Annotated in this window: 202 protein-coding genes, 1 other RNA gene and 1 pseudogene (2 of these 204 cut by a window edge); 83 read left to right on the plus strand and 121 right to left on the minus strand. The window is 59.3% G+C overall.

Features of this window, described 5'->3' with window-relative positions; translation table 11 throughout:
- The 4 genes from glmM to rlmE form a co-directional block, all read right to left on the minus strand.
- A protein-coding gene (glmM, locus tag AB3G88_RS24020; RefSeq protein ID WP_191959292.1) for a phosphoglucosamine mutase crosses the window boundary here: on the minus strand, positions 1-1,284 show its 5' portion. The gene continues 54 nt to the left of window position 1, outside the view; 1,284 of the gene's 1,338 nt are visible here — the first part of the coding sequence; its start codon is at positions 1,282-1,284; its stop codon lies off the left edge, out of view.
- A 16-nt stretch (positions 1,285-1,300) separates the two neighbouring features.
- On the minus strand, positions 1,301-2,152 hold the full coding sequence (gene folP, locus AB3G88_RS24025; protein WP_099584790.1) for a dihydropteroate synthase: 852 nt from the start codon (positions 2,150-2,152) through the stop codon (positions 1,301-1,303).
- A gap of 8 nt (positions 2,153-2,160) precedes the next feature.
- The gene (gene ftsH, locus AB3G88_RS24030; RefSeq protein ID WP_099584789.1) at positions 2,161-4,071 is read right to left on the minus strand and encodes an ATP-dependent zinc metalloprotease FtsH; all 1,911 of its coding nucleotides are present in this window, start codon (positions 4,069-4,071) and stop codon (positions 2,161-2,163) included.
- 200 nt (positions 4,072-4,271) lie between these two features.
- Positions 4,272-4,922, minus strand: a complete 651-nt coding sequence (rlmE, locus tag AB3G88_RS24035; protein ID WP_003235041.1) for a 23S rRNA (uridine(2552)-2'-O)-methyltransferase RlmE — start codon at positions 4,920-4,922, stop codon at positions 4,272-4,274.
- 105 nt (positions 4,923-5,027) lie between these two features.
- Here rlmE and AB3G88_RS24040 point away from each other — a divergent pair, with 105 nt between their 5' ends.
- Positions 5,028-5,336, plus strand: a complete 309-nt coding sequence (locus AB3G88_RS24040) for a YhbY family RNA-binding protein (RefSeq protein ID WP_480451945.1) — start codon at positions 5,028-5,030, stop codon at positions 5,334-5,336.
- Positions 5,337-5,344: 8 nt separating this feature from the next.
- Here AB3G88_RS24040 and AB3G88_RS24045 read toward each other — a convergent pair whose 3' ends face one another.
- The 8 genes from AB3G88_RS24045 to grpE form a co-directional block, all read right to left on the minus strand.
- Positions 5,345-5,749, minus strand: a complete 405-nt coding sequence (locus AB3G88_RS24045) for an MFS transporter (protein WP_112196765.1) — start codon at positions 5,747-5,749, stop codon at positions 5,345-5,347.
- Between the two features lie 28 nt (positions 5,750-5,777).
- The gene (gene greA, locus AB3G88_RS24050) at positions 5,778-6,254 is read right to left on the minus strand and encodes a transcription elongation factor GreA (RefSeq protein WP_122307124.1); all 477 of its coding nucleotides are present in this window, start codon (positions 6,252-6,254) and stop codon (positions 5,778-5,780) included.
- Positions 6,251-9,472: a carbamoyl-phosphate synthase large subunit gene (carB, locus tag AB3G88_RS24055; RefSeq protein WP_099584786.1), complete on the minus strand. Its 3,222-nt coding sequence runs from the start codon at positions 9,470-9,472 to the stop codon at positions 6,251-6,253. The genes greA and carB overlap by 4 nt, the downstream gene beginning before the upstream one ends.
- 105 nt (positions 9,473-9,577) lie before the next feature.
- Positions 9,578-10,714, minus strand: coding sequence for a glutamine-hydrolyzing carbamoyl-phosphate synthase small subunit (gene carA, locus AB3G88_RS24060; RefSeq protein WP_099584785.1), 1,137 nt, complete (start codon positions 10,712-10,714; stop codon positions 9,578-9,580).
- Positions 10,715-10,973: 259 nt separating this feature from the next.
- On the minus strand, positions 10,974-11,780 hold the full coding sequence (dapB, locus tag AB3G88_RS24065; RefSeq protein WP_099584784.1) for a 4-hydroxy-tetrahydrodipicolinate reductase: 807 nt from the start codon (positions 11,778-11,780) through the stop codon (positions 10,974-10,976).
- Positions 11,781-11,790: 10 nt separating this feature from the next.
- Positions 11,791-12,915: a molecular chaperone DnaJ gene (gene dnaJ / locus AB3G88_RS24070; RefSeq protein WP_015885930.1), complete on the minus strand. Its 1,125-nt coding sequence runs from the start codon at positions 12,913-12,915 to the stop codon at positions 11,791-11,793.
- A 318-nt stretch (positions 12,916-13,233) separates the two neighbouring features.
- Positions 13,234-15,150 carry a molecular chaperone DnaK gene (dnaK, locus tag AB3G88_RS24075; RefSeq protein WP_480451949.1) on the minus strand — a complete coding sequence of 639 codons (1,917 nt, stop codon included), beginning with the start codon at positions 15,148-15,150 and terminating at the stop codon, positions 13,234-13,236.
- Positions 15,151-15,252: 102 nt separating this feature from the next.
- The gene (gene grpE, locus AB3G88_RS24080; RefSeq protein WP_094951702.1) at positions 15,253-15,813 is read right to left on the minus strand and encodes a nucleotide exchange factor GrpE; all 561 of its coding nucleotides are present in this window, start codon (positions 15,811-15,813) and stop codon (positions 15,253-15,255) included.
- 254 nt (positions 15,814-16,067) lie between these two features.
- Between grpE and recN the strand changes: the two genes are divergently transcribed.
- Positions 16,068-17,741 carry a DNA repair protein RecN gene (recN, locus tag AB3G88_RS24085; RefSeq protein ID WP_112196768.1) on the plus strand — a complete coding sequence of 558 codons (1,674 nt, stop codon included), beginning with the start codon at positions 16,068-16,070 and terminating at the stop codon, positions 17,739-17,741.
- A gap of 83 nt (positions 17,742-17,824) precedes the next feature.
- Here recN and fur read toward each other — a convergent pair whose 3' ends face one another.
- Complete coding sequence (fur, locus tag AB3G88_RS24090; RefSeq protein ID WP_003194220.1) at positions 17,825-18,229, minus strand: ferric iron uptake transcriptional regulator; 405 nt, start codon at positions 18,227-18,229, stop codon at positions 17,825-17,827.
- 98 nt (positions 18,230-18,327) lie between these two features.
- On the opposite strand from fur, the gene AB3G88_RS24095 reads away from it, so the two are divergent.
- A complete protein-coding gene (locus tag AB3G88_RS24095) occupies positions 18,328-18,855 on the plus strand; it encodes an outer membrane protein assembly factor BamE (RefSeq protein ID WP_017528805.1) in 528 nt (175 codons plus the stop codon).
- Positions 18,856-18,918: 63 nt separating this feature from the next.
- Here the strand turns inward: AB3G88_RS24095 and AB3G88_RS24100 are convergent, their stop codons facing one another.
- Positions 18,919-19,221: an RnfH family protein gene (locus tag AB3G88_RS24100; RefSeq protein ID WP_099584781.1), complete on the minus strand. Its 303-nt coding sequence runs from the start codon at positions 19,219-19,221 to the stop codon at positions 18,919-18,921.
- Positions 19,214-19,648 (minus strand): type II toxin-antitoxin system RatA family toxin, encoded by a 435-nt coding sequence (locus tag AB3G88_RS24105; RefSeq protein ID WP_112196770.1) that lies wholly within the window; start codon positions 19,646-19,648, stop codon positions 19,214-19,216. The genes AB3G88_RS24100 and AB3G88_RS24105 overlap by 8 nt, the downstream gene beginning before the upstream one ends.
- A gap of 168 nt (positions 19,649-19,816) precedes the next feature.
- Here AB3G88_RS24105 and smpB point away from each other — a divergent pair, with 168 nt between their 5' ends.
- Entirely contained in the window at positions 19,817-20,299 is a 483-nt protein-coding gene (smpB, locus tag AB3G88_RS24110; RefSeq protein ID WP_003176160.1) for an SsrA-binding protein SmpB, read from the plus strand.
- Between the two features lie 37 nt (positions 20,300-20,336).
- Here the strand turns inward: smpB and AB3G88_RS24115 are convergent, their stop codons facing one another.
- A complete protein-coding gene (locus AB3G88_RS24115) occupies positions 20,337-21,104 on the minus strand; it encodes an FCD domain-containing protein (RefSeq protein ID WP_099584779.1) in 768 nt (255 codons plus the stop codon).
- 262 nt (positions 21,105-21,366) lie between these two features.
- Here AB3G88_RS24115 and AB3G88_RS24120 point away from each other — a divergent pair, with 262 nt between their 5' ends.
- The 5 genes from AB3G88_RS24120 to AB3G88_RS24140 all read left to right on the plus strand — a co-directional run bounded on the left by AB3G88_RS24120 (position 21,367) and on the right by AB3G88_RS24140 (position 28,294).
- Entirely contained in the window at positions 21,367-23,061 is a 1,695-nt protein-coding gene (locus tag AB3G88_RS24120; RefSeq protein ID WP_480451953.1) for a lactate permease LctP family transporter, read from the plus strand.
- 70 nt (positions 23,062-23,131) lie between these two features.
- The gene (locus AB3G88_RS24125; RefSeq protein ID WP_480451955.1) at positions 23,132-25,942 is read left to right on the plus strand and encodes an FAD-binding and (Fe-S)-binding domain-containing protein; all 2,811 of its coding nucleotides are present in this window, start codon (positions 23,132-23,134) and stop codon (positions 25,940-25,942) included.
- 135 nt (positions 25,943-26,077) lie between these two features.
- Positions 26,078-26,359: a PA2433 domain-containing protein gene (locus AB3G88_RS24130; protein WP_099584776.1), complete on the plus strand. Its 282-nt coding sequence runs from the start codon at positions 26,078-26,080 to the stop codon at positions 26,357-26,359.
- Positions 26,360-26,453: 94 nt separating this feature from the next.
- Positions 26,454-26,850: a transfer-messenger RNA gene (gene ssrA, locus AB3G88_RS24135) on the plus strand.
- 187 nt (positions 26,851-27,037) lie between these two features.
- Complete coding sequence (locus tag AB3G88_RS24140) at positions 27,038-28,294, plus strand: integrase domain-containing protein (protein ID WP_177033317.1); 1,257 nt, start codon at positions 27,038-27,040, stop codon at positions 28,292-28,294.
- A 146-nt stretch (positions 28,295-28,440) separates the two neighbouring features.
- Here the strand turns inward: AB3G88_RS24140 and AB3G88_RS24145 are convergent, their stop codons facing one another.
- From AB3G88_RS24145 to AB3G88_RS24165, 5 genes are all read right to left on the minus strand, one after another.
- The gene (locus AB3G88_RS24145) at positions 28,441-28,710 is read right to left on the minus strand and encodes a hypothetical protein (RefSeq protein WP_093202012.1); all 270 of its coding nucleotides are present in this window, start codon (positions 28,708-28,710) and stop codon (positions 28,441-28,443) included.
- Positions 28,707-29,687 (minus strand): integrase domain-containing protein, encoded by a 981-nt coding sequence (locus AB3G88_RS24150; protein WP_330542891.1) that lies wholly within the window; start codon positions 29,685-29,687, stop codon positions 28,707-28,709. Before AB3G88_RS24150 ends, AB3G88_RS24145 begins: the two co-directional genes overlap by 4 nt.
- Positions 29,671-30,024 carry a hypothetical protein gene (locus AB3G88_RS24155; RefSeq protein WP_480451958.1) on the minus strand — a complete coding sequence of 118 codons (354 nt, stop codon included), beginning with the start codon at positions 30,022-30,024 and terminating at the stop codon, positions 29,671-29,673. Before AB3G88_RS24155 ends, AB3G88_RS24150 begins: the two co-directional genes overlap by 17 nt.
- On the minus strand, positions 30,011-31,417 hold the full coding sequence (locus AB3G88_RS24160; RefSeq protein WP_480451960.1) for a YfjI family protein: 1,407 nt from the start codon (positions 31,415-31,417) through the stop codon (positions 30,011-30,013). The genes AB3G88_RS24155 and AB3G88_RS24160 overlap by 14 nt, the downstream gene beginning before the upstream one ends.
- Positions 31,418-32,469: 1,052 nt before the next feature.
- On the minus strand, positions 32,470-33,006 hold the full coding sequence (locus AB3G88_RS24165; RefSeq protein WP_177033321.1) for a LasR-specific antiactivator QslA: 537 nt from the start codon (positions 33,004-33,006) through the stop codon (positions 32,470-32,472).
- A gap of 640 nt (positions 33,007-33,646) precedes the next feature.
- Between AB3G88_RS24165 and AB3G88_RS24170 the strand changes: the two are divergent.
- Positions 33,647-34,054, plus strand: a pseudogene (locus AB3G88_RS24170) (tyrosine-type recombinase/integrase); the annotation flags it as partial.
- A gap of 362 nt (positions 34,055-34,416) precedes the next feature.
- Here the strand turns inward: AB3G88_RS24170 and AB3G88_RS24175 are convergent.
- From AB3G88_RS24175 to AB3G88_RS24185, 3 genes are read right to left on the minus strand one after another with little or no spacing between them, the layout of a single operon-like run.
- Positions 34,417-35,496 carry a patatin-like phospholipase family protein gene (locus tag AB3G88_RS24175; RefSeq protein WP_480451962.1) on the minus strand — a complete coding sequence of 360 codons (1,080 nt, stop codon included), beginning with the start codon at positions 35,494-35,496 and terminating at the stop codon, positions 34,417-34,419.
- Positions 35,493-36,401: a diguanylate cyclase regulator RdcB family protein gene (locus tag AB3G88_RS24180; protein ID WP_177034145.1), complete on the minus strand. Its 909-nt coding sequence runs from the start codon at positions 36,399-36,401 to the stop codon at positions 35,493-35,495. Before AB3G88_RS24180 ends, AB3G88_RS24175 begins: the two co-directional genes overlap by 4 nt.
- Positions 36,398-38,827: a dynamin family protein gene (locus tag AB3G88_RS24185; protein ID WP_480451965.1), complete on the minus strand. Its 2,430-nt coding sequence runs from the start codon at positions 38,825-38,827 to the stop codon at positions 36,398-36,400. The genes AB3G88_RS24180 and AB3G88_RS24185 overlap by 4 nt, the downstream gene beginning before the upstream one ends.
- Positions 38,828-39,405: 578 nt before the next feature.
- On the opposite strand from AB3G88_RS24185, the gene AB3G88_RS24190 reads away from it, so the two are divergent.
- From AB3G88_RS24190 to AB3G88_RS24200, 3 genes are all read left to right on the plus strand, one after another.
- Positions 39,406-40,419, plus strand: coding sequence for a helix-turn-helix transcriptional regulator (locus tag AB3G88_RS24190; protein ID WP_480451967.1), 1,014 nt, complete (start codon positions 39,406-39,408; stop codon positions 40,417-40,419).
- Positions 40,420-40,455: 36 nt separating this feature from the next.
- Complete coding sequence (locus AB3G88_RS24195) at positions 40,456-41,106, plus strand: hypothetical protein (protein ID WP_480451969.1); 651 nt, start codon at positions 40,456-40,458, stop codon at positions 41,104-41,106.
- Positions 41,107-41,196: 90 nt separating this feature from the next.
- The gene (locus AB3G88_RS24200; protein ID WP_480451971.1) at positions 41,197-41,874 is read left to right on the plus strand and encodes a hypothetical protein; all 678 of its coding nucleotides are present in this window, start codon (positions 41,197-41,199) and stop codon (positions 41,872-41,874) included.
- Here AB3G88_RS24200 and AB3G88_RS24205 read toward each other — a convergent pair.
- From AB3G88_RS24205 to AB3G88_RS24225, 5 genes are all read right to left on the minus strand, one after another.
- On the minus strand, positions 41,871-42,080 hold the full coding sequence (locus AB3G88_RS24205) for a hypothetical protein (protein WP_204125265.1): 210 nt from the start codon (positions 42,078-42,080) through the stop codon (positions 41,871-41,873). The genes AB3G88_RS24200 and AB3G88_RS24205 overlap by 4 nt on opposite strands.
- Before the next feature lie 553 nt (positions 42,081-42,633).
- Positions 42,634-43,194 (minus strand): hypothetical protein, encoded by a 561-nt coding sequence (locus AB3G88_RS24210; protein ID WP_480451973.1) that lies wholly within the window; start codon positions 43,192-43,194, stop codon positions 42,634-42,636.
- On the minus strand, positions 43,191-43,706 hold the full coding sequence (locus AB3G88_RS24215; protein ID WP_480451975.1) for a hypothetical protein: 516 nt from the start codon (positions 43,704-43,706) through the stop codon (positions 43,191-43,193). Before AB3G88_RS24215 ends, AB3G88_RS24210 begins: the two co-directional genes overlap by 4 nt.
- Positions 43,707-43,876: 170 nt before the next feature.
- Positions 43,877-44,707 (minus strand): HNH endonuclease, encoded by an 831-nt coding sequence (locus AB3G88_RS24220; protein ID WP_480451977.1) that lies wholly within the window; start codon positions 44,705-44,707, stop codon positions 43,877-43,879.
- A 74-nt stretch (positions 44,708-44,781) separates the two neighbouring features.
- Positions 44,782-45,042, minus strand: coding sequence for a hypothetical protein (locus AB3G88_RS24225; protein WP_169858920.1), 261 nt, complete (start codon positions 45,040-45,042; stop codon positions 44,782-44,784).
- 117 nt (positions 45,043-45,159) lie between these two features.
- On the opposite strand from AB3G88_RS24225, the gene AB3G88_RS24230 reads away from it, so the two are divergent.
- The 3 genes from AB3G88_RS24230 (at position 45,160) to AB3G88_RS24240 (ending at position 47,048) form a co-directional block, all read left to right on the plus strand.
- Entirely contained in the window at positions 45,160-46,035 is an 876-nt protein-coding gene (locus AB3G88_RS24230; RefSeq protein WP_480451979.1) for a helix-turn-helix transcriptional regulator, read from the plus strand.
- 144 nt (positions 46,036-46,179) lie between these two features.
- The gene (locus AB3G88_RS24235; protein WP_480451981.1) at positions 46,180-46,857 is read left to right on the plus strand and encodes a hypothetical protein; all 678 of its coding nucleotides are present in this window, start codon (positions 46,180-46,182) and stop codon (positions 46,855-46,857) included.
- Between the two features lie 26 nt (positions 46,858-46,883).
- Positions 46,884-47,048 (plus strand): hypothetical protein, encoded by a 165-nt coding sequence (locus AB3G88_RS24240; protein ID WP_175456232.1) that lies wholly within the window; start codon positions 46,884-46,886, stop codon positions 47,046-47,048.
- Here the strand turns inward: AB3G88_RS24240 and recD are convergent.
- The 3 genes from recD to recC are packed head-to-tail and all read right to left on the minus strand — an operon-like array spanning position 47,036 to position 56,267.
- The gene (recD, locus tag AB3G88_RS24245; protein WP_480451984.1) at positions 47,036-49,129 is read right to left on the minus strand and encodes an exodeoxyribonuclease V subunit alpha; all 2,094 of its coding nucleotides are present in this window, start codon (positions 49,127-49,129) and stop codon (positions 47,036-47,038) included. The two genes, AB3G88_RS24240 and recD, sit on opposite strands and share 13 nt — an antisense overlap.
- On the minus strand, positions 49,126-52,800 hold the full coding sequence (recB, locus tag AB3G88_RS24250) for an exodeoxyribonuclease V subunit beta (RefSeq protein WP_480451986.1): 3,675 nt from the start codon (positions 52,798-52,800) through the stop codon (positions 49,126-49,128). Before recB ends, recD begins: the two co-directional genes overlap by 4 nt.
- Entirely contained in the window at positions 52,797-56,267 is a 3,471-nt protein-coding gene (gene recC / locus AB3G88_RS24255) for an exodeoxyribonuclease V subunit gamma (protein ID WP_480451988.1), read from the minus strand. The genes recB and recC overlap by 4 nt, the downstream gene beginning before the upstream one ends.
- A 525-nt stretch (positions 56,268-56,792) precedes the next feature.
- Between recC and AB3G88_RS24260 the strand changes: the two genes are divergently transcribed.
- Both AB3G88_RS24260 and radC read left to right on the plus strand, forming a co-directional pair.
- Positions 56,793-57,122 carry a hypothetical protein gene (locus tag AB3G88_RS24260; protein WP_480451990.1) on the plus strand — a complete coding sequence of 110 codons (330 nt, stop codon included), beginning with the start codon at positions 56,793-56,795 and terminating at the stop codon, positions 57,120-57,122.
- A gap of 51 nt (positions 57,123-57,173) precedes the next feature.
- A complete protein-coding gene (radC, locus tag AB3G88_RS24265; protein ID WP_480451993.1) occupies positions 57,174-57,671 on the plus strand; it encodes a RadC family protein in 498 nt (165 codons plus the stop codon).
- 281 nt (positions 57,672-57,952) lie between these two features.
- Here the strand turns inward: radC and AB3G88_RS24270 are convergent, their stop codons facing one another.
- From AB3G88_RS24270 to zorA1, 10 genes are all read right to left on the minus strand, one after another.
- Positions 57,953-58,669, minus strand: coding sequence for a M48 family metallopeptidase (locus AB3G88_RS24270; protein ID WP_480451994.1), 717 nt, complete (start codon positions 58,667-58,669; stop codon positions 57,953-57,955).
- On the minus strand, positions 58,669-61,821 hold the full coding sequence (locus tag AB3G88_RS24275) for a type I restriction endonuclease subunit R (RefSeq protein WP_480451996.1): 3,153 nt from the start codon (positions 61,819-61,821) through the stop codon (positions 58,669-58,671). The genes AB3G88_RS24270 and AB3G88_RS24275 overlap by 1 nt, the downstream gene beginning before the upstream one ends.
- A 19-nt stretch (positions 61,822-61,840) precedes the next feature.
- Positions 61,841-63,814 (minus strand): DUF262 domain-containing protein, encoded by a 1,974-nt coding sequence (locus AB3G88_RS24280; RefSeq protein ID WP_480451998.1) that lies wholly within the window; start codon positions 63,812-63,814, stop codon positions 61,841-61,843.
- On the minus strand, positions 63,807-65,201 hold the full coding sequence (locus AB3G88_RS24285) for a DUF262 domain-containing protein (RefSeq protein ID WP_480452000.1): 1,395 nt from the start codon (positions 65,199-65,201) through the stop codon (positions 63,807-63,809). Before AB3G88_RS24285 ends, AB3G88_RS24280 begins: the two co-directional genes overlap by 8 nt.
- A gap of 11 nt (positions 65,202-65,212) precedes the next feature.
- Positions 65,213-66,463, minus strand: coding sequence for a restriction endonuclease subunit S (locus AB3G88_RS24290; RefSeq protein ID WP_480452002.1), 1,251 nt, complete (start codon positions 66,461-66,463; stop codon positions 65,213-65,215).
- The gene (locus AB3G88_RS24295; protein WP_480452003.1) at positions 66,454-68,937 is read right to left on the minus strand and encodes a type I restriction-modification system subunit M; all 2,484 of its coding nucleotides are present in this window, start codon (positions 68,935-68,937) and stop codon (positions 66,454-66,456) included. The genes AB3G88_RS24290 and AB3G88_RS24295 overlap by 10 nt, the downstream gene beginning before the upstream one ends.
- 455 nt (positions 68,938-69,392) lie before the next feature.
- Positions 69,393-72,641, minus strand: coding sequence for a type I Zorya anti-phage system protein ZorD (gene zorD, locus AB3G88_RS24300; RefSeq protein WP_480452005.1), 3,249 nt, complete (start codon positions 72,639-72,641; stop codon positions 69,393-69,395).
- On the minus strand, positions 72,641-74,266 hold the full coding sequence (gene zorC / locus AB3G88_RS24305; protein WP_480452007.1) for a type I Zorya anti-phage system protein ZorC: 1,626 nt from the start codon (positions 74,264-74,266) through the stop codon (positions 72,641-72,643). Before zorC ends, zorD begins: the two co-directional genes overlap by 1 nt.
- A complete protein-coding gene (gene zorB1, locus AB3G88_RS24310; protein WP_480452009.1) occupies positions 74,263-75,006 on the minus strand; it encodes a type I Zorya anti-phage system protein ZorB1 in 744 nt (247 codons plus the stop codon). Before zorB1 ends, zorC begins: the two co-directional genes overlap by 4 nt.
- Positions 75,007-75,019: 13 nt before the next feature.
- The gene (gene zorA1 / locus AB3G88_RS24315) at positions 75,020-77,212 is read right to left on the minus strand and encodes a type I Zorya anti-phage system protein ZorA1 (protein WP_480452010.1); all 2,193 of its coding nucleotides are present in this window, start codon (positions 77,210-77,212) and stop codon (positions 75,020-75,022) included.
- Between the two features lie 976 nt (positions 77,213-78,188).
- On the opposite strand from zorA1, the gene AB3G88_RS24320 reads away from it, so the two are divergent.
- The 4 genes from AB3G88_RS24320 (at position 78,189) to AB3G88_RS24335 (ending at position 81,992) form a co-directional block, all read left to right on the plus strand.
- Complete coding sequence (locus tag AB3G88_RS24320; protein WP_400529304.1) at positions 78,189-78,707, plus strand: cysteine hydrolase family protein; 519 nt, start codon at positions 78,189-78,191, stop codon at positions 78,705-78,707.
- A gap of 348 nt (positions 78,708-79,055) precedes the next feature.
- Positions 79,056-79,310 carry a DUF6124 family protein gene (locus AB3G88_RS24325; protein ID WP_094774590.1) on the plus strand — a complete coding sequence of 85 codons (255 nt, stop codon included), beginning with the start codon at positions 79,056-79,058 and terminating at the stop codon, positions 79,308-79,310.
- 106 nt (positions 79,311-79,416) lie between these two features.
- On the plus strand, positions 79,417-80,442 hold the full coding sequence (locus AB3G88_RS24330) for a hypothetical protein (protein ID WP_250925284.1): 1,026 nt from the start codon (positions 79,417-79,419) through the stop codon (positions 80,440-80,442).
- A gap of 116 nt (positions 80,443-80,558) precedes the next feature.
- Entirely contained in the window at positions 80,559-81,992 is a 1,434-nt protein-coding gene (locus AB3G88_RS24335) for an ArnT family glycosyltransferase (RefSeq protein WP_158877866.1), read from the plus strand.
- 18 nt (positions 81,993-82,010) lie between these two features.
- On the opposite strand, the gene AB3G88_RS24340 is transcribed toward AB3G88_RS24335, so the two are convergent.
- A complete protein-coding gene (locus tag AB3G88_RS24340) occupies positions 82,011-82,499 on the minus strand; it encodes a TIGR00645 family protein (protein ID WP_099584761.1) in 489 nt (162 codons plus the stop codon).
- A 164-nt stretch (positions 82,500-82,663) separates the two neighbouring features.
- On the opposite strand from AB3G88_RS24340, the gene AB3G88_RS24345 reads away from it, so the two are divergent.
- Positions 82,664-84,487, plus strand: coding sequence for a hypothetical protein (locus tag AB3G88_RS24345; protein WP_480452013.1), 1,824 nt, complete (start codon positions 82,664-82,666; stop codon positions 84,485-84,487).
- Positions 84,488-84,493: 6 nt separating this feature from the next.
- Here the strand turns inward: AB3G88_RS24345 and AB3G88_RS24350 are convergent, their stop codons facing one another.
- Together AB3G88_RS24350 and AB3G88_RS24355 are read right to left on the minus strand one after the other, a co-directional pair.
- Complete coding sequence (locus AB3G88_RS24350) at positions 84,494-84,811, minus strand: PA4575 family protein (RefSeq protein ID WP_099584759.1); 318 nt, start codon at positions 84,809-84,811, stop codon at positions 84,494-84,496.
- A gap of 568 nt (positions 84,812-85,379) precedes the next feature.
- On the minus strand, positions 85,380-87,821 hold the full coding sequence (locus tag AB3G88_RS24355; protein WP_099584758.1) for a Lon protease family protein: 2,442 nt from the start codon (positions 87,819-87,821) through the stop codon (positions 85,380-85,382).
- Between the two features lie 267 nt (positions 87,822-88,088).
- Between AB3G88_RS24355 and AB3G88_RS24360 the strand changes: the two genes are divergently transcribed.
- The 6 genes from AB3G88_RS24360 to AB3G88_RS24385 all read left to right on the plus strand — a co-directional run bounded on the left by AB3G88_RS24360 (position 88,089) and on the right by AB3G88_RS24385 (position 93,366).
- Positions 88,089-88,577, plus strand: a complete 489-nt coding sequence (locus AB3G88_RS24360; protein ID WP_099584757.1) for a DUF3015 domain-containing protein — start codon at positions 88,089-88,091, stop codon at positions 88,575-88,577.
- Between the two features lie 92 nt (positions 88,578-88,669).
- Complete coding sequence (locus AB3G88_RS24365; RefSeq protein ID WP_480452016.1) at positions 88,670-90,523, plus strand: Lnb N-terminal periplasmic domain-containing protein; 1,854 nt, start codon at positions 88,670-88,672, stop codon at positions 90,521-90,523.
- A gap of 95 nt (positions 90,524-90,618) precedes the next feature.
- Positions 90,619-90,918, plus strand: a complete 300-nt coding sequence (locus AB3G88_RS24370; RefSeq protein WP_480452018.1) for a chorismate mutase — start codon at positions 90,619-90,621, stop codon at positions 90,916-90,918.
- Between the two features lie 214 nt (positions 90,919-91,132).
- Positions 91,133-92,218, plus strand: coding sequence for a type I restriction endonuclease (locus tag AB3G88_RS24375; RefSeq protein WP_112196792.1), 1,086 nt, complete (start codon positions 91,133-91,135; stop codon positions 92,216-92,218).
- A gap of 223 nt (positions 92,219-92,441) precedes the next feature.
- A complete protein-coding gene (locus AB3G88_RS24380; RefSeq protein WP_099584754.1) occupies positions 92,442-92,798 on the plus strand; it encodes a hypothetical protein in 357 nt (118 codons plus the stop codon).
- A gap of 70 nt (positions 92,799-92,868) precedes the next feature.
- A complete protein-coding gene (locus AB3G88_RS24385; protein ID WP_480452021.1) occupies positions 92,869-93,366 on the plus strand; it encodes a GreA/GreB family elongation factor in 498 nt (165 codons plus the stop codon).
- Here AB3G88_RS24385 and gdhA read toward each other — a convergent pair.
- A complete protein-coding gene (gdhA, locus tag AB3G88_RS24390; protein ID WP_158877861.1) occupies positions 93,363-94,700 on the minus strand; it encodes an NADP-specific glutamate dehydrogenase in 1,338 nt (445 codons plus the stop codon). The two genes, AB3G88_RS24385 and gdhA, sit on opposite strands and share 4 nt — an antisense overlap.
- Positions 94,701-95,002: 302 nt before the next feature.
- On the minus strand, positions 95,003-96,667 hold the full coding sequence (gene ettA, locus AB3G88_RS24395) for an energy-dependent translational throttle protein EttA (RefSeq protein WP_099584751.1): 1,665 nt from the start codon (positions 96,665-96,667) through the stop codon (positions 95,003-95,005).
- 285 nt (positions 96,668-96,952) lie between these two features.
- Here ettA and AB3G88_RS24400 point away from each other — a divergent pair, with 285 nt between their 5' ends.
- The gene (locus AB3G88_RS24400; protein WP_191947593.1) at positions 96,953-100,804 is read left to right on the plus strand and encodes a sensor domain-containing protein; all 3,852 of its coding nucleotides are present in this window, start codon (positions 96,953-96,955) and stop codon (positions 100,802-100,804) included.
- A 228-nt stretch (positions 100,805-101,032) separates the two neighbouring features.
- The gene (gene glyA, locus AB3G88_RS24405; protein WP_053137906.1) at positions 101,033-102,286 is read left to right on the plus strand and encodes a serine hydroxymethyltransferase; all 1,254 of its coding nucleotides are present in this window, start codon (positions 101,033-101,035) and stop codon (positions 102,284-102,286) included.
- A gap of 67 nt (positions 102,287-102,353) precedes the next feature.
- Here glyA and yjiA read toward each other — a convergent pair whose 3' ends face one another.
- The 3 genes from yjiA to AB3G88_RS24420 all read right to left on the minus strand — a co-directional run bounded on the left by yjiA (position 102,354) and on the right by AB3G88_RS24420 (position 105,730).
- Positions 102,354-103,313, minus strand: a complete 960-nt coding sequence (gene yjiA / locus AB3G88_RS24410) for a GTPase (protein WP_112196797.1) — start codon at positions 103,311-103,313, stop codon at positions 102,354-102,356.
- A gap of 137 nt (positions 103,314-103,450) precedes the next feature.
- Entirely contained in the window at positions 103,451-103,648 is a 198-nt protein-coding gene (locus tag AB3G88_RS24415) for a YbdD/YjiX family protein (RefSeq protein WP_003176208.1), read from the minus strand.
- Positions 103,649-103,663: 15 nt separating this feature from the next.
- Positions 103,664-105,730: a carbon starvation CstA family protein gene (locus tag AB3G88_RS24420; protein ID WP_112196798.1), complete on the minus strand. Its 2,067-nt coding sequence runs from the start codon at positions 105,728-105,730 to the stop codon at positions 103,664-103,666.
- 174 nt (positions 105,731-105,904) lie between these two features.
- On the opposite strand from AB3G88_RS24420, the gene AB3G88_RS24425 reads away from it, so the two are divergent.
- On the plus strand, positions 105,905-106,273 hold the full coding sequence (locus AB3G88_RS24425; RefSeq protein ID WP_480452024.1) for a PilZ domain-containing protein: 369 nt from the start codon (positions 105,905-105,907) through the stop codon (positions 106,271-106,273).
- Positions 106,274-106,306: 33 nt separating this feature from the next.
- Here the strand turns inward: AB3G88_RS24425 and radA are convergent, their stop codons facing one another.
- The 3 genes from radA to katB are packed head-to-tail and all read right to left on the minus strand — an operon-like array spanning position 106,307 to position 109,846.
- Entirely contained in the window at positions 106,307-107,674 is a 1,368-nt protein-coding gene (gene radA / locus AB3G88_RS24430; protein ID WP_099584746.1) for a DNA repair protein RadA, read from the minus strand.
- Positions 107,675-107,709: 35 nt separating this feature from the next.
- Positions 107,710-108,249 (minus strand): ankyrin repeat domain-containing protein, encoded by a 540-nt coding sequence (locus AB3G88_RS24435; protein ID WP_112196800.1) that lies wholly within the window; start codon positions 108,247-108,249, stop codon positions 107,710-107,712.
- A 55-nt stretch (positions 108,250-108,304) separates the two neighbouring features.
- Positions 108,305-109,846 (minus strand): catalase KatB, encoded by a 1,542-nt coding sequence (gene katB, locus AB3G88_RS24440; protein ID WP_158877858.1) that lies wholly within the window; start codon positions 109,844-109,846, stop codon positions 108,305-108,307.
- Positions 109,847-110,132: 286 nt separating this feature from the next.
- Here katB and mscL point away from each other — a divergent pair, with 286 nt between their 5' ends.
- Entirely contained in the window at positions 110,133-110,552 is a 420-nt protein-coding gene (mscL, locus tag AB3G88_RS24445; RefSeq protein ID WP_099584743.1) for a large-conductance mechanosensitive channel protein MscL, read from the plus strand.
- Between the two features lie 45 nt (positions 110,553-110,597).
- Here the strand turns inward: mscL and AB3G88_RS24450 are convergent, their stop codons facing one another.
- Positions 110,598-111,374 carry a ferredoxin--NADP reductase gene (locus tag AB3G88_RS24450; RefSeq protein WP_400527352.1) on the minus strand — a complete coding sequence of 259 codons (777 nt, stop codon included), beginning with the start codon at positions 111,372-111,374 and terminating at the stop codon, positions 110,598-110,600.
- Positions 111,375-111,755: 381 nt separating this feature from the next.
- On the opposite strand from AB3G88_RS24450, the gene AB3G88_RS24455 reads away from it, so the two are divergent.
- Both AB3G88_RS24455 and AB3G88_RS24460 read left to right on the plus strand, forming a co-directional pair.
- Positions 111,756-112,466, plus strand: coding sequence for a helix-turn-helix transcriptional regulator (locus AB3G88_RS24455; RefSeq protein ID WP_250925291.1), 711 nt, complete (start codon positions 111,756-111,758; stop codon positions 112,464-112,466).
- A gap of 159 nt (positions 112,467-112,625) precedes the next feature.
- Entirely contained in the window at positions 112,626-113,750 is a 1,125-nt protein-coding gene (locus tag AB3G88_RS24460; RefSeq protein ID WP_480452028.1) for a methyltransferase, read from the plus strand.
- An 83-nt stretch (positions 113,751-113,833) separates the two neighbouring features.
- On the opposite strand, the gene AB3G88_RS24465 is transcribed toward AB3G88_RS24460, so the two are convergent.
- The 3 genes from AB3G88_RS24465 to AB3G88_RS24475 are packed head-to-tail and all read right to left on the minus strand — an operon-like array spanning position 113,834 to position 116,462.
- Positions 113,834-114,001 carry a DUF2474 domain-containing protein gene (locus tag AB3G88_RS24465; RefSeq protein ID WP_099584739.1) on the minus strand — a complete coding sequence of 56 codons (168 nt, stop codon included), beginning with the start codon at positions 113,999-114,001 and terminating at the stop codon, positions 113,834-113,836.
- A 12-nt stretch (positions 114,002-114,013) separates the two neighbouring features.
- On the minus strand, positions 114,014-115,021 hold the full coding sequence (cydB, locus tag AB3G88_RS24470; RefSeq protein ID WP_480452030.1) for a cytochrome d ubiquinol oxidase subunit II: 1,008 nt from the start codon (positions 115,019-115,021) through the stop codon (positions 114,014-114,016).
- A 1-nt stretch (position 115,022) separates the two neighbouring features.
- Positions 115,023-116,462, minus strand: a complete 1,440-nt coding sequence (locus tag AB3G88_RS24475) for a cytochrome ubiquinol oxidase subunit I (protein WP_099584737.1) — start codon at positions 116,460-116,462, stop codon at positions 115,023-115,025.
- A gap of 318 nt (positions 116,463-116,780) precedes the next feature.
- On the opposite strand from AB3G88_RS24475, the gene AB3G88_RS24480 reads away from it, so the two are divergent.
- Positions 116,781-118,028 (plus strand): MFS transporter, encoded by a 1,248-nt coding sequence (locus tag AB3G88_RS24480; protein WP_112196804.1) that lies wholly within the window; start codon positions 116,781-116,783, stop codon positions 118,026-118,028.
- A 67-nt stretch (positions 118,029-118,095) separates the two neighbouring features.
- On the opposite strand, the gene AB3G88_RS24485 is transcribed toward AB3G88_RS24480, so the two are convergent.
- From AB3G88_RS24485 to AB3G88_RS24500, 4 genes are all read right to left on the minus strand, one after another.
- Complete coding sequence (locus AB3G88_RS24485) at positions 118,096-120,279, minus strand: xanthine dehydrogenase family protein molybdopterin-binding subunit (RefSeq protein WP_099584735.1); 2,184 nt, start codon at positions 120,277-120,279, stop codon at positions 118,096-118,098.
- Positions 120,276-121,265 (minus strand): FAD binding domain-containing protein, encoded by a 990-nt coding sequence (locus AB3G88_RS24490; RefSeq protein ID WP_099584734.1) that lies wholly within the window; start codon positions 121,263-121,265, stop codon positions 120,276-120,278. The genes AB3G88_RS24485 and AB3G88_RS24490 overlap by 4 nt, the downstream gene beginning before the upstream one ends.
- A complete protein-coding gene (locus AB3G88_RS24495) occupies positions 121,262-121,768 on the minus strand; it encodes a (2Fe-2S)-binding protein (protein WP_112196806.1) in 507 nt (168 codons plus the stop codon). The genes AB3G88_RS24490 and AB3G88_RS24495 overlap by 4 nt, the downstream gene beginning before the upstream one ends.
- A gap of 96 nt (positions 121,769-121,864) precedes the next feature.
- Positions 121,865-122,311 (minus strand): DUF4879 domain-containing protein, encoded by a 447-nt coding sequence (locus tag AB3G88_RS24500; RefSeq protein WP_112197000.1) that lies wholly within the window; start codon positions 122,309-122,311, stop codon positions 121,865-121,867.
- 188 nt (positions 122,312-122,499) lie between these two features.
- Between AB3G88_RS24500 and AB3G88_RS24505 the strand changes: the two genes are divergently transcribed.
- Complete coding sequence (locus AB3G88_RS24505) at positions 122,500-123,795, plus strand: NCS2 family permease (RefSeq protein WP_099584731.1); 1,296 nt, start codon at positions 122,500-122,502, stop codon at positions 123,793-123,795.
- Positions 123,792-124,871, plus strand: a complete 1,080-nt coding sequence (trmA, locus tag AB3G88_RS24510; RefSeq protein ID WP_099584730.1) for a tRNA (uridine(54)-C5)-methyltransferase TrmA — start codon at positions 123,792-123,794, stop codon at positions 124,869-124,871. Before AB3G88_RS24505 ends, trmA begins: the two co-directional genes overlap by 4 nt.
- Here trmA and AB3G88_RS24515 read toward each other — a convergent pair.
- From AB3G88_RS24515 to AB3G88_RS24555, 9 genes are all read right to left on the minus strand, one after another.
- Positions 124,854-125,321: a DUF2442 domain-containing protein gene (locus tag AB3G88_RS24515; RefSeq protein ID WP_480452034.1), complete on the minus strand. Its 468-nt coding sequence runs from the start codon at positions 125,319-125,321 to the stop codon at positions 124,854-124,856. The two genes, trmA and AB3G88_RS24515, sit on opposite strands and share 18 nt — an antisense overlap.
- Positions 125,318-125,746: a DUF4160 domain-containing protein gene (locus AB3G88_RS24520; RefSeq protein ID WP_480452036.1), complete on the minus strand. Its 429-nt coding sequence runs from the start codon at positions 125,744-125,746 to the stop codon at positions 125,318-125,320. Before AB3G88_RS24520 ends, AB3G88_RS24515 begins: the two co-directional genes overlap by 4 nt.
- Before the next feature lie 136 nt (positions 125,747-125,882).
- Positions 125,883-127,199, minus strand: coding sequence for a TolC family outer membrane protein (locus tag AB3G88_RS24525; RefSeq protein WP_480452039.1), 1,317 nt, complete (start codon positions 127,197-127,199; stop codon positions 125,883-125,885).
- On the minus strand, positions 127,196-128,515 hold the full coding sequence (locus tag AB3G88_RS24530) for an HlyD family type I secretion periplasmic adaptor subunit (protein WP_371926553.1): 1,320 nt from the start codon (positions 128,513-128,515) through the stop codon (positions 127,196-127,198). Before AB3G88_RS24530 ends, AB3G88_RS24525 begins: the two co-directional genes overlap by 4 nt.
- A gap of 2 nt (positions 128,516-128,517) precedes the next feature.
- Positions 128,518-130,254, minus strand: coding sequence for a type I secretion system permease/ATPase (locus tag AB3G88_RS24535; RefSeq protein ID WP_480452041.1), 1,737 nt, complete (start codon positions 130,252-130,254; stop codon positions 128,518-128,520).
- Positions 130,255-130,430: 176 nt separating this feature from the next.
- A complete protein-coding gene (locus tag AB3G88_RS24540; RefSeq protein ID WP_112196811.1) occupies positions 130,431-131,051 on the minus strand; it encodes a heme acquisition protein HasA in 621 nt (206 codons plus the stop codon).
- Positions 131,052-131,154: 103 nt separating this feature from the next.
- On the minus strand, positions 131,155-133,905 hold the full coding sequence (locus AB3G88_RS24545) for a TonB-dependent receptor (protein ID WP_480452044.1): 2,751 nt from the start codon (positions 133,903-133,905) through the stop codon (positions 131,155-131,157).
- 151 nt (positions 133,906-134,056) lie between these two features.
- Complete coding sequence (locus AB3G88_RS24550; RefSeq protein WP_480452046.1) at positions 134,057-135,055, minus strand: FecR family protein; 999 nt, start codon at positions 135,053-135,055, stop codon at positions 134,057-134,059.
- Between the two features lie 63 nt (positions 135,056-135,118).
- Positions 135,119-135,640, minus strand: a complete 522-nt coding sequence (locus AB3G88_RS24555; RefSeq protein WP_099584721.1) for an RNA polymerase sigma factor — start codon at positions 135,638-135,640, stop codon at positions 135,119-135,121.
- A gap of 207 nt (positions 135,641-135,847) precedes the next feature.
- Between AB3G88_RS24555 and aroQ the strand changes: the two genes are divergently transcribed.
- Entirely contained in the window at positions 135,848-136,297 is a 450-nt protein-coding gene (aroQ, locus tag AB3G88_RS24560) for a type II 3-dehydroquinate dehydratase (RefSeq protein ID WP_099584720.1), read from the plus strand.
- On the plus strand, positions 136,294-137,142 hold the full coding sequence (locus AB3G88_RS24565; RefSeq protein ID WP_480452049.1) for a shikimate dehydrogenase: 849 nt from the start codon (positions 136,294-136,296) through the stop codon (positions 137,140-137,142). Before aroQ ends, AB3G88_RS24565 begins: the two co-directional genes overlap by 4 nt.
- A gap of 126 nt (positions 137,143-137,268) precedes the next feature.
- Here the strand turns inward: AB3G88_RS24565 and AB3G88_RS24570 are convergent, their stop codons facing one another.
- Both AB3G88_RS24570 and quiC read right to left on the minus strand, forming a co-directional pair.
- Positions 137,269-137,934 carry a TetR/AcrR family transcriptional regulator gene (locus AB3G88_RS24570; RefSeq protein WP_112196814.1) on the minus strand — a complete coding sequence of 222 codons (666 nt, stop codon included), beginning with the start codon at positions 137,932-137,934 and terminating at the stop codon, positions 137,269-137,271.
- A gap of 80 nt (positions 137,935-138,014) precedes the next feature.
- Positions 138,015-139,916, minus strand: a complete 1,902-nt coding sequence (quiC, locus tag AB3G88_RS24575) for a 3-dehydroshikimate dehydratase QuiC (RefSeq protein ID WP_099584717.1) — start codon at positions 139,914-139,916, stop codon at positions 138,015-138,017.
- 223 nt (positions 139,917-140,139) lie between these two features.
- Here quiC and AB3G88_RS24580 point away from each other — a divergent pair, with 223 nt between their 5' ends.
- Positions 140,140-141,474, plus strand: coding sequence for an MFS transporter (locus AB3G88_RS24580; protein ID WP_112196816.1), 1,335 nt, complete (start codon positions 140,140-140,142; stop codon positions 141,472-141,474).
- Between the two features lie 13 nt (positions 141,475-141,487).
- Here the strand turns inward: AB3G88_RS24580 and AB3G88_RS24585 are convergent, their stop codons facing one another.
- Positions 141,488-142,366, minus strand: a complete 879-nt coding sequence (locus tag AB3G88_RS24585) for a DMT family transporter (RefSeq protein WP_158877848.1) — start codon at positions 142,364-142,366, stop codon at positions 141,488-141,490.
- A 198-nt stretch (positions 142,367-142,564) separates the two neighbouring features.
- Between AB3G88_RS24585 and AB3G88_RS24590 the strand changes: the two genes are divergently transcribed.
- The 3 genes from AB3G88_RS24590 to AB3G88_RS24600 are packed head-to-tail and all read left to right on the plus strand — an operon-like array spanning position 142,565 to position 144,898.
- Complete coding sequence (locus AB3G88_RS24590) at positions 142,565-142,978, plus strand: hypothetical protein (protein ID WP_480452052.1); 414 nt, start codon at positions 142,565-142,567, stop codon at positions 142,976-142,978.
- A gap of 57 nt (positions 142,979-143,035) precedes the next feature.
- Positions 143,036-143,923, plus strand: a complete 888-nt coding sequence (ypfJ, locus tag AB3G88_RS24595) for a KPN_02809 family neutral zinc metallopeptidase (RefSeq protein ID WP_099584713.1) — start codon at positions 143,036-143,038, stop codon at positions 143,921-143,923.
- On the plus strand, positions 143,924-144,898 hold the full coding sequence (locus tag AB3G88_RS24600) for an alpha/beta hydrolase (RefSeq protein WP_480452054.1): 975 nt from the start codon (positions 143,924-143,926) through the stop codon (positions 144,896-144,898). It abuts the gene before it with no gap.
- Here AB3G88_RS24600 and AB3G88_RS24605 read toward each other — a convergent pair.
- From AB3G88_RS24605 to AB3G88_RS24615, 3 genes are read right to left on the minus strand one after another with little or no spacing between them, the layout of a single operon-like run.
- Positions 144,888-145,517, minus strand: coding sequence for an HAD family hydrolase (locus tag AB3G88_RS24605; RefSeq protein ID WP_158877846.1), 630 nt, complete (start codon positions 145,515-145,517; stop codon positions 144,888-144,890). The genes AB3G88_RS24600 and AB3G88_RS24605 overlap by 11 nt on opposite strands.
- Complete coding sequence (gene tesB / locus AB3G88_RS24610) at positions 145,514-146,383, minus strand: acyl-CoA thioesterase II (RefSeq protein ID WP_099584710.1); 870 nt, start codon at positions 146,381-146,383, stop codon at positions 145,514-145,516. Before tesB ends, AB3G88_RS24605 begins: the two co-directional genes overlap by 4 nt.
- 37 nt (positions 146,384-146,420) lie before the next feature.
- Complete coding sequence (locus AB3G88_RS24615) at positions 146,421-146,990, minus strand: GNAT family N-acetyltransferase (RefSeq protein WP_112196822.1); 570 nt, start codon at positions 146,988-146,990, stop codon at positions 146,421-146,423.
- Between the two features lie 76 nt (positions 146,991-147,066).
- Here AB3G88_RS24615 and AB3G88_RS24620 point away from each other — a divergent pair, with 76 nt between their 5' ends.
- Entirely contained in the window at positions 147,067-147,987 is a 921-nt protein-coding gene (locus tag AB3G88_RS24620) for a histone deacetylase family protein (RefSeq protein WP_480452057.1), read from the plus strand.
- 171 nt (positions 147,988-148,158) lie between these two features.
- Positions 148,159-149,385: a TIGR03862 family flavoprotein gene (locus tag AB3G88_RS24625; protein ID WP_480452059.1), complete on the plus strand. Its 1,227-nt coding sequence runs from the start codon at positions 148,159-148,161 to the stop codon at positions 149,383-149,385.
- A 112-nt stretch (positions 149,386-149,497) separates the two neighbouring features.
- Here AB3G88_RS24625 and rhlE1 read toward each other — a convergent pair whose 3' ends face one another.
- On the minus strand, positions 149,498-150,835 hold the full coding sequence (rhlE1, locus tag AB3G88_RS24630; RefSeq protein WP_480452061.1) for an RNA helicase RhlE1: 1,338 nt from the start codon (positions 150,833-150,835) through the stop codon (positions 149,498-149,500).
- A 48-nt stretch (positions 150,836-150,883) separates the two neighbouring features.
- The gene (yedA, locus tag AB3G88_RS24635; RefSeq protein WP_099584705.1) at positions 150,884-151,780 is read right to left on the minus strand and encodes a drug/metabolite exporter YedA; all 897 of its coding nucleotides are present in this window, start codon (positions 151,778-151,780) and stop codon (positions 150,884-150,886) included.
- Positions 151,781-151,941: 161 nt separating this feature from the next.
- Between yedA and AB3G88_RS24640 the strand changes: the two genes are divergently transcribed.
- A complete protein-coding gene (locus AB3G88_RS24640) occupies positions 151,942-152,394 on the plus strand; it encodes an Lrp/AsnC family transcriptional regulator (RefSeq protein WP_099584704.1) in 453 nt (150 codons plus the stop codon).
- 95 nt (positions 152,395-152,489) lie between these two features.
- On the opposite strand, the gene AB3G88_RS24645 is transcribed toward AB3G88_RS24640, so the two are convergent.
- From AB3G88_RS24645 to AB3G88_RS24660, 4 genes are all read right to left on the minus strand, one after another.
- Positions 152,490-152,747, minus strand: coding sequence for an acyl carrier protein (locus AB3G88_RS24645; RefSeq protein WP_191947574.1), 258 nt, complete (start codon positions 152,745-152,747; stop codon positions 152,490-152,492).
- A gap of 439 nt (positions 152,748-153,186) precedes the next feature.
- Positions 153,187-153,798 (minus strand): 3'-5' exonuclease, encoded by a 612-nt coding sequence (locus AB3G88_RS24650; RefSeq protein ID WP_099584701.1) that lies wholly within the window; start codon positions 153,796-153,798, stop codon positions 153,187-153,189.
- 25 nt (positions 153,799-153,823) lie between these two features.
- Positions 153,824-154,300 carry a LabA-like NYN domain-containing protein gene (locus tag AB3G88_RS24655; RefSeq protein WP_099584700.1) on the minus strand — a complete coding sequence of 159 codons (477 nt, stop codon included), beginning with the start codon at positions 154,298-154,300 and terminating at the stop codon, positions 153,824-153,826.
- A gap of 117 nt (positions 154,301-154,417) precedes the next feature.
- The gene (locus AB3G88_RS24660; protein WP_099584699.1) at positions 154,418-155,161 is read right to left on the minus strand and encodes a DUF2076 domain-containing protein; all 744 of its coding nucleotides are present in this window, start codon (positions 155,159-155,161) and stop codon (positions 154,418-154,420) included.
- A gap of 180 nt (positions 155,162-155,341) precedes the next feature.
- On the opposite strand from AB3G88_RS24660, the gene AB3G88_RS24665 reads away from it, so the two are divergent.
- Positions 155,342-156,001, plus strand: coding sequence for a DUF7847 domain-containing protein (locus tag AB3G88_RS24665; RefSeq protein WP_099584828.1), 660 nt, complete (start codon positions 155,342-155,344; stop codon positions 155,999-156,001).
- A 40-nt stretch (positions 156,002-156,041) separates the two neighbouring features.
- Positions 156,042-157,130 (plus strand): endonuclease/exonuclease/phosphatase family protein, encoded by a 1,089-nt coding sequence (locus AB3G88_RS24670; RefSeq protein ID WP_480452065.1) that lies wholly within the window; start codon positions 156,042-156,044, stop codon positions 157,128-157,130.
- Positions 157,131-157,256: 126 nt separating this feature from the next.
- Here AB3G88_RS24670 and hrpB read toward each other — a convergent pair whose 3' ends face one another.
- Positions 157,257-159,764 carry an ATP-dependent helicase HrpB gene (gene hrpB, locus AB3G88_RS24675; RefSeq protein WP_099584697.1) on the minus strand — a complete coding sequence of 836 codons (2,508 nt, stop codon included), beginning with the start codon at positions 159,762-159,764 and terminating at the stop codon, positions 157,257-157,259.
- Positions 159,765-159,874: 110 nt separating this feature from the next.
- Between hrpB and AB3G88_RS24680 the strand changes: the two genes are divergently transcribed.
- A complete protein-coding gene (locus AB3G88_RS24680; RefSeq protein WP_112196831.1) occupies positions 159,875-160,294 on the plus strand; it encodes a periplasmic Zn2+ metallochaperone PmcY in 420 nt (139 codons plus the stop codon).
- A gap of 9 nt (positions 160,295-160,303) precedes the next feature.
- Positions 160,304-161,197 (plus strand): cation diffusion facilitator family transporter, encoded by an 894-nt coding sequence (locus AB3G88_RS24685; RefSeq protein WP_480452068.1) that lies wholly within the window; start codon positions 160,304-160,306, stop codon positions 161,195-161,197.
- Here AB3G88_RS24685 and AB3G88_RS24690 read toward each other — a convergent pair.
- Positions 161,194-162,228 carry a DUF6515 family protein gene (locus AB3G88_RS24690; RefSeq protein ID WP_191947570.1) on the minus strand — a complete coding sequence of 345 codons (1,035 nt, stop codon included), beginning with the start codon at positions 162,226-162,228 and terminating at the stop codon, positions 161,194-161,196. The genes AB3G88_RS24685 and AB3G88_RS24690 overlap by 4 nt on opposite strands.
- 397 nt (positions 162,229-162,625) lie before the next feature.
- Here AB3G88_RS24690 and AB3G88_RS24695 point away from each other — a divergent pair, with 397 nt between their 5' ends.
- Positions 162,626-163,105: an Lrp/AsnC family transcriptional regulator gene (locus tag AB3G88_RS24695; protein ID WP_003176264.1), complete on the plus strand. Its 480-nt coding sequence runs from the start codon at positions 162,626-162,628 to the stop codon at positions 163,103-163,105.
- A gap of 135 nt (positions 163,106-163,240) precedes the next feature.
- Positions 163,241-163,450, plus strand: a complete 210-nt coding sequence (locus AB3G88_RS24700) for a DUF2788 domain-containing protein (protein ID WP_025999909.1) — start codon at positions 163,241-163,243, stop codon at positions 163,448-163,450.
- On the opposite strand, the gene AB3G88_RS24705 is transcribed toward AB3G88_RS24700, so the two are convergent.
- From AB3G88_RS24705 to AB3G88_RS24720, 4 genes are all read right to left on the minus strand, one after another.
- Positions 163,445-164,080 carry a pseudouridine synthase gene (locus AB3G88_RS24705; RefSeq protein WP_480452071.1) on the minus strand — a complete coding sequence of 212 codons (636 nt, stop codon included), beginning with the start codon at positions 164,078-164,080 and terminating at the stop codon, positions 163,445-163,447. The two genes, AB3G88_RS24700 and AB3G88_RS24705, sit on opposite strands and share 6 nt — an antisense overlap.
- A 72-nt stretch (positions 164,081-164,152) precedes the next feature.
- Complete coding sequence (gene amn, locus AB3G88_RS24710; RefSeq protein WP_178075353.1) at positions 164,153-165,625, minus strand: AMP nucleosidase; 1,473 nt, start codon at positions 165,623-165,625, stop codon at positions 164,153-164,155.
- A gap of 114 nt (positions 165,626-165,739) precedes the next feature.
- The gene (locus AB3G88_RS24715) at positions 165,740-167,395 is read right to left on the minus strand and encodes an acyl-CoA dehydrogenase family protein (protein ID WP_191947569.1); all 1,656 of its coding nucleotides are present in this window, start codon (positions 167,393-167,395) and stop codon (positions 165,740-165,742) included.
- 67 nt (positions 167,396-167,462) lie between these two features.
- On the minus strand, positions 167,463-169,853 hold the full coding sequence (locus AB3G88_RS24720) for a hybrid sensor histidine kinase/response regulator (RefSeq protein ID WP_191947617.1): 2,391 nt from the start codon (positions 169,851-169,853) through the stop codon (positions 167,463-167,465).
- 276 nt (positions 169,854-170,129) lie between these two features.
- Here AB3G88_RS24720 and AB3G88_RS24725 point away from each other — a divergent pair, with 276 nt between their 5' ends.
- From AB3G88_RS24725 to AB3G88_RS24740, 4 genes are all read left to right on the plus strand, one after another.
- Positions 170,130-170,927, plus strand: coding sequence for a hydroxymethylpyrimidine/phosphomethylpyrimidine kinase (locus tag AB3G88_RS24725; RefSeq protein WP_112196836.1), 798 nt, complete (start codon positions 170,130-170,132; stop codon positions 170,925-170,927).
- A 32-nt stretch (positions 170,928-170,959) separates the two neighbouring features.
- A complete protein-coding gene (thiE, locus tag AB3G88_RS24730) occupies positions 170,960-171,583 on the plus strand; it encodes a thiamine phosphate synthase (protein ID WP_099584688.1) in 624 nt (207 codons plus the stop codon).
- Positions 171,584-171,601: 18 nt separating this feature from the next.
- On the plus strand, positions 171,602-172,885 hold the full coding sequence (gene hemL, locus AB3G88_RS24735; protein WP_191947566.1) for a glutamate-1-semialdehyde 2,1-aminomutase: 1,284 nt from the start codon (positions 171,602-171,604) through the stop codon (positions 172,883-172,885).
- 226 nt (positions 172,886-173,111) lie between these two features.
- Positions 173,112-173,666, plus strand: coding sequence for a tetratricopeptide repeat protein (locus AB3G88_RS24740; RefSeq protein WP_099584686.1), 555 nt, complete (start codon positions 173,112-173,114; stop codon positions 173,664-173,666).
- Between the two features lie 8 nt (positions 173,667-173,674).
- Here AB3G88_RS24740 and AB3G88_RS24745 read toward each other — a convergent pair whose 3' ends face one another.
- Positions 173,675-174,001: a DUF1820 family protein gene (locus tag AB3G88_RS24745; protein WP_003236992.1), complete on the minus strand. Its 327-nt coding sequence runs from the start codon at positions 173,999-174,001 to the stop codon at positions 173,675-173,677.
- Between the two features lie 131 nt (positions 174,002-174,132).
- Between AB3G88_RS24745 and miaB the strand changes: the two genes are divergently transcribed.
- The 5 genes from miaB (at position 174,133) to lnt (ending at position 179,536) form a co-directional block, all read left to right on the plus strand.
- Positions 174,133-175,461 carry a tRNA (N6-isopentenyl adenosine(37)-C2)-methylthiotransferase MiaB gene (gene miaB, locus AB3G88_RS24750; protein WP_191959242.1) on the plus strand — a complete coding sequence of 443 codons (1,329 nt, stop codon included), beginning with the start codon at positions 174,133-174,135 and terminating at the stop codon, positions 175,459-175,461.
- A 216-nt stretch (positions 175,462-175,677) separates the two neighbouring features.
- Complete coding sequence (locus AB3G88_RS24755; RefSeq protein WP_069673128.1) at positions 175,678-176,682, plus strand: PhoH family protein; 1,005 nt, start codon at positions 175,678-175,680, stop codon at positions 176,680-176,682.
- Positions 176,675-177,133, plus strand: coding sequence for an rRNA maturation RNase YbeY (gene ybeY / locus AB3G88_RS24760; protein ID WP_480452077.1), 459 nt, complete (start codon positions 176,675-176,677; stop codon positions 177,131-177,133). The genes AB3G88_RS24755 and ybeY overlap by 8 nt, the downstream gene beginning before the upstream one ends.
- A 31-nt stretch (positions 177,134-177,164) precedes the next feature.
- A complete protein-coding gene (locus AB3G88_RS24765; RefSeq protein WP_005791724.1) occupies positions 177,165-178,004 on the plus strand; it encodes a CorC family transporter in 840 nt (279 codons plus the stop codon).
- Positions 178,005-178,012: 8 nt separating this feature from the next.
- Positions 178,013-179,536 (plus strand): apolipoprotein N-acyltransferase, encoded by a 1,524-nt coding sequence (gene lnt, locus AB3G88_RS24770; protein ID WP_480452079.1) that lies wholly within the window; start codon positions 178,013-178,015, stop codon positions 179,534-179,536.
- Positions 179,537-179,600: 64 nt separating this feature from the next.
- Here the strand turns inward: lnt and AB3G88_RS24775 are convergent, their stop codons facing one another.
- Positions 179,601-180,362 carry a YdcF family protein gene (locus tag AB3G88_RS24775; protein ID WP_480452081.1) on the minus strand — a complete coding sequence of 254 codons (762 nt, stop codon included), beginning with the start codon at positions 180,360-180,362 and terminating at the stop codon, positions 179,601-179,603.
- A gap of 99 nt (positions 180,363-180,461) precedes the next feature.
- The gene (locus tag AB3G88_RS24780) at positions 180,462-180,779 is read right to left on the minus strand and encodes a hypothetical protein (RefSeq protein ID WP_099584681.1); all 318 of its coding nucleotides are present in this window, start codon (positions 180,777-180,779) and stop codon (positions 180,462-180,464) included.
- A gap of 261 nt (positions 180,780-181,040) precedes the next feature.
- On the opposite strand from AB3G88_RS24780, the gene leuS reads away from it, so the two are divergent.
- The 5 genes from leuS to AB3G88_RS24805 all read left to right on the plus strand — a co-directional run bounded on the left by leuS (position 181,041) and on the right by AB3G88_RS24805 (position 187,118).
- On the plus strand, positions 181,041-183,647 hold the full coding sequence (gene leuS / locus AB3G88_RS24785; protein WP_400527412.1) for a leucine--tRNA ligase: 2,607 nt from the start codon (positions 181,041-181,043) through the stop codon (positions 183,645-183,647).
- A gap of 88 nt (positions 183,648-183,735) precedes the next feature.
- Complete coding sequence (locus tag AB3G88_RS24790; RefSeq protein ID WP_099584679.1) at positions 183,736-184,341, plus strand: LPS-assembly lipoprotein LptE; 606 nt, start codon at positions 183,736-183,738, stop codon at positions 184,339-184,341.
- Positions 184,342-184,380: 39 nt separating this feature from the next.
- Complete coding sequence (gene holA, locus AB3G88_RS24795; protein WP_099584678.1) at positions 184,381-185,418, plus strand: DNA polymerase III subunit delta; 1,038 nt, start codon at positions 184,381-184,383, stop codon at positions 185,416-185,418.
- Positions 185,419-185,566: 148 nt separating this feature from the next.
- Positions 185,567-185,731 (plus strand): alternative ribosome rescue factor ArfA, encoded by a 165-nt coding sequence (arfA, locus tag AB3G88_RS24800; protein ID WP_099584677.1) that lies wholly within the window; start codon positions 185,567-185,569, stop codon positions 185,729-185,731.
- A 61-nt stretch (positions 185,732-185,792) separates the two neighbouring features.
- Positions 185,793-187,118: a lytic murein transglycosylase gene (locus AB3G88_RS24805; RefSeq protein ID WP_250925315.1), complete on the plus strand. Its 1,326-nt coding sequence runs from the start codon at positions 185,793-185,795 to the stop codon at positions 187,116-187,118.
- Positions 187,119-187,414: 296 nt separating this feature from the next.
- On the opposite strand, the gene AB3G88_RS24810 is transcribed toward AB3G88_RS24805, so the two are convergent.
- The 13 genes from AB3G88_RS24810 to AB3G88_RS24870 all read right to left on the minus strand — a co-directional run bounded on the left by AB3G88_RS24810 (position 187,415) and on the right by AB3G88_RS24870 (position 199,865).
- Positions 187,415-188,335: a S66 peptidase family protein gene (locus AB3G88_RS24810; RefSeq protein ID WP_480452086.1), complete on the minus strand. Its 921-nt coding sequence runs from the start codon at positions 188,333-188,335 to the stop codon at positions 187,415-187,417.
- A gap of 128 nt (positions 188,336-188,463) precedes the next feature.
- Positions 188,464-189,465: a lipoyl synthase gene (lipA, locus tag AB3G88_RS24815; protein ID WP_160385010.1), complete on the minus strand. Its 1,002-nt coding sequence runs from the start codon at positions 189,463-189,465 to the stop codon at positions 188,464-188,466.
- A 26-nt stretch (positions 189,466-189,491) separates the two neighbouring features.
- Positions 189,492-190,139: a lipoyl(octanoyl) transferase LipB gene (gene lipB, locus AB3G88_RS24820; protein WP_480452088.1), complete on the minus strand. Its 648-nt coding sequence runs from the start codon at positions 190,137-190,139 to the stop codon at positions 189,492-189,494.
- Positions 190,139-190,414 (minus strand): DUF493 domain-containing protein, encoded by a 276-nt coding sequence (locus tag AB3G88_RS24825; protein WP_480452090.1) that lies wholly within the window; start codon positions 190,412-190,414, stop codon positions 190,139-190,141. Before AB3G88_RS24825 ends, lipB begins: the two co-directional genes overlap by 1 nt.
- Positions 190,415-190,498: 84 nt before the next feature.
- Entirely contained in the window at positions 190,499-191,656 is a 1,158-nt protein-coding gene (locus tag AB3G88_RS24830) for a D-alanyl-D-alanine carboxypeptidase family protein (protein WP_099584672.1), read from the minus strand.
- Between the two features lie 180 nt (positions 191,657-191,836).
- Positions 191,837-192,838 carry a septal ring lytic transglycosylase RlpA family protein gene (locus AB3G88_RS24835; protein WP_099584671.1) on the minus strand — a complete coding sequence of 334 codons (1,002 nt, stop codon included), beginning with the start codon at positions 192,836-192,838 and terminating at the stop codon, positions 191,837-191,839.
- Positions 192,838-193,848 (minus strand): lytic murein transglycosylase B, encoded by a 1,011-nt coding sequence (gene mltB, locus AB3G88_RS24840; RefSeq protein ID WP_032884595.1) that lies wholly within the window; start codon positions 193,846-193,848, stop codon positions 192,838-192,840. Before mltB ends, AB3G88_RS24835 begins: the two co-directional genes overlap by 1 nt.
- A gap of 17 nt (positions 193,849-193,865) precedes the next feature.
- Positions 193,866-194,969 carry a rod shape-determining protein RodA gene (gene rodA, locus AB3G88_RS24845; protein WP_042570827.1) on the minus strand — a complete coding sequence of 368 codons (1,104 nt, stop codon included), beginning with the start codon at positions 194,967-194,969 and terminating at the stop codon, positions 193,866-193,868.
- Positions 194,970-195,000: 31 nt separating this feature from the next.
- Complete coding sequence (mrdA, locus tag AB3G88_RS24850) at positions 195,001-196,899, minus strand: penicillin-binding protein 2 (RefSeq protein ID WP_250925318.1); 1,899 nt, start codon at positions 196,897-196,899, stop codon at positions 195,001-195,003.
- A 15-nt stretch (positions 196,900-196,914) separates the two neighbouring features.
- Complete coding sequence (gene rlmH / locus AB3G88_RS24855; protein ID WP_003176297.1) at positions 196,915-197,382, minus strand: 23S rRNA (pseudouridine(1915)-N(3))-methyltransferase RlmH; 468 nt, start codon at positions 197,380-197,382, stop codon at positions 196,915-196,917.
- A 9-nt stretch (positions 197,383-197,391) separates the two neighbouring features.
- Positions 197,392-197,886 (minus strand): ribosome silencing factor, encoded by a 495-nt coding sequence (gene rsfS, locus AB3G88_RS24860; RefSeq protein ID WP_003176298.1) that lies wholly within the window; start codon positions 197,884-197,886, stop codon positions 197,392-197,394.
- A gap of 69 nt (positions 197,887-197,955) precedes the next feature.
- Positions 197,956-198,600, minus strand: coding sequence for a nicotinate-nucleotide adenylyltransferase (nadD, locus tag AB3G88_RS24865; protein WP_099584669.1), 645 nt, complete (start codon positions 198,598-198,600; stop codon positions 197,956-197,958).
- Positions 198,600-199,865 carry a glutamate-5-semialdehyde dehydrogenase gene (locus AB3G88_RS24870; protein ID WP_099584668.1) on the minus strand — a complete coding sequence of 422 codons (1,266 nt, stop codon included), beginning with the start codon at positions 199,863-199,865 and terminating at the stop codon, positions 198,600-198,602. The genes nadD and AB3G88_RS24870 overlap by 1 nt, the downstream gene beginning before the upstream one ends.
- A 175-nt stretch (positions 199,866-200,040) precedes the next feature.
- Between AB3G88_RS24870 and AB3G88_RS24875 the strand changes: the two genes are divergently transcribed.
- Positions 200,041-200,712 (plus strand): DNA-3-methyladenine glycosylase, encoded by a 672-nt coding sequence (locus tag AB3G88_RS24875; protein ID WP_480452094.1) that lies wholly within the window; start codon positions 200,041-200,043, stop codon positions 200,710-200,712.
- A gap of 114 nt (positions 200,713-200,826) precedes the next feature.
- Entirely contained in the window at positions 200,827-202,143 is a 1,317-nt protein-coding gene (locus AB3G88_RS24880; protein ID WP_099584666.1) for a bifunctional DedA family/phosphatase PAP2 family protein, read from the plus strand.
- Here the strand turns inward: AB3G88_RS24880 and AB3G88_RS24885 are convergent.
- From AB3G88_RS24885 to AB3G88_RS24900, 4 genes are all read right to left on the minus strand, one after another.
- Positions 202,137-202,352, minus strand: a complete 216-nt coding sequence (locus tag AB3G88_RS24885) for a hypothetical protein (RefSeq protein ID WP_099584827.1) — start codon at positions 202,350-202,352, stop codon at positions 202,137-202,139. The genes AB3G88_RS24880 and AB3G88_RS24885 overlap by 7 nt on opposite strands.
- A 100-nt stretch (positions 202,353-202,452) precedes the next feature.
- Positions 202,453-203,043, minus strand: coding sequence for an LON peptidase substrate-binding domain-containing protein (locus tag AB3G88_RS24890; RefSeq protein WP_191959237.1), 591 nt, complete (start codon positions 203,041-203,043; stop codon positions 202,453-202,455).
- 21 nt (positions 203,044-203,064) lie between these two features.
- Positions 203,065-203,781, minus strand: a complete 717-nt coding sequence (locus tag AB3G88_RS24895) for an LrgB family protein (RefSeq protein WP_017735619.1) — start codon at positions 203,779-203,781, stop codon at positions 203,065-203,067.
- Positions 203,778-204,131, minus strand: a complete 354-nt coding sequence (locus tag AB3G88_RS24900) for a CidA/LrgA family protein (protein ID WP_032884588.1) — start codon at positions 204,129-204,131, stop codon at positions 203,778-203,780. Before AB3G88_RS24900 ends, AB3G88_RS24895 begins: the two co-directional genes overlap by 4 nt.
- Positions 204,132-204,294: 163 nt before the next feature.
- Between AB3G88_RS24900 and AB3G88_RS24905 the strand changes: the two genes are divergently transcribed.
- The 3 genes from AB3G88_RS24905 (at position 204,295) to AB3G88_RS24915 (ending at position 207,245) form a co-directional block, all read left to right on the plus strand.
- Positions 204,295-204,750, plus strand: coding sequence for a MaoC family dehydratase (locus AB3G88_RS24905; protein ID WP_003194496.1), 456 nt, complete (start codon positions 204,295-204,297; stop codon positions 204,748-204,750).
- A 105-nt stretch (positions 204,751-204,855) separates the two neighbouring features.
- Complete coding sequence (locus tag AB3G88_RS24910; protein WP_099584663.1) at positions 204,856-206,574, plus strand: C13 family peptidase; 1,719 nt, start codon at positions 204,856-204,858, stop codon at positions 206,572-206,574.
- A 29-nt stretch (positions 206,575-206,603) separates the two neighbouring features.
- Positions 206,604-207,245: an oxidoreductase gene (locus tag AB3G88_RS24915; protein WP_112196850.1), complete on the plus strand. Its 642-nt coding sequence runs from the start codon at positions 206,604-206,606 to the stop codon at positions 207,243-207,245.
- Positions 207,246-207,382: 137 nt separating this feature from the next.
- On the opposite strand, the gene AB3G88_RS24920 is transcribed toward AB3G88_RS24915, so the two are convergent.
- The 4 genes from AB3G88_RS24920 to AB3G88_RS24935 all read right to left on the minus strand — a co-directional run bounded on the left by AB3G88_RS24920 (position 207,383) and on the right by AB3G88_RS24935 (position 211,616).
- Entirely contained in the window at positions 207,383-207,667 is a 285-nt protein-coding gene (locus AB3G88_RS24920; RefSeq protein ID WP_099584661.1) for a YceK/YidQ family lipoprotein, read from the minus strand.
- Positions 207,660-208,289 (minus strand): flavin prenyltransferase UbiX, encoded by a 630-nt coding sequence (gene ubiX / locus AB3G88_RS24925; RefSeq protein ID WP_099584660.1) that lies wholly within the window; start codon positions 208,287-208,289, stop codon positions 207,660-207,662. Before ubiX ends, AB3G88_RS24920 begins: the two co-directional genes overlap by 8 nt.
- Entirely contained in the window at positions 208,286-209,635 is a 1,350-nt protein-coding gene (gene mpl, locus AB3G88_RS24930) for a UDP-N-acetylmuramate:L-alanyl-gamma-D-glutamyl-meso-diaminopimelate ligase (protein ID WP_480452099.1), read from the minus strand. The genes ubiX and mpl overlap by 4 nt, the downstream gene beginning before the upstream one ends.
- A gap of 79 nt (positions 209,636-209,714) precedes the next feature.
- Positions 209,715-211,616 carry a sigma-54-dependent Fis family transcriptional regulator gene (locus AB3G88_RS24935; protein WP_480452102.1) on the minus strand — a complete coding sequence of 634 codons (1,902 nt, stop codon included), beginning with the start codon at positions 211,614-211,616 and terminating at the stop codon, positions 209,715-209,717.
- 272 nt (positions 211,617-211,888) lie between these two features.
- Between AB3G88_RS24935 and exaC the strand changes: the two genes are divergently transcribed.
- The 9 genes from exaC to AB3G88_RS24980 all read left to right on the plus strand — a co-directional run bounded on the left by exaC (position 211,889) and on the right by AB3G88_RS24980 (position 221,204).
- A complete protein-coding gene (gene exaC / locus AB3G88_RS24940) occupies positions 211,889-213,409 on the plus strand; it encodes an acetaldehyde dehydrogenase ExaC (RefSeq protein WP_099584657.1) in 1,521 nt (506 codons plus the stop codon).
- A gap of 147 nt (positions 213,410-213,556) precedes the next feature.
- Positions 213,557-214,990 carry an ethanolamine permease gene (eat, locus tag AB3G88_RS24945; protein ID WP_099584656.1) on the plus strand — a complete coding sequence of 478 codons (1,434 nt, stop codon included), beginning with the start codon at positions 213,557-213,559 and terminating at the stop codon, positions 214,988-214,990.
- Positions 214,991-215,042: 52 nt separating this feature from the next.
- Positions 215,043-216,437, plus strand: a complete 1,395-nt coding sequence (locus tag AB3G88_RS24950; RefSeq protein WP_099584655.1) for an ethanolamine ammonia-lyase subunit EutB — start codon at positions 215,043-215,045, stop codon at positions 216,435-216,437.
- Positions 216,434-217,267: an ethanolamine ammonia-lyase subunit EutC gene (gene eutC / locus AB3G88_RS24955; RefSeq protein ID WP_400527735.1), complete on the plus strand. Its 834-nt coding sequence runs from the start codon at positions 216,434-216,436 to the stop codon at positions 217,265-217,267. Before AB3G88_RS24950 ends, eutC begins: the two co-directional genes overlap by 4 nt.
- Positions 217,268-217,359: 92 nt before the next feature.
- Positions 217,360-217,818 carry a GNAT family N-acetyltransferase gene (locus AB3G88_RS24960; RefSeq protein ID WP_017528964.1) on the plus strand — a complete coding sequence of 153 codons (459 nt, stop codon included), beginning with the start codon at positions 217,360-217,362 and terminating at the stop codon, positions 217,816-217,818.
- Between the two features lie 280 nt (positions 217,819-218,098).
- Positions 218,099-218,755: a DedA family protein gene (locus AB3G88_RS24965; RefSeq protein ID WP_122308050.1), complete on the plus strand. Its 657-nt coding sequence runs from the start codon at positions 218,099-218,101 to the stop codon at positions 218,753-218,755.
- A gap of 6 nt (positions 218,756-218,761) precedes the next feature.
- Positions 218,762-219,577 (plus strand): M90 family metallopeptidase, encoded by an 816-nt coding sequence (locus AB3G88_RS24970; protein WP_480452107.1) that lies wholly within the window; start codon positions 218,762-218,764, stop codon positions 219,575-219,577.
- Positions 219,578-219,685: 108 nt separating this feature from the next.
- Positions 219,686-220,213 (plus strand): inorganic diphosphatase, encoded by a 528-nt coding sequence (ppa, locus tag AB3G88_RS24975; RefSeq protein WP_003176323.1) that lies wholly within the window; start codon positions 219,686-219,688, stop codon positions 220,211-220,213.
- 214 nt (positions 220,214-220,427) lie between these two features.
- Positions 220,428-221,204, plus strand: a complete 777-nt coding sequence (locus AB3G88_RS24980) for a LexA family transcriptional regulator (RefSeq protein WP_112196856.1) — start codon at positions 220,428-220,430, stop codon at positions 221,202-221,204.
- A gap of 224 nt (positions 221,205-221,428) precedes the next feature.
- On the opposite strand, the gene AB3G88_RS24985 is transcribed toward AB3G88_RS24980, so the two are convergent.
- The 9 genes from AB3G88_RS24985 to AB3G88_RS25025 form a co-directional block, all read right to left on the minus strand.
- The gene (locus AB3G88_RS24985; protein WP_480452109.1) at positions 221,429-221,665 is read right to left on the minus strand and encodes a hypothetical protein; all 237 of its coding nucleotides are present in this window, start codon (positions 221,663-221,665) and stop codon (positions 221,429-221,431) included.
- Positions 221,666-221,996: 331 nt separating this feature from the next.
- Complete coding sequence (locus tag AB3G88_RS24990) at positions 221,997-223,154, minus strand: glutathionylspermidine synthase family protein (RefSeq protein ID WP_480452111.1); 1,158 nt, start codon at positions 223,152-223,154, stop codon at positions 221,997-221,999.
- Between the two features lie 12 nt (positions 223,155-223,166).
- Positions 223,167-223,880, minus strand: a complete 714-nt coding sequence (locus tag AB3G88_RS24995; RefSeq protein WP_480452113.1) for a DUF1190 domain-containing protein — start codon at positions 223,878-223,880, stop codon at positions 223,167-223,169.
- Positions 223,881-223,898: 18 nt separating this feature from the next.
- Positions 223,899-224,327: a DUF350 domain-containing protein gene (locus AB3G88_RS25000; protein ID WP_099584647.1), complete on the minus strand. Its 429-nt coding sequence runs from the start codon at positions 224,325-224,327 to the stop codon at positions 223,899-223,901.
- A 15-nt stretch (positions 224,328-224,342) separates the two neighbouring features.
- A complete protein-coding gene (locus AB3G88_RS25005) occupies positions 224,343-225,017 on the minus strand; it encodes a DUF2491 family protein (protein WP_099584646.1) in 675 nt (224 codons plus the stop codon).
- Complete coding sequence (locus AB3G88_RS25010) at positions 225,004-226,038, minus strand: ion channel (protein ID WP_112196859.1); 1,035 nt, start codon at positions 226,036-226,038, stop codon at positions 225,004-225,006. Before AB3G88_RS25010 ends, AB3G88_RS25005 begins: the two co-directional genes overlap by 14 nt.
- Positions 226,039-226,110: 72 nt before the next feature.
- A complete protein-coding gene (locus tag AB3G88_RS25015; protein ID WP_480452116.1) occupies positions 226,111-226,671 on the minus strand; it encodes a rhomboid family intramembrane serine protease in 561 nt (186 codons plus the stop codon).
- Between the two features lie 98 nt (positions 226,672-226,769).
- Positions 226,770-227,468 carry a PspA/IM30 family protein gene (locus tag AB3G88_RS25020; protein WP_099584643.1) on the minus strand — a complete coding sequence of 233 codons (699 nt, stop codon included), beginning with the start codon at positions 227,466-227,468 and terminating at the stop codon, positions 226,770-226,772.
- 17 nt (positions 227,469-227,485) lie between these two features.
- Positions 227,486-228,067, minus strand: a complete 582-nt coding sequence (locus AB3G88_RS25025) for a YjfI family protein (protein ID WP_027605205.1) — start codon at positions 228,065-228,067, stop codon at positions 227,486-227,488.
- 369 nt (positions 228,068-228,436) lie between these two features.
- Here AB3G88_RS25025 and ycaC point away from each other — a divergent pair, with 369 nt between their 5' ends.
- Positions 228,437-229,069 carry an isochorismate family cysteine hydrolase YcaC gene (gene ycaC / locus AB3G88_RS25030; RefSeq protein WP_099584642.1) on the plus strand — a complete coding sequence of 211 codons (633 nt, stop codon included), beginning with the start codon at positions 228,437-228,439 and terminating at the stop codon, positions 229,067-229,069.
- 251 nt (positions 229,070-229,320) lie between these two features.
- Positions 229,321-230,686: the 5' end (the start) of an RHS repeat-associated core domain-containing protein gene (locus tag AB3G88_RS25035; protein WP_480452120.1), read on the plus strand. The gene runs 3,251 nt beyond the window's last position; 1,366 of the gene's 4,617 nt are visible here — the first part of the coding sequence; the start codon lies at positions 229,321-229,323; its stop codon lies beyond the right edge, outside the window.

Genomic DNA, 230,686 nt, shown 5'->3' on the forward strand with positions numbered 1-230,686 from the left:
CTGTATTTCGTCGTCACCTTCGACCATAACGCGCACCAAAGGCTCTGTGCCGGACTTGCGCAGCAGTACCCGCCCGCGCCCCGCCATTGCCAGGGTCACGCGCTCGCAAGCCTCTTTGACAGCAGGGTGCTCGATCGGGTTTTCGCCGCCCGAGAAATGCACGTTAAGCAAAACTTGCGGACATTTGCGTAAAGCCTGACGCGCCTGCGCCAAGCTCTCTTCACGACGACGCAAAGCCAGCAACACCTGCAAAGCCGCGATAATCGCATCGCCCGTGGTGGTGTGCTGGAAGCATACGACGTGCCCAGAGTTTTCACCGCCTACCTGCCAATTACGCTCCAGCAGCTCGGCAATCACATAACGATCACCCACGTTGGCACGGACAAAAGGAATACCCAAGTCTGCCAATGCGAGCTCAAGCCCCAGATTGCTCATCAACGTACCGACGACACCGCCCTGGAGCTTGTTACGCTCGTGCAGGTCACGAGCAATGATGAACAACAGGTCATCGCCATCCACCACGGCCCCCGTGTGATCAACCATCAGCACGCGGTCTCCATCACCGTCAAAGGCAATCCCGAGGTCCGCATGCTCAGCCAGGACAGCGGCCTGCAACTGCTCCATATGGGTGGAGCCGCAGTTTTCGTTGATGTTCAATCCGTTGGGCTGGGCCGAGAGCACTGTGACATCTGCGCCCAATTCCTTGAACACGCTTGGGGCGACTTTGTAGGTCGCACCATGGGCGCAATCGATCACAATCTTCAGGCCTGCAAAGTTGGTGCTGGTTGGCACGCTGCTCTTGCAGAACTCGATATACCGGCCCGACGCGTCGTTGATCCGCGAAACCTTGCCCAGTTTGCTGGACTCGACCACCGTCATCGGCGCGTCCAACAGCTCTTCAATCATCAGCTCAATCTCGTCCGGCAACTTGGTGCCCTGCCCCGAGAAAAACTTGATGCCATTGTCATCATGAGGGTTGTGCGAGGCGCTGATCACAATACCGGCTTCAGCGTGGAAGGTACGCGTCAGGTATGCAATCGCCGGGGTCGGCATCGGGCCTAGCAACATCACGTCAGCACCTGCGGCGGACAAACCTGCCTCAAGCGCAGACTCAAACATGTACCCCGAGATTCGGGTGTCCTTGCCCACCAGGATCCGGCAAGCGCCCATGCTGCGAAAGGCCATACCCGCCGCCCAACCCAGCTTGAGCATAAAATCAGGAGTAATTGGAAATTCGCCGACCCGACCACGGATCCCGTCGGTGCCAAAGTATTTTTTAGTCATAAGTGCTCCATCATTCTTATTCGGCTGATTCTACAGCGGCAATCATGCGCACCACATCAACGGTTTCTGCGACGTCATGCACACGCAAGATGCGCGCACCCTTGGTCAAGGCCAGCGCGGCCAGCGCAAGGCCACCGTATAATCGCTCACCCACAGGCCGATTCAACGCCAGCCCGATCATGCTCTTGCGTGAAACGCCAACCAGTAAGGGGCGACCAAGGGCATGAAGGGACTCCATGTGCTTGAACAGACTTAAATTGTGTTGCAGGGTCTTGGCAAAACCAAAACCCGGATCAAGAATTATCTTTTCCGGCGCAATGCCCACCGCGGCGCACTGGGCAACCCGCTCGGAGAGAAAACCACTTACCTCGCCGACCAGATCATCGTAGTGCGGGCTGTCCTGCATATTGCCGGGCTCACCCAACATATGCATCAGGCACACGGGCAGACCGGTAGCAGCGGCCGCATCCAGAGCGCCGTCGCGCCGCAGGGACCGCACATCATTGATCAATCCGGCCCCCAGCCGAGCCGTCTCGCGCATCACGGCCGGCGTTGACGTGTCTACCGAAATAATCACATCCAGCTCACGGGCAATGCGCTCGACAATCGGTGCCACACGCTCCAGCTCCTCCAGCGGAGAAACAACACGAGCACCCGGCCGGGTCGACTCGCCACCGATATCAATCAGTGTCGCGCCGGCAGCCACCATTGACTCGGCATGACGCAATGCAGCATCAACCTGGCTGAAGCGGCCACCATCGGAAAAGGAATCGGGGGTTACATTAAGAATACCCATGACATGCGCATGGGCCAAATCAAGAACCCGGTTGCCGCAAGGCAACCGGGTGGAGGACGTACCAAAAGTCATTTCAAACCTTAGTGATCCGCTGCCGGACCGCCGATCGGGGTTTCAGGACGCTCGTTTTGAACCACGGGCGGCGTACCCGAAGTCCCCGAACCACCTTCCCAATCGCGAGGTTCACGAGGCGCCCGACCAGCCATGATGTCGTCGATCTGGTCCGCATCAATGGTTTCGTACTTCATCAGCGCATCAGCCATTGCATCCAGCTTGTCGCGATTGTCGGTCAGGATCTGCTTGGCTGTGCCGTAGCACTGATCAATGATGCTGCGCACTTCGGAGTCGATCAGCTTGGCTGTCTCACCGGAGAAGCTGGCGCTTTGACCGCCACCACCACGCCCCAGGAACACTTCGCCTTCTTCCTCGGCATACATCAACGGGCCCAGCTTTTCCGACAATCCCCACTTGGTCACCATGTTCCGAGCAATCTGGCTTGCACGCATGATGTCGTTGGAAGCACCAGTGGTTACGCCGTCGAAGCCCAGCGTCATCTCTTCCGCAATACGGCCGCCGTACAGCGAGCAGATCTGGCTGATCAGCGCACGCTTGGAGAGGCTGTAACGATCCTCTTCCGGCAGGAACATGGTGACACCCAGCGCACGACCACGAGGAATGATCGACACCTTGTAGACCGGATCGTGCTCAGGCACAACGCGCCCAACAATGGCGTGGCCGGCTTCGTGATAGGCAGTGTTCTGCTTCTCTTTCTCGGACATGACCATGGACTTGCGCTCGGCGCCCATCATGATCTTGTCTTTCGCCAGCTCGAACTCTTTCATTTCAACGATGCGCTTGCCGGTACGAGCCGCAAACAACGAAGCTTCGTTCACCAGGTTGGCCAAGTCGGCACCGGAGAAGCCTGGAGTACCACGGGCAATCACGGCCGGAGCCACGTCATCCCCCATTGGCACTTTGCGCATATGCACTTTCAGAATCTGTTCACGACCACGGATGTCCGGTAAACCGACCACAACCTGACGGTCGAAACGGCCCGGACGCAGCAGCGCAGGGTCCAGTACGTCTGGACGGTTGGTTGCGGCGATGACGATGATGCCGTCATTCATCTCGAAACCATCCATCTCGACCAGCAACTGGTTGAGAGTCTGCTCACGCTCGTCGTGACCACCACCCATGCCAGCACCACGATGGCGACCAACAGCGTCGATTTCATCGATGAAGATGATGCACGGAGCGTGCTTCTTGGCCTGCTCGAACATATCGCGGACACGACTGGCACCCACGCCGACAAACATCTCAACGAAGTCAGAACCGGAAATGGTGAAGAACGGCACCTTAGCTTCGCCAGCAATCGCCTTGGCCAGCAAGGTTTTACCGGTACCCGGAGGACCTACCATCAGAACGCCGCGAGGAATACGACCACCCAGGCGCTGGAACTTGCCTGGATCCCGCAGGAACTCGACCAGTTCGCCGACTTCTTCCTTGGCCTCATCGCAGCCTGCAACATCAGCCAGGGTAGTTTTCACCTGATCTTCTGAGAGAAGGCGCGCCTTGCTCTTGCCGAAGCTCATCGGCCCGCCCTTGCCTCCGCCGCCGCCCTGCATCTGGCGCATGAAGAACATGAACACGGCAATGATTACCAGGATCGGGAAGCTTGCCACCAGGAGCTGAGTCCAGATGCTCTGCTGCTCAGGCTGCTTGCCTTCGACCACCACGTGGTTATCCACCAGGTCGCCGATCAGACCGTTGTCCTGGATTGCCGGACGAATGGTCTTGAAGCTGTCGCCATCGTTGCGTTTGCCGGTGATCACGTAGCCATCAACCGCTACGCGCTCGACCTTGCCATCCTTAACTTGCTGGATGAAGTCGGAGTAGTTGAGGGTCTGCGGCTCGTTAGGGCTGGAGAAGTTGTTCATCACCGTCACCAGGACAGCCGCGATGATCAACCACAGGATCAGATTCTTTGCCATATCGTTCAATTAACTACCCTCTGAAGCAAGCTCCGCTACTGGCGCGCGCTTCGCATGATATTCACCGGCCTAACTTACTACATTACCTACAACTCTGGCAGGCGCCGTCTGTAACCCTTTGTGAAACTTTGACTACACAATATTCGTAAAGCTTCGTGACGAAAGCGATATAAAAAAACCTATCACCCTCCTCGAATAAATCAAAAACGCTCTTCGCTCGCCGCACCTTCAACCCCGCGGAACCCACGGCACAGCAGGTATTGCTCACGAGAACGGTCTCGGGACGAGTCTGGCTTGCGAGTTTGCACCTTGTCGAACAGCTTGCGAATGTTCTTGTGATACTCGTCAAAACCTTCGCCCTGGAAGACTTTCACAAGGAAATCTCCACCGGGACGCAACACCCGACCCGCCAAATCCAGCGCCAGTTCGCAGAGGAACATGGCTCGCGGCATATCGACGGCCGGTAATCCACTCATATTGGGGGCCATGTCGGAAATCACAAGGTCTACCTGCGAATTTCCCACAGCCTCCAGGATCTCGGCCAACACCGAGTCCTGGGTGAAGTCGCCGTGTACGAAGGTCACATCCGGGATGCTGTCCATCTCAAGGATGTCGGAGGCGATCAACCGGCCTTGCCCACCAATCAGACGACTGGTCACCTGGGACCAACCACCTGGAGCGGCACCCAGATCGATAACGCTCATGCCCGGACGGATCAATTTGTCCTTGTCCTGGATCTCCAGGAGCTTGTAGCTGGCCCGCGAACGGTACCCGTCCTTTTGCGCCTTTTTGACGTAAGGATCGTTGAAATGCTCTTGCAGCCACTTAAGGCTAGTTTTGGAACGGGCCACGGGCCACCTCGAAAATAAAACGGGTCGTGATTAACTGGGCGGTCCCGGACTCGCTCGGGTAAACTGGCCGCCGCTTTTTACAAGATCAGACGCAGGGGTCAGATTATGCCGCTCACTCAAGAGCAGAAGAAACAGTACAAATCCATTGGCCACCATCTGAAACCAGTTCTGATTGTGGCAGACAACGGTTTGACTGAAGGTGTGTTAGCCGAACTTGAACGCGCATTGGGCGATCATGAACTGATCAAGATCAAGGTCAACATCCTTGACCGCGAAGCGCGCCTGGCCGCCATTGCAGAACTGTGCAAGGTTGGCAAAGCGGACCTGGTTCAGGTCATCGGCAAGATGGCGCTGCTGTATCGCAAGAACTTCAGCGTCAACAAGCAACTGTTGAACGTGCATCGCTTCAAATGACACAAGGGTCACGGGCGTGCTTTGCGCGCCCTGCCACTCCATCCTGGCGCGGGCTGTACAACCAGCACCAGGCCGGAGAACCCTAATACAAGATAGCTGAATAGCTGCCAGCGCAACGCTTCCGGCAGCCACACATGCACGATGCAAAACATTGCACACGCATACAGCGCCATCAACAGCAGTTGGCCGCGAATATCCCGCCACAAACTCCCCAAGCCCTCGGCCTTGACCAGCACCAATGCCTGAAGGGTCACGCACGCTGCTGCAAAACCCACCAGCAACGCACTCAGTAATCCATCGATCTCATCGATCAGCAACGGAGCCAAGCCAATAAGGCCCAGCGCCGGCAGCACACCAATGTGCAGCAACCACAGGCCACCCACCCAAAGCATCTGGGCAAGCTGCCAAAGCATGGCGCCCGCACGAAGCGGGCGCCGCCTTTCAGACGTGGCGAACTTCAACAATCTCGTACTCGATCACGCCACCGGGTGTTTTTACAGCCACCACATCACCCTCTTCCTTGGCAATCAAGGCGCGGGCCAGCGGCGAACCGACGGAGATTTTTCCGAGCTTAAAGTCAGCTTCGTCTTCGCCAACGATATGGTAAGTCACGCGCTCGTCAGTCTCCACATTGGCGATTTCGACGGTGGTACCGAAGATCACTTTGCCAGTGTGAGGAATGCTCGTAACGTCGATGACGACCTGATTCTGGATCCGGCCTTCAATGTCACGGATCCGCGCCTCAACCATACCCTGCTGCTCGCGAGCAGCGTGGTATTCAGCATTTTCCTTCAGGTCACCCAGCTCGCGGGCCGTACCGATGTCCTGGCTCAGCTTCGGACGGACGACCTTGGTCAGATGAGCGTGCTCCTCTTCCAGGGCCTTTGCGCCCTGGACGGTCATTGGGTATTTGATCATGCCTTCAATCCTGCGTGTAGATCCTGCAAGCGGCGTACGGTTTTTTCCGGACCGAACTTGAGCGCTTCACAGATAGCTTCGCCAGCAGCAATGGTGGTGGTGCAGTAGATCTTGTGCTGCAAGGCATTACGACGAATGGAGTAGGAGTCCGCGATCGACTGACGACCTTCAGTGGTATTGATGATCAGCGTGACTTCGTCATTCTTGATCATGTCGACCACGTGCGGACGGCCTTCCGTCACCTTGTTTACGCGACGCACTTTCAGGCCCGCCGCTTCGATCAGCTTGGCAGTACCGGCAGTAGCCACGACTTCAAAGCCCAAGTTGATCAGATCACGGGCAACACCTGCAACCAGTGGCTTGTCGTCATCACGCACACTGATAAACGCAGTACCGCCGGTCGGCAGCACTTCGCTGGCACCCATCTGAGCCTTGGCGAACGCTTCACCGAAGGTATCGCCCACGCCCATCACTTCACCGGTGGACTTCATCTCTGGGCCCAGGATCGGGTCCACACCAGGGAATTTGGCGAATGGGAACACTGCCTCTTTCACGCTGTAGAAGTTCGGAATGATTTCCTTGGTGAAGCCGATTTCCTTCAGGGTCTTACCGGCCATTACACGGGCAGCGATCATCGCCAGGGACACACCGATGCACTTGGACACGAACGGTACGGTACGCGAAGCACGTGGGTTGACTTCGATGACGTAGATGTCTTCGCCTTGCAGCGCCAACTGAACGTTCATCAAGCCGACCACGCCCAATTCCAGGGCCATTTTCTTGACCTGCTCGCGCATCTCGTCCTGGATGTGCAGCGGCAACGAGTACGGCGGCAGCGAGCACGCGGAGTCACCGGAGTGAACGCCCGCCTGTTCGATGTGCTGCATGATCGCGCCGATCACTACATCAGTGCCGTCGCAAACCGCGTCCACGTCCATTTCAATGGCGCAGTTGAGGAAGTGATCCAGCAGCACAGGGCTGTCATTGGACACTTTCACTGCATCGCGCAGGTAACGCTTGAGTTCTTCTTCTTCGTAGACGATTTCCATCGCCCGGCCGCCCAGCACGTAGGACGGACGCACCACCAGCGGGTAGCCGATCTTGCTGGCTGCGCGGATAGCTTCGTCTTCGCTGCGCACGGTAGCGTTTGGCGGCTGACGCAGGTTCAGGCGCTCAACCATTTGCTGGAAACGCTCACGGTCTTCAGCACGGTCGATAGCGTCCGGGCTGGTGCCGATGATTGGCACACCGGCAGCTTCCAGAGCGCGTGCCAATTTCAGCGGAGTTTGGCCGCCGTACTGCACGATCACGCCTTTTGGCTTCTCGACGCGACAGATTTCCAGCACGTCTTCCAGCGTAACCGGCTCGAAGTACAAGCGGTCGGAAGTGTCGTAGTCAGTGGAAACGGTTTCTGGGTTGCAGTTGACCATGATGGTCTCGTACCCGTCTTCGCGCAGGGCGAGAGCGGCGTGTACGCAGCAGTAGTCGAACTCGATGCCCTGGCCGATACGGTTTGGACCGCCACCCAGGATGATGATCTTGTCGCGACCCGACGGTGCGGCCTCGCACTCCTCCTCGTAGGTGGAGTACAGGTACGCGGTGTCGGTGGCGAACTCTGCAGCGCAGGTGTCAACGCGCTTATAGACCGGAAAGATATCCAGCTTGTGGCGATGCGTACGCAGGTTCTTCTCGGTCACGCCCAGCAGCTTGGCCAGACGCTGGTCGGAGAAGCCTTTGCGCTTGAGGCGGAACATCAGGTCGCGGTCGATAGAGGAAAGACCGAGGGTCTTGACCTTCTCTTCTTCCTTGATCAGATCTTCGATCTGTACCAGGAACCACGGATCGATCATGTTCATGCCGAAGATATCTTCGACGGTCATGCCGGCGCGGAAAGCATCGGCCACGTACCAGATACGCTCAGCGCCCGGAACGGTCAGCTCGCGTTTGAGCACGCTCATGCTTTCCGGGTTGCTCAGGTCGAGCTTCTCGTCCAGACCGCAAACGCCCACTTCCAGGCCACGCAGGGCTTTCTGCAGGGATTCCTGGAAGGTCCGGCCGATGGCCATGACTTCACCGACCGACTTCATCTGAGTGGTCAGGCGGGCATCGGCTTTCGGGAATTTCTCGAAAGCGAAGCGTGGCAGCTTGGTGACGACGTAGTCGATCGACGGCTCGAAGGACGCCGGCGTAGCGCCGCCAGTGATTTCGTTCTGCAATTCGTCCAGGGTGTAACCGATCGCCAGCTTGGCTGCGATGCGCGCAATCGGGAAGCCGGTAGCTTTCGATGCCAGCGCCGAAGAACGCGATACACGCGGGTTCATCTCGATCACGACCATACGGCCTGTGTCCGGGCAGATACCGAACTGAACGTTGGAACCGCCGGTTTCAACGCCGATCTCACGCAGTACCGCCAACGAGGCGTTACGCATGATCTGGTATTCCTTGTCCGTCAGGGTCTGTGCCGGAGCAACGGTGATCGAGTCACCGGTGTGCACGCCCATCGGGTCAAAGTTTTCGATGGAGCAGACGATGATGCAGTTGTCCTTTTTGTCGCGGACAACTTCCATCTCGTACTCTTTCCAGCCGATCAGGGATTCGTCGATCAGCAGCTCTTTGGTCGGCGACAGGTCCAGACCACGCGCGCAAATCTCTTCGAACTCTTCACGGTTGTAAGCAATACCGCCACCCGTGCCGCCCATGGTGAAGGACGGACGGATGATGCACGGGAAGCCCAGCTTTTCGAGAACCGCGTTGGCCTCTTCCATGCTGTGGGCGATACCGGAACGCGGGCAATCAAGGCCGATGGACTTCATGGCCTTATCGAAACGCGAGCGGTCTTCAGCTTTGTCGATGGTGTCGGCATTGGCGCCGATCATCTCTACGCCGAACTTTTCCAGAACGCCTTCGCGCTCCAGGTCCAGCGCGCAGTTCAGTGCGGTCTGGCCACCCATGGTTGGCAGCAGGGCGTCCGGACGCTCTTTTTCGATGATCTTGGCAACGGTTTGCCACTTGATCGGCTCGATGTAGGTGGCGTCGGCCATGTCCGGGTCGGTCATGATGGTGGCCGGGTTGGAGTTCACCAGGATGACGCGGTAGCCCTCTTCGCGCAGGGCTTTACAGGCCTGGGCGCCGGAGTAGTCGAATTCGCAGGCCTGGCCGATCACGATCGGGCCAGCGCCGAGAATCAGGATGCTTTTTATGTCTGTACGTTTTGGCATGGGTTTGTCACTCAAATCCGCAGGTCAGTCGGCAAGCCGTCTTGAACAATCTTTGAAGAGCCTGCAGGGGCCACCGGGATTCGGGGCCGCCCGCAGGCCGCTCAGTCAGCGTCGCTTGGCCATCTCATTGATGAAACGGTCGAACAGCGGCGCTACGTCGTTCGGGCCCGGGCTCGCTTCAGGGTGGCCCTGGAAGCTGAACGCGCTCTTGTCGGTGCGTTCGATGCCTTGCAGGGAGCCGTCGAACAGCGACTTGTGAATTGCGCGGACGTTGCCCGGCAAGCTCGCTTCATCCACCGCAAAACCGTGGTTCTGGCTGGTGATCATCACGACGCCAGTGTCCAGGTCTTGCACTGGGTGGTTGGCACCGTGATGGCCGTGACCCATTTTCAGGGTCTTGGCGCCGGAAGCCAGTGCCAATAGTTGGTGGCCCAGGCAGATACCGAACACCGGAATCTCGGTTTCCAGCACTTCCTTGATGGCCTGGATGGCGTAGTCGCAAGGCTCCGGATCACCCGGACCGTTGGACAGGAACACACCGTCCGGCTGCAAGGCCAGCACATCGCTAGCAGGGGTTTGCGCAGGCACCACAGTCACGCGGCAACCGCGCTCAACCAGCATGCGCAGGATGTTGTACTTCACACCGTAGTCGTACGCGACCACATGGTAAGGCAACTCGCTGGCTTCGATGGTCGCGTGGCTGTCGGTCTTCAAGTCCCAGACAGTGGAGCGCCATTCGTACTTCTCTTTGACGCTGACGACCTTCGCCAGGTCCATGCCCTTCAAGCCAGGGAAGCCTTGCGCTGCGGCAATCGCCGCGTCTTCGGAAATATTGTCACCGACCATGATGCAGCCGTTCTGCGAGCCTTTTTCACGCAGGATGCGTGTGAGGCGGCGCGTATCGATACCGGCGATCGCCACAACATTGTTGGCTTTCAGGTAATCGGACAGCGACATCGTGTTACGCCAGTTGCTCGCAACCAGTGGCAGGTCACGAATCACCAGACCGGCCGACCAGACACGATCAGACTCGACGTCTTCCGGTGTAGTACCGGTATTGCCGATGTGTGGATAGGTCAGGGTAACGATCTGTTGGGCGTAGGAAGGATCGGTAAGGATTTCCTGATAGCCGGTCATGGCAGTGTTAAACACTACCTCTCCAACGGTTTGACCGTCGGCTCCAATGGCTTCGCCGCGAAAAATGCTGCCATCAGCAAGGGCGAGTATGGCTGGCTTAGTCAAGAAGACCTCCCGTAAATAAAGCCTGAAAGGGCGATCGCAGGTTGTAAAAAAGCGGAGTGACGTATGGACACGTCACCCCGCTTCTTCACTGAATTATTCTGCGCGCTTTTAGTGGACACACTAAAGCTGTAGCTTACAGAAAAAGGCTTTTTGGGTCCACCGCTAATGAGCCTTAAAGGCAGGAGAATGCGACAGGACGTCGCTTAGCGGGTAAAAACGGGGCCTTATGATAATCCTGAGGCCCCGTTTTAGCTACTGATTAGTGCAGTTCCAGCACATCGCGCATGTCATACAGACCCGCATCACGACCTTCCAACCAGAGCGCAGCGCGCACCGCACCCTTGGCGAACGTCATGCGACTGGAAGCTTTGTGCGTGATTTCCAGGCGCTCGCCTTCAGTAGCGAAGAGCACGGTGTGATCACCTACGACATCACCACCACGAACGGTCGCAAAACCAATAGTGTCACGGGCGCGCGCACCGGTATGGCCTTCGCGACCGTAAACCGCCACCTTGGACAGGTCGCGTCCCAGCGCATCAGCAATAGCCTCGCCCATGCGCAGCGCGGTACCCGACGGCGCATCGATCTTGTGACGGTGATGCGTTTCGATAATCTCGATATCCGCTTCATCACCCAGCACGCGCGCGGCCAGATCCAGCAACTTGAGCGACAGGTTTACGCCGACACTGAAGTTGGCAGCAAAGACGACAGGGATATCCTTGCCCGCCTCCACCAGCAACTGCTTCTGCTCGGCAGTCAAACCCGTAGTACCGATCACCATCGCCTTGCCCGCCTTTCGGCAGAAGGCGAGATTTTTCAGCATCACTTCCGGCAACGTGAAGTCGATCAGCACGTCGAATTCATCCGCCACCTGCTCCAGGTTGCCGGACAACGACACACCGATACGACCCAGTGAAGCCAACTCACCCGCATCCGCACCAATCAATGTGCTGCCAGGACGAACAATCGCCGCAGTCAGCCCGGAGGCTGGAGAACGCTGCTGCACCGCTTCGACCAGCGTCTTGCCCATGCGCCCGGCAGCGCCCATTACGGCTATACGTCGCATATTCACTTCCTTACAGATCGCCGAAGAAGCGCTTCACACCATCGAAAAAGCCCGTGGTTTTCGGCGAGTGAGAGTCATCGCCTTCCAACGAACTGCGGAACTCTTCAAGCAGTTCACGCTGACGGCGACCCAGGTTGACCGGAGTTTCCACCGCCACACGGCACATCAGGTCGCCAGCACCGCCACCGCGCACTGGCGCTACGCCCTTGCCACGAATGCGGAACTGTTTACCCGTCTGCGTCCCCTCAGGGATCTTCAGCTTGACCCGACCATCAAGGGTCGGAATCTCCAACTCACCGCCCAAGGCAGCATCGACAAAACTGATCGGCACTTCGCAGAACAGGTGCTTGCCGTCACGCTGGAAGATCGAGTGCTCGCGCACATTGATCACCACGTACAGATCACCCGTTGGACCGCCCTGAGTACCCGCCTCGCCCTCGCCAGACAGGCGAATGCGATCACCGGTATCCACGCCCGCCGGCACTTTCACCGAAAGGGTCTTGTACTCTTCGACACGGCCTTCGCCGTGGCAGGAGTCGCACGGATCGGAAATGATCTTGCCCTGGCCATGGCAACGCGGGCAGGTCTGCTGCACCGAGAAGAAACCCTGCTGCATACGGACCTGGCCAATACCGCCGCACGTCGGGCAAGTAATCGGCGAGGAGCCTTTCTTGGCACCCGAACCATCACACGGCTTGCAGTTGACCAGCGTCGGCACGCGAATGTTGACGCTTGTGCCGCGAACAGCTTCTTCCAGGTTCAGCTCCAGCGTGTAGCGCAAGTCGCTGCCACGCTGGGCACCACCGCGCTGACCACCCCGACCACCGCCAAAGAAGTCACTGAATACGTCACCGAAAATATCGGAGAAGTTCTGACCGCCAAAACCGGCACCGCCGCCGCCCATACTTGGGTCGACACCAGCATGGCCATACTGGTCGTAGGCCGCACGCTTGTTGGGATCAGACAGACATTCGTAGGCCTCGTTGGCCTCTTTGAACATTTCTTCGGATTCTTTGCTATCCGGATTACGGTCCGGGTGGTGCTTCATCGCCAGGCGCCGGTAAGCCTTTTTCAGGTCCGCCTCGCTGGAGCCGCGCTCCACACCCAACACTTCGTAATAGTCACGCTTTGCCATAAGTCTTTGCACTCTTAAGGACGTTCAGCCAGACCCTCCTGAGCCTGACTAAACTCGTTGAGCCCCAATACAGGCCCGGACCCAACTCACGTCAATTCAACGATCCTGGTCATTACTACCTTTTAGCCAGGGACCCGGCCAAAAACGCGGTATTTAATGCTCGGAAAGCAGGAGCATCCCCGATCACACCGCCAGCATCCGAGCGTTGTCGCATGCTGTAAAAATTCACATACCCCAGACACGCCAACGCGGGAGCAAGCTCCCGCGCGGCGACATCCTACCAGTCACCGCTTGATAGCGGTCAACCGGGCGACCAACTTACTTGGTCTCTTTGACTTCTTCGAACTCGGCATCGACAGCGTCATCGTGCTTGCCTTCAGGCTCTGCCTGTTGCGCAGCACCTTCAGCTGGCTGGCCTTGCTCGGCATACATCTTCTGGGCAACCGGTGCGGAGACTTTGGACAGCTCCTCAATCTTGGCATCGATAGCAGCCTTGTCGTCGCCTTTAACAGCGGCTTCCAGGGCAACCACGGCGGCTTCGATTGCAGTTTTCTCTTCAGCGGTCACTTTCTCGCCGGCATCGGCGATCATTTTACGTGTCGAGTGCACCAGTGCATCACCCTGGTTACGGGCGCCGGCCAGCTCTGCGAACTTTGCATCTGCATCAGCGTTGGCTTCAGCATCACGAATCATCTGTTGAATTTCTTCATCAGACAGACCGGAGTTGGCCTTGATGGTGATCTTCTGCTCTTTGCCGGTAGCCTTGTCTTTCGCGCCGACGTGCAGGATGCCGTTGGCGTCGATGTCGAAAGTCACTTCAATTTGCGGCACGCCACGAGGTGCTGGTGGAATCTCAGCCAGGTCGAACTTGCCCAGGGACTTGTTTTGGGCAGCTTGCTTACGCTCACCTTGAAGCACGTGAATGGTCACAGCGCCTTGATTGTCATCGGCAGTCGAGAACACCTGGGATTTCTTGGTAGGAATCGTGGTGTTTTTCTCGATCAGCGCAGTCATCACGCCACCCATGGTTTCGATACCCAGGGTCAGCGGACTGACGTCCAGCAGCAGCACGTCTTTCACGTCACCAGCCAATACCGCACCCTGGATGGCAGCCCCCATGGCAACTGCTTCGTCCGGGTTTACGTCTTTACGCGCTTCTTTACCAAAGAACTCGGTAACCAGCTTCTGAACCAGCGGCATACGGGTCTGACCGCCTACCAGGATCACGTCGTTGATTGCACCAACGTCGATACCGGAGTCTTTCAGCGCAATGCGGCAAGGCTCGATGGTGCGTTGAACCAGATCTTCGACCAGCGCTTCCAACTTGGCGCGAGAAATCTTCACGTTCAAGTGCTTAGGACCGGTAGCGTCTGCAGTGATGTAAGGCAGGTTGACGTCGGTCGACTGAGCGGAAGACAGCTCGATCTTGGCTTTTTCAGCAGCTTCTTTCAGGCGCTGCATTGCCAGCGGGTCACCCTTGAGGTTCATGCCGCTTTCTTTCTTGAATTCGTCAACGAGGTAGTCGATCAGACGAATGTCAAAGTCTTCACCGCCCAGGAAAGTGTCGCCGTTAGTAGCCAACACTTCGAACTGGTGCTCGCCGTCAACTTCGGCAATTTCGATCACGGAAACGTCAAAGGTACCGCCACCCAGGTCATAAACGATCACAGTGTGGTCGCCTTTGGCCTTGTCCATACCGTAAGCCAGAGCGGCTGCAGTTGGCTCGTTGATGATACGTTTTACGTCCAGGCCAGCGATGCGGCCGGCGTCTTTGGTCGCCTGGCGCTGGCTGTCGTTGAAGTAGGCTGGAACGGTGATTACCGCTTCAGTCACTGCTTCGCCCAAGTAGTCTTCGGCGGTTTTCTTCATCTTTTTCAAGATTTCAGCCGAAATTTGTGGCGGCGACATTTTCTGGCCGTTCACTTCAACCCAGGCGTCACCGTTGTCAGCCTTGGCGATTTTGTACGGAACCATCTTGATGTCTTTCTGTACGACTTCTTCGTCGAACTTACGACCGATCAGGCGCTTTACCGCGTACAAAGTGTTGTGCGGGTTGGTTACAGCCTGACGCTTGGCCGACTGACCAACGAGGATCTCACCGTCGTTGGCGTAAGCAATGATCGACGGCGTGGTACGCGCGCCTTCGGCGTTCTCGATTACTTTTGCAACGCCGTTTTCCAGCACGGAGACGCAGGAGTTGGTGGTCCCCAGGTCAATACCGATAATTTTGCCCATGATTTACTCTCCCGAAACTTGAATTTGGTTGCCGCAGCAGTGGTGGCTAACTGCGGTAGCACTTAAACGCTTGACTTATAAATGGGGGCCTTGCGGCGAATTTCAAGCCTGCTCATCAATAGAAGGTGCAACAGGTGCAGGAGCCTTGCTCACCACTACCATTGCCGGACGCAGCAGGCGACCGTTGAGCTGGTAACCCTTCTGGAACACCTTCAACACACTGTTGGGTTCCAGGTCATGGCTTTCCTGCATGGCCATTGCCTGGTGATGCTCAGCGTTGAACGGTTCACCGCCTTGCGGATCGATGGCTTCGAGCTGATAACGCTTCAGGGTGTCCTGGAACATTTTCAGGGTGAGCTCGATCCCTTCGCGCATCGGGCGGATGTTTTCGTCATCCGGGTTGGACAATTCAAGGCCACGCTCCAGGCTGTCGATGATCGGCAGCAAGTCATTGGCGAATTTTTCAAGCGCGAATTTGTGAGCTTTCTCTACATCCTGCTCGGCACGGCGGCGGACGTTCTGCAGATCGGCGGCAACACGCAAAGACTGATCCTGCGCAGCGGCCAATTGCTCTTCGAGCACTTGCACACGGGTCGCCAGTTCATCACCGACAGCCGAATTGGCGTCTGGAGTTTGCGTATCCTGCGTCTGTTCGTCAGCCATAGATTTCTCCTTTCAAAATCATGCGCGAACTCAACTCGCGCTTCTGTTCCGGTATATGGGGCCACAATTTCCAGCTTCAAGGGCGCAAGCGTTACCAAAAGTCTTTCGCCTGCCGCAGATCAATTCCCGCACCACCATTCTTCTTTGCACTAAAAAACCTCCTCGACCGAGCAAATTGAGCTAAGCATCAGGATTGTCAGCCCCAAACAAAACACTGTATAAATAACCAGACCTAAAGCCTGGGAGCGGCCGTCATGCTCGTGCACCTGTCCGTACATAACTACGCCATCGTTGAACATCTGGATCTCGAACTGGATCGCGGGATGAGCGTAATCACAGGCGAAACCGGCGCCGGCAAGTCGATCATGCTCGACGCCCTGGGCCTGACCCTGGGCGACCGCGCCGATAGTGGCGTGGTACGTCCCGGCGCCGACAAGGCCGACATCCTGGCCACCTTCGACCTGGCGGACATCCCAGAAGCCGAAGCCTGGCTGGCCGAGCGCGACCTCAACAATGACGGCCCCTGCATTCTGCGCCGAGTCATCACCGCCGAAGGCCGCTCACGCGGCTATATCAACGGAACACCGTGCCCCCTTGGCGACCTGAAAGCCCTCGGTGAATTGCTGATCGACATCCATAGCCAGCATGAACACCAGTCCCTGCTGAAAACCGACACCCACCGCCGCCTGCTCGACGAATACGCCGGCGCCACAGACCTTGCCCGGCAGGTGCAACTGGCTGCCCAGCGCTGGCGGCAGACCCGCCAGGAGCTGGAACGCCTATCCAACTCCGGCGACGAGCAACGTGCTCGCCATCAACTGCTCAGTTATCAGCTTGAAGAACTCGAAAGCCTGGGCCTTGGCGAGACCGAGCTGGAACAACTGGAGCAGGAGCACAAAAACCTCACCAACGCCGAAACCCTGCTGGGTATCTGCCGCCAAGTGGTAGAGCAATGCAGCGAGAGCGATTCCGGAAACGTGCTCAACGCGCTCACGGCCAGCCTCAACCGGCTGTCCAGCGTTAACAATGCTTCAGGCTCGCTGAGTGAGGCCACCACCCTATTGACCAGTGCACAAATCCAGGTCGAAGAAGCCGTCGGTGAACTCAACCGCTTCCTGGATCACTTCGATGCCGACCCGGCGCGCCTGCAGGAAATAGAAGAACGCCTCGATACCATCTATACCCTGGCGCGCAAACATCGAATCCAGCCCACCGAAGTGGCAACCATGCAGCAAAAGCTGCTGGATGAAATCGAAACCCTGAACGCGAATGACGAATCCATTGAGCGACTAGGCGAAGAACTCGGCTCTTTTGCCCGCCACTATCAGGAGAAGGCCCGCGAACTGAGCGATCTACGCCAGCAAGCCGCCAGCAGCCTGGCCCACGCCGTTGAACAGGAAATTCAGCGCCTGGGCATGCCGGGAGGACGCTTCACCATCGAGCTGCGCGCCAACTCCAATAATGAATTGCAACCTCACGGCCTGGAGCAGGTTGAACTACTGGTCAGCGCCAACCCTGGGCAACCGCTCAAGGCTCTGGCAAAAGTCGCGTCCGGTGGTGAGCTTTCGCGCATCAGCCTGGCGATCCAGGTGATTACTGCGCAGACGTCACGGGTGCCTACTCTGGTGTTCGATGAAGTGGATGTAGGCATTGGAGGTCCGACTGCGGAAATTGTTGGTCAGTTGTTGCGTCGCCTGGGAGATCGAGGCCAGGTACTGACGGTCACCCACTTGCCACAAGTGGCAGCACAGGGCCATCAACACTTATTTGTGCACAAGGTGCGGGGCAATGATGCAACACACACCGCGGTATCCAAGCTGAACAAGTCGGAACGCGTGGAAGAAGTGGCCCGAATGCTCGGCGGGATCGATCTGACCAAGGAGTCTTTGGCGCACGCGAAGAAAATGGTTGTCGCCACCAAGGCTTGAGCCGAACTTTTCTTGATATAGAAAGCACGAAGGCGACCCTAGGGTCGCCTTCGATCGTTTCGCAGAGCCATTCTGCGTCGTTTTTACTTTTTCTTACGGATGTACAACACAAGGTTATGGTCGACCAAGTCGAAGCCATGCTCCTCAGCAATCTTATGCTGAAGCGCTTCGATTTCCGGGCTGGTGAACTCGATAACCTCATTGGTATCCAGGTCGACCATGTGATCGTGATGACCACCGTCAGCCAATTCGAACACTGCATGACCGCCGTCGAAATTATGACGAACCACCAGCCCTGCGGCTTCAAACTGGGTCAGTACACGGTAAACCGTGGCCAGGCCGACGTCCTCGTTAGACTCCATCAGCGCCTTGTAAACATCCTCGGCACTCATGTGACGCTGCTCAGCAGAATCGAGCATTTGTAGAATCTTGACTCGTGGCAGAGTCACTTTAAGACCGGCTTTGCGTAGTTCGCTATTTTCAACCATGGTTAGCTTTCTCGCGGATGCTGCTTCGCAGCTTCTCTTAATACGGGTATGATCGGCGTTTACGTTGTCCCAGCCAAGATAGTGGAAGTCGCCCACCGATGCAAAACACCAAGCTCTTGCTAACCAGTTTCACCTTTGTGGGACTGCTCGCACTCGCCGGTTGTTCATTCCCCGGGGTTTACAAAATCGACATCCAGCAGGGCAATGTCGTCACGCAGGACATGATAGACCAGTTACGTCCGGGAATGACCCGACGGCAAGTACGGTTTATTATGGGCAACCCCCTGCTGACTGACACTTTCCATGCCGATCGCTGGGATTATCTCTACAGCCTGCAGCCTGGCGGCGGTGAACGCCAACAGGAACGCGTCAGCGTCATTTTTAATGGCAATGACCAGCTTGTCAGCCTGTCCGGTGACTTCATGCCCGGCGTAAGCCGCGATGAAGCCCTGCTCGGCAAAGACAACGGCACCAACGTGACTGCGCCTGCGCAGGAGAGCGAGAAGCCGAAATCCGAAGTACCGGCCAAGCCAGGCTCGCTGCTCGACAAGATCCAGAAAGACGTCGATGGCGTGGAAACCGTTCCGGTCCCGACGCCTCAGCCGCTGGACACCAGCCCGCAGTAACAGTGCGGCGCCTGCAAAAAAGCCCGGCATGCCGGGCTTTTTGTTGCCTGATGTTTAACAAGCTTATGAATTCTGCTGCCTGGTCATCGCCGCCTTGGCCGCCCGCAATCTACGCACCTCTTTAGGATCAACCAGCAAGGGGCGATAGATCTCAATACGATCACCTGGCTGCACAACGCGCACCTCAGCATCCGCGACAACTTTACCGAATACCCCCAAAGGGCAATCAGCCAGATCCAGATCAGGAAACAGCATTGTAATTGCGGACGCCTGCACCGCCGCTCGCAGACTTGTGCCGGACGCCACCGTCAACGCCAGCAAAACCTGGCGATCTGCAGCGGCATACACCACCTCAATCTCAACCATGCAGTTGCTTGGCCCGCTGACAGAACGCATCTACCAGTGTGTTGGCCGCCTGGTTGAACAAGGGCCCCAATGTAGCCCGCACAAGCGGGCCAGCGTAATCAAACGACAAGTCGAGGCTGATCTTGCAGGCCTTGTCGGTCAGCGCCTTGAATACCCAGACACCGTGCAACTGGGTAAAAGGCCCCTCCTGCAGATTCATTTCAATGGACTTGCCCGGCACCAGCACATTACGCGTGACAAAGTGCTGGCCCAGCCCACCTTTCGCCACCCCGACGCTGGCGACCATGTGTTCATCAGTGCTTTCCAGCACCTCAGCCTTAGAACACCAAGGCAAGAATTCCGGGTAACGCGCCACGTCGTTGACCAGGTCATAGAGCGCCTGAGCCGGATAGGGCAGCAGGGCCGAACGTTGAATATGCGTCGTCATGTGTGCGTTATTTCCACAGCTGAGCGGCAAACATCGCGAAAGAACAGCCCGATCCGCGAGAGAAAAAAACCAAAGAACTGCCCGCATTGTCCGGGATTCGACCAACACGCTCAAGCACGCAGGTTGACCGTAGCCGACACGCTCGCAACTCCCTATAATGCCGCCCCTATGGCTAAACAAAAGAAACACCCCACAGGGACCATCGCGCAAAATAAAAAGGCGCGACACGATTACTTCATCGAACATCGGTTCGAGGCTGGTCTGGTCCTGGCCGGCTGGGAAGTAAAGAGTCTGCGCGCCAGCAAGTTGCAACTGGTCGACAGCTACGTATTGCTCAAGGATGGCGAGGCATGGCTGCTGGGCAGTCATATCACCCCGCTGACTACCGCGAGCACCCACGTAATTGCCGACCCGGTGCGCACACGCAAACTATTGCTCAATGCGCGCGAACTGGAAAAGCTCGCCGCCGCCGTACAGCAGAAAGGCTACGCCTGCATCTGCCTGTCCTGGTACTGGAGCAAGCACCTGGTCAAGTGCGAGATCGCACTGGGCAAGGGCAAGAAGGAATACGACAAGCGTGATACCGAGCGCGAACGCGACTCCAATCGCGAACTGCATCGCGCCGTGCGCAACAAAGGCAAGGAAGAGTAGTCCTTGCAGTGATGTAGCCTCGGAACAAGTCCGTCGGCTACATCCCTTTTCGCCGCTCCGCACGCGCCACGCGCTGAACCTCCTGACGCACCTCCGCCAATACCTCCTGCACGTACTCCAGATGTCGCGTCGAGACGTCTCGCGCCTGTTCGGCCCGCCCCTCAATAATTGCCTGGTACAACTCCCGATGCTGACTGATCAGCATGTCTCGGGTCTCTGTACGCTGCTGATACATACCACCAATGTTGGTCACCACGTTACGCTTGAGCAGGTCGAACAAGCCGCGAATGGTGTGCAGCAACACTGCGTTATGACTGGCCTCGGCAATGGCCAGGTGGAACCTCGCATCCGCAGCCCCCTCCTCCACTCGGCTCACTTCATCAACGCGGGTATAGCAATCCTGCAACGCTTCGAATGCAGCGGTCAGCCGCTCACGGTCTACCTCGGTTGCACGCAACGCGGCGTAATAAGCACAGGACGCTTCGAGGGTCTGGCGAAATTCCAGCAGATCACGCTGTGCCTCGGGATTGTTTTCCAACAGGTGCAACAGCGGATCACTGAACGTCGAACCCAGTGACTCGGCAACATAATTGCCTCCGCCCTGGCGACTCACCAACAACCCCTTGGCGGCCAGTTTCTGAATGGCCTCACGCAGCGACGGACGCGACACGCCAAACTGCTCAGCCAAAGCGCGCTCAGCCGGCAAACGCTCACCCGACTTCAGCGTGCCCTCAAGGATCATCCCCTCAAGCTGCTCGACAATATCGTCAGACAAACGGCGCTGACGCACCTGATCAAACCCCATAACTCACTCTCCACCATCCCGACCACTCGCCGGGCCCTCTATTCTGGCCTATCACCGCCCTTCCAGCACCTATCAGAACAGCCTCGATTCATCCGATCAGATGGTCTCGCCCTCCAACCTACGACCAAAGTTTCGTGAGCGGCAAATTGACACATCCCCCTGAAGGCTTTTAACCTAGCCTCCAGCGATTGTAAATTGGTAATACCAATTATCCAAGTCGACTTAGATGTGCCTGACCAACAACAATTAGGGGCCACCCCATATGCAAACCTGGCAACAGCTTTACAGCCCGCTCGGCAGCCTCGGCCTGTCCGCATTGGCCGCCGTTATTCCCATCGTATTTTTCTTCCTGGCCCTGGCCGTGTTTCGCCTCAAAGGCCACGTGGCCGGCAGCATTACCCTTGCACTGTCCATATTGGTGGCGATCTTTGCCTTCCAGATGCCAGTGGACATGGCGCTGGCCGCAGCCGGCTACGGCTTTGCCTACGGTCTTTGGCCTATCGCCTGGATCATCGTTGCAGCGGTGTTTCTGTACAAACTCACAGTCAAGAGCGGCCAGTTCGAGATCATCCGCAGCTCGGTGCTGTCGATCACTGACGACCAACGTCTTCAGGTATTGCTGATCGGCTTCTGCTTTGGCGCGTTCCTGGAAGGCGCTGCCGGTTTCGGCGCTCCCGTAGCAATTACCGCTGCGTTGCTGGTAGGCCTGGGCTTCAACCCGCTGCACGCCGCCGGCTTGTGCCTGATTGCCAACACCGCGCCGGTCGCCTTTGGCGCCCTGGGCATTCCGATCATCGTTGCCGGGCAGGTGACTGGAATCGATGCCTTCAAGATCGGCGCCATGACCGGCCGCCAGTTGCCGCTGCTGTCGCTGTTCGTGCCGTTCTGGCTGGTGTTCATGATGGATGGCCTGCGCGGCGTTCGTGAAACCTGGCCGGCTGCGCTGGTCGCGGGCTTGAGCTTCGCCATCACCCAATACTTCACGTCCAACTTCATCGGCCCGGAACTGCCGGACATCACCTCGGCCCTGGCCAGCCTGATTTCCCTGACCCTGTTCCTGAAAGTCTGGCAACCCAAGCGCACCGCCGGCGCGCAGATAGCTGGCGCCACCTCCGGCGTAGCCATTACCGCCAGTGCCGGCGGCTTCGGATTGCCACGCAGCACCCTCGCCTCGCCTTACAGCCTGGGTCAGATATTCATGGCCTGGTCGCCGTTCCTGATCCTCACGGTACTGGTCACTATCTGGACGCTCAAGCCGTTCAAGGCGATGTTCGCCGCCGGCGGCTCGATGTACAGCTGGGTATTCAACTTCGCGATCCCGCACCTGGATCAACTGGTGGTCAAGGTCGCCCCCATCGTGACCAACCCGACTGCCATTCCAGCGGTATTCAAGCTGGACCCGATTTCAGCGACCGGCACCGCGATTTTCTTTTCCGCACTGATCTCGATGCTAGTGCTGAAAATAAACATCAAGATTGGTCTTACCACTTTAAAAGAAACGTTCTACGAACTGCGCTGGCCGATCCTGTCTATCGGCATGGTGCTGGCATTCGCCTTTGTCACCAACTACTCCGGCATGTCGTCGACCATGGCGCTGGTGTTGGCCGGCACCGGTGCAGCCTTCCCGTTCTTCTCGCCGTTCCTCGGCTGGCTGGGGGTTTTCCTGACAGGTTCCGACACATCGTCCAATGCCCTGTTCAGCTCATTGCAAGCCACTACGGCGCACCAGATCGGCGTCAATGACACGCTGCTGGTAGCCGCCAACACCAGCGGTGGCGTCACCGGCAAGATGATCTCGCCGCAATCGATCGCAGTGGCCTGCGCCGCTACCGGCCTGGTGGGCAAGGAGTCCGACCTGTTCCGCTTTACCCTTAAGCACAGCCTGTTCTTCGCCACGATCGTAGGGCTGATCACACTGGCTCAGGCCTACTGGTTTACCGGCATGCTGGTGCACTAAGACCTACACGTAATAGGGTAAGAACCGACGCCGGATGACGATTCCGGCGTCAGCCATCTCTGGAGGATCAATGAGCCTGCCTGCTGCTTTCCTTGCTGACGTCGCACAACTGATCCCAAAAGATCGGCGTTTCGACGACCCGCTTTCCACCCTCGCATTCGGCACCGACGCCAGTTTTTACCGATTGATCCCACAACTGGTAATCCGCGTGGAGTCGGAAGACGAGGTAGTAGCACTCCTGCAACTGGCCCAGCGCGAGCGCGTACCGGTGACCTTCCGCGCGGCCGGCACCAGCTTGTCCGGGCAAGCGATAAGCGATTCGGTACTGATCGTACTGGGGGACAATTGGAACGGCCGCGAGATTCGCGGGCAAGGCACTCAGATTCGCCTGCAACCCGGCGTGATCGGCGCCCAGGCCAACGCCTGGCTAGCGCCGTTCGGGCGCAAGATCGGCCCGGACCCGGCGTCGATCAATGCCTGCAAGATCGGCGGAATTGTCGCCAACAATGCCAGCGGCATGTGCTGCGGCACCGCACAAAATACCTATCACACCTTGGCCGGGATTCGTCTCGTGCTGGCCGACGGCAGCTGCCTGGACACCGAAGATGCGGCCAGCGTCAGGGTTTTTCGTGAGCATCACAGTGCGCTGCTTGAACGCTTGGCGACACTAGGTCGCGAGACACGCGCAAATGTCGAACTCGCCGCAAAAATTCGCCACAAATACCGTCTGAAAAACACCACTGGGCTGTCACTCAATGCCTTGGTGGACTTCGATGAACCCCTGGATATCCTCAGCCATCTGCTGGTCGGTTCCGAGGGCACGCTGGGCTTTATCAGCGCAGTGACCTACGACACCGTGATCGATCATCCGAACAAAGCGTCGGCCTTGATTGTGTTCCCCGATGTCGAGACGTGCTGCAACGCGGTAACCGTGCTGAAAACCCAGCCGGTCTCAGCCGTAGAGTTGCTGGATCGACGCAGCATGCGCTCGGTGCAGAGCAAACCGGGCATGCCCGCCTTCGTACAGCACCTGTCGGAAAATGCCTGTGCGCTGCTCATCGAGTCCCGCGCGGCATCGTCCTCTTTACTGCACGAGCAACTGGCGCTGATCATGGCCTCCCTGGCCGCTTTCCCCGTAGAGAAACAAGTCGACTTCACTGAAGACCCTGTAGAAAACGCCCGCCTGTGGGCAATCCGCAAGGACACCTTTCCCGCCGTCGGCGCTGTGCGCAAAACCGGCACTACGGTGATCATCGAAGACGTGACGTTTCCTGTCGAGCAACTGGCCACTGGCGTGAACCGCCTGATCGAACTGTTCGACAAACACCACTACGACGAAGCCATCCTTTTCGGACACGCCCTGGAAGGCAATCTGCACTTTGTATTCACCCAAGGCTTCAACAGCGCGGAAGAAGTCACACGCTATCAAGCGTTCATGGATGACGTCGCGCAACTGGTGGCCGTGGAGTTCGGCGGCTCGCTGAAAGCCGAGCACGGTACCGGCCGCAATATGGCGCCATTCGTCGAATTGGAATGGGGCAGCGATGCCTACCAACTGATGTGGCAGCTCAAGCGCCTGCTCGACCCCAACGGCATTCTCAACCCGGACGTGGTGCTCAGCAACGACCCGCAGATCCACCTCAAGCACCTCAAGCCACTGCCTGCGGCCGACGAGCTTGTGGATAAGTGCATCGAGTGCGGTTTCTGCGAGCCGGTATGCCCTTCTAAAGGCCTGACGTTGAGCCCGCGCCAGCGCATCGTGATCTGGCGCGACATACAGGCGAAAAAACGCACCGGCGTCGACACCACCGAACTGGAAGCCGCCTACCACTATCAAGGCATCGACACCTGCGCCGCCACTGGGTTATGTGCCCAGCGCTGCCCCGTGGGAATCAATACCGGCGAGCTGGTGAAAAAGCTGCGCAGCCGTGACGCCGACCGTACGAAAACCGCCGAATGGCTCGCCACCCATTTCGCCACAGCATTGCAAGGTGCGCGCTTTACCCTACATGTGGCCAATGGTGCACGCATGCTGCTCGGCGCACCTCGCCTGGCGAAGCTGTCTGCCTGCGTGACCAAACTGTCCAAGGGGCAAATTCCGCAGTGGAGCAACGCCATGCCACAGCCGGAAAAGGCCATTCGGTTCAGCCCAACTGTGACGGATGAGCGGCCTCGGGTGGTCTACCTGGCCGCCTGCGTCTCACGTGCAATGGGCCCGGCGGCCGGTGATAAAGAGCAAATGTCGCTGTACGACAAAACCCGTGGACTGCTGGAAAAAGCTGGTTACCAGGTCGTCTTTCCCGACAATCAGGACAGCCTGTGCTGTGGCCAGCCCTTCGCCTCCAAAGGCTACGCCGAACAGGCAGAGCACAAGCGCCAGGAGTTGATCGGCGCCCTGCTCCACGCCAGCCGTGGTGGCCTTGACCCGATCTATTGCGACACCAGCCCATGCACCCTGCGCCTGGTGCAAGACCTGGGCGAAACCCGCCTGGACCTCTACGACCCCGTCCGTTTTATCCGCACGCACCTGATGGACCGCCTGGATTTCCTGCCCCAGGAAGCACCGATCGCCGTACACGTGACCTGCAGCACCCAACACCTGGGAGAAAGCCAGGCGCTGATCGACCTTGCCCGCCGCTGCGCCAAAACGGTGGTGATCCCGGAAGGCATCCACTGCTGCGGGTTTGCCGGCGACAAGGGCTTTACCACGCCAGAACTCAATGCCCACTCACTGCGATCCCTCAAGGAAGCCGTGCAATATTGCAGTGAAGGCATCTCCACCAGCCGAACCTGCGAAATCGGCTTGAGCCAGCATGGGGGCATTGATTATCACGGGCTGGTGTACCTCGTAGACCGCGTCACCCAGGCCCGCGCCCACTAATCCTGAAAAAAAACAGAACCCCTGCGCGCCAAAGCAGTCATTTGAATAGGCCTCAACGAACGAGGCCAATCAGTGATGTCGCTGGCAGCCCTTCAACGCCAGCAGCGTCGAGCCCTTTGCGCAAGGAGATACCCTATGAAGCGTTCCGCTCTTGCTGGCTTGTTCATTACCGCTGCGATGCTGGCGTCCCCGGTCTTCGCGGCCGGCAGTGACAAAGACTTGTGCCAGATCAACCTGGATAAACTCAACAACGCCAAAGCGACGCTCGCCACCGACACCACCGGCAAAAGTGGCGAAATCGACACGATCGTCTCCCAGGCCATGGCATTTCACGCGTCTGGCGATGATAAGCAGTGCATCGAAGTCACCAACAAAGCCCTGCAAGACCTGCAAAACAGCAACAAAGGCGGCAAGTAAGCAATAGGGCCAACCTTCGGGTTGGCCTTCGGTGACCGTTTGGCGTACACTGCACAGGCTTGTCACTCACTTAGAAACAACGAGTTACAAGCACGGGGCCGTTTAGGATTCGACGCCGGTCGCGAAACTTTAGGTGCATGCCGAGTTGGTAACAGAACTCGTAAATCCACTGTTGCAACTACTTATAGTTGCCAATGACGAAAACTACGGCCAGGAATTCGCTATCGCTGCGTAAGCAGCCTTAGACCTGAGCTTCTGGTACCTTCGGGTCCAGCAATCACCAGGGGATGTCTGTAAACCCAAAGTGATTGTCATATAGAACAGAATCGCCGTGCAGTACGTTGTGGACGAAGCGGCTAAAACTTACACAACTCGCCCAAAGCACCCTGCCCTTCGGGTCGCTGAGGGTTAACTTAATAGAAACGGCTACGCATGTAGTACCGACAGCGGAGTACTGGCGGACGGGGGTTCAAATCCCCCCGGCTCCACCACTTCAACATCTAAAGACGTCCACGGACGTCTTTTTTTGTGCCTGAAATCCAGTAAATATGGGGGTTTCAGGGCCACGGGAGGCTTTCCCGGCTTTTTGAGTTCCAGGCAGTTTGGTATTCCCAATGGTATTCCCGGCTCCCCGGCGCTAATCTTGGGAATACCAAAAGGTGTCATGGAGTACTTCTCATGTGCGCTCAAACCACCCGCCTCTCCGACCGCCAGCTCAAGGCGGTCAAACCGAAAGACAAGGATTACGTCCTCACGGATGGCGACGGGCTCCAACTGCGAGTCAGGGTCAATCGCTCGATGCAGTGGAATTTCAACTACCGGCATCCCGTCACCAAAAATCGAATCAACATGGCACTCGGCTCTTATCCCGAGGTTTCTCTTGCGCAAGCGAGGAAGAAAACCGTTGAGGCCAGAGAGCTGCTTGCACAGGGTATCGATCCAAAAGCTCAGCGCAATGAGCTACAGGAAGCCAAACGAGCGGAAACGGAACACACCTTCGAGAACGTGGCCACCGCCTGGTTCGAGCTGAAGAAGGATTCCGTCACGCCGGCGTATGCCGAAGACATTTGGCGCTCCCTCACACTGCATGTTTTTCCGAGCATGAAATCAACGCCTCTCTCCGAAGTCAGCGCCCCAATGGTCATCAAGCTCCTTCGTCCGATTGAGGCCAAAGGCAGCCTCGAGACAGTTAAGCGAGTGAGTCAGCGCCTTAACGAGATCATGACCTACGGGGTCAATTCCGGAATGATCTTTGCCAACCCTCTCAGCGGCATTCGAGCGGTGTTCAAGAAACCTAAGAAAGAGAACATGGCAGCGCTACCACCAGATGAGCTTCCGGAGCTCATGATGGAAATCGCGAACGCCAGCATCAAGCGGACGACCCGCTGCCTGATCGAATGGCAGCTACACACTATGACCCGCCCTGCCGAAGCGGCGACTACCCGATGGGAAGACATAGACTTCGAAAAACGCATCTGGACCATCCCTCCGGAGCGAATGAAAAAGCGTCGTCCGCACACAATCCCGCTGACCGAACATGCACTCTCGTTATTGGAGACGCTTAAGCCCCATAGCGGCCACAGGGAATATGTGTTCCCGTCAGATAGAAATCCGCGCACCCACGCGAATAGCCAGACAGCCAACATGGCATTGAAACGAATGGGCTTTCAGGACCGCTTAGTCAGCCACGGCATGCGCTCCATGGCTAGCACAATTCTGAATGAGCATGGATGGGATCCGGAGCTAATCGAAGTCGCGCTGGCGCATGTCGATAAAGACGAAGTTCGAAGCGCCTACAACCGGGCGGATTACATCGAACGCCGGCGTCCGATGATGGCCTGGTGGAGTGAACATATCCAGAAGGCAGCCACCGGCAGCCTGTCGGCATCCGCCATCAATCAAACCAGGGACCGTAACGTCGTGCCGATACGCTGAGCAGGCGACAATTCGTGCCGTGCAGCAGGGCGACTGAAGTGGCGACTGTCGCTAAATCAGCCGCATTCCTGCGCCTCTTCGGCCAAGCCCCTAAGTATGGGAAGGCTCCGCATTCCCATACTTAGGGGCTCACGCTTAAAGATCTATCAGACAACCACGAGTTGCGCCTTTCGGCGGCGGATCAGCCCTGCTGTTAACTCATAGTAATAGATGGTCGCTGGTGCTGAGCAACGCAGGTAGTGCTCTAAAAACCATCTGGTGTGCTTTTCCTTCCAGGACCAAGGGGTCGCACAACTCCAGCGCTCACGAATCGCCTCGTGCATCCTTTCTGCCTGCCTGATATGCCGCTGCCGCGTGGCATGCGCACCTTTGAGCACGGGGCTCAGAAACAACGCCATATCGAACTCGGACTTCATAGACGACCTCCGATGTAGGCACTCACCACGTCGATGCGGTTATGCCCCAACTCGTGGCTGATCTGCTGACGTGCACGCTGATCGAGTGCTCGATCCTCTCGTTGACCACGACCGCCATTGACGGGCGCGGAGAAGCCGGTCAGTTGTTCATAGCGCTCACAGGCGTAAGCTGCCCGCAGCTCATGAAAGCCCTTCAATCCATGCTCATGCATGATGTCCCGCGCCGGTCGTACGATTGTCTGTAAGAAATCTTTGTAGCTTTCATCAGGTGTTAACAAATTCCGACTGCCCTTGGGTGAGGCCTCGCTGGCCCTGTCGAGGGCGCCACGAACTTGATCCGTGACCGCAATCCAACGCGGTGCCGATGCTCCTGATCGACCGCCTTTGGTGCCGTCCTGGATATTGATCTTGCCCAGTTGCCGAGCCTCACGTTGCAGCCGGGGCAAGTCCGCCAAGATCGCTTCACGCAGGCGCATGCCGGCCTCCCGAGCGAGGAGCACGATGGCACTCACCCTCAGTTGCTGTCGCTCTGACAGCGCTTGCGCAATCAGCCTGACCTGCACACGGTCTTGGCCTTGTGGCGCCTCACTACGCACGCTTGAGCGCTGCAAGCCAAGCGCCTTACTTGGACTCGGGATTTTGACGTATTGATCACCGCGCAGCGCAGCCATCGTTCGGTTCACGCTGGACAGTCGGTTCTGCGCGGTAGCGATGCCGACGTTGCCCTGATCAACCTGCTCCCGCACATGGACGGCGTACCGCATTAGGACTTCGCGGTCGATCTGTCGCGCATCATTGAGCCTCGGCCCTTCCTCGGATAGACACCAACGCACGAAGGCCTGCCAGCGATCACTATGGGCTTTGACGGTAGCAAAATGGCCGTCGCCAAACAGGTCTTTCAGTGCTTGCGGTCCGGCATAGCTGAGCTGGCGACCAAAGCCGAAATTGCGCCCTGCTCGCTTACCGACCCGAGCCATTTTTCTGTTCCTGATCGGCTGCTGCGAGATCATGCAAAAGGGCTCGCCAGTGCGCACTTACAATCGCGAACTGAGCCCAATCAGTCGGGCGAAAACACAGCGTGTTGTCGGTGACGTAAAGATGCGCGCCCTGCTCTTCCAACCATTGAATAATGGAAGTCGTCGAGGTGATAGTTCTATGGAGGGTGGCGACACTGGCGACACCGGCGACAACCCTTGCCTTGCCTGCCTTTGAGCGTGGCGACAAAGTGGCGACAGTACCGGCGACAAATCGCACTTTCGGCTCCTTTCGGCGTTGAGCCAGATGGTTGCGCAGCGCTTCATCAAGATTGAACATGACGCACCTCGAAGGTGTGGCCGTCGGAGATCAACCACTGATGATCAATCAACTCGACCAGCAGCTTTGCGGCATGACGACTGCTCTTGCGGGCAAAGCGGGGACCGTTGCGATTCAAATCTCGAATACTGAAGCGCTTCCAATCCTTGACCTGCAGCCAGCGCAACAGCCGGTCCGCCTCTTCTTTTACCCTGCACACCGGCTCCTGCTCGGTCAGGCGCTGGATCTCGGTGAGGTAGTAGCCAACTAAGGCCGAGGCCCGCTGGATATGGTCGACCTCCACGACACTGCTCTCCTCCACAACGGCCAAAATGCCGGCGACACGCAAAAGGTTGTCGGCGGCCTTCGAACCGCTGGGCCGCACGCTGGCCAGCTCGCCAAACTCACCCAGCTGAGCTTCGATAGCATCATGCAAATCAATCCAGCGACGACGCGCGAGCGGACTGAGGCTCAGCTTTGACAGTTGCAAGGCTCCGTCAGCGGAAAGTGACCAAGGCTGATAAAACAGAGCCGAAAGGCGGTGATGATAGCGCTTGAGGGCAGCGTCTTTGGACAAGTCGATAGCCTGGTAGCTACGTTGCCCGGCTAGACTGGTGGGCCAGGTCATCAAGCAGCGCCCTAGAATGCCTTGCCCCTGCAGCAACGGGTCACTGAGTAACTGCATGGCCAAATACGGTTGCAGCATCAGGTGCAGGCTCAAGCGTCGGTCATAGGCTCGCAAGCTTTCACCAACCATGGAACGCGCGCGATCTATCGGGCTACCATCCCAGAGTGACGACAAGGTCGTGACCGCTTTCAAACGGTTATCCCGACTCATGGTGCTGCTGCCGAGGAATTGTCCACCCTCATCACAGAACAGACCCATGCTAGGCAGGTCATGACAGAGCCCCTTGATCAGGGCCTCGATAGTCGGGTCCGTGGTGATCAGTCTAGGGGCTGAGGGCTCCGCTTCGAGCGACATTCCGTTTGCGGGCTCAGGATCGCCAGGCTTGATACGCTGCGCCTGTCGCTGTGCGGCACGGTACCGGGCAAGTTGTTCGCGATAGCGCTGCCACTGTTCACGCTCCCATTGCCGTGCCGGCAGCAATGCACATCGGTCTGCGGCGGTCTTGCGATCACCTGACGCGGCCACCGTGATCAGGTAAAGCGACAGGGGATAATTTCTCCCGTCGAGCTGTAAGCCTGCATGACCTTGAGTGGCCAGCGCCGAGGCAGCCAATACTGATTGCGCGGCCAGTGCCTGGGGCACGCCGATGACCTCGGCCATTCGCTCTACCGCAGGCCCAAGAATCCCACCCAGTGCCTGCACCGGATAAGGTTCAGCCACGGGATTCGACTCGATTAACGATCGAGGGGATCGTGGGAGTTCAAGCTTCGGATCTAACTGCTGCATGGCCCTCTCCTCAGTGATTGCTGGCTGTCCTCACGTACGCCCGCCACGGCTGTTGAGTGTTATCAGGGATCAAGGCCCCTGCGGCCTGTGAGGTGTTCACTGACGCGGAACGTACGGCTCCTTACGACCGGGAGCGAGGGCATGAACCCATGAATCTGGCCTTCTTAGCGCATCCGAAAATGCGGGCGGGCGGAGGCTGTGCCGACTGACGAGTTCGGCACCTGGAGATCCTGAGTGGGAGAAGGCAACAACATCGACGCCTGGGGCATGCCTGACTGTCAGTCAGGTGCAGCCTTTCCATGGGCTGCGGCACCGGTGCCTGTGTCGTTGCGGATGGCGACGAATCGGATTTGTCAGGCCGATTGTCACGAGGAGAGTTGCGGCAATGCCTTGTACGACGTGGCTTGCAGCAGTGGTACGAGCGCCCGTCTCTTTCCAGGAGAAAGAGACGGGCGCGGATTGGCGCAGCTAAGTGTGCCGAGAGATGAAGTTGCTGCAGCGCAGCGAGGAAGGTCCATCGTCCGCCGCAGTGGGCAGATAAGTCGAGTAGGCATCCATCACTTTTGCGGAGTGACCGTGCGAGCCGCCGGACGCTAATCGCACTTCGGGAGAACCACCACGCAAGTGGCGTAGCCTTAAAGGTTTTGGCTACCTGGGCTGGTGCTGTCAACGACAGCGGTCCGTGCGCCAATTTTTATACGCACTAGAAAAGACGGTCAAGCGTCACGACCAAAGCGTGCAGAAAGTGGCGACTGTCGCCGCTTTTGTCGCCACGCTCCAGGCCAAGTCAGGCGTGGGTTGTCGCCGATGTCGCCGGTGTCGCCACTTCTCTAGCCATGACCACGGCAAGATCCGTTCTTACACTGGAGCGGCACTCGAAAAGTAATTTCTGATGGGTAAACGAGGGCGTGACGCTAATTGAAATTCAAAATGAGATGGTGGAACGAAGTGGCTTCGAAAAAAGCGAGTGAACCCTCCGACCAGCGCGATCAAAGATCGCTGGGTCGGAGGGTTTGGCGGGAAAAGCAAAATCCCAAACGTCAAATACAGCCTCAAGCATCAAAGCTGGTTGATTGGGAAGTGGCGGCTTCACGCCCCATGACCAGCGCCTGCTGCAACCGCAGCAGAAAACCGGCCTCGAACGCTTCTTGGGGATCCCCCGGGCGATGACGTTTTCGATTCTGCGCCAGAGCCCACCATAACGGTAGTGATGAGCCATCAAGCCAGGTCTCAGCACATCGAACGCCGTCCTCAATCATTGGGCCGAATTCATTGCCCCAGGGCGTTCGAATACCAGGACAGCCGTCAGCGGACGGGACAGAAAAGTACTCACCAATCTGTTGATGAACTCGTTGAGCAGGCATACCCGTCAGATATCGGAACGCCTTGTCGAACAACACTGCAGCGTCATCCAGCAGCTCTACAGCCAGTTCAACGTCCTGCGGAAAATGAAGCAGAATACTCTGTGCTCCATTAAGCCGAAGAGTGGCAGCCTGCCGTAGTTTAATCGCGGCATCTTCAGGGGTAAGCGATGCAGTATCGATGGTGCTTGGTTTGGGGAGGCTAATTAGAAGCGAGAGATCAAACATCGCGGAATCCTCCGAGATAGTTTGCAATACGAAACAAACGGCTAGGGCGGCGCACGAGCTTAAAAGGGGGACAGGACATTTTCCTTATCTCCTCGGACAGTTAAGGAACCGTCCACCCAGCCGTTCTGACACGAAATGGGTGGCGGACCGTACGGGGGTCAGAAACCGGCGTCCGAGGGAACCGGCCAGGCCGAAGCCTGCCCCGCACGGACCGCCATAGAAAAGCAGCAGCTAAGCCTCTGTAAGCACTTAATTGCTGGCTATGGCGCCATGCGCCTCGAACAATTCAGGTTCTGACACCCGGTCACGGGATTGACCGTGACGGAGCAAAGCGTAAATGTGAAGCCGCAACAACACAAGCTTGCAGCATCAATATGCTCTCATCCGAATGAAAGCTGCCGGCCAGGCGCTGACGCTCGCCAGTATCCGGTGGCTCTATTGCTTGGGGTCTGACCCAGCGACTATTACTACAAATTTCGGCCACGCTGATGGAATCGGTAACGCTATAGATGAGACCATTCTGAGAAATACTATGCATACAGAGTTGACGGAAGAAGAGATACGCCGTGCGCTATTCGGTGGGTCTGAATCCTCTGTCCCGGCAATTAACTTACACGCGCAAGACACCGTTCCGGATGCCCTGACGGAGCAAGCTCTCGCTCTACTGGATACGATCAAACCTTACAGCGGCCACCGCGAATTCGTCTTTCCAGCCGACAGAGATCCACGCACTCACTGCAATAGCCAAACAGCAAGTATGGCTCTGAAGCGAATGGGCTTTGAAGGGCGCTTGGTAAGCCACGGCATGCGATCCATGGCTAGCACCATTTTGAATGAGCAGGGTTGGGACCCCGAGCTTATCGAGGTTGCACTTGCACACGTCGACAAGGATGAGGTGCGTAGCGCTTACAACCGTGCGGATTACGTAGAGCGGAGGCGCCCAATGATGATCTGGTGGGGCGAACACATTCAGCAAGCAGCTACAGGCAGCCTGTCCGTTTCAGCGCTTCACACAACTCGAAGCTTGAACATTGTATCAATGCGCTGACCGAGCAATGTCTAGTCAGGTGCACGCACATCCAGATCATCGAGCCTGCTTATGATGCTGGCCACAATGAACTATTACTCATTTTCTTCCGAGTCCAAGCACGCGTTTGCATCGACAGGTAGGTAACTTGGCCAGCCGCTTACGCATCGCAAGCTCGTATCGGTGTTAGGTCAGAGCTCCAACGATACGAGCCTTCTATTTTAAATCCATTGGCTAGCGTAATACGGGAACAGACCCTAGCAGATTTACAGCGCATCGACGGGAGTACCCGATTTAGAGAAATGGCCGACAAGCACCGAACCGCGTCCCTCAAAGCTGAGTGCAGGTCGTGCGATCATGTAATCACACGGCCTGCCAACCAGCTACTTCAAGCGTGCCATTGCATCCTCCAACGTTTTGTCTGCACGCATAGACTCCCCCTCAACGGCAACCAAAGCATCCTCTGACGCACGCAACTCATTGCGAGATTGCTGCGCCATCATCACTCGCCCCACGCAGTGCAGAGTGTCGCGATAGCCTTGCTCAATCCAAGACGGGATTTTTTCGGGATCAAAACCGAGTAGATCCCGAGCCCCAGCCAGCGGCCCGGTCGCCCGCGCTAGGCTTTGCTGGGGACGGATCTCGAGCACGGTGGCATCAGGAAATCGCTGCCGACTCCACAGCGACCCATCGCTCAAGTGCGTGACGATCACCAGGTTGCAGCCTGCCTCCAACAACGGGGTGATCGGAGTATTGCCCTGCATGGTTTGCCAGCCACCCTGCCCTCCGTCCGAGTAACGTTGGCCACCGAGGCTGCGGGATCTGAATAGCAATGGGATAGCCGCTGAGGCCAACAGTATCTGCTTGCGCTTCGCATCGTCGCAGATGGACTGAACATGTATGAATTCAGAATCAGGGGTGTCGGTGAAACCGAGTTCGGCGCCCAACGCTAGTACCAGATCCTGCAGACCGCCCCCACTTCGATAAAGCGAGACGTACAACGGTAGTCCGCGGCTGAGATCATCGCTGACTAGAAACTCATCCATGTATCGCTGCAACGGCTTGTCATCAAGCACGCCCTCGCCCATTGCGTCTAGCCATTCGGGCAGCTCGATATCCAGCTTGTCCGCGAGCGCCCTTGCTGCGTGCACAGCTCCCAATGCCGCCGTCGCTCCATTTAAGCGCAGACCAGCGGCCACCAACAAAGACAGATAGCCTGGCACCTTCATGCTCAGCGGCGACTCCTTGCTCAGACGCCCCCATAGCAACTCCAGGCGCTCGATAGCGACATCGAGCGAAAGGGCCGAGGCCAAGATTCCACCGTTGAGCGCGCCAATGCTAGCACCCGATACTGCATCAATGCGTGTGCCCAGCTCACGCAGCGCCTTGAGCACGCCGACGTGGTACGCGCCCTTCGCGCCGCCCCCAGACAGGACTAGGCCGACCTTCATAGTCGTGTTCATACCGCGGACTCCTGAAAAAGTTCGCTGATCAGGCCTTCGGCCATGCGGTGCGCAGAACCAAGGCGAGGCACTTGCAGCGGTAGTTCCTCGGGCATCTGCGAAACTGCATATGCGAACGGGGCTGTACCAGGATCAGTCCAGTCACCCAGGTAGCGCATTGCCTCTTCGCCGTCAAACCATGCGGCGCCCGCCACAGGTCTGGCCATCCAGCGTTCGTGGGTGCCTAAGCGTTCTCCATGGCCGACATTGGCATCCCGGCTCAGCTGAATGATGGCCCGGTTGGCCAAGTCGTCGAGCTGCGCCTGTCGCTCGTGACCGCTTAAGACCTGGCAGTAATCACCAAAGGCCCCCCAGCGCAGTTCCTCGATCACCGCGTAGCAACGGCCGGACAGGCTCAGGCCATTGAAGCGTCCTGCTCCCCACTTGCCGAAAACACGATCGAGATGCAGTTGGGCTTGTTGCAAGCTGTCGATGCGGGCGACCTGGCGGTCCAGCGCATCACAGCGCTCATCCAACCGCTGCGAGAGTAGGTTGAGGGTCTGTCGGGTCTGCACTGAGTAGTCCACCAGCAAGGCAACATCATGCTTTAGCCCGTTGATCCGGGTCTGCACCTGGACAATGGCCCGATTACTACGCGCCAGCGATTCGCTCAGATCAACCAGCCAGTTCAGCGCACCTTCCACGCCATCAGTGAGACTGGCGTTAATTTCAGCCTGATGCCTGGCGCCCTGGCCGGTGAAACCGTCATACAGGCGTGAATAAAAACCGGTACGGGTAGCCATGTGGCGCTGCCGCTCACGCGCCACATCGATGCCGTTGGCGAAGTCGACAACAAATTTTTCTGGCACGCAGGTCAGAAGTTGGCAGACCTCGGCTGATGCCGTAATGGCGTCCGTTTCATTCATGCGACCACCTCATGCGGAGCGGGGCACACGTCACGGTGAAGTGCTTCGGCATCATGGCGAAGACCGGGAACTTCACGCTTGAAACCAGCCAATGTATCGGCCAGGCTCTTTTGCTGCTCATGGGTGGTTTCTTTGTCGCGGATGCTTTGGGCCAAATCACTGCGCAGAGACTCTACCGTGAGCTTCAACTCATCGAAGAACTGCTTGACGCTCTCTTGCAATGGCGCCTGGACAGTATCGACCACTGCCTTGCCCAAACCTTCAAAGATGCCATCAATTGAGTCGCTGATCGACTTGCGAACTTTGTTGATATCGACTTCGTAGTATCCTTCAGTGGTCGAGTAACTCTCCCACCCCCAGTCGTCAGTATTGAACAACCCGCACAAGCCGCCCCATAAGCTGCTGCTACGACGACGCTTGGTCACACTGCGTTGTTTGCTTTCGATGACACCGCGCAAAAACTCGCCACGTCCCTGCTTCAACGAAAGCGCTGGTGATGCAGGCATCTTGATCGCAATGGAGAAACCACACCCCTTCAGGCGCTGGTTCAGTTCACCGACGATGGTGCTGGCCTGGACCGAAATTCCATCTTCGAATTTTTCACGAAAAGCCTTGAGGATCGAATCTGTCTGGTCGACGAGCCTTGACTCGTTGTTCGCAATGATTTGCTGGACACCCTTCTCAATACCGGTGATCACCTCTTCGGCGTCCTTCTGAGTATCGAGCTTGATGATCGGGTTTTTGGGGTCAAACTCTCGGCCAAATTTGCTTCCTGCTCTTGAAGAGGTCGCGTGGCCGATGGCGATGTTCAACAGCGACCCGAATAGACCGCGTGTGACTTGGGAGGCGGCGGCTTTTGCTACATTGACCTGCTTTTCCTCTGTCTCCTTGGCCTTCTGGAAGCCCTGATCTACTTCTTCACGGATGCTTTTGCGAATTTCAGCAAAAGCACTGGAAATCTGCTTGTTGATCCCATCCAGCGCATTTTTCGCATCGGATTGTGATCTGGTCTCCAGTGCGCCAATCCTCTCTATATCACTGCGCAACGAGTCGATCTGTGCGGCCAACTCGCTTGCGTTCTTTCCCAGCGCCACCTTTCTGACATCGAGAAAATTGTTTAACTTGGTGGCGACGTCTACCAGCTTGGCTGCAGATGCAGAAATTGCCAGCATCGCGGCCTGGCTATGAGCTTTATGGATGACGTCAGTGAGGGGAGCTGCGAACTTGGAACTTTCCCACAACGCGCTTGCAGCCTGGCGAACCACCTCCTGGTTTCCAATCAACATCTTCCACATGGCGCCCAGCGCCGCCTTGCCAAAGTCCTCTACCCACGCCGTCGAGTCATCGACCGGATCCGGAAGGCAGCCATTGATCTCCAGCTCACGCAGGGCACGATTGGCAAGATCAGCGAACTTCGACGACACCGGAAAAACGTGAGAAACATCTATCTGACCTTTCAGTAGCGAGTGAGCAACCAGTTTTCGTGTCTGCTCTTCATCGTCTCCATTACGGTCCTTCTCGTCAAACTTGTTGACCAAAGCAAACATACGACCGTGGGCGACATCGGCGATGCGTTCGAGCTCCTGCCGAACTTGTTGGTCCGCATCGGACTTGAGCTGAGTGAAGTCCAGTATCGCCAGAATCGCCGAAGCATTCTGCAACTGCTCACGCAGCATCGGACGCAGATGTTCCTGACCAGCTTCGTTCGGGCCGGGCGTATCAAGCAATGTCAGGCTACCGACGCTGTCAGGGAGGTTGGCAAGATGGGCGAACTCAACCTCGATGAGCGGGATGTCATCAATGCCAGCGTAGCGGTCAAAGGGGAACTTAACATCGAGCTCGAAACTGAGCCGAACCAGATCATTCAAGCTTTTGAGGAACCAAAAGATAGATTCCGGCCCCCTATACTCTTTTTTAAAGCGCTCTTTCGACTGCACGAAGCGCAACAGTTCGCTCATGTCCTTGTCGTGATCAGTCGCCGTGAGGACTTGATTTCCAGCAGGGGTGTTCTCCAAGGCCTGCTTTAATTGCACAATCAGATCGTTGATCGACTGGTTGTTGTCCAGACTCAGGACCGGCTCTTTTTTTCCGGGTGTGTGACGAATACGTGTGGGCAGCACTGTCATCGGGCGGTTGCGATTGGGCAGGACTTCCGTACCGACAATGGCGTTGATGGTCGTAGATTTTCCGGCCTTCATGGTACCCACCACTGCCAGAACCATCTCGAGGCGCTCCAGCTTGCTGGCCTCGCCCTGCAGCATCTTTAGATCCTTGTCGATGCTGGCGGAGGAAAAGGTCTGATGCTCATCGGCTTTTTCATCGACAACCACTCCTTTGGCAGTCTTCATTCTCTGTAGCAGTTCGATTTCTACCTGTAGCAGCCGGCAAGACTCTTCGCGCAGCAGTTGGATAGTATTCTCGTGCATTCCATCTCCTTGAAAGAGGCCATCCTGCCTCTGATCATTCGTTCGGTTAAGCCAGGCGGTCTAATGGCGCCCTGGCTCTGTTGCGCAGTTCAAAAAACGGCCAGCGTAGTGGCATATAGCCGGAAAAACTACATCCTATTCAATCGTTATTGCATGACGGCTCCAGCCCCTACACCTGTCCCTCTATATCTCGCGCAGCCGAAGGTACTGCAGCAGAAAAATCACCCCAATCACGACAAATCCTTCGCCTCTAGCTGTTTATCAAAGCGCCCTCATATTCTTCGGCGGATGGATCCATATCTTGACCAAATCTGAGCCCGCCCTGACGCATAAGAAGTCGTGCGCCTAGAGAAAAATGATGCCATATAGACATCATTCATGACTTTCCGCGATAGATCCATTGTTCATTAGTCTGCGACAAGGTATGACGCGAGGAATCGCAACGGAGCCCGGCCAAAAAGCGAAGCACAACCCAGACGGCAAGAATGGCCTTATATCCCAACACTTATGGCCAGTTGATATTGCCCGAGCTTCACGCCATGCTCTGCTCTTCGTGAGCCATAGTAAGGAAGCGAGCGTTGCCCACGCACTCGACCCGCAGAACCATCTCCCGCCAATGGGAAATGCTCAAACTGCTACCCAATCGTGCCCCCGGCGTGACCGCCGCCGAACTGCACCAGCAATTGGAAGAAGCCGGCCACCGCACGACAAAACGCACGGTTGAGCGAGACCTCAACGAGCTGTCGAGCCTGTTTCCACTGCACTGCAACGATAAAGGCATACCCTATGGTTGGTATTGGCAACCCGGTCGATCCATTGACCTGCCTGGCATTACGGTGGGAGAGGCATTAACCCTATGCCTGGTGGAAGACAGCATTCGTCCCTTGGTACCCGGACTGATGCTCAAAAGCCTGGAGCCTCGTTTCAGCCAAGCGCGACAGAAGCTCAAGGCATTGAGTGAGGAAAGTGCTTCGGCGCGCTGGATCGATAAGGTAGCCAGCGTACAACCGACGTTGAATCTGATTGCCCCAGACATCAAGGCTGAGCATCTAGACCTGCTTCAGCGAGCATTGCTCGAAGACCTGCAGTTGCTCTGCCTCTATCAGTCGGCGAACAAAAATCGCGTCCATGAGCTAACGCTCAATCCACTGGCAATGGTGCAACGCGGGCAAATCACCTACTTAGTGGCCTGCGCCGAAACATTCGACGACGTGCGACTTTACGCAGCACATCGCTTCGAAGCCGTCACAATGCTGGGTCAACCTGGCCGACGCCCTGCAGGCTTTGACCTGCGGAATTACATCCAGAGTGGTGCTATGCAGTTTGGCGCTACCCAAGCGATCCAATTACACGCTTGGGTCGACCCTGCCCTCGCCAAACGCCTGCACGAGACGCCGCTGTCGGAGGATATGACGCTAATTGCTGAATCAGATGGCGCTCGCTTGACCGCTACGGTCAACGATAGCTGGGAGCTGAAATGGTGGTTGCTGTCACAGACGGGCTCTATTCGTGTCGATGCGCCGACGACTTTGCGCCAGGTATTGATCGACTCTCAACGCCAAAGCCTGGCCCTGCATGACACCTCAATCTGACTGACCACTCTTCCCCATCCTAACTAGGCAGTCCTCATGCATTATCAAACCCTCAAGGCGCGCCACCGACTTGAACGCGACCATCACCCCGCCAACCTGACTCTGCGTGTGCACCGCTCCTTGAGCTGGTTGCAGCGCGCCGAGCAAACAGATGATTCCGACGGCCGTTTCGTTTTCCTGTGGATCGCCTTCAACGCGGCCTATGCCACTGACATCGACGAGAACTATCGGCTGTCCGAGCAGGAAACCTTCCGTGCGTTCCTGCGCAAGCTGTGCGATCTGGATCGCGAACGGCAGATCGAGAATCTGGTGTGGTCGGAATTTTCCGGAAGCATTCGAGTGCTGCTGGACAATCAGTACGTTTTTCAGAGTTTCTGGGATTACCAGAATGGCAAGATCACCCAAGAGCAATGGACCGAACGCTTCGCGGCAGGCCGACGTAGAGCACAGTCGGCTCTGGCGCAACGTGATACCGCTGAAGTGCTCGCCGTGCTGTTCAATCGAATCTACACCCTGCGCAATCAGATCATGCACGGCGGCGCCACCTGGAACAGCAGCATCAACCGACCCCAGTTGCGTGACTGCGGCAGCCTACTCGGCAAGTTGGTCCCGTTGATCATTGAGTTGATGCTGAATAATCCCGACACGCTTTGGGGTGATGCCTGCTACCCGGTGGTCCAGCTCTGACTTCCTCAGTCAGTATCGCGATTGCCACTTCCAGCTATAGGGGGAGCCACGGCTTCCCGTTTAACGTGTGTTGCAACAAGGAAATTTGCAATGAACAAGATGTTTGTCAGCCCATGGCTATTGGTTTCTCCCGAAGGCCCAATTACCTGCGCCCTTGATGAGCCGGGCCTGGTCCATATGCGTCAAGGTGATGCCGACGGCGCCTGCGGACCCTACGCCCTGATGATGGGCTTGATCACTCTGGGTGCGCTGAAGCGGGATCATATTGCCTACATGGGTGACTGGGATGGGCGCAGCCGCGAAGGCCGATTCCGTAACGCACTACGAGAGCATGGCGCATTGGTTTCCCGGGGAACGACCACAGAGGACCTGATTGGCCTGGCTGAGCATTTTCGCCGTGAAGGCATCCTGCCCGAGCTGGTCAATGGCAATAAGAAAGAGCTCGTGGAAGCTGTACAGAAAGAAATCAAGCGCGAAGCTGTTGCTCTGATCTGCGTGAGCTGGTCAAAACTTGAAGGCCATTGGTTGATGGTCGTGGGGCGTCAAGGCTATGAGGATAATGGTGTCTACCAACCCACTCACCTACTGTGCCTGGACCCGCTCAGCGAAGCACCCAAGTCATCACTGTGGAACGCGGTCATCGCCGTTTATGACGAAGAAGGAAAAGCAGTGCGCGGCGGCACCTACTCCTGCGATCATTGGGGCATGGACGGCCAGGTATCGCCCTGCAAGCTGGATCAGTTGTTGACGCTCTGCCTGGAGAGCTAATGCACACTGCCCAAGCCTTGGGCCTCGAGGATCATGCGGTCCAGCATTGCGAGCATGTCGTCGACATCAATGTCCTGGAACCGGCCATTCGCCTCCTGATCAAGGATCATGGCGGCGAATTCTTCGCTGTACTCGACCACTGCCTCAGCTTCAACCTCCGTGGGTGATAGGTCATCCGCGTGACTGTCAGTTTCATCGTTACGCATCGCGAACCTCGCATCGAAATGGGACTTCAGTTGAACGGTCGCAACAGCTTGGCCTTGAAGATCTCTAGCCCCGTCGCAGGCCGGACATCCAGGTCGACGTGCTGGCATGAAGGGCAAGCCGAAAACCAATCTTTGCCCTCACGCAGCGCATCGCTGGGTGGCACCGTTGTTTTATGCCAATGGCATTGGGGGCAAGTGAATGTGAAGGGATGGGGCGGCCAGGGCATAGAGATAACCTGTTAGTCGTAAACATAATTGAGTAGTGGACGCCGTACTGTGTCAGGCCGAATCACCGGCGCGTTTTTCCAGCTCCTGTTTCATCTCGTTGTATTCACGGAAGAACTCATAGCCCTTTTTTACAACGACGATGACGCCAATAACTGCGAACAGATTTTTCATGCTACGGCCCCTTATGGTTGGCTGATTCAAGCGGTTCGGATCGGTATAAACCATTTGTCCTGCTGATGAGGCGAGCATGAGGGAGCAGCGCGACAAGACGTGTCGTGATCGGATGATCCGTCGGCGTTTTACTGACTACTGCAGCTTGCGCGCACTACACCTGCAAGAGCCCATTCACCAATCTATAAGCCTCAGGCAATGCCATCTTCCCGCCTTCCACCGCCTCGATCAGCCGGAGCGCCTTATCTGCGCTGATGACATCTTTCTCGATAACCTCTCGAAGTGACGAAATAAATCCGGACTTATCCAACAGCGTGACAGCTCCCATGCGTTCCTTGGCCTCCATCTCAGCCAAACGCTCCTGATAGACCAGCAACAACTCCTGCTTGCGACCCTCTGACATCGCACCGCCGCGAATCCAGCGCGAGACTCCGTAGGCCAGAACACCACCGGCGGCCGCAGCACCTAGCGCCCAGCCAAGTGGCGTCGCAGCCACGGCAGTGACACCTACCCAACCGGCGGCCGTGGTGAGGACCGGAATACTGGTCACACCTGCGATACTCGCCATAGTGCCTGCTGCCGCGGCTCCGAGGCCGATACCGAGCGTGCTGATGCCCATTTCACCCAAGATGCGTACACGGTCGTGGGGCGAACGCTCAAGCTCATCGATGACCTTGAGTAGCTGCTTTTTGCTGACCTTCGGTTGCTGACTCATGATGCTTTCGCCGATGCCAATTCAGTCATGATGTTCTGGAGCGTCTCAATGAACAGATCGAAGAACGCCCGGGCGATCTCGATCAGGTTCTGCGGAAGATCCAGCAAGCTCACTCCTCCGTCGTCCCCTGTCGGATGCTTATCGCTTTGATGACCGGTGACCGCGATCGCCAAGCCAAGCAGTCCCCCCAAGGGAGCCAACAACGAACCGAGCAATGGAATCGCAGCAACTAGCGAAGCAATAGCCGCGCCCAATACCGTGCCAATGGCCAAGCCCTTATGCGCCATGATGAAGTCGCGCAACTTCATCACGATCAGCTTGCCGATGGAGACAACCTTGTTACCGATACGCTGAGTCACGTTAACCAGCTCTTTAAGTCGTACGGCGATTTCGGGCGACAGACCGCATTCGCGTAACCAGAGATAGAGATCGCTGCTGGCCATGGAATCACTCTCGGCTTGCATGAGTGCAAGCTCCAACTCGGCTTGAGCCTTTGAACGGATTGCGGTCATCGCACTTCCTTTTTTACCCTTCCGTGAATTTCAATTCAGCACTTGCTGAAATCGTTTTTTCGGTTCTCCATCGGTCTGCGACGATGAAGTGCTCTACTGGCAATGAAGCTGGTGGTACGGAAAATACTCGGTACTCAATCCTTTGGCCTAACAACGATTAACACGAGCCGCTAGCTGCGGAATACGTGCTCGCGATGCCAAGCCAAGTAGTTCAAATGGCGGTCATGAAGACTACGCAACCGGCACTGCGCGTTAATGCCCAGTGCCAGTTGCAGTTCAGTGGTCAGGGCTTGCGCAATTACAATATCGCCCTTCTCGGTGAAGCTGATCAGCCCCAGATCAAAGGCTTGATCCAGGTTGGGCGTCAGAAGCAATCCGTTAAAGGGATCGAGGCGCTCCAGATGCGTGGCGTCACGCCATGGTTTAATGTGTGACGCGCGCAGCATGGAAGCGAGCGCAAAGCCACTCACAGCACAACCTTGCCAATGCTCGAGCAGCGCCTGGCGATAGACGCCTTGTCCTACTCGCGCTCGGATGATGGCTTCACGTTCAGTCGTACCGATCTGCTGCCCAATAGGCGATCGCTCGAAGAGCTCAATCAAGCTGACTTCGTCTTCCACCTGCTTCTCGATGCTCACCAACTCACCGCCAAGCACGCCAAACAAACTGAGCAAGTCGTCTACATTAGCCACATTGACTGCGATTCCGGTTTTGCTGGTAGAGCCCGGCGCAAACGGAAACGCTTCCAGGCTGGTACTTTTGTAAGTCTCATTGGGTACTCCCCGCGTCAGCGCCTTGATTTGCGCCCAATGCGCCGATTTCCGGTATGCCGGATGCAGCACCAATGGCTGGCGCCCAACGCTTCGGCCGGTGGCGTAATGCTTGACGAATAGCGGATGCTCAAGCCCCGGGTGCACATAACCCCGCGCATAGGCTCTTTCGTACTTCCTGCTGCAACCGTTGCCTTCCAGAAGCCTGCAAATTTCTAGCGAATCGAGCATGTACTCCTCCTAATGTCTACACCGTATCGGAGCCAAATCACGGGGCCTTGCACCAAGGCCCTCGTGCCTCACACCTAGGGCAGCAAAGCCTGCAGAATCTCCACCTTGCGCTGCAACTGCTCCACATGAGCCTTCTCCGCCCGAAGCGCCGATTTCAACTCGCGATTCTCTTCGGTGTGCCAGCTCAGCCGCTGCTGGCGCTCCTTCGTGGTCGCATGCCAATGCTCGAGCAATCTCCAGGCTTTGTTAGTCTGCAGATACTGCACCAAAAGCATCAGCAGGATCATCAACAGCATCAGCATCGCTACCGACGCCGTCCAATCCCAACCATCCATAAACATATCCCTCATGTCGTCAACTCCAAACTTGCCAGAGTCACGATATGTAGTGTTAAACGACACGTCTAGAATGTAGACTTATACAGGTAAAGTATTCACTCACATGGAGGCGACATGAAACGCAAGCAAACCATCGCGCAGGTCCGTTGGGACCTCGCCCTTCGCTACCGACTGATCGAAACTGTCGCGTGGTGGGAAGGCCGGCTGACCACGGTGCACTTGACGCAGAGCTTCGGCATCAGCCGTCAGCAAGCATCCAAGGACATCAACACCTACATCACCGAGCATGCGCCTAAAAACCTTACATATGATCGACAGATCAAGGGTTACGTGCCGAGCAAACAATTCAAGCCACTGTTCATCGATGACAGCGCCAGCGCCTACCTACACCTGCTTTACCAGAACAATGCTCGAGCGCCACACGTTGAGGGGCTGGCGTTAGCCTACGCCCATACCAAAGTACTGGAAGTGCCTGATCGCTCAATCAAGGCTGAGATACTGCGACCACTGCTCAAGGCTTGCCGAGAGCATCTACGTCTGGATATCGACTACGTTTCGCTAAACAGTCCGGAGCCTGAAGGGCGAACTATCGCGCCACATACGCTGGTTTACACAGGCATGCGCTGGCATGTGCGTGCTTACTGCGAAAAAAACCGCGAGTACCGAGACTTTGTGCTGAGTCGACTGCGTGGCGTACCTGATTTGATGGATGGCGAAACCGAGAATGGCATCTCGGGCGACGACCAATGGAATAGTGAAGTTAACGTCATCATCAAGCCGGATGAACGTCTGACGTTAACCCAGAAAGCGATAATCCAAGAGGACTTCGGGATGGTCGATGGGCGACTGCAGATTCCCTGTCGCCAAGCGCTGGTCAAGTATGTGCTGCAGCGGTATCAAATTGATCCGAAGAACATGGACCCGAAACCAGAGGCGCAACAGATCGTAGTGGAGAACCTGAAGGAGTTGAAACCTTGGCTATATGACTGATACAGGCCCCTTCGACTGCTACGTTCGCGACAACCTTGCCACTGGTGGTCGATCTCAAATAAGACCGAGTCCTGACGCTGTACGACATGATCTGTCGCGCCAGGTGATTAAGCTCTGCATCAGTCCCCACGAGAGAACACGATATTGAATAATCCGGAAGCCTTGAACCTGGTGAAAAACACCTTCACCGAGATCCTAAACGCCCCCGACGTGTCCGCACTGAAAGAGATGCTGACCAACCATCCGACGCTGAATAATTGGCAAATGGACCGCAGCAAGTATCCGGAACTGCAGCTTGAATTGACGGCCAAGGACATCAGTTCGCTCATGGCTGACAAGCTTGACGAGGATCTGCGTCTGCATGCTGATCTCAGCGCCCGACTTGAAACCCCCTTGGAAAAACTGCTCTACGCCCTGGCCTGGAAAAACGGCGACCTGCAGAAAGTGGCGCACATCATCAAGGGAGCAGCAGACGTCAGACCAACTGCGCTGACTAACGGCCCCGGCCAGGTGTTCAGACAGTTCGGTCGGCATCTGGCTGATCGCTCGGAATCAATTGTCGATCAGCACGTCCTTCGTGCCTTTGAACTCTATGAACAGATGAACACCCCCAACTCTGCCAAGGTTAAGGCCATTCGCAAGAAGATCAGCTGGGACAAGGACGTCGCATGCATCGAACGCTACAAGCTCTGGCTCAACGAGCACTTTAACGAGCGCCAAGATTCGGAACCGGGATTCGTGGTGAATATCGACATGGTGCTCTTCGCGCTCGGTCGAGCAATAAAGATCACCCGCACGCGTGGTAACGGCGAAGAAGATTAAACCCCACATTCATCAAGGAAAGCGCCATGAAAACCTACCGAGCCTTCATGCAACGTGTGGTCGCTACCGCCGGCCCCCAAGCCAACTTCACCATCACTGTTCAGGCGGTGACCTCCGCCATGGCAAAGGTCACCGCTGAAGCGCAGTACCCAGGCTATAAATGCCTGAACGCACCTACTCAGGTGCGTTGAATTTTCGCCAGTTCGTCTTGCAGTTGCAGCGCCAGCCCGCTGGTACGCTGCACATTGCGACTCACCGCACCCTCGAACACGCCCGGCCTGGCTTCGACCAGACTGAACCAACTCTTGGCCCGGGTAATGGCGGTGTACAACAACTCCTTGGTCAACACAGGGTTCAACGCATCGGGCAGTACCAATGCCGTATGGTTGAACTCCGACCCCTGGGATTTGTGCACCGTCATGGCGAAGACAGTCTCAACTTCCACCAGCCGACTCGGCATCACGAAACGTACGCCACCACTACCATCGTTTCGCGGGAAGGCCACACGTAGAACCAGCTCTGCGGAGGGTCCTGGTATCCATAGTGCGATACCAATGTCACCATTCATCAAGTTCAAATTGTAATCATTGCGAGTGACCAGTACCGGACGCCCTTCGTACCAACCCTGTTCCCCCGACAACAGTTCACAGCGGCGTAATTCGGCGGCCACTCGCTGATTCAGCCCCTCAACCCCCCAAGGTCCGCGACGTAACGCACAGAGCAGGCGGAACTCGTCGAACGCGGTCAACACTTTGCCAGCCCAACCAGCCCATAGGTCACCGTCCCAGGCAGTGTCCCTCGCGGGACGCTGGTCCCGCAGCTGCTCAAGGTAATGACGGTAACCAGGAGCATCGCCTTTACCGTTGATAATCAAGTCAGTGAGCGCGGCATCATGCTCGCCTCGCAACTTGAGGTTGAACAGCTGCTCTAATTGCTGATCCAGCAGGATTCGTGCTTCAGCGGCATTTTTCTCATTGACCAACTTCGCCAGGCGTCCGATGCCTTGCTGGGCGTCGAAGCGCCGGGAGTAACGCAGCATGACGGTCTGTTGGGCCAGTGGATCACCCAGACCGACTGCCGTTTGCAACCCCGGAGCACTGACCGCCTCGCCACTATGGGCTTTCAACCAGGCCGTAGTCTGCTCGCTGTAGCCACCGGCTTCGGCATCACGACACAGGTCGCCCAATACCGAACCCGCATCCACCGACGCCAGCTGATCCTTGTCACCCAGCAGGATCAAGCGGGCCTGACGGGGCAAGGCATCGAGCAGGCAGGCCATCATTTCTAGGTCAATCATCGACGCCTCGTCGACCACCAACACATCCAGCTCCAGCGGCTTATCCCGGTGGTGAATGAAGTTGCGCGAATCCGGTCGGCTGCCCAGCAATCGGTGCAAAGTAGAAACATCGGTCGGAATCGCCTCGCACACCGGGGCGCTCACAGGCAATTCACGGACAGCCTTGCCGATGGATTCGGACAAGCGTGCAGCCGCCTTGCCGGTGGGTGCGGCGAGACGAATTCGCAGCGGCTTCCCTTCTTCCACGGCGGGGGTTTGCAGCAGTCCCAGCAGGCGCACCACAGAGGTGGTCTTGCCGGTGCCGGGGCCGCCGGTGATGACACTGAAATTGCCCCGTGCCGCCAGTGCGCAGGCAATTTTCTGCCAGTCGCTACCGCGCTCACCCTTGACCTCAAAGGCGTCCGGGAACAAGGCATCGAGCCGACTGGAGAGGTTGTGCGGCGTCACCGCTTCCACACTTAAACGGCGACTCAACGCCTGAGCAATGCTGCGCTCGTAGTTCCAGTAACGGCGCAGGTATAGGCGCTGCCCGGTCAACACCAGCGGCCGTTCCGGGAAGCGCTGTAGCCCGTCCCGGTCCTCCACTAGCGGGCTCAAGGTTAACGCCTGGCGCCACTGGGCGATGTCCAGGCCCAGCAACCACTGTGACGGTAGCTGGCTGCCCTCCTCGCCTTCAGGTGGCAACGACAACACAAAGTCCGGGGCATGCAACGTGGCGGCCAGATCCAGGCAGGAATGCCCGCGCCCCAGTTGATGACTGGTCATCGCGGCGGCCAGCAACACACTGGCTTGGGCCTGGGGGTCCTGCTCAAGAATGAAGGTGGCGAACGAACGATCCAGCGCGCGCAACCAGCCACGGTTCACCCAATTGTCCAGTTGATGCAGCAGCTCCGTGCCGCTGGCATCTCCTATGAACACCGCCGGGTGGTCAACGTTGCGCTGGCTGTTGCTGAGTTGCTTAAGGGTCTGGCTCATGCGCTGGCCTCCGCGTGTTGCCCCATGAATAGTTGGTCCAGCTGTTCAATTAATTGCCGCGGCGGCCTTTCGAAATGAACGCCTTGAGTCGGTGCCTGGTGGCCACGGACGAACAGATACAACGCCCCGCCCATTTGCTGTTCATAGTCATAACCCGGAAGACGCAGCTTGAGCTGGCGATGCAAGGCCAGCAGGTACAAACACAGTTGTAGGTCGTAACGCTTGTCCAGCATCGTCGCGACCATCGCATCGGCGTCGTAGGCCTGATCGTTGCTACCCAGCCAGTTGGATTTGTAGTCCGCCACGTAGTAGCGACCTTGATGTTCAAACGTCAGGTCGATGAAACCTTTGAACATGCCGTTCAATTCGTTGGAGGCCAGCACGGGACGCGGCGCACCGCCCAACGTGTATTGCCGCACCAGCGCATCAAGGCGCTGAACGTTTACGGATCGGCTGGAAAACCAGAACTCCATTTCTACCTGATAGGTGCTCAGGGTCGAGAGTTTGCACTGGGTACCGTTGAATCGCAGTGGTACATTCAGATAGCTGCCCAGCCAAGCAGACAGAGGTTCGATCCAAGTCTCCCAATCACGCAGGTTGCAGCGTCGGGCAACGGTGTTGTGCAGGACTTCAGCTTCGCCAGCAGTCTTGGCGAAGCCTTCGCGGCCGGCCCATTCGAACAACCCGTGCAAAAAGGTGCCCGGGCCCGCACCCCGAGGAAAACCGTGAATCCCAGCCCCTGCAGGCAAGGTTTCAGCTTCGTCTTCCTCCTGCAAATTTGCTTCCACCGCAGTCGCCGGCTCAAGACTGACACCCGGCTCTGCCCCCATCAGGACATTGCCGTCAGCAATGGCCAAGGCGGAGTAACTGGCAATCCACCAGTTCGCCGCGAGCTTGTGCAAAGGGCGCAATGCCGGCCCCACCGACGGTGGAGCTGGCGCCGCATGCACATCGTCGGACGACACCGGCGCTGCGCAGACCTCAATGTCCGTGCAGCCGTTGGCCAAGGCCTCGACCACGCCGGGCAGTTGCGCCGCTGCGATCGGCTTCTCACCCGCCAGCATGTAGCCCAAACCGGCCTTGTGCAGATCCGTCGATGTGCCTCCTGCCCTGGAGCCCTGAGGCGCCACACAGATCCAGGTGGCATAACGGGCTCGCGTCAGGGCAACGTAGAGCAGGCGCATCTCTTCGCCCATGCGCTCATCGTTGGCAAGCGCCTGTGCCGGTTTGGCCAGATCGCCCTTGATCAGCTCGATCACCAGACCCTTGTCGTCGTGGAACATAGGCGGTGTTGTGCTTCGGCCATCGATCGCCCTGGCGCTACAGGCAAACGGCAGCAGCACCAATGGGTATTCCAGGCCCTTGGACTTGTGCACGGTGATGACCTTGATCAGGTCCGAATCGCTTTCCAGGCGCAGAATTTCTTCTTCGCTCTGGCCATCGACCTGCTCGGCCAGGTGGCGGATCAACGCATGCTCGCCATCGAGTTCGGCGGCGCTGCGTTGCAACCATTCGGCCAGATGCAACAGGTTGGTCAAGCGCCGCTCACCCTGATCTTCCAGAAGCAAACGGGCCGGCACCTTGAACGTGGCAAGCAGCTTTCTCAGCATCGGCAGCACGCCTTGTTGTTGCCACAACACCCGAAAATCGCGGAACAGCAAAACCTGTTGCTCCCAGAACAACTCATCCTGGTTCAATTTCTCCAGCGTCTGCCATGTCAGCCCGACGCTGCGGGTCGCCATTGCCGCACGCACCAGCCGATCGCTGGTGGGTTGAGCGCACGCCCGCAGGATATACAGAAGGTCTTTGGCCTCTTCGCTTTCGAAGACTGAGTCCCTGTCGGAGAGATAGACGCTGGCCAGTTGTCGATGCGCCAGGGCTTTGCGGATGGCTTCGGCCTCCTTGCGATTGCGCACCAGAATGGCGATATCGGCGGGCCGCAAGGCGACGAATTCACCATTACCTTTCAGTAAACCGGAACGCTCGGTTGCAGCGGGATCAAGCCAGGCCTGAATCGCCGATGCGGAGGCTTCAGCGGCTTTACGCAAGTAGGTGGCGTTATTGACCACTCCCTCGGTTTCCAGCTGCCAGAAAGTCAAGGCAGGTTGATTCGTACTCTTGATCTGCAACACATCGTCGCGCCCATTGGCCTGGACGGTGTTGAACGGCACCGGGTTGCCTTGGTCTTCTGTGGCGAACCGAAACGCGCCGCGAGGCTGGGCTTCAGCGAACCGGAAGCAGTGGTTGACCGCGTCGACCATCGCCTTCGTGGAACGATAGTTGGTCCCCAGTGTGTAATGACGGCCAGCCGTGGCCTCGCGCGCCTGGAGGTAGGTGTAGATGTCCGCGCCACGGAAGGAATAGATCGCCTGTTTCGGGTCACCGATCATGAACAGGCCACAGTCATCCAGGTTGGCGGGAATGCGGTAAATGGTTTCGAAGATCCGGTATTGAACTGGATCGGTGTCCTGGAATTCATCGATCAAGGCGACCGGGTACTGCTTGCGAATGGTCTCGGCCAGACGCGGACCGGACGGGCCCTGCAAGGCCTGGTCAAGACGATTGAGCAGGTCGTCAAAACCGACTTCGGCACGGCGGCGCTTTTCTTCATCGAAGCGCTCGCGCACTTCATGCAAGGCGTGCAGCAGCAGTTGGGCGCGGATATCCACTTTGGCGTCGCGCTGTTCGACCCACAGGTCGATCGCCTCGAACGCCTGATGCTTGGGCACCATGGCCTTGCCCTTGAGTTTTATGCCGGTCTGGCCGAAGGCGTGCACGTTATGCGGCGCAGGTTGCCCCCTGGACCACTGTGCCAACTTGTTCAGCAGACCGTTGAAGACATCATCCTGATCGATTTTTCTGTAGGTATTGCCATTCATGTGAGGACGAATGCTGCGCAACACCTCCTCGAGCTCTTTCTGATGCTCAAGCCAAAGCTTGCGAGCGTTACGCTCCAGGTCGCCGACCATTGCGTACCATTCGCCAGGCTCCTTGAGTAACGCCTGCAACGAGCCAGGTGCTTCAAGGGGCTGGGTTTTATATTGATAGGTCGCGTCCCGGCGCGTCAGCAACGAACCGAGTGCATCCCCCAGGTCCTGTGGGCTTTTGAAACAATCACCGATGGCTCGGGCTTGCTCCACCGGTAATTCATAGAAGTGCCGACGCCAATAATCCCTGACAACCTCGGCCAGCAATTCGCTCTGATCGGTTTCCAGTGTCTGGGTGAACAGGCTGCCACTGTCGAAGGCATGCTCACGCAACATCCGATAGCACCAGCCATGGATGGTCGAGACCGCCGCTTCATCCATCCACTCACCCGCCAGTTGCAGCCGGCGCGCGCAATCGGGCCATTCCTGCGGCGGGTACTCGGCACGCAGTTGCTGCAGCAGCTTGTCGTGTTCACGATCAGACTTCAGAAAACACTGCGCCGCTTCGGTCAAACGCGCACGAATACGGTCGCGTAGTTCCTGGGTCGCGGCATCAGTGAAGGTTACGACCAGAATCTGCGGTGGTGTCAGCAGGTCCTTGAAGGCGGCTTCACCTCCATGACCAAGCACAAGGCGCACGTACAACAAGGCGATGGTGAAGGTTTTGCCGGTACCGGCACTCGCCTCGATCAATCGGCTGCCATGCAGGGGAAAGTCGATGGGGTTGAGATTTAGCGGTTTCATTGGTCGCTCCCTGCGCGGCTCGAAGAAAGATGATTGAACAGTCCGCCATACAGGCGCGTGGCCCATGAGGCGAAATGACCGGAGGCACACAGTTGGTCGAAGTCCGCGTATGCACGGCGCAAGGCGAAAGAGCTGTCCGCCTCTCCAGTGCGCATGTAGCCCCCCTCGAACGTCTCGCGGGCTTTCTCGGAAGTCGCGTCGCTGTCTTCCCCGCCTTCCCCCACTTCCTCGAGCCAGGCGAATGCGCTTTTGCAGGCGACCGGCAGCGGCTCACGCATGCCCGCCACCCAAGCCTCGAGCAGCGACTGCAACTGTTCCTGAGCTTGTTGCGCCGGCATTGGCCGGAATACTACGTCCCCGTTCAAGCTGACCAGAATCGTGGTGCAGCCCGGTTCACTCAGTTGCAATGCCAGATGGCGCACCCAGGGACGAACCAGGTTGTGCCAGCGCCAACTGTCGTCGTTGCATAGCTTCTTGCTGTCCAGCTGCAAGTAGGCTCGCTCACCTTGGGCATTGCGGCGAATGCCACCCAGCCAGTCACTCAATCCAGGGGTCGGTTCGTGCGCCGCGATCTTTGCTGCGGTCTGGCCCTCCTCGATTTCCGGCCACGCCTGCAACTGCGCGTGATAACGCTCCAGCATGTCCGGCAGTGGCTCGGCCAATGCCGATGCGCTCAACGTGCCGAAGCCGCCCAGCGGCAACTTGCCTTCACGCTGTAAACGCTGCACATGCAGATCAAGCTCGGCCACCGCGTTCTCAGGTCGATAGTCCTCTTCTACCCAACGCTTGAGCGCCTGGCTGAGTCGGTCCTGGTGTTGCCAGTTCTCAAGGCCGTCGAGCTGAAAGGTTTCGTCGTCACGGCTGGTCAATTCGTCATTGTCGAAATTGACCTTGAGCCGCTGCTGGAAGAATGCCCCGACGGGGTCGCGTACAAACCCAGCCAGTTGGCGCAGGGCCAATGGCGTGTCTTGCGCGAGCTTTGGCAATACGTCGACCGAGAGTTCCTCCGCCCGCGACTCATGCACCTCACGCCACTCATGGGAATAGGTAAACAGTCCATCAGGCCCGGGCTGGTCGGCAAAGTAGGCCGCGCTGAAAGGCTGTAGCGGATGTTCCTGGGTCAAGGCATGCAGCAGCGACACAGGCGGCGCCGATCGCCAGCCACTGGCCAGGTGATCACGCAGCTGACCGATCAGTACCGAGGGTACCCGCTCGCTATTGTCGCGGATGTTGCGGCCAACCCAGCTGACGTAAAGCTGCTCTCGGGCCGACAACAACGCCTCCAGCAACAGGTAGCGGTCATCTTCACGGCGGGAGCGGTCACCGGGGCGGTAATCGTTGCGCATCAGGTCGAAATCGACTGGCGACTGTTGGCGCGGATAATCGCCATCGTTCATGCCCAGCAGGCACACCACTTTGAACGGGATCGCACGCATCGGCATCAACGTGCAGAAGTTCACTGCACCGGCGAGAAACCGCTGCGACAAGCCGCCCTCCTCTATGCCGGAAAGCCAGGTTTCATGCATCACGCTCAACGGCAAGGGCTCGGCGAACTGCGCGGACTCGCAAGTGCGCAGCCAGTCATCGAGCAGCTTGAGCAATTGGTTGACCAGCAACTCTTCGGCATCCCCCACCGGGCGGAAGAACACCTTCAACAGCGATTGCAGGCGCTCGACCCAGAGTACTGGCGTGACCGGCTGCTGCAGCTCCTCACGGGCAATTTCCAGATGATCGAGCAAGGTCAACAGAGGTCCCGCCAGTGTGGCTTCCAGACCAGAAACCTCGTCATAGGGCTCGATTCCATTCAGCTCAGGCCCTTGGCCGGCCGCGTAGCCCAATAACATGCGGCGCATACCAAAGCGCCAAGTGTTTTGCTCCAGGCCCGCAGGCATATCCAGGCTTTCGCGCTGCTGCGCATCGAGGCCCCAGCGCACACCGGCACCGTCGATCCAGCGCTGCAGGATCGGCACATCCGCTTCCTTGATGCCGAAGCGCGCCCGCAGCGCCGGCACATCCAGCAGGTCGAGAATATCGCTGACGGCGAAGCGGCTATGGGGCAGTTTAAGCAAGTGTTCGAGGGCGATCAGCAATGGCTGGCGGCCACGCTGCCCCTGGTCGGCCAGGGTAAACGGCAGATAACGAGGGTCATGACGCGGCACCTGACCGAACACGGCCTCGATATGCGGTGCATACGCATTGATGTCCGGCACCATCACAATCACATCACGCGGTCTTAGCTCAGGATTGGCACTGAAGCGAGCGAGCAACTGATCGTGCAACACTTCCACTTCACGCTGCGCACTGTGGACCACGTGAAAGCGTACCGAACGATCCTGTGCAACATCGACAGGGCCCCATACTTCGAGGGTTTCAGCCAAAGGACGCAATTCAAGAATGTCGCTTTGCAATTGGCCCAGCAGGCTGGAAGGTGGCTCGTCATTGAACAGGTCGATACGCCCGCCGTTTAGGCCCTCGAAAAGGTGTCGATAACTCGCCGGCTCGTCATAGTGGTCGAGCAAATTGATGTAGTCGCGACCTTGCTTACCCCACGCGGCGAGCAAAGGCTGGCCATGTTGGCTCGTAGCCATAGAGGCACTTCTGTTTGGCTGACGGCGATAGGCATGACCCAGCAAGTCTTTGTCAGCGACAATATCGCCCCAGTGATGGCGACAAGGGTTATGCACACACAGCAACACCTGGCTGTAGCGCGAGAGTATGGCCAGGGCTTCCAGAACCTGTGCCGGCATAGATGAAATGCCAAACACCACCACACGCCGAGGTAAACCATTCGGGGCCTGCCCTGCTTCACGCAGGTGTGCGACAAAACGCTTGTGAACACCGGCACGGCTCTGCTCAAGAGCGCCCTCGCCAACATCCGCCAGTACTTCACGCCACAGCTCCGCCTGCCACAGGTTGTCGGGATCCAGCGGCTTCACACCGCCTTTGATGTGCTTTAGCTGATCACGCCCGGCCGCCCAGTCCTCCAGCCAATCGGCGCGATAGACCTGATACTGATCAAACAGGTCCGCCAGCCGCTCGGAGAGTTGGTAGAGTTTGCGCTGATCGTCATCCTCCTGAAGGAATCGCCGCAAACTGCTGAAATTGGTTTTACTTAGTAATTGAGGCAGCAAGCGCATGAGTCGCCAACTCAGTGCCGCCTTGTCCAGCGGGGAGGACTCTGGTGTCGTCTCAGCCCCCAATACAGACCTGTAGGTCTGCCAAAGGAAACGCGCAGGAAGTTGCACATCCAACGCTGCTGCGATACCGCAGCCACCGTTATCAGGATCTTCAGCCAGCGCCAGCTTCAACCATTGAGCAATGCCGTTGCTGTGCACCAGCACGACTTCGTTTTCCAGCGGGGCCAACGGGTAGCGCTGCATCCAGATCACCGCTAGCTCACGCAAATCGTCCAAGCGATTGCCGTGAATAATCATGAAGCCGGGCTTCAACGAATCCGCATCCTGCATACGCCACCCTCAGATCTGAAAACGCAGCTCTGTGGTACAGAGCTGCAAAAGGCCATCACTTTAAAACGATATGGCTACACGCCACCAGCCCGAAGAAGGTCAGCACATCCATCCACAGGAGCCGAGCATAGGTTGCCCAAGGAGGAGAGCAAATGCTGGGTGTTTGCACAGGTCAACTTCTCACGCACATACCCAACCGTTTCTGCTAAGACGACAGTTAGAAAGAAACTAAAAGGCGTAAAAATCTGTGCTGTTTATTGACAGTCCACGGCCGGCTACCCAATTCCACCAACGGCAAGTGATGCTCAAATGAAACGGCTCAAATATCCAAAGTCTCTCGTAGATCATCAGCTCCTAGATGACTTTTTCGGGGCAAATAACTCTCCGAATTGGTCAAAGTCTCATTCAAAAAAAAAATTCAAACCTATATCACCTCTGTGAACGCCCACCGCATCAACTGCGGCAGGGATTTTGGCGTGCCTGCCTCTTTGGCTCAGTACGCTCATCACTTGAGAGGATCTACGTATGTATGCCCCTTGCCCTAGCTGCAACTCTGGACGTGTCATAACGAAAAATATTGGTAAGCAAACAGGTGGTTTGATTGGCGCTGCTGGCGGTGCAGTCAGCGGGGCCGCCGGAGCACTGTCGGGAGCGGAAGCCGGTGCAGTACTCGGCATAGTCGGCGGGCCCGTTGGGATCGCTGTGGGCAGTATCGCTGGCGCCATACTTGGAGGGCTGTTTGGTGGTGCTGCCGGCGGAATCGCTGGAGCCACGCTGGGTGAACAGATTGATGACAGGGTGCTGGATAACTATCAGTGCCTGGAATGCGGTTACAGCTTCAGCATCAACCGTTAAGTCGTTACTCAATCCCCCTCCGTTTTCACGCACTCGTACAGGAATATCCGCATGAAATATCACAAGCTCATAGCCGGTGAAACTACGGGTACCTATGTCATGGAATCCCCTGTCACCGAAGCTGACATCCTGCAGATGGCACAACAACTGGCGATGAGTCGCCTGGCTAAAGGTCGGGCCCTGACTGAGCCGAAGCAGGTCTTCAGCCACCTGCAAACACTGCTGCGGTACCACGAGCACGAAATCTTTGCATTACTGCTGCTCGATACCAAACACCGGGTTATTGGCTTCAGGGAGCTATTCCAAGGCACGCTGGATGGTGCCAACGTGTATCCAAGGGAAGTGGTCAAGATAGCCCTAGAGCACAATGCGGCAGCCGTGATTTTGGTCCACAACCATCCTTCCGGTGACCCAGAACCCAGCCAAGCCGATCGCACGCTAACCACGACCCTCAAGAAAGCGCTGAACCTGGTTGGTACCCGAATATTGGATCATGTGGTTGGAGGTCATGAAGGCTGTGTGTCGTTGGCTGAACGAGGTTACCTGTAACTCATAGGCTCACACCGTCCGATAGACTGCCCTTGGCTAATGCCAGGGCAGTCATCCCCCTCCCAGCTATTTTTTTGCATTGAGCGCTATTACTCAGCGTCGGCTGCTACCGACACCATCGCGGCCATCACCAAAGGCCTTGGTGTTTGACGTCCACAGATAACTGGTTCTGTGAAAAACGTGGCCGGTCCTTCCGGTTTATAGCGATTCAAGAGAAAAGAAGGGTTGGAGGTGGCTTTCGCTGACGGCTGTAGAGCGCTTCTGTGAGGGCTTGAGCAGCTTCACTCTTTCCAAACCTCCGCAGTCAGCGGCAACTCATTCAACTCGGCGCGGGCCTCGCGCCAGGTTGGAAAATGCTCCCCAAGGATCGAGATAAAGCGCTCATTGTGGGTGGGTTCAAGCAGGTGAACCATCTCGTGAACGATCACGTACTCAAGCAGGTCTTTCGGCTTCTTCACCAACTCGGTGTTCAGTCGAATGTTCCCTGCTTGATGGTTACAGCTGCCCCATTTGGTTTTCATCCGCTGCAGGTAATAACTAGCCACCTTCACCTTCAGCTTGCACTCCCACTTATTGATCAACACCGGCACCACGGCATGCAGTTGCCGCTTCTGCCATTCGTGCATCACTTCGGCGCGCTTTTGCGCATCGCTGCCGGGGCGAACAGTTAAGGTGATGCGTTTGTGGTCGAGCACCACCGATGGCTTGGCGTCCAGGTGGTTAACCACCATCAGGTAGCGTCGCCCCCAGACATAGTGGCTTTCTCTTTCCACAAACTGACGCGGCGCCTCACGCGCCTGCGCTTCCAGTTTGCTCTGTTGCTCGCGAATCCAACCCAGCCTAGAAATAGCATAAGCCCGAGCGACTTCAAGCCGCGTGCTTGTTGGGGCGACTAACGTTACCCGCCCCTCTGGCGGGTGCACACTCAGGTGGACATTCTTGATGTCTTTCCTGGTCACCGAAATTGAAATATCGCCCAGCTCAATAATCTCGTTCATCAATAGCCCTGTTGGTTCTTGATAATCTCGAATATTGCCGAAGTCGCTACACGGTCACGCCCCATTAGAGGGAAGAGCGCATTAAGAACCTGCGCTTCCCGTGCAGGGTCTCCTCGCCAGGATGCAGGGGCCGATCCGCGCATGGCTAGATCAATATCCAAAGCCAGTTTCACCTTTGCCCCTTCGTCTTTCGGGCACTGGAAGGTGGTCGTTGCAATGCTGTCGAGGTTGTTAAAAAGAACAATAGCTTCCCGGTGGCCGTTAAGTGCAGCCGGAGAGTTACTTGGTCCTTTCTGCCCCAACTGTCTGACCAGCGCCTCGGCCTTACGCAAAAACTCCTCGTAAGCGGCCGCATCATCACGACTCTGTTTGATCAGATCTTCAAGCAACCTCGACATACCCTCGTAGAACTTCGGGTCTGTCAGTTGCTCACGAATGATGGTCTTACGTACGTTGTTGATAATGCCTTCGGCAATCGCACCCTTGGAGAGCGTGCCCTTGGCGTTGAGCTTTTTGGCGATTGCATCGTGAACACCAGTCTGAACGATCAGCTCAACCAGCGAGAAATTATCGACCGTGCTCATCGGGTCGGCAGGGTCTGCCTGAATATAGGTATTGAGCAGATGCCGCATGTCCGATTCGAATGGCTTGATATCCAGCTCTTCGCCGGAATGTTTCTTTATCGCCTCACGCAAGTCTGCATAGAACTGCACCTCAGTCTGCAGCCTGCCGGCTTCAGCAGCCGAGTAACCGGCTTCCGTGAGGTGTTGCGCCAAGTCGGCAAACGCTCGCACAAATGAAGCCACCATTTTATAAAAGGACACCCGCAGAGCTTCGGTCTCATCCAGCGCATCGGCGTTAGCGGCAACACCACAGAAGTAATGGATAAACTGTTCAACCTCACGGGGTGGGACCACGGGGGCGCACAAGTAACTCAATGCCTCACGGGCAGCGTCCAGTTGCTTCTTCCCTTCGACCAGCCAGTTCTTCAGCTCAACGTTGTTATTGCCCCCGCTGCCTGCGTCGACATCCAACTCGTCAGAGGTGTACACCGAAATGGCGTCTTGCACGTCGCCGAACAGCTCTTTGAAGTCGACGATATAGCCAAAGTCCTTGTCATCACCGTCGAGCCGGTTGGTGCGGCAAATTGCCTGGAACAGGTTATGGTCCCGCAGCTCGTTGTCCAGATAGATGTAGGAGCAACTGGGCGCATCGAAGCCAGTAAGCAGCTTGCTGACCACGATGAGTAGCTTCAGGTTGGCCGGTTCCTCAATGAAGCGACGCTTGGTCTCTTCTTCATAAGCGGTGGTGGTCTGGCCCGGCTTCAGCACGTTCTGCGTATAAGTATCGAACTTGTAACGCTCGTCGCTTTGCGCCGGCTCGCGGGAAATTGCGTTGTGGTTCGGCTCATAGGACGTGATGATTCCGCAATATGTGCCGAAATAGGTGTTCTTAAACAACCGGAAGTAGTGACAGGCATCATAGATGCTGGCGGCCACCAGAATGGCCGTTCCTCGGTCATTGTTCAGTCGTGGCTTTAAGCCAAAATCCTCAATGATACTAGCGACGATGCGCTGCTTACGCTCACCAGCACTCATGAGCGACTCCATGGTGGCCCATCGTTTGCGCAGGATCGATTTCTGGTAATTATTCAGAGCTTTGGTTGCTCGTTCAAACCATGCATCGATTCCGTCCCGCGAAGTCAAACGCTGCGGTACGTCGCGCGCTTCATACTTAAGGTCCAACACGACCTTATCCGCCACCGCTTCGTGAAATTTGTAGGTATGGATGTAAGTGCCGAACACGTCGCGCGTAGTCTGCTTGTCCTTACGCAGCAACGGTGTACCGGTAAAGCCAATAAACAGGGCATTGGCCAGCCACTGCTTCATTTGCTTGTTCATGTCACCGCCTTGGGTACGGTGACATTCATCCACGAAGACATAGAAACGCCCATGCATGGGCGGTGCCGGCACGCTCAAATCAGGCTCAAACTTGTGTAGCAAGGCACATAGCAGGCGTGGTGCGGCAGCTGAGAGCTTCTGCACAAGATCGGCGCGCGAGGTAATGCGTGGCGAGGGCGAGTCGTTGCCGATTACCCCGGCATTACGCATCACTCCGGAAATTTGCTTGTCCAGCTCGTCGCGATCCGTGATGACCAGAATGCGCGCCTCAGGATCATGCTCCAGCAACCACTTGGCGATCAGCACCATCAGAATGCTCTTGCCACTGCCCTGGGTATGCCAGATAACCCCGCCCTCTTTACGCCGAACCCGCTCCTGCGCGGCCTTCACTGCAGCGTATTGATGAGGGCGCGGCACCTTCTTGATACCCGCATCGAAGATGATGAAGTTGCGAATCAGATCGAGTAAACGAGACTTCTCACACATCTGCGCCAGCGGGTCGTCCAGCAAGTAACCAGACAGTGGCACTTCTGCAGCCAGTAGCACTTCGTAGCGAGCAGGCATCTCCTGCAGGGTATTCAACTGTTCAGGCCCAGCTTTCAGGGAAGACGCCTTCCACTCGACAAAAAACTCGGCGCGGGTAGTCGCCGTGCCGTAGTGCAAGCCCTGAGAGTCACTGCCAGCGAAGACCAACTGCACTGTACTGAAGAAACCTTTGTTGAAGATTTCCTCCTGGTTGGTGATCAGTTGGTTAATACCATCGCCCACCTCTACCGAACTACGCTTGAGCTCAATCACACCGATGGCGATACCGTTCAGATAAATCACCAAATCAGGGCGGCGCTCATGACCACCGCGCAAGGTCACTTCTTCGGCAATGGAGAAGTCATTGCGTTCAGGCTGCTCCCAATCAACCAGATGCACCGTTTCGTGGGCCTGCCCAACGGCTACCTGTACCGGCACGCCGTAACGCAGCAGTTGGTAGGTGCGCAAATTAGCCTGATACAGCGTGATGCCAGTGGCATCAGCCGCTGTTATCAGCTTTTGCAGCGCCGCCGATATCTGTGCATCGGAGTAGCCGCGCTGCTTCAGGTTTGCCTGCAACAGCTCGACTTCAATGTTGCGATTTTGCCCACGCTTGCTCCACTCACCCAGGTAGTTGTAGTCAAGACAATCAGGCCGCGACTTGTCCGTAAACAAAGCCAAAACACGATTCTGGGTGCTACGTTCGGAGCGAGGTTGTTGAATCATCAGGTGCATCCTGCAGGGTTTACTCGGGTTCGTGTTTGCTGACGAGGCTGTTGAGCAACACGTTATTCATTTTTTCGGAGTGGGCGCGTATGGCGTCGGCATCCCAAGATTCTGTTTCCATCATCAAATACTGTTTAACGCTATCGATGGTGTTGTTCTTATAAAACTCTTTCTTGGCCGCGGGCATGAAATTGCTCAGCCGAGAATTCTTGCTGTGGCTGATCAGGCATAGATTGCCGAACGAATTGAGCGTGTCGGCATCGAGCTGCACCTGTCCGTCTAGCGGATGCTGAGGGTAGTAATGCTCCACCGAACTACGGAAGGTGAATTCATAGGATTTAACCTTGTCATTCGTCCCGAGCTCAAGCCAAAGCAGATAGTCCAGGAAGTTGAAAATCAGGTTGTTTTCGATATTGCCGAACGTCAACCGAGACTCCACCGTCTCTGCCGCAATGCTTTCGCGGCGTGTCTGACAGGCGCCCCGATTGGTATAGATCATCGCAAAGTAATCCCGGCCTGCCTCTTGGGCCAGAAAGCGATCAAAGACAAACGCCTTTGCTACCGACTCCATGTGCCGCAGATAAACCTGAGCATCAATCTGCTCAGCGTAAAACAGGTGAAACAGTGCCGCATTCAGCCAGTGCTTGTAAACCAGCGTTGGCGTAGAAACATGAAATGCTGACAGCAACATCAGGATGCGGCGGTTGATGCCTTCATTGCCGTCCTCTTCGCCGAAGGTATTCACATAACTCCCCCGTCCGGCGCTGCTGTGATCGCCGCCTTTGTTCCACTTGAAGCGTTTGAGACTCCAACCATCCGAGCCCTTGATGAACTCGCGCTTGATCACATATTGGTCAAACAGATACTTGCAACGCAGCAGGCTAAAGGTAAAACGCTTCACTGCCGCAACAGGGTCTGGCTGCTTGAGCACATGAGCCTCAAAGGTATCGAGCAGGCGTTTGTCATCCAATGGGATGTCCGCTCGCGTTTCGACACGCAGTACATGCAACAGAAAGTTGGGAAAATTAATCACCGTGTTGAAGCGATCTGGCGCCTCCTCACCTGACTCACCCTGCTTCGCAGCGACCGGGACCTTGGCAATGATCTGATCAAGAGTCATGCGAGTGTCCTGCCGGGCAGTCACCTCCTGAGTTTTGTGCAGTGCAGCCCGAAGCGAATCGAAGTCGGCGAGTTGAAACTGTCCCCAGTCCCCTTCGCCAAAAATGCTGCCACGTTGGCCAGGCGTGAAGCCCATTTGCACATAGCGCTCCATGTTCGCGCAGGCTTCCCATACTGCATGCAGGCAATTCTGACTCTGCTCGCAGCCCTGCAACTGCTCCATCATCCGCGCCTTGAGCACCTCGTGCTTTTCCAGCTGCTCACCGCGATTATTCATGATCTCGAAGTAATGGTTCAGGTCCGTATCCGCCGGCACTTTCACCCGCATGATTTGCACGTAGCCAAACAAGTAGTCGGCGAATTGCTGAGGTGAAACTCCGTTCTCATTCAGCTTCTGCGGCAAGACTTTGTGGATAAGGCGGTAGCCATTGAGGATGCCGGTATTGATCTGTTTCTTAGTCAAAACCTCTGCGGGGTCGTCATTGAACTTCTTCTCGAAGATAGCCGCAAAGGTTGCGCGCGAATGCTCGCGGCTATCGAAGTGGATACTCAGGTTTGAATACCAGGCAAGCTCGACAGCCTTGGTGTTTTTCAGATACGACGTCAGCAACGACAGGGTCGTCAGCCGCTGTTGGCCGTCAATGGTTTCAAATACCGGTGTTTTGATGTCCGGGCGCTCGTACACCACCAAGGTGCCAATGTAGTAATTTCGCGCTTTATCGTCCTTCTTCGGCAGGTAATCGATCACGTCCTGAATCAGCTGCGTGATTTCGCCCTCCTCCCAGGCGTAATTGCGCTGATACATCGGGATGACGTACTCGTCCCGACCGCTGAGCAGTGCCTTGATGGAGAGCTGACTGATTTCCCTACTCATAGTATTTCATCGCCTTGAACAGAGCTTCGATCTCATCGGTTCTGGTTGACTTCTGGCCGCTCAATACCGGCAGGCTGCAATTAATAAAGTCAGCAGGACGTGTGGCTTCCTTGATCAACCTGAAAAGATTGTTCTCCAACACGTGGTTATCCATGCTGGCCAGCTGCACCACCTGCATCTTCAGGCGCAGGCTATACGCCCAGATGAAAATCTTCTCGATGGCGCGGGAGATATCCGAGTGACCGAACTTGTCGATGTAGTAAATCAAAAGGCAATCGAACATCGCCCGTACGTAGCAATCGCCGGTGCGGGTTCTTGCCGGGTAGCTATTGAGGGTTTTCATGATGGTTTTCGCATAGCCATCGAGTCCTTCAGCGCCCACCAGTTCATGCCCGCTCCAGGACTCGGCGCTGATCCGCGCCACCTTGCCCTGATAGTGGCTGATCAGCTCAAAAAAGCGCCGGCCATTGATGATGATCTGATCCAGATGGAAGGGGAAACCAAGCTCGCGCGAGTCGATCTTGCGCTCGTACTGCCCGTTGTAATTATCGACAAAATGGTGGGCGATACGCAGTTGCTCTACATAGGGGTAGCTGGCCACCGTATCGATATTCACGCCCTTGAATAAGTCACCGTCATCCTTGCTGAAGTAACGCGCCGAAACACCTTTCGACCAATTTCGGATGCGGTACAGGTACTGCGAGAACAGTGTGGCCAACGCCTCAGTGTCACTGCTTTCCCAATGCGCCACTGTGGCCGCCTTCAATGGCTCGTCACGCGGGCTGAATTCACGCAGATGGTAAGCCTTGAGCAAGTCATGAGGCTCCAGATCCCGGCCACGCGCATTCTGCGAGTCGAAAAACTGGAAGGCTTCCGACACATCGCTCAAGGCCACCGCCACGACCTGGCACTTGTTCAGGAAGAAGTCGATATGTGCCTCGGTAAAGTCCGCACGGGAAACGATGCGGGCCACCTCAAGGTAATTGTTGTGGATATTTTTTTGTGATATCTCACTGGTAAAACTGGGGTTCACCATCGCTTGTCCAAGCTCGATCAACCGCTTCTGCAGGTCATTGCGTTCGAGCTTTTTTTCCTTGTTCCGCTGGATCAACGCACGGACAGCCAGCAGCAGGCTAATGGTCCGCTGCTGGCCATCGACGATGTTTCTAATTTCACCCTCCTGGTGAAACACGATGGTGCCCAAGCGGTAGGCCGACTTGTCCTTATGAATGGCGATATCGGAGAACAGTTGGTTAATGTTCTTACCGGTCCATTTGTATGGGCGCTGGTACAGGGGGATATCCAGCGCAGAATCCATGAGCAGTTCGTAAACGCTGATGATCTTGCTGGATAGTTCAGTAGCCTGCAGCGCTTGAGTCGCTTCCATGCTCAGGCTTGTCATAGTAGTCGGGTTCTTCCGGTTAGCAGTTCTTGCATCATGCCTTGCTTGAGGGTGCGGGTTTTGGCTATGCGCTGCTCCAGGGAAGCCAGTTCGGCATCCATATCGGACAGCACGGCGGCGATAGCCTTTTGTTCAGAAATGCGGGGCAATAGAAGCAGTGACTTTAGCAACGCCACCTTTGACAGGTTGTAGCGAGTTGAGCCTTGAGCCAATGACTTCATCATTTCGCGGCCCAATTTGCTTCTGAGGTAATAGGCCAAGAACAAACCATCCGTCTCCACCGCTTCGCGAAACCGGAAGCCAAAACAAAAACTGTTCAAGAAAAGGTTGGGAACGTCCTCGGCTAACACGGAACACAAGGCGACCTCTTCTGGCGTCTCCGATGAGCCGTTGAACAGCAAATCACCTTTCATAACGCGATTTTGCGACTCAGTTGGCGAGACTTTCACACGCTCGAATGCATCACAGTTAATGACCACATTGTTCATCACATTCATAAAGGTGATGTACCGGCCTGAACCTTCGCCGAAGTCCGCCTTGGTCTTGCCCGTCAATCCACCGAATGTAGAGCCAAGGTCACCAAGGGCCTTAAACTCCCACTCACCGTCAAATCCAGGCAGCCTGATGTTGCCGGTGAGGAGTTGCTGCATGGCGGCCTGTTTGAGGTCGCGCTTCTTGGCGATGAGCCGCTCTAGCGCACCCAGCAGCGCATCCACATCGCTCAACGCCGTCGCGATGGCGCGTTGCTCATGGAGCGGAGGCAGGATGATTTGCAATGCCTTAAAGACTGGCATGTAAATGGTGTTGTGAATGCTACCCGCCATCAGGCTTTTCCACGTCCGCCCCATGTTCCGGAACAAAAAGACGAGGAAATGGTTGTGAAGCTTCGGACCGCAGATATAATTCGCGAAGTCTTGACTGGTGGCCATTTCACAACCCATAACTGTCGTTTTTCCAACAGTCGCGGTGCGAGAAAAGACAACAGTTCCTTTGGGCAATATCCTTGCGGAAGAGTTGTTAATCCCTTCCTCGGTTACCATCTTCGCCGTCTCGAAAATCTCCTTCCCTTGTAGACCTTCCGTATCGAAGAGAGACACCCAAGGAATGGAGCCGTTCCAGTAACTCGCCTCTCTCTTGCTCGGTGTATGGCCGCTTTCCAATTTCGCTACATCCGATATGCGTGCGCACTCCCAATCTTCCGGTATAAATCCCGCTACCGTCTGCTTGTACCCAGGCTTCACTGCCATACAGCCCCCATCTTTTTCAGATGGTCTTCCACACGACTGGCAAGGGTGGCGACTTCATCGGTGAGCTGCGGCAACGGGATGGCGTAGCGCTCTCTCAGCTCACGGATGCGCCCTGTCAGGGTTTGGGAGACGCGATCTAGCTCGCCCTGTACCGCGACGGCCAGGATGGCCAACCATTTATCGTCAACCACCAACCCTTTGATCTCCTCCTCGCTAAGCTGCGGATATTTCGCGTGGATCTTGTTGTCGAGTCCTTCCTCAGCCTTTTTGATTGCGTCTTTAAGGTCGCGTTGCTGACCAATCAAAGCGTCGTATTCGGCCAATACCTTGAGTTCATCCTCATAATCCGGATCTATGCCAATCTCACGCTGGCGTGCCCTGATCGCTTTGGTGGTGACCTTCTGCTTGTCACCCTCGCCTTCGATCACTTCGCTGAGTGAGCCATCTTCACCGCTGTGCTCTTCAAGCATGTCTCCCATGCTCTGCTCAACGCTGGCCAGTTGGGTTTGAAGGTCTTCAATCGCGCTGCGCTCGGCCTTGAAGTAATGGGCAATCAGAATGTCGACCGGAATCAGGTCGGACTTGAAGCGACGTTTGCCTTGGCAATAGTCATGCTTCTCGGCCCAGACCAGCTTGTTGTTCTTGTCCCTTACCTTGAGTATTTCACGCACTTTAGCGGCGAGCTTCCAGCCGTCGGCGCTAATCAGATAGCAGTCGTCCTGCATGGTCTCAGACCAGTAGTCCATGAGGTGCTGGTAGATATCGTAATAGTCAAGCAAAGGCGCTTTGGCGAAGGCGCTGAGCAGGTCTTCAGACAATGTAGTGATCAACGTCTTGGGGTGGCTGCTGGCTTCATCAGCAGCGAAGCCTTTCAGTTGTGGAGTACTTCTTGCCAGCCACTTGTTGAACAGCGTATCCACATCGGCCTTGAAGTCGTTGAACTGCGGGTGAGCGAAGATGACCGACTTCACCTCGCGACTAACCAGTTCGAAGTAACCGGGATGGTTTGCTGGCTTGAACAGGGCCGCACGCAGAGCCGGCATCACCTGCCAGTAGCTATCGAACGCATCGATATCACGCTTGGGAATGCCGCCGCGCAAGTGACCGTCGATGTCCTGAATATCCTCCGGCTCAGTACTGTCAATATAGCGTGGCAGGTTGAGGTTAAAATCGTTCTTCGGGTCGCTGATTTCGTCGAAAGAGACCATACGCGCGTAACGCGGCACGTCTGCCATTCGGGTAAAGGTATCGACGATCTTGTGTACGTCCTGATCGCGCAAGTTGTTCTTCGGACCATCTTTGATAAAGCCCTTGGCGGCATCGATCATGAAAATGCCCTTGCGTGCGCTGGCGTTCTCCTTGTCCAGCACCAGAATACAGGCGGGAATGCCAGTGCCGTAAAATAGGTTGGCCGGCAGGCCGATAATGGCCTTGAGGTAGCCAGATCGTACCAGTTGCTCGCGGATCCCCGCCTCGGCATTGCCGCGAAACAGCACGCCGTGGGGCAGAATGCAGGCACCTTTGCCGGTACTTTTCATCGAACGGATGATGTGCAGCAAAAAGGCATAGTCGCCCTGTTTGGCCGGCGGCTCGCCCCAGGCAAAGCGCTGGTAGGGATCTTTGCCTGGCGTCAGGCCAACGCTCCAGGTTTTAACCGAGAACGGCGGGTTGGCCACTACGTAGTCATAGGTACGCAGCTGCTCGCCATCCTTGAACTTCGGCGAGGACAACGTGTTGCCCTGCAGAATGTTGGCGGTTGGGAAGTCATGCAGGATCATGTTCATTCGGGCGAGACCGGCGGTGGTAACGTCCATCTCCTGCCCTTCCAGAGTGATGTGCTTGCCGGCCTGATCGGCCACTTTCAGCAACAGCGATCCTGAGCCGCAGGTGGGGTCATAAACAGTCGTCGCCCCCACGGCATTGGCCGGGCTGATTCCGATGACTTTGGCGATGATGCGGCTGACCTCAGACGGGGTGTAGAACTGCCCCTTGCTCTTGCCGCTTTCGCTGGCGAAGTGACGCATCAAGTATTCGTATGCGTCGCCGAGGATGTCGTCGTTGTCGGCACGGTTTTTCGAGAAATCCAGCTCGGGCTTCTCGAAGATGGCCACCAGGTTGGTGAGGCGCTGCACCATCGCATCGCCTTCGCCGAGCTTGTTTGGGTCGTTGAAGTCGGGGAAGTCACTACGGGCAAGCCGGGCGTTGGCCTCGATCAACGGCTGGATGATCTGCGTGTTGATCTTATCGCCGATGTCGGCCTTGCCTTTGAGGGCGATCATGTCTTTGAAGCTGGCTCCCGGCGGGATATTGACTGGTGGAGCGAAGTCATCCGAGTTGCCGTACTTGTCGGAGATGTACTTGATAAACAGCATGAACAGGACATAGTCCTTGTACTGACTGGCATCCATCCCACCGCGCAGCTCGTCGCACGAGGCCCAGAGGGAGGAGTAAAGATCGGATTTCTTGATAGCCATTGGCAATCCTGACTGGGGTAAAGAGTAAGTGCGCAGGCGTCCCCCGTTACGCGCTAGGGAAAATGCCCATGGCGCCGGCGTAAGACCGGGGTCGACAGATATTTGTAGCGAAGCGGTGCTTTACCTGCGGTTAATTGGTGAACCTTATCTACTTCGGTTTCGTCGGGCCAGCATTTCGCCCTTATTTCTAGTCTTCATCCACTACCACGAGTCAATCAGCCGGAAAATCGCAGAAAGTGAGCGGCAAACTTGGATGCAGCGCACAGTAAGCCGCTGATCTTTCGGCGCCAATACTGGACGTGTGCACAGGTAAATAATCCGCTCACATAGCGATAGCACTATGCCGCTAGGCAAGCACTACTTCGCTGGTTTTTGATAGTTTGCAAAGCTGAGGATTAACTTACCTGTACCCATAATTGACATATCGCCCAGCGCTGGTTTTCAGCAGGTGGGGCTCAGCGTGCATTGAGCAACGCCTCAAAATCCGAAACTTGAATATCCGAAGCCCCACTCAACATGTCCCGCGCCAACGCCCGCCGTTTACTCAGCAACTCATCGAGTGTCGCTTCGAACGTCGGCATCTGCGCATCCCGAACCGTCGGGTAATACACATAGACGTCCTTTTCCTGCCCAATCCGATAGGCCCGATCCGTCGCTTGATCTTCCTTGGCCGGGTTCCAGCAACGGGTGAAGTGAATGACGTGGTTGGCCGCCTGCACGTTCACTCCAAACCCAACTGCGATCGTCGACAGAATGATTACTGCGAAACCGCACTGTTCTTGGAATTGGTCGATCAGCTTCTGCCGACTATTGGCGCTCTGACTGCTGGTACTGGTATCGCCATTGATGACCGTCGCCCGAAACCCGAAGTGCTCCTGGATCGAGTGCTGCAATTCCCGCTGGATATCTCGCAACTCGGTAAAGACGATGACCTTGTCGCCGTTCCCGGCTTTTTTGATCGACTCAAGCGTCCGCATCAACCACTGCAGCTTCGGCGAGTTGTCGCGCAGTCGCGTATCAGGTTGAACGCTGTACGGGTGAGCACAAATGAGCTTGAGCTTGTGCAGCAACCCGAGCATGCCGGAGGTCTTTTGATCGAGCTGTTCTTCGATCTGCTGCTTCTGGCTGTACGCGGATATTTCGGACAGGTACAGATTGCGTTGCAAGGCATGCATGCTAAGTGAACGGCATGCTGTGTCTTCGATTTTGGCGGGCAGGTCTTTGGCAATGTCCTGCTTGGTTCGGCGCAAAGTCTGCGGATCGATAAGCCCTCGAAGGCGCTCGAGGGCAACCGTGTCACGCTCCAACACGGCTTCGATTGGGCGCTGATACTCGCGACCGAACTGGTTCAAACCACCTAGAAAACCTGGTTGAATGAAGTCGAACAGACACCAGAGATCGATCAGGGTGTTCTCGACAGGCGTACCGGTACACGCCACTCGAAATCTCGCAGGAATGGCTTTGATCGCTTGAGTCACCAGTGCCGCGGGGTTCTTCAGCTTCTGCGCTTCATCGCACACGACGATCGACCACTGCTGGCGCGCCAGGGAAAACTCCTGATCGCGAAGTGTCTCGTAAGTCGTCAGGACGATTCGGGCGCCGCCCACCCAACCTGGGCGCAGCAAATTCTTGATGCCTTTTGCTTTCAAGTCAGCAGGTATTTCTTCCTTCTTGAACTTCACTGCACTCAAGGCTGAGCCATACAGCTTCAACACTGGTAGTGCATCAGCGAAGAAGAACCGATGAAGCTCACGCTCCCAGTTATCAAGCAACGAAACTGGGGCGACGATAAGTGTCGGTTTGTCTTGTGGATATTTTTCCAGGTACCAGACAAGGAAGGTGAGCAACTGGATCGTTTTCCCAAGCCCCATGTCATCAGCGAGCAAGCAACCTGACACGTCCGCGGGGGACAAGCGGAACAAATGCTGCAACCACGCGACGCCTTGAAGCTGGTGCTCACGCAATACGACCTCCGGCTTGAGCAAGCTGGGCAACTCTGGTATTGCATCCAAAGCGGCGCGTAATGCTGCTTGGCGAATCTCAACGTAGGTCGGTTCGTCGATGTTGTGGCCGATTTGCAGTACGGCGCGACCAACTTTTTCCTGTTGCTGGACCAGGCCGGTCTCGACAGGGGCGATCTTCTTGGACCAGGCATTAAACAGTCGCTCGGCGGCGGCAATCGACAGCGGTGTTTTGGACTCAGGCAAACAGACCGTTTCATCACCGGCAGCGCGAGCTTCGTCCAGCCGCTGTTCAAACTCTTCAAATTGAGCACGGTCGGATGGGTCCCAACGCCCAAGAATTTCTGCGTCAATGCCCAGCGCCGCCACATCCTTCGGCAACCAGTTCTCTGTCGCCTCTTTGACGAGGAAAGGTGAGGTAATACGCTCCGCTTCCCCGATACCTGTCACTCGGTCGCCGTAGAGTGACAGGTCCAGGACCGAGTCGAATTCAGCACCGGCGGCTTCGTTTTGCCAACGCTTAAGCAAGTCGCTGATTCCCGCCAATTGGCGTAAATCAAAATCGCTGAGTTCCAGCTCGTAGCCCTGCCAGAAGCCGGCAGACATGCCCGTCGCCAATTTCAACTGCAGTTCATGCACGAACGGCGCGAGCTCATAGGCCGCTTTGAATTCAACTTCGATGGGCGCTTGCGGCGTTGGCGAGGTCGGTTCGAGCGTCAGATTTACCTGCTCGATGCGCTGTCCCGCTTCATCCAGCTTGGGCTCCAGATGAAAGCGATGAAAGAAAATCCCAGCCTCGGCCAGGTCGTCTTCATAAGTCTCGGCATCCAACACTTGCGCGGCACTTTCGCCGAGTGCGCTGTAAGGGTTGCGGACGAAAGAAAGAGCATCGTCGCCAGCGACCCGACGCCCGGGCAACGAGCGCACGTAGTCCAATACAGATTTGACTTCGGGATCAATCAGGACGTGTGTCAGCGATCCATCATCACCAGTCACCCGATATCGATCCTGAACCTGATTGGCACCGTCGAAACTTTCAAGCCAGTTTGCCGGCTGGCCTTCGAAGCTTGGTTCCAGCTCGATAACAGGCGTATTACCTACTGTCGATTTTCGCGGGTTGAGTCGCAAGCTTTCAGGTTTGATAACGACGGTCTTATCCAAGAAGCCATCCATACCGGCACCAGCCTTGCGCGCCAACTTCCTGATGCTAGCCCAGCCAATCTGGTTAGTTACTTCACCCGGCTCATTTTGCTGAGCCAGATAAAGTTGCCGTACCGCACCGGTCAGTTTCCACGATGACTCAGACAGAATTTCCATTGTTTCGTGGTACTGGACGATGGCCCCCGTACGCTGCACCTGCACATTTGCATTGGACTGCGGGTCACGCCATCCACTGACGGAGACTTTGACGTCGTCGGAGGCAAGACTGCCCTGGCTGCGCAGTTGAGGGATGAGAGTTGTCTGTGGCGGTAACCCCAATAGCGGCAGACTTGTTAAGTGCTCTGGCTCATCTAGAAGCCGATAGAGCTCATCCCACGTCAGCAGCCAGCGATCGCTGAGTTGGGAGACGAACTCCTCTTCTTCCAACTGGTCCAGATAGCTTGCCAGCGGCCAGGACTCCGTATTTTCCGCCAAGCTCAGGGGATAACAAACGCCCTGCTCCTCAATGGAAAAAACAGGCTCAGTATTTTCTAACGCCGAATTCATCTGCAGGCCAATGCCTTTGAGGAAACGCTTGAGCATTACTGTCTCCAGAACCGGAGTGGCTGGTGATTGACGGGCTTGAAGCCCAGGCGTTGGAGCGCAGCAACGGCGGCCAGGTCGTTGTCATCGAGCTGGACCTGAAACGCACCGCCGCGCGCGCGCTGGTCATAGACTTTGTGTTTGACCGACTTCAGGGCGTCACGGACTTGGTCTTCGAAAGGCAATGGTTTGGCTGAACCTGGCGCTCCGGCCTGACTTTGCACACGAATACCCAATTTCTCGAGGGCACCATCGAATTTGCTGAGCCAGCCCTCTACACGATTTGGGCGGCTAGGTGCAGGTGAATGCCGCATAGGATTGAAAGCACTTGCCTGCTTCAGATCTGCTTTAAGTGCAAGCTGAGATTTGTCCGGATTGAACGGTGAATTATCTGCTTTGTACACATAGCAGGCATTACCTGTTCCAGAAAACTCCACGAAAAAGTAGTTTCCAATCTGCATAACTACAGCATTATTGTGCCCGGGACCGCCTACCAACTTGCTCAAGCGCCCTTTGTTCTTCTCACGGAAATGAACGAAGTCCCGCCCACTGTCTTGCCAGGCGTCCGAGCCCATGACGATTCGGGTGTAGCTCATTTGGTTGGCAAATCTTAGCCAGTAATACAGGCGCGACTGATCAACCTCAGAGTCTCCCTTCAACAGGTTGAAGAAGTGCTCCAGATCTTCCTTCGCGAACCACGCAACGACCATTGCACAGACATCTTTTTCAACGTACTGCAGCCAGCTGTTTTGTCTGGAACGGATCTGAGGGCTGCCCCAGTTGTCGAGGGCGACCTGTTTGAGCAGCGACGACGGTTTCTCTCGATACGCTGCCAAGTGATAACGCGACAGGCATGCACTCAGAATGTCGTTCATGTACCGCGGATGCTGCCGGCCAATGTCGACAAGGTCGGCTAAGCGCTGAGAAAACTCGGCGTCATCCAACATAAAAATACGAGAGATAAGTACGTTAAAGATCCTTCGCCACAGCCAACTGCTGTCAGGGATCTGCGCAATCGTCTGCAATGCCGAAAGGTCGCTGATCTCTCCCTTGAACATCTGGTCACCCAGCCTGGCACCTGCCTGCTCGGAAAAAAGCTCCTGATGCTGCTGGACGATATGCACCCATTCCCTCTCGCGTTTTTGCTGACCTCTGACGCATTCGAAGCCAAGCTGAACGTCTGCCCGCAACACACACCAATTGGCGTTCTGATCAGGCGTGGCGGCCTCGTACCCAAAGTAGCTAAAGCACAGCGCCAACCAATCTCGGCGGCTCAGTCTCCGTTTTTCAATGCGGTGATGGATTTCTTTGTGCACTCGGTCAAAAAGCTGGTCATCGTCCAGTATCGGGCCGACTCGCTCACTCTTGTCCGAGAGACCGGCAAAAACCAAACGCCATTCTGAGGCGTTGAGTGGGAGTACATTGCGGAATTTGTTTATCGCAGCGCGGCGCTTTTCCTGAGGTGGCGGCAAAGCTTTTTCAGCGCGTTCGAATCTTTCGTAAAGATCAATTCCAGCAGCACCCAGACGGGGGAATCGCGCCAACGGTTCAGGCGCCGGCCCCGTGCGATGTGCCAACAGACTCAGGTTAATAGCGGCGGAAAGCCTCGCGATTGGGCTAGTCATCGGCTCATCGCCAACTGACACTTTTCCATATCAGTGTTATTGAACACCGGTACCTCTGGCTTGAGGTTGTCCTCCTTTTCCTTCAAGCCAAAGAACTGCATGCGCAACTCCACTCGCCGGCTCTCTTCCTTGGTGTCCTTTGCATTGTTGAACGACACACCGCCCGCCAGGAAAATCGATCTGATTTGCTGTTGGTGCTCCGGCGACAATCCGACTTGGAGCGGGCTGCGGCTATCGAGCAGGCTGCACATCACCCACTCTGAACGCTGCAGTGAAAGGTGCAGGTTATAAAGATAAGAGCCGTCGGTGTCTGTCGATCCCTCGATTACAACCTGTTTGAACCATTTCCGGCCTTCTTCACTGTTAGCCGCGTCCAGAATCATCGGCACAACCTCCTGAAGTGCCGACTGGCCATCGTTGCTCAGCGCGTACTGGTTATGCCCAAATCGGCCAGCATCGCCGAAGCTAATCCGGTTGTCCTTACAGTCCACAACGATGGTTTTACTGGCAGTCTTCGCCTTAAGGCTCAGGTGCTCGCAGATCTGACTGATGTCCCTATTACGTTGCTTCTCTCCTTGCTCCGCTTGGTTAATACGCTGCGTCACAGAACTCAAGGCCGCCACCATGACCACAAGAAATAGAATCATCATCGCAGTCATCAAATCAGCGAAGGAGATCCAGAACGGCTTCTCTCCCTCGTCCTTTGATCGGACAAGCGAAGGCATTTGCTTACCAAACATCGACTAGCCTCCGTTACTGCCTGATTCGTTCCATGATTTCGCCGAAGTCTTCGAGACTTTCCTTGACCCCTTCTACACCGCCAGCGAGGCTCTTGACTGCTTTATCAAGCTCGGCATCCAGACTACCCAGCGTTTGTCTCAAGGTCCGATCCATGCCATCACCGAACTCTTTAAAGCCGTTACCCAACACACCACTGATGTTTTCCAGGTATTCATTAACTTCACGGTTAAGCGCCTGCATCCGCTCGCTTTGAACCTTCAGGTCCTGGAGATACTGGCTGCGGCCGCTGGCCTCCCCTTGTGCGCTTGCGACAACCCCTTCGATGACCGCGAGAGTTTTCGCCAGCGCTTCACGATTGTTTCGATAGTCCGCGACCACGGTGTTCAACTCACGTGATGCCTGTGCAAGCTCAGTACCTGCGCCTTGGACTGTGCCCATCAGCCCCGCAGTCGACTCACTGGCACGCGCAACGCTTTGTCCGGCCGTTTCAAACCGCTCAGCCGCCGCCCGCATCTTGTCTGCGCCTAGCTGCATGCTATGCAAATGCTGCTCTGTTTGGACACTCAGTGCCTTAACGGTGTCCTGTGCAGATTTCTGTTGCTCTGACACTGTTTGCAGCAACGCCTTGACCTGTTCGTCAAGACCGCCCACCAAGTCACGGGTGCCTTGATGCAGGTCAGCCTGTGCAGCGCGGGTGGTTTGATCCATCTGCTGCTGGCCGTGCTCCAATTGCTTGAAGACTGCCGAGAGTTGCTCACCCAGCACCTCAACGGAGCCCGCAATTTTCGCCATGGTTTCCTGTTGACCTTGGCCGATGTTCTGCTTGATCGACTCAACAAAAGCCTGGAGATTCTCAGCCATTGCCTGTTGGCGAGCCTCGCTTTGAGCAAACAACTTCTCCAACTGCTCGGCCATTCGAGCACCGGCCCCCTCCCCTTCGTTGCCGATACGGGCAACAGAAGCCTGGAGATTGGCAAGCATCTCGTTCATCCCCGCTTGCATGGCGTTCTGTCCGGCCTGCATATCGGAGAGTAACTGAGCGATCATAGTCGAGCTGTTTTGGGTCGAGGACTCGCTAGCCGAACGCATATCTTGGATCAGCGTCGAAAAGCCCTGCTGCATCGACTGCATGGCGGCAACGGACTGGCCCATCAGTTCGTGTAGGCCATTGAACTGTTGGCCGAACGTACCTTCCAGCTTGTTCATGAAGGCAACTAGAACATCCTGAAGAAGGTTCTGTACTTGCCCTGACTGGTCGCCACTGGCGGCCTGAACCGCACCCGCGATAGCTTCAAGGGGGGATTTGAGACTGTTCTCAATCGCACTGCTTACCTGATCGGCCAACAACTGCCCAGAGTCACGGTAAGTCGTTGACAAGGTATCCGCTAATTTGAGGCTTTCGCGGACTTGGGTATCAACGAGGTTCTGCAGCATTTCCCGCAGATCGGTTACCAGGCTGTCCTTGAGCTGACGGGTTTGCACGGAGCTTTCAGCACTCGAGCGCACAAGCTCCGCTAGATATTCCTCACCGACACCGCTGTCGAAAAGCCCGTCGATGGTTTCGTTGAACGCTTCAAGAAGCCTGTAGCATTGGCCCAGACGCCACTTTTCAGTAATCGTGACGGCTATAGAGGCCATGATTGAAATAAAGGAGCCGATGAACGCAAACAACACGTCCTTGAGCAGCTTATCGACGCTGGCATTTACCTGCTCAGGGGTGCTTGGATCAAAATGCTGTAGGCCTAGCATCAAGCCGAAGAAGGTTCCGACAATACCGATGCCGGTCAAAATACCAGGCAGGTGTTTATAAAACTCGGTTCCCAGTGGGGTATCAACCACGCTTTGAGGTGAGAAAAAATGCGCGGCTGCGGCGGTGGCGCGCGACCGGACAAGAACCTGTTCGCCTTCTTGAAACTCAAACTGGTCGTGCAGCGTTTCAGCGTATTCGTGCCAAGAGTGCTCCAGCTTGCTTCCATTGAACAGTTGCTCCAATTCAGAGCGCCGTTGAGACGGGGCGAGCGCTTTCACACCGTGCACACGTTTAGTCAGTTTTTTCAGCTGACTGCTAAGTTTGAAGGATGGACAAAAATAACGGACAAAGTACCAAGCGCACAAAATGAAAACGAAGCCAACTACCGTTATTGGCGCGATCAGCTGCTCGGAGCTTGCTGCACCCCATAGATGCAACAGCGTCGAAAAATCCATACTTTCCGCCTTCAATTTAGCAATTTTTTGATGTTCGGGACGCCTGCAACACCCACATTGATGCGTCAATCGCCAATCCCGTTGGTGATCGATGACAGCACCTTGCTCGGCACGCGTTTTTTAGGGCACAACAAAGTCGGAAAGGAAGGGCGGTAGTTTCACTACGGCTAATCAGGAACCTTCCGTGGACAAATGTTAGAAAATCATGTCCTTATGCCAGCACCTTAGCCTGAGCCTTGACCGTCGTAAAGCCGGACGCGATCAATGGATCCCTGATCTGAGAGATCCGATAGGCTTATCGGGTGTGTGCTCCGCGACCACTGTACAGAGTCACCAAATCCCCTCCAGCCCCTCTGCAATTTAATCCGTGTCGAAACTTTGATTCTGCACAGCCAATTCGCGAACCATCAGCTCAATACGAGCGACATCTTGAGGATGTTGGAGCACGAGCGCATTTGCCGTACGCGACAGCAATAAGCCACGCGCCGACTCGCCAGAGCGAGTGAAGGAATGAACCAAGCGCCAGCAATCGCTATCAGTAGCCGTTGGTTCCACTCAAAGGCGAAATCCGAAGTACAGTTGTGGAATTGAACTTTGGTCGACGTAAAGGCAGGAATTTAAGAAGATTCGCGAATGGTATTCCATAAGGTATTCCAATAGAAAATCCAACCGAAAATAATCGATAAAAATCAATACGATACAGAATCAATTCAGATTACCCCGGCCCACCATTTGATCATCTAAAGACGTCCACGGACGTCTTTTTTTGTGCCTAGCATTCCCCCAACCACAATGCTAGCCTCACCCCATGACTACCCATTACCTCACCACAACAACCACCACCACGACCGCTTCAAGCGGAGCGTGCGAGGTGTCGTGAGCCAATAACAAACGAACACTTCAAAGGCCCGCCAGCGATGGACAGGGCCTTTTTTGTGCCCTTGTGTCGCTGGTTCACACGCAAGGAGATGCACCTATGTACGCCCTGTTGATACTCGATATCCAAGTCGGACTCATCCACGGCCCGGAAAAGCCCTGGCGCTGCGCCGAGCTGTTGGAAACGCTCAACACCCTGATGGACAAGGCCCGCAGCGCAGGGGCTCCGATTTTTCTTGCGCGTCATATCGGCCCCGCTGGCTCGCCGATCGAACCTGGCAGCCCGCTTACGCAGGTTGCACAGGAACTGAAGTTGCTGGGTGGGGAAGTGGTGTTCGAAAAGCGTCGGCCTAACGCTTTTGCGATGACTGACCTGGCTGACAATCTGCGCTCCAGCGGCGCCACCGGCGTGGTGGTCACGGGGATGAAAACGCAATACTGCGTCGACAGCACCTGCCGTGCCGCGCGTGATCTTGGCTTCGATGCGGTACTTATCGCCGACGGTCATACCTGTTCTGATACGCCCCTGATGAAAGCCGAGGCCATCGTGGCTCATCACAACGCCACGCTCAATGGGCCGTTCTGCCAGTTGGTTCGGGCTGAGGACTGGAGCTTTTAGCAGAACCTGACGACGGGAGAGGTCAGCAGGGCCGGGCTTCGGAATTTTCCCGCAAGATGCCGCGCTGTTGATGAACTAGCGCACTCCAACCAACAAGCCTAGCCTCCCCCGGTCGCTGCAAAATCAGCGACCGGGTTTAGCAGCTCGGTTAATATCAAGGCCTGCAAAGCCACCATCCGTTCGAGCGATGCTTTCAGCATCCGCTGGTTCGTATCATGGCGGCTGTGCGTGGGGCACTTTCGGGTGCGCCGGGTTCCTTGATTCCTGGTCTGCTAACCCGCGTACGGTCGCCACCCTTTTCGTTTAGCAGCGATGTCTGGCGACTCCATCAATCAAGGAGTTTCAGCCATGAAAAAAATCACCCCCAATCCCCCAACCACCCTCTTCACCCTCGCCGAAAACATCCACCCCGAAACCCTGCTAATCCAAGCCAGCGAAACCCTCGCCTCTCTCAACGCGATGACCACCGACCTGGCTTTTGAGCTTGAAGGCGCGCACCGCCACAAGCTGCTCGCCGCTCAGCAATTGATCGTTCTGGGTGAGCTACTGGTCGAACGAGTCTTGAACACCCAGCCATTCACTACCCATCCGCCACAACCCTAAAACACGAAAACGGGCGAGGCGCCTCAGCGTTTCTCGCCCGCTGGCATCCCCTCACACTTCCCATTACCCTGACGGCCTTTATCAGACAATCGGAAGTCAGATACCCGTGCTCAAGCCCTTCGCCGTCATCGCCCTCTCTGTCATGCCCTTACTCGCCACCGCTGCCGAGCTGGCCGGGGTTTGGCAAGGTACTTTGGGCAAGTCCGCGATCACCGTCTGTTTCAACGGTGCCGACGGGGAGCATGGCAGTTATTACTACCAGCGCATTCGTACCCCTATCCAATTGACTCAGGCCAACGACAACGCTCCCTGGGTGGAGGAAGGCAACACCGGTTTCTGGGCCCTGCAAAAACCTCAGGGCGATGCCCTTTCTGGTGCCTGGAGCAAAACCACCGGCGGCACGCCGCTGCCGCTGGCTTTACGCCGCATTGCCACGGACGGCTGCGGCAGCGATGCCTATAACGCGCCCCTGGAAGCCGCGCCGCTGCCTATCAAGACCGAGAAGAAGACTTTCGAAAACCATGCCTACCAACTCAAGACTCAGGGCCCCCGCGTCACGCTCAAGCTGGAGGGCGACGGCCCGGCGGTGCAGAAGATCAATCAGCAACTCGCCGCTCTGGCCGTCAATGACGATGATCTAACCGACTACTTTCATGAACGGCGTGAATACCTGGGTCGAAACGGCTCGGCCTATACCAGTGAAATCGAGGTTGAGCCTAGCTATTGGTCGTCGCAATTCATTACCGTGCGGTTCTACCGCTGGGCCGCGGGCACAGGCGCCAGGGGCATCAGTTGGGGGCTGCACTCCTGGAATCTGCAAACCGGCGAGAGTGTGGACCCATGGACCTGGTTCGGCGGCCATCAGCAGTGGTACGACGCCTATTCCGGGCACTTGAAGCTGCCGGCCGCCTTCAGCACCTGGCTGGCCAAGCAAACCAGCACCGACGAGGGCTGCCCCGCGATTACCGATTACTCCAGCTTTGACCTGAGCTTCAACACCCAGGGCCTGCGGCTCGCCACGCCGGCCAATGGTGACGGTTGCGACAACGACCTGACCTTCACCTGGGAGCAGTTGGAACCGGTGCTGACCGAACAAGGCAAAGCGGCAGTGCCCAGGTTGAAACTGCCCTGATGCGCCCGAGAAAAACCCCACAGCCATTCACCAAAGGTTAAGAATCGCGCTCGTATACTCCTTGACTACCCATGACCGGTCGCCCGATCGGTCTCATGCCCCGGTAGCCAGATTCCATGACGCGTCCCGCTCCCCTGCTGCTCCTGCTTGCTGGTCTGTTGTTCTTTTTCGCCCTTGGCAACCACGAGCTGCAGGGCTCCACCGAGGCCCGGGTGTCCGGAATTGCCATGGCGATGCACCTGGACAATGACTGGGTGGTGCCGCGCCTGTTTCAAGAGCCTTTCCTGGAAAAACCGCCCCTGAGCCTGTGGCTGGACGCCGGCGCGATTCGTTTGTTCGGCGCCAGCACCGGGGCGGTGCGCCTGGCTTCGGCGTTTGCCGGGTTGTTCAGCGTGATGCTGCTGTACGGGATGCTACGTCGCTTCGGGCGGCCGCAGACGCTGGCGTTCAGCGCCGCGCTGATCCTGGCGACCATGGCCAGTTATTGGGGCAATGTGCGCGGTGTGGGTGAGGATTCACTGCTCAGCCTCGGCGTGACCATGGCATTGCTTGGGTTTTACCAGGCTCTGCGGCCCGAGCGCGAAGGTTCCAGTGTGTGGGCCTGGGCGTTGTTTACCGCCGGCATGGTCATCGCCACCCTGAGCAAAGGCGTGTTGGGGCTGGCGTTGCCGGGCATCGTGATCTTTGTGTACCTGGCCAGCACCAGCCTGATGGATAAACGCCTGCGCATCGGCGACTGGCTTAAGCCGGCGTTGTTCACGCTACTGGCTTTGGTGCCGCTGCTGATCTGGCTGGGGTTTCTGTTTCAACGTGGGGGGATGCAGGCGGTCGGCGAAGTGTTGTGGACCAACAGCGTTGGGCGCTTCAGCGGTTCGTTTGTCGAGGCCGGGCACTACGAGCCGTTCTACTACTACATCGCGAAGCTGCCGGAGGCGTTTCTACCCTGGAATATCCTCGTGTACCTGGGCCTGTGGCACTTTCGAAAAAGCCTGGTACACAACCGATATCGTCTGTTTTTCAGCGTGTGGCTGGTGGCGCAGTTCACCCTGCTGACCCTGGCTTCCAGCAAGCGCACGGTTTACCTGATGGCTCTGACCCCGGCCGCTGCGGTGCTCGCCGCAGAATATGCAGGGGTGCTGTTGGAGTGGCTCAAGGCACACAAGCCAGCGCTGTACCGCTACCACCGGGGCGTGATCATCAGCGCATTCAGCCTGGCAATTGCCAGCTACCTGATGGCTGCGTTCTGGTTCGCCCCCAAAGCAGACAAGCGTGAGTCTTTCGTGCCGGTGATCAGTCAGGCCAGGGCGTTTCAAACCGAAGGTAGGGACGTGGTGATGTTCCAGCCCAATGAACGCATTGCCGGGGCGAGCGTGTTCTATCTACAGGCCTACTTGCCGATCCTGCAAACCGAAGCGCAGTTACACAGCTTTCTCACGGCCAAGCCCGGCAACATTGCATTGCTGGACAACACCCGCCAACTGAGCGGGAAGGTCACGGTGATCAAAGAGATGAAGATCGGTCGCCAGCCTTACTACTTCATCGAGCAGTAAGGCCAGCGCACGGCGGGATCAGTGCTTGGTGAGCTTATCCAGATAGCCCATGGCAAAGGCCGAGACCACGAAGGTCATATGGATGATCACGTACCACATCAGGTGATCGGGATCGACGTTCTTGGCGTCCATGAAGATGCGCAGCAGGTGGATCGAAGAAATCGCCACGATGGACGCCGCCACTTTCATCTTCAGCGAGGAAGAGTCCATGGTGCCCAGCCAGTTGAGCTTTTCCTTGTTTTCATCGATATCCAGCTGCGACACGAAGTTCTCGTAGCCGGAAATCATCACCATCACCAGCAAGCCACCCACCAGCGCCATGTCGATCAACGACAGCAGCAGCAGGATCACTTCCGCTTCCAGCATGGAAAAAATGTTGGGAATCACGTGAATGATTTCCTGGAAGAATTTCAGCGCCAGGATCAATAAACCCAGGGACAGCCCCAGGTAGATCGGCGCCAGCAGCCAGCGTGAAGCGTACATAGTGTTTTCGATAAAGCGTTCCATGGGATCTCACACAGCTTGGCTAAAAATGGCGGCGAGTATACCAGCCGCTACAAGACACCTGTAAGCACGAGAAAACTGACCCAGGCGGCATCTGTAAGAGAATTTTTCTGCTAGTGTCGAGCCCCTAAACTCGGCTCGATGATGTCGGACAGGAAGAAACTCAGATGATGGATGTGCGATCCCCTTTGGCCAGCATCGGCCTGTGCACGGCATTGCTGCTGGCCAGCGGCTGCTCCCCCAGCGACGAGCAGAAACAGACGACGCTCGAAGAGAAAACCGCCACGTTCGAGCAGTCCCTCGACAGCATCCAAGACCCCAAACTGCGCGACGCCATCGCCGACCTCGGCGGTTCGCTGTTATTGCTGGAACGGGCGCGAGTCAAGCTGGCCACAAAGCCCATCGAAGCCGAGTACGGCGAAGACACCCTCGCCTTGCTCAAGCACTACCCAACGCCCCAGGCGCTGGTGGACACCTACATCAACGGCCTGTTCGTGCTGCGCAAGACCTCCCATTCCGATTACCTGACGGATCTGCAACCGGTCTTCCCGTTCAGTTTCAACATGCCCGACCAATTCCCCTTCCCCCATGGTCTGGAATGGCAGTCGGTCACCTTGAGCAACAACAAAGTCGTGCCCTTCCAGCCAGAATGGTCGGAAACCGACCCCGGCATTCAGTTAAGCCCCAGCAGCTCCAACCTGACCAACCCCGATGACCTGACGGTGACCTACCCCTTCATCGACGGTATCGAGACGGAAAACAAGAGCCAACCGCAGCCCGTCACGCTCAAAGGCGCGGTCGAAGTCATCGCGCCGGGCAAGGTGCTGACGTTCGATCTGTCGAAAAAGGACGTGGGCCACAAGCGCACCGAAGGCACTATCACGCTCAACTTGCTGCTGCTGGAGAAGAACTACGCGGAAATCGAGCTGACCAACAGCGCGCCGCTGGCACCGCAAGTCGGCGACGAGTCGCCGAACCCTCTGCTGGTGCAAGCGCGGGACAGTACAGGCCAATTCCTCACGCGCGCAGGCTCGATCAACGAGAGCGCTGCGCAAGTGGCGTTCTACGAGAAACAACTGGCTGAGATGCAAAAGCAGAAGGCCTGGTCGCAAGGGTTCGAAAAACAGCTCACGGATGAACAGAAAGCCTTCGAACACAAACAGGGCAATCATTACGCCAAGGTGTACTTCAACGGCCTGATCGATAACCTGCAGGTCAACGTGATGGACTTCTCTACGGCATCCGTCACCCGCAAGGACCTTGAACTGCCAGTGCTGCGCTTCGACAAGAACAGCCTGGAAAAGACCGTACAAGCCTTGCCGATGCCGGTCACCGTGTACGACGACAGCGCTGCCAGCTGGCTCAAAGACGCAGCCATGACCGAAGATCAGCTGAAAAACAGCGTCAGCATCAGCCAGTCCGTTGAGGACGCCAGTGCCGCGCATGTGGTGTTCGACCACCCATTCACCTTCAACGACGACCTGGTGGGTGCCGAGCGCAACAGCAGCGTATCGCCGATTACCTTTTTTACGGCGGACGAAAAAGGCGAGCGCGGTGACCCCATCGAGCTGCCGACCGAAGCGTTCGAGCTGAACCCGGCCAGTGGCACCCTCACCTACGACCTCAACCTGTTCCCGGAAAACCCGGCGTTCGTGGTGGGCTCGATCCCGCTGTTTTTGGCGACTATCGAGAAAGGCGAGTTGGACGTGACCAAGCTGCCCAAGGGCTTGTCGCTCAAGGACAACGCGCTGGTCGTCGATCAAAAAGACTTCCCCGCCGACAGCTGGCGCTTCTACGCCAAGGACGCCAGTGGCCAGTACCTCAAGGAAATTCTGGGGGTCAGCCACCGCGCCGAGGAGTACGGCACGGCGATGTTTGACGTGCATTATTTCTACGGCCGACCGACCGCACTGGAAAGCTACCAGCGCACCGACCTGAGCACCGTGCAATACGGCTTTGAGGTCAAGCTGGACAAACCTGACAGCAAATGACTACCGCTACAGCGCAAGCGGTTCACGGTTGCCATTGAGCTGTCGCAGGTGGGCCTGCATGTGCAGGCACCAGATCTGCGGGTCGCCCGCCACCTCATAGCCGTGCTGGGTCAGGCTGTCCACAATGGACTCCAGAATGGTTTGCGCCGCAGAAGATCCAGGAAACGGGCCCTGGGACTTGATGGTGGACGGCTGTTCACCGGACATTCCTGCGGCAAACAATACGGTCCACATCCCGTTATCCCCCGCGAGAGGGCGAATGGAGCATTCGATACGGGTGACCAGGCCGAAGCACTGGCGGGTAAGGCAAAGGTTGCGCGGCATGGCGGCAACCCTCGGTAGATCGGTGTTCAGCCCGGCCTGGGGCGAGGCTGTTTCTATCCAGCGACTCCTGTGGATATCCCTAAGCAGAGAATAGAAGAAAACCGCTACAAACCAAGGTTGTAGAGACCAACGGTGGTGGCGCCTATGGTTGAGTCAGTTTATTGGCAACCTCACCAAATCTGTGGCGAGCAAATCCGTGTGGTAGGTGATCCCCTGTGATAAGCAATCCCTGTGGTGAACAGTCCCTGTGGTGAACAGTCCCTGTGGTGAACAGTCCCTGTGGTGAACAGTCCCTGTGGTGAACAGTCCCTGTGGTGAACAGTCCCTGTGGTGAGCGGTCCCTGTGGTGAGCGGGCTTGCCCCGCGCTGGGCCGCGAAGCGGCCCCAAAACCTTCACCGCGATTGATTCTGGCACTCTGCGGTGACCTTATTGGGGCTGCTGCGCAGCCCAGCGCGGGGCAAGCCCGCTCACCACATGAGCCTGCTCACCACAAATGCCCACTCACCACGAGAGTCCGTTCACCACAAGAGTTCGCTCATTAGAACGCTGGCCCATCACAGAGACCCGTCAGCTCACAGGTTTCGCTTCAGCCAACGCCTGCTGCGCCAATTCCTTTTCCGCCTCCTTCAAGTCTTCCTCGCTGATCATCTCGGCAATCGCCCGCAAACGCTCGACCACCCGCGCATTCACCGTGCCTTCCGGGAATTGCCCTTCGGCGTCCGGCTCACCCGCGTCCTCGCCCACCAACAGGCTCAACGCCTCATCAGCCTGGCGCACCGCGTAGATATGGAACTGCCCGGCGCGTACGGCCTGAAGCACCTTCTCATCAAGCATCAACGTGGCGACGTTGGCCTGGGGAATGATCGCCCCTTGCTCACCGGTCAAACCGCGCGCTTCGCAGAGGCGGAAAAAGCCTTCGATCTTCTCGTTGACCCCGCCCACCGCCTGCACTTCACCAAACTGGTTGATCGAGCCGGTGATGGCAAAGCATTGCTTGAGCGGGGTTTTCGACAGCGCCGAGATCAAGGTGCACGCCTCGCCGAGGGACGCACTATCGCCGTCTACATAACCGTAGGATTGCTCCAGCGCGATGCTCGCCGAAATCGCCAGCGGGAATTCCTGGGCATAACGGCTGCCCAGGTAACCGGTCAGGATCATCACGCCTTTGGAGTGAATCGGCTGGCCAAGGTTGACCTCACGCTCAATGTCGACAATGCCGCTGCCGCCCGGGTACACCGTGGCGGAAATCCGCGCCGGCACGCCGAACGCCGAGTCACCGACTTCCAGCACCGTCAGCCCGTTGCACTTGCCCACGGCCGCACCCGCGGTGTCGATCAGGATCACCCCGGCGAGCATGTCGTCGAGAATCCGTGCCGACACGCGACCGGTGCGGGTGGCCTTGGCCTTGAGCGCGCGCTCGATATGCCCCGCGTCGGTCATCTCATCGCCCGCCAGGTGACGGATAAAGTCCGCCTCGCTGACCAGCTGGAACAAGTCACCAATACGCGCCGACAAACGGCCCTGATGCTCCGCCAGCCGTGCGCTGTACGTCGCCAGCCGCGCCACCGCGTCCGAGGTCAGCGGCGCCATGCCTTCTTCCGATGTGCGGGTTTTGAGCAACTGGGCGAACTGCTCCAGGCTCTCATCGACCATTGGGATGTCTTCGTCGAAATCCACCAGCACCCGGAACATCTCTTGGAAGTCCGGATCAGCGTCCTGCAACGCGTAGTACAACTGGCGCGAGCCGATGATGATCACCTTGACCTGCAACGGGATCATCTGCGGGTTCAGGGTCACCGTCGCCAGGCGGCCCAGCTCGCCCAGGGGCGATTCCATCTTCAGCTTGCGCGATTGCAGGGAACGCTTGAGGGCGTCCCACACGAACGGCTCGCTGAGCATTTTTTCGGCTTCAAGGATCAGGAACCCGCCATTGGCACGGTGCAAGGCGCCCGGCCGCAGTTGGCGATACGTGGTGTAGAGCGCGCCCTGGTCGGTGCTGTACTCGATACGGCCGAACAGGTTGTCGTAAGTCGGGTGCGGCTCAAATACCACCGGTGCGCCACCGTTGACGGGGTGACCCACCACCAGGCTCGGGCAATATTGCTCTTCGAGCAGCTTGCGGGCCTGGGCGTCGGTCTTGGCGTCGTCGACCAATTGCTCGACCACGGTTTTGAGCAGGTACACCTGCATGGCCTGCAGGTAACCGCAGACAGCTGCGTTCTCGGCGTACTTTTCCGACAGTGGCGCCAGCAAAGGTTGCAGGGCCAGGGTGATGGTTTCTTCGTTGAACTGACGCAGTTGGTTGTTGGACTCACGCTTCCACTGCGGCAGGCTGGCCAACTCTTCGTTGAGGCGCTCTTCCAGCTCGGAAATATCCGTATGGAAACGCTCGCGATCCACTTCCGGCAGCTGCGAAAACTCGGCTTCGTCCAGCGCCTTGCCGTCGAGCATCGGCGTGAACGCGATGTTGGTGCTGTCGCGGTACAGCGCCACGTCCTTTTCCAGGGCCAGGCGCTCGATCACGTCCAGGGCCTTGTCGTAACGCTGGTTGAAGGCGCGGTCGATGGCGCTTTTGCGCTGTTGATAGGTCGGGTGCTCGAAGACCGCCGGGAAGGTGGCCACCAGGTTATCGACCAAGCCATTGATATCGGCAATGAATGCTGCCGCCGCACCGCCTGGCAATTCCAGGGCACGGGGTTCGCGCGGCTCGTCGAAATTATTCACATAGACCCAGTCCGACGGGGTCTGCAGGCGTTTGCCTTCAGCTTTCAGGTAGCGTTTGACGAACGAAAAACGGCCGGTACCCGGCTCGCCCATGACAAATACGTTGTAACCGGGGCGTGGCATGGCCACACCGAACTGCAACGCTTCAACTGCGCGTTCCTGGCCAAGCACACCGCGAAAGGGCTCCAAATCATTGGTGGTCGAGAAGCTGAACTGTTCAGCGGAGAAAGGGCGAGTCAGCGCTTCGGGCGCTAGACGCAGGCTGGCAGCAACAGGATCAGGCATCGGGCTTCCTTACATCAGGCGGGGCAGATGACGGCATTCTGGCTCTCCGTTGCGCGCTCTGGCAAGGCGAGCCTGTGGGAAAGCGTAGACACGGAATGCGTCCTACAAAAAAATCGCGACATCTCTGATTGTTTTATAAAAACACACGGAACCCTTGGAACGTGCCTAAACTCCAAACTGCGCGGGTTGGACTAATAACCGATCCCTAGGGCGCTATGAAGTGCCTGAACCCTTGTCCATTGGTTTGCACACAAAGAGAACAAAGCTATGAAACGGATCCTTCTCGGTACTCTCTTCACCGTCGTCTCCCTCAATGCAATGGCAGAAGCACCAGGTGGCCCGAACTGCGGTTGGGGCAACATGTTGTTCGAAGGCCAGCGCGGTACTCCAGCCCACTTCCTGGCTTCCACCACCAACGGCACCTCGGGCAACGCCACCTTCGGCATGACCTCGGGCACCAACGGTTGCAGCACCAACAGCGCGCTGACCTACGGCGGCAAGTCCTGGATTGCCATGAATGGCATGATGAACGAGCTGTCCGAAGACATGGCCAAGGGTAATGGCGAAGCACTGACCACCTACGCCGTGGTACTGGGCGTTGCGCCAGAAGATCGTGACCACTTCGCAGCCGTGGCTCACGAACACTTCCAACAAATCTTCAGCAAGGCCGATGTGACCGCTGAAGACGTGCACAACAACACCCTGGCTGTACTGAAAGGCGATGCCCGTCTGGCGAAATACGCTACCCAGGCTTAAGCTCGACCTGCCCGCGCCTCCCCAGGCGCGGGTTTTATTTTTGGACCCGCCTCCCCTTTGGGTCTCTCTAATTTCCGACTTAAGTTGCCCCTATGCTCAAACGCTTTGCCTGGATGGCACTCCTCGCCTGCGCCCCGCTGTACGCGGCACCGCACCTTGATGATCAACGTTTGCAGCAACTGGCCAACGATCCGTTCTGGCTTTCGCTGGGCCATTACGAAGCCGGGAAAATCAGCGGCTGGCGCAGTTATGTCAGTGAAAAGAAATTCTTCCTGGCCACCGATGGCGCCCACCACCCGGATGCCGAACTCAAGGCCACCGTTGAAGCGCTCTATGCTCCGGCCAGCCTGGGCGAAAAACACGCCCAATGTGTCTACCCCGCACGTACCCGCTGGCTCAAGGCTCAGTTGAACCTGACCGACCTGCCCGCCGTGGACTGCACCGAATTCAAGCAATGGTTCAAGGATGTCGCCCCTCACAGCGCGGTGATGATCTTCCCGGCGGCCTACCTCAACAGCCCGTCGTCGATGTTCGGCCACACCCTGCTGCGTATCGACCAGGCTGACGTGCAGAGCAACAAGACCGCGCTGCTCAGCTACGCGATCAACTTCGGCGCCTACATAGAAGGCTCGGATAACAGCATCCTCTACGCCTGGAAAGGCCTGATGGGCGGCTACCCCGGCCTGTTCGCGCTGGTGCCCTACCAGGAAAAACTCTCCGAGTACCGTAGCCTCGAAAACCGCGACCTGTGGGAATACCGGCTCAACCTCACCCAGGTCGAGACCGAGCGCATGGTCGAGCACGTGTGGGAGCTCAAGCAGATCCAGTTCGACTACTTCTTCTTCGACGAAAACTGCTCCTATCGCCTGCTGGAACTGCTGCAAGTGGCCCGCCCCGGCCTGCGCCTGACCGAGCAATTCCCGCTGACGGCCATTCCTACCGACACCGTCAAGGCAGTGAAGGACACAGGCCTGGTCGAGAAAATCGACTACAGGCCATCCCGCGAGCGCGAGTTGCTGGAACGCGCCAAGCCGCTGGACAGCGACGAACAGCAATGGGTGCTCAAGGTCAGCGATGACCAGCAACAATTGCAGGCGCCGGCCTTTAAAGCATTGCCCCGCGACCGCCAGGCCCTGATCATCGACGCCGCCTATCGCCTGGGCCGCTACCGCGCCAACGGCCTGGAACGCGACACTGCACGCTCCCAACGCAGTTTCGAATTGCTGCGCGCCATCAACCAGAACCCCGCGCCCGACCTGAAGATCACGCCGCCCGGCCTGCCGGAAAACGGTCACGAATCGCGCACCTGGCAAGCCGGCCTCGGCACCCGTGGCGACAAGGCCTTCGGTGAATACGGCCTGCGCATGGCCTACCACGACCTCAACGACAATGCCGAAGGCTTCCCCCTCGGCGCGCAGATCGAAATCCTGCAAATGAAACTGCGCCAGTACGAAGGCAACCACTGGCAACTGCAGCAACTGGACCTGGCCACCATCCGCTCCCTGACCCCGCGCAACGCCCTGCTGCAGCCGTGGTCATGGCAAGTCACCGGCGGCCTGGAACGCGTGCCGGGCAAGCACGACGATGAAACCCTGGTCGCCCACGTCAACGGCGGCGCTGGCGGCACCTGGCAACTGCGCGACGACATGCTCGGCTTCGCCCTCGGCACCGTGCGTGTGGAACACAACAACGACTTCAACGAAGCCATCTCCCCCGCGACCGGCTTTAACACCGGCGTACTGTGGAAAAACCCGCTGGGCAATTTGAGCCTGGAGGCCAAGGGCGATTTCTTCACCAATGGTGAAGTGCGTCGCAGCATCAGCCTCAACCAACAGTGGGAACTGTCGCGCAACCTGGGGCTGCGCCTGAGTGCACAGCGCGAATACAGCCACTTGTCGACACCGGTCAATGAAGTGATGCTCGAAGTAAAGTGGTATCACTACTGACCCAGCCTGGCGAAAATCAAAATGTGGGAGGGGGCTTGCCCCTCCCACATTTGCCCGTATTTATTCAGTTTCCATCTCAGGGAGTTCCAATCAACATGGCAGTTAACTGCAACACTCTGGAAGATGTCCGTGACAACATCGACCGCCTCGACCAGCAAATTGTCAGCCTACTGGCTGAACGTGGCGCCTACGTATCCCAGGCAGCCCGCTTTAAAAAGGATGCAGATGCGGTCAAGGCACCACAACGGGTTGAACAGGTGATCGCCAAGGTGCGGGGCTTGGCGCACACGCTGGGCGCCAATCCAGAAGTCACCGAGCAGGTCTATCGCGCAATGATTTCGGCGTTTATCCAGCAGGAATTGGCTGAGCATGCGGCACGCGGTCGAGTGGGGTAAAAATTGGCAAATTTATTCGCTGATATAGAAATCCTTTAGGCATCTTCAAGCCACTGATTAATAAGCAGGAAACCTCAGCCTATTTTTTAGCTTTTTCTAATTGATACCAACTTGCTTTTACTGCCCTCGCTTTATGAGGATTTGTGGCTAGTCTCGGATAGCAATCAAATTGCCACCAAGTCTATCCACGGATCTGAATAGGTAGAGGCTGACTATGGATTTTTTTGAAAAGCTCACCAGTCTGGCAGCAAAAGTTCGGTTACAAGGCCCTGCCATTCAAACGGAAGAAGCTACAAAAAATGCTTTCGTAATGCCTTTCATAAACACTGTTCTGGGTTATGACGTGTTTGATCCCCAGGAAGTGACGCCTGAGTTCGTATGCGATGTGGGGACTAAAAAAGGCGAAAAGATCGACTACGCAATCATGAAAAACGGTGAGGTTCAAATTCTCATCGAATGCAAAAAAATCGGTGAGTCACTGAGCATTAATCACGCCTCTCAGCTTTTTCGATACTTCCATGTGACAAGCGCGAGAATCTCCATTCTCACAAACGGCCAGGTCTATAGGTTTTTTACCGACCTGGACGCCCCCAACAAAATGGACGAAAAGCCATTCCTGGAACTGGACTTGCTGGACATTGACGAATATTCCGTGCCGGAATTGATCAAGCTTACTAAGTCGGCTTTCGACGTAGATTCGATCATCAATGCTGCAGGAGAGCTGAAGTACGTCAGCCAACTCAAGAAAATTATCGGCGCTCAGGTCAGTAAACCCGAAGACGAGTTCGTGAAATTCTTTGCATCCCGCGTTTATGACGGCGTCATCACGCAGAAAGTGCGTGAACAGTTTTTTGAACTGACTCGAAAAGCGCTAGCGCAATTTCTGAATGATCAAATCAATGATCGACTCAAGTCAGCCATGAGCGGCGTAATTCAACCGACTATCGCCTCGATGCCAGTGGCAAACAGCGCGAATTCTGATACGCAGGACCGCGATGAATCAGAAGACAAGATCCTGACAACACTTGAAGAGTTAGAGGGTTATCACATCGTCAGGGCAGTAGTGAGATCGGTAGTAGATGCCAAGCGAATTGTTCAGCGAGATACTCAAAGCTATTTTGGAATTTTGCTGGACGACAACAATCGCAAGCCGATTTGTCGCCTCCACTTCAACCGCAGTCAGAAGTACCTCGGGATATTCGACGAGGAAAAAAATGAAACCCGACATGCGATTTCGTCCATTGATGAGATTTACGAGTATGCGGATCAATTGAAAAAGACAGTGGGTTATTACGACTAGGGGCGGATGATACCCCCTGTGGCGAGGGAGCTTGCTCCCGTTGGGCTGCGCAGCAGCCCCGAAACCAGGCACCGCAATCTTTCTGGATAATCTCCATTGCCTGTATTGGGGCTGCTGCACAGCCCATAGCGGTCTACAGATTTCTCACACGCCTTTCACATCCCCCCGACGAATCCCCTTCTAGACTTCCCCTATCAGCCGTGAAACGGCCAGGGAGTACGCCATGTGGCGGTATGCGGTAATGCTGTGTGCGATGGTGTGGCTGGCGGGTTGTCAATCGACTCACCAGGAGTTGTTGGCCAAAGGCTATCCACCGGCTTTTGCCGATGGCTTTGACGACGGCTGCAGCAGCGGTCGCCAGGCGGCCGGGGTGATCACGGGGACATTTCGCAAGAACGTGCCACGCTATCTGAAAGACCGGGAGTACGCCGAAGGCTGGGAAGACGGTTTTCGCCAGTGCAAGGCCATGCGCGAGAACGAAGAACTGCGCGACTACAAGGACAATCACTGGGACGACCGTGAGCGCGCCTGGCAGCAGGAAAAGGATCGCGATGCCGCCAGGGCTTATCGCTCGCAATAGGTCGCTTTCAGACATCCATCGAAACTAAAGCACGGCGACCATGGCCCAAGCTTCATAGAGGGAGAACACCATGAGCCGAGCTTTTGTGAATGAAGACAGCGCCGCCGCCCAGGCTGATCAGCCGGTGGAGCGGCAGGTCAGCGAGCAGCCCAATCGCGTGACCGAGCATGGGTTGGCGCAGTTACAGGCCAAGGTTGCGCAACTACAGGCCGAATACAGCGCCGAGTCCGCCAAGGGCGAACAGGCCGATAAGCAGCGCCAGGCCGATCTTGATCGGGATTTGCGCTATTTCAACCAGCGGGTGCAGAGCGCCCAAGTAGTGGTGTCAGCCACTTCCACCGACAAGGTACAGATCGGCAGTTGGGTCACGTTCGCCAATGAACAGGACGAGCAGCAGCGCATCCAGTTGGTCGGTGAAGACCAGGCCGACGCGACCGCAGGCCTGATCAACTGGGGTTCACCTCTGGGTCGCGCATTGCTGGGCGCCCAGATCGGCGACGAGGTGCTGTGGAAGCGCCCCGTCGGCGATCAGTTGATCGAGGTGCTGCGTATCGAAGCCGAGACTTAGACGATGCCTTGGGCCAGCATCGCGTCGGCGACTTTCACGAAGCCGGCGATGTTCGCGCCCTTCACGTAGTTGATCCGGCCGTTTTCTTCGCCGTAGTGCACACACGCGTGGTGGATCGACTGCATGATGTTGTGCAGCTTGCTGTCCACCTCACCGGCGGTCCACAGCAGGCGCATGGCGTTCTGCGACATCTCCAGGCCACTCACCGCTACGCCACCGGCATTGGATGCCTTGCCCGGTGCAAACAGAATGCCTGCCTCGATAAAGATATCCACCGCCTCAAGCGTGGTCGGCATGTTGGCGCCTTCGGCCACGCAGATGCAGCCGTTGCGCAGCAAGGTGCGGGCGGCTGCGGCGTCCAGTTCGTTCTGGGTGGCGCATGGCAGGGCGATATCGCAGGCCAGCTCCCAAGGCGTCTGGCCCTTGCGGAACTCCAGGCCGAAACGCTCGGCCAATTCGCTGATGCGGCCGCGCTGAACGTTTTTCAGCTCCAACAGGGCTGACCATTGCTCTTCGGTCAAACCGCTTTCGGCGTACAGGGTGCCCTCGGAGTCGGACAGGGAGACCACCTTGCCGCCCAGATCCATGACTTTGCGTGCCGCGTATTGCGCCACGTTGCCGGAGCCGGACACCGCCACGCGCTTGCCTTCAACCCGTTGGCCGTCGCGCTTGAGCATTTCTTCAGCGAAGTACACACAGCCAAAACCGGTGGCTTCCGGGCGGATCAGGCTGCCGCCGTAGGTCATGCCCTTGCCGGTCAACACGGAGGTGAACTGGTTGCTCAGGCGCTTGTACTGGCCAAACAGGAAACCGATCTCACGGGCGCCTACGCCGATATCGCCAGCCGGCACATCCACATCCGCGCCGATATGGCGGTACAGCTCGCTCATGAATGCCTGGCAGAAGCGCATGACTTCTGCGTCGCTCTTACCTTTTGGATCAAAGTCCGAGCCGCCCTTACCGCCGCCCATGGGCAGCGAAGTCAGGGAATTCTTGAAGGTCTGTTCGAAGGCGAGGAATTTCAGCACCCCCAGGTTGACCGACGGATGGAAGCGCAGGCCACCTTTGTAAGGGCCGATGGCGCTGTTCATCTGGATACGGAAACCGCGATTGACCTGGACCTTGCCGTGATCATCGACCCATGACACCCGGAAGGTAATTGCACGCTCCGGCTCGCAGATGCGTTCCAGGATGCCCGAGTTCAGGTAGTGAGGATTGGCTTCAAGAAACGGCCACAGACTGCGTAGGACTTCTTCTACAGCCTGGTGAAATTCTGGCTGGTCTGGGTCGCGTTTTTTCAGGCGGGCAAGGAAGGATTCGACGGATTCGATCATGAAAAGTCTCGGCAAATTGATTGTTTTTAAGGGAGATTGGGCCGGACTTTATCAATTCATGTCGCACTGCGACAGGGCAAAATGTCGCCTTTGTGAATTTAAATGGTGCATTGGATATAACTGTATCCAGTTTTACCGTGTTTTATGCACTTAAAAGGGGATTTCAAATCACGCACATGCACCAACAGATAAAATAGCTATCGGGGGCAAGCCCCTTTCCATATTTGATCGGTGTGGGTCAGGAAAAATGCGCAAAAAAAAGCGGAGCCCCGAGGGCTCCGCTTTTTTTCAAACCCGCCGGATCAGGCGAGTTTTTTGTGGCGTACACGGTGCGGCTGGGCAGCAGCGTCGCCCAGGCGCTTCTTACGGTCGGCTTCGTACTCGGTGTAGTTGCCTTCGAAGAACACGGCTTGCGAGTCGTCTTCGTACGCCAGGATGTGGGTCGCGACGCGGTCAAGGAACCACCGATCGTGAGAGATCACAATGGCGGCGCCCGGGAAGTCCAGCAGGGCTTCTTCCAGGGAACGCAGGGTTTCTACGTCGAGGTCGTTGGACGGTTCGTCGAGCAGCAACACGTTGCCGCCCTCTTTCAGGGTCAGGGCCAGGTGCAAGCGGCCACGCTCACCACCGGACAGGTCCTTGACGAACTTCTGCTGGTCGCCGCCCTTGAAGTTGAAACGACCGACGTAGGTGCGCGACGGGATTTCATAGTTGCCGATGCGGATCTGGTCGGAGCCGTCGGAAATCTGCTGGAACACCGTCTTGCTGCCATCCAGGTCATCACGGCTCTGGTCCACACAGGCCAGTTGCACGGTTTCGCCGACTTCGATGGTGCCCGAATCCGGAGTTTCCTTGCCCATCAGCATGCGGAACAGCGTGGATTTACCCGCACCGTTACCACCAATTACGCCGACGATCGCGCCTTTTGGCATGGAGAACGACAGATTGTCGATCAGCACGCGGTCGCCATAGCCTTTGGAAACGTTCTTGAACTCGATGACCTTGTCACCCAAGCGTGGACCGGCCGGGATGTAGATCTCGTTGGTTTCACTGCGCTTCTGGAATTCCTGCGACTGCATTTCTTCAAAGCGTTGCAGACGCGCCTTGGATTTGGACTGGCGGGCCTTGGCGCCTTTGCGCACCCACTCCAGTTCTTCCTTCATGGCTTTTTCGTGGGCCGATTGCTGCTTGGATTCGGCGGCCAGACGGTCGGACTTGGCTTCCAGCCAACCGGAGTAGTTGCCCTCGTAAGGGATGCCGGCGCCGCGGTCGAGCTCCAGGATCCAGCCTGCGACGTTGTCCAGGAAGTACCGGTCGTGCGTGATCGCAACCACGGTGCCCGGGAAATCGTGAAGGAAGTGTTCCAACCAGGCGACGGAATCGGCGTCCAAGTGGTTGGTGGGTTCATCGAGCAGCAGCATGTCGGGGGCCGACAGCAGCAGGCGGCACAAGGCCACGCGACGTTTTTCACCACCGGACAGGAATTCGACCTTGGCGTCCCACGCCGGCAGGCGCAGCGCATCGGCGGCGACTTCCAGCTGGCGCTCCAGGTTGTGACCGTCGCCGGCCTGCAGGATGGCTTCGAGCTTGGCCTGTTCGGCGGCGAGTTTGTCGAAGTCGGCGTCTTCTTCAGCGTAAGCCGCGTAGACCTCGTCCAGGCGCGCCTGGGCGTTCTTGATCACGGCGACGGCTTCTTCGACCACTTCGCGCACGGTTTTGGTCGGATCGAGGATTGGCTCTTGCGGCAGGTAACCGATGTTCAGTTCCGGCATCGGGCGGGCTTCGCCTTCGAACTCGGTGTCGACGCCAGCCATGATTTTCAGCAACGTGGACTTACCCGAACCGTTCAGGCCGAGCACGCCGATCTTGGCGCCGGGGAAGAAGGACAGCGAAATGTTTTTCAGGATTTCCCGCTTCGGCGGAACAACTTTTCCCAGCCGATGCATGGTGAAGACGTATTGAGCCATGGTGAACCTAGCGTCAGTGACTGATGAATTAAGCGGGCGAAGCCCGTGCCAGGCCATGCGCCGCGCGGGCCGTTGACTATCATCAATGCCAGCGAGCGGAAAAAGCCTGAGTCTCTGGGGCTGGAACGCCCCCGCGTAACCGGCAAAGCTACCTGAATGCGCTTGGTCAGTCCAGCCAAGCAGGGCTGGCACTTTGCCACAAGTCAAGGCATGCTAGCCGCCCTCCGGGCGTCCGGCTTATAGTGCACGTCGCGCGCCAATCCAGCCAAACCGCAGGATCACAGCTTGTCCAAAGTCACGCCGCCAACGCCTTTACGCGCCGCTCATATAGCGCCGGGAGCGCCCCTGCACGGCACCCTTAAAGGCGCATTGGCGACGCTCGTCCTCATGCTGCTCGCGTTATTGTTCTGGCAGCTGCTGGACCAGTTGCAGCAAAACCAGAAAAACCAGCAGCAATACACCATCGACTACAGCGCCGACCTGGCTGAAGAGTTCAGCCTGAACATGGCCCTGAGCGCAAAAATTGCCCTCAACCTGCTACCGATCGTCGAACCGCCCCGCGACAGCGAACAGCAACAGGCCTTGATGCGCACCTTGCAGCGTTCCCTGCCGGAGCTGCGCAGTTTCGCCCTGCTGGCCCCCAGCGGCGCGATGATCAGCGACAGCGCCAATGACAGCGAGGACAGCGCCTGGCTGGAAGAATTGGTGCAACGCAGTCACGGCCAGTCCTATTACCTGAGCAACAACAACGACGGCACCATCATCTACCTGCTGCTGCACCAGCCCAGCGGCGGTTCAAGGATGTACTGGGCGCTGCGCCTGGCGCCCGGTTACCTGGGTAACCTCACCCGCCAGGACAGCCAGGGTGCGCGCCCGATGTGGGCCATCGAAAACCGCCTGAACCACCGCGTGGTCAGCCGTGACAATGGCTCGCCGGCGCAATGGTCCGGCGCCCTGACGCCGGATGACTTGAATAAAAGCGTACTGGTCACGCCTCTGAGCAAAAGCGACTGGCAGTTGCGTGGCATGTTCGACCGCGCCGCTGTGCTGGAACAACTGCTGCCGGCGTTTATCGGCAAATGCCTGCTGGGCCTGGCGTTCTCGTTGATCCCAGTGATCGTGCTGCTGAATATGCGTCGCCGTCAGCGCCAGGTGCATGAAGGCCGGCGGCGTTATCAGGATATTTTCGAAGGCACCGGCGTGGCCTTGTGCGTGCTTGACCTGTCAGGCCTGAATGCGTTTTTTGCCAGGACGCACGTGCAGACCCGCGAGCAATTGCACGCCTGGCTGCAACACAAGCCTGAAGAAAGCAGGCAGTTGCTCGCCGAGCTGCGCATCACCGAGATCAACCAGGTAGCGGTGCGCCTGCTGAACGTGGACTCGTGCGAGGAGGCTTGGGAACGGCTGATCGATGACTGCCCAAGCAACAGCACGTCCATTGGCCATCAGATACTCGAAGCCGTGCTGACCCAGCAGAACCAGCTCGAACTGGAAATCCAGCTCAACGATGTGGCTGGTAACGAGCAATACCTGTGGCTGGTGATGCGTCTGCCGGAGCAGAAGGACGATTTCAAGGCGGTGATCCTCAGTATCAGCGACATCACCAGCCGCAAGCTGATCGAGCTGTCGCTGGTGGAGCGTGAGAGTTTCTGGTCGGACGTGGTGCGCACGGTGCCTGATCATCTTTATGTGCAGGACGTGATCAGCCAGCGCATGATCTTCAGCAACCATCACCTGGGCCACACCCTCGGCTACACAAAGGCCGAACTGCAGCAAATGGGCGAGTACTTCTGGGAAATCCTGCTGCACCCCGACGACGCCGAGCATTACCACGACTTGCGCCTGCAGCAACGCCAGGCCGGCTACGCAACGCAGTTGCATTGCCAATTGCGTTTCCGCCATCGCAACAACCAATGGCGGCGCTTTGACATTCGTGAGCAGGCCCTGGCCCGCGATAAAACCAGCCAGGTCACCCGTATCATTGGCGTGGCCAAGGACATCACCGACCAGATCGAAGCCAGCGAATCCCTGCGCGACAGCGAAAAACGCTACCGCATGCTGGCCGAAAGCATTAGCGACGTGATCTGCTCCACAGACAGCAAACTGGCCCTCAACTACATCAGCCCGTCGGTCAGCGCGGTGCTCGGGTACGACGTGGACTGGGTGTTCAAGAACGGCTGGCAGTCGATCATCGCCAATCCGGCGCAATTGGCCGGTATCTACAGCCTGGTGGAACAGGTCAGCCGCGCACTGGGTGACGTCGAGGTGCTGAACAAGCTGCGCGATGAAGTGCAGACCCAGCTGTTCCTGTTTGACTGCCTGCGCGCCGACGGCCGTAAGGTGCCGATCGAGCTGCGCCTGGTCCTGGTGTGGGACGAGCATGGCGCCTTCGAAGGCATTCTCGGCGTCGGCCGCGATATCAGCCAACAACGCCGCGCCGAGAAAGACCTTCGCATGGCGGCCACGGTATTCGAGCACTCCACCTCGGCGATCCTGATCACCGACCCGGCGGGCTATATCGTGCAGGCTAACGAGGCGTTCAGCCGGGTCAGCGGGTATGCCGTCGCGGATGTACTCGACCAGTTGCCGAACATGCTCACCGTCGATGAACAGCAGGAAGCCCACCTGCGCTACGTGCTCAAGCAACTGCACCAGCACAGCACCTGGGAAGGCGAAGTGTGGCTCAAGCGCCGCAATGGCGAACATTACCCGGCGTGGGTCGGCATTACCGCCGTGTTCGACGACGAAGGCGACCTGGCCAGCTACGTGTGCTTCTTCAGTGATATCAGCGAGCGCAAGGCCAGCGAACAGCGCATCCACCGCCTGGCCTATTACGACGCCCTGACCCACCTGCCCAACCGCACGCTGTTCCAGGACCGCCTGCACACTGCGTTGCAGTCGGCGGAGCGGCAGAAGTCGTGGGTGGTGCTGATGTTCCTCGATCTGGACCGCTTCAAGCCGATCAACGACTCCCTCGGCCACGCCGCTGGCGACCGCATGCTCAAGGAAATGGCCACCCGCCTGCTCGGCTGCGTGGCCGAAGACGACACCGTGGCGCGCATGGGCGGTGATGAGTTCACCTTGCTCCTGCAACCACGGGTCAGCCGTGAGATGGCGCTGAACCGTGCGATTCACGTGGCCGAGCAGATCCTTGCCAGCCTGGTGAAACCCTTTGTACTGGAGGGTCGCGAGTTTTTTGTGACCGCCAGTATCGGCATCGCCCTCAGCCCGCAGGACGGTAACGAGCTGAGCCAACTGATGAAAAACGCCGACACGGCGATGTATCACGCCAAGGAACGTGGCAAGAACAACTTCCAGTTCTACCAGGCCGACATGAACGCCAGCGCCCTGGAACGCCTGGAGCTGGAAAGCGACCTGCGCCACGCCCTGGAACAGAACGAATTCGTGCTGTATTACCAGCCGCAGTTCAGCGGCGATGGCAAACGCCTGACCGGCGCCGAAGCCCTGCTGCGCTGGCGCCATCCGCGTCGCGGGCTGGTGCCGCCAGGGGACTTCATTCCGGTGCTGGAAGAGTTGGGCCTGGTGGTGGATGTGGGTGATTGGGTGATCAGCGAAGCCTGTCGCCAGCTCAAGACCTGGCACCAGAACAAGGTGCGCGTGCCAAAAGTCTCGGTGAACATCTCGGCGCGGCAGTTCTCCGACGGCCAACTGGGCACCCGCATTGCCACCATCCTCAAGGACACCGGCCTGCCGCCGGCGTGCCTGGAGCTGGAGCTGACCGAAAGCATCCTGATGCGCGAAGTCAACGAGGCCCTGCACATCCTCGACAGCCTGAAAAACCTGGGCCTGAGTATTGCGGTGGACGATTTCGGCACGGGCTATTCCTCGCTCAACTACCTCAAGCAATTCCCTATCGATGTGTTGAAGATCGACCGCACCTTTGTCGACGGCCTGCCGTCCGGAGAGCAGGACGCGCAGATCGCCCGGGCGATTATTGCCATGGCCCACAGCCTGAACCTGGCGGTAATCGCCGAGGGCGTGGAAACCCATGAGCAACTGGACTTCCTGCGCGAGCATGGCTGCGATGAGGTGCAGGGTTATCTGTTCGGACGGCCGATGCCGGCCAATCGGTTTGAGGTGCAGTTCAGTAATGATGCGCTGTTCATGTTTGATTGAGATTAGGTGGTGAGGCTACTGGCCCCATCGGGGGCAAGCCCCCTCCCACATTTTGATCTGTGAACACATTCAAGTGTGGGGGGGCTTGCCCCCGATGAGGCCTCCAAAGCCACCACTCATGCCCAAGTGAATCCCGCTTGTCCGCGACATGATGTCCTTTCATATGCCATCTAAAACCCATTGGGTTAGAATGCCCTCCTTTTCTGCCCCCGATCCTTGAGGACCGCCATGTTCAGCCGTGATTTGACCATTGCCAAGTACGACGCCGATCTCTTCGCCGCCATGGAGCAAGAAGCCGTGCGCCAGGAAGAGCACATTGAGCTGATCGCTTCGGAAAACTACACCAGCCCTGCGGTCATGGAGGCTCAAGGTTCGGTTCTGACCAACAAGTACGCCGAAGGCTACCCAGGCAAGCGTTACTACGGCGGTTGCGAGTACGTCGACGTGGTTGAGCAGTTGGCCATCGACCGTGCAAAAGAGCTGTTCGGCGCCGATTACGCCAACGTCCAGCCGCACGCCGGTTCCCAAGCCAACAGCGCCGTGTACCTGGCCCTGCTGCAAGGCGGCGACACCATCCTGGGCATGAGCCTGGCCCACGGCGGTCACCTGACCCACGGCGCCAGCGTTTCCTCCTCCGGCAAGCTGTACAACGCCGTTCAATACGGTATCGATGCCAACGGCCTGATCGACTACGACGAAGTCGAGCGCCTGGCGGTTGAACACAAGCCAAAAATGATCGTGGCCGGTTTCTCTGCCTACTCGCAGATCCTGGACTTCCCACGTTTCCGCGCCATCGCCGACAAAGTGGGCGCTTACCTGTTCGTGGACATGGCTCACGTGGCTGGCCTGGTCGCCGCTGGTGTCTACCCGAACCCGGTTCCCTTCGCTGACGTGGTCACCACCACCACCCACAAAACCCTGCGCGGTCCACGTGGCGGCCTGATCCTGGCTCGCGCCAACGCCGAGATCGAGAAGAAGCTGAACTCCGCCGTTTTCCCAGGCGCCCAGGGTGGCCCGCTGGAGCACGTGATCGCCGCCAAAGCGATCTGCTTCAAGGAAGCGCTGCAGCCTGAGTTCAAGACCTACCAGCAACAAGTGGTCAAGAACGCCCAGACTATGGCCAGCGTGTTTATCGAGCGCGGCTTTGATGTAGTGTCCGGCGGTACTGAAAACCACCTGTTCCTGCTGTCGCTGATCAAGCAGGACATTTCCGGTAAAGATGCTGACGCTGCCTTGGGCAAAGCCTTCATTACCGTGAACAAAAACTCCGTACCGAACGACCCACGTTCGCCGTTCGTCACCTCGGGCCTGCGCTTCGGCACCCCGGCTGTGACCACTCGTGGCTTTAAAGAAGCAGAGTGCAAGGAACTGGCTGGCTGGATCTGCGACATCCTGGCCGACCTGAACAACGAAGCCGTGATCGACGCGGTCCGTGAGAAGGTCAAGGCCATCTGCAAGAAGCTGCCGGTATACGGCGCTTGATTGCAGTTGCTTGAATAAGAAGCCCGGCTCTTGAGCCGGGCTTTTTTATGCCTGATCTCATTTCAGGTCACAGATGGTAGATCCGAGCAAAACCTTCGCGGATCTTGTCCTCCGGCAGGTCATCGGCAATAAACACAATCACACTTTCCCGCGCCTCGCCTTCGGCCCACTCGGTGTCCCAATCGAAGCCGTAGAGCTTCAGCACGCCCTGAAACACCATGCGCCGGTCTTCCCCGGCGATGTTCAGCACGCCCTTGTAGCGCAGCAGTTGCTTGCCATGGTCTTCCAACAGCTCATTCATAAACTCGCTGAGGCGGTCGATGTCCAGTGGCTGGTCGGTGCGCAGCACCAGGCTGGAGATGCGGTCGATGGACGGCGCCTTGCTCACTGGGCGCAGGCTCATGCCGGCGTTGAGGTTGAAACCGCGCACGTCGAGCAATTGCGCCAGGTCAATCTTGCCGTGTTCCACCACGCGAATCGGCGCTCGGCGGTTGATGCGGGTGAGGCGTTCGCTGAGGGCATCAAAGGTGGCGTCGTCCACCAGATCACGTTTGCTCACCAGCAGGCGGTCGGCAAAACCGATCTGGGCCTGGGCGATGGTCTGGGTCAGGTGATGCTCGGCGTGGGCCGCGTCCACCAAGGTGATGATGCCGTCGAGGATGTAGCGCTCGCGCAGTTCTTCATCAATGAAGAAGGTTTGGGCCACCGGCGCCGGATCAGCCAGGCCGGTGCACTCGATCACCAGGCGGTCGAAGGCGATCTCGCCGCTGTCCAGGCGTTCCAGCAGCAGGTAGAGGGCTTTGGTCAGGTCGGTGTGGATGGTGCAGCACACACAGCCGTTGGACAGGGTCATGACTTGCACCGGCTCTTCGCCCAAAAGCTGGGTGTCGATACCGGCGTCACTGAATTCGTTTTCGATCACGGCAATTTTCAGGCCGTGTTCGGCTTTGAGCAGATGGCGCAGCAAGGTGGTCTTGCCGGCGCCGAGGAAGCCGCTGAGGACGGTCACTGGAATGGGAGAGGACAAAAGAAATTCTCCTTGAAGAAACACTGAAACAAATGTGGGAGGGGGCTCGCCCCCGATAGCAGAGTGTCAGGCACTGATGTGTCACTGATACACCGCTATCGGGAGCAAGCCCCCTCCCACAGGGGAGTTACATTAAATCAACAGCACTTGGGCCCACCCTTGCCACCGTAACGTGCTTCCTGGCGTTCTCGGAAGAACGCCTTGTAGTCCATCATCGGTTTGTCCGGGTGCTTGGTTTGCATATGCTCGACGTAAGTGTCGTAGTCGGGCATGCCGACCATCAGGCGCGCGGCCTGACCGAGGTATTTACCGAGGCGACTGATGTCATTGAACATGGTTGCAATCCTCGATCATGCGTCCGGTACAGCCTGGAACGGGGCTTCTTTATCCGTACGTTCTTTGTTGCCCCAGGCGGCGACACCGACCTTGAGCGCGTAGAACAGGATGCTGAACACCACGAACAGGAACAACACCGTCAGCGTTGCGTTGGTGTAGGCGTTGTAGATCACGTGTTGCATCTGGTCGATGCTCTTGGCCGGGGCCAGGATCTGGCCGTTGGCCAGGGCATCACTGTATTTCTTGGCCAGCGCCAGGAAGCCAATCGCCGGGTTGGCGTCGAACAGCTTGATGAAGCCCGCCGTGGTGGTGCAGATCAGCAGCCAGACAGCCGGCAGCATGGTCACCCAGATGTAGCGTTGGCGTTTCATTTTGATCAGCACGACTGTCGCCAGCATCAGCGCGATACCCGCCAGCATCTGGTTGGAGATACCGAACAGCGGCCACAAGGTGTTGATACCGCCCAGTGGGTCGATCACGCCCTGGTACAACAGGTAACCCCACATCGCCACGCAACCGGCGGTCGCGATCAGGTTGGCGGTCCAGGATTCGGTACGTTTGAGCGCCGGCACGAAGGAGCCGAGCAAATCCTGGAGCATGAAGCGACCGGCACGGGTACCGGCGTCTACCGCCGTCAGGATGAACAGCGCTTCGAACAGGATTGCAAAGTGGTACCAGAACGCCATGGTGTTTTCACCCGGCAACACACTGTGCAGGATCTGCGCGATACCCACCGCGAGCGTCGGTGCACCGCCGGCACGCGCCAGGATGGTGGTTTCACCGATGTCATGGGCCACGGCCGACAGCGCTTCAGGGGTAATTGCAAAACCCCAGCTGCTGACGGTTTGCGCGACGGTCACCACGTCAGTGCCGACGATCGCTGCCGGGCTGTTCATGGCGAAGTACACGCCAGGCTCAATCACCGAAGCCGCAACCATGGCCATGATCGCCACGAACGATTCCATCAACATGCCGCCGTAACCGATGTAACGGGCGTGGCTTTCATTGGCCAACAACTTGGGCGTGGTGCCCGAGGAGATCAGCGCGTGGAAACCCGAAACCGCGCCACAGGCGATGGTGATGAACAGGAACGGGAACAGACCGCCCTTCCACACCGGACCGGTGCCATCGATGAACTGGGTCAGCGCCGGCATTTTCAGGTCTGGCATGGTGACCAGGATGCCGATTGCCAGGGCAATGATGGTGCCGATTTTCAGGAACGTAGACAGGTAGTCGCGCGGCGCCAGGATCAGCCACACCGGCAGGACTGCGGCAACGAAGCCATAGCCGATCAGCATCCAGGTGATCTGGATCCCGGTGAAGGTGAAGGCCTTGGCCCAGACCGGATCAGCAGCAATCTGCCCGCCCAGCCAGATCGAGCCCAGCAGCAACGCCACGCCGATGATCGAGATTTCGCCGATGCGGCCCGGGCGGATGTAGCGCATGTAGATGCCCATGAACATCGCGATCGGGATGGTCGCCATTACGGTGAAGATGCCCCATGGGCTCTCGGCGAGGGCCTTGACCACGATCAGCGCCAGCACCGCAAGGATGATGATCATGATCAGGAAGCAGCCAAACAGCGCGATGGTCCCCGGAATACGGCCCATCTCTTCGCGAACCATGTCCCCCAGGGAACGGCCGTTGCGACGGGTCGACAGGAACAGCACCATGAAGTCCTGCACCGCACCGGCCAGCACCACGCCGGCAATCAGCCAGAGCGTGCCGGGCAGGTAGCCCATTTGCGCAGCCAATACTGGACCGACCAACGGGCCTGCGCCGGCAATGGCCGCAAAGTGGTGACCGAAAAGGATGTGTTTGTTGGTCGGCACATAGTCCAGACCGTCGTTGTTGATCACTGCGGGGGTGGCCCGCCGTGGATCGAGTTGCATCACGTTATTAGCGATGAACAGGCTGTAGTAGCGATAAGCAACCAGGTAGATGGCCACAGCCGCGACCACAATCCACAAGGCGTTGATCGCCTCGCCGCGGCGCAAGGCCACTACGCCAAGGGCGCACGCTCCTACGATTGCCAGCACCAGCCAGGGTAAGTGGCGTAGCAGGCTATTATTATTTTTCATTTTTATATTCCAGCCAGGGTGGACAGAAAGGACAGCCATCCGGAGTTTAGCGCTGTTGGCCTTAAAGGCCACCCCCCTACGTTGGTCTAGAGCCTTGCAGCGACGAAAAAAGCAGAAAAAACCGCCCGATGATGGCGCAGGGCTACAATCCTTTTATCCACAGAGGGTTTCACCATGACCGAGCAAGCGTCTGACCGCCGTCGTTTTCGCCGGATTGCTTTTGATGCCAAGACCGAACTTCGGCAAAACGGCAACGAATGGCCAGTGAAATTGGTGGATTTATCGCTCAAGGGGCTGCTGGTGCAGCGCCCCGAAGACTGGAAAGGGAACAAGGCGCTGCCGTTCGACGTCGACATACGGCTGGACCCAAAAGCCCATATAAAGATGCACGTACGCCTGACCCATGAAGATCATGGTCAGTTGGGATTTGAGTGCAAGGACATCGACCTGAATTCGATCAGCCACTTGCGGCGGCTGATCGAATTGAATCTGGGTGACGAGGAAGAACTCCACCGGGAGTTGGCGGCGCTGCTGGAAACCTGAAAGCACCACAAATCAAATGTGGGGCGGTGCTGGTTATTCGAACAACGCATCCAACGCCTGTTCCAAACGCGTGACCCCAATAATCGTGATCCCCGGCGGCGATTCCTTCGGCGCATTGCCCTTGGGCACGATGGCGCGCTTGAAGCCATGCTTGGCCGCTTCCTTCAAGCGCTCCTGGCCGCTCGGCACCGGGCGCACTTCACCGGACAGGCCGACTTCACCAAACACCAACAGGTCGTGAGGCAATGGCCGGTTGCGCAGGCTGGACATCACCGCCGCCATCAACGCCAGGTCGGATGCAGTCTCCAGAACCTTGACCCCGCCCACTACGTTGAGGAACACGTCCTGGTCGTGGGTCGGAATGCCACCATGGCGGTGCAATACCGCCAGCAACATCGCCAGGCGGTTCTGATCCAGTCCCAGCGTGACCCGGCGCGGGTTGGCCAGATGGCTGTCATCCACCAACGCCTGGACTTCCACCAGCATTGGCCGAGTGCCTTCCCACGTTGCCATCACCACGCTGCCAGGAACTTCTTCCTGGGCGCGCGTCAGAAAAATCGCCGATGGGTTGGAGACTTCTTTCAATCCCCGGTCCGTCATGGCGAACACACCCAGTTCATTCACCGCGCCAAACCGGTTTTTCACCGCTCGCAGCAAGCGCAGGCGGCCATCGGATTCGCCCTCGAAATACAGCACGGTGTCGACCATATGCTCCAACACACGCGGCCCCGCCAGTGCCCCCTCTTTGGTCACGTGGCCGACCAGGAAAATCGCCGTGCCGCTCTGCTTGGCATACCGCACCAGCAGCGCCGCGCTCTCGCGCACCTGGGACACGCCGCCCGGCGCCGATTGCAGTTGCTCGGTGAAAATCGTCTGGATCGAGTCAATCACCATCACCTTGGGCTTTTCGATACGGGCCGTGGCGATGATGCTTTCGATGCAAGTCTCGGTCATGACCCGCAACTGATCCTGGGGCAAACCCAGGCGACGGGCGCGCATGGCAACTTGTTGCTGGGATTCTTCGCCGGTGACGTACAGCGCCGGCATGCGGCTGGCGATGCTGCACAGGGTTTGCAGCAGGATGGTGGATTTGCCGATGCCGGGGTCGCCGCCGATCAGCACCACCGAGCCGTCCACCAGGCCGCCGCCGAGCACCCGGTCCAACTCGCCCGAGGCAGTAGAGAAACGCGGGATTTCTTCGACACTGACTTCGGCCAGGGTCTTGATCTGTGCCTGCTGCCCGGTCCAGCCCGCACGACCAGTGGGCGCAGCAGCACCGCCGCTCTCGATCATGGTTTCAGTCAGGGTGTTCCACGCACCGCATTCGCCGCACTGGCCGGCCCACTTGGGAAAGGTCGCGCCGCACTCGGTGCAGCCGTACATGCGCTTGGCCTTTGCCATTTGAGAACCTCCAACCGAAAAACCGCGATGATAGCTCAGCGCGGCGCCGGGGTCCGGATTTCACCGCTGGCCAATCGCGACGCACTGTTGCCGATCGGGTCTTCGGCGTTGAGGTCCGCGCCTTTGGCTTTCAACTCATCCAGCAACTCGACGCGCTTGAACAGGCCGGCATACATGGCGGCCGTCTGCCCGGCGCCGTTGCGTTGGTCGGGGTTGCAGTCGGTGGCCAGCAGGCGCTGGGCGATTTTCAGCTCGCCCTTGAAGATCGCGCCCATCAGCGCGGTGTTGCCACGTTTGTCCTGCACACAGGCGTCGGCCCCCGCATCGAGCAAGCGCGCCACAAACGGGCCCTGGCCGTGGTAGGCGGCGAGAATCAGCGCGGTGTAACCCTTGTCGTCCTGGGTGTTGAGGCTGTAGCCGGAGTCGATAAAGGTGTTGAGCATATCGAGGTCGCCACGGCGGGCGGCGTCGAAGTAATAATCCTGCAACTGGGCCTTGAGGGCTGCCGGCTCGGGGGATTCGGCATGGGCAACAAAGGCCAGCATGGCCATCAGTAAACCGATAGAAATACGCATGGGATTCTCCTGCCAAGGGTCGACGCCCCAACCAGCGCGTCGACCGTTACCAACGTCAGTCAGTCAGTTTTTCAGCCAGCGCCTTCACGCGGGTCAGGTCACCCTTGGCGACCTTGGCCACGCCCGTGCCGTACGCCGGGTCCGCTTTGTAGAGGAACGACAGGATGATGTGCTTGCTCTCGTCATCGGTAGTGGCCAGGGAGCCGCCGAAGTTGTCGATCAAGTCCTGCTGCTCTTTCTTGGTGTAGGAGCGATACAGATCACCGGCCTGCTTGAAGTTCTGCTCGCGCTGGATCTTCGCCTGTTGGGTGCTGCCCACCAACGCCGACTGGCTATAGCGCGCGGTTTGCGGCTCTTCCCGTGGCATCAGGCGGCTTGGCTGGTAGTTCACGCCGCTGGTGCTCTTGCCGAAGTTCATCGCGCCATCCTGGTTACCGTTGTTGACGGTGACCCGTGGGGCATTGATCGGCAGTTGCAACGCATTGGCGCCCAGGCGGTACATCTGGGTATCGGCGTAGGAGAACACCCGGCCTTGCAGCAGGCGGTCTTCCGACGGTTCGATGCCCGGCACCAGGTTGGCCGGGGCCATGGCCACTTGCTCGGTCTCCTGGAACACGTTCGCCGGATTGCGGTTCAGCACCATTTGCCCGACTTTGCGCTCGGCCACGTTCGGCCAGATTTTGGTGGCGTCCAATGGGTCGAAATCAAACTTGGCCAAGTCTTCGGGCTTGAGCACTTGCACATACAGGTCCCACTTGGGGAAGTCGCCCTTGTTGATATGGGTGACCAAGTCGTTAGTCATATGACTGTAATCACGCCCCTGCACTTCGGTGACTTGCTTGGGATCAAGGTTCTTGATGCCTTGCAGGCTCTTCCAGTGGAACTTGACGTAGTGCACTTCGCCCTTGGCGTTGATCAACTTGTAGGCATGTACGCCATTACCGTCCATTTCCCGGTAACTGGCTGGCGTGCCGGAGTCCGAGTACAACTCGGTCAGCGTGCGCGTGGCCTCTGGAACATGGGAGAAGAAGTCAAAGCGACGGGAGTCGTCATCCAGGTTGGTGCGCGGGTCCGGCTTGAACGCGTGCACCATGTCCGGGAACTTGATGGCGTCACGGATGAAGAACGTGGGGAAGTTATTGCCCACCAGGTCCCAGTTACCGTCAGCGGTGTAGAACTTGGTGGCGAAACCGCGGGGGTCACGCAGGGTTTCCGGGGAGTGGTTGCCGTGAACCACGGCCGAGAAGCGCACAAATACCGGGGTGGCTTCACCCGCGGCGAAGACTTTGGCCTTGGTCAGGTCGCTGAGGTTGTCGGTTACGGTGAAGGTACCGTGGGCACCTGTGCCACGGGCATGCACCACGCGCTCGGGGATGCGTTCACGGTCGAAGCGCTGCAGCTTCTGGATCAGCTGTACATCTTGCAGCAGCACCGGGCCATTGGCGCCAGCGGTTTGCGAGTTCTGGTTGTCACCGACGGCAGCGCCGTTATCGCGGGTCAGGTTGGCGGCCTGCACCGACAGGGAAAGCAGGCTGGCAGTCGCCAGCACCAGCGCGTGTCGCGCCAGCACTGGCCTGCGGCTCATCGAAATTTTCATCAAGGTTTCCTCTGGTTTTTTTATGCACATTCAGTTGTGCTTGCCAGAGGCTAGTGACCCGGGAGTCAGAAGATAAATAGAAAAACCCCACCAGGGCGATTAAGAAATTAATGTGGTAAGCCACTGAAACAGCGAGTATTTCGCGCGCGATTGATGGCACTTTGCAAACTATTTGCGTTTTAATGTGTCGATTAAAACAGACAGTGTTAGCAGTTGTGTCGCGCAAGCCCACTACGACTGACTTACACTCAGTTCCACCCTTCTAATCTGTAACAAGGAATAACCTATGGGCGTGATCAGTGAGTTCAAGGCCTTCGCGGTCAAAGGTAATGTGGTCGACATGGCCGTCGGTATTATCATCGGCGCCGCTTTCGGCAAAATTGTTTCCTCGTTTGTAGGCGATGTGGTGATGCCGCCCATTGGCCTGTTGATCGGTGGTGTGGATTTTGGCGACCTGGCGATCACCCTCAAGGCGGCTCAAGGCGATGTACCCGCCGTCGTCCTGGCCTACGGCAAGTTTATCCAGAGCGTAATCGACTTCGTGATCGTCGCATTTGCGATCTTCATGGGCGTGAAGGCCATCAACCGCCTCAAGCGCGAAGAGGCCGTAGCACCGAGCCTGCCGCCGACGCCAACCAAGGAAGAGCTGTTGCTGGGCGAGATCCGCGATCTGCTCAAGGCACAGAACGACAACAAGCAGCTCTAACCCGGCCGCTTGGAAAAAAGGCGCCTGCTTGAGGCGCCTTTTTTATTACCAGTAGTTTTCCACCGCCACCTGGCCTGGCCGGCGGCTCAGGCTCAGTTGCATGTCGCGCTGCTTGAGCAACTGGCGGGTATCGTCGACCATCTGCGGGTTGCCGCAAATCAGCACGCGCGAATGCTCCGGGCTCAGCTCGACGCCGGCGGCGCGCTCCAGCTCACCGTTTTCAATCGAGGTGGTAATACGCCCACTCAATGCGCCCGGATAATGCTCGCGGGTCACGATGGGAACGTAGGTCAGTTTGTGGGCGTACTCGGCGAGGTACTCGCGCTCACCCAGCTCCTTGATCAGCGACTGATAGGCCAGCTCCTTGGCCTCCCGCGCGCTGTACACCAGTACGATCCGCTCAAATTTCTCCCAGACTTCGAAGTCCTGCAGGATCGACAAAAACGGCGCGACCCCAGTCCCCGTCGCCAACATCCACAGGTCACGGCCATCGACGAACCGGTTCAGGGTCAAGAACCCCGTCGCCTGGCGCTCCACCATCAAGGTATCGCCCACACGCAGGCGGCTCAGCTCACTGGTGAACTCGCCGCCGGGGACGACAATCGAGAAGAAATCGAGGTGCTCGTCAAACGGCGAGGAGACCACCGAATAGGCGCGCCATACCGTGCTGCCATCCGCCTTGGTCACGCCCAGGCGCACGAACTGACCTGCCGTAAAACGGAACCCCGGATCACGGGTGGTGCGCAGCGTAAACAGGCTGGGGGTCAGCGATTGCACATCGAGTAAGGTCTGGCGGGTAAATTTCTCAGCGCTGGCCGTCATGGGGGGCTCCGTTCTACAGGTGCCCTAGTGTCCCTCAAACTCGCGCACGGAAACACCGGTGGTTTGTAGTGGCATCGCCCAGCGACCAAGTAATGGCAATTTAATGGCTATCTAATCAATTAGCTATTAAGCCCTTTGCCCTGGCTGCAAGCACACTCTAAGTTGATTTGGCACACGCGCTTTAACTCACTAAAAAATCGAAAAAAACCAACTAATCAGTTACCCGACTCATTCAAGGCCATGGATGAAAACTTCTTAAACGCCGTCATGCAAGAGCGAAAATTTCCTCTTGCGCTGTAGCTCTTGTCCTACACTTCCTTCCGTGCAGTTTTGGGAATCAGGACGTATCCCATGTCACACGGAATCCATGGAGAGTTACCAATGGTTAACTGGCGCAACACACGACTTGCCAAGCTGCAAGGCGAGAGCGAGGCCACCAGTCTTTTCGAAATGGCCGTCAATCACACCTACGCACTTGGCTTCCAATACTGTTCCTTTACGATGAGTTCACAGCTACCAAACAACCAAACGAAGCCCATCCAAATCAATAACTATCCAGATGAATGGAACAAGCTGTACAACCAGGCCCACTTCTTTGAAATTGATCCCGTGGTGACACATTGCAAACGCTGTGTATTACCGCTTGTCTGGGAGGAAAAAACCTTTAAAGACTCACCCAACTTGTGGTCTCTGGCCCAATCGTTTGGCGTGCATCGGGGCTGGACCCAAGCTGTGCATGATTTCCAGGGCGTGTTCAGCATGCTGACCCTGGGCCGCAGCACCGGTGAAGTCACTCCGGAAGAACTCTACGAAAAAGCCGGCCAGGTCCTGTGGCTGTGCCATGCGATGCATGCAGTCGTGGCGCGGACTTACGCGGACAGGCCCAGCCTCAACCCTGCTAGCAAATTGACTCCGCGCGAAACCGAAATCCTCAAGTGGTCTGCCATGGGCAAGACGGCCGCAGACATTGCCGCCATCCTGTGCCTGTCCGAACGTACGGTGGGCTTTCATATCTGCAGTTGCTTCAAAAAACTGGGGGTCAACAACAAGATCGCCGCCGTGCTCTGTGCCTCGAAAGCGGGGCTGTTTTAACCGACCGTGAAACACCCCATGTAATCCCCGTGGAAAAAACGTAACATTTACGGCCAATTCTGAGTGCTGAGCAGCCCCCAAGGGTGCCGCCCGTTGTTCACTCAGATGGTTGCGCAGATCACTGCCGAACCCCACCGATTACCCAGAGCCTCCCCCGCCATGCCCCTGCTCGACAGCCCCTTCGCCCAGCTCGATCTGATCCGCCAGCCAGAGCAACACAACGATCCGCTGCAAGCCTTTGATGCCGCCGACGAGTACCTGCTCAGCCACCTGGCCGAACAACAGCCGAGCGCCGCGACGCGTGTGCTGGTGCTCAATGACAGCTTCGGTGCCCTGGCCGCCAGCCTGGAAAGCCAGGTGCAGGTGACCTCCAGCGGCGACTCGTTTCTCGCCGCCCAAGGCCTGGAGAAAAACCTGGTGCGCAATGGCAAGGCGTTTGATGCAGTGACTTTTGTACCTGCCAACCAACTGCCGACCGGCCCTTTTGACCGAGTCCTGATCCGCGTGCCCAAGACCCTGGCACTGCTGGAAGAACAACTGATTCGCCTGCAAGGCCAACTCGCTCCGGGCGCCGAGGTCATCGCGGGGGCAATGGTCAAGCACCTGCCCCGTGCGGCCGGCGAGTTGCTGGAGCGTTACATCGGGCCGATGCAGGCCTCCCTCGCGGTCAAGAAGGCGCGACTGCTGATTGCCACTGCGCAAGAACGTCCTGCGGCGGTCTCGCCCTACCCCACCCGCTATCACCTTGAAACACCCGCTATCGAATTGCTCAACCACGCCAACGTGTTCTGCCGTGAAGGCCTGGACATCGGCACCCGCGCCTTCCTGCCGCACCTGCCTAAAGGCTTGGGCAGTGCACGCGTGGCGGACCTGGGCTGCGGCAACGGCGTACTGGCGATTGCCAGCGCGCTGCAAAACCCCGACGCGCAATACACCTTGGTCGACGAGTCGTACATGGCCGTGCAATCGGCCCTTGAGAACTGGCAAGCCGCCCTCGGCGAGCGCAAGGTGGCCGTGCGTGCCGCCGATGGCCTGGCCGGCCAGGAGCCCGATTCCCTGGATGTAGTGCTGTGCAACCCACCGTTCCACCAGCAGCAAGTGGTCGGTGACTTCCTGGCCTGGCGCATGTTCCAGCAAGCGCGGGAAGCGCTGGTGGTGGGCGGCGCGCTGTATATCGTCGGCAACCGTCACCTGGGTTATCACAGCAAATTGGCGCGGCTGTTCCGAGGCGTCGAGCAAGTGGCCGCCACCCCGAAATTCGTCATCCTCAAAGCGCGCAAATAAAAAAAGCCCCGCCCTTCCAGAAGAAGAACAGGGCTTGCCCCTCAAGTCAGCAGGCAGCGGGCCGCAAGGCCCGGATCGGGATGTCAGTGAGTGGTCAGGCCGGCCGCATTCATGAACATGCGCATCAGGCTGGCCACGATGAACAAGGCCAGCACACTGCCCGTCCAGATCATCGCCAGCCACCCCAGGCGCCGCCACAACGGCTGTTTCTCGGCCTGTTCGATCTCGTGCAACGTAGGTTTGCCGGACATGCAACGCCCCTCCTAGTGGTAACCGTCTTCGTGGGTGACCTTGCCGCGGAACACGTAGTAGCTCCAGAAGGTGTAGCCCAGGATGAACGGGATGATGAACAACGTGCCCACCAGCATGAAGCCCTGGCTCTGCGGCGGTGCGGCGGCGTCCCAGATCGACACGGATGGCGGGATGATATTTGGCCACAGGCTGATCCCGAGGCCGCTGTAGCCGAGGAAGATCAGCACCAGCGTCAGCAGGAACGGCGTGTAGTGCGCGTTACGCGCCACGGCGCGGATCAGCCCGTACATGGTCACCAGCACCAGGATCGGCACCGGCAGGAACCAGAACAGGTTTGGCAGGGTGAACCAGCGCGAAGCGATTTCCGGGTGCGACAGCGGCGTCCAGATACTGACGATGCCAATCACCGCCAACACCACAAACGCCAATGGACGCGCCAGGTTGTGCATCTTCTCCTGCAAGGTGCCTTCGGTCTTCATGATCAGCCAGGTGCAGCCCAACAGTGCGTAAGCAACGATCAACGCCGCGCCGCAGAACATCGTGAAGGGCGTGAGCCAGTCCAATGAGCCGCCGGCAAACTGGCGATTGACCACCGGAATCCCGTCGATAAACGCGCCCAGCGCCACGCCCTGGAAGAATGTCGCCGCCAGCGAGCCGCCGATGAATGCCTTGTCCCACAGGTGACGCTTGTGGTCCTTGGCCTTGAAGCGGAACTCGAAGGCCACGCCACGGAAGATCAGCCCGATCAGCATCAGGATCAACGGCAGGTACAGCGCCGACAACACCACCGAATAGGCCAGCGGAAACGCGCCGAACAACGCCGCGCCGCCGAGTACCAGCCAGGTTTCGTTACCGTCCCAGACCGGGGCGACGGTGTTCATCATCACGTCACGGTCGACTTTGCCGGGGATAAACGGAAAGAGGATGCCGATGCCCAGGTCGAAACCGTCCATGACCACGTACATCATGATGCCGAAGATGATGATCACGGCCCAGATCAGCGGAAGATCAATACCCATCTCAATTCCCCTTGTGCTGGATGTGGGCGTGGTCGTCATCGCCACTGTCATCGGCGGCCGACAACGGACGTGCCGGTGTGCGTTTCTGGCCAGGACCGCCATGGGTCGGTTCGCTGCCTTCGTGGGTCTGAGGCCCTTTGCGCACCAGGCGCATCATGTAGCCCAACCCGGCGCCGAACAGCGCGAAGTACACCACCACGAACAACACCAGGGTAATCGTCATCTGCGCCAGGCTATGCCCGGATGAGGCATCCGCCGTGCGCATCAAGCCGTAGACCACCCACGGCTGGCGGCCGATTTCGGTGGTGAACCAACCGGCGAGAATCGCGATCAGGCCGGACGGCCCCATCCACAGCGCCAGGTACAGGAACGGCCTGGACGTGTACATCTTGTCGCCGCGACGCAGCCACAGGCTGAACAGACCGGTGAAGATCATCAGGAAGCCCAGGCCGACCATGACCCGGAACGACCAGAACACGATGGTCGAATTGGGGCGGTCCTCGGGCGGAAACTCCTTGAGGGCCGGCACTTGTTTGTCCAACGAGTGGGTCAGGATCAGGCTGCCCAGGTACGGGATTTCCACCGCGTATTTGGTTTTTTCGGCCTTCATGTCGGGCCAGCCAAACAGGATCAGCGGGGTTGGCTCATTGCCTTTGTTTTCCCAGTGGCCCTCAATCGCGGCAATTTTTGCCGGCTGGTGCTCCAGGGTATTGAGCCCGTGGAAGTCACCAATCACCGCCTGGATAGGCGCGACAATCAGGGCCATCCACATGGCCATCGAGAGCATCTTGCGGATCGCCGGGTTGTCCTTGCCGCGCAGCAAGTGCCAGGCCGCCGAAGAACCGACGAAGAACGCGGTCGCCACAAAGGCTGCGGTGGCCATGTGCATCAGGCGGTAAGGGAACGAGGGGTTGAAGATCACCGCCAGCCAGTCGGTCGGAATCACGCGGCCGTCGATGATTTCAAAACCCTGGGGCGTTTGCATCCAGCTGTTGGACGCGAGGATCCAGAACGTCGAAATCAACGTACCGACGGCCACCATCACGGTGGAGAAGAAGTGCAGCTTGCGCCCCACCTTGTTCCAACCGAACAGCATCACGCCAAGGAAACCGGCTTCGAGGAAGAAGGCCGTAAGCACTTCGTATGTCAGAAGTGGCCCTGTGACAGCACCGGCGAAGTCCGAGAAGCGGCTCCAGTTGGTACCGAACTGATAAGCCATGACCAGGCCCGAGACCACGCCCATGCCGAAGTTGACGGCAAAGATCTTCGACCAGAAATGGTAGAGGTCACGGTAGGTGTCGTTGTGGGTCTTGAGCCACAAGCCCTCCAGCACCGCAAGGTAACTGGCCAGGCCGATGGTGATCGCCGGGAACAGGATGTGGAATGAGATGGTGAACGCAAATTGAATTCGGGCGAGATCTAGCGCCTCCAAACCGAACATAAGTCTTCCTCTGTCAGGTAATACCGGCTGCTGGCGGGAGCCTGCACCCACTGCCCCCACGGATATGGAGTGTGGCGAATTTCAATTCGTTTCTTTTTTTAACCAGCCACGTAGGGATTCTGGCCTTGCGGCCGCCAGATCAATCCCCACGCAGGTTTTGATCTGGATCAAGCATTGCTCAAAGAGTAGTCCCATTTTCTGTGTCCAGTTATGTGGTCTTTTGCCGCGTGACAGCTTGCCTCAGCCCAGATCTTGCAACTATTTGTTACAGCTTGATGATAATCTCGACGCTCCCTCCCGCCTCGACCCGAATTCCCGATGCCTAGTGAACCCGTGTTGCTGTTGCGTCATCACCGCCCTTTCATCGCGTTCTGGCTGGCACGGATTTTCACCGCCAGCGGCTTCCAGATGCTCACCGTGGCCATCGGCTGGAACCTCTACCAACTGACCGGCAACGTGCTGGATCTGGGATTGGTCGGGCTGGTGGAGTTCGTGCCGCGCGTACTGTTCATGCTGCACACCGGGCACGTGGCCGATCGCTATGAGCGGCGCAAGGTCGCGGCGATCTGCCAGACCGTGCAGGCGCTGATTGCCCTGTCCCTCGCCATTGGTGGCCTGACCGGCAACGTGACCCGCGAGATGATTTTTATCCTCGCCTTCCTGCTCGGTGCGGCGCGTTCCTTTGAAATGCCGACCACCCAGGCGCTGCTGCCGAGCATCGTGCCCAGCGCGCTATTCCCCCGTGCGGTGGCGTCTTCACAGTCGGCCCAGCAACTGGCCACCATCGTCGCCCCGGCGCTCGGCGGCTTGCTCTATGCGTTCGGCAGTGTCTGGGTGTATGGGCCCACGGTGGTGCTGTACATCATCGCCTGCGTGCTGACCCTCAACCTGCCCGCCCGCCAGACCCCGCTGAACAAAGGCAAGGCCACCCTGGATTCGCTGCTGGCCGGCATCCGCTTTATCCGCAGCCGCCCGGACATCCTCGGCGCCATCTCCCTGGACCTGTTCGCCGTGCTGCTGGGCGGCGCCACGGCATTGTTGCCGGTGTTCGCCAAGGACATCCTGCTGACCGGCGCATGGGGCCTGGGCCTGTTGCGTTCGGCACCGGCGGTGGGCGCGTTGTTGATGTCGTTGTGGCTGGCGCGTTTTTCGGTGGACCGCAAGGTTGGCCGCGTGATGTTCACCGCCGTCGGCGTGTTCGGCGTCGCCACCATCGCGTTCGGCCTGTCCACCTCGTTCTGGTTTTCCCTGGCGGTGCTGGTGGTGCTGGGCGCGGCGGACATGATCAGCATGGTCATCCGCGCCTCCTTCGTGCAGTTGGAGACGCCGGATGAAATGCGCGGGCGGGTGAGTGCGGTCAACGGGTTGTTTATCGGCGCATCCAATCAATTGGGTGAGTTCGAGTCCGGCATCACGGCGCACTGGTTCGGCACCGTGCCTGCCGTGGTCATGGGCGGGATCGGTACGCTGGTGGTGACTGGGGTGTGGATCAAGCTGTTCCCGACGCTGGCCAATCGGGATCGGATGCATGTGCCGGTGGAAGAAAGCATCAAGCCCGCCACATGATCCGATGTGGCAATAAGGTCAATGTGGGAGGGGCAAGCCCCCTCCCACATGGGTTATGCGGTGTGTTTTAGAGCACCTTGTCCAGAGTGATCGGAAACTCCCGAACTCGCTTGCCGGTGGCGTGGTAAATCGCGTTCGCCACCGCCGCCGCCACCCCGACAATGCCGATCTCGCCAACGCCTTTGGAACCGAGGGCGTTGACGATCTCGTCGTGTTCTTCGACGAACACCACGTCAATCTCGCCGATATCGGCATTCACCGGGATGTGGTATTCGGCCAGGCTGTGGTTCATGTAGCGCCCCAGTTGATGGTCGATCTGGGTTTCTTCATGCAGGGCCATGCCGATCCCCCACACCACCCCGCCGAGAATCTGGCTGCGCGCCATTTTCGGGTTGACCACACGCCCGGCGGCAATCGCGCTGACGACACGCCGAACTTTGATCGTGCCCAAGTCTTCGTCCACCTGGACCTCGACGAACACCGCCGAATGGGTCGCGGTGGCGTAACCCTCGCGTTTTTTGTCGGGCTCGCTGTCGACCTGAACCTCCAATGCGTCTTCGCCACTGTCCTTGACCAACTGCGCCAGCGACACACTTACGTCCCCCGTGTGCAGGTGTCCGTCCTCAAAGCGCACGGACTCGGCGTCCTTGAATACCGGGTAAGTCTGGCGGGCGATGCTCAGCAGTCTGGCGGTCAGCGCTTCGCAGGCTTGTTGCACGGCAGTGCCCACCGAGGACACGGTAAACGAGCCGCCCTGCAGCGGCGCGGTAGGCAGTGAAGAGTCGCCGAGCAGAAAAACCACATCCTCGACCGCCACACCGCTGGCCTGGGCCGCGATCTGGGTCATCACCGTGTAGGTACCGGTGCCGATGTCGGTGGTGGCACTGCTGACCGTCAATTTGCCCTGCGCATCGATGCGCGCCTTGGCACTGGCCTTCATTTGCATGGCCTCCCACACGCCACCGGCCATGCCCCAGCCGATCAGTTGGCGGCCGTCGCGCATGCTGCGCGGCTCCGGGTTGCGCTGCTTCCAGCCAAAACGCTCGGCGCCTTCGTGGTAGCACTCGCGCAGGGCTTTGCTCGACCAGGGCTTGTCTTCGTTCTGATTGCGTTCGGCGTAGTTGATCAAGCGCAGTTGCACCGGGTCCATGCCCAGCGCGCAGGCCAGTTCATCCATCGCGCATTCCAGGCCGATCACGCCCAACGCGGCGCCCGGCGCGCGCATGTCCAGGGGCGTGAACACATCCAGCGGCACCAACTTGTAGGTCAGCTGCACGTTGTCGCAGTGATAGAGCATGCCGCTCCATTCCACCACGTGTTCACTGAAGTCCTCGAAACGTGAGGTCTGGCCAATCGCGGTATGCCCCAGCGCCAGCAAGCGGCCGTTGGCGGCGGCGCCCATCTGCAAGCGCTGCAGGGTGCGCGGGCGGTAGCCGAAGGTGAACATCTGCTGGCGGGTCAGTGTAACCCGCACCGAGCGCTTGAGCGCCAGGGACGCCATCACCGCCAAGGGCAGTTGGTATTGCGGGCGCAGGCCGGAGCCAAAGGCACCACCGACGAATGCAGCAAAGATACGCACCTGGCTTTTATCCAGGCCGAAGACTTTTTGCACATAGGCCTGGCAGTTCTGCGGGCCCTGGGTCTTGTCGTGGATATGCAGCGTGCCATCCGGCTGATAAAGCACAGTGCTGGCGTGGGGTTCCATCGGGTTGTGGTGTTCGATGGGCGTGCTGTAGTGCAGATCGAGGCTGATGGCCGCGTCGGACCATTCGGCCTGGAAGTTGCCGCGGGGTTTGGGCGGGGTTTGCGGCGAGGGATGGGCCAGTTCCTGCTGGGCGAGCAGATCGGTCTCGAAGTCCTCACGCGCGTAGTCGATGTGCACCAGCGAGCCGGCGTGCCGCGCCAACTCCAGGTTATCGGCGATGACCAAGGCCAAGGGCTGACCGCTGTAGAGCACGCGGTCGTTATACAGCGGGCGAAATGGCGAGCCGTCCGCCGCATCAGCATCCGCGAAGGCATCGTCGTAACTGGCGATTTTCGGGCGGTTGAGGTGATGGATCACGTCCACCACGCCCGGCAGCGCTAACGCCTTGGACGCGTCGATGCTGATAACCCGGCCCTTGGCGATAGTGCTGGACACCACGCTGCCATGCAGCAGGCCATCCTCGGGAAACTCACCGGCGTACCGCGCCTGGCCCGTGACCTTGAGCAGACCGTCGACACGGTCCAGGGGTTTTCCGATAGCGGTCATGGCTGTTCTCCTGCGACGGCGGCGTCGCTGAGCGCACGGATAATTGCGCGGCGCGCCAGCTTGATTTTGAAGCCGTTGTGTTCCAGTGGCTCGGCGTCTTGCAGCAGCGCGTCGGCGGCGTTGCTGAAGGTTTCGCGGCTGACGGCCTGGCCGATCAGCGCGGTTTCTACCGCACGGTCACGCCAGGGTTTGTGGGCCACGCCACCCAGAGCCAGACGCGCGTCGACGATGGTGTCGCCGTCCAGTTCAAGGGCGGCGGCGACAGACACCAAGGCAAAGGCGTACGACGCACGATCGCGAATCTTCAGATAATGGCTGTGACGCGCCAGGTGGTCGGCGGGCAATTCAATCGCCGTGATCAGCTCATCGTCAGCCAGCAGGTTGTCGCGCTGCGGGGTATCGCCGGGCAACCGATGGAAATCCGCGAACTCGATGACGCGTGCGCCGCCACGGCCTTCGACATGCACCCGCGCTTGCAACGCGGCCAAGGCGACGCACATGTCCGACGGATGCGTGGCCACGCACTGCGCGCTGGCGCCGAGAATGGCGTGGATACGGTTCAGGCCGGTACGCGCCGGGCAGCCGCTGCCGGGTTCGCGTTTATTGCACGGCACCGTGGCGTCGTAGAAGTAGTAGCAACGGGTGCGTTGCAGCAGATTGCCACCGGTACTGGCCATGTTGCGCAACTGCGGCGAAGCGCCTGCGAGAATGGCTTGGGACAGCAGCGGGTAGCGCGCTTCGATCAGCGGGTGCCAGGCCAGGTCGGCGTTGCTCACCAGCGCGCCGATCAGCAGGCCGCCGTCGGCGGTTTCTTCAATCTCATGCAGCGGCAGGCCGGTGATATCGATCAGGTGCTCGGGGCGGCTGATGTTTTCTTTCATCAGGTCCAGCAGGTTGGTGCCACCCGCAATAAAGCGCGATGCGCCGCTGGCCAGGTGCACGGCCTCATGGACGTCGGCTGGTTTGCTGTAGTGGAAGGGGTTCATTGCTCACCTCCCAGGCCGTCCTTGATGGCATCGCGAATATGGGTATAGGCGCCGCAGCGACACAGGTTGCCGCTCATCAGCTCCTGGATCTGTGCGGTGTCGTGGGCACGGCCTTCATTGGCCAGGCCGACGGCGGAGCAGATCTGGCCGGGGGTGCAATAGCCGCACTGGAAAGCATCGTGTTTGATGAAGGCTTGCTGCATGGGGTGCAACTGGTCGCCGTTGGCCAGGCCTTCGATGGTGGTCAGTTCGGCGCCGTCGCACATCACCGCCAGGGTCAGGCAAGCATTAATGCGTTTGCCATCGCGCAACACCGTGCAGGCGCCGCATTGGCCGTGGTCGCAGCCTTTTTTGCTGCCGACCAGGTCGAGTTGTTCGCGCAGCAGGTCCAGCAACGTAGTCCAGGGCAACACGTCCAGTTGGCGATCGTGACCATTCAAGGTCAAGCGTATGGAGTGGGCGACGAACGGTTGGGCCGCCGCGCCATTGGGGGTCGCGCTCATAAACACCTCACGGGTTGGTGTACATCCGCGGCGTTCAGGAAAGTCGCCGTCTCAGGGGTACGACTTCCCGGGGTTTTGAGCGTTCAAGCGGATTGATCAGCGGATATTGAGCAGGGTTTTCAGGGTATTGCGCGGGGGATTGATCGAGGAGTTGCTGTATTCGAACCAGCCTTGGGCCTCGACATTCAGGTCGAATACATAGATGTAGCCCATCAAGGTGCCCGCGCCATTGCAGGTCTCGCTGACGTTGCCGACCTGGCACACCGGCGTGCGCTGGCCATTGAGCACCGCGCCGTTGAATAGGCCGACAGGGTTGTTGCCCAGGCCCACTTCCATCACCGACACCTTGGTTGGCCCACGGTGCGTGCACATCTGCGTGGTGCTGGTGCGCTCCGGGATGGTTTCGGTGCACTTGGCCGACTCGACCTTGAATACGCGCACTTCGCTCAAAGCCGGTGCAGTCGCGCCCCACACCGGTGCCGCGCCCAGCCACAGGCCGAGACAAGGGATCAGAGCTAGACTCCACGCGGTGGCTTTTTTCATGCTGTCGATGACCCGGTATTGAACGTCGGCGCAGTATGCCTCAAGGCCATGCGCCATACAGCCTCGGCTGCTGGTATGATGCGCCGCTTTTTCCGATCCTCTCTGAAACCAAAGGCGCTTGGCGCAGTTTGTGCTTTGACTTAGAGGTCAACAAATCACGACGCAAGATAGCGTCACAGGGAGCAGGCATGCTGGAAAAGCTGTTTCAACTCAAGGCACACAACACGAACGTGCGCACCGAGATTCTCGCGGGCATCACGACATTCCTGGCCATGGCCTACATCCTGTTCGTGAACCCGAGCATCCTCGGCGAAACCGGCATGGACAAGGGCGCGGTGTTCGTCGCGACCTGCCTGGCGGCCGCCATCGGTTCGACCGTCATGGGCCTGATCGCCAACTACCCGATTGCGCTTGCGCCGGGCATGGGCCTCAACGCCTTCTTTACCTACACCGTCGTGCTGCACATGGGCCATACCTGGCAAGTGGCGCTGGGTGCGGTGTTTATTTCGGCGGTGCTGTTCTTCCTGCTGTCGATCTTCCGCATCCGCGAGTGGATCATCAATGCCATTCCCCTGCCCCTGCGTTCGGCGATTGCCGCCGGTATCGGCCTGTTCCTGGCGCTGATCGCGCTGCACAACGCCGGCATCGTAGTGAGCAACCCGGCCACCATGGTTGGCTTGGGTGACCTGAAACAACCGGCACCAATCCTCGCCACGCTGGGCTTCGTACTGATTGTTGCGCTGGAAGCCCTGGCCGTACGCGGCGCAGTGCTGATCGGCATCCTGGCAGTCACCATCGCCTCCATCGTGCTGGGTTTCACCCCGTTCATTGGCGTGACCTCGATGCCACCGTCCCTGGCGCCGACATTCCTGCAACTGGATATCAAAGGTGCGCTGGATATCGGCCTGGTCAGCGTGATCTTCGCCTTCCTGTTCGTGGACCTGTTCGATAACTCCGGCACCCTGATCGGCGTCGCCAAGCGCGCCGGCCTGATGGGCAAGGACGGCCACATGCCGAAAATGGGCCGCGCCCTGATCGCCGACAGCACGGCCGCCATGGCCGGCTCGCTGCTGGGTACCTCGACCACCACCAGCTACATCGAATCGGCCGCAGGCGTGAGCGCCGGTGGCCGTACCGGCTTGACCGCCATCGTGGTAGCGATCCTGTTCCTGCTGGCCTTGTTCTTCTCGCCACTGGCTGCGAGCGTTCCGGCCTACGCCACCGCGCCGGCGCTGCTGTTCGTGGCGGTGCTGATGACCTCGGGCCTGGCGGAAATCGACTGGGATGACATTACCGTTGCAGCGCCGGTGGTCATCACCGCCCTGGCGATGCCCTTCACATACTCCATCGCCAACGGCATCGCCTTCGGCTTCATCGCCTGGACCGCCATCAAGCTGCTTTCGGGCCGCTACCGTGAGCTGAACCCAGCGCTGGTGATTCTGTCGATTCTGTTCGTGATCAAGCTGGGCTGGTTCAACGCATGACTTTTGACGCCGCAAGCTACACCGCTCAACTGCAAGACAAGGTCACGCGCTTGCGTGACCTGCTGGCGCCGTTCGACGCGCCCGAGCCGCAGGTCTTCGACTCACCGCTGCAGAACTTCCGCCTTCGGGCGGAGTTCCGCCTGTGGCGCGAAGGCGGGGATCGCCACTACGCAATGTTCTCCCAGGACGACAAGCGCACGCCGATCCTGATCGAAGAATTCCCGATTGCCAGCCAACGCATCAACCAGTTGATGCCGCAGCTCAAGGCCGCCTGGCAAGCCAGTGCCGCCCTGAGCCACAAGCTGTTCCAGGTGGAGTTCCTCACCACTCTGGCCGGCGATGCGATGATCACACTGTGCTATCACCGCCCACTGGACGAGCACTGGCAAACGGCTGCGAACAAGCTGGCAACTGACCTGAACGTGAGCATCATCGGCCGCTCCAAGGGCAAGCGCGATGTGATCGGCCACGACTACGTGGTGGAAAAACTCGACGTGGGCGGGCGCACCTTCAGCTACCGCCAACCCGAAGGCGCCTTCACCCAGCCCAACGGCACAGTGAACCAGAAGATGCTCAATTGGGCATACGAAGCACTGGGCGATCGCCCGGATGACCTGCTGGAGCTGTACTGCGGCAACGGCAACTTCACCCTGCCGCTGGCCACCCGCGTACGCAAAGTACTGGCCACCGAAATCAGCAAGACCTCGGTGAATGCAGCCCTGAGCAACCTCGATGAAAACGCGGTGGGTAACGTCACCCTGGTGCGCCTCTCTGCCGAAGAGCTCACCCAGGCACTGAACGAAGTGCGCCCGTTCCGTCGCCTGCACGGCATCGATCTGAAGAGCTACGAATTTGGCAGCGTCTTCGTCGACCCGCCCCGCGCAGGCATGGACCCGGACACCTGCGAACTGACCCGTCGCTTCGACAACATCCTGTACATCTCCTGCAACCCGGAGACACTCGCAGCGAACATTGCGCAACTGCATGACACGCACCGGATCACCCAATGTGCAATGTTTGACCAGTTCCCGTGGACGCACCATATGGAGTCCGGGGTGTTATTGACCCGGCGGTAATTCCACGTCCTCGGGTTCTTTCTTGCGCGGTCGGCCGCCCTTCTTGCCATTGGCTCGGGCGGCGGCGGATTTGGCAGCACTGCTTTTGCGACCGTTGCGGGACGCTACCAGGCTGGTGGCCAAGTCCATCAACGGCTTGCTTGTGGCAATCAGGCCAGTGATCGAGACATCCAGATCCCGGGCTTCACAGCAAAGCGCCTTGCCACCAAAGCCGACCTCCAACTGCTGAAAATCCTCCAAGGAAAACCCCTTGAACTCCGGCAGACCAGCCACAGGCAGCACGACGCGACTGCCGTCGCTGAAGCCAATGGAGATGCAGTTGTCTTCGTAACGCACATTGCTGGCGTTGGCGTGCAGACGCTTGAGCTTGCGCCCACGGGCGATTGCCTTGTCGACATCAGCTTCGGTGAGCGGTACATAAGGTACGACTTTGGCTTTTATGATTTTCATAAATTGATCCCCACGCAATCCGGTGCTCTTACCAGATTCAAGATTGTCCGTTGCTCGATTACGTCATGCCAGGCGTTTGCGATGACATAGACACCAGGCCGAATGATCAACCCAGGAAGCACTTCACCCGCGTCCCAGTCCCAGGAATGATTTTCCAGGCAGACCGTTTGCAGGTTTTCCCACCACATCCTGCGGGCCCGCGCCAAGTAATGCCGCTGCATCATCGCCTCGCGTATCTCTTTCAGAACCGCCGTGGGCGGCCGCCTCCGGTCAGGCTCAACATCCCACAACTCCACATCCCCATTCAGAAAACTGAAACGAAAGCGTGCATCCCAGCCCTTGCCCCTGACATGCACATGAGGCGGGCAATGCTCATCCCTGAGAAAGACCGAAATGACATATCCCTTGTAAGCCGCTACTCTCATCGTAACCCATCCGTTAGGTTATTTTCCGTCAGGTAACAGTTTTCCCAGTGGCACCCGACAACCGGCTCCCAACTTCCGGAGCTTTTTCACAGACTAGTGACGATAAAAAACCCGGCGAATGCCGGGTTGTAACCACTCATGCCGAGGGCTGGAAATACCCCGCCAACGCCCGCAAGTCCTGCTCGCTGAGTAACCCCGCGTAATACTTCAACTGAATCCGCGCCAGCAAATACGCATGCCGCGCATTCGCCAGGTCACGGCGGGCGGTGAACAGTTGTTGTTCGGCGTCGAGCACGTCGAGGTTGACGCGCTCGCCGCCACTGACGCTTTTCTTCGTCGCGGTGACCAATGCCGTGGCGGAGCTGACGGCCATTTCATAGGCGCGCACTTTCGCCGCGCCACTGGTGTTGAGGTTGAACTGTTTGCGCAACTCCACCAGGGTGGCCGAGGTTTGCGCGTCCAGTTCGTACTGGGCCTGGCTCAACTGATTGCCTGCCTGACGGGTAGACGCCGACACCGAACCACCGGCGAACAGCGGCAAGCTGACCTGGATGCCGACGCTGTTGGTGTCGTACTTCTGGTTGTAGCTGCTTTCCGAATCGGAGCTGGTCTGCCGGCTGCTGGCGTACAGGCTGACCTTGGGCAGGTGCCCGGCACGTTTGCGCTCCACTTCGTAGGCCGCCACGTCCAGCGCGTGATGCTGGGATTTGAGCTCGGGGTTGTTGACCATGGCCATTTCCCGCCAGGTCTCGAAACGGTTCGGCTCCAGGGGCGGGATGTCGAATTGGCGGGTCAGCGACGCCAGCGCCTCGATCTGCAGCGGTTGGCCGACGATGGCTTCCAACTCACGCAGGGCACTGTCCTGGGCGTCCAGGGATTCGATTTCTTCGGCCTGGGCCAGGCTCAGGCGCGCCTGGGTTTCCAGCACATCGGTGCGCGTGCCTTCGCCACCTTTAAGCAGGCGGTCGTTGAGTTGCAGGCGTTCGGCAAATGCGCGCTTCTGGGCGCGGCTCAGTTCGATACGTTCCTGGGCCAGCAACGCCTGGCTGTAGGCGCTGAGTACCCGCACCGCCAGTTCCTGGCTCTTGCCGCGAAAGCGCTCATCCGCCATCAGCGCCTGGGCCGTGCCTTGGCGAAACCGCGCATAGGCTTCGTAATCCAGCAGTGGCTGTTGCAAGGTCAGGGTCGAAGCATAGCTGCGGTAGTCGCGGTCGCTGGTGACATCACCCGCCGTCACTTCAGATTCGTTGCGAGAGTTGTTGTAGCTCCACGACAGACTCGGCAGCAACGCCGCCCGGCCGATCACGCGATTTTCTTCACCGGCCTCACGCTCCTGAATGGCGGCCTGAAAGGTCGGGTCATTGCGCAAGGCCAGATCGTACGCATCCAGCAAACCCAGCGCCTGCGCCGCGGGTGTACAGCCCAAGCACAGGGTAAACAGCAGCGCCTTCATTCTTCCACCAGGGCCATATGGGTGCGGTCCAGCAAGGGTTTGAACAGGTAGTTGAGCATCGAGCGCTCACCGGTCTTGACGAAGGTTTCCACCGGCATGCCGGGGCGGATCTGTACGCCGTCGAGTTGTTGCATGCCCGCCGCACTGACCTGGGCACGCAACGTGTAGTAAGGCTCGTCCGTGCGCTCATCGACCTGGCGGTCGGCGGATACCAAGGTCACCTCGCCCGCCACCCGTGGCGTGGTGGCCTGATTGAAGGCCGAGAACAGCAACTCCACCGGCAAACCGGGGTGCACTTTGTCGACCATCTGCACCGGCACCCGTGCTTCCACCAGCAGCGGCTCGCCCTGGGGCACGATGTCCATCAGCGCCTGGCCAGGCTTGATCACGCCGCCTTCGGTGTACACGTCCAGCCCCACCACCACGCCGGACGCGGGCGCGCGTACCAGGCTGTTGGCCAGCTCGAATTCGGCCGAGGCCAGGCGATTGCGCAGGTCGTCGCTGCGGGTGCGGGTGTCGGCCAACTGGCCGCGCAGGTCTTTCTGGAAGTCTTCGCCGAGCTGGCGGATGCGCAGGCGCAGTTCAAGCACCTGGCGCTGCAACTGGCCGATGCGGCCGTAGTCTTCGGCGATGGTGCCGTCTACCTGGGCGTACAGGCGCTCGCTGTCGAGCAGGCGATTGCGCGGGATGTAGCCGTCGCGCGCCAGTTCGCGCAGGCCTTGCAGTTGCTCATTGAGCGCCGCCCGTTGCTGCAACTTGCTCGCCTGGGAATCGCGCGTGCCGCGCAACTGCGCTTCGGCCCCGGCGATGGTCTCGCGCAGGCCTTGCTGCTCGGTGGCCAGCGACTGGGCGCGGCTGTTGAACAGTTGCCGTTGCAGCTTGAGGGTGTCGGCCGCCTCCGGTTCGTTCAGCAGTTCAGGGCCGAAGGTGATCGCAGGCAACCCTTCGCTTTCCGCGCTCAACCGCGCTTCGCTGGCCAACGACGCCAGGTACTGGCTGCGCAGCGACTGCATCTGCCCGCGCAACGGGGTTTCCTTCAAGCGCAGCAACACTTGACCGGCGTTGACCACCTCACCGTCGCGCACTTCGATACGCTCGACGATGCCGCCGGTAGGGTGCTGCACGGTTTTGCGATGGCCCGAAACCATCACCTTGCCGGACACCGCCACACCCTTGTCCAGCGGCGCCAACGCCGCCCAGCCGACAAACCCGACAAATCCGCCGAGCACCAGCAGCCAACCCAGGCGCGAATATTGTTTGTCATCCAGCGCCAGCACGTTATTGGGCGCTTCGCTGACCAACACCGGTTTACTCATGTTCATGCCTGTTTTCCTTCACCGAGGCGGTAACTCATGCTCATGGTCGACACCGGTTTGCCGGCTGCGGGTTTGTGCCGCGCTTCCAGCACCCGCGCCGTGGGGCCGAAGGCCTGCAATTGGCCGTCCTTGAGGATCAGCAGTTGGTCGGTCAGGCTCAGCACATTGGCTTTGTGGGTGATCAGGATCACGGTGCGACGCTGCTGCTTGAGCTGGGCGATGGCCTGGAGCAAGGCCTGCTCGCCCACTTCGTCGAGGTTGGCGTTGGGTTCATCCAGCACGATCAGCGCGGGCAAGCCATAGAGGGCACGTGCCAGCGCCACCCGTTGTTTCTGCCCGCCGGACAGGCCTGCGCCGCCCTCCCCCAACACCGTGTCGTAGCCTTGGGGCAGTTGCAGGATCAGTTCATGCACGCCGGCCATTTGCGCGGCGGCAAGGACGTTGTCGGCATCCAGCTCGGCAAACCTGGCAATGTTGTCGGCGATGCTGCCGGCAAACAGTTGGATGTCCTGGGGCAGATAGCCGATGTGCGGGCCGAGTTGCTGCTTGTCCCACTGGGTCAGGTCGGCACCGTCCAGCCGCACCTTGCCGGCCAGCGGTGCCCAGGCGCCCACCAGCACCCGCGCCAGGGTGGACTTGCCGCAGCCCGACGGCCCGATCACACCCAGCACTTCACCCGCTGGCAGATTAAAGCCAAGGTTGGCCAGCGCCGGCCGACGGCTGCCAGGGGCGCAGGCGCTGACCTGCTCGACGCTCAACTGCCCCTTGGGCACCGGCAGGCTCATGCGTGCCGGCCGCGCAGGGTTGTCCGCCAAGATCTTCGAGAGCCGCTCAAAGGCCAGGCGCGCCGAGCCCCATTGCTTCCACACGCCGATCAGTTGGTCGATGGGCGTGAGCACCCGGCCCATCAGGATCGAACCGGCGATCATCATGCCTGGCGTGATGTCGCCCTGCACCGCCAGCAACGCGCCCAGGCCCAGCACCAGGGACTGCAACGCCAGGCGCACGCCCTTGGACCAGGCACTGACGGCGGCGGTCTTTTCACTGGCCAGGTTCTGCTGCGCGAGAAATGCCTGGTGCTGGCTGAACCAACGCCCGCGCAAGGTGGCAAGCATGCCCATGGCTTCGATGGTGTCGGCATTGCGCAGGTTAGCGGTGGCCTGCTGGCTGGTGCTGATGGACAGTTGGCTGGCCTGGGCCATCGGTGCCTGGCTGACATGGTGATTGATCCACGCCAGGGCAATCAAAATCACCGCGCCGCCCAGGGCCAGCATGCCGAGCCAGGGATGGAACAGGAAAATCACCAGCAGGTACACCGGAAACCACGGGGCGTCAAAGAACGCGAACAACGCCTGGCCGGTGGCAAACTGGCGCAGGGTGGTCAGGTCATGCAGCGCCTGCCCCGACGCCTGGCTGCCGCCCTTGAGTTGCGCCTCGAACGCGGCATCGTATACGCGCTGGTTCAAGCGCATGTCCATCTGCGTGCCGAGGCGGATCACCACTTGGCTGCGCACCCACTCCAACGCGCCCATCAGCCCGAACAGGCCGAGGATCATCAGCGTCAGCATCAACAGGGTCATCTGATTGCCGGAGGCGAGCACCCGGTCATACACCTGCAACATGTACAGCGCCGGGGCGAGCATCAGCAGGTTGATCACCGCCGAGAACAGGCCGATGTTGAAGAAGCCACTTTTATAGGCCGTGAGGGCGGCCAGGGTTTCGTTGCCGGCGTGGCGCATCTGGAGGTTCTCGTGGGGTTGAGCGTGCAGCGTCGCCGCGTTGACAGGCGATACGACGCTGCGCAGAATTCGGCACCGCCGTCGCCGGAAGAGTTAGAAGGCTTGGGCAACGGCGGTGTGTCATGCGGCGAATGGGAGAGCGATCTTCCATTCGCTTTTTTCATGCAGCAGCCGGCTCAGGCGGCGAGTGCCCAGTCCTGGGCCACGTCTTGCACACCCACCAGGGCAACGTCGCTGGACACTGCGCTGGCGTGTGCCGCCAGGCCCGCAGACACTTCGTCGAAGGTGCTGGCAGTGGACAGACCAAAGTCGTCGAGCAGGTTGTTGAGCACGGTTTCCAGCGCGGCGGTATTGCCCTGCATCAAGCCGAAGATCACGCTTTGGACCTCGTTGCCCGCCCGGCCTGCACCCTCGGCGGCGCTCAGGTCGAGGCCGTTGAACGCGACTTTGAAGTCGCTCAGGCTGAAGTCGCTGCCACTGCCGCCGCCCAGGCCTGTGCCCAGTTGCACATTATCCAGGTCGCCCCACAGGTAGTGGTTCAGGTTGCTGCTGGCAGGCAGCGACGGGTTGAACACATAGTGCAGGCCATTGCTGGTGTCGCTGTCGGCGATGAACGCGTACTCGGAGTTGTTGGCGCCGTGGGTCGAATACTGATCGCCGCTGAGGGTGCCGTTGCTGAAACCACCCGTGTTACTGGTGCCGTGACCTGCGGTGTTGAACCCCACCGCCCAGGCACTCAGGTAGTCCGATACCGACAGAGAACCCAGGCCCGAATCGTAGCTAACAGAAATAGTCATCACTGAACCTCGTTAAACAACGTTTTTGATGAACACGCCGGTGCGGCGTGCCTTTTTGCCCACCCATGGGCAAAACCGTTAATCAGCTGCCCGCGCACGCTGATCAGAATTTGTATTCCAACATTCCGCTCAGGGTTCGCCCGCGTGCCAGGCTGAGGTTGTTGGCGTCGCCCATGGCAACGAAATAGGCTTCATCGGTGGCGTTTTCCAACGCCAGGGCAATGTTCAGTTGATCCGTCATCCAGTAACTGGCGTACAGGTCATAGAGCGTGTACTTGGGCCACATCGCCTGATCCATCAGTTCGTAGCCCTGCTGATTGAGGTTTTCGCCGTTGCCCGAGCTGTAGCGCACACGTACACCGGTATCCAGGCGTTTTTCCAGAAAGCGCGCACCCAGCGTCAGCGAGCCGCGATCGGCAGGCATGTACGTGGCGTTACCCATGATTCGCCCGCAGCTTTCCTGGTTGTTGGCGACGTCGTCATCCAGCACTTCATAAGTGGTGACCGGCCGTATGCTGATGCGCCCATCCGGCAGTGTGAAACGCTCCAGGCGCGTGGTTCTGGGCCCGGTGGTCTTGGCGCCGCCCATGTAGTAGTTCTTCGAGCAGAACTCATTGCTGCCGATCATGTGGGTGTAGCTGAGGTTGGCGTATGCGCGCCCCATGTCGTAATTGAGCTGGTATTCGACCCCGCGAAAGCGCGTCGGGTTGGTGTTATTGACGTACGCCATGGTTCCGAGAAATCCACCCACCTGGGTTTCCGGCAAGCTGACGCTGGTGTTGAGGAAAGAGAAGTTTTCAATCCGGGTATCGAAGTAAGCCACTTTCATGCCGAGGCGATCGTCACTGAAGAACAAGCCTTCCTTGAAGACATTCATGCCCACTTCCCAATCCCGCGATTCTTCAGGCTTGAGGTACGGGTTGGGGAAGACGCGCTCTCCCGAACCGCCGCCATGGGGGCGGCCGGTCATGAAGGTTTCGGTGACCGCCGGTGGCCGCCAGCCCTTGCCCCAACGGGTATAGAGTTGCAGCCAGTCCACGCCCGGTTTCACCGCGAGACCGAAGGTGGGGGAAAACTGGCCTTCTTCACGGTCAACCTCAATCACTTCCGCGACACGCCTGGCGCCGACGAGGCTGTTGTAGAAGCGATCACGCCGGTACAGCGTCATGCCGGTTTCGCCTTCAAGCCGATAGCGGTCATAACGCAGGCCCGCATCCAGGGTCAGCCAGCCGCCATATTCGTACTGCGCGTTGTTGAACAGGCTGGCGATGGTGCGTTTGCCTCCTGGAGTACTGCCCTCTGCGTAAGGCAACAAGCCCAGGTTGTTGGTGGCTTCAACTTTGTTGGTGCGTGGCTTGAACTCGTCCTGATACAGCTCCACACCGTAATTCCAGGTGACATGCCCTCGCTCGCCGAAATCAAACCGCGAGGTGTTGTCACCCTGCAGGCCCCAGGTGTCGGTCTGGAAGTGATCGGTGTAGGCACCGACGTAGTTACCGGTGCCTGGCGACGACTGGTTGGGGCTATTGCCGCGATCCATCTGGGTGGTGACGTAATAGAGCTTGGCCTTGAGATCGATCAGCGCGTTGTCCGGGCTGTAGCTGTAGTCCAGCGCAATGTTTTTCGCATTGAGATTGTTTTTGCTGGTGCGCACGTAATAGGTGCTCTGAAGGTCATCGGCGATATAGCCCCAGGCATCGTTACTGTCGGTGTCGCTTTCCAGGTAGCTCAACTGCACACGCTGGTCGTTGGGCAAGTTCAGGCCGAACTTGACGATCTGCGAGCGGGTCACGCTGCCGGTGTCACCGACTTCGCTGTTCAACCAGTCGTCGAAGGCCGCCGGGGCGTACTTTCGGGCCCGCAGGTTGGTGCCCAGGTTGTCGTCGTTGTGCTTGCCGGCGCGGTAGTTGCCAAAATGCCGCTCGCTGTAGCCCAACAACACATCGCCGCGCTCATCGCCAAAGGCGAATACGCCGCTGCCGTTGAAGTCGGTGCCGTTGCCCAGTTCGCCGATGCCGCTGCCGGCACGCAGGCGGCCGCCGTACTCCTTGCCGTCTTTGAGAAACTCACTGGCATCCAAAGTCTTGAACGAGGCAATTCCGCCCAACACCGCTGCCCCGCCCTGCCCCGACTGGCTGCCCTTGTCGATCTCGATGCTGGAGATGAACTCCGGGTCGATCAGCATGGTGCCGTTGCGTTGCTGGTGGCCATTGACGTTGAAGTTCTGGCGCATGCCGTCGATGTTCATGTTCACGCGGCCGTAGTCCTGCACGCCGCGAATGTTCACCGAGAGGCCGGGGTCGCGCTGGTTCACTGCGGTGTAGACGCCGGCGGTTTCTTCAAGCATGTCGGCGGCGTGACGGGGCGGGCGTTTATCGATCATGTCACGGCTGATCACGGCCACGGACTTTGGGGTCTGGTACACCCAGTCGCTGGCCTGGCCGTTGGTGTTGCCGGTGATGGTGGTGGTGCCGACGGTCATGGCGCCGTCGTGATCATCGCTGACGCGGTTGAGGGTCACCTGGCGCTCGCTGGTAAAGCGATATTCCACCGGCGCGGCACCGAGCAAACGGCCCAGGCCTTCCTGAACGCTGAAGCTGCCTTTGAGCGCGGTGCTGCTCAAACCTTGCAGGCGCGGGCTGTCGAACAGCACCTGCAAACCGGCCTGGTCGGCAAAGGCCAATACGGCACTGCCCAAGGACTGCGCAGGAATATCGAACGTCAGCACGGCGGGCTGGGCCGCGCCCACTTGAGGCGCCGCCGCGTACACGGGTGACGTTGCGGCGAACAGGCCCAAGTGGATGGCCAGGGCTAACCGGCTACCGGTAACACGCCCCTTGGTGAGTGCTGACATTTCTGGCTTTCCCTACGCTGATCGTATTTTTGTTTATGCGAATGCTTCTCACATAGCAAGACGTACGAGGCGCAGGAAGTCAGTAAGGTTTTTTTAAAAGTTTTTGTGCGAGGGGTTTCAAGCGGGTGAGAGCGCGACTCCCACCGGGTCATCAGTAGATGAGGCTGAGGCCTGCCAGGTCCAAGCGTTGCACCTGGAGTTCCCGAGTCAGGGTGCCGAGGGCCGTGTCGAGCATGTCGAGGCGGAACACACCGCTGACTTCACGCTCGCCCAGGTCGGAATGGGTCAACACCACCTGGCCGGGCCGGTAGCGGTTGAGTTGTTCAATGACCTTGGCCAGCGGCTGGCGATCAAAGATCAACACGCCGCGCCGCCAACTGGTGGCACGGTCGACATCAAATTGATCCAGGGACACGATGCCCTGTTCGGGGCTGAAGCGCGCGGCCTGGCCCTGCTTGAGCACATGATCGCTCGGGCCGTTTTTCGGTGTGGCGTGCAGGGAGACTTCAACGCTGTGTTGCAACACGCCGACCCAGCCGTGGCGGTCGTCCTCGCGCTGCACCACAAACCGCGTGCCCAACGCCTGCGTCTGCCCGCCGGCGCTCTGCACCACGAAAGGCCGGGTTTCCTTACCCACCATCGGCGCCACGTCAAAAATCGCCGACCCCTGGATCAGGCTGATGCGCCGCTGCACGCCGTCGTAGTCCAGGCGGATGGCGCTGGCGGAATCCAGCTCCACCGTGCTGCCATCGGCCAGGTGCACGGTGCGCACTTCACCTTTTTGGGTGACGTAATCGGCCTGCATGCGCAGCCAGGCGTCCGGCCCGCGCACCCAGCCCACGCCGGCCACCACCACAACCAGCGCCACCGCTGCCGCACGTTGCCACGGCCTGCGTCGCGGGGTTCGGCGCGTCGGCGGCATCGCCGACGACGGACGCTCGCGATGCGCCGGTTCGTCCTTATGCACCTCGCCCAACGCCGCCCAGGTCCGCTCGGCATAACGCAACGCCCCTTCATGGCGGCTGTCGCAGGCGATCCACTGGCGCAGCTCGGCCTGCTCCTGGTCGGTCAGGGCACCGGCGTGCAGGCGCACCGCCCAATCGGCGGCCGCCTCGGTAATGCTGTGCTGCTGCGGACCCTGGCTATTCACGTGTGAATCTCGAATTTTTCGTTATATAACGCTGTGACGTCTGACCTGGCAATTTTCCGTAATTCATTCGTCGGATGGCGTCACCTCACCGTCCTGCAAGCGCTGCATCACGTACGCCAATGCCTTGGCCAGGTGTTTTTGCACGGAACTGTCGGAGATGTCCAGGTGCCGGGCAACCTGGGCGTGGGTCATGCCCTCTATACGGTTCAGACGGAAGATCTGCTGGGTTCGTTCCGGCAACTGCGCCAATGCCTGCTTCAACGCCTGCCGCTGTTGCTGCGCCATTGCCTGAGCCTCCAACCCGGCCACGTCATCTTCAATCTCGGCCAACGCCTCATGGGGCACGGAATCGGTCTTGCGCCGTGCTTCCTGGCGAATATGGTCGATCAGCAGATTGCTCGCCGTTCGATAGAGATAGCCCTGGGAATTGTCGATGCGCTCGCCGGCCGGTTTTTCCGCCAGGCGCAGGAAACTCTCCTGTACCAGGTCGGCCGCCAACTGCGGGTCCCGTACCTTGCGAGCCAGATACCCCCGCAGGGTATCGGCGTGCTTGAGAAACAGGCCCTTGAGATCCACGTCCGACAAACCGACTCCCTGGAATGTAAAGGAAACACGCGGGCATCTTAAGCGTTGTCGAGAATGATTTTCAATTGATATCTAATCTGATTCAGCCGTAGGACACGCCTGATTAAAAGTTCGGTAATCGAACACATCCGTTGCCATCAATTGACCAAATTAACTAACCAGTACATTTTATCCACACAACGAACAAGAACTGTGGAGATACCCCCAATGCCGCCTATCGTGCTGGTGCTCAACGGCCCCAACCTCAACCTGCTCGGCACCCGCGAGCCTGCCACCTATGGCCACGAAACCCTGGCCGACGTCGCCGCCCTGTGCGGACGCAGCGCGGACAAGCTCGGGCTGAAAATCGAATTTCGCCAGACCAACCACGAAGGCGAACTGCTGGACTGGATCCACAGCGCCCGTAATCGTTGCGCCGGTATCGTGATCAACCCGGCGGCCTGGACCCACACCTCGGTGGCGATTCGTGACGCGCTGGTGGCCAGTGAAGTGCCAGTGATCGAAGTGCATTTATCCAACGTGCATGCCCGTGAAGCGTTTCGTCATCACTCCTTTGTGTCGCCCATCGCCAAAGCGGTGCTCGCCGGGTTTGGCAGCCACGGCTATCACCTGGCACTGGAGCACTTCAGCCAGTTGCTGAAAGGATCGGCTCAATGAAACCGCGCATCCTCGCTGGCCTGATCGGCGCCGGTATCCAGGCTTCCCGCACCCCCGCCCTGCATGAGCAGGAAGGCGACGCCCAAGGGCTGCGGTACTTGTATCGCCTGATTGACCTTGAGCCCCTGCACCTGGACATCAACGCCCTGCCCGATCTGCTGGAGGCTGCCGAGTTGATGCACTTTACCGGGCTGAACATTACCTACCCGTGCAAGCAGGCGATCCTACCGTTGCTCGATGAACTGTCCGACGAAGCCAGGGGCATCGGCGCGGTGAATACGGTGGTGTTCAAGAACGGCAAACGCATTGGCCACAACACCGATTGCCTGGGCTTCGCCGAAGGTTTCCGGCGCAACCTGAATGATGTACCGCGCCAGCGCGTGGTGCAGATGGGCGCCGGTGGTGCGGGCGCCGCGGTAGCGCATGCGTTATTGGCAGAAGGTGTGGAGCACTTGAGTATTTTCGACGTAGACGTCAGCCGCGCCCGTGACCTTGTGGATAACCTCGCCCAGCGTTTCGGCAACGGCCGTGCACAAGTGGGTCAGGATTTGGAAAACGCGATGGCCGAGGCCGATGGCCTGGTCAACACCACGCCGATGGGCATGGCCAAACTGCCCGGCACTCCCGTACCTGCGGCACTGCTGAGAGCCGAACTATGGGTGGCTGAAATCGTGTATTTCCCGCTGGAAACCGAACTGCTGCGCGATGCCCGCGCCTTGGGTTGCCGCACGCTGGATGGCGGCAACATGGCGGTGTTTCAGGCGGTGAAGGCGTTTGAGTTGTTCAGTGGCGAGGTGGCGGATGCACAGCGGATGCTGGCGCACTTCAAGAGCATGAATACCTGAAATGTGGGAGGGGGCTTGCCCCCGATGGCCATTGGTATCCATACAACTCTCAAAGGCTTACACATAACATTGTGGTGAGCGGGCTTGTTTGCCCTCCTACATTGGAATGCATCCCAATCGGGTCACTCAAGCCTGCAGATACCGCAACACCGACTCACAGATCATCTCGCGATGGCGCTGTTTAACCACGTCATCCGACAGTTCGATCTGAAAAATCTCACTGAACGTATGGCGGTTGGACACCCGGTAAAAGCTGAATGAATTGATCAGCAAGTGCACATCCAGTGGTTCCAGGCCCTCACGGAACAGGCCCATTTCCGCGCCCCGACGCAGGGTCGCGCCCAACCCCTCAAGGATCTTGCTGTTCATCGCCTTGATCGTGTCGGTGCGTTTCACGTACTCGGCATTGTGGATATTTTCGATGCTGACGATCCGCACAAAGTCCACGTTCTGATCGTGGTGATCAAAGGTGAACTCCACCAGCCGACGAATCGCCTCTCGCGGCTCCAGCTCGGTCAGGTTCATGCGCGTTTCGGTGTTGCGGATATCGCCGTAAAGCTTCTCCAACACCTCGACGTACAACTGCTCCTTACTGCCGAAGTAGTAATAGATCATGCGTTTGGAGGTGTGGATGCGCTCGGCGATGGCGTCCACGCGCGCGCCGGACAGGCCCTGTTGGACAAACTCCACAATGGCTTCCTGAAGGATGTTTTCGCGGGTCTTTTCCGGGTTGTTCTTACGACTCTTGCGCGGTGCGGCTTGCACCTCGGGGAGTTCGGGACTTGAGGTCATGGTGCGCTCACGGCCATTTTTATTGTGCAGGCCGCGATTATGGGCCCCGGTGCTCCCCGAAGGAAGCACCCGACAACCCCTTATAAACGTGCCTGGCGCACCGCACCGCTGCGGGACTTGGCCATTGCCGCCAGACGCACCGCCACGTTGGCCGCGCCGTAGCCGGCATAGCCATTCTTGCGCTGGATGATCTCGAAGAAAAACCGCCCCTCGAAGGGTTCGGTGTACACATGAAACAACTCACCGCCCTGGGCGTCGCGGTCGTACAACACGTTGTAGTACGCCAGCTCGCTGAGGAACTCGTCGTCGAAATCGAAACGTGCGGCCAGGTCGTCGTAGTAGTTGAGCGGAATATCCAGCAGCGGCACGCCGGCCTCTTTGGCACGACGCACTTCGGCGAAAATATCCGCACAGTCGAAGGCAATGTGGTGCACGCCGGAGCCCCGATAGCTCGATAGCGCGTGGGAAATCGCGGTATTGCGGTTTTCGGAGATGTTCAGCGGCAGGCGGATCGAGCTGCAACGGCTGCGCAAGGCGCGGCTTTTGACCAGGCCGTAAGGGTCGGGCAGCACCACTTCGTCATCGGCTTCAAAGTCCAGCAGGCTCTTGTAGAACAGCACCCAACTGTCGAGGCTGTCGGCCGGCAGGGCCATGGCCATATGGTCGATGCGCAGCAAACCGCCGGCGTCGGTCGAGGCAGTTTGCAGGTTGAAGTCGGTGTCATACAGCCCGCCTTCGCTTGGGTCCACCAGGTAGATCAGGCTGCCATCCGGTGCACGCACGGCCGCCAGTTCCAGCTCGTTGGGGCCGACCAGGCCGCGATAGGGTTGGCCTTTATAGGCGACCGCTCGCTCCAGGGCCTTGGCGCTGTCCTTGACCCGGATCGCCGTGGCGCACAAGGACGGACCATGGGCTTCGAAAAAATTATGGGCGAAGGAATAAGGTTCGCAGTTGAGGATCAGGTTGATATCACCCTGACGCAGCAGGCTCACGCTCTTGGAGCGGTGCTGCCCGGCCTTGACGAACCCCAGGCGTTCCAGCCAGTTCGTCAGCTTGGCGCCGAGGTTTTCATCCACGGCAAATTCGAGGAACTCAATGCCGTCATACTCACTCGCCGCCGGGGTTTCGAAGAGGATATCGACCGGTGTGGCAGGCGCTTCTTCGGCCAGGCGCTGGCGGGTTTTCTCTTCCAGGTACAGCAGCGAACGCAGGCCATCGGCGGCATTGGCACGGGTTGGCGCAGCGCGGAAACCATCATTGAAAATTTCCAGCGACAACGGCCCGGTATAGCCACTCTTGATGATCGGTGCCAGAAAGCCCGCCAGATCAAACTCGCCCTGGCCGGGGAAACAACGGAAATGCCGGCTCCACTCCAACACGTCCATGGCCAGGATCGGCGCGTCGGCCATTTGCACGAAGAAGATCTTGTCGCCGGGGATCTCGGCAATGGCACTTGGGTCGCCCTTGAGCGACAGGGTATGGAAGCTGTCGAGCAACACGCCGAGGCTTGGGTGATCGACCTGACGCACCAGGTTCCACACGTGTTGCCAGGTGTTCACGTGCTTGCCCCAGGCCAGCGCTTCATAACCGATGCGCAAGCCACGACGGCCGGCATGTTCGGCCAGCAGGCTCAGGTCATCGAGCAAAATCTGTTGATCGCCGACGCAATCGGCCGAGGCATTGCTGCACACCAGCACCAAGTCGGTGCCCAGTTCCTGCATCAGGTCGAATTTGCGCTCGGCCCGCTCCAGGTTGCGCGCCAGGCGGTCGCGGCGGCAGCCTTCAAAGTCACGAAAAGGCTGGAACAAGGTGATGGCAATGCCGAGGTCCGCGCACATCTGCCTAACTTCACGGGGGCTGCCGTCGTAATACAACAGGTCGTTCTCGAAGATCTCAACCCCGTCGAACCCGGCGGCGGCAATGGCTTCGAGTTTTTCCGGCAGGGTGCCGCTCAATGAAACGGTGGCAATGGAACGTTGCATGGACGACTCCCGGCAATTGTTGTTTGTGGCAAATTATTCGCCCCCAGCCTACACGCAGCAATTAAAATGTACGAACCGGTTAGTTTTTGGTGCGATTATCGAACACTAAGCCTCTTTGGCGAATTGACGATTTTTTAGCCGCTGCGCACCATCGATCCCGCTACAAACGTTTACAAAAGACCCAGAACACACCATAAAAATTTCAAAAAACGGGTACAACCACATGCCTTCGCAAAACTCCGCCCTGGCCTCGCGCCCCGGCACCCCGCACGCCGGCATCGGCGACAAGATCCGCGGCGCCATGGCCGTCGGTAAAACCCGCTGGGGCATGTTGGCCCTGGTGTTCTTCGCCACCACCCTCAATTACATCGACCGCGCCGCCCTCGGTGTCATGCAACCGATCCTCGCCAAAGAGATGAGCTGGACGGCGATGGACTACGCCAACATCAACTTCTGGTTCCAGGTGGGCTACGCAATTGGCTTTGTGTTGCAAGGCCGCTTGATCGACAAAGTCGGCGTGAAGCGCGTGTTCTTCTGCGCGGTACTGCTCTGGAGCCTGGCCACCGGCGCCCACGGCCTGGCGACCTCGGCCGTCGGCTTTATGGTCTGCCGTTTTATCCTCGGGCTGACCGAAGCCGCCAACTACCCGGCTTGCGTCAAGACCACGCGGTTGTGGTTCCCTGCGGGTGAACGTGCAGTGGCCACCGGGATCTTCAACGCCGGCACCAACGTGGGCGCCATGATGACGCCGATGCTGCTGCCGCTGATCCTGCATGTGTGGGGCTGGCAGGCTGCCTTCCTGTGCATGGCGTCGCTGGGCGCGATCTGGCTGGTGTTCTGGGGTTTGAAGTACTACAACCCGGAAGATCATCCGAGCGTTAAACAATCCGAATTGGACTACGTGCAACGGGAAGTCGAGCCGCAACAGCCTGGCGTACCGTTCAGCCGCATCCTGCGCATGCGCGGCACCTGGGCTTTTGCGATTGCCTACGCGCTGACCGCGCCGGTGTTCTGGTTCTACCTGTATTGGCTGCCGCCGTTTTTGAACCAGCAATACAACCTGGGCATCAACGTGACCCAGATGGGCATCCCGCTGATCATCATCTACCTGACCGCCGACTTCGGCAGCGTGGGCGGGGGCATCCTGTCGTCATTCCTGATCGGCCGCGGGATGAACTCGATCAAGGCGCGGTTGCTGTCGATGCTGCTGTTTGCATGCTGCATCGTCGGCGTGATCATGGCGGCCGGTTCCAGCGAGTTGTGGGTCGCGGTATTTGCCATCTCCCTGGCCATCGGCGCGCACCAGGCCTGGACCGCGAATATCTGGAGCCTGGTGATGGACTACACGCCCAAGCACATGATGAGCACCGTGTTCGGCTTCGGCGGCATGTGCGCGGCCATCGGCGGCATGTTCATGACCCAGATCGTCGGCCATATCCTCACCGTGACCAACAACAACTACACCGTGTTGTTCACCTTGATCCCGGCGATGTACTTCATTGCGCTGACCTGGATGTACTTCATGGCGCCGCGCAGGATTCCTACCGTAGACGTCTGAGCCATCCCCTGACCTATCGACGCCGCTGCTGCCAGGCAGCGGCCAACCCGCTCATGCAGATCACCCCGATACCGACCACCGTGGTCATATCGGGGGTATGACTGAACACCAGCCAACCCAACAACCCCGCAAACACGATCTGGCAATAGCCGAATGGCGCCAGCAAGGCCGGCGCCGCAAAGCGGAACGCCTGGGTCAGCATCAGGTGCGCGGTCATCCCGCACGTGCCCAGCGCCAGCATCATCACCCCGTGCCACAGCGTCGGGATCTGCCAGAAGAACGGCACCATTGCGCTCATCACCAAGGTATTGCACAGCCCGGCGAAGAAATTGCTGGTGGTCGGTGTGTCGTACTGGCTGAGGATGCGGGTGAGCAACTGGTAGAAGCAGAAAAACAGCGCCGAGCACAGCGGCAGCAACACCGCCGGGGTGAAGAGTTCACCGCCGGGATGGATGATCACCAGCACGCCGACAAACCCGCAGATCACTGCCAGCCACTGGCCACGCGTGACGTGCTCACCCAGCAGCGGCAACGACAGCGCGGTTACCAGGATCGGCGCCAGGAAGTTCACCGCCGTGGCTTCCGCCAATGGGATGTAATGCAGCGCCGAGGTAAAAAACAGGCTGGTGCCCAATAGGCACAGGGCCCGTACCATCTGCATGCCGGGCCGCTTGCTGCGCAGCACGCGCAGCCCCGATTGCGGCAGGAAAATCCCGGCCATCAACAAGGTGTGCACCACGTAGCGCGCCCACACCACCATCACAATCGGGTAGAACCCGGCCAGGTATTTGGACAAGGCGTCGTGGCTGGAGAACAGGAACGTCGCCGCCACAATCAGCACAATGCCTTTGAAGGGATGGTTGACGCCGGACAGCGGGGTACTGACAGTCATGGAATTCTCTTGCGTGGCGGACGGAACACCGAGCACTGAACGAAATAGCGCTCAACCCGGTAATCTAGCAGCCGGGTCGGAGTCTGCCCCAAGAGCATAACCAAACACCGGGCGAACAGCGCACTAAATCATGGGAATCGAGTCCAACCCTGCACGTTCGCCCCCGTGCTGCACACTTTTCAACCAAGGCCTGCTGCTATGAAAATAACCCTCTTTACTCTTTCCACCCTTGCCCTGCTCACCGCCTGCAACCAACAAGCCCAGGACGCACCTAAACCCGCACCCGCCTCCGTGCAGGCCACCCTGGTGCCGGAGACGCCACCGACCGACAAATGGGTCGGCAAGTGGATCGGCGTCGAAGGCCTGAACCTGACCATCGCCAAGGACGACGCCATCGGCCGTGGTCACTACGTGCTCACCATGCAATACGGCCTGGATGCGGACGATTCCGGCACCTTCAAGGGTGAGGCCTCCGAAGACGGCATCGCTTTCACCCGCCCGGACGGCCCGCAATTGCTGCGTGCCGGCGACGGTGAAGCCACTGGTTTGAAATGGCTGGCAGATAAAAAAGACTGCCTGATCGTCGACACCGGCGAAGGGTATTGCCGCTAATACCGGCCATACTCAACCCACATCTTTGTAGGACCGTTCATCAAGAGGATTGCCCCCATGCTATGGAAAAAAGGCCGACGCAGCGACAACGTGGTGGATGCCCGCGATGACAGTGGCGGCGGCGGTGGCGGCATGCGCTTTGGCGGTGGCAAGGGCCTGAGTCTGACGGCGATTGTGCTGATCGTCGGCATTGGCTGGCTGACCGGCCAGGACCCGATGCAGATCCTCGGCCAATTGACCGGCCAGATGGAACAGGCACCGTCGGTCAGCACACAGTCGCGCCAGGCGCCACCGGCCAATGATGAACAGGCCGATTTCGTCCGCGCCGTGCTCGGCGATACCGAAGACACCTGGGGCCAGGTGTTCCAGGAAAACGGCCTGACCTACAAGAACCCGAAACTGATCCTGTTCCGTGGCCGGGTCAATTCCGCCTGTGGCGGTGCCACCTCGGCCAGCGGTCCGTTCTATTGCCCGGCGGACCAGCAGGTCTATCTGGACCTGGATTTCTTCCGGGAAATGTCCCAACGCTTCCAGGCCGCCGGCGATTTCGCCCAGGCCTACGTGATCGCCCACGAAGTTGGGCACCATGTGCAGACGTTGCTCGGGATTTCCTCGAAGATCCAGGCCGCACGCCAACAGGGCCGGCAGATGCAAGGCGACGGTGGCTTGCTCGTGCGCCAGGAACTGCAAGCCGACTGTTTTGCCGGCGTGTGGGCCAACCGTGCGCAAAAACGCCTGAACTGGCTGGAACCCGGCGACATTGAAGAAGCCCTGAACGCCGCCAACGCCATCGGCGATGACCGTTTGCAGCAACAGGGTCAGGGCCGCGTGGTGCCGGACTCGTTTACCCACGGCACCTCGGCGCAGCGGGTTCGCTGGTTCAAGACGGGCTTCGCCCAGGGCCAGATCACACAGTGCGACACCTTCACCGCCAAGAGCCTTTAAATGAATAAACGATTGGGTTTGCTGCTGGGTCTAGTCGTGTCGTGCTCCGCCCTGGCGGCGGAACACGGCGTCAAAATCGTCAGCCCCGATCGTTTCCACCTGGACGCCGGCGACCTCAGCCTCGGCGTAAGCCAGGACTGGCGCCAGCCGCTGCCCAACGTGTCCCGCGTGTTGATCATCGTGCATGGCCGGCTGCGCAATGCGCAGACCTACCTGCAAAGTGGTGTCGATGCCGCCGAGCATGCAGGTGTGGGCGCGAACACGCTGGTGATTGCGCCGCAGTTTCTGAATGCTTCTGATGTGAAGCGCAACCATTTGGACGGGCAAGTCCTGCGCTGGAATGACAACGACTGGATGGCCGGCGAGCCTTCCACCGGTCCCGGCCAGGTCAGCTCGTACGGCGCCCTCGACCAGATCATCAAGCACCTGGGCAACCGCACACTGTTTCCGGCCTTGAAGGACATCGTCGTCGCCGGCCATTCCGGCGGTGGCCAAGTGGTGCAGCGCTTCGCCCTCACGGGCCATGATCACCCCGCCCTGCAAAAGGAAGGTATCCGCCTGCGGTATGTGGTGGCCAATCCTTCGTCCTACGCCTACTTCAGCCCGCAGCGGCCAGTGCCGTTCGACACCGCCAACTGCCCCGGTTTCAACGACTGGAAATACGGTCTGCAACACCTGCCGGCTTATGCCAAGGGCCAGAGCGCCGAACAGCTGGAACAGGCCTATGTGTCACGGGACATCACCTACCTGCTGGGCCAGCAAGACACCGACCCGAACCACCCGGCGCTGGATAAAAGCTGTGAGGCCGAGACGCAGGGCGCGTATCGACTGATACGTGGGCACAACTATTTTGACTACCTCAAGCAACGGCATCCGCAGTTGCGCCAGACGCTGGTAGAAGTGCCAGGGGTGGGGCATAACGGGGATGGGATGTTTACGTCGCCCGAGGGGCAAAAGGTGTTGTTTACTCAGTAATACCTGAAGAAACTGGCTCAAAATGTCTGGACTGGATCATTTGCCGCAAGACCGCGCAATCCTGCGCATGCCAATCCGCCAACTCCGGCCACGGGTTCTCCGGCAGGTTAACCAATACCGTCTTGGTCCCCGCCGCCCGACCGCAATCCAGGTCGAAGCGATAATCCCCCACCATCACCATCGCGCTCGGCGACACATCCCAGGCTGCCGCCAGCTTCAGCAGGCCGCCTGGATCCGGCTTGGGTGGCGCGTCATCACGGCCCAGCACATCTTCAATGGCAAAACAGTCCGCCAGGCCAATCGCTTGCAGCGTCACATGAGCCAGCTCTTGGGCATTACGGGTCAGGATGCCCAGGCGATAACCGCGCCCGGCCAACTCACGCACCAGCTCCACCGCGCCTTCAGCGGCGACCGAACCCAGCGCCAACTCGCGCTCGTGCTCCAGCAACCACGCATGTTTGGCCGCCGCGATATCCGCCGGCAACGCCGCCAGGTGCGTGAGGATGTCGTCCTCGGGCGGGATTTCCAGTGCCACGCGAATGGCCGCAAAGTCATGCACGGCCACGGTGAGGGTGCCGTCCATGTCGAACACCCAGTGCTTAACGTTGCTCAGGCTCATGCCCAGTCCTTGCGATGGCGGATCAAGCCTTCCTGGGTCACCGAGGCCACCAGTTGCCCGGCGCGGTTGTACACGCTGCCACGGGAGAACCCACGGGAATTGCCGGCCCAAGGGCTGTCCATGGCGTAGAGCAACCAGTCGTCGGCACGCAGGTCGGCGTGGAACCACAGCGCGTGGTCAAGGCTGGCGACCTGCATGTCTTTCTGCCACACAGTCTTGCCATGGGGCAGCAGCGAAGTGGTCAGCAGGCCGAAGTCCGAAGCGTAGGCCAGCAGGTATTTATGCAGCGCCGGTGTGTCGGCCAAAGCACCGTCGGCACGAAACCATACGTACTTGACCGGATCGGACGGCTGCGGGTTGAACGGGTCTTTTTCGGTGACCGGGCGCACTTCAATCGGCTTGGGGCACAGCAGCTTCTCGCGCATGTGCTCGGGGATCAGGTGCGCGCGCTGCTGGGTCAGCTCCAGTTCCGAGGGCAGGTTCTCCGGGCCGACCACCACGGGCATGGTGGTCTGGTGCTCGAAGCCTTCTTCGTCGTACTGGAACGAGGTGGTGCAGGTGAAAATCGGATGGCCCTTCTGGATCGCGGTCACGCGGCGCGTGCTGAAACTGCCGCCATCACGCACCCGGTCGACCGAATACACCACCGGCAATGCGGCATCGCCGGGGCGCAGGAAATAACCGTGCAGGGAATGCACGTGGCGCGCTTCTTCAACGGTCTGGCTGGCGGCCGACAGCGACTGGCCGAGCACCTGGCCGCCGAACAGTTGGCGAAAACCCAGGTCCTGGCTGCGGCCGCGAAAGAGGTTTTCCTCGATCGGCTCCAGGGTCAGCAGGTTCACCAGATCTTCCAATACTTGGCTCATAGAGCAACTCCTACAATCTATGGGGCATTCCGGGCTGCTATCCGTGCAGCGTGTCCAACCATTGGGCGCGGGTGATGCGGTACAAAACATGTGGGCGCAGCGGGTCATCGGCTGCGACCTTGGGGTGTTCAAAATCGGCCTGGGGATCGTAATGCATACCGATGGCCTGCATGACTTTTTGTGATGGCAGATTGGCTTCGGTGGTGAAGGCGACGATTTCATCCAATTGCAAACGGTCGAACCCACAGCGCAGCGCGGTCCACGCCGCCTCGCTGGCATAACCCAGGCCCCAATGCTCACGGGCCAGGCGCCAGCCGATTTCCACTGCTGGGGTAAACCCCGCGTCAAAGCCGACATGCTGCAGCCCGGTCAGGCCGATGAAGGCGCCGGTATCTTTGCGTTGCAACGCCCAGAAACCAAAGCCGTACTCGGCAAAATGGCCGCGAATCCGCCCGATCAGCGCGGCGCTTTCCAGATGGCTCAGCCTGGCCGGGAAATAGCGCATCACCTGCGGGTCAGCGCACATGCGCGCAAAGTCCGGCAGGTCCGTGTCGCGCCATTGGCGCATCACCAGGCGTGCACTTTCCAATTCGAGTATCGGCTCCATGGGTCCCCTCCCCTTGCCATGTGCGTGAGTGTACAGCGCTGGTAAGATCCTTCGCAGGTTCCCGTCAGAAAATCCCATGCCTTTGCCATTGATCTACCACGATGACTACAGCCCTGAGTTCCCGGCGGACCACCGGTTCCCCATGGATAAATTCCGCCTGTTGCGCGACCACCTGGTGTCCACTGGGCTGACCGAAGACAGCCTGTTGCTGCGCCCCGAGCTATGCCCACCGGAGATCCTGGCCCTGGCCCATGAACCTGGGTATATCGAACGCTACATGAGCGGCGAATTGTCCCGCGAAGATCAACGTCGCCTCGGCCTGCCCTGGAGTGAAGACCTGGCCCGGCGCACGGTGCGGGCGGTAGGCGGTTCGATCCTGGCGGCGGAGCAAGCGCTGGAGCACGGCCTCGCCTGTCACCTGGCAGGCGGCACCCACCACGCCCATTACGACTATCCGGCGGGCTTTTGCATCTTCAATGACCTCGCGGTGATCAGCCATTACCTGCTGGCCAGCGGTCGAGTGAACCGCGTATTGATCTTCGACTGCGACGTTCACCAGGGCGATGGCACCGCACGCATCCTGCATGACACGCCGGATGCCATCACCGTGTCGTTGCACTGCGAAAAGAACTTCCCGGCGCGCAAGGCCCAGAGCGACTGGGACATCCCGCTGCCCATGGGCACGGGCGATGCCGACTACCTGCGCGTAGTCGACGACGCCCTCAATTACCTGCTGCCGCTCTACCAGCCCGACCTGGTGCTCTACGACGCTGGCGTCGATGTGCATAAGGATGACGCCCTCGGTTACCTCAAGCTGACAGACGAAGGCGTAGCCGCCCGCGATGAAAGCGTGATGCGCCACTGCCTGGGCCGGGACATACCGGTAATGGGCGTGATCGGCGGCGGCTACAGCAAAGACCGCCCGGCCCTCGCCCGCCGCCACGGCATCCTGCATCACAGTGCACAACGGGTGTGGACGTCATCAGGTTGTCATTGAGTGGTGGGTGTTACCCACAATGGCTGTGGAGCGGCCTGTGGATAACTTGAGCGTAAGCGGCTGAAAGCCAGAAGCCACAAGGCCTGTAGGAAAGTGTACGTTTTTTGATCAGGCAGTTAGGCCGACGTCGGGTAGAATGCTCGGCCTATTCACGTCACCGTAGCCCTGCCCATGCCTCAGACCGTACCTCACCACGTCACCATTATCGGCGGCGGCCCTGCCGGGCTGATGGCCGCCGAAGTCTTGAGTCAAGCCGGGGTGCGCGTAGATCTGTACGACGGCATGCCGTCCGTGGGGCGAAAATTCCTGCTGGCGGGTGTGGGCGGTATGAACATCACCCACTCCGAGGCTTACCCGGCCTTCCTTTCGCGCTACGCCGAACGTGCACCGCAGATGGCGCCGTTGCTGCGTGGGTTTGGTGCCGACGGCTTGTGCGAATGGATTCATGGCCTGGGTATCGAGACCTTTGTCGGTACCTCCGGCCGGGTGTTTCCTACAGACATGAAAGCTGCTCCCCTGCTGCGTGCCTGGCTCAAGCGCCTGCGCGAACAAGGCGTGGTTATCCACACCCGGCATCGCTGGACCGGCTGGAATGCCGAGGGCGATTTACTTATCCACAGCCCGGAAGGTGAGAAGGTTGTCCACAACGACGCCGTGCTGTTGGCCCTTGGCGGCGGCAGCTGGTCGCGGCTGGGTTCCGACGGTGCGTGGCTCAATTTGCTGGAAGACAAAGGTGTGCCTTACGTGGCACTGCAGCCGAGCAACTGCGGCTTTGATGTGTCGGCCTGGAGCGAATTACTGGTCAGCAAATTCGCGGGCGCCCCGTTGAAAAACGTCGCCATTGGGCTGGGGGATGACAAACCCCGGCTCGGCGAATGTGTGATCACCGCCACCGGTATCGAGGGCAGCCTGATCTATGCGCTGTCGGCGCCGATCCGCGAGGCGATCAACCGCGGTGGCTCAGCCACGGTGCATATCGATCTGCTGCCGAGCAAGCCACTGGATAAGGTGCAGGCGGCGCTGGCCAAGCCACGCGGTTCACGCTCTATGAGCAAACATTTGCACAGTCAGTTGGGGCTGGATGGGGTCAAGGCGGCGCTGTTGCGTGAGTTGGCGCCAGCCGATCACTTCAATGATCCGGCGCAACTGGCGGTGGATATCAAGGCCTTGCCGTTGAGGCTGGTGAAGACGCGGCCCATTGATGAAGCCATCAGCACCGCAGGCGGCGTGCCGTTTGAGGCGTTGGATGAGCGACTGATGCTCAAGCAATTGCCGGGGGTGTTTTGTGCGGGGGAGATGCTGGATTGGGAAGCGCCGACGGGCGGGTATTTGCTGACGGGGTGTTTTGCCAGTGGCAGAGCGGCTGGGCGGGGGGTTTTGGAGTGGCTTGAGCGCTGAGATTTTTGCTTAGTTCAAAGCCGCCATCGGGGGCAAGCCCCCTCCCACATTGGAATGCTGTCAATGTGGGAGGGGGCTTGCCCCCGATAGGGCCATCAGCCAAACCGCAAAATCACTTCTTCTTACGCGGCCCGGTATTAAACACCGGCACCTTGCGCACCGGCTTGATCGACGGCTCCACCGGCGCCGATTCCCCGCTGTCCACCCACTTGCCCAGGTTGCGCTTACCGCCGCCGCCACCGGAGGTTTTAGGCTTCTTCGGTTTTTTCGGCTTCTTCACCACTTGCCCGCTGGCATCGGTGTCCGGCACGCGGTGTTCCGGTTCGAAGTCGGGCTCCATCTTGCGGGTCAGGGTCTGACGAGTCAGCATCTCGATGGCCGACAGCATGTTCACTTCATCGGCGCACACCAGGGAAATCGCCTCGCCGGTGTTGCCCGCACGCCCGGTACGGCCGATACGGTGGATGTAGTCCTCAGCCACGATCGGCAGGTCGAAGTTGACCACCATCGGCAGGTCTTCGATATCCAGGCCACGGGCCGCCACATCGGTGGCGACCAGGATCTGCACTTCGCTGCTCTTGAAGCGATCCAGCGCGCGCTGGCGAGTGGCTTGCGGCTTGTCGCCATGGATGCCGTCGGCATTGATGCCCAGGCCCTGCAACTTATCCACCAGCGCATCCACGCCGTTGCGGGTCTTGGCGAACACCAACACCTGCTTCCAGCGGCCTTTGCGCATCAGGTGCACAAACAGCTCTGCCTTGCGCTTCTTGTCCACCGGCACTACCCACTGCTTGACGTTGTTGGCGGCGACGTTGCGCGGGCTGACTTCGATGCTCAGCGGGTCGTTGAGCATCTGCCCGGCCAGCGTGCGGATCTCATCGGAGAAAGTCGCGGAGAACAGCAAGGTCTGGCGCTTTTTCGGCAGCATGCGGTAGATGTTCGCCAGCTCTTCGGAGAAGCCCAGGTCGAGCATGCGGTCGGCTTCGTCCAGCACCAGGGTTTGCAGCTGATTGAGCTTCAGCGCGTTCTGCCGGAACAGGTCGATCAGGCGGCCAGGGGTGGCGACCAGGATGTCGACGCCCTTGCGCAGCTTCATCATCTGCGGGTTGATGCTCACGCCGCCGTACACCGCGTAGGTGGTCAACGGCAGGTTTTGCGCGTATTCGGCGACGCTGGCGTGTACCTGCTCGGCCAGTTCGCGGGTCGGGCACAGGATCAATGCACGCGCCGAGTTGGCGGCGACTTTCGGCCCTTCCATCGTCAGCAGTTGCAGCAGCGGCAAGGCAAAACCGGCGGTCTTGCCGGTGCCGGTCTGGGCCGCAGCCATCAGGTCGCGACCGGCCAGCACTGCCGGAATGGCTTGCGCCTGCACCGGCGTCGGGGTCTGGTAGCCAAGCGTCTCAAGGGCGCGCAGCAAGGGTTCGATCAGGCCAAGTGTGGCGAAAGTCATGTGTTTACCGTAGGAAAAATTCAGCGCAAGGGCGTAATGCGCGGCAGTTTACCTTATTTCCGGCTTGGGCTTTCGCCACTGGGGCAGACTGATCAACAGCACCGCGCTGATGATCACCAGCATCGCCAAGGCTTCTTCCAGGCCGATGGTCTCGCCAATGAACACAATCCCCAGCAACACCGCCACCGCCGGGTTGACGTAGGCATAACTGGTGGCCGCCGCCGGGCGGACGTGTTTGAGCAGGTACATGTAGGCGTTGAACGCAATGATCGAGCCGAACACGGCCAGGTACGCCAGGGCCAGCCAGCCTTCCAGCGGCGGCATGGCTTGCAGGTGTTCGCCGGTGAGCGCACTGGCGATCAACAGCGTCACGCCGGCTACCAGCATTTCTGCGGCACTGGCCATGGCACCCGGCGGCAGCGGCAGGCGCCGGCTCCACACCGAACCAAACGCCCACGACGCCGCTGCAAACAGCAGCAATGCCGCGCCCATCGGGCTCGACTGCAACGTGCTGCCCATATTGAGCATGGCAATGCCGACCATCCCCAGGATCACGCCCGCCCATTCCAAGCGGGTATTGCGTGCGCCCCAGAAATACCCACACAGCAAGGTGAACAGCGGCACCGTCGCCACCGCCAGCGCAGCCACACCGGACGACACCCCCGTGTGCTCGGCCACGCTCACCGCGCCGTTACCGAAGGTGAGCAGCAAAATGCCGATCTTCGCGGCCGCCTTCCACTGCTCCCAGGTCGGCGCCGGCGCCCCGCGCCAGCGCAGGAAGCCATACATCGCCGCCCCCGCCAGCAGAAAGCGGATCCCGCCCAGCATCAGCGGCGGCCAGTATTCGACGCCGATGCGGATCACCAGATAGGTAGACCCCCAGATCACATACAACGCAAAAAAGGCGGCGATCAACGGTAAGGGAAAGCGACGTGTGCCAGGCATGGGGCGGCTCGAAGGCAGATATAAGAGACGCTTATTCTAAAAAGGCAGGTCGTTAAACATAAGTTACAAAACCTGTTTAAACCGCCCATACACTTTTCAAACCATGGTTATGAAGGCTATAACCCATGCTTTCGAAAGCCACCCGCTACTGGAGCCTTATCATGGACAAATACGACCGCATGCTCCTCAGCGCCCTGCTCGAAGACGGCCGCGCGTCCTACGCGCAACTGGCGCGCACGGTAAACCTCTCCGCCCCCGCCGTGGCCGAGCGCGTGGCCAAGCTGGAAGCCAGCGGTGTGATCACCGGTTACCAGGCCAAGGTGGATATGTCGAAGGTCGGTTTGCCGATCCAGTGTGTGATTGAGCTGAGGCTGACCAATCATGGGAGCCAGAAGGTGTACGACGCACTGGCCGAAATCCCCGAGCTGACCGAATGCCACCGGGTGACCGGCGATCCGTGCGTGATCATGCAGGCTGCGGTGGGGTCAATGCCGCAGTTGGAGAACTTGATCAATCGGGTGGCGAAGTTTGGCTTCAGCAAGACTTCGATCATCTTGTCGAGCGCGATAGAGCGGCGGGTGCCGTTGGGGCAGTTGGCCGTTAATGGGAAATGATGGTGACTGATCTACCGTCATCGGGGCATGGGTATCTACACAACTCTCAAAGGCTTACACATAACACTGTGGGAGGGGGCTTGCCCCCGATGACGTCAGTGGCCGCACTGCAAATTCGAGCGTTCAACAATCAAGTCGACTATCTGCTGGATGGTCGTGATGCGATCCCAATCCTCCTGCGTCGCTTGCAGGTTGAATTGCCACTTGATCTGCATGACAAAGCAGGTCAAATCCTCATCAATAATCTTGAAATCATGGATGAAGTCCGTTTGCTCCGTGACCTGGCTTGGGTCGATGAAGCCGATGATATCGACGAATAGCTGAGTCACCTTTTCGCTGATCTCGGTTCTCATTTAGTCATCGTCCTTTTCTCCGCCCCGAATAACTGAACAGATACCAGAGGGCGGCTTTTAATGGCCAGCAAGACCGGTCCCATTCATATGAGGGAAGTTTCCGGGCGAGGTTTGATCCCTTGCTCCGTCCAGGCTGCACGCCTAATGTGGCCCGCGTCATCGGCCCTTCGATGACCGGAAGTGCAAGCCGAAATGGACGGAAGGAGCACATCAAATGTCCTGGAGTTCTCAACATGGTCAAAGCAACTTCCGCATCAACAGACACTCAATCAAAGCTCCTCAGCGAAGACGCCCTGCTCCCGTGCAGCCGCGATGAACACCGCATAACCCATGTGGGAGGGGGCTTGCCCCCGATAGCGGCGGGTCAGTTACAGAAAAACGACTGACACACCACTATCGGGGGCTTGCCCCCTCCCACATTTTGAGCGGCGTTGTTCTGTCAGAACCCGCGATGTTTTTTCAGGTGCTCATTGATCTTCGCCGCCGGCACTTTCTGCAGCGTGCACAGAAAATCGTGGGAAAGCTCGCGCAAGCCGTGGGTACGCCGCAGTTCCTGAGCCAGGTGCGCCGTAAGGTTGGCCGCCATTTCCGCATCCGCCAGCGCCCGGTGGGCCTGGCCGGTGTGGGGCAGTTTTGCGAATGAGTTCAACGTGCCGAGCTTGTGGTTCGGCGCAGCCGGCATCAATCGGCGGGCCAGCAGCAGGGAGCAGGCGAATTTTTGCAGGCGGGTGCGGCGGATCAGGCCGAGTTCAAAGTCCCAGAACTTCTGGTCGAACGCGGCGTTGTGCGCCATCAGCGGCGTGGTGCCGACGAATTCATTCACTTCGTTCATCACCCGCTCGGCCGGTGGAGCGCTGCGCAGCATGGCGTTGCTGATGCCGGTGAGTTGTTCGATAAAGCCCGGCACGCGCACGCCTGCGTTCATCAGGCTCTGGTAGCGGTCCACGATCTGGCCACGTTCAAGGATGACCACGGCAATTTCCGTGGCCCGGCAGTGGCTGCTCGGCGTGATGCCGGTGGTTTCAAAGTCGATGACCGCTATACGTTCCAAACCTGTTCCAACTCCGTCTGAGCATTTATTTGAGCAGCAGCGCGCCTTCGATCGGCACGTAGCGGCTGGCGGCGCGTATCAGTGAATTGGCCGTCAGCCCCGGCACGCCGTAGGCCACGGCTTCAACCCCATGCTTTTGGATGATGCGTTCGAGCAGCATGTCGAAATCACCGTCGCCGGAGGCCAGCACCACTTCGTCGACGTGATCGGCGGCGTCCATGATGTCGAGGGTGATGCCCACGTCCCAGTCGCCCTTGGCCGAGCCGTCACTGCGCTGGATGTACGGTTTGAGTTTCACCGTAAAGCCCAGGTTGCGCAGGATCTGCTGGAATTGCTGCTGCTTGCTGTCGCCACGGTCGATGGCGTAGGCGTACGCCTCGACGATCTGCCCGCGGGAGCCGATGTCTGCCCAGAGGGCGGCGTAGTTGAAGTGGCAGCCGTACGCCTGGCGGACGGTGTAGTAGAGGTTTTGTACATCGGCGAACACTGCAATTTTCTTCACCGCACTTCCTCATGACAGCCAGGCGCCAGAGCCCGGAAAGGGTGCCAGTATGCCAGCCGCGAGAAAGTTTCCGGAAAAAATCAGACCGGGACGCCGCAGCGCCCCGGACTAGGTATGTCAGACGAAGGAATCGTCGTCGCCAAAGGAAGAGGAATCGTCGGAATAATCGCTGTCGGCAAAACTGTCCGCGTTGTTGCCGCCCCAGTTGTCATTGCCGGCAAATTTCTGGTCATCATTGCCCCAGCCGCCTTGATCGCTGGCCGGTGCCGGCTGCTCGATGATTTCTTCCACCACCTGCGGTTGCTGGTTGTGATGGAACAGGCTGCTGATGCCTTCGGCCAGCAATACACCACCGGCCACGCCGGCGGCGGTTTTCATCGCGCCGCCGAGGAAGCCACTGCCCATTGGCGCGGCGGCGGCCGGTTGTTGGGGCTGTTGATAGTTTTGCTGCGGCGCGGGCTGGCCGCCGAACGAAGGCCGCGTTGGTTCACGCCAGCCGCCGCCCGAATTGCTCGGCGCGCTCGGCGCCGGTTGCGCGTCACGAGAACCGCCGCCGCCAAAGATGCTCGACAAGAAACCGCCGCCGCTCGACGCCGCCGGCTGCGTGGATTTGGCCCGCTGCAACTCGTCCTGCAATTGCTGGATCTGTTGCGCCTGCTGTTTGTTCTGCGCGTCGAGACTCTTGAGTGCGTGTTCCTGCACCAGAATCGACTGGGTCATGTAGTACCCGGCGGCCGGTTGGCGAGTCATGTGCTCCTTGATCCGCGCTTCGGCCTGGGCGTCGCGGGGGGCTGAGTCCGTTTCGGCTTGCTGCAACCGTGAAAACAGTCCATCGATCAGGGTTTGCTCTTCGCTGTTCATGGCGACCTCGTTAGATTGCCGGTAGAAATTCTGGTCCCGCCTGTGATCAGGTCGGGGGCTTTCCAGTTATGGGGGTGTTACGAGTTGTTTCAATGGTCTTTACTCAAGGTTTACGTTTGTGCCCCTCAGACCGTGATCGGTTAAAGTGTCGCCCTTGTTTCCAGGCCTGCGATGAACCTGATGAATCCGTTAGACGTCTTGCGCGACTCCCTCCGTTTTACCCGCAGCAACCTGGGCGCCATCGTCCAGTTGTGCCTGCCGCTGGTGATTCTCGAAGCCTTGCTGCAACAGATACTGGACCACACGCTGGGCGCGGATGCGTTTGCCGGCTACAGCGTGGTGGTGGGGTTATTGGTGTACCCGCTGTACACCGGCGCGCTGATACTGTTCCTCGATGCGCGCACCCGTGGCGAGTCGCCGCGCACCAAGGATGTGTGGGCGATGGCGCTGGCCTTGTGGCCGCGTTTCGCGCTGCTGACGGCCATGAGCACGCTGCTGATCCTGCTGGGCCTGTCGCTGTATTTCCTGCCGGGCCTGTGGCTGATGGTGGTGCTGGCCTTCGCCGAGTACCTGCTGGTGCTGCGCGGCATGCCGGCACTGGAGGCGATGAAGGAAAGCTTGCGTCTGACCCGTGGGCATTTCTGGCGGATCCTGGTGTGCCTGCTGTGCGTCATGACACCGCTGTGGCTGCTCAAAGGCGCCAGCGTGGCGGCGTATCCCAACCCGGCGCCGTTGCTGGGGCTGTTGATGGACAGTGCCCACAGCTTCCTGCAATTGTTCACCAGTGTGGTGCTGTTCCGTTTATTCATGCTGATCGGTGGCGATGCCGACGCGCGGTGATATGCTCCGTGCCATTCCTGAAACGCTATAAGCCGAGCCGATGACCCGTTTATTGCGCATCACCTTGCTGGGCCTGCTGATTCTCGCAGGCGTGCTCACCGCCCTGATCTACAGCCTGACCTGGCGCCCCGCGCCCAAGGAAACCTTGCCAGTGAGCTGCGTCGCGCCCCGTGCGCCGACGCTGCTGCCGGGGCAGGCGCTCAAGGTCATGACGTGGAACGTGCAATACCTGGCCGGCAAGAACTACGTGTTCTGGTACGACACCCCCGACGGCAACGGCCCGGACGACCGCCCCACCGTGGAAGACATGGCCGTGAGCCTGGACGAAGTGGCGCGGGTGATTCGCGACGAACAGCCCGACATCCTGCTGTTGCAGGAACTCGACGAAAACGCCAAGCCCTCCCATTACCAGGACCAGTTCGCGCTGTTGCAGGAACGCCTGGTCGACCTCTACCCGTGCAGCGCCCAGGCCTTCGACTGGAAGGCCGACTTTGTGCCCGACCTGCATATCTTCGGCAGCGTCGGCCGCAAACTCGCGACCCTCAGCCGCTACCAGATCGAACACGCCGAACGCCTGCAACTGCCGGCGCCGGACACCAACATCATCCGCCGCCAATTCCAGCCAAAACCGGCCTTGCTGCTGACCTACCTGCCCCTGAGCGACGGCGGCCAACTGGCGGTGCTCAACACCCGCCTGGACGACGACGCACCTGGGCGCAGTGCCGTGCAGGAGCAAGTGCAAGCCACCGTGAAATTACTGGATAAATTCGAAGGCCGCGGCACCCCGTGGCTGATCGGCGGCGACTTCAACCTGCTGCCACTGGGGCAATTCCTACGGTTGGATGCCGGCAAGCGCGGGCAGTATTCGCCGGACAGCGAACTGCATTTGTTGTGGGACAAATACCCGATGATCCCGAGCAACAGCCAATCCAGCGGGATAAACCGTGAAAAATGGCTGACGTATTTCCCCAATGACCCAAGCCTGGACGGGCCGGATCGCACGGTGGATTACCTGTTCTATAGCTCGCGGATCAAGCGGGTGGAGGCGAAGGTGCGACAGGAGGATACGTTGCGTATCTCAAATCATCTGCCGGTGATTGCACGGTTCCTGCTGCCCGCCGCGCAATAACTAACGCTAAAGATCCAAATGTGGGAGGGGGCTTGCCCCCGATGGCGGTGTATCAATTGAAATACCTTTCACTGACCTACTGCTATCGGGGGCAAGCCCCCTCCCACATTTGGATCTCTGTAACGCTTACTTGCGCGGTTTGATCCGGGCCGTAGGCTCTGCGATCAACGGATCATCCGGCCAATAGTGTTTCGGATAACGCCCCTTCAAATCCTTCTTCACCTCGGCGTAGGTACTGCGCCAGAAATTCGCCAGGTCCTGCGTCACCTGCACCGGCCGCCGTGCCGGGGACAACAGGTGCAGCTTGACCACCTGACGCCCACCCGCGATGCGTGGCGTATCCGCCAGCCCGAACAGCTCCTGCAAACGCACCGCAAGGATCGGCGGCTGTTCGCTGTAGTCCAGGCGCACCGACGAGCCAGACGGCACTTTCACATGCTGCGGCGCCAGTTCGTCGAGGCGCTGGGGCAGCGGCCAGGGCAGCAGGTTGTGCAGGTAGCTGGAGATATCCAGGCTGGCAAAATGGCTCAGGCGCGAGACTTTGCCCAGGTAGGGCATCAGCCAGTGCTCCAAACCGGCGAGCAAGGCCTTGTCGCTGATGTCGGGCCATTCGCTGGTTTTGCCGGTGTCCAACTGGCGCAGTAGCATCACGCGGGCCTGCCATTGGCGCAGCTCGGGCGTCCAGGGCAACAGTTCCAGGCCTTTGCGCCGCACCAGATTGACCAGCGCCTGGCTGCGTGCGGATTCGTCGAGGCCGGTCAGCGGTTCGCGGCTGAGCACCAGTTCACCGACTTTGCGCTGGCGTTCGGCGCGCAACACGCCTTCGCGCTCGTCCCAGTCCAACTGGTCGACGTTGCGCACTTGCTCGGCGAGTACCGACTCGAACAGCGCTGGATCAAAATCCGCTGCCAGGTAGATGCGTTCTTCGCGCTGGCCCTGGCGGCTGCCCAGGTCGGCGATGACCAGCCAGGGTTGTTTCATCAGGCTGTCGGCTTCGGCGAACAGCGCAGCGCGGCCGTTGGCCAGGCGGTACTCGGCGCCGCCGGGGCGGCGTTGCTGGGCGACGCGGTCCGGGTACGCCAGGGCGAGCAAAGCGCCGAGCCAACGTGGATGCTCGGGATCGGCCACCGGTTGCGTGGCCTTGCCTCGCAAATACCCGCGATATTGCCGCGCCAATTGCCTAGCCCGTTGTACGCCGCCTTGGGTGCCCCGCGCCCGTTCTTCGCCGGAGAGCAACGCCAGACGACTGTGCACATCCGCGCCGCCGCCGCGCAAGATATCGCGCTCACCCAACAAGGCGGCAACATCACACGCGGTGGCCGCCAGCCCCAGATCCTGCCCGCGCAGCAGCAGATGGGCGATGCGCGGGTGAGCCGGCAATTCGGCCATTTTCTGGCCATGGGCGGTGAGTGTGTCTTCATTCAACGCGCCGAGACGTTGCAACAGTTCGTGGGCCTGGGCATAGGCGGCGGTCGGCGGCACATCCAGCCACACCAGTTGCGTCGGCGTAACGCCCCAGCGCGCCAGTTGCAAGGCCAGGCCGGCGAGGTCCGCCGCGAGGATTTCCGCACTGCCATACGCGGCCAGGCCTTCATGCTGGTCCTCGGACCACAACCGATAACACACGCCCGGCTCCAGGCGCCCTGCCCGGCCAGCGCGCTGGGTGGCGCTGGCGCGGGAAATGCGCTGGGTGTCGAGGCGGGTCATGCCGCTGCCGGGGTCGAAACGCGGCACCCGCGCCAACCCGGCGTCGATCACCACGCGCACGCCGTTGATGGTCAGGCTGGTCTCGGCAATGTTGGTGGCCAGTACGATTTTGCGTTTACCTGCGGGTGCCGGGTCGATGGCGGCGCGCTGGGCGTTCAAGTCCAACTCGCCATGCAGCGGGCACAACAGCACATCCGGGCGATCACCCAGCGCGTCGGCCAGTTGCTGGTGGACCCGGCGAATCTCGGCCTGCCCCGGCAGAAACACCAGCACGCTGCCGGTCTCGTCATGCACCGCTTCGAGGACGGTCTGCACCACCCGCGGCTCGATAAATTCGCCAGCCTGGTACGGCCGGCCCCAGCGCATCTGCACCGGGAACATGCGCCCCTCACTGCGCAGGATCGGCGCGTCATCCAGCAGGCTGGCCAGGCGCTCACCTTCCAGGGTCGCGGACATCAGCAGGATCTTCAGCGGTTGCTCGTCGCGAAACAGCTCGCGGCCGTTGAGGCTCAGGGCCAGCGCCAGGTCGGCGTCGAGGCTGCGTTCGTGGAACTCGTCAAAGATCAGCAGGCCCACGCCGTCCAGCGCCGGGTCGTCCTGCAGGCGACGGGTGAGGATGCCTTCGGTGACGACTTCGATGCGCGTGTTAGGGCCGACTTTACTGTCGAGGCGGATGCGGTAGCCGACGGTTTCGCCGACCTTTTCACCCAGCTCACTGGCCAGGCGTTCGGCAGCGGCGCGTGCGGCCAGGCGGCGTGGTTCGAGCATCAGGATGGTCTGCCCGGCGAGCCAGGGCTCGTTTAATAAGGCCAAGGGCACACGGGTGGTTTTACCGGCGCCGGGCGGCGCTTCCAGCACGGCTTCATGGCGATTCGCCAAGGCGTCACGCAGGGCGGGTAAAACATCATCGATTGGCAACGAATTCATACTGGCTCCAAAGCAGAGCGGCGAGTATAACGGCGAACTGCCGGATGCCGACGCTGGTCTCAATGGCAGTGCTATATAGTCCCGTATCAACTGTGTTCAGGAGAGTCTTCATGCGTATCGCTTCCCGTGTCATCGGCGGTGTCCTCGCCGTCACCCTGCTGAGCCAACTGACGGCCTGCGGTTCGATTTTCTACCCGGACCGCCGTGGCCAGATCGACGGCAAGATTGACCCGGCCATCGCTGCGCTCGACGCCATCGGCCTGCTGTTCTACGTGATCCCCGGCCTGATCGCGTTTGGCGTCGATTTCGCCACCGGCGCCATTTACTTCGAACCGGGCAAGACCGCCCAGGTGTCCCCGGAAAAACTCCACGAAGCCATTGGCGCCGACGGCAAGGTCGACAATGCCAAGCTGCAAAGCATCATCCAGAAAGAAACCGGCCGTACCTTGCCGCTGGACGATCCGCGCATGATCCAGTTCAAGGGCAGCGTGCAGCAACTCGCCAGCCTGGGCCTGCAACCCGCCGCATAAGGACTGCCCATGACCAGCAGCCCCGAACACGCCAGGCTTCTGCGCCTGGCCACCCGCGCCTCCGTTGGCGTGGCCTGTGTGCTGATTGTTACCAAGGCGATTGCTTGGTGGTTCAGCGGCTCGGTGAGCATGCTCGCCGGGCTGACGGACTCGTTGCTCGATGGCGTGACGTCACTGTTGAACCTGCTGGCGGTGCATTACGCCTTGCGCCCGGCCGATGACGATCACCGTTACGGCCATGGCAAGGCAGAGTCGCTGGCGGGCATGGCTCAGGCGCTGTTTATCGGCGGCAGCGCGGTGTTGATCGCGCTGCAGGCCTATACGCGCTTGCAGCATCCCGAGCCCGTGGGGGCGCCGTGGTTGAGCATCGGGGTGATCGTGTTTTCGCTGGCGCTTACAGTGGCGCTGCTGATGCTGCAACACCGGGTGATCCGCGAAACCGGCTCCAATGCTGTGCGCGCCGATTCGCTGCATTACCGCTCCGACCTGATGCTCAACGGCAGCATCCTGATGGCGCTGGTGCTGGCGGGCTTCGGTTTCCATCAGGTCGATGCCTGGTTCGGGCTGGGGATTGCCGCCTACATTTTGTGGAGCGCGATCCAGATCGCCCGGGAAAGCTTTGCGGTGCTGATGGATGAAGAACTGCCGCCGGACGTGAGCCAGCACATGCTCGAACTCGCCCGTGGGGTGCCCGGGGTACTGGGGGCCCATGACCTGCGCACGCGGGTGTCGGGCAACCACTGGTTTGTGCAGTTGCACCTGGAGCTGCCGGGGGAGTTGACCCTGTCAGTGGCCCACGGCATCAGCGATCAGGCCGCCGATGCCATTCACCACGTCTACCCGCGCGCCGAAGTGCTGGTGCACGCCGACCCGCAGGAAGTGGTCACGGGCGCCAAGGCCTAATACTGGACCTGGTAACCGCGACTGCTCAAGCAGTTGCCCTGGGCCTGACGGTAGGCTTGCACCACCGCCGGGTCAGGGGCGTAGGTGACGGCCTGCGGGTCGAAGCCGCTTTGCTGCACCGCCCAGCGGTAACAGTCATAACCGTCCTGCTGCACTTGCGCCGGTGACTGGCCGTTGGCGGGATAGGCGACCACGTCATAGCCATTGCCCTGCGGCGCCGGTTGCGGCGAAGGCACTTGCGCCGGGGGTTGGACCACCACGTATTGCTGGGTGCTTTGCTCGTAGGCGTAGTAGGCGCCAGCGGCAAGGAATAGCAGTGACCCCCCCACCCATACTTCCCGCGCATAATCCGGCAGGTAATGCACCCGGATGCCATACGGCGGCGCCACTACGACGTAGCGCGGCCCCTGTGGGCGATACCAGTAGCCGCCGGAGAAAAAGTAGTCCTGCCCGCGATACGGCACGCGGTAATTGCGGTCGGGGAAACGATCAATGATATAGCCGGGACGATGCTGCGGGCCTGGGCCCCAGCCATTGCCATGGCCGTCGGGGCGACCTGGCCAGCGATTATCGTTGGGACGTCCGTTGTCGCCCGGACGGGAACCTGGGCCGCCGGCCTCCCAGTGCCGGTTGTCGTCGTTGCGCCGGGGAATGTCGCGGTAGTAACCCTGGCGCGGTTCCTGGGTCTGGCGCACGGTATCGGGCCGGCCCTGGATCGGCAGGTTGTTTGCCGGTTGGGGCTGCGGTGCCGGCCGAGGCTGCTCATTGTTTTGCGGACGACTTTGCCATTGCCCGCCGCCGTTAGGGCCGCCACGTTCAAAATGCTGATTCTGCGGACGTGGCTGATTGTTCTCGGGTCGCGGCGGATTATTTTCTGGCCGCCCGCCTTCAGGACCCCGCTCATGCTGCCCACCACCGCCTTGCGGCCGCTGCCCTTGATTCGGTGAGTTATCGCGCTCGTCAGCCACGACTTGCGTGCCGACACTGACCACCAGCAAACCAACACCTGCCATACGCCAGATGCGCTTCATGCTATTCCTCACTGCGGATTAGGGCCTGTCCATGAGACTGGAAAAGAGGGGCCCGGTTCTGGCACAGGTTATCAGCAGGCAAAAGAAAAGGGGTGACCCGTCGGCCACCCCTTGAGAACTTCGTCCTGGCTCAACGCTTTTGGCGTTGGCTCACCTCACGCCGTCTTGTAGACAGTGTGCAGCCTGGAGGCCGGCTCAACCCTGCTGGGGTGGCGGCCGCAGCAGGCCTGATTGGGCTCGCTGCTGTGGACTGTTGTCCAGGCGGTGATTCTGTTGATAAAGATACAGGCCCGCGCCCGCCAGATGATTGCGAAGATTGCGTCAATAAACAGTGCTTGCGCAATTTTTAACCCTTCATGGATAATTCACCGCAATAGTTACGACAAAGGCCAACCCAATGAGCAAGCTTGACCGATACGACCTGAGTATTTTGGCGGAATTGCAGCGTGACGCGAGGATCTCCAACCAGGAGTTGGCCGAGCGCATCGGCTTGTCGCCTTCGCCGTGCTCGCGCCGGGTCAAGCAGTTGGAGGACGATGGGTACATCTCGCGCCAGGTCGCCCTGCTCGACCGCAAGATGCTCGGCCTGAGCCTCACGGCCTACGTGCTGATCGGCATGGACCGTCACACGCCCGAGCGTTTCGAGAACTTCGAAGCGGCCATCCGCACCTTGCCGCAAGTGCTCGAATGCAGCCTTGTGACGGGGATGGATGCGGACTACCAGTTGAAAGTGGTGGTGCCGGATATGGATCACTATCAGAAATTGCTGCTGGGGCACCTGACCCGGATCGAAGGCGTGACCAGTGTGCGGTCGAGTTTTGTGCTGAACCAGGTATTGAACAGCACCGAGCTGCCATTGACCCACCTGCGCACCTAAGATCAGTGAAGGTCAAATGTGGGAGGGAGCAATCCCCCTCCCACATTTGGATTGCGCTTGGACTCAGGTCAATGTTGCGCCTGTAGCGCTGCCTTATACTTGCCGCCCGCCCCACGGAAGAGCCCTATGAACAACATCGACCCCGCCCTCTTCGAAGAATGGATGATGACCGGCCTCGTCACCATCCTGATCATTTTCATGGGCTTTATCGTCTGGGACCTGGCGAAGAAATCCAAAGCCGGGCGCTTTGGCTCGTTCATCCTGTTTTTCGTGCTGGGCCTGGGCGTGGCCGCGTTCATCATCAAGAGCGTGGTGATCGGCCTGATCGAGTCCGGCGCCTTATAAGCGCGCCGGCACTTCCTTCCACTGGCCTTGGTCGAGGCCTTCGATAGACCAGTCGCCAATGCGCACGCGCACCAGGCGCAAGGTCGGCAAGCCTACCGCTGCGGTCATACGCCGTACCTGGCGGTTACGCCCCTCACGAATCACCAGCTCCAGCCAGTGGGTCGGCACGCTTTTGCGAAACCGCACAGGCGGGTTGCGCGGCCATAACTGGGGCTCTTCCAGTTGTCGCGCTTCGGCGGGCAAGGTCTTGCCGTCGTTAAGCTCGACACCGTCGCGCAGGCGCTGCAGTTGTTCTTGCGTCGGCTCGCCTTCCACCTGCACCCAATAGGTTTTCGCCAGCTTGTGCTTGGGATCGGCAATCCGTGCCTGCAACTGGCCGTCATTGGTCAGCAGCAACAGGCCTTCGCTGTCGCGGTCCAGTCGGCCCGCCGGGTAGATGCCGGGGATGTCGATAAAATCCTTGAGGGTCGCCCGTCCGCCTTCGTCGCTGAACTGGGTCAGCACGTCGAATGGCTTATTGAACAGGATCAACTTCGGCTCGGCCGGTGGCGCCTTGGCGACACGACGAGCGGCGGAATGCGGAGGTTTCACACCAGGGCGGCGCGAATCGGGGCGAGTAGGACGGGACATGGCAAAAGGAACATCTAACGGTCAGGACCGACAATGCTAGTGGCCTGACCGCTAAATGACCATCCCAACCGCTTAGCGGAACGGCGGTTCGTCGAAGCTGCGCAGTTTGCGCGAGTGCAGCGAGTTGAGTTCGGTGCGCAACAGGTCCACCGCCTCGATGCCGATCTTCAAGTGCTGGCTGACCGCACGCTCATAGAACGCGTTGGCCGAACCGGGCAGTTTGATCTCGCTGTGCAGCGGTTTATCCGAGACACACAGCAAGGTGCCGTACGGCACTCGCAAACGGTAGCCTTGGGCAGCGATGGTGCCGCTTTCCATGTCCACCGCCACGGCGCGGGACAGGTTGATCAGCGGCCGTTCCTGAGCCCAGCGCAGTTCCCAGTTACGGTCGTCGTAGGTCAGCACGGTGCCGGTGCGCAGGCGTTTTTTAAGCTCTTCGCCTTTTTCGCCGGTGACATTGGCAGCGGCTTGCTGCAAGGCCATCTGCACTTCGGCCAGGGCCGGAATCGGGATGTTCGGCGGTACCACGCGGTCCAGAATCCCGTCGCGGCGCATGTAGGCGTGGGCCAGTACGTAGTCGCCGATGGTCTGGGATTGGCGCAGGCCGCCGCAGTGGCCGATCATCAGCCAGCAATGCGGACGCAGCACAGCGAGGTGGTCGGTGATGTTCTTGGCGTTGGATGGGCCCACGCCGATATTCACCAATGTCACGCCGTGGCCATCACTGGCCTGCAGGTGGTATGCCGGCATCTGGTAACGGTGCCAGACCACACCCGCAGCGATGGCTGACGCTTCGCCATGGTCCATGCTCTTGTCGATCACCACGTTGCCCGGCAGTACCATGCGGATAAAGCGTGGGTCGCTGCGCAATTGCTCCAGGCCATGCAGGATGAACTGGTCGACGTAACGGTGATAGTTGGTCAGCAGGATCCACGGCTGCACATGCCGCCAGTCGCTGCCGGTGTAATGCACCAGACGGCGCAGAGAGAAATCCACACGGGCCGCATCGAACAGTGCCAGGGGCAGCGGGTCGGTGTTTTCCCAGTCGTAGAGGCCATCGGCAATGCCATCGGTGGCGGCCGACAAGTCGGTGCTCGGGAACACCCGGGCCAGGGTCGCAGCGGTCACGCCGGAGCCGGCCAACTCGTCGCCCTGCTCCACCACGTACGGGTAAGGAATATTCTGCTGGCTGACGCCCACTTCCACCGTCACGGTGAAGTCGTGCATCAACGGCACCAGTTGCTCCAGCAGGTATTTACGGAATGCCGACGGATGGGTGACGGTGACGCTGTAGGTCCCCGGCAACTGAACCTTGGCATATGCCCGGGTGGTCTGTGGGACTTCGCCGTGGCAGTGGTAGGTCAGGCGCAGTTCCGGATAGCGAAACAGAGCGCGTTGTGCGGCGTCGGGTTCGACGCGGTCCTTGAGGTATTGCTTGAGGGCCTGGTTGAGCGCGCCGGTAGCACGCTCATGCAGAGCCGCCAGCCGGTCCACGGCTTCTTCGGCGGTTTGAACGACAACAAAAGCTTCGGTCACGGTAAGCATCCTGTGTTCTGACGTGCAGGCCTTTATCTTGCCTGTATCCCGGCTTCACTGAAACAGGTGGTTTGGAATGCATTTTAAAATGCGGGAGGGGGCTTGCCCTCCCTTGGCCCGTGTTTACTTGGGGGGATGGGGTGTGGCTCGCTGGACAATCGCCGCCACATCAATGCCGCGTGGCAAGGCGCCATACACCCGACCCGACGATTCACCCAACCGGCTGGCGATAAAGCCATCACTGACCGCCGCATTCCCCGCCTCCAGCAACAGCTTGGCCTGCAAGGCGACAGCAATATCCTCGGTCAGCTGGCGTGCGCGGTACTGGATGTCCTGGGTGTCCATGAACGCCGACTTCAGGCGCTCGATGTGCCGCGCCAGTTGCTTGTCACCCTGGCCATCGCCCAGCTCGACAAACAGCGCTTCCAATACACCAGGCTCCTTGGACAATGCGCGCAGCACATCCAGGCACTGCACATTGCCGGAACCTTCCCACGTCGAGTTCACCGGCGCCTCACGGTAGAGGCGCGGCAGGATGCTGTCCTCGACATACCCGGCACCGCCCATGCATTCGGCCGCTTCGTTGATCATCGCCGGCGCGCGCTTGCAGATCCAATACTTGCCCACCGCCGTCACCAGCCGGGCGAATTTGGCTTGCTGCTCATCGCCCAGGTGATCCAGCGCGCGGCCCATGCGCAGGCTCAAGGCCAAGGCGGCCTCGCTTTCCAAGGCCAGGTCGGCCAGCACGTTTTGCATCAGCGGTTGTTCACTGAGCACACGACCACCCACCAAACGGTGGGCGCAATGATGGCTGGCCTGGGTCAGCGCCTGGCGCATCAAGGCGCTGGAGCCGACCATGCAATCGAAGCGGGTCATGGCAACCATCTCGATGATGGTCGGCACGCCGCGGCCTTCTTCGCCGATCATCCAGGCCAGGGCACCACGGAACTCTACTTCGCTGGAGGCGTTGGAGCAGTTGCCGAGCTTGTTTTTCAGGCGCTGGATATAGAACTCGTTGCGCGTGTCATCTGGACGGTGCCGAGGTAGAAGGAAACAGGTGAGGCCCTTGTCAGTCTGGGCCAGGGTCAAGAACCCATCGCACATCGGCGCCGAGCAGAACCACTTATGCCCCACCAGTTCGTAAGCCTGCCCCGGGCCGCCCGCGCCCACGGGATAGGCACGGGTCGTGTTGGCCCGCACATCGGTGCCGCCCTGTTTTTCGGTCATGGCCATGCCGATGGTGGCGCCGGCCTTGTGGGCAATGCCGACATTGCGCGGGTCGTATTCGGTACTGAGGATTTTCGGCAACCAGGTCTTGGCCAGGTCTGGTTGCAGGCGCAGGGCCGGGACGCAGGCGAAGGTCATGGTCAGCGGGCAGCCGGTGCCGGCTTCGGCCTGGCTGTGAAGGTAAGTCATCGCGGCCCGCGCCACATGGGCGCCGGATTGCGGATGAGCCCACGGCAACGACGGCAGGCCATGTTCGACAGCCGTGCGCATCAGCTCGTGGTAGGCCGGGTGAAACTCCACCAGGTCGATGCGATGACCATAACGGTCATGACTGTTGAACACCGGTTTATTCTGGTTTGCCAGGAACCCGGCCGCCATCAACGGCCCACCGGCCAGCGCGCCGTAGGCATCGATGCGCGCCTCTGCCCAGCCTGCGCCATAGCGGCGCGACCACTCTTGCAAAGGCAAGTCGATGCGGTACAGGTTGGTGCCATCCAGGGATGGGGGCTGGTTGGTGACGTCGTGGGTTTCAGCGAATGGGTGCAGGTTCATGACGGGCCTCCTGGAAACAGCCCCGTTGGGTTGAGGCCTGAATTTCAGTTAAGCACCGTCATCCGCCTTAAAAAAGTGGCATACCCGCCGAATACCCGGCGCGTTCACCCTCTTGCGGACACAGCACCCGGCGTGTCAACACCGCCTGCAAGGCCTCGAAACGCACGGGCTTGGCGAGGCGGTCGGATACGCCGATGCCATGACAGTGCTCGCGTTCAGACACATTCAGTGACGTGCTCAAGGCAATCACCGGCAACTCACCGCAGCCCGGCAGAGCACGGATCTGACAGCACAATGAGAAGCCGCCTTCAGGTAGATCCAACACGACTGCGTCGAAATTGCCGCCCTGCAAGGCCGCTAGAGCGCTGGGGCCGCTGTCCACGTTTTTTACCCGGTAACCCAGTTTGAGCAACATGCCGCGCACTGCCAGTTGGCCGACGCTGTTGTCATCCACCAGCAGCACCGCGCAGTCTTGGGGCGCACGCTGCCGGTCCACTGCTGGTTTTGCTTCTGGCGCCACCGGGCTGACTTCCACCTCCAATTGGAAGCGGCTGCCCTTGCGCAACTCGGAATGATGGGTAAGGCGCCCGCCCAGCAGCTCGATCAATTGCCGACAGATCGCCAGGCCGATACCCAGGCCGCCGTATTCGCGAGTCATGGAACCATCCAGCTGGAAAAACCGCTGGTACAGGGTGGCCTCGTCCAGGAAGGCGAAGCCAATACCGGTGTCAGTCACAATAAAGCTCAGGCGCAAGCCACCGTCACTATGGGGCACGCCCACCACCCGCAGGCGTACGGCGCCTTCGTGGGTGAATTTGAATGCGTTGTCCAGCAGGCAATCCAGGCACTGGATCAGTTTGTCGGCGTCGCCCACCACCCGGTCCGGCAGTTCATCGGCCACGTCGATGGAAAACGCCAGGCCCTTGCTTTGGGCGCTGACACTGAACTGCTGGCGCAAGGTGTCGAGCACTCCGCGCAGGCTGAACACCTGCGACTGGGCACTCAGGCGCCCCGCCTGAAGTTCGGTGAGGGTGAGAATGCCATTGACCATGCGCATCATGTCTCGCGCCGAGCCGGCAGCGGTTTGCTGGTATTGCGCCAGGTCGTCGTCCAGCGGCACGGTTTGCATCAGCTCAAGGGAGCCGATCACGCCGTTCATGGGGGTACGCAGTTCGTGGGTCAGTGTGGCGAGGAACTCATCCTTGAGCCGGTTGCTGCGGGCAAGCTGCTGGTTGAGCACTTCGAGCTTCTGGCTGGCGTCGAGGAGAATCTGTGCCTGTTGCTCACGCATGGAATTGATGCGGTCTGCCAACGCCAGGGACAACAGCGCCACTTCAATCGCCGAACCGATCTGGCTGGCGTACATCGTAAGGAACACATTGGGCAGGTAGCCCAGCACCATCAGCGTATTCACCACCCCGCCCAGCAGGAAGGCCGACCAGGCGATGATGAAATAGCGCGCCACCCGCTGGCCGCAATACCAGGCCTTGATGGCGGCGACAAAGATGGTCACGGTAAACACCAACGCCAAGCCGGTAGCCAGGCGCAGCGCCAGGGCGTAGCTGGTCATCAGCGACAGCAACATGACCACCGCGCCGCAGCCCACCAGCGCCAGCAGAAAACGATTGATCCAGCGACTGTGCAGTGCGGTATGCAGGAAACTGCGCGCAAACAGGCTGCCAAACAACGCCGCCGCGCCAATAAGGAACGGCGTCGCGGCATTCGCCCACCACGGGTTGTTCGGCCAGAAATACTCCACCGCCGCGCCGTTGACCGACAGTTGGTACATGCCGAACGAAGCGATATAGAAGATGTAATAGAGGTAGCTGGTATCGCGCACACTGAGGTAGATAAACAGGTTGTAGACCAGCATCCCCAGCAACACGCCGTAGATCAGGCCCAATACATACAGGCGCAGCGGCTGCTGCTCCAGGTAGGCGGTGCTGGACCAGAGTGTCAGCGGGGCCTGGATCGAACCTTCGCTTTGCAGACGCAGGTAGACGGTTTTCGCCTCTCCAGGATTGAAGTCGACCTTGAACAGGTAGTTGTTCTGGCGAATCTCACGGGCGGAAAACGGCAGCGCATCCCCGGTGCGCCCGGCCAGACGGTAGTTGCCGGTGCTGTCGGGCAGGTACAGGTCGAGGTGGTCCAGCGGCGGGTAGGCCAGCTCCAACAGCCAGGTGCGTTGGGCCTCGGGGCCGTAGGGCAGGTAATGCAGGTTGACCTTGAGCCAGAACACCGAACGTGAATAGCCGGCATTGAGGGTGTCTTTATCGTGGGGTTTGAACTGCCGGGCGGCGGAAGGCGCGCTGACGTCGGCAATGGTGAGCGAATCGGTGGGGTCTTCGAGCACTTGCATAGCTCGGCCCAGCGCCAGGCTGCGGGTGTCCTGGTTGAACTCAATGGCGCTGGCGAGCATCGGCAGCCCGCACAACAATAAAATCAGCAAATAGCGCATAGAGCCCCAGCGTGGCGTGTCCGGTAAGGTCAAAAGCTCCCCATTCCTTTTGAGAAGACGTACACCGGCGGTACAGTTAAGTTGTTTGGATCCACTTTAGCATAGCCGCTAAAGGCCATTGGACACCATTGAAATAATTTTCCTGAAGGCTCTAGAACAAGCGTTTCAGCGCACTTTTGCGGAGAGAAAAGCGCCAAAAAAGCGTCGCACTTTGGACAAAATTCAACCATCGCCCGACGGCCACGCCAAAAGCGTTTGGTGGTAAGCTCGCGCACCATGAATATCTACAGCTCTCGCCCTGTTGTCCTCTGTCTCTCCGGCCATGATCCCAGTGGTGGCGCCGGCTTGCAGGCAGATATCGAAGCCCTGCTCGCCCAGGGGTGCCATGCGGCTCCGGCCGTCACCGCCCTGACCGTGCAGAACACCGTCAATGTCAGCGACTTCCGCGTGCTCGACCGCGAGTGGGTGCTGGCACAGGCCAATGCGGTGCTTGGCGATTCCGAAGTGGCGGCGGTCAAACTGGGTATGCTCGGCTCCACCGCGATGGTCGACACTGTGGTCGAACTGCTGCAGGCGCACCCGCACCTGCCAGTGGTGTGCGACCCGGTGCTGCGTGCCGGCGGCGGCGGCAGCCTGGGCAAGGACGAAGTCGGCTACGCCATGCGCGAGCGGCTGTTGCCGTTGTCGCTGATTGCCACGCCCAACCTGCCCGAAGCGCGCATCCTTGCGCAGTTGCCCGAAGGCACGGCGGACGAGTGCGCCGAAAAGCTGCTGCCGTTTATCAAGCACCTGTTGATCACAGGCGGCCATGGCGACGAGCATGAAGTGCACAATCGCCTCTACAGCCGCGACGGCACCCAGCAGACCTTTACCTGCCAACGCCTGCCCGGCAGTTATCACGGTTCGGGCTGCACCCTGGCCAGCGCCCTGGCCGGGCGGATCGCTCAGGGCGAAGGGCTGGTGAGCGCGGTGCAATCGGCGCTCAACTACACGTGGCGTACCCTGCGTGACGCCGAACAGCTCGGCCAGGGTCAGTTTGTACCGCGCCGTTTGCCGCTGGATTTCTGTTCGTAACTTTCTGCTCTTAGAAGCAAGAGGCCTGCCCGATGAAACTACGTGGCCTTTACGCCATCACCGACAGCCAACTGCTGGCCGGCAAATTCCTCGCCTATGTAGAAGCGGCATTGGACGGTGGCGTGACCCTGTTGCAGTACCGCGACAAAAGCAGCGACGAAGCTCGGCGCCTGCGCGAAGCCGAAAAGCTGCGGGAGCTGTGCTCGCGCTACAAGACCCAACTGATCATCAACGATGACGCCGAATTGGCCGCGCGCCTGGGCGTCGGCGTGCATCTGGGCCAGACCGACGGCCCACTGACGCCAGCCCGTGCGCTGCTCGGTTCCAGAGCCATCATCGGCGCCACCTGTCACAGCCAGATCGAACTGGCCGAACAGGCCGCGAAGGAAGGCGCCAGTTACGTCGCCTTCGGTCGCTTCTTCAATTCCACTACCAAGCCCGGCGCACCTGCCGCCACCGTTGAAATGCTGGCCGAGGCCCGCAAGCGCCTGCACCTGCCGATCTGCGTGATCGGCGGTGTCACCCTGGAGAACGCCGAGCCCCTGGTGGCCCATGGTGCCGATCTGCTGGCCGTGGTCCACGGTTTGTTCGGCGCCGACAGCACCCAGGAAGTTACGCGCCGCGCCCGCGCCTTCAACGCTTTAATCACATCCTGAATTCAGAGAGCCCTCACCATGTCTCGTTCCGAAACCCTGTTTGCCAATGCCCAGAAACACATCCCCGGCGGTGTGAACTCCCCCGTGCGTGCGTTCAAGAGCGTGGGCGGCACGCCGTTGTTCTTCAAGCATGCAGAAGGCGCCTACGTCACCGACGAAGACGACAAGCGTTATGTGGATTACGTGGGCTCCTGGGGCCCGATGATCCTGGGCCACAGCCACCCGGACGTGCTGGATGCGGTGCGTAAACAGCTGGAGCACGGGTTGTCCTACGGCGCCCCAACCGCCATGGAAACCGAGATGGCGGACCTGGTGTGCTCAATCGTGCCGTCGATGGAGATGGTGCGCATGGTCAGCTCCGGCACCGAAGCCACCATGAGCGCGATTCGCCTGGCCCGTGGTTTCACCGGCCGCGACAGCATCATCAAGTTCGAAGGCTGCTACCACGGCCACTCCGACAGCCTGCTGGTCAAAGCCGGCTCCGGCCTGCTGACCCAGGGCGTGCCAAGCTCGGCCGGTGTGCCGGCGGCATTTGCCAAGCACACCCTGACGCTGCCGTTCAACGACATTGCTGCCGTCGAGCAGATGCTCAGCGAAGTTGGCCAGGACGTGGCGTGCATCATCGTCGAGCCCGTGGCCGGCAACATGAACTGCGTACCGCCGGCGCCGGGCTTCCTCGAAGGCCTGCGCGAGCAGTGTGACAAGCATGGCGTGGTGCTGATTTTCGACGAAGTGATGACTGGCTTTCGCGTCGCCCTCGGCGGTGCCCAGGCGCACTACGGCGTGACGCCGGACCTGAGCACCTTCGGCAAGATCATCGGCGGCGGCATGCCAGTGGGCTGTTTTGGCGGCAAGCGCGAAATCATGCAACACATCGCACCACTGGGCCCGGTGTACCAGGCTGGCACGTTGTCCGGTAACCCGTTGGCCATGGCCGCTGGCCTGACTACCCTGCGGTTGATCAGTCGTCCCGGCTTCCACGCCGAGTTGACCGACTACACCACGCGTCTGCTGGATGGCCTGCAACAGCGTGCCGACGCGGCCGGTATCCCATTTGTCACCACGCAGGCGGGCGGCATGTTCGGCCTGTATTTCAGCGGTGCCGACGATATCGTCACCTTTGATGACGTGATGGGCAGCGACGCCGATCTGTTCAAGCGCTTCTTCCACCTGATGCTGGAAGGCGGGGTCTACCTCGCCCCGAGTGCCTTTGAAGCGGGTTTCACGTCGATTGCCCATGGCGAAACCGAGTTGCAACTGACCCTGGACGCCGCCGAGCGCGCATTCGCTGCCCTGAAATAAACGGTCGCAAAAATCTGGCGTCGCCATAGGTGGCGTCAGATTTGCTACTTTTCTGACAGAGCTTTCCTTATTTTTTCGAGAATTTACCTGCAATCCGGCAGATAACTTGCCCAAGCAGCAGAAAAACGAGTAAAGACTTTGTAAGCAGAGGCCTGCTTATTTCATAATGCGCGCTTATTGGATCCCGTGAGGGTCCGCGCGCCCCGTCAGAGGTAAGTCGATTCCCATGAAACGCACCGGCCGCACCCTGGTACTGGGCTGCCTGTTGCTCCTTCAGCCGCTGCTGGCACATGCCCAGGCAGGCGGCAACTCGTTGTTAATTCCAGCGATGGGTCGTTGCACCCTCAATACCCAGCCAGACAGCCAGGCCGAATCCCTGAGCGCGTGCCAGAAACAGGCCGACGACGGGGATGCGCAGGCGCAATACGAGTTGGGCGAGTACTTCCACGACAGTAAAAACCCGGCACGCGACCTCAACAAAGCCTTGAGCTACTTCGAGAAAGCTTCGTTGCAGGGCCACGCCCAGGCACAATTTCAGCTCGGCACCATGTTCTTCAAAGGCGAAGGCGTGCCGGCCAATAACGTTCAGGCGTATATCGTGCTGAAAATGGCCGCGGTCAACGGCGCCGAAGACGCGCTGGACACCGCCGACGAAGTCGCCGAGCACATGCAACGCGATGAGCTGGAAGTGGCCACCCAGGTGCTGGGCCAGATTTTCCGCAACTATCTTCAGGAATTGCAGAGTGCCGATGGGCGCTCGCCCTTCTCCCCCCTGCCCTGACAGCCGCCTTACTTTTCAGGCATCGGCATCGGAAATGGCATCACATTGCTCACGCCCCGCGCCTCGCTGATCTTGGGCGTGCCCAGGCGCTCGACTTCATCGATGCGCACGATCGAATGCATCGGCACAAAACTGCGCACCACGCCTTCGAACTGAGCCTTGAGCTTTTCTTCGCCCGGGTCGACGACCAATTGGGTGCGCTCGCCAAAGACGAACTCTTCCACTTCCAGAAAACCCCACAGATCACTTTGATAGATCTGCTTGGCGTACATTTCGAACACCTGGCCCTGGTTAAGAAAAATCACCTTGTAGATTGGAGCTTCACGTTTGGTCATGGTGGGCGAGCAACACATCGGGGATATAAAAGAGGGCGCGAACTATAGCATGGCACCCGATGCACAACGCTAGGAACCAATGGGCATGCCCCCTATAATGCGCGGTTCTTTACCACCAGTTGACGATTCCCATGGCCAAGAAGCTTTATATCGAAACCCACGGTTGCCAGATGAACGAGTACGACAGCTCGCGCATGGTCGATCTGCTGGGCGAACACCAGGCCCTGGAAGTCACCGCCCGCGCCGAAGATGCCGACGTAATCCTGCTCAATACCTGCTCGATCCGCGAACGGGCCCAGGACCGCGTGTACTCGCAGCTGGGCCGCTGGCGTGAATTGAAACTGGCCAACCCGGACATGGTCATCGCCGTCGGCGGTTGCGTGGCCAGCCAGGAAGGCGCCGCGATTCGCGACCGCGCGCCCTATGTCGATGTGGTCTTCGGCCCGCAAACCCTGCACCGCTTGCCGGAAATGATCGACGCCGCCCGTGTCACCAAGCTGCCTCAGGTAGACGTCTCGTTCCCGGAAATTGAAAAATTCGACCACTTGCCCGAGCCGCGTATCGACGGCCCAAGCGCCTACGTGTCGGTGATGGAAGGCTGCAGCAAGTACTGCACCTTCTGCGTGGTGCCCTACACCCGCGGTGAAGAAGTCAGCCGGCCATTCGACGACGTGCTGGCGGAAATCATCCACCTGGCCGAAAACGGCGTACGCGAAGTGACCCTGCTGGGCCAGAACGTCAACGGCTATCGCGGCCTGACCGAAGACGGCCGCCTCGCGGACCTGGCGGAGTTGATCCGCGTGGTGGCGGCTGTGGACGGTATCGAGCGCATCCGCTACACCACCTCGCACCCGCTGGAATTCTCCGACAGCCTGATCCAGGCCCACGCCGACGTGCCGGAGCTGGTCAAACACCTGCACTTGCCGGTGCAGTCGGGCTCGGACCGCATCCTGTCGGCCATGAAGCGCAACCACACCGCCCTGGAGTACAAATCCAAACTGCGCAAATTGCGCGCAGCGGTGCCGGGCATCTGCATCAGCTCGGACTTTATCGTGGGTTTCCCCGGTGAGACCGAAAAAGACTTCCAGCAGACCATGAAGCTGATTGAAGACGTTGGTTTCGACTTTTCCTACTCGTTCGTCTACAGCCAGCGCCCCGGCACACCGGCAGCTGACCTCGTGGACGAAACCCCGGAAGCGCTGAAAAAAGAACGCTTGAACGCGCTGCAGCACCGCCTGAATCAGCAGGGTTTCGAAATCAGCCGACAAATGGTCGGCTCGACCCAGCGCATTCTGGTCACCGACTATTCGAAGAAAGACCCGGGCGAGCTGCAAGGCCGTACCGAGAACAACCGAATCGTCAACTTCCGTTGCGACAACCCGACCCTGATCGGCCAGTTTGCCGATGTGCACATCGATGCGGCGCAACCGCACTCGTTGCGTGGCTCGCTGATCCAATAATTTTCAGATCATTGGAGATCAAAATGTGGGAGGGGGTTGGCCCCCGATGGCAGCGGATCAGATGGCCCACCTGTTTCTGACACTCCGCCATCGGGGGGCAAGCCCCCTCCCACATTTGAAACGTGCACATTCCGATAACGTAAGTGCTTTCGCACACAGGTCACTGGCGTTATTCTCTCTTTCACCTCAATTGCCAAAGGGCGGCTAAAAGCGACCTTGAACGCACCCATAGTAGAACCCCATCGTTTTATCCTTGAGCCATTTGAGGCTCGCCGTTTCGCCAATCTGTGCGGACAGTTCGACGAGCACCTGCGCCTGATCGAACAACGCCTGAGCATCGAAATCCGCAATCGCGGCAATCAGTTCGAGCTTATTGGTGAACCCCAACACACCACGTCTGCAGAAAACCTGCTGCGTCGCCTCTATCGCGAGACCAAGGGCAGTGAACTGTCACCGGAAACGGTGCACCTGTACTTGCAAGAGTCCGCTGTAGAAGACCTGGCCAACAACCCTGTGGCCGAAGCCAGCGTGGCCTTGCGTACCAAAAAAGGCATGATTCGCCCACGCGGCCTGAATCAGCAGAAGTACGTCAAGGAAATCCTCGGCAACGACATCAACTTCGGCATCGGCCCGGCCGGCACCGGCAAGACCTACCTGGCCGTGGCCTGTGCGGTCGACGCCCTGGAGCGCGAGCAAGTGCGCCGCATCCTGCTGGTGCGCCCGGCGGTTGAAGCGGGTGAAAAACTCGGCTTCCTGCCCGGCGACCTGGCCCAGAAGATCGATCCGTACCTGCGCCCGCTGTATGACGCGCTGTACGAGATGCTTGGTTTTGAATACGTGGCCAAGCTGATCGAGCGCCAGGTGATCGAGATCGCCCCGCTGGCCTACATGCGCGGTCGCACCTTGAACAACAGTTTCATCATCCTCGACGAAAGCCAGAACACCACCGTCGAGCAGATGAAGATGTTCCTCACCCGTATCGGTTTCGGCTCTACCGCCGTAATCACCGGCGACATCACCCAGGTCGACCTGCCCAAGGGCACCAAGTCCGGCCTGGGCCAGGTGATCGAGGTACTCAAGGACGTGCCGGGCATCAGCTTCACGCACTTCATGCCCAAGGACGTGGTACGCCACCCGTTGGTGCAGCGCATTGTCGAAGCCTACGAGCGCTTTGAACACCGCGACGATGGACTGTCAAAGGACGTTCGCCGCGATGCTTGAGCTTGACCTGCAACTGGCCACCGACGCGCCTGCCCCCCGCGAAGAGCAGTTCCGCCAATGGTGCGAGCTGGCCCTGCGCCAGCGCACTGCCGACTCGGAACTGACCATCCGTCTGGTGGACGAGCCCGAAGGCCGCGAACTGAACCACACATGGCGCCAGAAAGACTACGCGACCAACGTGCTGTCCTTCCCCGCCGACGTCCCCGACGAGCTGCTGGATATCCCGTTGCTGGGCGATCTGGTGATCTGCGTCGAGGTGGTTGAGCGCGAGGCGAAGGAACAAAGCAAGGAACTTGAAGCCCACTGGGCTCATCTAGTCATCCACGGCTGCTTGCATCTCTTGGGTTACGACCATATAGACGATGACGAAGCCGAGGAAATGGAAACACTGGAACAAACGTTGCTTGCCGAATTGGGTCACCCTGATCCGTATGCAGACGACGAAACCTAACTGACACAACAAAGGATTTAGAGTAATCGCTATGAGCGAAGACCGATCGAGCAACGGGCAAAAGTCATGGCTGGGTAAACTGACCCAGGCTTTTGCCCACGAGCCGAAAAACCGCCAGGAGCTGCTGGAGCTGCTGCGCGAGGCCCACCAGAACAAGTTGCTGGACAGCGAAGCGCTGGCCATCGTCGAAGGCGCCATCCAGGTGGCTGACCTGCAAGTCCGGGACATCATGGTCCCGCGCTCGCAGATGATCAGCATCAAGGCGACCCAGACCCCACGGGAATTCCTCCCGGCCGTGATCGACTCGGCGCACTCGCGCTACCCGGTCATCGGTGAAAGCCATGACGACGTCATGGGCGTCCTGCTGGCCAAGGACCTGCTGCCGCTGATCCTCAAGGAGAACGGCGACAGCTTCAACATCAAGGACCTGCTGCGTCCGGCCACCTTCGTGCCCGAATCCAAGCGCCTGAATGTGCTGCTGCGCGAGTTTCGCGCCAACCACAACCACATGGCCATTGTGATCGACGAATACGGCGGCGTGGCTGGCTTGGTGACCATCGAGGACGTGCTGGAACAGATCGTCGGCGACATCGAAGACGAGCACGACGTCGAAGAAGACAGCTACATCAAGCCGCTGCCGAGCGGCGACTTCCTGGTCAAGGCCCTGACACCGATCGAGAACTTCAACGAGTTCTTCGACAGCGAATTCTCCGATGATGAGTTCGATACCGTTGGCGGCCTGGTGATGAGTGCGTTTGGCCACCTGCCAAAACGTAACGAGACCACTGAGATCGGCGCGTATCGCTTCCGCATCCTGAATGCGGACAGCCGTCGTATCCACTTGATCCGCCTGACTCCGATTGCCCGCTAAGGACTGACATGCGCCGTTTGATCGCACCCGGCTGGCCCGGTAACTTGCTGGCCGTGGTGGCCGGCGCCATCACCACCCTGGCGCTGGCGCCGTTCGATCTGTGGCCGTTTGCACTGGTCGCAGTCGCAGTGTTTTATATCGGCCTGCGGGAACTGACACCCCGCCAGGCCCTGGGCCGTGGCTGGTGTTTCGGTTTCGGTCTGTTCGGCGCGGGGACCAGCTGGATTTACTACAGCATCCACCACTTCGGCGGCGCTTCGGTGCTGCTGGCGGGGTTCTTGATGCTGCTGTTCACCGCCGCCATTGCCTGGTTCTTCGCCCTGCCCGCCTGGCTGTGGGCGCGCTGGCTGCGCCGCAATGAAGCGCCGTTGGCGGACGCGCTCACGTTTGCCGCAGTGTGGGTCGGCCAGGAAGCCTTTCGCGGATGGTTCCTCACCGGTTTCCCGTGGCTGTACTCCGGTTACAGCCAGCTCGATGGCCCCCTGACAGGCCTGGCGCCCATCGGCGGGATGTGGCTGATTTCCTTCGCGCTTGCGCTGACTGCAGCCCTGTTGTGCAACCTGCCGCGCCTGTTGGCGGGCAAGCGCAATGCCTTTATCGGCGCAGGGCTGGTGTTGCTGGTCGCCCCCTGGGCCATCGGACTGGCGCTCAAGCATCACGCCTGGACGGCTCCGTCCGGCGCGCCGCTGACCGTGGCCGCCATCCAGGGCAACATCGAACAAAGCATGAAATGGGATCCGGAGCAGCTCACCGCGCAGTTGGCGCTGTACCGTGACATGAGTTTCAGCTCAAAGCCCGTCGATTTACTGGTGTGGCCGGAAACGGCGGTGCCGGTGCTCAAGGAATCCGTCGAGGGTTACCTGGGCATGATGGGTAAGTTCGCGGCCGACCGGCACACCGCGCTGATCACCGGCGTACCGATTCGCCAGGAAGTGCACCACCAGAAGCGCTACTTCAACGGGATTACCGTGGTGGGCGAAGGTGATGGGACTTACCTCAAGCAGAAGCTCGTGCCCTTTGGCGAGTACGTTCCGCTGCAAGACGTGCTGCGCGGACTGATTGCCTTCTTCGACCTGCCGATGTCGGACTTCGCTCGCGGCCCCGCCGACCAGGCGATGTTGCAGGCCAAGGGCTATCAGATAGCGCCGTTTATTTGCTACGAAGTGGTGTACCCGGAATTTGCCGCCGGCCTGTCGGCCCAGAGCGATCTGCTGCTGACCATCAGCAATGACACCTGGTTTGGCCGCTCCATCGGCCCGTTGCAGCACCTGCAAATGGCGCAGATGCGCGCGCTGGAAGCGGGGCGCTGGATGATCCGCGCCACCAACAATGGCGTGACCGGGCTGATTAATCCGTATGGCCAGATCACCGTGCAGATCCCGCAATTCGAACGCGGCATTCTCTACGGGGAAGTGGTGCCGATGCATAACCTCACGCCGTACCTGCAATGGCGCTCGTGGCCGCTGATCATCGTGTGCCTGATGCTGTTTGGTTGGGCGTTGCTCGCGGCCCGCATGTCGAAAACCGTCTAACAGACCAACACCGAAACAAATGTGGGAGGGGGCAAGCCCCCTCCCACATTTTTGACTTATGGTGTTATTGATAGAACAGCCGATACCCCACCTGCCCCACCGCTTCATTGATCAACTGCCCGCTTTGCCACACCGACTTGAACTCCGGCATCCAGCCGCCCAGTGGCCGGGCGTTGTCCACGCCAAGGAAGCCCACGGGCGCCGGCACCACGGTAAAACCGGCCTTTTCAAAACTCCACACTGAACGCGGCATGTGCCAGGCCTGTGTCACCACGACCACGCGCTTGATCCCCTCGGGCAGTAGAATCTCGGCACTCATTTGCGCATTCTCCCAGGTGGTGCGGCTGCGCTCTTCCTTCCAGCGTACCGTCACGCCGAAATCATCCTGCATCGACACCGCCATCAGCTCAGCTTCGCTGGGCGGCGTGCCGTAGTGCAATCCACCGGTGATGAGCACCGGCAGGCCGGACGCCTTGGCCAATCGGGCGGCATACCGCTGGCGCTCCAGGCCGATACCGGTAGGCTGGTCAGTGCCCCATGCGGGGTCCCCGCGCTCACGCCCCGAGCCCAGTACCACGATGGCATCGGCGCGCTGGGCCAACGTCGACCAGTCTTCACGAGCCAAGGGCGGTGAGGTTTCCAGAGCGCGCGCGCCCCACTCCACCGCCACCGGCAGGCTGATCAACCACATGCCGCCCAAGCCCAAGGCGAAGCAACATCCGGCCAAACGTGGACGGCTGCGACGAAACCACCAGGCAAGGGCTAGCAGCAGCAAAAGAATGCCGGGAGGCAGGAGCAGTTGTTTGATGAAATAACGAATAGGCATCGGGCATCTCCATAGATGCCCGAAGCCTAAGGTGTAACGGGGTTTAGCGACAATCTCTACAGTGACATAGCGCAGTGGTGTGGTTCTGCGGGGAGTGAACTACTTGTAGCGGGCGGACCGGAATGTTTCCGGGCCACGACCGGCCGGCAAGTCCTTGAGCCACACCACCTTGGCAGAGTGCGTAGGCTCCTGGGCTGGCGGAGTTGCCACCCAAGGGGGCGCACTGCGCTTGTTGCGTTCCAGATAAGCCTTGATCAGTTCCAGCTCTGCACGGCTCAACCCGCGCAGTTCCAACTCGACAGGCCGTTCATCACGCAATCGGCCCGCTGTTCTCGCTGCATCCAATGCACGACCCAATCGGTCGATCAGTCCTTCGTAGACTTCCGGTTTCGTTGCGATTCGCTGCGATTCAACCATCCCCTCACCTCATTGAAGAAAGACTTGCTCCCCAATAAACAGCGTAGCCCCCGTAGCTACGCCTGCCCGGCGCCGCGACAGACGGCCTCGGCTGCGCAATCAGGGTTTCCCTCGATAGAGTGGGGTCATGTATGCTACGGCGCTTCCTGTAACTCCACTTCCCGCAGGGTTTGGGCACGGACGCGCCGCTTTTTGGTGTCGAACAACCTGAACGTTGCACCGAAGAGGATTAGGCCACCCCTATCCAGTTCAAAAGTAGCCATGCACGAACAATATCAGCCCCGTGAAATAGAAAATGCCGCCCAAACCTTCTGGGACGAGCAAAAGTCCTTTGAAGTCAGTGAACAGCCGGGCAAGGAAACTTTCTACTGCCTGTCGATGTTCCCTTACCCCAGCGGCAAGCTACACATGGGGCATGTGCGCAACTACACCATCGGCGACGTGATTTCCCGCTACCAGCGCATGCTCGGCAAAAACGTTCTGCAACCCATGGGTTGGGACGCCTTCGGCATGCCGGCAGAAAACGCCGCGATGAAAAACAACGTGGCTCCCGCCAAGTGGACCTACGAAAACATCGCCTACATGAAGACCCAGCTGCGCAGCCTGGGCCTGGCGGTGGACTGGTCCCGCGAAGTGACCACCTGCAAGCCGGATTACTACCGCTGGGAACAATGGCTGTTCACTCGCCTGTTCGAAAAAGGCGTGATCTACCGCAAGAACGGTACCGTGAACTGGGACCCGATCGACCAGACCGTGCTGGCCAACGAACAAGTCATCGACGGTCGCGGCTGGCGTTCCGGCGCGGTGATCGAGAAGCGCCAGATCCCGATGTACTACTTCAAGATCACCGCCTACGCGGATGAGCTCCTGTCGAGCCTCGACGATCTGCCGGGCTGGCCTGAACAGGTCAAGACCATGCAGCGCAACTGGATCGGCAAGTCCAAGGGCATGGAAGTGCAGTTCCCGTACAACGTCGATTCCATCGGCGAAGCGGGCGCGCTCAAAGTCTTCACCACCCGTCCGGACACTTTAATGGGAGCGACTTACGTCGCCGTGGCCGCCGAACACCCGCTGGCTACCCTGGCCGCACAGAACAATCCTGAACTGCAGGCGTTCATCGCCGAATGCAAAGGCGGCAGCGTGGCCGAAGCCGACGTCGCCACCCAAGAGAAAAAAGGCCTGCCGACCTCGCTGTTCGTCGAGCACCCGCTGACCGGCGAAAAACTGCCGGTGTGGGTCGCCAACTATGTGCTGATGCATTACGGCGACGGCGCGGTAATGGCTGTGCCGGCCCACGACGAGCGCGATTTCGAGTTCGCCGTCAAATACAACCTGCCGATCAAGCCCGTCGTGCGTACCAGCGCCGGTGACACCACCCCGACGCCTTGGCAGGACGCTTACAACGAACACGGCACACTGATCAATTCCGGTGAATTCGACGGCCTGGACTTCCAGGGCGCCTTCGACGCCATCGAAGTCGCACTGATCAAGAAGAACCTCGGCGCCTCGCGCACCCAGTTCCGCCTGCGCGACTGGGGCATCAGCCGCCAGCGTTACTGGGGCTGCCCGATCCCGATCATCCACTGCGATACCTGCGGTGACGTGCCGGTACCGGAAGACCAACTGCCGGTCGTACTGCCCGAAGACGTGGTGCCGGATGGCGCCGGTTCGCCGCTGGCGCGCATGCCCGAGTTCTACGCGTGCAGCTGCCCGAAATGCGGCGCCCAGGCCAAGCGTGAAACCGACACCATGGACACCTTCGTCGAGTCCTCGTGGTACTACGCCCGCTACGCCTCGCCTCACTACGAGGGCGGCCTGGTGGAAAAATCCGCAGCCGACCACTGGTTGCCGGTGGATCAGTACATTGGCGGTATCGAACACGCCATTCTCCACCTGTTGTACGCGCGCTTCTTCCACAAGCTGATGCGCGACGAAGGCCTGGTGAGTTCCAACGAGCCGTTCAAGAACCTGCTGACCCAGGGCATGGTGATCGCCGAGACTTACTATCGCCGCGAAGCCAATGGCGCCTACACCTGGTTTAACCCGGCTGACGTCGAGCTTGAGCGTGACAGCAAAGCCAAGGTCATCAGCGCCAAGCTGATCGCCGACGGCCTGCCGGTGGAAATCGGCGGTACCGAGAAAATGGCCAAGTCGAAGAACAACGGCGTCGACCCACAGTCGATGATCGACCAGTTCGGCGCCGACACCTGCCGTTTGTTCATGATGTTCGCCTCGCCGCCTGACATGAGCGCCGAATGGTCCGACTCCGGCGTCGAAGGCTCGCACCGCTTCCTCAAGCGTGTCTGGCGCCTGGCTCACGCCCATGTCAGCCAAGGCCTGCCGGGCAAGCTGGACGTGGCATCCTTGAGCGACGAGCAGAAACTCATCCGCCGCAGCACTCACCTGGCCATCAAGCAAGCCAGCCAGGATGTGGGCCAGAACCACAAGTTCAACACCGCCATCGCCCAGGTGATGACGCTGATGAACGTGCTGGAAAAAGCCCCGCAAGTGACCGAACAGGACCGCGCCCTGGTACAGGAAGGCCTGGAAACAGTCACCCTGCTGCTCGCGCCGATCACCCCGCACATCAGCCACGACCTGTGGAGCCGTCTGGGCCACAGCGACGCTGTCATCGATGCGCGCTGGCCGGTGCAGGATGACAGCGCGCTGGTACAGGACACGCTGCAACTGGTGATCCAGGTCAACGGCAAACTGCGTGGCCAGATCGACATGCCGGCCACTGCCAGCCGTGAAGAAGTCGAAGCCGCCGCACGCGTCAACGAGAACGTGCTGCGCTTTACCGAAGGCCTGACGATCCGCAAAGTGATCGTGGTGCCTGGCAAACTGGTCAATATCGTCGCTAGCTAATCGGATCGGGCGCAGGGCTTGAGCCCTGCGCCGAACAAAGCCTTCAGGGCCTCGATAAGGCCCACATGGTTTCAAGGGGAGCAACAAAATGATCAAACGCAATCTGCTGGTTATGGGCCTTGCCGTGCTACTGAGCGCTTGCGGCTTCCAGCTGCGCGGCACCGGAACCAATGAACTGACGATCAAGGAACTGGATGTCAGCGCACGCGACGCTTACAGCGAAACCGTGACCCAGCTGCGCCAGGTCCTGGAAAACAACGGCGTACACGTATACACCGGCGCAACCTACAAGCTGTTCCTGGCGAACGAGAAAGAAACCCAGCGCAACCTGAGCTACGCCAGCGCCGGCCGTGCGTCCGATATCGAACTGAGCACCGTACTGAGCTTTGAAGTCCAGGGCCGTGATCACCTGCCATTGATGGGTGACAACATCCAGGTGCAGAAAATCGTCAGCCACGACGGCAACAACCTGGTAGGTTCGGACGCCGAAATCACCCAGGTGCGCCAGGAAATGCGTCGGGATCTGGTGCAACGCATGGTCCTGCGCCTGTCGATGCTGACCCCGCAACAGCTGGAAACCTTGCAGCAAGCCGCTGACAACAAGGCCAAGGCGGACGCCGACGCACTTAAAGCCGCAAAAGAGTACGAAGACAACACGCCGAAACAGTCGCCTGTTGAAGTGCCTGCCGAGTAAGCCGGACGGGGCGCCCCAGGCGCCCCGCTCTACCTGCCTATGAAACTCGCCCCCGCCCAACTCGCCAAACACCTGCAAGGTAGCCTTGCGCCTGTCTACATCGTCAGCGGTGATGACCCGTTGCTGTGCCAGGAAGCTGCCGACGCCATCCGTACCGCCGCGCGCCAGCAGGGCTTTGATGAACGCCAGGTCTTCAGTGCCGACGCCAGCTTTGACTGGGGCACGCTGCTGCAAGCCGGTGCGAGCATGTCGCTGTTCGCCGAAAAACGCCTGCTGGAACTGCGCCTGCCCTCGGGCAAGCCCGGCGACAAAGGCGCTGCGGCGTTGATGGAATACTGCTCGCGGCCCGCTGAGGACACGGTCTTGCTGATCAGCCTGCCCAAACTCGACGGCAGTGCGCAGAAGACCAAATGGGGCAAGGCCCTGGTAGAAGGGGCTCAGACCCAGTTCATCCAGATCTGGCCGGTGGACAGCAATCAGTTGCCACAGTGGATTCGCCAGCGCCTGTCTCAATCAGGGTTGTCTGCAACGCAAGACGCCGTAGAGTTGATCGCCGCTCGGGTCGAAGGCAACTTGCTTGCCGCCGCCCAGGAGATCGAAAAACTCAAGCTGATGGCCGAAGACGGACAGATCACTGTCGAGACCGTTCAAGGTGCCGTGGCAGACAGCGCGCGTTTTGACGTGTTTGGACTGGTGGATGCAATCCTCAACGGCGAACCCGCCCACGCCTTGCGCATGCTCGAAGGTCTGCGCGGCGAAGGGGTGGAGCCGCCGGTGATTCTCTGGGCCCTGGCCCGTGAGCTGCGGGTCTTGGCCAATATTGCCCTGCAATACAGCCAGGGCACGCCGCTGGACAAGTGTTTCAGCCAGGCCCGGCCGCCAGTGTGGGACAAGCGCAAACCCTTGATGAGCAAGGCCCTGCAACGGCACACAGCGCAACGCTGGGCGCAGCTGTTGCTTGAGGCGCAGCGCATTGATGCGCAGATCAAAGGCCAGGCAGCCGGTTCGCCCTGGATGAGCCTCAGTCGCTTGTCGCTGTTGATGGCCGGCCAACGCCTGACACTTCCCGCCGAATAGCCCCTCTTTTAAAAAAACTGCAAAACCAATATGGGAGGCGGCAAGCCCCTCCCACGCTTTTGATTGCGCTTACAATTGATGGGCTTTACAGCGACCGAACTTCGGCAGATTATTTGCACCGCTTCCCTCCCCCAAGAGAGTCAAGACCATGAGCAAAAAGCCATCCAAGCATGGCCCCAACAAGGCCAAATCCATCATCGCCCAGCCACTGTTCCGAGCCCGTCAGGAACGCGCCGGCAAGGGCAAAGGCAGCTACCGCCGCGAAGCCTTCCAGTCTAATAGCTGGGAGGCTTCTTACTTTCTGGCTGCCTGAAGGCAAGCGCCCCTCCGGCATGATAAGGTCTGTGTCTGATTTGTAATCCCTGGACCTGTGCATGCCCTCTCGTCTTTCCCGTCATTGGCACCTTCGCCAATTGATCGCTGCCTCCAGCCTCATTCTGCTTGTCGCCTGCGCGGAAAAACCCACCGCCGCCGACGCTCAACCCCTGCCCAAACTCCAGACCGCACCCGTGATAGCGCCCGCTGTCGTGGCCCCGCTGGCCGTGGATAACCTCGACATCCAACCGACCCAGACCTTCGCCGAATGGCAGGCCGGCTTCCGCGCACAAGCCCTGCAGGCCGGCATTACCGCCGCCGTGTTCGACAATGCGTTCGCCAATGTCACCCCGGACATGGCGGTGATCCGTGCCGACCGGAGCCAGCCGGAGTTTTCCCGCCCGGTGTGGGAATACATCGACGGCGCTCTGTCGCCACTGCGCGTGCGCAATGGCCAGGCGCTGCTGATCAAGTACGCCGATATCCTGCAAAGTATCGAACAACGCTATGGCGTCGACCGCCAGGCGCTCGTCTCGGTGTGGGGCATGGAGAGTAACTTCGGCCAGTTCCAGGGCAACAACTCGGTAATCCGCTCCCTGGCGACCCTGGCCTACGAAGGCCGGCGCCCGGCCTTTGCCCAGGCGCAATTGCTGGCGGCCCTGCAGATCATCCAGCACGGCGATATCCAGGCCGACCAGATGAAAGGCTCCTGGGCCGGCGCCATGGGCCAGACCCAATTCATCCCGACCACCTACAACACCCATGCCGTGGACTTCGATGGCGACGGTCGCCGCGATATTTGGAACAGCCCGGCCGACGCCCTCGCCTCCACCGCGCACTACCTGCAAAGCTCCGGTTGGCAGAAAGGCCAGCCGTGGGGGTTCGAGCTCAAACAACTGCCGGCGAACTTCGATTACGCCTTGGCCGATGGCGGCACCCGCAAGACCGTCGCCGAGTGGCTGAAACTGGGGGTCCAGTTACCGCCGGGCGCAAGCATGCCGGCCAATGTCGACCAGCTCTCCGCCGCCCTGCTGCTGCCTGCGGGCTATCGCGGCCCGGCGTTTCTGGTGCTGGATAACTTCCGCGCGATCCTCAAGTACAACAACTCGTCGTCCTATGCGCTGGCGGTTGGCCTGCTGTCGGAACGGTTTGGGGGCGGTGGCGTGATTCGTGGCGAATGGCCAAAAGATGAGCTGCCGCTGAGTCGCTCCCAGCGTATGGATTTGCAGACGGCGTTGAATGCCAATGGCTACGACGCGGGCAACCCGGATGGGATCATCGGCGCCAACACCCGCAAGGCGATTCGTGCGGCGCAGCAGGCGCTGGGCTGGCCGGCGGACGGGTATCCGACCGTGAAGCTGCTGGAGTCCCTGCAAAACCGCTAGATCTGCGTATGGCGACTAAAGCAATCGGGGGCAAGCCCTAATGCCGGTCAGTTAAGAGATAAAAGGGCAAAAAGTAACCTGTGGCGAGGGAGCTTGCTCCCGTTGGACTGCGCAGCAGTCCCATTTTTGGGGCCGCTTCGCGGCCCAGCGGGAGCAAGCTCCCTCGCCACAGGTACGGTGTTCGTCCTTAACTGACTGGCATTAGGGCAAGCCCCCTCCCACATTTTGATTTGTGAATACATTCAAGTGTGGGAGGGTGCTTGCCCCCGATTGCGGTTGAGCAGCCACCCACAGATTCAGGTTTTGAACACCACATCCTGCTCCAACACCACCTGCTGTTCCCCCGCATCCAGCCGCACCAATGCGCCTATCGGCAGCGTCAGGTTCGGATCGCAATGCCCGCTGCGCCAGCCGGACAATACTGGAATGCCCAAAGGTTCGAAGGTCTGCGTCAGCAAGCGCTCCAGCGCAGCGTTATCCACCCCCGCCACATCCCCGACCAGCACACCGGCGACCAGGGCCAGCTTGCCCGCCAGGCGCAGGTGCGTGAGTAAGCGGTCGATACGGTAGATCGGTTCGTTGACGTCCTCGATAAACAGGATGATGCCTTCAGCGTCCAGCTCGAAAGGCGTGCCCATCACCGCCGCGATCATCGACAGGTTGCCCCCCAGCAAGCGCCCACAGGCGATGCCAGGCTCGATGGTGGTCAGCGGGAAGGCCACTGGGTGTGCAAGCACGCTGCCAGCGCCGAGCTGGCCACGCAGCAGGCTGAACAGGGAGGACTCGGTCGGTGGCTGCTTGTTACCGAGCAGGTCGGCATTGAGCATCGGGCCGTGGAAGGTCACGAAGCCAGCGTAACGGTTGATCGCCAGATGCAGGGCGGTGATGTCGCTATAGCCTACAAACGGCTTGGGGTTGGCGCGGATCAGGTCGAATTCGAGCGCGTCCAGCAATCGTGGCGTGCCATAGCCGCCGCGCAGGCAGAAGATGGCATCGATATCGGGATTGGCGAAGGCGGCGTGCAGATCGTTGAGGCGGACTTTATCGCTACCGGAGAGGTAGCCGTCGCGCTCATAGACGCCGGGGAAAATTCGCAGGTCGTAGCCGCGCGTGCGCATCCATTGCCCGGCCTTTTCAACGTCCAATGCGGCGGGGCCGGCGGGGGCGATCAGGGCGATGGTGCCTTCGGAACGAAGGGCTGGAACGGCTGCAGTCATACACAACTCTCCCTAGTTAACGCGCAAAAAAATGTGGGAGGGGGTTTGCCCCCGATAGCGGTGGATCAGCCAGCACAGGTAGCGACTGACACACCGCAATCGGGGGTAAGCCCCCTCCCACATCTGTATTACGAGACCAGGCTTGCCTTGACCAGCTTGGCCTGCTCATCAGCGTGGTACGAAGAACGAACCAACGGGCCGGAGGCGACGTTCTTGAAGCCCATCTTGTAGCCTTCCTCGGCGAACCAGGCGAAGACGTCCGGGTGCACGAAACGTTGTACCGGCAAGTGGCTGCGCGACGGTTGCAGGTACTGGCCCAGGGTCAGCATGTCGATGTCGTGTTCGCGCATGCGCTTCATGACTTCGATGACTTCTTCGTCGGTTTCGCCCAGGCCCAGCATCAGGCCGGACTTGGTCGGGATGTGCGGCATCATCTGCTTGAATTTCTGCAGCAGGGTCAGCGACCACTGGTAGTCCGAACCCGGACGCGCAGCCTTGTACAGGCGTGGCACGGTTTCCAGGTTGTGGTTGAACACATCCGGCGGCTCGGCGGCGGTGATTTCCAGCGCCACGTCCATCCGGCCACGGTAGTCCGGAACCAGGGTTTCGAGCATCACGTTCGGCGACAGCTTGCGGATTTCGCGGATGCAGTCGGCAAAGTGCTGGGCGCCGCCGTCACGCAGGTCGTCGCGGTCTACCGAGGTGATCACTACGTATTTGAGTTTCAGGTCGGCGATGGCGATGGCCAGGCTTTCCGGTTCGTTGACGTCCAGTGGCTTCGGACGACCGTGGCCGACGTCGCAGAACGGGCAACGACGGGTGCAGATGTCACCCATGATCATGAAGGTGGCGGTGCCGCCAGAGAAGCACTCACCCAGGTTCGGGCAGGACGCTTCTTCGCACACGCTGTGCAGCTTGTGTTTGCGCAGCAGGGCCTTGATACGGTCGACTTCCGGCGAAACCGGGATGCGCACGCGGATCCAGTCGGGTTTCTTCGGCAGTTCGGTAGTCGGAATGATCTTCACCGGGATGCGTGCAACCTTCTCGGCGCCGCGCAGCTTGACGCCGGCTTCCACCTTGGCACGCGGGGCCGGGGCCGGACGTTCGGTGACGTCCAGCGTCGGGATCATGGTTTGCACTGCATCAGTAGTCATAATCAGTCGATTCCGCCCGTAAGGGTCGTCTGCTCAGCATAGTCGAGGTGTTTGACGAGCTGCGCGCGCAGCCGGGCACTTACCTCGGCAAATTTAATCGGTGTGGCGTGTTCGCTCAACTGGGTCATCGCCAACCCGGCGTAGCCGCACGGGTTGATCCGCCGGAACGGCGCCAGGTCCATGTCCACGTTCAAGGCCAGGCCATGAAAGGAACATCCGTGACGAATGCGCAGCCCCAGGGAGGCGATTTTCGCGCCCTCCACATACACGCCAGGAGCATCAGGCTTGGCCGCAGCGGTCACGCCATAACTGGCCAGCAGCTCGATCAGGCAAGCCTCTATACGGCTGACCAGATCGCGCACGCCAAATCCCAGCTTGCGCACATCCAGCAAGAGATAAGCGACCAGTTGACCGGGGCCATGGTAAGTCACTTGGCCACCTCGGTCGACCTGCACCACCGGAATATCTCCCGGCAGCAGCAAATGCTCGGCCTTGCCGGCCTGGCCCTGGGTGAACACCGGCGGGTGTTCCACCAGCCAGACCTCATCGGGTGTCGAGGTGCCGCGCTCGTTGGTGAACCGCTGCATGGCGTGCCAGACAGGCTCGTAGGCCATCTGGCCGAGCTCGCGAAAGCCCAGGACCTGTGACATCACAGCACCATGTGCACGAAGCCGGTGGCCCGCAGTTCACTGTTGATGTTGTAGAGCTGGTCTTGATCAGTCGCAACGATGTGCAACTGGATCGTGGTGTATTTACCGTTGGTGCTGGAACGTTCGTCCACCCGGTTATCGTTGATCATCGCGTGTTTACGCACGATATCGATGATCTTGTCTTTGTTGCCTACACCGGTATCGCTGATCACCTTGACGGGATAGTCCGTCACTGGGAATTCGATCTTTGGCGCCTTTACTTCTTTATCGGTCATGGCGTAACGGCCTCGTAAGCGGTAAGCCGTGGCGACAGCAAAGCCCCGCGTCGGATCAACGCGGGGCTTTGCAGGTGCACACAATCAGTTGAACAAGCCGTAGAAGAATAGACGGATGCTATCCCACACGCGGCGGAAGATACCACCTTCGTCGACAGCGTCCAGCGCGATCAGGTCGGCGCTGTGCACCACCTTGTCGTCCAGTTTCACTTCGACTTTACCGATCACGTCGCCCTTGGCGATTGGGGCAACCAATTGCGGGTTCATGGTCATGCTGGCAGCGAGCTTTTTCAGCTGGCCTTTAGGCATGGTCAGCGTCAGGTCTTCAGCCAGGCCAGCCTTGACCTGGGAAGTCGCGCCCTTCCATACCGGCGCGGTCGCCAGTTCAGCACCCTTCTGGTAGAAGGTCTGGGTTTCGAAGAAGCGGAAACCGTAGGTCAGCAGTTTTTGCGTCTCGGCCGCACGGGCCTGCTCACTGTTGGTACCGAACACGACGGCGATCAGGCGCTGGCCATCACGTACGGCGGACGACACCATGCAGTAGCCGGCTTCGTCGGTGTGGCCGGTTTTCAGGCCATCGACGGTCTTGTCGCGCCACAGCAGCAGGTTGCGGTTAGGCTGCTTGATGTTGTTCCAGAAGAATTCCTTCTGGGAGTAGATCGCGTAGTGCACCGGGTCGACACGAATGATCGCGCGCGCCAGGATCGCCATGTCGTGAGCCGACGAATAGTGCTCTGGGTTCGGCAGGCCGGTCGGGTTCATGAAGTGGCTGTTGGTCATGCCCAGGTCGGCCACGGTTTTGTTCATCATGTCGGCGAACGCGTCTTCGCTGCCGGCGATGTGCTCGGCCAAGGCTACGCTGGCGTCGTTACCGGACTGGATGATGATGCCGTGCAGCAGGTCGCTCACGGTGACTTGCGAGCCCACCTTGATGAACATGCGCGAGCCGCCGGTCCGCCAGGCGTTTTCGCTGACGGTCACCGGGTCGTTCTCACCGATCTGGCCGCGACGGATTTCCAGGGTCGCGATGTAGGCGGTCATCAGCTTGGTCAGGCTGGCCGGTGGCAGGCGTTGGTCACCGTTGCTCTCGACCAGCACGTTGCCGCTGGCAGCGTCCATCAGGACCCATGCCTTGGCGGCCAGTTGCGGTGAAGCCGGCACCATTTCAACCGCCCAGGCGGCCGGGGTGATGATCAGCGAGATAAGCAGGCACGTGCGTTTGGCTAAGGTGGTGATGTTCATCCGTCTCTCGAAATTGCTTATGGAAACTTGCCCTCGCGGGCAAAACTTATTCAGACAGCCCGCTACCAGACTGTCACGTGTTCGGTTGCCCGCTCACCCCTTGCCCCTGGGTTTTTATTGTTCAACGAGCCAACAACCACGGCCCAAACCCGCGTACGGGCCTGGGCCATCAATCCTTTGTTACTCGGCGGTGACCACGCTGGGTTGCCCCAGGTTGGCCAGGCGCACGCTGTTCTGTACTTGCGCGACTTCGCTCGGGGAGCCGATCGGGCCCATGCGCACGCGGTGCAGGGTCTGCTGGTTACGCACGATGGAGCTGATAAAGACCGGTGCGTTGACCATGCCGCTGAGCTTGGACCTTAACAGTTCTGCCGCATCCGGGTTGGCGAAAGCGCCCACCTGCAGGTATTGCCCGCCGGCGACCGCGGCGCCTGGCGCTGCATGGGGCACGACCACCGTGTCCGGCGCGTGCTGCTGCGGGGGCGGTGTCCACTGTTCGATCTTGCCGGTGGACGCCGTCACTTGCGGCTGCGCACTCTGCGGCTCGTTGAGCATCAACGGCGCAGGCTTGCCACGCTGAGCCCAGTATTGCGCAGGGTCGATACCTTCGACCTTGACCCGTGCGGTGCCGGTTTCGGCATAGCCGAGTTTTTTCGCGGCGGCATAGGACAAGTCGATGATGCGGTCCGAATAGAACGGCCCACGGTCGTTGACCCGCAGGATCACCGTGCGATTGTTATCCAGGTTGGTCACCCGTACATAGCTGGGCAGCGGCAGGGTTTTATGCGCTGCGCTCATGCCATACAGGTCATAGACCTCGCCGTTGGCCGTGTTCTGGCCATGGAACTTGGTGCCGTACCAGGACGCCGTGCCCGATTGCACGTAGGTCTTGGATTCCTGTAGCGGAAAGTAGGACTTACCCAGCACGGTGTAGGGGTTGGCCTTGTACGGGCCGGTGTGCAGGGTGGGCGTGGCGTCCGGGATCTTCGACACGTCGACATCCCACCACGGCGCGCCGTCTTTGTGGGCGCGGTTGATGTCCAGGCCCGGCTGTGAACGCACGGCGGTGCCGCCGGGCTTCTGGGTTGCCGGGCCACGGCTGGTGGAACAACTGACGACCAGCAGGGACAACGCGGCGAACGCCACCAGCTTGAGCGGTTGATTGAACGGCGATGCCCGCATTACTTGTTGCCCCGTGCTTGGACCAGCATGTCTGACAGCTGATGCACGGCCATGGCGTACATCACACTGCGGTTATAACGCGTGATCGCGTAGAAATTCTTCAGGCCCATCCAGTATTCAGGGCCATTTTCGCCTTCCAGGCGGAACGCCGTGACCGGCATGTCATCGCGTGGCGCATTCTGACTCGACCAGCCCAGCGCCCGCAACTCCCCGACCGTCTTGGCCGGCTCGATGCCCTGGGTGAGGCCTTCATCGGCACGCTCCCCGCTGACATCGGCGCGGATCACCACCGGCTCGCCACCCACCCAGCCGTGGCGCTTGAAGTAGCTGGCCACGCTGCCGATGGCGTCGTCGGGATTACTCCAGATGTTGATGTGGCCGTCGCCGTCGAAATCCACTGCGTAGGCGCGGAAACTGCTCGGCATGAACTGCGGCAAGCCCATCGCCCCGGCGTAGGAGCCCTTGAGGGTCAGTGGATCGACCTGCTCTTCACGGGCCAGCAGCAGGAATTCGCGCAGCTCCTTGCGGAAGAAGTCGGCGCGGGGCGGGTAATCGAAGCCCAGGGTCGACAAGGCGTCGATCACCCGATAGCTGCCGGTATTACGCCCGTAAAAGGTTTCAATGCCGATGATCGCGACAATCACCTGGGCCGGCACGCCGTATTCCTGCTCGGCGCGGGCCAGCACGGCTTCGTGCTGACGCCAGAAATCCACACCACGTGCCACGCGGGCGTCGGTGAGGAACATCGGGCGATATTCCTTCCACTGCTTCACACGTTCGGCGGGGCGGGAGATGGCGTCGAGGATCGCCTGCTTTTTCTGGGCTTCGCGGAACACGCCCATCAGCTGTTCACCGGCGAAACCGTAGTCGCGGGTCATCTCACCGACAAATTCGGCGACCTGAGGTGAACCATCGTAGTCACCGGCCTGCGCCTCCTGCGTTGCACCCAGCAGCCCAATCAGGCCCATCCAGGACGCATGCCGAGTCGCCCAGCCGCGCATTACTTGCATTGACATCTTCACCTTATTCAAACCTGTGCGATCCACTTGCGATGCGTATGAATCGACATCAAAACCCCAAACGCTGACAGCAATGTCACCAGCGAAGTTCCGCCGTAGCTAATGAACGGCAACGGCACCCCAACCACCGGCAGCAGGCCACTGACCATACCGATGTTGACGAAAACGTAAACAAAAAAAGTCATGGTCAAGGCGCCTGCGAGCAACTTGCCGAACAGCGTCTGCGCCTGTGCGGTGATCACCAGGCCACGCCCGATCAGCAGCAAATAGATCAGCAACAGCGCGCAGATGCCCACCAGGCCGAACTCTTCGCCCATCACCGCAATAATGAAGTCGGTGTGGCTCTCCGGCAAAAAGTCCAAGTGCGACTGGGTGCCCAGCAACCAACCCTTGCCAAACACGCCGCCGGAACCGATGGCGGCCTTGGACTGGATGATGTTCCAGCCGGTGCCGAGCGGGTCGCTTTCCGGGTCGAGAAACGTGAGGATCCGTTGCTTCTGGTAATCGTGCATAAAGAAGAACCACATCGCTACTGCCACCGGTACGGCCGCGGCCAGCACGCTGAGGATCCAGCGCCAGCGCAACCCACCCATGAACAGCACGAACGCACCACCGGCGAGGATCAGCAGCGAGGTGCCGAGATCCGGTTGGCGCACGATCAGGATGAACGGTACGCCGATCAGGATCAGGCTGATGCCCACGTGTTTAAGCTGCGGCGGCAAAGTGCGCTTGGACAGGTACCAGGCGATGGTAGCCGGCATCAGGATCTTCATGAATTCCGACGGCTGGAAGCGAATCACCCCCGGAATGTTGATCCAGCGGGTCGCACCCATGGCGTTGTGGCCCATCACATCCACCACCACCAGCAGCAATACCCCGGCGACGTAGCCGAGCGGCACCCAACGCGCCATGAAACGCGGCTCCAACTGGGCGATTACCACCATGGACAGCAGGCCCAGGCCAAACGACGACGCCTGCTTGATCAGCAAGTCCCAGTTCTTGCCGCTGGCCGAATACAACACGAACAGGCTGCCGGCGGCCAGGGTCAGCAGCAGGATCAGCAACGGGCCATCAATGTGCATGCGCTGCAGCAACGTCGCACGGCGACGCATCACATCCTCACTGGAGAGGATGCGGTCAAAATTACTCTTCACTGGCCGTAACCTCGGTGTTTGAAGGGGGGCCGCCATATTCGGGCTTGAGCCTGCCGTCGTCGGCCAGCAACCAGGCGTCCATCACCTGACGCACTACAGGCGCTGCAACACCGGAGCCGGACTCGCCGTTCTCTACCATCACGGCCACGACGATTTTCGGGTCGTCTGCCGGAGCAAAGCCGACAAACAAGGCGTGGTCGCGGTGGCGTTCCTGGACCTTGGAGCGGTCGTATTTTTCGCCCTGCTTGATCGCGACCACCTGGGCCGTACCGCTCTTGCCGGCAATGCGGTACTGCGAGCCGACGGCGGCCTTGCGCGCAGTGCCACGGGCGCCGTGCATCACTTGCTGCATGCCGTGGTTGACCTTGGTCCAGTCCGACGGGTCGCGCAGCACGATGTCCGGGATCGGGTTGTCATCCACCGGCTTCTCGCCTTCGATGGTCTTGGCCAGGTGCGGACGGTTCCAGATGCCTTTGTTGGCCACCAGCGCCGTGGCCTGGGCCAACTGCAAGGGCGTGGCCTGCATATAGCCCTGGCCGATACCGAGGATCAGGGTTTCACCCGGGAACCACGCCTGACGACGGGTCGCACGCTTCCACTCCCGCGATGGCATCAAGCCAGGAGATTCTTCGAACATATCCAGGGAAACCTTCTGACCCAGGCCGAACTTGCCCATATAGTCAGACAAGCGGTCGATCCCGAGCTTGTGGGCCAGGTCGTAGAAATAGGTGTCGTTGGACCGCATGATCGCGGTGTCCAGGTCGACATAGCCGTCACCGGTACGGTTCCAGTTACGGTATTTGTGATCGTAGTTGGGCAGCATGTAGTAGCCCGGGTCGAACACACGGCTGGAGGCCGTGACCACACCCGCGTCCAGGCCCGCAATCGCTACCGCGGGCTTGATGGTCGAACCCGGTGGGTACAGGCCGCGCAGTACGCGGTTGAACAGCGGTCGGTCGATGGAGTCACGCAACTCGGCGTAGGCCTTGAAGCTGATCCCGGTGACAAACAGGTTAGGGTCGAAACTCGGCTGGCTGACCATGGCCAGGACTTCGCCGGTTTTCGGGTCCAGCGCCACCACGGCGCCGCGCCGCCCGCCCAATGCCATCTCCGCCGCTTCCTGCAGCTTGATGTCCAGGCTCAACACAATGTCCTTGCCGGGAATCGGATCGGTGCGTTTGAGCACGCGCAACACGCGGCCACGGGCGTTGGTCTCGACTTCTTCGTAACCCACCTGGCCGTGCAGTTCCGGCTCGTAGAAACGCTCGATGCCGGTCTTGCCGATATGGTGGGTGCCGCTGTAGTTGACCGGGTCGAGGCTCTTGAGCTCTTTCTCGTTGATCCGTCCCATGTAGCCGACCGAATGCGCAAAGTGCGCACCCTGTGGGTAATGACGCACCAACTGTGCCACCACTTCCACACCCGGCAAACGGAACTGGTTCACCGCGATACGGGCGATCTGCTCTTCGGTCAGCTCGAACAGGATCGGCACCGGCTCGAATGGCCGACGTCCCTGCCTCATGCGTTTTTCGAAGACCACCCGGTCTTCCGGCGTCAATTGCAAGACTTCGACGATGACATCAAGGACTTGCTGCCAGTCACCGGAACGCTCGCGGGTCATGCTCAGGCTGAAGCTGGGCCGGTTGTCCGCGACCACCACGCCATTGCGGTCGAAAATCAGCCCACGGGTCGGCGGAATCGGCTGCACATGCACCCGGTTGTTTTCCGACAGCGTGGAGTGATACTCGTACTGGATCACCTGCAGGAAATACAGGCGGGCGATCAGCACACACATCAGCCCGACGACCAGAATCGCACCAAACACGACCCGAGCGCGTACAAGACGTGCGTCTTTCTCGTGGTCCTTGATGCGGATCGGCTGGGTCATCGGGAGGGGCGCAGATTATTTGTGGTAAGGGTGCCCGGACAGGACTGTCCAGGCGCGATACAGCTGTTCACCGATCAGAATCCTTACCAACGGGTGCGGCAACGTCAGCGCCGACAGCGACCAGCGCTGGTCTGCCCGCGCGCAGACTTCCGGCGCCAGCCCTTCAGGGCCACCGACCATGAAGTTGACGGTGCGCGAGTCCAGGCGCCAGCGATCCAGTTCCACCGCCAGTTGCTCGGTGCTCCAGGGTTTGCCGTGCACTTCGAGGGTGACGATGCGCTCATTGGGGCCGACCTTGGCCAACATGGCTTCGCCTTCCTGGCGGATAAAGCGCGCCACATCGGCATTCTTGCCCCGGGTGTTGAGCGGTATTTCCACCAGTTCCAGCGACAGCTCAGCGGGCAGACGCTTGGCATACTCGTGCCAGCCTTCTTCCACCCACTTGGGCATGCGTGAACCGACAGCGATCAGACGCAGGCGCACAGCCGTTCCTTATTCCTGGTCTTTGTTGAGCTTGTCGAAGTGCGCGTGGCCCACTTCCGGGCTGTGGTGCTTGCCATCAGCGGCACGGCTCTGCTCGGCGCCTTTCCACAGACGCTCCAGGTCGTAGAACTGACGGGCGTTGGAGGTCATCATGTGAACGATCACATCGTCCATGTCCAGCAGCACCCAGTCGCTGTCGCCCTTGCCTTCTTCACCCAGTGGCTTGACGCCTTGGGCTTTGACGGCTTCGCGAACCTTGTCCAGCATCGCGCCGATCTGGCGGTTGGAGGTACCGGTGGCGATGATCATGAAGTCGGTGATGCTCTGCTTGTCGCGCACGTCCAGGACCTGGATGTCCTGGGCCTTCACGTCTTCCAGGGCGGCAACGGCGACTTTTACCAGCTCTTCGCCAGCCAGTTCCGGGCCAACGTGGGCTTCAACCGGCAGCGGGGCGCTTTTGAACGTGCCTTTGCGTTTTACTTTGCTTACGTCTTTGTTCGTCATAAAAAACTCGTTTTGCTCGTATGTTCGGGCGCTCGCTGCACGACTGTTCGTGCGTTCAAGCGCGCCTTTTCAGTTCGACGCACGGTAAAGCCCGTGCGCATCGATGTAGGCCAGGACCGCGTCAGGCACCAGGAAACGTACCGACTTCCCGCTGGCCAGCAGTTGACGGATCTGGGTGGCGGACACCGCAAGCGGGGTCTGCCAGACGAATGCAATATTCCCGTTCGGCCCGGTCAGGGCCAAGGGGTCACTTACCGACCGCGCGGCCAGCAGGTTGCGCAAGGCATCCGGCGGTTCGCTGTCGGCATCCGGGCGTTGCAAAACCAGGATGTGGCAATGCTGGAGGAGTTCCTCCCAGCGGTGCCAAGAGGGCAGGCCGCAAAATGCGTCCCAGCCCAAAAGCAGAAACAACTGGTCATCTGCGGCCAACTCGGCGCGCATCAGTTCCAGGGTGTCGACAGTGTAGGACGGTTTATCGCGTTTGAGTTCGCGGTCGTCCACCACCAGCGGCGATACGCCCTCTACCGCCAGGCGCACCATTTCCAGACGTTGTTGCGGCGACACCTGCGGCGTATCGCGATGGGGCGGCCGTGCGTTGGGCATCACGCGCAGCTCGTCCAGCGCGAGGGCATCCGCGACTTCCAGGGCGCTGCGCAAATGGCCGATGTGCACGGGGTCGAAAGTACCGCCGAGCAGCCCGATGCGTTTAACCATCAAGTGCGCACATGACCGTCGCCGAACACCACGTACTTCTCGCTGGTCAGCCCTTCCAGGCCAACCGGGCCGCGTGCATGGAGCTTGTCGGTGGAGATGCCGATCTCCGCGCCCAGGCCGTACTCGAAGCCGTCGGCAAAACGCGTCGAGGCGTTGATCATCACCGAAGCGGAATCCACTTCGTTGAGGAAACGCCGCGCATCGCTGAAATGCTCGGAGACAATGGCGTCAGTGTGCTTGGAGCCGTATTGATTGATGTGTTCAATGGCCTCGTCCAGGTCATCGACAATCTTGATCGACAGGATCGGTGCCGTGTATTCGGTGTACCAGTCCAGCTCGGTCGCTTCGATCACGTCCGCGCCCAGCAGTGCACGGGTGCGTTCGCAGCCGCGCAGTTCCACGCCCTTGTCGCGGTAGATGGCAGCCAGCGGCGGCAGCACGCGATCGGCAATGCCGACGTGCACCAGCAGGGTTTCCATGGTGTTGCACGGGGCGTAACGGTGGGTCTTGGCGTTGTCGGCGATGCGGATGGCCTTGTCGATATCGGCAGCAACGTCGATGAACACGTGGCACACGCCGTCCAGGTGCTTGATCACCGGCACCTTGGCATCACGGCTGACACGTTCGATCAGGCTCTTGCCACCGCGCGGCACGATCACGTCGACAAATTCCGGCATGGTGATCAGCGCGCCGACAGCGGCGCGGTCGGTGGTTTCCACCACTTGCACCACTTCAGCCGGCAGTTCGGCCACGGCCAGGCCTTGCTGGATGCACGTCGCGATGGCGCGGTTGGAATTGATTGCCTCGGAACCGCCACGCAGGATGGTGGCATTGCCGGACTTGAGGCACAGGCTCGCGGCGTCGATGGTCACGTTCGGGCGCGACTCATAGATGATGCCGATCACGCCCAGCGGCACGCGCATCTTGCCGACCTGGATGCCGGACGGCAGGTAACGCATATCGCGGATTTCACCGATGGGGTCAGGCAGCTTGGCCACCTGACGCAAGCCTTCGATCATGTCATCGATACGTGCCGGGGTCAGCGCCAGGCGGTCCAGCAGGGCCGGCTCCAGGCCATTGGCGCGGCCGTTGGCCAGGTCCAGGTCGTTGGCGGCGGCGAGTTCGGAGCGCGAAGCATCCAGAGCATCGGCGGCAGCCAGCAGGGCACGGTTCTTCTGCGCAGTGCTCGCACGGGCGATCAACCGCGAGGCCTGACGGGCAGCGCGACCCAGGCGGGTCATGTAGTCAAGAACGGACTCAGTCATGGTCAGGGAGTCTTGGCAAAGAGGAAAGCGGCAGATTATAGCTGTGACGCCGCCCGACTGACAGCGGTGACGGGCGGATGGTCGAAATGAACTGTAAAAACCTGGGGTTCAGCGGTAATTAAGGTGGGAGTTGTTATTATTCGGTCACATTTAGCCGTATTAACCCCTGACCGCCATGCCCCAACTCCCCTCCAGCGCCCTGCCCGACTGCTTCTTCGACCGAGATGCGCAACTGCTTGCGCGCGACTTGCTCGGAAAAGTCATACGCCATCGCGTTGGCGAAATCTGGCTTTCGGCGCGAATTATTGAAACCGAAGCCTATTACGTGGCCGAAAAAGGCAGCCACGCCTCACTGGGCTACACAGAAAAGCGTAAGGCTTTGTTTCTGGATGGTGGCCATATCTACATGTACTACGCCCGTGGCGGCGATTCCTTGAACTTCAGCGCCCAGGGGCCGGGCAATGCCGTGCTGATCAAATCGGCTTATCCGTGGGTGGACGAAATCTCCGGCCCGGCCAGCCTGGCGCAGATGTTATTGAACAACCCGAATGCCGACGGCAGCCCGCGCCCCACGCAGAAACTGTGTGCCGGCCAGACCCTGCTGTGCAAAGCCCTGGGCCTGAAAGTGCCGATGTGGGACGCCAAGCGCTTTGACGAGGAACTGCTCTACGTCGAAAACGTGGGCCAGGTACCGACCCAGATCATCCAGACAACCCGCCTGGGCATCCCCAGTGGGCGCGATGAACACCTGATGTACCGCTTTGTCGATGCTGGCTATGCGCCGTATTGCACACGGAACCCGCTACGCCGGGGCCAGGTCGAAGGCCGGGATTATTTTTTGATTTGAATGAACATAAGAACCGAAAGCACAGCAGATCCAATGTGGGAGGGGGCAAGCCCCCTCCCACAATTGATTTCCAGTGACTAAGGGTTATGTATTTCACAGAGGGAGTGAGGTTTTATGGGCCAATGGCTCGATAGCATTACTGGCTGGCTGACCGTCAACCCGCAATGGCTGGCGGCGGCGGTGTTTATCGTCGCGTGCGTGGAATGCCTGGCCATCGCCGGGCTGATCGTGCCGGGCACGGTGTTGCTGTTTGCTATTGCGGCGCTGGCCGGCAGCGGTGCGCTGTCGTTGAGTGAAACGCTGTTGCTGGGCTTTCTCGGCGGCTTATTGGGCGATGGAGTTTCCTACTTCCTGGGCCGACATTTCCACCAGAACATCCGGCGCCTGCCCGGCCTGCGCCACCACCCCGAATGGATGAATGGTGCAGAGACCTACTTTCACAAGTACGGCATCGCCAGCCTGCTGGTCGGACGTTTCATCGGCCCCCTGCGCCCGATGCTGCCGATGGTGGCTGGCATGTGCGACATGCCGTTCCCGCGCTTTGCCCTGGTGAGCGTTCTTGCCGCTGCCGGCTGGACGGTGGCTTACTTGCTGCCGGGCTGGGCCACTGGCGCCGCGTTCCGCCTGCCGCTGCCGGAAGGTTTCTGGCCGGAGGCAGGTGTTGTCACGGCCTGCCTGGCGGTGCTGCTGGGACTGACCTTGAACAGCAGCCTGCGCGGCCATCGTCGCGCCACCCTGTGGACAGGCTGCGCCAGTCTGATTCTTTTGCTTGCGCTGTTTATCGGCTATCACCACCTCAACGATTTCGACCAGGGTCTGAGCGCGCTGGTGCAGGAGCATCGCAGCGCCTGGCTGGATGAAACCATGGTGATGGTCACCCAGTTGGGTGAGTTCAAGAAGATGTTCGTCGCTAGCGCCGTGTTCACCGGCCTGCTATTACTGGCACGACAATGGCGCCACGCACTGTTCGTCGGCGCCACGCTGGCCGGGGCCGCCGTGATCAACACCGGGACCAAGTTGTTTTTCGCCCGTGGTCGCCCGGAAATCCTGACAGACCCCCTCACCAGCTTCAGCATGCCCAGTGGCCACGCCTCCGGCGCCTTTGCGTTTTTCCTGGCACTGGCAGTGCTGGCCGGACGCGGCCAACCGACACGGCTGCGCCTGACCTGGATATTGCTGGGCTGCATTCCCGCCGCATTTATCGCGTTGTCTCGGGTGTACCTGGGCGCTCATTGGCCCAGCGACATCCTGGCCGGCACGCTGCTGGCGATGACCGTATGCGCATTCAGCCTGACGGTCAGCCAATACCGCAGCCCGTTGCCGCCGATGCCGGCCAAAGCCTGGTGGCTGGTGCTACCGGCCGTGGTGGCAGTTCTCGGGTTTATCGCCTTTACTGGCACGTCCCACGCACTGCTCAGGTACGCCTACTGACCCTTGGCGGGGCCAATCCAGTCGACTGGCGCGACGCGGCGTTCGGTATAACGCTCGCGCCGCTCCAATAGCATTTCATCGGCGATCTCTGCGGCGCGCGTGGCGATAAATTCAGCGCCGCGCTTTTCATCCTTGCGGATCAGTTGCGTGGTGATGCTGACAAAAAAGGCGTCCCAAGTGGCCATTTCCGATTGCGTTAGCCGAATCATTCCCATCCCCAGATCAAGGTGTGTGATCGGGGACTATTTCAGTCGGCCCCAAGGCGCAACGAAGGAAAATTCTGAGAGTCTGGCCAGTGAATTCCGAAACTCAGGTAAACAACTCACCCTGTAGCTCATCGAGCAGCATCTGGATTGCATCCAGCCGCTGTTGCGGATCGTCGAGCTGCAGCAGGTCGATCTTGTCAGCCTCGGTGAAGGGCAGCAGATAAGCCAACTGATTGCCCAAGGCTTGCTGGCCATCGGCGTGGGCGTCCATGTCCAGCGAGGCGACCATGGGATGCTCGGCCAACGCTTCAAGCAACGCCAACAGATCGGCATCCTCGTCTTCCAATGGCCGGTCCGGCTTTTCGCCCAGCCATTGCACGTCGGCCACCAGCAGTTGGTCCTTCTGCACGTTAGCGTCACGCACGCGGAAACGGCGCCCACCTTCGACACGAATCCCCAGCAAGCCGTTGTCCTGTTGCTTGAAGTCGCGAATCAGCGCTTCGCAGCCGATCAGCGCATAGCCGTCGGGGGCCATGCCCACTTCCTTGCCGTCAAGGATGCACACCACGCCGAAGCCTTCACCCTTTTTCATGCAACGACTGATCATGTCCAGATAGCGCGCCTCAAATATTTGCAGGTCGAGGGTGCAACCGGGGAACAGCACAGTATTGAGCGGGAACAGCGCCAGACTCATAAAGGTTTCCTTAAACCTGGTTTAAACAATCACTGACACAGCCAACGGCAGGAACACCGCCGTGGCCACGCCCATCAGACTCATGGCCAGCGCCGCAAAGGCGCCGCACTCTTCGCTTTCCTGCAGGGCCACCGAGGTGCCGACGGCGTGGGCGGTCATGCCCAACGCCATGCCGCGCGCCTCGGGGCTGTGCACGCCCAGGCGCGACAGCAGCGCCGGCCCCACCATCGCCCCCACGACACCCGTGATCAGCACAAACACCGCCGCCAGCGCCGCCACGCCGCCAATCTGTTCGGCCACCAGCATGGCAATCGGCGAGGTTACCGACTTGGGCGCCATGGTCATCAGCATCATGTGTTCAGCGCCGAACCACCAACCGAGCAGCACACACAGGCCGGTAGCCAGAACGCCGCCTATTACCAGCGTAGTAAAAATCGGCCAGAACAATTGGCGAATGCGCCGCAGATTGAGATACAGCGGCACCGCCAGCGCCACCGTGGCAGGCCCCAGCAGAATACCCATGATTTCGGTGCTCTTGCGGTACTCGGCGTAGCTCAGGCCGCAGGTGAGCAACACGCCGATCACCAGCAGCATTGAGACCAGCACCGGTTGCAGGAAGATCCAGCGGGTTTTCTCGAACCCCGCGAGCACCAGCTGATAGGCGCCCAGGGTGATACCGATACCAAACAGCGGATGATGAATAACGGCCGTCCACGCGCCATGCCAGTCGAAGATCATTGATCCTTCTCCTTGCGCTTGACCATCTGTTGCATCAGCACGCCCACAAAAGCCATGGCGATCACCAGTGACAACACCAGCGCACCGACAATGGCCCAGAAATCAGCCGCGATGTCCTTGGCGTAGACCATCACCCCGACTGCCGGCGGCACCAGCAGCAATGGCAAATAGCGCAACAGGCTGCCAGCCGCGAGGCTCAGCGGCTCGCCCACCTCGCCACGCCAGATCAGGAAACCCAGCATCAGCAACAGGCCAATGATCGGCCCCGGCAGTACCGGCAGCAGCAAATGATTGATCGCCGTGCCAATCAACTGAAACAGCACCAGCCATGTCAGACCACGTAACAGCATCCGTCCTCTCCCCCTCTGAACCCGCCCGCATTATAAGCATGCCGGCCCTATGCATCGGCATTCGCCAAAAGCATGGTGGGTTGACCGGGCTGGTTGCCCGTGATGATCTACATTGGTTCTCTGTAATCCATAAAACTGCATCGATGAACCAAGGAGAGACGCAATGCCCTATGTACCTGTAGCGCAGCTCAAAGATTATGTCGGCAAGGAACTGGGACGTTCCGAATGGCTCACCATCGACCAGGCACGTATCAACCTGTTCGCAGAGGCCACTGGCGATCATCAGTTCATCCACGTCGACCCGGTCAAGGCGGCGCAAACGCCGTTCGGCAGCACCATTGCCCACGGTTTCCTGTCTCTGTCGCTGATGCCCAAGTTGATGGAAGACATCCTGATCATGCCCGAAGGCCTGAAAATGGCGGTCAACTATGGCCTGGACAGCGTGCGTTTTATCCAGCCGGTGAAGGTCAATTCCAAGGTGCGCCTGAACGTCACCCTCACTGATGTCACCGAAAAAAAACCCGGCCAGTGGCTGTTCAAGGCCACCGCCACGCTGGAAATCGAAGGCCAGGAAAAACCGGCGTACATCGCTGAGTCGCTGTCACTCTGCTTCGTGTAAGCGCTTCCCTGTGGTGAGGGACTGAAACTCACCACAGGGCATGTAAATTTATGTATGAACCTCGCAGCTGCGGCATACTCGGCGCTCAATTATCCGGATCCCGCTATGCGCCCACTCGCCCCCCTTGCCCTTGCCCTGTTGCTCACCGCTTGCGGAGACGGCGAATCGCTGTTGCCGCCCGATGCGCGCCTGCCCGACGGCGGCCGCTACCGGGGCGATGTGGTCAACGGTTTGCTGCAAGGCCAGGGCCGTGTGGACTACCCCAACGGCAGTTGGTACGCCGGCGCATTCGACAAGGGCCAGTGGCACGGCCAGGGCGAATGGCACGGCAGCAACGGCGAAGTCTATAAGGGCCAGTTCCAGCAAGGCCTGTTCGACGGCCAGGGCAGCCTGACCACCGCAGCCAGCCAGTATGTCGGCGGTTTCCGCGCCGGCCGGCGCAACGGCGAAGGCACCCTCAAAGAGGGGCAGATGACCTACCGTGGCGAATTCAAAGACGATCAATATTCCGGCCTCGGCCGCCTGGAGCTGGCCGACGGCAGCCAGTACCAGGGCCAGTTCGCCCACGGCAAACCCAACGGCGAAGGCCAGCGCAACGACGACAGCGGCAACCAGTTCAGCGGGCACTTCGTCGATGGTCAGTTGGAGGGCAACGGCACCTTCAACAGCGCCGACGGCGACATCTATGTCGGCCAATTCAAGCAGAACCAGCTCAACGGCAAGGGCCGCTATGAAAACGCCGACGGCGACGTGTGGATCGGCCAGTTCAAGGAAGGCGCGCTCAGCGGCAAGGGCGAGCTGATCGGCGTGGACGGCAGCCATTACGTCGGCCAGTTCAGCGATTGGCGCTTTACCGGCGAAGGCCGCCTGAACCTCACCGACGGCAGCTTCTATATCGGCGGCTTCGACAGCGACAACTATCAGGGTCGCGGCACCCTGGTACTCTCCGACGGCACCGTGCAGGCCGGGACCTGGGTCAACGGCATGCGCGTGCGTGACGCCGACGGCACGTTGCTGCCCGACCCGCTGGAAATCGGCGTGCTGGTCCAAGGCCGCTTGCTCGATGCTGCGCTCGCCGCCGTGCCCGCCTCAACACCTGCCGTGGAGCTGTATACCCTGGCCGTGGCCGGCGACGGCAAACAAAGCGTGTTCCTGCGCGAAGCCGATTACGTCAGCAACATGCTCGCCACGCGCTTCGGCGCACGCGGGCAGATCCGCCTGGTCAACCACCGCGACCATATCGCCGACCGCCCCCTGGCCACCCGCGAAAGCCTGCGCCGCGCCGTGCAAACCCTGGCCGAGCGCACCGGCCCGGAAGACCTGGTGTTTATCTACATGACCAGCCACGGCACCCACGAACATGAACTGGTGCTGGACCAGCCACGCATGGAGCTGGCCGACTTGCCGGCCGATGAGCTGGCCGCCGTGCTTGCACCGCTGAAAAACCGCGACAAGATCGTCGTGATTTCCGCCTGCTATTCCGGCGGCTTTATCCCCGCGCTCAAAGATGATCGCACCCTGATCATGACGGCTTCCCGCGCCGACCGCGTGTCCTTCGGCTGCTCCGAAGAGGCCGACTTCACCTACTTTGGCGACGCCCTCTTCGCCCAAGCCTTCAACCAGACCGACGACTTGCAGCAAGCCTTCAAACTGGCGCAGCTGCATGTGAGCGAACGCGAACAGGCCGACAATTTCGAAGCGTCCGAACCGCAGATCTGGGCCCCCAAAGGCGTGATCGCCCATTGGCAACTTTTACGCAAACAGCAGGCACGAAAGGCGCTCGAAAGCGTCTCAATGAATAGCAAGGAAGCCAAAGGCAACTAAGCTGTAACGTGTAACAAGGGGGAAACACTATGTACCTGACACCTCAGCATATCTTGCTCGCGGGGGCCTCCGGCCTCACTGGCGAACACCTGCTCGACCGCCTGCTCAACGAACCCACCGTAACCCGCGTGCTCGCCCCGAGCCGCAAGCCGCTGGCCGAACATCCGCACCTGGAAAACCCGGTGGGTGACCCGGCGGTGTTCCTGCCGCAACTGAGCGGCCGGGTGGATATCGCCTTCTGCTGCCTGGGCACCACGATCAAAAAAGCCGGCTCGGAAGAGGCCTTCCGTGCGGTTGACCTGGATCTGGTCGTCGCCTTCGCCAAGCGCGCGCGGGAACTGGGCGCACGGCACCTGATCGTGATCAGCGCGATTGGCGCCGACCCCAAATCCTCGATTTTCTACAACCGTGTCAAAGGGGAAATGGAACAGGCGCTCAAGGCCCAAGGCTGGCCGCAACTGACCATCGTGAGGCCTTCGCTGTTATTGGGAGAACGGCTGGAACCGCGTTTGGCCGAGCAACTGGCCGGGCCGTTGTCACGGTTGATTCCAGGCAAGTACAGAGGGATCGAAGTGTGCGAGCTGGCCCGAGCCATGTGGCGCCTGGCGCTGGAAGAGCAGGATGGGGTGCGGGTGGTGGAGTCGGACGATCTGCGCAAACTGGGTAAGTAAGAGCTGACACAGAGCAAATGTGGGAGGGGGCTTGCCCCCGATGGCGGTGGGTCAGTCTGCCTATGGGTTGACTGAAACACTGCTATCGGGGGGCAAGCCCCCTCCCACATTGGCCTGTGGTGTTTTTAAGATCCAGGCTACAGCCCGCCCGTGGCATTAAACCCCACGCCCAGCACTGTCAACACCGACAACGGCAGCAACAAGGTGTCGAGCAACGCACTCGCCGGCAGGTCGACGCCGGGATAGCTCGGCGCCTCGGCACCAAACCGGTCCTTGGCGCAGCAGCCGCCATTCATCGCATACAGGTCCAACCGCGTGCCGGCATACACCACCGGCGCGCCCGGTTGCGCGGCGTCCAGGGTGCGGGCCGTGGCGCAGCCGGTCAGGTGCAACGCCAACACCAGCAGCAGCGCCTTATTCATCACTGCTCAAATGGTGCTCGCCCCAACGCGGCAGCATGTCCTGGGGGATGTTGAGCAGGTTGAGAATCCGCGCGACCACAAAGTCCACCAGATCATCAATGGTTTGCGGCTGGTGATAAAAGCCTGGCGACGCGGGCAAGATGGTCACGCCCATGTTAGACAGCTTGAGCATGTGCTCCAGATGAATGCTCGAATACGGCGCCTCGCGTGGCACCAGAATCAACTGGCGACGCTCTTTCAAGGTCACGTCTGCCGCGCGCTCGATCAGGTTATTGCAGGCCCCGGTGGCAATCGCCGACAAGGTGCCAGTGGAGCACGGCACCACCACCATCGCCGCCGGCGCGCCGGAGCCCGAGGCCACCGGCGACATCCAGTCTTCTTTGCCGTAGACCTTGATCTGTCCCGCCGCCGCACCGGTGTACTCGGTGAGGAAGGCCTGCATCATCTGCACCTTGGCCGGCAGTGCCACGTCGGTCTCGGTGGCCATCACCAGTTGTGCGGCCTTGGAGATCAGGAAGTGCACCTCGCGGTCCTCGCGCACCAGGCAATCGAGCAGGCGCAGGCCATAGGGCGCACCCGAAGCACCGGTCATCGCCAGGGTAATGCGTTCCGGGCCGCTCATTTGAGCGCCTCGGCCAGCTTGCCATGCAGGCCGCCAAAGCCGCCGTTGCTCATGACCACCACGTGGGTGCCCGGTTTGGCCTGCTGTTTGACGTACTCGATAATGCCTTCAATGCTGTCGCAAACCGTCGACGGCACGGTGCACAACGCTGCAATGCCCGGCAGGTCCCAGCCGAGGTTGGGCGGCGCATACCACACAGCCTGATCGGCGTCGTTGACGCTTTCGGGCAAGCCATCACGGTGCGCGCCGAGCTTCATGGAGTTGGAGCGCGGTTCGATGATCGCAATGATCGGAGCATCTCCCACACGCTTGCGCAGGCCATCCAGTGTGGTGGCGATCGCCGTGGGGTGGTGGGCAAAGTCATCGTAGATGGTAATCCCGTTGACATCGGCGACTTTTTCCATGCGCCGCTTCACGCTCTTGAACGCGCTCAAAGCAGCAATGCCCATGGACGGCACCACGCCCACATGCCGCGCCGCCGCCAACGTCACCAAGGCGTTAGCGACGTTGTGCTGGCCGGTCATATCCCATTCGACGATGCCCTGGGCTTCGCCTTCGAACAGCACTTCAAACCTGGAACCGTCTTCGCTGAGCAACTTGACCTGCCACTGCCCGCCGACGCCGGTGGTTTGCACCGGGGTCCAGCAGCCCATCTCGATCACGCGCTGCAAGGCCGGCTCGGTGGTAGGGTGAATCACCAGGCCTTCGCTCGGAATGGTGCGCACCAGGTGATGAAATTGACGCTCAATCGCCGGTAGATCGGGGAAGATATCCGCGTGATCGAACTCAAGATTGTTCAGGATCGCCGTACGCGGACGGTAGTGGACAAACTTGGAGCGCTTGTCGAAAAACGCGCTGTCGTATTCGTCCGCTTCAATCACAAAGAACGGCGTATCGCCCAAGCGCGCCGACACCGAGAAGTTCTGCGGCACACCGCCGATCAGGAAGCCAGGGCTCATGCCCGCGTGCTCCAAAACCCAGGCGAGCATGCTGCTGGTGGTGGTCTTGCCGTGAGTGCCGGCCACGGCCAGTACCCAGCGGCCTTGCAGGACGTGGTCGGCCAGCCATTGCGGGCCGGACACGTAAGGCAAGCCTTTATTGAGTACGTATTCGACCGCGGGGTTGCCACGGGACATGGCATTGCCGATCACCACCAGGTCAGGCACCGGGTCAAATTGCGCGGGGTCGTAACCTTGGGTCAGCTCAATGCCCTGGGCTTCGAGTTGCGTACTCATGGGCGGGTAAACGTTGGCATCGGAGCCTGTCACGTGATGACCCAATTCTTTGGCCAAAACCGCCATCGAGCCCATGAAAGTGCCGCAGATACCAAGAATATGAATGTGCATAGTCGACCTCGTAAACATCGAGGCAGGTTAGCGCAGGGGGGCGAAAATCGCACTCTTTAGCTGTAGGACCTGACCACAGTCACCCGGATAGGGACGCCCGTGCGATGCCGTGCCGGCGCAGCTTTCTATAGAGTGTGTTACGGCTGACACCCAATTGCTCCGCCGTGTGGGTCATGTGCCAGCGTTGTTGCTCCAGGGCGGTGAGCAAGGCGAGTCGCTCGGCGTCTTCCAGAGGTAACTCTGCGGGCTTGGCCCCCGTCACCGGATGCGGCCGGGCCTGGCGGATCGACGCGGGCAAGTCTTCCAGCCCCACGCGCCCGTTGTCACACAGCGCCGCCAGCGTGCGCAGAACCGTGCGCAGTTGTCGCACATTACCGGGCCAGGCAAAGGTCAGCAGCGCCGAACGCGCTGCCGGGTCGAGTTGTACGGTTTGCCCGCCCGCCTCTTCAGCCAGCAGGAAATCCAGCAACTGGGATTTATCGCTGCGCTCGCGCAACGCCGGCAAACCCACTTCCAGGCCATTGAGCCGGTAATACAAGTCCTCACGGAAACTGCCGTCCTGCACACGCGCCAGCAAATTGCGGTGCGTTGCGCTGACGATTCTGACGTTCACCGCCTCGGGCTCACCGCCGATGGGTACCACCATGCGATCCTCCAGCACCCTTAATAGACGGGTTTGCAGCGCCAGAGGCATATCGCCGATTTCATCGAGGAACAGGGTGCCGCCATCCGCCTGCTGCAACTTGCCCCGCATCCCTTCTTTGCGTGCCCCGGTGAAACTGCCGCCGCGATATCCGAACAGCTCACTCTCGATCAGGCTTTCCGGGATGGCGGCGCAGTTGAGGGCGACGAAGGCTTTGTCGGCACGCTGGCTGGCGTGATGCACAGCCTTGGCAAAAGCTTCTTTGCCGCTGCCGGTTTCCCCGTTAATCAACAGCGGCACATCACGCTCGAATACCCGCAGGGCCTTGCGGAAATCGTTTTGCAACGCGGGGTCACCCAGGCAGATGCCGGCCAGACGGGCAGGCTCCGGCTTGCTGATGGGTACCGACACACTGCGCGGCAGCCCACGCAACGCGGCAAACAAGCGCCGCCCGTCACGGGTACGCAGCGGCCAACTGGCGGTCGCATTGGCGCTGGCGCGACCGAGCAACTGATCCAGGGAGCAGTCGAAAAACGCTTCCACAGGCTTCCCCAGCAAATCGCCACGCACCTGCCCCAACAGGTTCAGTGCGCTCTGGTTGAGCGCACAAATGCGCCCTTCGCCATCGAACGCCAACAACCCTTCGCTGAACAGGCCCACCGACTCGGCCTGCAAATGAAAGCGCAGCAACCAGTGATGTTCAAAGTGACGCAGGAAGTAACAACTCTCGATCATCTTCGCCGACAGATTCACCAGCGCCATCGTGTGGAACTGACTCTGGCGCGACACCGCTTCCCGGGCCGACGACACGTCCAGCACTGCCAGCAGTTCGCCATGGGGGTCGAACACCGGGCTTGCCGAGCAGGTCAGCCCGGTATGACGGCCACGGAAGTGCTCGTCGCGATGAATGGTCAGGGACTGGCGCTCCACCAGGCAGGTGCCGATGCCATTAGTGCCTTCGCAGGCCTCGCTCCAATCAGCACCGAGCCACAACCCGGCACGCTCGAAAATCTTGCGCTCGGACGGCGCTGTGACACAGTTGAGGATCACCCCGCGCGCATCGGTGAGAAGCACCGCGTGGCCGGCGCCGGAGAGTTGCTGGTGCAGGCTGTTCATCTCCGTGCCGGCGATGTGCAGGACTTGTTGCAGGCGCTCGCGGCTTTCCAGCAAACGGCCGTGTTCGAGCACGGTGGGGGCGATGGTTTGCGCAGGGTCGAGGTGGTAATCCTCCAGGCACCGCAGCCAGGAACGGGCGATGGACGGATCGCTGGACGGGTCGCGGCCACGCGCCACGGTGATGACTTGCTGGGCATGGCGGCTGAAATGATCGTTGTGCATGTTCTTATTATTCTCCCTGCGTGAGAACGCCCAGCATCCCCCAGCCCTGCGACAGATGCAATCCCGTGCCGACCCACCGGTCACAGGCTGTACCGTTTATGGCACAAACTGTCACATGCGCTGTACCAGTCGTGTGACAGCAACGCCTTGCAACAAACCCCAACCCCTTGATTTACCTGGCCCTCAAAGCAGTGGCCCAACCTTTGCTCTACGCTTTATCAAGCGCTTGAGCGCTGCACTCCAATAAACATAAAAGCCAGGAGATACCCACCATGCGTTACGCACACCCCGGTACTGAAGGCGCGATCGTTTCGTTCAAGGCCAAGTACGGCAACTACATTGGTGGCGAATTCGTTGCGCCGGTCGACGGCAACTATTTCACCAACACCTCGCCGGTCAACGGCAAGCCTATAGCCGAGTTCCCGCGCTCCACTGCCAAAGACATCGACAAGGCACTCGACGCCGCCCACGCCGCCGCTGACGCCTGGGGCAAGACCTCGGCTCAGGACCGCTCGCTGGTGCTGCTGAAAATCGCCGACCGCATCGAACAGAACCTTGAACTGCTGGCCATCACCGAAACCTGGGACAACGGCAAGGCCGTGCGTGAAACCCTCAACGCCGACATTCCACTGGCCGCCGACCACTTCCGCTACTTCGCCGGCTGTATTCGCGCCCAGGAAGGCACCAGCGCCGAGATCAACGAACACACCGCGTCCTACCACTTCCATGAGCCTCTGGGCGTAGTCGGCCAGATCATCCCGTGGAACTTCCCGATCCTGATGGCTGCGTGGAAACTCGCGCCGGCCCTGGCCGCCGGTAACTGCGTGGTGCTCAAGCCCGCCGAGCAAACGCCGCTGGGCATCACCGTACTGATGGAAGTAATCGGCGACCTGCTGCCGCCGGGCGTGCTTAACGTGGTGCAAGGTTTCGGCAAAGAAGCCGGCGAGGCCCTGGCCACCAGCAAGCGTATCGCCAAGATCGCCTTTACCGGCTCGACCCCGGTGGGTTCGCACATCATGCATGCGGCGGCCGAGAACATTATTCCGTCCACCGTCGAGTTGGGCGGCAAGTCACCGAACATCTTCTTCGCCGACATCATGAAAGCCGAACCGTCGTTCATCGAGAAAGCCGCCGAAGGCCTGGTGCTGGCATTCTTCAACCAAGGCGAGGTGTGCACCTGCCCATCCCGTGCGCTGGTGGAAGAATCGATCTACGACGACTTCATGAAGGTGGTGATGAAGAAAATCGAGCAGATCAAACGCGGCGACCCACTGGACACCGACACCATGGTCGGCGCCCAGGCGTCCGAACAGCAGTTCGACAAGATCCTGTCCTACCTGGAAATCGCCAAGGGTGAAGGCGCGCAACTGCTGACCGGCGGCAAGGTCGAGCAACTCACCGGCGACATGGCGGGCGGCTATTACATCCAGCCGACCCTGCTCAAGGGCACCAACGACATGCGCGTGTTCCAGGAAGAAATCTTCGGCCCAGTGGTGAGCATCACCACCTTCAAGGACGAAGCTGAAGCCCTGGCGATTGCCAACGACACCGAGTTCGGCCTCGGCGCCGGCGTGTGGACCCGCGACATCAACCGCGCCTACCGCATGGGCCGGGCGATCAAGGCGGGCCGCGTGTGGACCAACTGCTACCACCTGTACCCGGCGCATGCCGCGTTTGGCGGTTACAAGAAGTCCGGCGTGGGTCGCGAAACCCACAAGATGATGTTGGATCATTACCAGCAGACCAAAAACTTGCTGGTGAGCTACGACATTAATCCGTTGGGCTTCTTCTAACTACCGCCCCTCCCACCTTTGAAATGCAATCAACTGTGGGAGGGGACTTTGCCCCTCCCAGAGTTTTAGATCTTCATAAGTACTTGCGATGTGCATTCGGCATAAATAAGCCGAGTTAAAAACAATAACAATGAAAGGTACTTTCCCATGCCTAACGAACCCACTGGCTCTTCCGTCGACTTCGAAAAAGTCGGCACCGATTACTTCCAACAACGCGAACTGAAAAAAGGCGCCGCCGGCTGGGTGCTGTTAGTTGGCCTTGGCGTTGCCTACGTGATCTCCGGCGACTACGCCGGCTGGAACTTCGGCCTGGCCCAGGGTGGTTGGGGCGGAATGTTCCTCGCTACATTGCTGATGGCCACCATGTACCTGTGCATGTGTTTTTCCCTGGCCGAACTGTCTTCCATGATTCCTACCGCTGGCGGTGGCTACGGCTTCGCCCGCAGTGCATTTGGCCCCTGGGGCGGGTTCCTGACAGGCACCGCGATCCTGATCGAATACGCCATTGCCCCCGCCGCCATCGCCGTGTTTATCGGCGCCTATTGCGAGTCACTGTTCGGCATTGGCGGCTGGATGATCTACCTGGCGTTCTACATCATCTTTATCGGCATCCATATTTTCGGGGTTGGCGAGGCTTTAAAGCTGATGTTCGTGATCACCGCCGTCGCCGCGATTGCCCTGGGCGTCTTCCTGGTAGCCATGGTGCCGCACTTCAACGTCGCCAACCTGCTGGACATTCCCGTGTCCGAGGCCAAGGGCGCCAGCACCTTCCTGCCCTTCGGCTACGTCGGTGTGTGGGCCGCGATCCCCTATGCGATCTGGTTTTTCCTGGCGGTTGAAGGTGTGCCACTGGCCGCCGAAGAAACCAAGAACCCCAAGCGCGACCTGCCTCGCGGCCTGATTGGCGCCATTGTGGTGCTGACCAGTTTTGCCCTGTTGATCCTGGTGATTGCACCGGGCGGCGCGGGCACTTATGCGCTGATCAAATCCGGTAACCCGCTGGTTGAAGCGCTGGCGTTGTCCTACGGCGGTTCGACCTGGATGGGCAGCTTCGTCAACCTGGTGGGCCTGGCGGGCCTGATCGCGAGCTTTTTCTCGATTATCTATGCCTATTCACGGCAGATCTTCGCCTTGTCCCGCGCCGGTTACCTGCCGCGCAAACTGTCCCAGACCAACAAAAGCAAGGCGCCGGTACTGGCCTTGGTGATCCCCGGCATCATCGGTTTTGGCCTGTCGCTGACCGGCCAGGGTGATTTGCTGATCCTGGTGGCCGTGTTTGGCGCGACGATTTCCTACGTGCTGATGATGGCCGCGCACATCACCCTGCGCATTCGTCGCCCCAAAATGGAACGTCCTTACCGCACACCGGGAGGCATCTTTACCTCCGGTGTCGCGCTGGTATTGGCTTGCGTGGCCGTAGTGGCGGGCTTTTTGGTGGATCCGCGGGTGGTGATTGGCGCCGCGATCATCTATGGAGTATTAATTGCTTACTTTGCTTTCTACAGCCGGCATCACTTGGTAGCAGGCACGCCCGAAGAAGAATTCGCGGCGATCCAGGCCGCAGAGGCCGCCTTGCACTAACTGCCGTAAACCTCGACGCGAGCAACTGCTCGCGTCGTCAAGGAGACACTGTATGGCAAGCTTTTCCCACGCGGTCGGTGCACAGACCTACCGCTTCGACAGCCTCAAGGACGTGATGGCCAAGGCCAGCCCGGCACGCTCCGGGGACTTCCTCGCTGGCGTCGCCGCGCAGAACGACGGCGAGCGCGTCGCGGCGCAAATGGCGCTGGCGAACATCCCGCTCAAGCACTTCCTGGAAGAAGCGCTGATCCCCTATGAAAGCGATGAAGTCACCCGGCTGATCATCGACACCCACGATAAACCGGCGTTTGCAGCGGTCAGCCACCTGACCGTCGGCGGGCTGCGCGATTGGCTGCTCAGTGATGCGGCCGACGAACATTCCCTACGCGCATTGGCGCCGGGGCTGACACCGGAAATGGCCGCGGCCGTCTCCAAGATCATGCGCGTGCAGGACTTGGTACTGGTGGCGCAAAAGATCCGCGTAGTCACCCAGTTTCGCGGCACCATGGGCCTGCGCGGGCGCCTGTCGACCCGCCTGCAACCCAACCACCCGACGGATGAACCGGCCGGCATCGCCGCCAGCATTCTCGACGGCCTGCTGTATGGCAACGGCGACGCCATGATCGGCATCAACCCGGCCACCGACAGCATCGCCTCGATCTGCGCCATGCTGGAGATGCTCGACGCGATCATCCAGCGCTACGAAATCCCCACCCAGGCCTGCGTGCTGACCCACGTCACCACCTCTATCGAAGCGATCAACCGGGGCGTGCCGCTGGATTTGGTATTTCAGTCCATTGCGGGGACAGAGGCGGCCAATGCCAGTTTCGGCATCAACCTGAACGTGCTGCAGGAAGGTTACGACGCGGGCTTGAGCCTGAACCGTGGCACCTTGGGCCAGAACCTGATGTATTTCGAAACCGGCCAGGGCAGCGCCTTGTCGGCCAACGCGCACTTTGGCGTCGACCAGCAAACCTGCGAAACCCGGGCCTATGCCGTGGCACGGCATTTCAAACCATTTCTGGTCAACACCGTGGTCGGGTTTATCGGCCCCGAGTACCTGTACAACGGCAAGCAGATCATCCGCGCCGGCCTCGAAGATCACTTCTGCGGCAAATTGCTGGGCGTGCCGATGGGTTGCGACATCTGCTACACCAACCACGCCGAAGCCGACCAGGACGACATGGACACCCTGCTGACCCTGCTCGGCGTGGCCGGGATCAACTTCATCATGGGCATCCCCGGCTCCGACGACATCATGCTCAACTACCAGACCACCTCGTTCCACGACGCGCTGTACGCCCGCCAGACACTGGGTTTAAAACCGGCGCCGGAGTTTGAACAATGGCTGGCGAAAATGGGCATCTTCACGCAGGCCGACGGCAAGGTACGCTTCGGCAACAGCCTGCCACCGGCGTTTCGCCAAGCCTTGGCGCAATTGGGATGAAGGAGCCGACCGTGCAATCAGAATTGCCTGACAACCCGTGGCTGGAACTGCGCCGCCTGACCCCGGCGCGCATCGCTCTCGGCCGTACTGGCACCAGCATTCCCACTAACGCCCAGCTCGATTTTCAGTTCGCCCACGCCCAGGCGCGGGACGCGGTGCACCTGCCCTTCGATCATGCAGGCATCAGCAGCCAACTGGCCGAACGCGGACGCGACAGCCTGTTACTGCACAGTGCTGCCAGTGACCGGCACAGTTACCTGCAACGCCCGGACCTGGGGCGACGGTTAAGCGATGAGTCAGCCCAGGCCCTGCGCGACCATGCGGCGGCCAACCCTGGCGGCGTGGACCTGGCGGTGGTGGTGGCGGATGGTCTTTCGGCGTTGGCGGTGCATAAACACACGCTGCCGTTTCTGACACGCATGGAGGAACAGACCCACGCCGAAGGGTGGTCCTTGTCGCCCGTCATTCTGGTGGAACAGGGCCGCGTTGCCGTGGCGGATGAGATTGGCCAATTGCTCGGCGCCAAGATGGTCGTCATCCTGATCGGCGAACGGCCAGGGCTCAGTTCGCCGGACAGTTTGGGGCTGTACTTCACTTACAACCCCAAGGTCGGCCTCACGGATGCGTATCGCAATTGCATCTCCAATGTGCGCTTGGAAGGCTTGAGTTATGGCATGGCGGCCCATCGCCTGCTGTACTTGATGCGAGAGGCCTGTCGCCGGCAGCTGTCGGGGGTCAACCTCAAGGATGAGGCGCAGGTGCAGACCATCGAATCCGACGACCCGGACCTGATGAAAGGCAATTTCCTGCTCAGCCCACCCGAAGACTGATCCCGGCACGATTGCGCTTTTTGGCGTCTTTAGGCAGCATCAAGTCACGGCCGCGCGTGTGGTCATACCCCATTTGGAAGTTGAGGCCTGGCATGCGGATTACTCAAGCGACCCTCGAACACCTGGACCTGTTGACCCCGCTGTTCGTCAAATACCGCGAGTTTTACGGGGCGCTGCCCTTTCCGGATTCGTCGCGGGCCTTCCTGGAAAAGCGCCTGCGCCGCAAGGAATCGGTGATCTACCTGGCGCTGGCCGATGATGATGACAAAAAATTGCTTGGGTTCTGCCAGTTGTATCCAAGCTTTTCGTCGCTGTCGCTCAAGCGGGTGTGGATACTCAATGACATCTATGTGGCCGAGGACGCACGCCGCCAACTGGTAGCGGACAACCTGATGCGCACGGCGAAGAAGATGGCCAAGGAGACGCATGCGGTGCGGCTGCGGGTGTCGACCAGCAGTGACAATGAAGTGGCACAGAAGACCTACGAGTCGATCGGGTTTCGCGAGGACACGGAGTTCAAGAACTACACGTTGCCGATCAGCGAAGACTGAGCCCCCAAACACTGCAAACCCATTGTGGGAGGGGGCTTGCCCCCGATAGCGGCGTACCAGTCAGACAATTTATAACTGACACGCCCTCATCGTGGGCAAGCCCCCTGCCACATTTGGCTTTGCGACATCCCCCGCTACAAAACCAACAGGCTTTTCACCTCTCAATCCGTATAATGCGGACCCTTCAGGGTTGTAAGAAATGCGGCATACACTTGTAGCCTTATTAACCCGAGCTTCCGCACAAGCCTGCTGAGCCGGGCTATTCACACAGGTGCCATCCATGGATTTCAACCCGCTCGACCTTATCCTGCATCTCGACGTCTACCTCGACCTGCTGGTAACCAATTACGGTCCGTGGATCTACGCCATTCTGTTTCTGGTGATCTTTTGCGAAACCGGCCTGGTGGTCATGCCGTTCCTGCCGGGTGATTCCCTGCTGTTTATCGCCGGCGCCGTCGCTGCTGGTGGCGGCATGGACCCGGTCTTACTGGGCGGCCTGTTGATGCTGGCGGCGATCCTCGGCGACAGCACCAACTACGTGATCGGGCGAACTGCCGGAGAACGCTTGTTCAGCAACCCGAACTCGAAGATCTTCCGCCGCGATTACCTGCAAAAAACCCACGACTTCTACGACAGACACGGCGGCAAAACCGTGACCCTGGCGCGCTTCCTGCCGATCCTGCGCACCTTTGCGCCGTTCGTCGCCGGCATCGCGAGAATGCCCTACCCGCGCTTTTTCGGTTTCAGCGTACTGGGCACCATCCTCTGGGTCGGCGGCCTGGTGACCCTGGGCTACTTCTTCGGCAACGTGCCATTTATCAAGAAAAACCTGTCGCTGCTGGTGGTGTTCATCATCCTGCTGTCCCTGGTGCCGATGATCATCGGGGTGTTCCGCAGCCGTTTTGGCCGCACCTCCTCCGAAGCCAAGCCGCACTGACCTGCGATGTGGTCCCTCAGCGCCTGGCGTCGCCGGCGCCTGCTGGCCAAGCACCCGATTGCCGATGACACCTGGCAGCGGGTGCGCCACCACCTGACCTTCCTCGACGGCATCAGCGCCGAGCAGGACCAGTGGCTGCGCGAAGCCTGCGTGGTGTTCCTCGCCGAAAAACACCTGACCGCCCTGCCCGGCGTCGAACTGCACCAGGAACAACGCCTGCTGCTGGCCGCCCAGGCGCAATTGCCGTTGATGAACCTCGGCGACCTCGACTGGTACCAAGGCTTCCACGAAATCGTGCTGTACCCCGACGATTTCCTCAGCCCCCAGCGCCATCGTGACAGCAGCGGCATCGAACACGAGTGGGACGGCGAACACAGCGGCGAAGCCTGGCAACAAGGCCCGGTGATCCTCGCCTGGCCCGGCGTGCTCGCCAGCGGCCAGTGGGAAGGCTACAACCTGGTAATCCACGAACTGGCGCACAAACTCGACATGCTCAACGGCGACGCCAATGGCCTGCCGCCCCTGCACAGCGACATGCGCGTGCAGGAGTGGGCCAGCGTGATGCAGGGCGCTTACGACGACCTGAATCGCCAACTGGACGCCAACCCGGATGCCGAGACCGAGATCGACCCCTACGCCGCGGAAAATCCGGCGGAATTCTTTGCCGTCACCAGTGAATATTTTTTCAGCGCCCCGGATTTACTGGTCAGCACCTATCCACAGGTCTACGCCCAACTCAGCCGCTTTTACCGCCAGGATCCCTTGGCCCGCCTGACCCTCCTGCAAGCCCACGACCCGCGTTATCAGCCGCAAGACGAATGACCGTACGACGTCTGGCGCATGGCATCGCCGTCAGAATATGCCTATAATCGCCGCCACTTTTAGGCCAATCCGGCCATGTCATATGGCCAACTACGGGGGCAACGCCCAATGAGCTACAGCAAGATTCCGGCTGGCAAAGACCTGCCGAACGACATCTACGTCGCCATCGAAATTCCGGCCAACCACGCGCCGATCAAATACGAAATCGACAAAGACAGCGACTGCCTGTTCGTTGACCGTTTCATGGCCACCCCGATGTTCTACCCGGCCAACTACGGTTTTATCCCGAACACCCTGGCTGACGACGGTGATCCCCTCGACGTGCTGGTCGTAACCCCTTACCCGGTTACCCCAGGTTCGGTCATCCGCGCTCGCCCAGTCGGCATCCTGAACATGACCGACGACGGCGGCGGCGATGCCAAAGTTATCGCGGTGCCCCACGACAAGCTGTCCCAGCTGTACGTGGACGTGAAGGAATACACTGACCTGCCGCCACTGCTGCTGGAACAGATCAAGCACTTCTTCGAGAACTACAAAGACCTCGAAAAAGGCAAATGGGTGAAGATCGACGGTTGGGGCAACGCAGACGCCGCCCGCGCCGAGATCATGAAGTCGGTCGCTGCCTACAAAGGCTGACACTGACTCATCATTGCCCCGGCAATCAAAAAAGCTCCGATCATTCGGGGCTTTTTTTGTGGGAAAAATTAAACAACAAGTTCAACAGTTAGTACGCAGCGTTCAACTAAGCGCTCCTACCGAAAGATCCGACTACAACTAAGTAAAAACCTACACGTGCAATTCAACGCATAGTTTATTTGATTAGTTTTTTCGGCCAGTAAACTCTGCGTTTATGAATACATCAGGTGATCGTTTAAAAGCGCTATTGCGGGAAGTTCATCTTTCCGCTTCAGACTTCGCCAAGAACCGCGGTGTCACGCCTCAACACGTGAACAACTGGTTCAAGCGCGGCGTACCCATGGGCCGACTCAACGAGATCGCAGAACTGCTCTGCGTCTCCAGCCGTTGGCTGCGCAACGGTGAAGGCCCCAAACACCCTCCGGCCAACTTCCTGCTCGAAGGCCCGGAAACACGCAAAGGACTGCCCACCACCCGCGAAGGAAGCGGCAAATACCTCACAGGCCCCGCCTGCCCACCGGAAAAAATCGACGTGGAGATTCCCCTCCACCCCACCTTCACCTCAACCCAACGCATCCGTGTCGCCCTGCACACCCTCGAAATTCTCAACGTAAACCCCGACCGCGCGGTAGGCGCCTACATGGTCGACAACAGCATGATCGACATCATCCAACAAGGCTCCACCCTCGCCATCGACAAAGGCCGCACCCAGATCATCGACGGCGAAATCTACGCCGTCGAACACGACGGCATGCTGCGCATCAAATACCTCTACAACCGCCCCGGCGGCGGCCTGCGCATGCGCAGCCACAACGCCGGCGAACACCCGGATGAATACCTGAACCATGAAGAACGGTTCGAGCAGAACTTCAAAATCGTCGGCTGGGTATTCTGGTGGTCCACCCTCAACAACCGCCGCCCGCCGGTGCCGCTGGATGAGCATCTTTTGGGCTGGGAAGGCTCTAAATCGGAACCGGAGGTGGGCAACTGAAGTGAATGTGGGTATCATGCGCCGCACATTTGGCAGGGGTGGCTTTACGGCTATTCACCCTGCTCGGCGAAGCGGAGGAGTTCCCGCGGATGCCCCTACTATTCAGCCCGACGCAATGTGGGCTGAGCGATTTGAAGGCTGCTGAGGTTTGTCAAAAACAAGCTGAGGCAGTCCCCGAGAAGCCGGCCACAAGCCGGCTTTTTAATGCTCGAAAATCCTAAACGTTAGCTAGTCTGCATACACTCCACCGCCCGGTCCGCCACCATCTTCGCCATCTCCACCAAATGCATCACCGCCCTCTGCGGCGCAGCCATTGGCTCACCGAGCACTTGCGAAGTCGCTACCGCACACTGCAGCAATTCAGCCACGCGCACCCAAGCATCTTCAAAGCTCAGCTCTTCATTGACAATAAAGGGGTTAGTCTCAGGCGATGAGGGCGAATCCGAAACAACGTTATCCATAGCAAACCTCCAATCGATAATTTGGAGCTGCCACTAAGCGCGACTAAACGAAAGGTGGCAGCTGTACGCAGGTTAGTCGACCGGTCGATTGGAAACCCGGCGCACCCGGAGGTGCCCTGCGCACAGCCACCATAAGATGCAGGCGAAGATGCCTGACTCATGAATTGCCTATGCGCCAATCGAATCCGGGCGACTAAACCCGATCACTGAATTTGCAGTGACGGATCGCAGCCTAGTCACGCATTCCCGCTGACGCAATGCGGTTGGGATTCTCTCGGAAACGTCCTCCAAATGAAAGGGATCAGCCCTGCTGGCCCTTTAAGCTCCAACCTCAATCCAATATCAAATGCGGCAAAAACCGGCTCGAATCCTTGGTAATCAGACTATTGTCCTCCCGCACCCCAATCCCCGCCGCCTGATCCCCAATCACCCAAGACCCAATCAGCGTATAGCTGTCCCCAAACTTCGGCAGCGGCGCAAATTCCTGAAGAATAAACGGCGCGTCCGTGTAGGGCCCATCCTCTTTCACGATCAGCCCGTCAGCCGTTTGCAGTTCGATATTCGCCCCTTCCCGCGAGAAAAACGGCTTGCGCACCCAGCCCTTCGGCACAGCTTTACCCGGTTCGGTATCCAGGTGGGCCGCGAGCAGATTCGGGTGGCCTTTGTTGAATTCCCACAGCAGCGGCAGGATGCCTTTGTTGGAAATGATGGATTTCCACGCAGGCTCGAAAAACTGCGTGTCACTCTCGGCAATGGCGGCGCCGAAAGGTTCGTGGAAAATGAACTCCCAGGCGTGCAGCTTGAACAGGTGCGGAATCCAGCGATCCTCCAGGTCGACGAAGCGGCCTTCGCTGGTCAGGCCGATGTCTTCGATGTCGATATGGCGTGATTCGATGCCGACTTTTTCCGCGACGAGCCGCAGGTAGTCGGTGGTGCCTTTGTCTTCGGTCGAACCTTTCATCGAGGCGAAGTAGAACGGCTGGTTGACCTGCAGTTGGGCGAAAGCCTGGTGCAGTTTGGTATCGATGCTGTTGAACTGGTCGGCATGCTTGGGCAGCAGGCCGCGTTCGATGCATTGCTCGAGCCAGCCCCACTGGAACGCGGCGGCCTCGTAGAGGCTGGTCGGTGTGTCGTAGTTGAGTTCCAGCAGCTTGGCAGGTCCGGTGCCGTTGTAGGAGAAGTCCATGCGCCCGTACAGGTGCGGGTGGCCTTCGAGCCATGAGGTTTTGATCATGTCGAAGAAGGGCGCGGGAATGCTCAGGCGTTCGAGCAGTTCTTCGCTCTGGACCACGCGGGCGACGAGGTCCATGCACATGTCGTGGATCTCGGTGGTCGGGTCTTCGAGGTCGTGCTCGATTTGCTTGAGCGTGAACTGGTAGTACGCGCTTTCGTCCCAGTAGGGTTCGTCGTCAATGGTGTGGAACAGGAAGCCGAGGCTGTCGGCGGTCTGTTTCCAGTCATGACGTTCTGCACAATGGATCTTCTTCATGGCCCGCCTTCCTTAACTGCTCGACCCGCCGCCGCCCCAGCCGCTGCGTGCACTGGCCTTGCTGCCGAAGCCGCCACGGGAGGTGGCCGACGCAACGGAGCTGGACTTGCTGGAGTTGCGCAGCGCGTTGGTGTAGTTGCTGCTGCCGTAGCGGACCTGGTTGGAGCGGCCAAACGTCGCGCCATTGGACGCACGCTGATTAAGCGTCGAGTTGCCGTATTCGCCGCGATCATCGCGATAGCGGTACACCGGCTCGGAGCGGTAGCTGTTGCGGTTGTTGCTCAGCATGTTGCCGATCAGCAGTCCGGTCAGCAGGCTGCTGGTGGAGAAGCCGGAGCCGCCGCTTTTCGCCTGGGAGCCGCCCGCTTGAGCATTGGCGGCGTCGACCTGGGACTGGGTCACCTGGCCTTCGGCGGTCAGTTCGAAACCGCCCAGCTTGGGAATGAACTGGCCATTGGAGTCCAGTTGGCACCAGCCGGCGACAAAATCGGCATCGCAATCGGCCTGGCTGGCGTACACCGGCGCAATGCGGCGATGCTCAGCCATGGCCGTCATGTAGGCGTCCGAGCAGACGTCCACCGGGAGTTTTTCATCGGCGCACTGCTGAACCGACTGGAAGTTGTACTTCTTCTGCAAATCGTAGGTTTTTTCGGTCGGCCCGCAGCCGGATATCGCCATCGCGACCGACGCTGCCAGCGAAAGCTGGACGTACTTGCTTCGTTTCATCGGGAGCTCCGTGGGCAATCAGTTCTGGGTAGGCGTCATGCACGCGGCGTTCAACATGCCGACGCTGATGGCCACGGCGGCGACGTAGATACCCGCTGCGAGTTCACCTCTCTTGATGCGCTCGGAGGTGCCCTTGAGCACCAGGCTGGTCAGCAGGAACGCCAACAGTTGGACGACAGCGGCGATCACTGCCCAGACGACGAAGTCGAGGATGCTGATCGAGTAGGCAATCACGTTGCTGGCCGGAATGGCAAAACCGACGATGGCACCGCCCAGGGCGACCGCCGCAGACACGTTGCCCGCCCGGATCAGTTCAAACTCCTTGTGCGGCGTGATGCGGGTGTAGATGAACTGGAACAGCGCGAACAGCACCGCCGCGCCCAGGAGGTAGGTGACAAAACCAAGCACGGCGGCTTTGTTCAGGGAGATGGAGAGAGCTTCTAACATGGACTTCTTCCTTTTTTAGAGCGCATTCAAGTCGGTTGTGTACAGCGAAATGCCTAGCGAGGTGCTCAGGCTGACGGTGCCTTCGGCGTCTTCTTCGACGGAAAACAGCAGGAACTCACGTCGATCGGTCAGGCCGGTGTCACGGGCGTATAGCATCGAGCGGTGCTCGACGCTGTAGGAGTCCTCGGGGTTTATTACGTGCTCGCTCATGGCCACCAATTCCGTCTGGCCATCCTCGCTGCCCCACACGCGTGCGTATTCGACGCCGTTGTGGGTGTAGGTCGGCAACCCGATCAGGCTCTGGGACCCCGCCAGCCGACGCAATTCAGCTTCGCTGCTGAGCGTGACGTAACTCCGGTAGTTGAACAGGATCACGGACTCGACCTGCCCGGCGATCTCGCCCGTGGTGTGCACCTGCAGCCAGTAATCTTCGTCATTCATGTAATAACGCGACAGCCAGGTCGACTGCCCAAGGTCAACGGTGCCGTTACTCCAGATTTCCTGGGAGCCAGGGATAACCACCGTGGTTTTCCCGTCGAGCAACAACTTCAGGGTTGTGTCGAATATCACGCCTTTGCCCGGTGCCAGGCCTAGCGGCCCGGTGGTCGGCAGGGGTTCGGCGGCGGCGCCTTTCGATTGTGTAGTCGCTTGCGGGGCCTCAAGCCCCATCAACTGTTTAAACCATCCCATTGGAGATTTCCTTGAGGCGGGTGGAGGCGATGTAGAAAAGTTCACCGCCTTCAATGCGTGTGGCGTTGGGCGGGTTGATCGACGGTTGCTGGGCGTCTTTGGCGCGATAGCCGATGAGGGTGGCGTTGTGCTGCTCTTTCAGTTGGCTATACAGATCGCCGAAGGTGGCTTCAAACGCGTCGGGCAACTTCATCAGGTATTGGGTGGCTCCCTGCCCTACACACAGCAACTCATTGATGACCACCGAGGAGCCTGGGTCCTGAGACGCACGCACCAACATTTCGATGGCCATGCTGGATGTGCATTCCAGGCTCGGCGCATAGGAGCTGGCCAGCGCGGCAATTTCACTTTCATTGAAATGGGCGACGACATGCCCGACAGGACTGAGTTGATTCACCGCCAGCACCGTGGCCAGGGTCAGATCGTCAGACGGGGTTCGTACCAGCACACGCTCGGCACCGGGCACGCCGGCACGCTGCAATAACGCGGTGGAGGACAGGCTTTCACCGCGGATGAACGCGGCTTTGCCCGGCATCGGGTTTTCTTCGAGGGTGCAGTCGCAAATGACGATCAGGTTGTCGTTCGAGGTTTCGTCTTGCAGCAACAGCTCAATGACGCGCTCACTGGACGCGCCCTCCCAGCCAATCAGCACGGTATGGCCGACCTTTCCGGTAAAATCGCCTTTTCCCTTCATGCCTTTTCTCCATGCATCGATAACACTGCTGGTGGTTTTGCCAATGGCTGCCGTCAGCAGCGCAATGCCGCCGAGCATCACCCAGGTCGCCACGAACACGCGCCCCGCCGAGGTCTGCGGTGCGAGATCGCCGTAGCCGACGGTCAGCGTGGTGGTGAGATAGAAGTAAACAAAGGTGGCGGGCGCCGTGAGGTGCTGTTCGCCCAGGTACAGCAGGCCCAGATAAGCCGTGCTCAGGTGTACACCCAAGGCAACCACCAGACCCGCCCAGCCGAAGCGGTGAAAGAGAGAGGAGGCGTACATGCGCAACAAAAGAAAAATCGACATTTAGTCCCTGGCTCCCTGGGTACTTGATTCCTGATGACGCCATCGCCTCGACGTCTGGATGCTCAAGTGCGGTCAGGCGGCATTAAACCTGCTGCGCGGTTTGGAGAGAAGTACCCTGGCTGCAATAAATCCGGCAAATGCACCAGAGAGATGCCCTTCAAAGGAAACACCCTGACGAGGAAGAAATCCAAGGATCAGGCCGCCGTACAGTAGCGCCACGACACTGGCCGTTATCAGGTTGCTCCAGCTCCTGTGAAACCAGGCGCGAGACAACAGGTACGCCCACAACCCAAATACCCAACCGCTGGCCCCTACGTGGATACCCGCAAAACCGAACAGCCAGACCAGCGAGCCGCCCAGCACAATGATGATCATACTGACGGTTACGAACCGACTGAGCCCTTCGAGAATCACCAGGGTGCCCAATACCAAAAAGGCAATCAGGTTGGCGCTCAGGTGGGCAAACGAGCCGTGCAAAAACGGTGAGGCGAGGATGCCGAACAGCCCATGTAGCGTTCTTGGGACAAGGCCGAACGCCATGAGGCTGTATCCGGTCACCACATTGAACAACTGCAGCGCGACCATCAAAAGGGCCACGCCTGCGATTGTCTTGAACCCCTTCAGGGCATCCATCCTGACCTCGACGTAAATAAAGAAGGGTTGAGAATAAATGCCCGTTCGTTAAGGAAGATCACTGCTCCCTCGCCTCAGGTACCGTGCTAGCCCTTCGCCTACTCGGTCGACTTTTGCTTCAGACGCTCCAGAATCGCATTGGCGCTGCCTTCGTTCGGCGTGATGCCTGCGTCGCGCAGCTTGCGCTCCAGGTCGGTCCCCGTGGACGCCTCAACCAACTCATCCTGGGCTTGCAGTTCAGCGGCACGCTGCTGTTGCTTGGCCTGCAAACGATTCAACGTACCGACGGCGGTTTCCAGCTTGCCGTTGGCGCCGCCGCTGGCGATGGAGGCGCTGACCTGCGCCTTCTGTACGCTGTCGCGAGCCTTGGCCATATCCACTTGCTGACGCAGGCTTTTGATCCGGCTTTCGGCCTTGGTGATGTCCTTGCGCATGCTTTCTGCATACCCACCGAACTCCGCAGCTTGCTTATGCTCGACATCCCGCTCGTTGGTCAGGCTCGAAATGGCTTCGGCCACTTCCAGGGCGAGGTCTTCACGATTGGCCTGCAGGGCAGCCACTGCCTTGGACTCCAGGTCCTTGATCTTGGCGTCGTACTCGCTGACGCGATCAGTCGCCAATTTGTGCTTGGCCATGATGCTGACCAGCTCACGCTTGGCATTGGCCAGCGCGGTGTCGGCATCGCGGATTTCCTGATCGAGGATGCGCAGGGCTTGTTGGTCGACGATCGATTCGCCGACTTCGTTGGCACCGCCACGCAGCGCGGTGAACAATTTGCTCCAGATGGACTGAGTCATTGGATACTCCCGAATACTTAATTGAAGAAACGTTCGAAGGCTTCGCTGGCGCGCTGCACGTTGTCGACCAGGGTTTTCACCTCGGTCACGATATTGGTCAGGCTGGAGTCGGAGCTCAGAGCGCCGAACATGTTGTAGACCACTTGCCCGTTAGGCATGGACTCGATACCGATGGAGGACAGCGGGAACATTTCCCGGCTGCGCAACACTGCGTCATTGAATTTCGCGACATCGTTGATGGACTCGACATCAACCAGGACCGTGTCCACGATGATCTGCTCGCCAACCACCGCGATGTAAATCGGCAAGCCACCGAAGTCGTTCATTTCCAGCTTGATGCTGGACTCGGAGCCTTGAACGAGAGAAAGCGTAATGTCCTTGGACACCACGTCGTCCAGGGCCTGAAGAGCGGTGAAGAGGCGATCGATATTCCAGTTGGTACCTGCGCTCATGAAATTCTCCGACATGAATGAGCCAGCCAGAATCGGCTGGCGAAGCTGTTTCTCCATCTGCTTGAGCAGGCTTCGGTTTTCGGGAAGCACCCAAGTCTCGTGTTTCACATAGCCGGCGGCCGCCAGGCCTGCACGCATCTGCTTCATGTAAAAGCTCGATGGCTTTTTGGCGGACGGCTTCAAGCGCTCTCCCTGAAGGCTTGCTGAATCGGTATCGGGCCCTTTAGGCGGACTCGATGGAGAGCTGCTTTCCATGGTACTGACCTCGCTGTGAAAAACTCACGCGTGAGAAAATCTACAGGCATTTTTTGCCACACTCAATAGCTCACGCGTGAGATTTTTTGACTTACTTTGCCGCCTACGAAAAGGATCGGTCCTACTGACAAATCCTCAATTGTCTCATCTGAGTTGACGGTATTACCCAATTCAGCCGATTTATCCGCCAACACCCACCCATTAATCTGTGCCCATGTTGAACGCAACGCCCAACCAACCTAAACAAAAAAGGATTCAACCATGAGCACTCCAACCTACAGCCGCTTGAACAAAGACGACGCCATCGTTCTGCTGGTCGACCACCAGACCGGCCTGATCTCCCTGGTGCAGGACTTCTCGCCCAACGAGTTCAAGAACAACGTGTTGGCCCTGGCCGACCTGGCCAAGTTCTTCAACCTCCCGACCATCCTCACCACCAGCTTCGAGCAAGGCCCCAACGGCCCGCTGGTGCCAGAGTTGAAAGAGATGTTCCCGGACGCGCCGTACATCGCACGCCCTGGCCAGATCAATGCGTGGGACAACGAAGACTTCGTCAAGGCGATCAAGGCCACTGGCCGTAAGCAGATCATCATTGCCGGTGTGGTCACGGATGTGTGCGTAGCGTTCCCGACCTTGTCGGCGCTGGCGGAAGGGTTTGAGGTGTTTGTAGTGACCGATGCCTCCGGCACGTTCAACACCACGGTGCAGCAAGCAGCGTGGAGCCGGATGACGCAAGCCGGTGCGCAGTTGATGAACTGGTTCTCGGTGGCGTGTGAGCTGCACCGCGACTGGCGCAACGATATCGAAGGCCTGGGGAATTTGTTGTCCCAGCGCATTCCCAACTATCGCAACCTGATGAATGGATATGCGGCGCTGACGGCTCATCAGAAATAAGTCAGCCGAGATTCGCGATAAGCCTGCCCTTAAAAGCAGGCTTTCGTTATTCAACCGAGCTTCCAACTTAAAGAACCATTGCGCACTGCTCTTCAATCAGCATGATCGCTATTTGAAGTAGCTCCCAACTGTGATTTGCGACTGACTAATACGCGACTTTCGTAAGCCCATTCTGATTTTCCAAACCGTTCATCCCGCCGCTTTTTCCTGCAGCAGACTCCGACGCCTTGCCCTCTGCCGAGACGTCACGGATGACCCACGCTGCCCATATTGCCGCTATCGAACATGAGCTGGATGGCTTTCATCAGAGCCTGGCGGTGTATCGCCAGCAGATGGGGGCCTGGTATTCGCGGGCACTGGACTCAGTGAGCCATGCGGCGGATATGCCGTCGTTGCTGGGGATGGATCGGGTGGTGCGAATGGGTAATTCGCACGCCACAGCGAGTATGGCCGACCCGGATTTCATGGGCAGCGTTGCCATCTGCCAGTTGGGTGGCGAGCTGAAGATCGAGAGCAAGTTCGAGTCGGTGTATGACGTACCGATTGGTGGCATCCCGGTCGAGGTGGTTGGACTGGATGACGGTAGCTCCACGCGGGTCATGTTGGATGAGCACGGCAGAGGTTCCCACTACTGCGCTGCCGGTGGACGCTATCAGGTGCGGGTGCAGGGCGGTGTTTCGGAACAGCAGGTGGAGGCGCTGTTTGCCTCCTACGCAGGGCTGACGGCGGACCTGGAGCAGTGGCTTAGGTCGCAATGGACCGGTTTTAAACCCCATTGGGAGGTGTCCACCGCCAGTGCGATTGGCAATGGCCTGTTGGCGGGCAGTTGGGCCGCAATCATGGACGTGTGGGACAGCATCAAGCTGGTTCAGGCGATTCTTGAAGACCCGCTGAAATATGCTGAACAGCTGGGAGCAGAAGCCGCCAAATTGGCGCAAATCGCTACCGATGCCCCCAAGGTCATGGAACAGGCGATGTTGCTCGCCAGTGACGAAGCGGCACTGTTTCTGTTGGTGCGCACGGCGATGCTGTGGCTGGACGCCTTACCGCCCGGCCAGATCGCACAGGTGGGCGCAGGGTTTGTGGTGGCGTTGTTGATTGACCTGGTGATTGGCGCAGTGCTGACCATCGCCCTGCCGGCAGCGGGTGTGGCGTATTTGAGTGTGCGGCTAGTCAAGTACGGCGCGCAGATGCTGAAGGCGGCGCTGGGTTTTGTTGAGGCTCTGCTGAAGATTCTGACCCGGTTTATGCAGGCCGTGGATCGCTATAAGGCGGTGGCGGTTCGCGGGGTGGTGGGCGGGCTTAAGCAGGGCACGATGCAGATGCGCTGGCGGGCGCGGCAGAACGCGGTGTTGAAGCAGAAAGAGCCTGTGGACGATGCGCCTGTTTCGGGGAAAAACCCGAACGGGGATGTGGCGGCTTCTTCGGATAAGACCGTGACCAACGGCTGCCCGGTGTCGATGGTCACCGGCGAAGAATTACTGACCCTCACCGATGGCACGTTGGTCGGAATTCTGCCGTTTGAGTGGACACGGTTGTATCGCACCAGTGCGGTGGACGTGGATCTCGGGCTGGGGTTTGGCTGGAGTCATTCGCTGGCGCATCGGCTTGTTGTGT

The organism is Pseudomonas arvensis (assembly GCF_056688935.1).

Coding starts and splice junctions, on each gene's coding strand:
- folP (WP_099584790.1), bottom strand. CDS start 2,152: ATGACTTTTGGTACGTCCTCCACCCGGTTGCCTTGCGGCAACCGGGTT.
- ftsH (WP_099584789.1), bottom strand. CDS start 4,071: ATGGCAAAGAATCTGATCCTGTGGTTGATCATCGCGGCTGTCCTGGTG.
- AB3G88_RS24040 (WP_480451945.1), top strand. CDS start 5,028: ATGCCGCTCACTCAAGAGCAGAAGAAACAGTACAAATCCATTGGCCAC.
- AB3G88_RS24045 (WP_112196765.1), bottom strand. CDS start 5,749: ATGCTTTGGCAGCTTGCCCAGATGCTTTGGGTGGGTGGCCTGTGGTTG.
- greA (WP_122307124.1), bottom strand. CDS start 6,254: ATGATCAAATACCCAATGACCGTCCAGGGCGCAAAGGCCCTGGAAGAG.
- carB (WP_099584786.1), bottom strand. CDS start 9,472: ATGCCAAAACGTACAGACATAAAAAGCATCCTGATTCTCGGCGCTGGC.
- dapB (WP_099584784.1), bottom strand. CDS start 11,780: ATGCGACGTATAGCCGTAATGGGCGCTGCCGGGCGCATGGGCAAGACG.
- dnaJ (WP_015885930.1), bottom strand. CDS start 12,915: ATGGCAAAGCGTGACTATTACGAAGTGTTGGGTGTGGAGCGCGGCTCC.
- dnaK (WP_480451949.1), bottom strand. CDS start 15,150: ATGGGCAAAATTATCGGTATTGACCTGGGGACCACCAACTCCTGCGTC.
- grpE (WP_094951702.1), bottom strand. CDS start 15,813: ATGGCTGACGAACAGACGCAGGATACGCAAACTCCAGACGCCAATTCG.
- recN (WP_112196768.1), top strand. CDS start 16,068: ATGCTCGTGCACCTGTCCGTACATAACTACGCCATCGTTGAACATCTG.
- fur (WP_003194220.1), bottom strand. CDS start 18,229: ATGGTTGAAAATAGCGAACTACGCAAAGCCGGTCTTAAAGTGACTCTG.
- AB3G88_RS24095 (WP_017528805.1), top strand. CDS start 18,328: ATGCAAAACACCAAGCTCTTGCTAACCAGTTTCACCTTTGTGGGACTG.
- AB3G88_RS24100 (WP_099584781.1), bottom strand. CDS start 19,221: ATGGTTGAGATTGAGGTGGTGTATGCCGCTGCAGATCGCCAGGTTTTG.
- AB3G88_RS24105 (WP_112196770.1), bottom strand. CDS start 19,648: ATGACGACGCATATTCAACGTTCGGCCCTGCTGCCCTATCCGGCTCAG.
- smpB (WP_003176160.1), top strand. CDS start 19,817: ATGGCTAAACAAAAGAAACACCCCACAGGGACCATCGCGCAAAATAAA.
- AB3G88_RS24115 (WP_099584779.1), bottom strand. CDS start 21,104: ATGGGGTTTGATCAGGTGCGTCAGCGCCGTTTGTCTGACGATATTGTC.
- AB3G88_RS24120 (WP_480451953.1), top strand. CDS start 21,367: ATGCAAACCTGGCAACAGCTTTACAGCCCGCTCGGCAGCCTCGGCCTG.
- AB3G88_RS24125 (WP_480451955.1), top strand. CDS start 23,132: ATGAGCCTGCCTGCTGCTTTCCTTGCTGACGTCGCACAACTGATCCCA.
- AB3G88_RS24130 (WP_099584776.1), top strand. CDS start 26,078: ATGAAGCGTTCCGCTCTTGCTGGCTTGTTCATTACCGCTGCGATGCTG.
- AB3G88_RS24140 (WP_177033317.1), top strand. CDS start 27,038: ATGTGCGCTCAAACCACCCGCCTCTCCGACCGCCAGCTCAAGGCGGTC.
- AB3G88_RS24145 (WP_093202012.1), bottom strand. CDS start 28,710: ATGAAGTCCGAGTTCGATATGGCGTTGTTTCTGAGCCCCGTGCTCAAA.
- AB3G88_RS24150 (WP_330542891.1), bottom strand. CDS start 29,687: ATGGCTCGGGTCGGTAAGCGAGCAGGGCGCAATTTCGGCTTTGGTCGC.
- AB3G88_RS24155 (WP_480451958.1), bottom strand. CDS start 30,024: ATGTTCAATCTTGATGAAGCGCTGCGCAACCATCTGGCTCAACGCCGA.
- AB3G88_RS24160 (WP_480451960.1), bottom strand. CDS start 31,417: ATGCAGCAGTTAGATCCGAAGCTTGAACTCCCACGATCCCCTCGATCG.
- AB3G88_RS24165 (WP_177033321.1), bottom strand. CDS start 33,006: ATGTTTGATCTCTCGCTTCTAATTAGCCTCCCCAAACCAAGCACCATC.
- AB3G88_RS24175 (WP_480451962.1), bottom strand. CDS start 35,496: ATGAACACGACTATGAAGGTCGGCCTAGTCCTGTCTGGGGGCGGCGCG.
- AB3G88_RS24180 (WP_177034145.1), bottom strand. CDS start 36,401: ATGAATGAAACGGACGCCATTACGGCATCAGCCGAGGTCTGCCAACTT.
- AB3G88_RS24185 (WP_480451965.1), bottom strand. CDS start 38,827: ATGCACGAGAATACTATCCAACTGCTGCGCGAAGAGTCTTGCCGGCTG.
- AB3G88_RS24195 (WP_480451969.1), top strand. CDS start 40,456: ATGCATTATCAAACCCTCAAGGCGCGCCACCGACTTGAACGCGACCAT.
- AB3G88_RS24200 (WP_480451971.1), top strand. CDS start 41,197: ATGAACAAGATGTTTGTCAGCCCATGGCTATTGGTTTCTCCCGAAGGC.
- AB3G88_RS24205 (WP_204125265.1), bottom strand. CDS start 42,080: ATGCGTAACGATGAAACTGACAGTCACGCGGATGACCTATCACCCACG.
- AB3G88_RS24210 (WP_480451973.1), bottom strand. CDS start 43,194: ATGAGTCAGCAACCGAAGGTCAGCAAAAAGCAGCTACTCAAGGTCATC.
- AB3G88_RS24215 (WP_480451975.1), bottom strand. CDS start 43,706: ATGACCGCAATCCGTTCAAAGGCTCAAGCCGAGTTGGAGCTTGCACTC.
- AB3G88_RS24220 (WP_480451977.1), bottom strand. CDS start 44,707: ATGCTCGATTCGCTAGAAATTTGCAGGCTTCTGGAAGGCAACGGTTGC.
- AB3G88_RS24225 (WP_169858920.1), bottom strand. CDS start 45,042: ATGGATGGTTGGGATTGGACGGCGTCGGTAGCGATGCTGATGCTGTTG.
- AB3G88_RS24230 (WP_480451979.1), top strand. CDS start 45,160: ATGAAACGCAAGCAAACCATCGCGCAGGTCCGTTGGGACCTCGCCCTT.
- AB3G88_RS24240 (WP_175456232.1), top strand. CDS start 46,884: ATGAAAACCTACCGAGCCTTCATGCAACGTGTGGTCGCTACCGCCGGC.
- recD (WP_480451984.1), bottom strand. CDS start 49,129: ATGAGCCAGACCCTTAAGCAACTCAGCAACAGCCAGCGCAACGTTGAC.
- recB (WP_480451986.1), bottom strand. CDS start 52,800: ATGAAACCGCTAAATCTCAACCCCATCGACTTTCCCCTGCATGGCAGC.
- recC (WP_480451988.1), bottom strand. CDS start 56,267: ATGCAGGATGCGGATTCGTTGAAGCCCGGCTTCATGATTATTCACGGC.
- AB3G88_RS24260 (WP_480451990.1), top strand. CDS start 56,793: ATGTATGCCCCTTGCCCTAGCTGCAACTCTGGACGTGTCATAACGAAA.
- radC (WP_480451993.1), top strand. CDS start 57,174: ATGAAATATCACAAGCTCATAGCCGGTGAAACTACGGGTACCTATGTC.
- AB3G88_RS24270 (WP_480451994.1), bottom strand. CDS start 58,669: ATGAACGAGATTATTGAGCTGGGCGATATTTCAATTTCGGTGACCAGG.
- AB3G88_RS24275 (WP_480451996.1), bottom strand. CDS start 61,821: ATGATTCAACAACCTCGCTCCGAACGTAGCACCCAGAATCGTGTTTTG.
- AB3G88_RS24280 (WP_480451998.1), bottom strand. CDS start 63,814: ATGAGTAGGGAAATCAGTCAGCTCTCCATCAAGGCACTGCTCAGCGGT.
- AB3G88_RS24285 (WP_480452000.1), bottom strand. CDS start 65,201: ATGGAAGCGACTCAAGCGCTGCAGGCTACTGAACTATCCAGCAAGATC.
- AB3G88_RS24290 (WP_480452002.1), bottom strand. CDS start 66,463: ATGGCAGTGAAGCCTGGGTACAAGCAGACGGTAGCGGGATTTATACCG.
- AB3G88_RS24295 (WP_480452003.1), bottom strand. CDS start 68,937: ATGGCTATCAAGAAATCCGATCTTTACTCCTCCCTCTGGGCCTCGTGC.
- zorD (WP_480452005.1), bottom strand. CDS start 72,641: ATGCTCAAGCGTTTCCTCAAAGGCATTGGCCTGCAGATGAATTCGGCG.
- zorC (WP_480452007.1), bottom strand. CDS start 74,266: ATGACTAGCCCAATCGCGAGGCTTTCCGCCGCTATTAACCTGAGTCTG.
- zorB1 (WP_480452009.1), bottom strand. CDS start 75,006: ATGTTTGGTAAGCAAATGCCTTCGCTTGTCCGATCAAAGGACGAGGGA.
- zorA1 (WP_480452010.1), bottom strand. CDS start 77,212: ATGGATTTTTCGACGCTGTTGCATCTATGGGGTGCAGCAAGCTCCGAG.
- AB3G88_RS24320 (WP_400529304.1), top strand. CDS start 78,189: ATGTACGCCCTGTTGATACTCGATATCCAAGTCGGACTCATCCACGGC.
- AB3G88_RS24325 (WP_094774590.1), top strand. CDS start 79,056: ATGAAAAAAATCACCCCCAATCCCCCAACCACCCTCTTCACCCTCGCC.
- AB3G88_RS24335 (WP_158877866.1), top strand. CDS start 80,559: ATGACGCGTCCCGCTCCCCTGCTGCTCCTGCTTGCTGGTCTGTTGTTC.
- AB3G88_RS24340 (WP_099584761.1), bottom strand. CDS start 82,499: ATGGAACGCTTTATCGAAAACACTATGTACGCTTCACGCTGGCTGCTG.
- AB3G88_RS24345 (WP_480452013.1), top strand. CDS start 82,664: ATGATGGATGTGCGATCCCCTTTGGCCAGCATCGGCCTGTGCACGGCA.
- AB3G88_RS24350 (WP_099584759.1), bottom strand. CDS start 84,811: ATGCCGCGCAACCTTTGCCTTACCCGCCAGTGCTTCGGCCTGGTCACC.
- AB3G88_RS24355 (WP_099584758.1), bottom strand. CDS start 87,821: ATGCCTGATCCTGTTGCTGCCAGCCTGCGTCTAGCGCCCGAAGCGCTG.
- AB3G88_RS24360 (WP_099584757.1), top strand. CDS start 88,089: ATGAAACGGATCCTTCTCGGTACTCTCTTCACCGTCGTCTCCCTCAAT.
- AB3G88_RS24365 (WP_480452016.1), top strand. CDS start 88,670: ATGCTCAAACGCTTTGCCTGGATGGCACTCCTCGCCTGCGCCCCGCTG.
- AB3G88_RS24370 (WP_480452018.1), top strand. CDS start 90,619: ATGGCAGTTAACTGCAACACTCTGGAAGATGTCCGTGACAACATCGAC.
- AB3G88_RS24375 (WP_112196792.1), top strand. CDS start 91,133: ATGGATTTTTTTGAAAAGCTCACCAGTCTGGCAGCAAAAGTTCGGTTA.
- AB3G88_RS24380 (WP_099584754.1), top strand. CDS start 92,442: ATGTGGCGGTATGCGGTAATGCTGTGTGCGATGGTGTGGCTGGCGGGT.
- AB3G88_RS24385 (WP_480452021.1), top strand. CDS start 92,869: ATGAGCCGAGCTTTTGTGAATGAAGACAGCGCCGCCGCCCAGGCTGAT.
- gdhA (WP_158877861.1), bottom strand. CDS start 94,700: ATGATCGAATCCGTCGAATCCTTCCTTGCCCGCCTGAAAAAACGCGAC.
- ettA (WP_099584751.1), bottom strand. CDS start 96,667: ATGGCTCAATACGTCTTCACCATGCATCGGCTGGGAAAAGTTGTTCCG.
- glyA (WP_053137906.1), top strand. CDS start 101,033: ATGTTCAGCCGTGATTTGACCATTGCCAAGTACGACGCCGATCTCTTC.
- AB3G88_RS24415 (WP_003176208.1), bottom strand. CDS start 103,648: ATGTTCAATGACATCAGTCGCCTCGGTAAATACCTCGGTCAGGCCGCG.
- AB3G88_RS24420 (WP_112196798.1), bottom strand. CDS start 105,730: ATGAAAAATAATAATAGCCTGCTACGCCACTTACCCTGGCTGGTGCTG.
- AB3G88_RS24425 (WP_480452024.1), top strand. CDS start 105,905: ATGACCGAGCAAGCGTCTGACCGCCGTCGTTTTCGCCGGATTGCTTTT.
- radA (WP_099584746.1), bottom strand. CDS start 107,674: ATGGCAAAGGCCAAGCGCATGTACGGCTGCACCGAGTGCGGCGCGACC.
- AB3G88_RS24435 (WP_112196800.1), bottom strand. CDS start 108,249: ATGCGTATTTCTATCGGTTTACTGATGGCCATGCTGGCCTTTGTTGCC.
- katB (WP_158877858.1), bottom strand. CDS start 109,846: ATGAAAATTTCGATGAGCCGCAGGCCAGTGCTGGCGCGACACGCGCTG.
- mscL (WP_099584743.1), top strand. CDS start 110,133: ATGGGCGTGATCAGTGAGTTCAAGGCCTTCGCGGTCAAAGGTAATGTG.
- AB3G88_RS24450 (WP_400527352.1), bottom strand. CDS start 111,374: ATGACGGCCAGCGCTGAGAAATTTACCCGCCAGACCTTACTCGATGTG.
- AB3G88_RS24455 (WP_250925291.1), top strand. CDS start 111,756: ATGGTTAACTGGCGCAACACACGACTTGCCAAGCTGCAAGGCGAGAGC.
- AB3G88_RS24460 (WP_480452028.1), top strand. CDS start 112,626: ATGCCCCTGCTCGACAGCCCCTTCGCCCAGCTCGATCTGATCCGCCAG.
- AB3G88_RS24465 (WP_099584739.1), bottom strand. CDS start 114,001: ATGTCCGGCAAACCTACGTTGCACGAGATCGAACAGGCCGAGAAACAG.
- cydB (WP_480452030.1), bottom strand. CDS start 115,021: ATGGGTATTGATCTTCCGCTGATCTGGGCCGTGATCATCATCTTCGGC.
- AB3G88_RS24475 (WP_099584737.1), bottom strand. CDS start 116,462: ATGTTCGGTTTGGAGGCGCTAGATCTCGCCCGAATTCAATTTGCGTTC.
- AB3G88_RS24480 (WP_112196804.1), top strand. CDS start 116,781: ATGCCTAGTGAACCCGTGTTGCTGTTGCGTCATCACCGCCCTTTCATC.
- AB3G88_RS24485 (WP_099584735.1), bottom strand. CDS start 120,279: ATGACCGCTATCGGAAAACCCCTGGACCGTGTCGACGGTCTGCTCAAG.
- AB3G88_RS24490 (WP_099584734.1), bottom strand. CDS start 121,265: ATGAACCCCTTCCACTACAGCAAACCAGCCGACGTCCATGAGGCCGTG.
- AB3G88_RS24495 (WP_112196806.1), bottom strand. CDS start 121,768: ATGAGCGCGACCCCCAATGGCGCGGCGGCCCAACCGTTCGTCGCCCAC.
- AB3G88_RS24500 (WP_112197000.1), bottom strand. CDS start 122,311: ATGAAAAAAGCCACCGCGTGGAGTCTAGCTCTGATCCCTTGTCTCGGC.
- AB3G88_RS24505 (WP_099584731.1), top strand. CDS start 122,500: ATGCTGGAAAAGCTGTTTCAACTCAAGGCACACAACACGAACGTGCGC.
- trmA (WP_099584730.1), top strand. CDS start 123,792: ATGACTTTTGACGCCGCAAGCTACACCGCTCAACTGCAAGACAAGGTC.
- AB3G88_RS24515 (WP_480452034.1), bottom strand. CDS start 125,321: ATGAAAATCATAAAAGCCAAAGTCGTACCTTATGTACCGCTCACCGAA.
- AB3G88_RS24520 (WP_480452036.1), bottom strand. CDS start 125,746: ATGAGAGTAGCGGCTTACAAGGGATATGTCATTTCGGTCTTTCTCAGG.
- AB3G88_RS24525 (WP_480452039.1), bottom strand. CDS start 127,199: ATGAAGGCGCTGCTGTTTACCCTGTGCTTGGGCTGTACACCCGCGGCG.
- AB3G88_RS24530 (WP_371926553.1), bottom strand. CDS start 128,515: ATGAGTAAACCGGTGTTGGTCAGCGAAGCGCCCAATAACGTGCTGGCG.
- AB3G88_RS24535 (WP_480452041.1), bottom strand. CDS start 130,254: ATGCGCCACGCCGGCAACGAAACCCTGGCCGCCCTCACGGCCTATAAA.
- AB3G88_RS24540 (WP_112196811.1), bottom strand. CDS start 131,051: ATGACTATTTCTGTTAGCTACGATTCGGGCCTGGGTTCTCTGTCGGTA.
- AB3G88_RS24545 (WP_480452044.1), bottom strand. CDS start 133,905: ATGTCAGCACTCACCAAGGGGCGTGTTACCGGTAGCCGGTTAGCCCTG.
- aroQ (WP_099584720.1), top strand. CDS start 135,848: ATGCCGCCTATCGTGCTGGTGCTCAACGGCCCCAACCTCAACCTGCTC.
- AB3G88_RS24565 (WP_480452049.1), top strand. CDS start 136,294: ATGAAACCGCGCATCCTCGCTGGCCTGATCGGCGCCGGTATCCAGGCT.
- AB3G88_RS24570 (WP_112196814.1), bottom strand. CDS start 137,934: ATGACCTCAAGTCCCGAACTCCCCGAGGTGCAAGCCGCACCGCGCAAG.
- quiC (WP_099584717.1), bottom strand. CDS start 139,916: ATGCAACGTTCCATTGCCACCGTTTCATTGAGCGGCACCCTGCCGGAA.
- AB3G88_RS24580 (WP_112196816.1), top strand. CDS start 140,140: ATGCCTTCGCAAAACTCCGCCCTGGCCTCGCGCCCCGGCACCCCGCAC.
- AB3G88_RS24585 (WP_158877848.1), bottom strand. CDS start 142,366: ATGACTGTCAGTACCCCGCTGTCCGGCGTCAACCATCCCTTCAAAGGC.
- AB3G88_RS24590 (WP_480452052.1), top strand. CDS start 142,565: ATGAAAATAACCCTCTTTACTCTTTCCACCCTTGCCCTGCTCACCGCC.
- ypfJ (WP_099584713.1), top strand. CDS start 143,036: ATGCTATGGAAAAAAGGCCGACGCAGCGACAACGTGGTGGATGCCCGC.
- AB3G88_RS24600 (WP_480452054.1), top strand. CDS start 143,924: ATGAATAAACGATTGGGTTTGCTGCTGGGTCTAGTCGTGTCGTGCTCC.
- AB3G88_RS24605 (WP_158877846.1), bottom strand. CDS start 145,517: ATGAGCCTGAGCAACGTTAAGCACTGGGTGTTCGACATGGACGGCACC.
- tesB (WP_099584710.1), bottom strand. CDS start 146,383: ATGAGCCAAGTATTGGAAGATCTGGTGAACCTGCTGACCCTGGAGCCG.
- AB3G88_RS24615 (WP_112196822.1), bottom strand. CDS start 146,990: ATGGAGCCGATACTCGAATTGGAAAGTGCACGCCTGGTGATGCGCCAA.
- AB3G88_RS24620 (WP_480452057.1), top strand. CDS start 147,067: ATGCCTTTGCCATTGATCTACCACGATGACTACAGCCCTGAGTTCCCG.
- AB3G88_RS24625 (WP_480452059.1), top strand. CDS start 148,159: ATGCCTCAGACCGTACCTCACCACGTCACCATTATCGGCGGCGGCCCT.
- rhlE1 (WP_480452061.1), bottom strand. CDS start 150,835: ATGACTTTCGCCACACTTGGCCTGATCGAACCCTTGCTGCGCGCCCTT.
- yedA (WP_099584705.1), bottom strand. CDS start 151,780: ATGCCTGGCACACGTCGCTTTCCCTTACCGTTGATCGCCGCCTTTTTT.
- AB3G88_RS24640 (WP_099584704.1), top strand. CDS start 151,942: ATGGACAAATACGACCGCATGCTCCTCAGCGCCCTGCTCGAAGACGGC.
- AB3G88_RS24645 (WP_191947574.1), bottom strand. CDS start 152,747: ATGAGAACCGAGATCAGCGAAAAGGTGACTCAGCTATTCGTCGATATC.
- AB3G88_RS24660 (WP_099584699.1), bottom strand. CDS start 155,161: ATGAACAGCGAAGAGCAAACCCTGATCGATGGACTGTTTTCACGGTTG.
- AB3G88_RS24665 (WP_099584828.1), top strand. CDS start 155,342: ATGAATCCGTTAGACGTCTTGCGCGACTCCCTCCGTTTTACCCGCAGC.
- AB3G88_RS24670 (WP_480452065.1), top strand. CDS start 156,042: ATGACCCGTTTATTGCGCATCACCTTGCTGGGCCTGCTGATTCTCGCA.
- hrpB (WP_099584697.1), bottom strand. CDS start 159,764: ATGAATTCGTTGCCAATCGATGATGTTTTACCCGCCCTGCGTGACGCC.
- AB3G88_RS24680 (WP_112196831.1), top strand. CDS start 159,875: ATGCGTATCGCTTCCCGTGTCATCGGCGGTGTCCTCGCCGTCACCCTG.
- AB3G88_RS24685 (WP_480452068.1), top strand. CDS start 160,304: ATGACCAGCAGCCCCGAACACGCCAGGCTTCTGCGCCTGGCCACCCGC.
- AB3G88_RS24690 (WP_191947570.1), bottom strand. CDS start 162,228: ATGAAGCGCATCTGGCGTATGGCAGGTGTTGGTTTGCTGGTGGTCAGT.
- AB3G88_RS24695 (WP_003176264.1), top strand. CDS start 162,626: ATGAGCAAGCTTGACCGATACGACCTGAGTATTTTGGCGGAATTGCAG.
- AB3G88_RS24705 (WP_480452071.1), bottom strand. CDS start 164,080: ATGTCCCGTCCTACTCGCCCCGATTCGCGCCGCCCTGGTGTGAAACCT.
- amn (WP_178075353.1), bottom strand. CDS start 165,625: ATGCTTACCGTGACCGAAGCTTTTGTTGTCGTTCAAACCGCCGAAGAA.
- AB3G88_RS24715 (WP_191947569.1), bottom strand. CDS start 167,395: ATGAACCTGCACCCATTCGCTGAAACCCACGACGTCACCAACCAGCCC.
- AB3G88_RS24720 (WP_191947617.1), bottom strand. CDS start 169,853: ATGCGCTATTTGCTGATTTTATTGTTGTGCGGGCTGCCGATGCTCGCC.
- AB3G88_RS24725 (WP_112196836.1), top strand. CDS start 170,130: ATGAATATCTACAGCTCTCGCCCTGTTGTCCTCTGTCTCTCCGGCCAT.
- thiE (WP_099584688.1), top strand. CDS start 170,960: ATGAAACTACGTGGCCTTTACGCCATCACCGACAGCCAACTGCTGGCC.
- hemL (WP_191947566.1), top strand. CDS start 171,602: ATGTCTCGTTCCGAAACCCTGTTTGCCAATGCCCAGAAACACATCCCC.
- AB3G88_RS24740 (WP_099584686.1), top strand. CDS start 173,112: ATGAAACGCACCGGCCGCACCCTGGTACTGGGCTGCCTGTTGCTCCTT.
- AB3G88_RS24745 (WP_003236992.1), bottom strand. CDS start 174,001: ATGACCAAACGTGAAGCTCCAATCTACAAGGTGATTTTTCTTAACCAG.
- miaB (WP_191959242.1), top strand. CDS start 174,133: ATGGCCAAGAAGCTTTATATCGAAACCCACGGTTGCCAGATGAACGAG.
- ybeY (WP_480452077.1), top strand. CDS start 176,675: ATGCTTGAGCTTGACCTGCAACTGGCCACCGACGCGCCTGCCCCCCGC.
- AB3G88_RS24765 (WP_005791724.1), top strand. CDS start 177,165: ATGAGCGAAGACCGATCGAGCAACGGGCAAAAGTCATGGCTGGGTAAA.
- lnt (WP_480452079.1), top strand. CDS start 178,013: ATGCGCCGTTTGATCGCACCCGGCTGGCCCGGTAACTTGCTGGCCGTG.
- AB3G88_RS24775 (WP_480452081.1), bottom strand. CDS start 180,362: ATGCCTATTCGTTATTTCATCAAACAACTGCTCCTGCCTCCCGGCATT.
- AB3G88_RS24780 (WP_099584681.1), bottom strand. CDS start 180,779: ATGGTTGAATCGCAGCGAATCGCAACGAAACCGGAAGTCTACGAAGGA.
- leuS (WP_400527412.1), top strand. CDS start 181,041: ATGCACGAACAATATCAGCCCCGTGAAATAGAAAATGCCGCCCAAACC.
- AB3G88_RS24790 (WP_099584679.1), top strand. CDS start 183,736: ATGATCAAACGCAATCTGCTGGTTATGGGCCTTGCCGTGCTACTGAGC.
- holA (WP_099584678.1), top strand. CDS start 184,381: ATGAAACTCGCCCCCGCCCAACTCGCCAAACACCTGCAAGGTAGCCTT.
- arfA (WP_099584677.1), top strand. CDS start 185,567: ATGAGCAAAAAGCCATCCAAGCATGGCCCCAACAAGGCCAAATCCATC.
- AB3G88_RS24805 (WP_250925315.1), top strand. CDS start 185,793: ATGCCCTCTCGTCTTTCCCGTCATTGGCACCTTCGCCAATTGATCGCT.
- AB3G88_RS24810 (WP_480452086.1), bottom strand. CDS start 188,335: ATGACTGCAGCCGTTCCAGCCCTTCGTTCCGAAGGCACCATCGCCCTG.
- lipA (WP_160385010.1), bottom strand. CDS start 189,465: ATGATCCCGACGCTGGACGTCACCGAACGTCCGGCCCCGGCCCCGCGT.
- lipB (WP_480452088.1), bottom strand. CDS start 190,139: ATGTCACAGGTCCTGGGCTTTCGCGAGCTCGGCCAGATGGCCTACGAG.
- AB3G88_RS24825 (WP_480452090.1), bottom strand. CDS start 190,414: ATGACCGATAAAGAAGTAAAGGCGCCAAAGATCGAATTCCCAGTGACG.
- AB3G88_RS24830 (WP_099584672.1), bottom strand. CDS start 191,656: ATGAACATCACCACCTTAGCCAAACGCACGTGCCTGCTTATCTCGCTG.
- AB3G88_RS24835 (WP_099584671.1), bottom strand. CDS start 192,838: ATGCGGGCATCGCCGTTCAATCAACCGCTCAAGCTGGTGGCGTTCGCC.
- mltB (WP_032884595.1), bottom strand. CDS start 193,848: ATGCAAGTAATGCGCGGCTGGGCGACTCGGCATGCGTCCTGGATGGGC.
- rodA (WP_042570827.1), bottom strand. CDS start 194,969: ATGCGTCGCCGTGCGACGTTGCTGCAGCGCATGCACATTGATGGCCCG.
- mrdA (WP_250925318.1), bottom strand. CDS start 196,899: ATGACCCAGCCGATCCGCATCAAGGACCACGAGAAAGACGCACGTCTT.
- rsfS (WP_003176298.1), bottom strand. CDS start 197,886: ATGACGAACAAAGACGTAAGCAAAGTAAAACGCAAAGGCACGTTCAAA.
- nadD (WP_099584669.1), bottom strand. CDS start 198,600: ATGGTTAAACGCATCGGGCTGCTCGGCGGTACTTTCGACCCCGTGCAC.
- AB3G88_RS24870 (WP_099584668.1), bottom strand. CDS start 199,865: ATGACTGAGTCCGTTCTTGACTACATGACCCGCCTGGGTCGCGCTGCC.
- AB3G88_RS24875 (WP_480452094.1), top strand. CDS start 200,041: ATGCCCCAACTCCCCTCCAGCGCCCTGCCCGACTGCTTCTTCGACCGA.
- AB3G88_RS24880 (WP_099584666.1), top strand. CDS start 200,827: ATGGGCCAATGGCTCGATAGCATTACTGGCTGGCTGACCGTCAACCCG.
- AB3G88_RS24885 (WP_099584827.1), bottom strand. CDS start 202,352: ATGATTCGGCTAACGCAATCGGAAATGGCCACTTGGGACGCCTTTTTT.
- AB3G88_RS24890 (WP_191959237.1), bottom strand. CDS start 203,043: ATGAGTCTGGCGCTGTTCCCGCTCAATACTGTGCTGTTCCCCGGTTGC.
- AB3G88_RS24895 (WP_017735619.1), bottom strand. CDS start 203,781: ATGATCTTCGACTGGCATGGCGCGTGGACGGCCGTTATTCATCATCCG.
- AB3G88_RS24900 (WP_032884588.1), bottom strand. CDS start 204,131: ATGCTGTTACGTGGTCTGACATGGCTGGTGCTGTTTCAGTTGATTGGC.
- AB3G88_RS24905 (WP_003194496.1), top strand. CDS start 204,295: ATGCCCTATGTACCTGTAGCGCAGCTCAAAGATTATGTCGGCAAGGAA.
- AB3G88_RS24910 (WP_099584663.1), top strand. CDS start 204,856: ATGCGCCCACTCGCCCCCCTTGCCCTTGCCCTGTTGCTCACCGCTTGC.
- AB3G88_RS24915 (WP_112196850.1), top strand. CDS start 206,604: ATGTACCTGACACCTCAGCATATCTTGCTCGCGGGGGCCTCCGGCCTC.
- AB3G88_RS24920 (WP_099584661.1), bottom strand. CDS start 207,667: ATGAATAAGGCGCTGCTGCTGGTGTTGGCGTTGCACCTGACCGGCTGC.
- ubiX (WP_099584660.1), bottom strand. CDS start 208,289: ATGAGCGGCCCGGAACGCATTACCCTGGCGATGACCGGTGCTTCGGGT.
- mpl (WP_480452099.1), bottom strand. CDS start 209,635: ATGCACATTCATATTCTTGGTATCTGCGGCACTTTCATGGGCTCGATG.
- AB3G88_RS24935 (WP_480452102.1), bottom strand. CDS start 211,616: ATGCACAACGATCATTTCAGCCGCCATGCCCAGCAAGTCATCACCGTG.
- exaC (WP_099584657.1), top strand. CDS start 211,889: ATGCGTTACGCACACCCCGGTACTGAAGGCGCGATCGTTTCGTTCAAG.
- eat (WP_099584656.1), top strand. CDS start 213,557: ATGCCTAACGAACCCACTGGCTCTTCCGTCGACTTCGAAAAAGTCGGC.
- AB3G88_RS24950 (WP_099584655.1), top strand. CDS start 215,043: ATGGCAAGCTTTTCCCACGCGGTCGGTGCACAGACCTACCGCTTCGAC.
- eutC (WP_400527735.1), top strand. CDS start 216,434: ATGAAGGAGCCGACCGTGCAATCAGAATTGCCTGACAACCCGTGGCTG.
- AB3G88_RS24960 (WP_017528964.1), top strand. CDS start 217,360: ATGCGGATTACTCAAGCGACCCTCGAACACCTGGACCTGTTGACCCCG.
- AB3G88_RS24965 (WP_122308050.1), top strand. CDS start 218,099: ATGGATTTCAACCCGCTCGACCTTATCCTGCATCTCGACGTCTACCTC.
- AB3G88_RS24970 (WP_480452107.1), top strand. CDS start 218,762: ATGTGGTCCCTCAGCGCCTGGCGTCGCCGGCGCCTGCTGGCCAAGCAC.
- ppa (WP_003176323.1), top strand. CDS start 219,686: ATGAGCTACAGCAAGATTCCGGCTGGCAAAGACCTGCCGAACGACATC.
- AB3G88_RS24980 (WP_112196856.1), top strand. CDS start 220,428: ATGAATACATCAGGTGATCGTTTAAAAGCGCTATTGCGGGAAGTTCAT.
- AB3G88_RS24985 (WP_480452109.1), bottom strand. CDS start 221,665: ATGGATAACGTTGTTTCGGATTCGCCCTCATCGCCTGAGACTAACCCC.
- AB3G88_RS24990 (WP_480452111.1), bottom strand. CDS start 223,154: ATGAAGAAGATCCATTGTGCAGAACGTCATGACTGGAAACAGACCGCC.
- AB3G88_RS24995 (WP_480452113.1), bottom strand. CDS start 223,880: ATGAAACGAAGCAAGTACGTCCAGCTTTCGCTGGCAGCGTCGGTCGCG.
- AB3G88_RS25000 (WP_099584647.1), bottom strand. CDS start 224,327: ATGTTAGAAGCTCTCTCCATCTCCCTGAACAAAGCCGCCGTGCTTGGT.
- AB3G88_RS25005 (WP_099584646.1), bottom strand. CDS start 225,017: ATGGGATGGTTTAAACAGTTGATGGGGCTTGAGGCCCCGCAAGCGACT.
- AB3G88_RS25010 (WP_112196859.1), bottom strand. CDS start 226,038: ATGTCGATTTTTCTTTTGTTGCGCATGTACGCCTCCTCTCTCTTTCAC.
- AB3G88_RS25015 (WP_480452116.1), bottom strand. CDS start 226,671: ATGGATGCCCTGAAGGGGTTCAAGACAATCGCAGGCGTGGCCCTTTTG.
- AB3G88_RS25020 (WP_099584643.1), bottom strand. CDS start 227,468: ATGACTCAGTCCATCTGGAGCAAATTGTTCACCGCGCTGCGTGGCGGT.
- AB3G88_RS25025 (WP_027605205.1), bottom strand. CDS start 228,067: ATGAAGCAGATGCGTGCAGGCCTGGCGGCCGCCGGCTATGTGAAACAC.
- ycaC (WP_099584642.1), top strand. CDS start 228,437: ATGAGCACTCCAACCTACAGCCGCTTGAACAAAGACGACGCCATCGTT.